The organism is Flavisphingomonas formosensis, from assembly GCF_009755815.1.
In the GTDB taxonomy this organism is placed as follows: domain Bacteria; phylum Pseudomonadota; class Alphaproteobacteria; order Sphingomonadales; family Sphingomonadaceae; genus Flavisphingomonas; species Flavisphingomonas formosensis.
In genome coordinates this window covers 564,483-786,355 of record NZ_WRPK01000001.1, presented here as the reverse complement: position 1 = coordinate 786,355, position 221,873 = coordinate 564,483, and the positions used below count along the sequence as shown (strand labels likewise).

At 66.3% G+C, this 221,873-nt stretch carries 216 protein-coding genes, 1 tRNA gene and 1 pseudogene (2 of these 218 cut by a window edge); 105 read left to right on the top strand and 113 right to left on the bottom strand.

The window, feature by feature from the left end:
* The 10 genes from rplD to GQY20_RS03775 all read right to left on the bottom strand — a co-directional run.
* Positions 1–407, bottom strand: partial view of a 50S ribosomal protein L4 gene (gene rplD / locus GQY20_RS03820; RefSeq protein WP_157215678.1) — the 5' portion only. 220 nt of this gene lie to the left of the window's left edge; only the first 407 of its 627 coding nucleotides appear in the window; it begins with the start codon at positions 405–407; the stop codon falls past the left edge of the window.
* Positions 408–410: 3 nt separating this feature from the next.
* Entirely contained in the window at positions 411–1,166 is a 756-nt protein-coding gene (gene rplC, locus GQY20_RS03815; protein WP_157215677.1) for a 50S ribosomal protein L3, read from the bottom strand.
* Between the two features lie 278 nt (positions 1,167–1,444).
* On the bottom strand, positions 1,445–1,756 hold the full coding sequence (rpsJ, locus tag GQY20_RS03810; RefSeq protein ID WP_011952197.1) for a 30S ribosomal protein S10: 312 nt from the start codon (positions 1,754–1,756) through the stop codon (positions 1,445–1,447).
* Positions 1,757–1,849: 93 nt separating this feature from the next.
* On the bottom strand, positions 1,850–3,040 hold the full coding sequence (gene tuf / locus GQY20_RS03805) for an elongation factor Tu (RefSeq protein WP_157215676.1): 1,191 nt from the start codon (positions 3,038–3,040) through the stop codon (positions 1,850–1,852).
* Positions 3,041–3,089: 49 nt separating this feature from the next.
* Positions 3,090–5,162 carry an elongation factor G gene (gene fusA / locus GQY20_RS03800; RefSeq protein ID WP_157215675.1) on the bottom strand — a complete coding sequence of 691 codons (2,073 nt, stop codon included), beginning with the start codon at positions 5,160–5,162 and terminating at the stop codon, positions 3,090–3,092.
* Positions 5,163–5,225: 63 nt separating this feature from the next.
* Positions 5,226–5,696 carry a 30S ribosomal protein S7 gene (gene rpsG, locus GQY20_RS03795; protein WP_157215674.1) on the bottom strand — a complete coding sequence of 157 codons (471 nt, stop codon included), beginning with the start codon at positions 5,694–5,696 and terminating at the stop codon, positions 5,226–5,228.
* Positions 5,697–5,708: 12 nt separating this feature from the next.
* A complete protein-coding gene (rpsL, locus tag GQY20_RS03790) occupies positions 5,709–6,080 on the bottom strand; it encodes a 30S ribosomal protein S12 (protein WP_069206815.1) in 372 nt (123 codons plus the stop codon).
* Between the two features lie 252 nt (positions 6,081–6,332).
* The gene (locus tag GQY20_RS03785) at positions 6,333–7,136 is read right to left on the bottom strand and encodes a DODA-type extradiol aromatic ring-opening family dioxygenase (RefSeq protein WP_157215673.1); all 804 of its coding nucleotides are present in this window, start codon (positions 7,134–7,136) and stop codon (positions 6,333–6,335) included.
* 125 nt (positions 7,137–7,261) lie between these two features.
* Positions 7,262–7,879 (bottom strand): phosphatase PAP2 family protein, encoded by a 618-nt coding sequence (locus GQY20_RS03780; protein ID WP_157215672.1) that lies wholly within the window; start codon positions 7,877–7,879, stop codon positions 7,262–7,264.
* Positions 7,880–7,882: 3 nt separating this feature from the next.
* Positions 7,883–8,359, bottom strand: a complete 477-nt coding sequence (locus GQY20_RS03775) for an MAPEG family protein (protein ID WP_232475873.1) — start codon at positions 8,357–8,359, stop codon at positions 7,883–7,885.
* Positions 8,360–8,391: 32 nt separating this feature from the next.
* On the opposite strand from GQY20_RS03775, the gene GQY20_RS03770 reads away from it, so the two are divergent.
* Positions 8,392–8,847 (top strand): GFA family protein, encoded by a 456-nt coding sequence (locus GQY20_RS03770; protein ID WP_157215670.1) that lies wholly within the window; start codon positions 8,392–8,394, stop codon positions 8,845–8,847.
* 225 nt (positions 8,848–9,072) lie between these two features.
* On the opposite strand, the gene lpdA is transcribed toward GQY20_RS03770, so the two are convergent.
* Genes lpdA through GQY20_RS03755 form a run of 3 tightly spaced genes read right to left on the bottom strand, consistent with a single transcriptional unit; the run spans position 9,073 to position 12,239 of the window.
* A complete protein-coding gene (gene lpdA, locus GQY20_RS03765; RefSeq protein WP_157215669.1) occupies positions 9,073–10,470 on the bottom strand; it encodes a dihydrolipoyl dehydrogenase in 1,398 nt (465 codons plus the stop codon).
* A gap of 52 nt (positions 10,471–10,522) precedes the next feature.
* Positions 10,523–10,918 carry an acyl-CoA thioesterase gene (locus GQY20_RS03760; protein WP_157215668.1) on the bottom strand — a complete coding sequence of 132 codons (396 nt, stop codon included), beginning with the start codon at positions 10,916–10,918 and terminating at the stop codon, positions 10,523–10,525.
* A gap of 19 nt (positions 10,919–10,937) precedes the next feature.
* A complete protein-coding gene (locus GQY20_RS03755; RefSeq protein WP_157215667.1) occupies positions 10,938–12,239 on the bottom strand; it encodes a pyruvate dehydrogenase complex dihydrolipoamide acetyltransferase in 1,302 nt (433 codons plus the stop codon).
* Positions 12,240–12,379: 140 nt separating this feature from the next.
* On the opposite strand from GQY20_RS03755, the gene GQY20_RS03750 reads away from it, so the two are divergent.
* Positions 12,380–12,832, top strand: a complete 453-nt coding sequence (locus tag GQY20_RS03750; protein WP_157215666.1) for a universal stress protein — start codon at positions 12,380–12,382, stop codon at positions 12,830–12,832.
* Between the two features lie 131 nt (positions 12,833–12,963).
* Here the strand turns inward: GQY20_RS03750 and GQY20_RS03745 are convergent, their stop codons facing one another.
* From GQY20_RS03745 to GQY20_RS03730, 4 genes are all read right to left on the bottom strand, one after another.
* Positions 12,964–13,854 carry an RcnB family protein gene (locus GQY20_RS03745; RefSeq protein WP_157215665.1) on the bottom strand — a complete coding sequence of 297 codons (891 nt, stop codon included), beginning with the start codon at positions 13,852–13,854 and terminating at the stop codon, positions 12,964–12,966.
* 156 nt (positions 13,855–14,010) lie between these two features.
* A complete protein-coding gene (locus GQY20_RS03740) occupies positions 14,011–14,502 on the bottom strand; it encodes a GAF domain-containing protein (protein WP_157215664.1) in 492 nt (163 codons plus the stop codon).
* Positions 14,503–14,613: 111 nt separating this feature from the next.
* Entirely contained in the window at positions 14,614–15,036 is a 423-nt protein-coding gene (arfB, locus tag GQY20_RS03735; RefSeq protein ID WP_157215663.1) for an alternative ribosome rescue aminoacyl-tRNA hydrolase ArfB, read from the bottom strand.
* Between the two features lie 69 nt (positions 15,037–15,105).
* Complete coding sequence (locus tag GQY20_RS03730) at positions 15,106–15,780, bottom strand: RluA family pseudouridine synthase (RefSeq protein ID WP_157216154.1); 675 nt, start codon at positions 15,778–15,780, stop codon at positions 15,106–15,108.
* A gap of 189 nt (positions 15,781–15,969) precedes the next feature.
* Here GQY20_RS03730 and ctrA point away from each other — a divergent pair, with 189 nt between their 5' ends.
* The 6 genes from ctrA (at position 15,970) to GQY20_RS03700 (ending at position 22,468) form a co-directional block, all read left to right on the top strand.
* A complete protein-coding gene (gene ctrA / locus GQY20_RS03725; RefSeq protein ID WP_157215662.1) occupies positions 15,970–16,671 on the top strand; it encodes a response regulator transcription factor CtrA in 702 nt (233 codons plus the stop codon).
* Positions 16,672–17,024: 353 nt separating this feature from the next.
* Positions 17,025–18,473 carry a circularly permuted type 2 ATP-grasp protein gene (locus GQY20_RS03720; RefSeq protein WP_157215661.1) on the top strand — a complete coding sequence of 483 codons (1,449 nt, stop codon included), beginning with the start codon at positions 17,025–17,027 and terminating at the stop codon, positions 18,471–18,473.
* 107 nt (positions 18,474–18,580) lie between these two features.
* Complete coding sequence (locus GQY20_RS03715) at positions 18,581–19,513, top strand: alpha-E domain-containing protein (RefSeq protein ID WP_157215660.1); 933 nt, start codon at positions 18,581–18,583, stop codon at positions 19,511–19,513.
* Between the two features lie 11 nt (positions 19,514–19,524).
* On the top strand, positions 19,525–20,349 hold the full coding sequence (locus GQY20_RS03710; protein ID WP_157215659.1) for a transglutaminase family protein: 825 nt from the start codon (positions 19,525–19,527) through the stop codon (positions 20,347–20,349).
* A gap of 68 nt (positions 20,350–20,417) precedes the next feature.
* A complete protein-coding gene (locus GQY20_RS03705) occupies positions 20,418–21,389 on the top strand; it encodes a 2-hydroxyacid dehydrogenase (protein ID WP_157215658.1) in 972 nt (323 codons plus the stop codon).
* Between the two features lie 41 nt (positions 21,390–21,430).
* The gene (locus GQY20_RS03700) at positions 21,431–22,468 is read left to right on the top strand and encodes a DUF2332 domain-containing protein (protein WP_157215657.1); all 1,038 of its coding nucleotides are present in this window, start codon (positions 21,431–21,433) and stop codon (positions 22,466–22,468) included.
* 7 nt (positions 22,469–22,475) lie between these two features.
* Here the strand turns inward: GQY20_RS03700 and GQY20_RS03695 are convergent, their stop codons facing one another.
* The 3 genes from GQY20_RS03695 to GQY20_RS03685 are packed head-to-tail and all read right to left on the bottom strand — an operon-like array spanning position 22,476 to position 24,662.
* Positions 22,476–22,799: a DUF3325 family protein gene (locus GQY20_RS03695; RefSeq protein ID WP_157215656.1), complete on the bottom strand. Its 324-nt coding sequence runs from the start codon at positions 22,797–22,799 to the stop codon at positions 22,476–22,478.
* Positions 22,789–24,375 carry a PepSY-associated TM helix domain-containing protein gene (locus tag GQY20_RS03690; protein WP_157215655.1) on the bottom strand — a complete coding sequence of 529 codons (1,587 nt, stop codon included), beginning with the start codon at positions 24,373–24,375 and terminating at the stop codon, positions 22,789–22,791. The genes GQY20_RS03695 and GQY20_RS03690 overlap by 11 nt, the downstream gene beginning before the upstream one ends.
* Positions 24,372–24,662 (bottom strand): iron transporter, encoded by a 291-nt coding sequence (locus GQY20_RS03685; RefSeq protein ID WP_157215654.1) that lies wholly within the window; start codon positions 24,660–24,662, stop codon positions 24,372–24,374. Before GQY20_RS03685 ends, GQY20_RS03690 begins: the two co-directional genes overlap by 4 nt.
* 99 nt (positions 24,663–24,761) lie before the next feature.
* Between GQY20_RS03685 and GQY20_RS03680 the strand changes: the two genes are divergently transcribed.
* Positions 24,762–27,077 carry a TonB-dependent siderophore receptor gene (locus GQY20_RS03680; RefSeq protein WP_157215653.1) on the top strand — a complete coding sequence of 772 codons (2,316 nt, stop codon included), beginning with the start codon at positions 24,762–24,764 and terminating at the stop codon, positions 27,075–27,077.
* A gap of 20 nt (positions 27,078–27,097) precedes the next feature.
* Here GQY20_RS03680 and GQY20_RS03675 read toward each other — a convergent pair whose 3' ends face one another.
* Together GQY20_RS03675 and GQY20_RS03670 are read right to left on the bottom strand one after the other, a co-directional pair.
* Positions 27,098–28,285 (bottom strand): carbohydrate porin, encoded by a 1,188-nt coding sequence (locus GQY20_RS03675; protein ID WP_232475872.1) that lies wholly within the window; start codon positions 28,283–28,285, stop codon positions 27,098–27,100.
* 160 nt (positions 28,286–28,445) lie between these two features.
* Positions 28,446–29,546: an NAD(P)/FAD-dependent oxidoreductase gene (locus GQY20_RS03670; RefSeq protein ID WP_157215652.1), complete on the bottom strand. Its 1,101-nt coding sequence runs from the start codon at positions 29,544–29,546 to the stop codon at positions 28,446–28,448.
* Positions 29,547–29,690: 144 nt separating this feature from the next.
* Between GQY20_RS03670 and GQY20_RS03665 the strand changes: the two genes are divergently transcribed.
* Both GQY20_RS03665 and GQY20_RS03660 read left to right on the top strand, forming a co-directional pair.
* The gene (locus GQY20_RS03665; protein ID WP_157215651.1) at positions 29,691–30,197 is read left to right on the top strand and encodes a sigma-70 family RNA polymerase sigma factor; all 507 of its coding nucleotides are present in this window, start codon (positions 29,691–29,693) and stop codon (positions 30,195–30,197) included.
* Between the two features lie 2 nt (positions 30,198–30,199).
* Complete coding sequence (locus tag GQY20_RS03660; RefSeq protein ID WP_157215650.1) at positions 30,200–30,952, top strand: anti-sigma factor family protein; 753 nt, start codon at positions 30,200–30,202, stop codon at positions 30,950–30,952.
* 81 nt (positions 30,953–31,033) lie between these two features.
* Here GQY20_RS03660 and GQY20_RS03655 read toward each other — a convergent pair whose 3' ends face one another.
* From GQY20_RS03655 to GQY20_RS03640, 4 genes are read right to left on the bottom strand one after another with little or no spacing between them, the layout of a single operon-like run.
* The gene (locus GQY20_RS03655; protein WP_157215649.1) at positions 31,034–33,916 is read right to left on the bottom strand and encodes an autotransporter outer membrane beta-barrel domain-containing protein; all 2,883 of its coding nucleotides are present in this window, start codon (positions 33,914–33,916) and stop codon (positions 31,034–31,036) included.
* 57 nt (positions 33,917–33,973) lie between these two features.
* Complete coding sequence (locus GQY20_RS03650; protein ID WP_198350823.1) at positions 33,974–35,764, bottom strand: adenylate/guanylate cyclase domain-containing protein; 1,791 nt, start codon at positions 35,762–35,764, stop codon at positions 33,974–33,976.
* A 26-nt stretch (positions 35,765–35,790) separates the two neighbouring features.
* Positions 35,791–39,438: a FecR domain-containing protein gene (locus tag GQY20_RS03645; RefSeq protein WP_157215647.1), complete on the bottom strand. Its 3,648-nt coding sequence runs from the start codon at positions 39,436–39,438 to the stop codon at positions 35,791–35,793.
* Between the two features lie 42 nt (positions 39,439–39,480).
* Entirely contained in the window at positions 39,481–39,651 is a 171-nt protein-coding gene (locus GQY20_RS03640) for a hypothetical protein (protein WP_157215646.1), read from the bottom strand.
* Between the two features lie 71 nt (positions 39,652–39,722).
* On the opposite strand from GQY20_RS03640, the gene GQY20_RS03635 reads away from it, so the two are divergent.
* The 4 genes from GQY20_RS03635 to GQY20_RS03620 all read left to right on the top strand — a co-directional run bounded on the left by GQY20_RS03635 (position 39,723) and on the right by GQY20_RS03620 (position 43,882).
* Entirely contained in the window at positions 39,723–40,196 is a 474-nt protein-coding gene (locus GQY20_RS03635; RefSeq protein ID WP_157215645.1) for a MaoC family dehydratase, read from the top strand.
* A gap of 43 nt (positions 40,197–40,239) precedes the next feature.
* Entirely contained in the window at positions 40,240–41,292 is a 1,053-nt protein-coding gene (locus tag GQY20_RS03630; RefSeq protein WP_157215644.1) for an alcohol dehydrogenase, read from the top strand.
* A gap of 10 nt (positions 41,293–41,302) precedes the next feature.
* Positions 41,303–42,067, top strand: a complete 765-nt coding sequence (locus GQY20_RS03625) for an IclR family transcriptional regulator (protein WP_157215643.1) — start codon at positions 41,303–41,305, stop codon at positions 42,065–42,067.
* Between the two features lie 69 nt (positions 42,068–42,136).
* On the top strand, positions 42,137–43,882 hold the full coding sequence (locus GQY20_RS03620; RefSeq protein WP_157215642.1) for an N-acyl-D-amino-acid deacylase family protein: 1,746 nt from the start codon (positions 42,137–42,139) through the stop codon (positions 43,880–43,882).
* Between the two features lie 173 nt (positions 43,883–44,055).
* Here GQY20_RS03620 and GQY20_RS03615 read toward each other — a convergent pair whose 3' ends face one another.
* From GQY20_RS03615 to coxB, 9 genes are all read right to left on the bottom strand, one after another.
* Positions 44,056–45,114: a TIGR03617 family F420-dependent LLM class oxidoreductase gene (locus GQY20_RS03615; protein WP_157215641.1), complete on the bottom strand. Its 1,059-nt coding sequence runs from the start codon at positions 45,112–45,114 to the stop codon at positions 44,056–44,058.
* Positions 45,115–45,267: 153 nt separating this feature from the next.
* Positions 45,268–45,858, bottom strand: a complete 591-nt coding sequence (locus GQY20_RS03610) for an SURF1 family protein (protein ID WP_232475871.1) — start codon at positions 45,856–45,858, stop codon at positions 45,268–45,270.
* On the bottom strand, positions 45,855–46,241 hold the full coding sequence (locus GQY20_RS03605) for a DUF983 domain-containing protein (protein WP_157215640.1): 387 nt from the start codon (positions 46,239–46,241) through the stop codon (positions 45,855–45,857). The genes GQY20_RS03610 and GQY20_RS03605 overlap by 4 nt, the downstream gene beginning before the upstream one ends.
* A 155-nt stretch (positions 46,242–46,396) precedes the next feature.
* A complete protein-coding gene (locus GQY20_RS03600; RefSeq protein WP_157215639.1) occupies positions 46,397–47,218 on the bottom strand; it encodes a cytochrome c oxidase subunit 3 in 822 nt (273 codons plus the stop codon).
* Between the two features lie 30 nt (positions 47,219–47,248).
* Positions 47,249–47,800, bottom strand: a complete 552-nt coding sequence (locus GQY20_RS03595; protein ID WP_157215638.1) for a cytochrome c oxidase assembly protein — start codon at positions 47,798–47,800, stop codon at positions 47,249–47,251.
* A 4-nt stretch (positions 47,801–47,804) separates the two neighbouring features.
* Positions 47,805–47,936 carry a hypothetical protein gene (locus GQY20_RS32775; RefSeq protein WP_269769717.1) on the bottom strand — a complete coding sequence of 44 codons (132 nt, stop codon included), beginning with the start codon at positions 47,934–47,936 and terminating at the stop codon, positions 47,805–47,807.
* Positions 47,933–48,841 carry a heme o synthase gene (locus tag GQY20_RS03590; RefSeq protein WP_157215637.1) on the bottom strand — a complete coding sequence of 303 codons (909 nt, stop codon included), beginning with the start codon at positions 48,839–48,841 and terminating at the stop codon, positions 47,933–47,935. Before GQY20_RS03590 ends, GQY20_RS32775 begins: the two co-directional genes overlap by 4 nt.
* An 84-nt stretch (positions 48,842–48,925) precedes the next feature.
* Positions 48,926–50,611, bottom strand: a complete 1,686-nt coding sequence (gene ctaD / locus GQY20_RS03585) for a cytochrome c oxidase subunit I (protein ID WP_157215636.1) — start codon at positions 50,609–50,611, stop codon at positions 48,926–48,928.
* A gap of 11 nt (positions 50,612–50,622) precedes the next feature.
* Entirely contained in the window at positions 50,623–51,636 is a 1,014-nt protein-coding gene (gene coxB / locus GQY20_RS03580; RefSeq protein ID WP_157215635.1) for a cytochrome c oxidase subunit II, read from the bottom strand.
* 179 nt (positions 51,637–51,815) lie between these two features.
* On the opposite strand from coxB, the gene pyrE reads away from it, so the two are divergent.
* The 6 genes from pyrE (at position 51,816) to GQY20_RS03550 (ending at position 56,993) form a co-directional block, all read left to right on the top strand.
* The gene (gene pyrE / locus GQY20_RS03575) at positions 51,816–52,403 is read left to right on the top strand and encodes an orotate phosphoribosyltransferase (RefSeq protein WP_157215634.1); all 588 of its coding nucleotides are present in this window, start codon (positions 51,816–51,818) and stop codon (positions 52,401–52,403) included.
* The gene (locus tag GQY20_RS03570; protein ID WP_157215633.1) at positions 52,400–53,515 is read left to right on the top strand and encodes a serine hydrolase domain-containing protein; all 1,116 of its coding nucleotides are present in this window, start codon (positions 52,400–52,402) and stop codon (positions 53,513–53,515) included. The genes pyrE and GQY20_RS03570 overlap by 4 nt, the downstream gene beginning before the upstream one ends.
* Entirely contained in the window at positions 53,512–54,240 is a 729-nt protein-coding gene (locus GQY20_RS03565; RefSeq protein WP_157215632.1) for a pyridoxine 5'-phosphate synthase, read from the top strand. Before GQY20_RS03570 ends, GQY20_RS03565 begins: the two co-directional genes overlap by 4 nt.
* 393 nt (positions 54,241–54,633) lie before the next feature.
* The gene (gene acpS, locus GQY20_RS03560) at positions 54,634–55,035 is read left to right on the top strand and encodes a holo-ACP synthase (RefSeq protein WP_157215631.1); all 402 of its coding nucleotides are present in this window, start codon (positions 54,634–54,636) and stop codon (positions 55,033–55,035) included.
* Between the two features lie 21 nt (positions 55,036–55,056).
* Positions 55,057–55,938, top strand: a complete 882-nt coding sequence (gene lepB, locus GQY20_RS03555) for a signal peptidase I (protein ID WP_408641046.1) — start codon at positions 55,057–55,059, stop codon at positions 55,936–55,938.
* Positions 55,935–56,993 (top strand): AI-2E family transporter, encoded by a 1,059-nt coding sequence (locus GQY20_RS03550; protein ID WP_157215630.1) that lies wholly within the window; start codon positions 55,935–55,937, stop codon positions 56,991–56,993. Before lepB ends, GQY20_RS03550 begins: the two co-directional genes overlap by 4 nt.
* Positions 56,994–57,248: 255 nt before the next feature.
* On the opposite strand, the gene GQY20_RS03545 is transcribed toward GQY20_RS03550, so the two are convergent.
* Together GQY20_RS03545 and rpsU are read right to left on the bottom strand one after the other, a co-directional pair.
* A complete protein-coding gene (locus GQY20_RS03545; protein ID WP_157215629.1) occupies positions 57,249–57,866 on the bottom strand; it encodes an FKBP-type peptidyl-prolyl cis-trans isomerase in 618 nt (205 codons plus the stop codon).
* A 66-nt stretch (positions 57,867–57,932) separates the two neighbouring features.
* Positions 57,933–58,139 carry a 30S ribosomal protein S21 gene (gene rpsU / locus GQY20_RS03540; protein ID WP_029548939.1) on the bottom strand — a complete coding sequence of 69 codons (207 nt, stop codon included), beginning with the start codon at positions 58,137–58,139 and terminating at the stop codon, positions 57,933–57,935.
* A 213-nt stretch (positions 58,140–58,352) separates the two neighbouring features.
* On the opposite strand from rpsU, the gene GQY20_RS03535 reads away from it, so the two are divergent.
* The 4 genes from GQY20_RS03535 (at position 58,353) to GQY20_RS03520 (ending at position 62,537) form a co-directional block, all read left to right on the top strand.
* Positions 58,353–58,904 (top strand): (2Fe-2S)-binding protein, encoded by a 552-nt coding sequence (locus GQY20_RS03535; RefSeq protein ID WP_157216150.1) that lies wholly within the window; start codon positions 58,353–58,355, stop codon positions 58,902–58,904.
* Positions 58,905–59,014: 110 nt separating this feature from the next.
* On the top strand, positions 59,015–59,908 hold the full coding sequence (locus GQY20_RS03530; RefSeq protein ID WP_157215628.1) for an RcnB family protein: 894 nt from the start codon (positions 59,015–59,017) through the stop codon (positions 59,906–59,908).
* A gap of 202 nt (positions 59,909–60,110) precedes the next feature.
* Positions 60,111–60,587, top strand: coding sequence for an RcnB family protein (locus tag GQY20_RS03525; protein ID WP_157215627.1), 477 nt, complete (start codon positions 60,111–60,113; stop codon positions 60,585–60,587).
* Between the two features lie 111 nt (positions 60,588–60,698).
* The gene (locus GQY20_RS03520; RefSeq protein WP_157215626.1) at positions 60,699–62,537 is read left to right on the top strand and encodes a DUF885 domain-containing protein; all 1,839 of its coding nucleotides are present in this window, start codon (positions 60,699–60,701) and stop codon (positions 62,535–62,537) included.
* A 58-nt stretch (positions 62,538–62,595) separates the two neighbouring features.
* Here the strand turns inward: GQY20_RS03520 and GQY20_RS03515 are convergent, their stop codons facing one another.
* Positions 62,596–64,167 carry a lysine--tRNA ligase gene (locus GQY20_RS03515; RefSeq protein WP_157215625.1) on the bottom strand — a complete coding sequence of 524 codons (1,572 nt, stop codon included), beginning with the start codon at positions 64,165–64,167 and terminating at the stop codon, positions 62,596–62,598.
* 117 nt (positions 64,168–64,284) lie between these two features.
* Here GQY20_RS03515 and GQY20_RS03510 point away from each other — a divergent pair, with 117 nt between their 5' ends.
* The 4 genes from GQY20_RS03510 to GQY20_RS03495 all read left to right on the top strand — a co-directional run bounded on the left by GQY20_RS03510 (position 64,285) and on the right by GQY20_RS03495 (position 68,753).
* Positions 64,285–64,848: a hypothetical protein gene (locus GQY20_RS03510; protein ID WP_157215624.1), complete on the top strand. Its 564-nt coding sequence runs from the start codon at positions 64,285–64,287 to the stop codon at positions 64,846–64,848.
* 28 nt (positions 64,849–64,876) lie between these two features.
* Complete coding sequence (locus GQY20_RS03505) at positions 64,877–67,606, top strand: ATP-dependent DNA helicase (RefSeq protein WP_157215623.1); 2,730 nt, start codon at positions 64,877–64,879, stop codon at positions 67,604–67,606.
* Between the two features lie 80 nt (positions 67,607–67,686).
* Positions 67,687–68,232, top strand: a complete 546-nt coding sequence (locus GQY20_RS03500; protein ID WP_157215622.1) for a SixA phosphatase family protein — start codon at positions 67,687–67,689, stop codon at positions 68,230–68,232.
* Positions 68,229–68,753 carry a GNAT family N-acetyltransferase gene (locus GQY20_RS03495; protein WP_157215621.1) on the top strand — a complete coding sequence of 175 codons (525 nt, stop codon included), beginning with the start codon at positions 68,229–68,231 and terminating at the stop codon, positions 68,751–68,753. The genes GQY20_RS03500 and GQY20_RS03495 overlap by 4 nt, the downstream gene beginning before the upstream one ends.
* A gap of 34 nt (positions 68,754–68,787) precedes the next feature.
* Here the strand turns inward: GQY20_RS03495 and hisN are convergent, their stop codons facing one another.
* The 4 genes from hisN to GQY20_RS03475 form a co-directional block, all read right to left on the bottom strand.
* A complete protein-coding gene (gene hisN / locus GQY20_RS03490; protein ID WP_157215620.1) occupies positions 68,788–69,555 on the bottom strand; it encodes a histidinol-phosphatase in 768 nt (255 codons plus the stop codon).
* 38 nt (positions 69,556–69,593) lie between these two features.
* Entirely contained in the window at positions 69,594–69,995 is a 402-nt protein-coding gene (locus GQY20_RS03485) for a DUF1489 family protein (protein WP_157215619.1), read from the bottom strand.
* A 37-nt stretch (positions 69,996–70,032) separates the two neighbouring features.
* The gene (gene mgtE / locus GQY20_RS03480) at positions 70,033–71,433 is read right to left on the bottom strand and encodes a magnesium transporter (RefSeq protein WP_157215618.1); all 1,401 of its coding nucleotides are present in this window, start codon (positions 71,431–71,433) and stop codon (positions 70,033–70,035) included.
* Between the two features lie 87 nt (positions 71,434–71,520).
* Positions 71,521–72,978, bottom strand: a complete 1,458-nt coding sequence (locus tag GQY20_RS03475) for a DHA2 family efflux MFS transporter permease subunit (protein ID WP_232475870.1) — start codon at positions 72,976–72,978, stop codon at positions 71,521–71,523.
* On the opposite strand from GQY20_RS03475, the gene GQY20_RS32770 reads away from it, so the two are divergent.
* The 3 genes from GQY20_RS32770 to GQY20_RS03465 all read left to right on the top strand — a co-directional run bounded on the left by GQY20_RS32770 (position 72,962) and on the right by GQY20_RS03465 (position 74,824).
* A complete protein-coding gene (locus tag GQY20_RS32770; protein WP_269769716.1) occupies positions 72,962–73,084 on the top strand; it encodes a hypothetical protein in 123 nt (40 codons plus the stop codon). The genes GQY20_RS03475 and GQY20_RS32770 overlap by 17 nt on opposite strands.
* A gap of 113 nt (positions 73,085–73,197) precedes the next feature.
* On the top strand, positions 73,198–74,262 hold the full coding sequence (locus GQY20_RS03470; protein WP_157215616.1) for an LLM class flavin-dependent oxidoreductase: 1,065 nt from the start codon (positions 73,198–73,200) through the stop codon (positions 74,260–74,262).
* A gap of 94 nt (positions 74,263–74,356) precedes the next feature.
* Positions 74,357–74,824, top strand: coding sequence for a peptidylprolyl isomerase (locus GQY20_RS03465; RefSeq protein WP_157215615.1), 468 nt, complete (start codon positions 74,357–74,359; stop codon positions 74,822–74,824).
* An 86-nt stretch (positions 74,825–74,910) separates the two neighbouring features.
* Here the strand turns inward: GQY20_RS03465 and GQY20_RS03460 are convergent, their stop codons facing one another.
* On the bottom strand, positions 74,911–75,807 hold the full coding sequence (locus tag GQY20_RS03460; protein WP_198350822.1) for a LysR substrate-binding domain-containing protein: 897 nt from the start codon (positions 75,805–75,807) through the stop codon (positions 74,911–74,913).
* A 316-nt stretch (positions 75,808–76,123) separates the two neighbouring features.
* On the opposite strand from GQY20_RS03460, the gene GQY20_RS03455 reads away from it, so the two are divergent.
* The gene (locus tag GQY20_RS03455; RefSeq protein ID WP_157215614.1) at positions 76,124–78,430 is read left to right on the top strand and encodes a CDC48 family AAA ATPase; all 2,307 of its coding nucleotides are present in this window, start codon (positions 76,124–76,126) and stop codon (positions 78,428–78,430) included.
* Positions 78,431–78,604: 174 nt separating this feature from the next.
* On the top strand, positions 78,605–79,225 hold the full coding sequence (locus GQY20_RS03450) for a class I SAM-dependent methyltransferase (protein ID WP_198350821.1): 621 nt from the start codon (positions 78,605–78,607) through the stop codon (positions 79,223–79,225).
* On the opposite strand, the gene GQY20_RS03445 is transcribed toward GQY20_RS03450, so the two are convergent.
* Complete coding sequence (locus GQY20_RS03445; protein ID WP_232475869.1) at positions 79,226–80,368, bottom strand: phospholipase D-like domain-containing protein; 1,143 nt, start codon at positions 80,366–80,368, stop codon at positions 79,226–79,228.
* Positions 80,369–80,503: 135 nt separating this feature from the next.
* Between GQY20_RS03445 and rpoZ the strand changes: the two genes are divergently transcribed.
* Positions 80,504–80,845, top strand: coding sequence for a DNA-directed RNA polymerase subunit omega (gene rpoZ / locus GQY20_RS03440; RefSeq protein ID WP_157215613.1), 342 nt, complete (start codon positions 80,504–80,506; stop codon positions 80,843–80,845).
* A gap of 130 nt (positions 80,846–80,975) precedes the next feature.
* Here the strand turns inward: rpoZ and GQY20_RS03435 are convergent, their stop codons facing one another.
* The gene (locus GQY20_RS03435) at positions 80,976–81,476 is read right to left on the bottom strand and encodes a winged helix-turn-helix transcriptional regulator (protein ID WP_157215612.1); all 501 of its coding nucleotides are present in this window, start codon (positions 81,474–81,476) and stop codon (positions 80,976–80,978) included.
* A gap of 161 nt (positions 81,477–81,637) precedes the next feature.
* Here GQY20_RS03435 and GQY20_RS03430 point away from each other — a divergent pair, with 161 nt between their 5' ends.
* A complete protein-coding gene (locus GQY20_RS03430; protein ID WP_157216146.1) occupies positions 81,638–83,728 on the top strand; it encodes a RelA/SpoT family protein in 2,091 nt (696 codons plus the stop codon).
* 118 nt (positions 83,729–83,846) lie between these two features.
* On the opposite strand, the gene GQY20_RS32765 is transcribed toward GQY20_RS03430, so the two are convergent.
* The 5 genes from GQY20_RS32765 to GQY20_RS03410 form a co-directional block, all read right to left on the bottom strand.
* Entirely contained in the window at positions 83,847–83,975 is a 129-nt protein-coding gene (locus GQY20_RS32765) for a hypothetical protein (protein WP_269769715.1), read from the bottom strand.
* 265 nt (positions 83,976–84,240) lie between these two features.
* Positions 84,241–85,533: a histidinol dehydrogenase gene (hisD, locus tag GQY20_RS03425; RefSeq protein WP_157215611.1), complete on the bottom strand. Its 1,293-nt coding sequence runs from the start codon at positions 85,531–85,533 to the stop codon at positions 84,241–84,243.
* 41 nt (positions 85,534–85,574) lie between these two features.
* On the bottom strand, positions 85,575–86,240 hold the full coding sequence (hisG, locus tag GQY20_RS03420; RefSeq protein ID WP_157215610.1) for an ATP phosphoribosyltransferase: 666 nt from the start codon (positions 86,238–86,240) through the stop codon (positions 85,575–85,577).
* A gap of 50 nt (positions 86,241–86,290) precedes the next feature.
* Positions 86,291–86,989 carry a glutathione S-transferase gene (locus GQY20_RS03415; RefSeq protein WP_232475868.1) on the bottom strand — a complete coding sequence of 233 codons (699 nt, stop codon included), beginning with the start codon at positions 86,987–86,989 and terminating at the stop codon, positions 86,291–86,293.
* Between the two features lie 23 nt (positions 86,990–87,012).
* Positions 87,013–87,300 (bottom strand): BolA family protein, encoded by a 288-nt coding sequence (locus tag GQY20_RS03410; RefSeq protein WP_157215609.1) that lies wholly within the window; start codon positions 87,298–87,300, stop codon positions 87,013–87,015.
* Between the two features lie 40 nt (positions 87,301–87,340).
* On the opposite strand from GQY20_RS03410, the gene GQY20_RS03405 reads away from it, so the two are divergent.
* Positions 87,341–87,937 carry a J domain-containing protein gene (locus GQY20_RS03405; RefSeq protein WP_157215608.1) on the top strand — a complete coding sequence of 199 codons (597 nt, stop codon included), beginning with the start codon at positions 87,341–87,343 and terminating at the stop codon, positions 87,935–87,937.
* Positions 87,938–88,094: 157 nt separating this feature from the next.
* Here the strand turns inward: GQY20_RS03405 and GQY20_RS03400 are convergent, their stop codons facing one another.
* Positions 88,095–88,565 carry an SRPBCC family protein gene (locus GQY20_RS03400; RefSeq protein WP_232475867.1) on the bottom strand — a complete coding sequence of 157 codons (471 nt, stop codon included), beginning with the start codon at positions 88,563–88,565 and terminating at the stop codon, positions 88,095–88,097.
* A gap of 47 nt (positions 88,566–88,612) precedes the next feature.
* Between GQY20_RS03400 and GQY20_RS03395 the strand changes: the two genes are divergently transcribed.
* Positions 88,613–89,635, top strand: coding sequence for an NADP-dependent oxidoreductase (locus GQY20_RS03395; protein WP_157215607.1), 1,023 nt, complete (start codon positions 88,613–88,615; stop codon positions 89,633–89,635).
* Between the two features lie 58 nt (positions 89,636–89,693).
* On the opposite strand, the gene GQY20_RS03390 is transcribed toward GQY20_RS03395, so the two are convergent.
* The 4 genes from GQY20_RS03390 to GQY20_RS03375 form a co-directional block, all read right to left on the bottom strand.
* Entirely contained in the window at positions 89,694–90,170 is a 477-nt protein-coding gene (locus tag GQY20_RS03390) for a VOC family protein (protein WP_157215606.1), read from the bottom strand.
* Positions 90,163–90,900 carry a DUF1428 domain-containing protein gene (locus GQY20_RS33140; protein ID WP_157215605.1) on the bottom strand — a complete coding sequence of 246 codons (738 nt, stop codon included), beginning with the start codon at positions 90,898–90,900 and terminating at the stop codon, positions 90,163–90,165. Before GQY20_RS33140 ends, GQY20_RS03390 begins: the two co-directional genes overlap by 8 nt.
* A 53-nt stretch (positions 90,901–90,953) precedes the next feature.
* Entirely contained in the window at positions 90,954–91,631 is a 678-nt protein-coding gene (locus tag GQY20_RS03380; RefSeq protein ID WP_198350820.1) for a glutathione S-transferase family protein, read from the bottom strand.
* A gap of 176 nt (positions 91,632–91,807) precedes the next feature.
* A complete protein-coding gene (locus tag GQY20_RS03375) occupies positions 91,808–92,242 on the bottom strand; it encodes a VOC family protein (RefSeq protein WP_157215604.1) in 435 nt (144 codons plus the stop codon).
* Between the two features lie 75 nt (positions 92,243–92,317).
* On the opposite strand from GQY20_RS03375, the gene GQY20_RS03370 reads away from it, so the two are divergent.
* The 5 genes from GQY20_RS03370 to cobT all read left to right on the top strand — a co-directional run bounded on the left by GQY20_RS03370 (position 92,318) and on the right by cobT (position 97,597).
* Positions 92,318–93,037 carry a winged helix-turn-helix transcriptional regulator gene (locus tag GQY20_RS03370; protein WP_157215603.1) on the top strand — a complete coding sequence of 240 codons (720 nt, stop codon included), beginning with the start codon at positions 92,318–92,320 and terminating at the stop codon, positions 93,035–93,037.
* A 70-nt stretch (positions 93,038–93,107) separates the two neighbouring features.
* Positions 93,108–94,112, top strand: a complete 1,005-nt coding sequence (gene cobS / locus GQY20_RS03365) for a cobaltochelatase subunit CobS (RefSeq protein ID WP_157215602.1) — start codon at positions 93,108–93,110, stop codon at positions 94,110–94,112.
* On the top strand, positions 94,112–94,894 hold the full coding sequence (locus GQY20_RS03360) for a tyrosine-protein phosphatase (RefSeq protein WP_232475866.1): 783 nt from the start codon (positions 94,112–94,114) through the stop codon (positions 94,892–94,894). The genes cobS and GQY20_RS03360 overlap by 1 nt, the downstream gene beginning before the upstream one ends.
* On the top strand, positions 94,891–95,751 hold the full coding sequence (locus GQY20_RS03355; RefSeq protein WP_157215600.1) for a tyrosine-protein phosphatase: 861 nt from the start codon (positions 94,891–94,893) through the stop codon (positions 95,749–95,751). Before GQY20_RS03360 ends, GQY20_RS03355 begins: the two co-directional genes overlap by 4 nt.
* Position 95,752: 1 nt before the next feature.
* Positions 95,753–97,597: a cobaltochelatase subunit CobT gene (gene cobT / locus GQY20_RS03350; RefSeq protein ID WP_157215599.1), complete on the top strand. Its 1,845-nt coding sequence runs from the start codon at positions 95,753–95,755 to the stop codon at positions 97,595–97,597.
* A 39-nt stretch (positions 97,598–97,636) separates the two neighbouring features.
* On the opposite strand, the gene GQY20_RS32430 is transcribed toward cobT, so the two are convergent.
* From GQY20_RS32430 to GQY20_RS03335, 3 genes are all read right to left on the bottom strand, one after another.
* Entirely contained in the window at positions 97,637–99,118 is a 1,482-nt protein-coding gene (locus GQY20_RS32430) for a DsbA family protein (RefSeq protein WP_232475865.1), read from the bottom strand.
* The gene (locus GQY20_RS03340) at positions 99,118–100,524 is read right to left on the bottom strand and encodes a M48 family metalloprotease (protein ID WP_456298459.1); all 1,407 of its coding nucleotides are present in this window, start codon (positions 100,522–100,524) and stop codon (positions 99,118–99,120) included. The genes GQY20_RS32430 and GQY20_RS03340 overlap by 1 nt, the downstream gene beginning before the upstream one ends.
* A 153-nt stretch (positions 100,525–100,677) precedes the next feature.
* Complete coding sequence (locus GQY20_RS03335) at positions 100,678–103,362, bottom strand: Rne/Rng family ribonuclease (protein WP_198350819.1); 2,685 nt, start codon at positions 103,360–103,362, stop codon at positions 100,678–100,680.
* A 494-nt stretch (positions 103,363–103,856) separates the two neighbouring features.
* Here GQY20_RS03335 and GQY20_RS03330 point away from each other — a divergent pair, with 494 nt between their 5' ends.
* The 4 genes from GQY20_RS03330 to GQY20_RS03315 all read left to right on the top strand — a co-directional run bounded on the left by GQY20_RS03330 (position 103,857) and on the right by GQY20_RS03315 (position 109,839).
* Positions 103,857–105,167, top strand: coding sequence for an N-acetylmuramoyl-L-alanine amidase (locus tag GQY20_RS03330; RefSeq protein ID WP_157215598.1), 1,311 nt, complete (start codon positions 103,857–103,859; stop codon positions 105,165–105,167).
* 115 nt (positions 105,168–105,282) lie between these two features.
* Entirely contained in the window at positions 105,283–107,790 is a 2,508-nt protein-coding gene (locus tag GQY20_RS03325; RefSeq protein WP_157215597.1) for a penicillin-binding protein 1A, read from the top strand.
* 154 nt (positions 107,791–107,944) lie between these two features.
* Entirely contained in the window at positions 107,945–109,072 is a 1,128-nt protein-coding gene (gene prfB / locus GQY20_RS03320; protein WP_157215596.1) for a peptide chain release factor 2, read from the top strand.
* 2 nt (positions 109,073–109,074) lie between these two features.
* Positions 109,075–109,839, top strand: a complete 765-nt coding sequence (locus GQY20_RS03315; RefSeq protein WP_157215595.1) for a class I SAM-dependent methyltransferase — start codon at positions 109,075–109,077, stop codon at positions 109,837–109,839.
* A gap of 99 nt (positions 109,840–109,938) precedes the next feature.
* Here GQY20_RS03315 and GQY20_RS03310 read toward each other — a convergent pair whose 3' ends face one another.
* Entirely contained in the window at positions 109,939–110,550 is a 612-nt protein-coding gene (locus tag GQY20_RS03310; protein WP_232475863.1) for a CHAP domain-containing protein, read from the bottom strand.
* Between the two features lie 163 nt (positions 110,551–110,713).
* On the opposite strand from GQY20_RS03310, the gene GQY20_RS03305 reads away from it, so the two are divergent.
* The 9 genes from GQY20_RS03305 to GQY20_RS03265 all read left to right on the top strand — a co-directional run bounded on the left by GQY20_RS03305 (position 110,714) and on the right by GQY20_RS03265 (position 120,682).
* A complete protein-coding gene (locus GQY20_RS03305; protein WP_157216138.1) occupies positions 110,714–111,508 on the top strand; it encodes a thymidylate synthase in 795 nt (264 codons plus the stop codon).
* 100 nt (positions 111,509–111,608) lie between these two features.
* Positions 111,609–112,085: a dihydrofolate reductase gene (locus GQY20_RS03300; RefSeq protein WP_157215594.1), complete on the top strand. Its 477-nt coding sequence runs from the start codon at positions 111,609–111,611 to the stop codon at positions 112,083–112,085.
* A gap of 35 nt (positions 112,086–112,120) precedes the next feature.
* On the top strand, positions 112,121–113,062 hold the full coding sequence (locus GQY20_RS03295; protein WP_157215593.1) for a bifunctional riboflavin kinase/FAD synthetase: 942 nt from the start codon (positions 112,121–112,123) through the stop codon (positions 113,060–113,062).
* A 7-nt stretch (positions 113,063–113,069) separates the two neighbouring features.
* Positions 113,070–116,132 carry an isoleucine--tRNA ligase gene (locus GQY20_RS03290; RefSeq protein ID WP_157215592.1) on the top strand — a complete coding sequence of 1,021 codons (3,063 nt, stop codon included), beginning with the start codon at positions 113,070–113,072 and terminating at the stop codon, positions 116,130–116,132.
* A gap of 114 nt (positions 116,133–116,246) precedes the next feature.
* Complete coding sequence (lspA, locus tag GQY20_RS03285; RefSeq protein ID WP_157215591.1) at positions 116,247–116,747, top strand: signal peptidase II; 501 nt, start codon at positions 116,247–116,249, stop codon at positions 116,745–116,747.
* Positions 116,740–117,165, top strand: coding sequence for a DUF3035 domain-containing protein (locus tag GQY20_RS03280; protein ID WP_157215590.1), 426 nt, complete (start codon positions 116,740–116,742; stop codon positions 117,163–117,165). The genes lspA and GQY20_RS03280 overlap by 8 nt, the downstream gene beginning before the upstream one ends.
* A gap of 264 nt (positions 117,166–117,429) precedes the next feature.
* The gene (locus GQY20_RS03275; protein WP_157215589.1) at positions 117,430–118,350 is read left to right on the top strand and encodes an ABC transporter permease; all 921 of its coding nucleotides are present in this window, start codon (positions 117,430–117,432) and stop codon (positions 118,348–118,350) included.
* Positions 118,347–119,135 carry an ABC transporter permease gene (locus tag GQY20_RS03270; protein ID WP_157215588.1) on the top strand — a complete coding sequence of 263 codons (789 nt, stop codon included), beginning with the start codon at positions 118,347–118,349 and terminating at the stop codon, positions 119,133–119,135. Before GQY20_RS03275 ends, GQY20_RS03270 begins: the two co-directional genes overlap by 4 nt.
* Positions 119,132–120,682: an ATP-binding cassette domain-containing protein gene (locus tag GQY20_RS03265; RefSeq protein ID WP_157215587.1), complete on the top strand. Its 1,551-nt coding sequence runs from the start codon at positions 119,132–119,134 to the stop codon at positions 120,680–120,682. Before GQY20_RS03270 ends, GQY20_RS03265 begins: the two co-directional genes overlap by 4 nt.
* 9 nt (positions 120,683–120,691) lie before the next feature.
* On the opposite strand, the gene GQY20_RS03260 is transcribed toward GQY20_RS03265, so the two are convergent.
* Complete coding sequence (locus GQY20_RS03260; RefSeq protein WP_157215586.1) at positions 120,692–121,420, bottom strand: TorF family putative porin; 729 nt, start codon at positions 121,418–121,420, stop codon at positions 120,692–120,694.
* Positions 121,421–121,561: 141 nt separating this feature from the next.
* The gene (locus tag GQY20_RS03255; RefSeq protein ID WP_157215585.1) at positions 121,562–122,314 is read right to left on the bottom strand and encodes a TorF family putative porin; all 753 of its coding nucleotides are present in this window, start codon (positions 122,312–122,314) and stop codon (positions 121,562–121,564) included.
* A gap of 323 nt (positions 122,315–122,637) precedes the next feature.
* On the opposite strand from GQY20_RS03255, the gene GQY20_RS03250 reads away from it, so the two are divergent.
* Positions 122,638–123,033 carry a hypothetical protein gene (locus tag GQY20_RS03250; protein ID WP_157215584.1) on the top strand — a complete coding sequence of 132 codons (396 nt, stop codon included), beginning with the start codon at positions 122,638–122,640 and terminating at the stop codon, positions 123,031–123,033.
* Positions 123,034–123,042: 9 nt separating this feature from the next.
* Here GQY20_RS03250 and metC read toward each other — a convergent pair whose 3' ends face one another.
* A complete protein-coding gene (gene metC / locus GQY20_RS03245) occupies positions 123,043–124,239 on the bottom strand; it encodes a cystathionine beta-lyase (protein ID WP_157215583.1) in 1,197 nt (398 codons plus the stop codon).
* 81 nt (positions 124,240–124,320) lie between these two features.
* Between metC and queF the strand changes: the two genes are divergently transcribed.
* Positions 124,321–124,767 (top strand): preQ(1) synthase, encoded by a 447-nt coding sequence (queF, locus tag GQY20_RS03240; RefSeq protein WP_157215582.1) that lies wholly within the window; start codon positions 124,321–124,323, stop codon positions 124,765–124,767.
* Positions 124,768–124,866: 99 nt separating this feature from the next.
* Entirely contained in the window at positions 124,867–125,724 is an 858-nt protein-coding gene (locus tag GQY20_RS03235; RefSeq protein ID WP_157215581.1) for a TIGR03619 family F420-dependent LLM class oxidoreductase, read from the top strand.
* A gap of 115 nt (positions 125,725–125,839) precedes the next feature.
* Here the strand turns inward: GQY20_RS03235 and GQY20_RS03230 are convergent, their stop codons facing one another.
* From GQY20_RS03230 to hflK, 5 genes are all read right to left on the bottom strand, one after another.
* Complete coding sequence (locus GQY20_RS03230) at positions 125,840–126,754, bottom strand: isopenicillin N synthase family dioxygenase (RefSeq protein WP_157215580.1); 915 nt, start codon at positions 126,752–126,754, stop codon at positions 125,840–125,842.
* A gap of 1 nt (position 126,755) precedes the next feature.
* A complete protein-coding gene (locus GQY20_RS03225; protein ID WP_157215579.1) occupies positions 126,756–128,396 on the bottom strand; it encodes a helicase HerA-like domain-containing protein in 1,641 nt (546 codons plus the stop codon).
* A gap of 91 nt (positions 128,397–128,487) precedes the next feature.
* Complete coding sequence (locus GQY20_RS03220) at positions 128,488–130,050, bottom strand: Do family serine endopeptidase (RefSeq protein ID WP_157215578.1); 1,563 nt, start codon at positions 130,048–130,050, stop codon at positions 128,488–128,490.
* 78 nt (positions 130,051–130,128) lie between these two features.
* Positions 130,129–130,995, bottom strand: coding sequence for a protease modulator HflC (gene hflC, locus GQY20_RS03215; RefSeq protein ID WP_157215577.1), 867 nt, complete (start codon positions 130,993–130,995; stop codon positions 130,129–130,131).
* A complete protein-coding gene (gene hflK / locus GQY20_RS03210) occupies positions 130,992–132,065 on the bottom strand; it encodes an FtsH protease activity modulator HflK (RefSeq protein ID WP_408641051.1) in 1,074 nt (357 codons plus the stop codon). Before hflK ends, hflC begins: the two co-directional genes overlap by 4 nt.
* Positions 132,066–132,367: 302 nt before the next feature.
* On the opposite strand from hflK, the gene GQY20_RS03205 reads away from it, so the two are divergent.
* Positions 132,368–133,138, top strand: a complete 771-nt coding sequence (locus GQY20_RS03205) for an Mrp/NBP35 family ATP-binding protein (RefSeq protein WP_232475907.1) — start codon at positions 132,368–132,370, stop codon at positions 133,136–133,138.
* 159 nt (positions 133,139–133,297) lie between these two features.
* The gene (locus GQY20_RS03200; RefSeq protein WP_157215575.1) at positions 133,298–133,726 is read left to right on the top strand and encodes a CoA-binding protein; all 429 of its coding nucleotides are present in this window, start codon (positions 133,298–133,300) and stop codon (positions 133,724–133,726) included.
* A gap of 52 nt (positions 133,727–133,778) precedes the next feature.
* Here the strand turns inward: GQY20_RS03200 and GQY20_RS03195 are convergent, their stop codons facing one another.
* Positions 133,779–134,360, bottom strand: a complete 582-nt coding sequence (locus tag GQY20_RS03195) for a TlpA family protein disulfide reductase (protein ID WP_332836074.1) — start codon at positions 134,358–134,360, stop codon at positions 133,779–133,781.
* 16 nt (positions 134,361–134,376) lie between these two features.
* On the opposite strand from GQY20_RS03195, the gene argH reads away from it, so the two are divergent.
* From argH to galU, 4 genes are read left to right on the top strand one after another with little or no spacing between them, the layout of a single operon-like run.
* The gene (gene argH / locus GQY20_RS03190; RefSeq protein ID WP_157215574.1) at positions 134,377–135,750 is read left to right on the top strand and encodes an argininosuccinate lyase; all 1,374 of its coding nucleotides are present in this window, start codon (positions 134,377–134,379) and stop codon (positions 135,748–135,750) included.
* On the top strand, positions 135,750–135,992 hold the full coding sequence (locus GQY20_RS03185; protein WP_157216135.1) for a lipoprotein: 243 nt from the start codon (positions 135,750–135,752) through the stop codon (positions 135,990–135,992). The genes argH and GQY20_RS03185 overlap by 1 nt, the downstream gene beginning before the upstream one ends.
* Positions 135,993–135,998: 6 nt before the next feature.
* Positions 135,999–137,267, top strand: a complete 1,269-nt coding sequence (gene lysA / locus GQY20_RS03180; RefSeq protein WP_157215573.1) for a diaminopimelate decarboxylase — start codon at positions 135,999–136,001, stop codon at positions 137,265–137,267.
* A gap of 3 nt (positions 137,268–137,270) precedes the next feature.
* Positions 137,271–138,137 carry a UTP--glucose-1-phosphate uridylyltransferase GalU gene (gene galU / locus GQY20_RS03175; protein WP_157215572.1) on the top strand — a complete coding sequence of 289 codons (867 nt, stop codon included), beginning with the start codon at positions 137,271–137,273 and terminating at the stop codon, positions 138,135–138,137.
* Positions 138,138–138,262: 125 nt separating this feature from the next.
* Here the strand turns inward: galU and rpoN are convergent, their stop codons facing one another.
* The 6 genes from rpoN to GQY20_RS03145 all read right to left on the bottom strand — a co-directional run bounded on the left by rpoN (position 138,263) and on the right by GQY20_RS03145 (position 143,434).
* Positions 138,263–139,777: an RNA polymerase factor sigma-54 gene (gene rpoN, locus GQY20_RS03170; protein WP_157215571.1), complete on the bottom strand. Its 1,515-nt coding sequence runs from the start codon at positions 139,775–139,777 to the stop codon at positions 138,263–138,265.
* Positions 139,778–139,808: 31 nt separating this feature from the next.
* Positions 139,809–140,588 carry an LPS export ABC transporter ATP-binding protein gene (lptB, locus tag GQY20_RS03165; RefSeq protein WP_157215570.1) on the bottom strand — a complete coding sequence of 260 codons (780 nt, stop codon included), beginning with the start codon at positions 140,586–140,588 and terminating at the stop codon, positions 139,809–139,811.
* 152 nt (positions 140,589–140,740) lie between these two features.
* Positions 140,741–141,346 carry an LptA/OstA family protein gene (locus GQY20_RS03160; RefSeq protein ID WP_157215569.1) on the bottom strand — a complete coding sequence of 202 codons (606 nt, stop codon included), beginning with the start codon at positions 141,344–141,346 and terminating at the stop codon, positions 140,741–140,743.
* Positions 141,343–141,990, bottom strand: coding sequence for an LPS export ABC transporter periplasmic protein LptC (lptC, locus tag GQY20_RS03155; RefSeq protein ID WP_157215568.1), 648 nt, complete (start codon positions 141,988–141,990; stop codon positions 141,343–141,345). The genes GQY20_RS03160 and lptC overlap by 4 nt, the downstream gene beginning before the upstream one ends.
* Positions 141,983–142,600 (bottom strand): ribonuclease D, encoded by a 618-nt coding sequence (locus GQY20_RS03150; protein WP_157215567.1) that lies wholly within the window; start codon positions 142,598–142,600, stop codon positions 141,983–141,985. Before GQY20_RS03150 ends, lptC begins: the two co-directional genes overlap by 8 nt.
* 69 nt (positions 142,601–142,669) lie before the next feature.
* Positions 142,670–143,434 (bottom strand): TerC family protein, encoded by a 765-nt coding sequence (locus GQY20_RS03145; protein ID WP_157215566.1) that lies wholly within the window; start codon positions 143,432–143,434, stop codon positions 142,670–142,672.
* 226 nt (positions 143,435–143,660) lie between these two features.
* On the opposite strand from GQY20_RS03145, the gene GQY20_RS32760 reads away from it, so the two are divergent.
* Positions 143,661–144,455 (top strand): cold-shock protein, encoded by a 795-nt coding sequence (locus GQY20_RS32760; RefSeq protein WP_157215565.1) that lies wholly within the window; start codon positions 143,661–143,663, stop codon positions 144,453–144,455.
* Positions 144,456–144,531: 76 nt separating this feature from the next.
* Positions 144,532–145,365, top strand: a complete 834-nt coding sequence (locus GQY20_RS03135) for a metallophosphoesterase (protein ID WP_408641044.1) — start codon at positions 144,532–144,534, stop codon at positions 145,363–145,365.
* A 6-nt stretch (positions 145,366–145,371) separates the two neighbouring features.
* Here the strand turns inward: GQY20_RS03135 and GQY20_RS03130 are convergent, their stop codons facing one another.
* The 3 genes from GQY20_RS03130 to GQY20_RS03120 all read right to left on the bottom strand — a co-directional run bounded on the left by GQY20_RS03130 (position 145,372) and on the right by GQY20_RS03120 (position 146,894).
* Positions 145,372–145,872, bottom strand: a complete 501-nt coding sequence (locus tag GQY20_RS03130) for a Dps family protein (RefSeq protein ID WP_157215564.1) — start codon at positions 145,870–145,872, stop codon at positions 145,372–145,374.
* Between the two features lie 119 nt (positions 145,873–145,991).
* Positions 145,992–146,561, bottom strand: coding sequence for a TMEM165/GDT1 family protein (locus GQY20_RS03125; RefSeq protein ID WP_157215563.1), 570 nt, complete (start codon positions 146,559–146,561; stop codon positions 145,992–145,994).
* Positions 146,562–146,576: 15 nt separating this feature from the next.
* A complete protein-coding gene (locus GQY20_RS03120; RefSeq protein WP_157215562.1) occupies positions 146,577–146,894 on the bottom strand; it encodes a hypothetical protein in 318 nt (105 codons plus the stop codon).
* A 191-nt stretch (positions 146,895–147,085) separates the two neighbouring features.
* Here GQY20_RS03120 and rpmG point away from each other — a divergent pair, with 191 nt between their 5' ends.
* Positions 147,086–147,253 (top strand): 50S ribosomal protein L33, encoded by a 168-nt coding sequence (gene rpmG / locus GQY20_RS03115; RefSeq protein WP_157215561.1) that lies wholly within the window; start codon positions 147,086–147,088, stop codon positions 147,251–147,253.
* Between the two features lie 121 nt (positions 147,254–147,374).
* Here the strand turns inward: rpmG and GQY20_RS03110 are convergent, their stop codons facing one another.
* A complete protein-coding gene (locus tag GQY20_RS03110) occupies positions 147,375–147,737 on the bottom strand; it encodes a response regulator (protein WP_157215560.1) in 363 nt (120 codons plus the stop codon).
* A gap of 36 nt (positions 147,738–147,773) precedes the next feature.
* Between GQY20_RS03110 and GQY20_RS03105 the strand changes: the two genes are divergently transcribed.
* From GQY20_RS03105 to GQY20_RS03085, 5 genes are read left to right on the top strand one after another with little or no spacing between them, the layout of a single operon-like run.
* Positions 147,774–148,034: a DUF3572 family protein gene (locus GQY20_RS03105; RefSeq protein ID WP_157215559.1), complete on the top strand. Its 261-nt coding sequence runs from the start codon at positions 147,774–147,776 to the stop codon at positions 148,032–148,034.
* Positions 148,031–148,639, top strand: a complete 609-nt coding sequence (locus GQY20_RS03100; protein WP_157215558.1) for an HAD family hydrolase — start codon at positions 148,031–148,033, stop codon at positions 148,637–148,639. Before GQY20_RS03105 ends, GQY20_RS03100 begins: the two co-directional genes overlap by 4 nt.
* Before the next feature lie 49 nt (positions 148,640–148,688).
* Positions 148,689–149,153: a RidA family protein gene (locus tag GQY20_RS03095; RefSeq protein ID WP_157215557.1), complete on the top strand. Its 465-nt coding sequence runs from the start codon at positions 148,689–148,691 to the stop codon at positions 149,151–149,153.
* Positions 149,125–149,895, top strand: coding sequence for a glycerophosphodiester phosphodiesterase family protein (locus GQY20_RS03090; protein ID WP_157215556.1), 771 nt, complete (start codon positions 149,125–149,127; stop codon positions 149,893–149,895). Before GQY20_RS03095 ends, GQY20_RS03090 begins: the two co-directional genes overlap by 29 nt.
* Positions 149,892–151,043, top strand: a complete 1,152-nt coding sequence (locus GQY20_RS03085; RefSeq protein WP_157215555.1) for a GNAT family N-acetyltransferase — start codon at positions 149,892–149,894, stop codon at positions 151,041–151,043. Before GQY20_RS03090 ends, GQY20_RS03085 begins: the two co-directional genes overlap by 4 nt.
* Positions 151,044–151,048: 5 nt before the next feature.
* Here the strand turns inward: GQY20_RS03085 and GQY20_RS03080 are convergent, their stop codons facing one another.
* Complete coding sequence (locus GQY20_RS03080; protein ID WP_157215554.1) at positions 151,049–151,345, bottom strand: SEL1-like repeat protein; 297 nt, start codon at positions 151,343–151,345, stop codon at positions 151,049–151,051.
* A 78-nt stretch (positions 151,346–151,423) separates the two neighbouring features.
* Positions 151,424–152,272 (bottom strand): pantoate--beta-alanine ligase, encoded by an 849-nt coding sequence (gene panC / locus GQY20_RS03075; protein WP_157215553.1) that lies wholly within the window; start codon positions 152,270–152,272, stop codon positions 151,424–151,426.
* Positions 152,273–152,359: 87 nt separating this feature from the next.
* Here panC and GQY20_RS03070 point away from each other — a divergent pair, with 87 nt between their 5' ends.
* The 3 genes from GQY20_RS03070 to pgmG are packed head-to-tail and all read left to right on the top strand — an operon-like array spanning position 152,360 to position 154,855.
* A complete protein-coding gene (locus tag GQY20_RS03070) occupies positions 152,360–153,154 on the top strand; it encodes a division plane positioning ATPase MipZ (RefSeq protein ID WP_157215552.1) in 795 nt (264 codons plus the stop codon).
* Positions 153,151–153,429, top strand: coding sequence for a J domain-containing protein (locus GQY20_RS03065; protein WP_157215551.1), 279 nt, complete (start codon positions 153,151–153,153; stop codon positions 153,427–153,429). Before GQY20_RS03070 ends, GQY20_RS03065 begins: the two co-directional genes overlap by 4 nt.
* Before the next feature lie 43 nt (positions 153,430–153,472).
* Positions 153,473–154,855, top strand: coding sequence for a phosphoglucomutase/phosphomannomutase PgmG (gene pgmG, locus GQY20_RS03060; RefSeq protein WP_157215550.1), 1,383 nt, complete (start codon positions 153,473–153,475; stop codon positions 154,853–154,855).
* Positions 154,856–155,043: 188 nt separating this feature from the next.
* Here the strand turns inward: pgmG and GQY20_RS03055 are convergent, their stop codons facing one another.
* Positions 155,044–155,766 carry a dienelactone hydrolase family protein gene (locus tag GQY20_RS03055; protein WP_157215549.1) on the bottom strand — a complete coding sequence of 241 codons (723 nt, stop codon included), beginning with the start codon at positions 155,764–155,766 and terminating at the stop codon, positions 155,044–155,046.
* 206 nt (positions 155,767–155,972) lie between these two features.
* Between GQY20_RS03055 and purC the strand changes: the two genes are divergently transcribed.
* The 3 genes from purC to purQ all read left to right on the top strand — a co-directional run bounded on the left by purC (position 155,973) and on the right by purQ (position 157,730).
* The gene (purC, locus tag GQY20_RS03050; RefSeq protein ID WP_157215548.1) at positions 155,973–156,752 is read left to right on the top strand and encodes a phosphoribosylaminoimidazolesuccinocarboxamide synthase; all 780 of its coding nucleotides are present in this window, start codon (positions 155,973–155,975) and stop codon (positions 156,750–156,752) included.
* A 74-nt stretch (positions 156,753–156,826) separates the two neighbouring features.
* Positions 156,827–157,060, top strand: coding sequence for a phosphoribosylformylglycinamidine synthase subunit PurS (purS, locus tag GQY20_RS03045; RefSeq protein ID WP_157215547.1), 234 nt, complete (start codon positions 156,827–156,829; stop codon positions 157,058–157,060).
* 4 nt (positions 157,061–157,064) lie between these two features.
* Positions 157,065–157,730 (top strand): phosphoribosylformylglycinamidine synthase subunit PurQ, encoded by a 666-nt coding sequence (purQ, locus tag GQY20_RS03040; protein ID WP_157215546.1) that lies wholly within the window; start codon positions 157,065–157,067, stop codon positions 157,728–157,730.
* A gap of 121 nt (positions 157,731–157,851) precedes the next feature.
* On the opposite strand, the gene GQY20_RS03035 is transcribed toward purQ, so the two are convergent.
* Positions 157,852–158,592, bottom strand: coding sequence for a queuosine precursor transporter (locus GQY20_RS03035; protein WP_232475861.1), 741 nt, complete (start codon positions 158,590–158,592; stop codon positions 157,852–157,854).
* A gap of 72 nt (positions 158,593–158,664) precedes the next feature.
* Between GQY20_RS03035 and GQY20_RS03030 the strand changes: the two genes are divergently transcribed.
* The 4 genes from GQY20_RS03030 (at position 158,665) to GQY20_RS03015 (ending at position 162,871) form a co-directional block, all read left to right on the top strand.
* Positions 158,665–158,741 (top strand) — tRNA-Arg (locus tag GQY20_RS03030).
* Positions 158,742–159,045: 304 nt separating this feature from the next.
* On the top strand, positions 159,046–159,792 hold the full coding sequence (locus GQY20_RS03025; RefSeq protein ID WP_157215545.1) for a glycine zipper domain-containing protein: 747 nt from the start codon (positions 159,046–159,048) through the stop codon (positions 159,790–159,792).
* A 297-nt stretch (positions 159,793–160,089) separates the two neighbouring features.
* Positions 160,090–162,468 (top strand): TonB-dependent receptor, encoded by a 2,379-nt coding sequence (locus GQY20_RS03020; RefSeq protein ID WP_157215544.1) that lies wholly within the window; start codon positions 160,090–160,092, stop codon positions 162,466–162,468.
* A gap of 112 nt (positions 162,469–162,580) precedes the next feature.
* Positions 162,581–162,871, top strand: coding sequence for a hypothetical protein (locus GQY20_RS03015; protein WP_157215543.1), 291 nt, complete (start codon positions 162,581–162,583; stop codon positions 162,869–162,871).
* A 76-nt stretch (positions 162,872–162,947) separates the two neighbouring features.
* On the opposite strand, the gene GQY20_RS03010 is transcribed toward GQY20_RS03015, so the two are convergent.
* From GQY20_RS03010 to GQY20_RS03000, 3 genes are all read right to left on the bottom strand, one after another.
* Positions 162,948–164,390: an AMP nucleosidase gene (locus GQY20_RS03010; RefSeq protein WP_157215542.1), complete on the bottom strand. Its 1,443-nt coding sequence runs from the start codon at positions 164,388–164,390 to the stop codon at positions 162,948–162,950.
* A 110-nt stretch (positions 164,391–164,500) separates the two neighbouring features.
* On the bottom strand, positions 164,501–164,803 hold the full coding sequence (locus GQY20_RS03005) for a hypothetical protein (protein WP_198350816.1): 303 nt from the start codon (positions 164,801–164,803) through the stop codon (positions 164,501–164,503).
* Positions 164,800–165,267: a DUF983 domain-containing protein gene (locus GQY20_RS03000; RefSeq protein ID WP_157215540.1), complete on the bottom strand. Its 468-nt coding sequence runs from the start codon at positions 165,265–165,267 to the stop codon at positions 164,800–164,802. The genes GQY20_RS03005 and GQY20_RS03000 overlap by 4 nt, the downstream gene beginning before the upstream one ends.
* A gap of 89 nt (positions 165,268–165,356) precedes the next feature.
* On the opposite strand from GQY20_RS03000, the gene GQY20_RS02995 reads away from it, so the two are divergent.
* Together GQY20_RS02995 and GQY20_RS02990 are read left to right on the top strand one after the other, a co-directional pair.
* Positions 165,357–166,730: an aminotransferase-like domain-containing protein gene (locus tag GQY20_RS02995; RefSeq protein WP_157215539.1), complete on the top strand. Its 1,374-nt coding sequence runs from the start codon at positions 165,357–165,359 to the stop codon at positions 166,728–166,730.
* 78 nt (positions 166,731–166,808) lie between these two features.
* Entirely contained in the window at positions 166,809–167,111 is a 303-nt protein-coding gene (locus GQY20_RS02990; RefSeq protein ID WP_157215538.1) for a putative quinol monooxygenase, read from the top strand.
* Positions 167,112–167,197: 86 nt separating this feature from the next.
* Here GQY20_RS02990 and GQY20_RS02985 read toward each other — a convergent pair whose 3' ends face one another.
* Entirely contained in the window at positions 167,198–167,740 is a 543-nt protein-coding gene (locus tag GQY20_RS02985) for a nuclear transport factor 2 family protein (protein WP_157215537.1), read from the bottom strand.
* Positions 167,715–169,535 carry a ribonucleoside-diphosphate reductase subunit alpha gene (locus GQY20_RS02980; RefSeq protein WP_408641050.1) on the bottom strand — a complete coding sequence of 607 codons (1,821 nt, stop codon included), beginning with the start codon at positions 169,533–169,535 and terminating at the stop codon, positions 167,715–167,717. Before GQY20_RS02980 ends, GQY20_RS02985 begins: the two co-directional genes overlap by 26 nt.
* Positions 169,536–170,073: 538 nt before the next feature.
* Between GQY20_RS02980 and GQY20_RS02975 the strand changes: the two genes are divergently transcribed.
* Positions 170,074–170,856, top strand: a complete 783-nt coding sequence (locus GQY20_RS02975; RefSeq protein WP_157215535.1) for a DUF2189 domain-containing protein — start codon at positions 170,074–170,076, stop codon at positions 170,854–170,856.
* A gap of 308 nt (positions 170,857–171,164) precedes the next feature.
* On the opposite strand, the gene spt is transcribed toward GQY20_RS02975, so the two are convergent.
* Both spt and GQY20_RS02965 read right to left on the bottom strand, forming a co-directional pair.
* A complete protein-coding gene (spt, locus tag GQY20_RS02970; RefSeq protein WP_157215534.1) occupies positions 171,165–172,367 on the bottom strand; it encodes a serine palmitoyltransferase in 1,203 nt (400 codons plus the stop codon).
* Between the two features lie 2 nt (positions 172,368–172,369).
* Positions 172,370–172,612, bottom strand: a complete 243-nt coding sequence (locus GQY20_RS02965; RefSeq protein ID WP_157215533.1) for an acyl carrier protein — start codon at positions 172,610–172,612, stop codon at positions 172,370–172,372.
* Between the two features lie 89 nt (positions 172,613–172,701).
* Here GQY20_RS02965 and GQY20_RS02960 point away from each other — a divergent pair, with 89 nt between their 5' ends.
* Positions 172,702–173,238: a Pycsar system effector family protein gene (locus GQY20_RS02960; RefSeq protein WP_232475860.1), complete on the top strand. Its 537-nt coding sequence runs from the start codon at positions 172,702–172,704 to the stop codon at positions 173,236–173,238.
* On the opposite strand, the gene GQY20_RS02955 is transcribed toward GQY20_RS02960, so the two are convergent.
* The 9 genes from GQY20_RS02955 to pdxH form a co-directional block, all read right to left on the bottom strand.
* Positions 173,239–173,982, bottom strand: coding sequence for a glutathione S-transferase family protein (locus tag GQY20_RS02955; protein WP_157215532.1), 744 nt, complete (start codon positions 173,980–173,982; stop codon positions 173,239–173,241).
* 56 nt (positions 173,983–174,038) lie between these two features.
* Entirely contained in the window at positions 174,039–175,367 is a 1,329-nt protein-coding gene (locus GQY20_RS02950; RefSeq protein ID WP_157215531.1) for a dihydrolipoamide acetyltransferase family protein, read from the bottom strand.
* A gap of 5 nt (positions 175,368–175,372) precedes the next feature.
* Positions 175,373–176,377, bottom strand: a complete 1,005-nt coding sequence (locus GQY20_RS02945) for an alpha-ketoacid dehydrogenase subunit beta (protein ID WP_157216131.1) — start codon at positions 176,375–176,377, stop codon at positions 175,373–175,375.
* Between the two features lie 171 nt (positions 176,378–176,548).
* Entirely contained in the window at positions 176,549–177,820 is a 1,272-nt protein-coding gene (locus GQY20_RS02940; protein ID WP_157215530.1) for a 3-methyl-2-oxobutanoate dehydrogenase (2-methylpropanoyl-transferring) subunit alpha, read from the bottom strand.
* A 161-nt stretch (positions 177,821–177,981) separates the two neighbouring features.
* The gene (locus GQY20_RS02935) at positions 177,982–179,346 is read right to left on the bottom strand and encodes an ATP-binding protein (RefSeq protein ID WP_157215529.1); all 1,365 of its coding nucleotides are present in this window, start codon (positions 179,344–179,346) and stop codon (positions 177,982–177,984) included.
* Positions 179,343–180,050 carry a response regulator gene (locus GQY20_RS02930; RefSeq protein ID WP_157215528.1) on the bottom strand — a complete coding sequence of 236 codons (708 nt, stop codon included), beginning with the start codon at positions 180,048–180,050 and terminating at the stop codon, positions 179,343–179,345. Before GQY20_RS02930 ends, GQY20_RS02935 begins: the two co-directional genes overlap by 4 nt.
* On the bottom strand, positions 180,047–180,730 hold the full coding sequence (locus tag GQY20_RS02925; protein WP_232475859.1) for an EF-hand domain-containing protein: 684 nt from the start codon (positions 180,728–180,730) through the stop codon (positions 180,047–180,049). Before GQY20_RS02925 ends, GQY20_RS02930 begins: the two co-directional genes overlap by 4 nt.
* Positions 180,731–180,924: 194 nt before the next feature.
* The gene (locus tag GQY20_RS02920; protein WP_157215527.1) at positions 180,925–181,806 is read right to left on the bottom strand and encodes a cation diffusion facilitator family transporter; all 882 of its coding nucleotides are present in this window, start codon (positions 181,804–181,806) and stop codon (positions 180,925–180,927) included.
* Between the two features lie 10 nt (positions 181,807–181,816).
* Positions 181,817–182,404 (bottom strand): pyridoxamine 5'-phosphate oxidase, encoded by a 588-nt coding sequence (pdxH, locus tag GQY20_RS02915; protein WP_232475858.1) that lies wholly within the window; start codon positions 182,402–182,404, stop codon positions 181,817–181,819.
* 121 nt (positions 182,405–182,525) lie between these two features.
* Between pdxH and GQY20_RS02910 the strand changes: the two genes are divergently transcribed.
* The 4 genes from GQY20_RS02910 (at position 182,526) to GQY20_RS02895 (ending at position 190,674) form a co-directional block, all read left to right on the top strand.
* The gene (locus tag GQY20_RS02910; protein WP_157216129.1) at positions 182,526–185,855 is read left to right on the top strand and encodes a transglutaminase family protein; all 3,330 of its coding nucleotides are present in this window, start codon (positions 182,526–182,528) and stop codon (positions 185,853–185,855) included.
* Positions 185,856–185,877: 22 nt separating this feature from the next.
* On the top strand, positions 185,878–188,379 hold the full coding sequence (locus GQY20_RS02905) for a circularly permuted type 2 ATP-grasp protein (protein WP_157215525.1): 2,502 nt from the start codon (positions 185,878–185,880) through the stop codon (positions 188,377–188,379).
* Positions 188,376–189,287, top strand: a complete 912-nt coding sequence (locus GQY20_RS02900) for a transglutaminase family protein (RefSeq protein ID WP_157215524.1) — start codon at positions 188,376–188,378, stop codon at positions 189,285–189,287. Before GQY20_RS02905 ends, GQY20_RS02900 begins: the two co-directional genes overlap by 4 nt.
* A 175-nt stretch (positions 189,288–189,462) precedes the next feature.
* The gene (locus tag GQY20_RS02895) at positions 189,463–190,674 is read left to right on the top strand and encodes an amidohydrolase family protein (protein WP_157215523.1); all 1,212 of its coding nucleotides are present in this window, start codon (positions 189,463–189,465) and stop codon (positions 190,672–190,674) included.
* Between the two features lie 61 nt (positions 190,675–190,735).
* On the opposite strand, the gene GQY20_RS02890 is transcribed toward GQY20_RS02895, so the two are convergent.
* Complete coding sequence (locus tag GQY20_RS02890) at positions 190,736–191,845, bottom strand: zinc-binding metallopeptidase family protein (RefSeq protein ID WP_157215522.1); 1,110 nt, start codon at positions 191,843–191,845, stop codon at positions 190,736–190,738.
* A 164-nt stretch (positions 191,846–192,009) separates the two neighbouring features.
* Between GQY20_RS02890 and GQY20_RS02885 the strand changes: the two genes are divergently transcribed.
* The 4 genes from GQY20_RS02885 to aroC all read left to right on the top strand — a co-directional run bounded on the left by GQY20_RS02885 (position 192,010) and on the right by aroC (position 195,923).
* Entirely contained in the window at positions 192,010–192,972 is a 963-nt protein-coding gene (locus GQY20_RS02885) for a DnaJ C-terminal domain-containing protein (RefSeq protein ID WP_157215521.1), read from the top strand.
* Between the two features lie 53 nt (positions 192,973–193,025).
* Complete coding sequence (locus GQY20_RS02880; protein WP_157215520.1) at positions 193,026–193,913, top strand: YihY/virulence factor BrkB family protein; 888 nt, start codon at positions 193,026–193,028, stop codon at positions 193,911–193,913.
* A 130-nt stretch (positions 193,914–194,043) separates the two neighbouring features.
* Positions 194,044–194,847 carry an enoyl-ACP reductase FabI gene (gene fabI, locus GQY20_RS02875; protein WP_157215519.1) on the top strand — a complete coding sequence of 268 codons (804 nt, stop codon included), beginning with the start codon at positions 194,044–194,046 and terminating at the stop codon, positions 194,845–194,847.
* Positions 194,848–194,852: 5 nt separating this feature from the next.
* The gene (aroC, locus tag GQY20_RS02870; protein WP_157215518.1) at positions 194,853–195,923 is read left to right on the top strand and encodes a chorismate synthase; all 1,071 of its coding nucleotides are present in this window, start codon (positions 194,853–194,855) and stop codon (positions 195,921–195,923) included.
* Between the two features lie 614 nt (positions 195,924–196,537).
* Here the strand turns inward: aroC and GQY20_RS02865 are convergent.
* The 7 genes from GQY20_RS02865 to GQY20_RS02835 form a co-directional block, all read right to left on the bottom strand.
* Complete coding sequence (locus GQY20_RS02865) at positions 196,538–197,827, bottom strand: adenylosuccinate synthase (RefSeq protein ID WP_157215517.1); 1,290 nt, start codon at positions 197,825–197,827, stop codon at positions 196,538–196,540.
* Between the two features lie 59 nt (positions 197,828–197,886).
* Positions 197,887–199,005: an ATP phosphoribosyltransferase regulatory subunit gene (locus tag GQY20_RS02860; protein WP_157215516.1), complete on the bottom strand. Its 1,119-nt coding sequence runs from the start codon at positions 199,003–199,005 to the stop codon at positions 197,887–197,889.
* Positions 199,002–199,397: an endonuclease domain-containing protein gene (locus GQY20_RS02855; protein ID WP_232475857.1), complete on the bottom strand. Its 396-nt coding sequence runs from the start codon at positions 199,395–199,397 to the stop codon at positions 199,002–199,004. The genes GQY20_RS02860 and GQY20_RS02855 overlap by 4 nt, the downstream gene beginning before the upstream one ends.
* 51 nt (positions 199,398–199,448) lie before the next feature.
* Positions 199,449–201,026: a phosphoglycerate dehydrogenase gene (serA, locus tag GQY20_RS02850; RefSeq protein ID WP_157215514.1), complete on the bottom strand. Its 1,578-nt coding sequence runs from the start codon at positions 201,024–201,026 to the stop codon at positions 199,449–199,451.
* Between the two features lie 142 nt (positions 201,027–201,168).
* Positions 201,169–202,299, bottom strand: a complete 1,131-nt coding sequence (locus tag GQY20_RS02845) for a phosphoserine transaminase (RefSeq protein ID WP_157215513.1) — start codon at positions 202,297–202,299, stop codon at positions 201,169–201,171.
* 153 nt (positions 202,300–202,452) lie between these two features.
* Positions 202,453–203,124, bottom strand: a complete 672-nt coding sequence (locus GQY20_RS02840; protein ID WP_157215512.1) for an HAD family hydrolase — start codon at positions 203,122–203,124, stop codon at positions 202,453–202,455.
* Positions 203,121–203,885, bottom strand: a complete 765-nt coding sequence (locus tag GQY20_RS02835) for a nucleotidyltransferase family protein (RefSeq protein WP_157215511.1) — start codon at positions 203,883–203,885, stop codon at positions 203,121–203,123. Before GQY20_RS02835 ends, GQY20_RS02840 begins: the two co-directional genes overlap by 4 nt.
* Positions 203,886–204,042: 157 nt before the next feature.
* On the opposite strand from GQY20_RS02835, the gene GQY20_RS02830 reads away from it, so the two are divergent.
* Genes GQY20_RS02830 through GQY20_RS02815 form a run of 4 tightly spaced genes read left to right on the top strand, consistent with a single transcriptional unit; the run spans position 204,043 to position 207,464 of the window.
* Positions 204,043–205,140: an ABC transporter permease gene (locus GQY20_RS02830; RefSeq protein WP_157215510.1), complete on the top strand. Its 1,098-nt coding sequence runs from the start codon at positions 204,043–204,045 to the stop codon at positions 205,138–205,140.
* Entirely contained in the window at positions 205,137–205,919 is a 783-nt protein-coding gene (locus GQY20_RS02825; RefSeq protein ID WP_157215509.1) for an ABC transporter ATP-binding protein, read from the top strand. Before GQY20_RS02830 ends, GQY20_RS02825 begins: the two co-directional genes overlap by 4 nt.
* Before the next feature lie 7 nt (positions 205,920–205,926).
* Positions 205,927–206,877: an MlaD family protein gene (locus GQY20_RS02820; protein ID WP_157215508.1), complete on the top strand. Its 951-nt coding sequence runs from the start codon at positions 205,927–205,929 to the stop codon at positions 206,875–206,877.
* A complete protein-coding gene (locus tag GQY20_RS02815) occupies positions 206,877–207,464 on the top strand; it encodes an ABC-type transport auxiliary lipoprotein family protein (RefSeq protein ID WP_157216128.1) in 588 nt (195 codons plus the stop codon). Before GQY20_RS02820 ends, GQY20_RS02815 begins: the two co-directional genes overlap by 1 nt.
* Positions 207,465–207,736: 272 nt before the next feature.
* Here the strand turns inward: GQY20_RS02815 and GQY20_RS02810 are convergent, their stop codons facing one another.
* On the bottom strand, positions 207,737–208,126 hold the full coding sequence (locus GQY20_RS02810) for a GFA family protein (RefSeq protein ID WP_408641043.1): 390 nt from the start codon (positions 208,124–208,126) through the stop codon (positions 207,737–207,739).
* On the bottom strand, positions 208,114–208,554 hold the full coding sequence (locus tag GQY20_RS02805; RefSeq protein ID WP_157215507.1) for a YidH family protein: 441 nt from the start codon (positions 208,552–208,554) through the stop codon (positions 208,114–208,116). Before GQY20_RS02805 ends, GQY20_RS02810 begins: the two co-directional genes overlap by 13 nt.
* Positions 208,555–208,656: 102 nt before the next feature.
* Here GQY20_RS02805 and GQY20_RS02800 point away from each other — a divergent pair, with 102 nt between their 5' ends.
* Complete coding sequence (locus GQY20_RS02800) at positions 208,657–210,426, top strand: SLC13 family permease (RefSeq protein WP_157215506.1); 1,770 nt, start codon at positions 208,657–208,659, stop codon at positions 210,424–210,426.
* A gap of 32 nt (positions 210,427–210,458) precedes the next feature.
* On the opposite strand, the gene GQY20_RS02795 is transcribed toward GQY20_RS02800, so the two are convergent.
* Positions 210,459–211,865 (bottom strand): UdgX family uracil-DNA binding protein, encoded by a 1,407-nt coding sequence (locus tag GQY20_RS02795; RefSeq protein WP_157216126.1) that lies wholly within the window; start codon positions 211,863–211,865, stop codon positions 210,459–210,461.
* Between the two features lie 119 nt (positions 211,866–211,984).
* Between GQY20_RS02795 and GQY20_RS02790 the strand changes: the two genes are divergently transcribed.
* Positions 211,985–212,410 carry a DUF4345 family protein gene (locus tag GQY20_RS02790; protein WP_157215505.1) on the top strand — a complete coding sequence of 142 codons (426 nt, stop codon included), beginning with the start codon at positions 211,985–211,987 and terminating at the stop codon, positions 212,408–212,410.
* A 13-nt stretch (positions 212,411–212,423) separates the two neighbouring features.
* Here GQY20_RS02790 and GQY20_RS02785 read toward each other — a convergent pair whose 3' ends face one another.
* Positions 212,424–213,671: a putative DNA modification/repair radical SAM protein gene (locus tag GQY20_RS02785; protein WP_157215504.1), complete on the bottom strand. Its 1,248-nt coding sequence runs from the start codon at positions 213,669–213,671 to the stop codon at positions 212,424–212,426.
* Positions 213,672–213,808: 137 nt separating this feature from the next.
* Here GQY20_RS02785 and GQY20_RS02780 point away from each other — a divergent pair, with 137 nt between their 5' ends.
* The 3 genes from GQY20_RS02780 (at position 213,809) to GQY20_RS02770 (ending at position 216,747) form a co-directional block, all read left to right on the top strand.
* Positions 213,809–214,444 carry a glutathione S-transferase family protein gene (locus tag GQY20_RS02780; protein ID WP_157215503.1) on the top strand — a complete coding sequence of 212 codons (636 nt, stop codon included), beginning with the start codon at positions 213,809–213,811 and terminating at the stop codon, positions 214,442–214,444.
* Positions 214,445–214,555: 111 nt separating this feature from the next.
* The gene (locus GQY20_RS02775; protein ID WP_157215502.1) at positions 214,556–215,686 is read left to right on the top strand and encodes a radical SAM protein; all 1,131 of its coding nucleotides are present in this window, start codon (positions 214,556–214,558) and stop codon (positions 215,684–215,686) included.
* Complete coding sequence (locus tag GQY20_RS02770) at positions 215,683–216,747, top strand: glycosyltransferase family 4 protein (RefSeq protein ID WP_157215501.1); 1,065 nt, start codon at positions 215,683–215,685, stop codon at positions 216,745–216,747. Before GQY20_RS02775 ends, GQY20_RS02770 begins: the two co-directional genes overlap by 4 nt.
* Positions 216,748–216,751: 4 nt before the next feature.
* Here the strand turns inward: GQY20_RS02770 and pepN are convergent, their stop codons facing one another.
* Positions 216,752–219,355 (bottom strand): aminopeptidase N, encoded by a 2,604-nt coding sequence (gene pepN / locus GQY20_RS02765; RefSeq protein ID WP_157215500.1) that lies wholly within the window; start codon positions 219,353–219,355, stop codon positions 216,752–216,754.
* Between the two features lie 74 nt (positions 219,356–219,429).
* On the opposite strand from pepN, the gene GQY20_RS02760 reads away from it, so the two are divergent.
* Positions 219,430–220,341: a Rossmann-fold NAD(P)-binding domain-containing protein gene (locus GQY20_RS02760; RefSeq protein WP_232475856.1), complete on the top strand. Its 912-nt coding sequence runs from the start codon at positions 219,430–219,432 to the stop codon at positions 220,339–220,341.
* On the opposite strand, the pseudogene GQY20_RS02755 reads toward GQY20_RS02760, so the two are convergent.
* Both GQY20_RS02755 and GQY20_RS02750 read right to left on the bottom strand, forming a co-directional pair.
* Positions 220,278–221,126 (bottom strand): annotated as a pseudogene (locus GQY20_RS02755) (DMT family transporter); the annotation flags it as partial. The gene GQY20_RS02760 and the pseudogene GQY20_RS02755 sit on opposite strands and share 64 nt — an antisense overlap.
* Positions 221,123–221,873 carry the 3' portion of a threonine aldolase family protein gene (locus GQY20_RS02750; protein WP_157215498.1) on the bottom strand. 251 nt of this gene lie beyond the right edge of the window, so the window shows 751 of its 1,002 coding nt (coding positions 252–1,002); the start codon falls outside the window, past its right edge — the gene reads right to left on this strand; the stop codon is at positions 221,123–221,125. The pseudogene GQY20_RS02755 and the gene GQY20_RS02750, both read right to left, overlap by 4 nt.

The window sequence follows — 221,873 nt, the reverse complement described above, 5'->3', positions numbered from 1 at the left end:
TTGGTCTTCAGATCCGCGCCGTCCAGCGCCTCGACGATGATGAGCTTGCCGTCCTTCGCCTTGGCGGACAGCGCCATCTTCAGGCCGAGCTTGCGTACCTTCTTGTTCAGCGACGGGTTGAAGTCGCGAACGCGGGCACCGTGAGCCTTACCGCCGCCGACGAACACCGGAGCGCGGCGGTCGCCGTGACGGGCAGCACCGCCGCCCTTCTGGCGGCCAAGCTTCTTGCCCGAACGGGCGACGTCCGCACGCTCGCGCGTTCCGCGAGCGGTGCCGCGGCGCTTCTCGAGCTGCCAGGTGACGACGCGATGGAGGATATCCGCACGCGGCTCCAGACCGAAAATGTCGTCGGCGAGCTCGACGTCTCCGGACGTCTGCGCGTCGAGGGTCTTGACCTCGATCTTCATGGCTTAGCCCTCCTGGCCTTCGGTGGCTTCCGGAGCTTCGGCCGCAGGGGCCGGCGTCTCGGCGGGAGCGCTGTTGCTGTTGGCGGCGGCCTTGATGCCCGCCGGATAGGGCGCATCGGCAGGACGAGCCACTTTCACGGCGTCCTTGACGAGCAGCCAGCCCCCCTTGGAGCCGGGCACCGAACCCTTGATGAAGAGCAGGCCGCGCTCCGCGTCGGTCTGGACGATTTCCAGATTCTGCTGCGTGCGCTGGCGATCGCCCATATGGCCGGCCATCTTCTTGTTCTTGAAGACCTTGCCCGGATCCTGGCGGTTGCCGGTCGAACCATGCGAACGGTGTGAGACCGAGACGCCGTGGGTCGCGCGCAGACCGCCGAAGCCCCAGCGCTTCATGGCGCCGGCGAAGCCCTTGCCCTGCGTCTGCCCGGACACGTCGACCAGCTGGCCCGCGACGAAATGGTCGGCGGAGATCTCCGCGCCCACGTCCAGCAGACCGTCCTCATCGACGCGGAATTCCGCGATGAAAGCCTTGGGCTCCACCTCGGCCTTGCCGAAATGGCCGCGCTGCGGCTTGGCGACATTCTTCGCCTTCGCGGTGCCGGCGCCGAGCTGCACAGCGACATAACCGTCGCGATCCGCTTCGCGGCGCGCCACCACCTGAACATTGTCGAGCTGCAGGACGGTTACGGGCACATGGCGCCCGTCTTCCTGAAACAGCCGGGTCATCCCCATTTTCTTCGCGATCACGCCAGTGCGCATGATCTGGTTCCTTTCTTTCAGAGGCTCGCCGCTTCCCGTTTCCGGTCACCCGCGAGCGTGACAATGAAAAAGCCCCCCAGCCGATTCGGTCGGGGAGCTGGCCCAAAAGTACAAGTGCCCCCGTCAGGGCCAGTTTTCCGCTTCGTCATAAAGCGAAAGACGGGGACTCAGGCGCCAGCATGCTGGCCGGTATCCCTGCTCTTCCATCGATCCGGAACCGAACGAATCGATCCGGAACGACAACGCCGGGACGAATCATCCCGGCAGGAGGCGGCCTGTTAGGCCAATTTGATCTCGACATCAACACCCGCTGCGAGATCGAGCTTCATAAGAGCGTCGACGGTCTGCGGGGTGGGCTGGACGATGTCCAGGAGGCGCTTGTAGGTGCGCACTTCGAACTGCTCGCGCGACTTCTTGTCGATATGCGGGCCACGGTTGACCGTGAATTTTTCGATGCGCGTCGGGAGGGGAATGGGACCGCGAATCAGCGCGCCGGTACGGCGGGCAGTGTCGGCGATATCGCCGGTGGCCTGATCGAGCACACGATGATCGAACGCCTTCAGGCGAATACGGATATTCTGCGTTTCCATTTTCTCTACCGATGCGAAAGAGCCGAGCCCCGAGGGCGGGGCGAAAAAATACCGGCGGGCCCTTACGAGAGCCCGCCGGCATTTGCAACCAAATTACTTCGTGATCGTGGCGACCACGCCCGCGCCGACCGTACGGCCGCCTTCGCGGATGGCGAAGCGGAGGCCCTGGTCCATCGCGATCGGGGCGATGAGCTTCACGCCGAGCTGCACATTGTCGCCAGGCATCACCATCTCGGTGCCCTCGGGCAGCGTCACTTCGCCGGTCACGTCCGTGGTGCGGAAGTAGAACTGCGGACGATAGTTGGCGAAGAACGGCGTGTGACGGCCACCCTCGTCCTTCGACAGGACGTAGACCTCGGCCTTGAACTCAGTGTGCGGGGTGATCGAGCCCGGCTTGGCCAGAACCTGGCCGCGCTCGACCTCTTCACGGCCCACGCCGCGGATAAGCGCGCCGATGTTGTCGCCGGCCTGACCCTGATCGAGCAGCTTGCGGAACATCTCGACGCCGGTGACGACGGTCTTGCGGGTATCCTTGATGCCGACGATCTCGACTTCCTCGCCGACCTTCACGACGCCCGACTCGACGCGGCCGGTGACGACCGTGCCGCGACCGGAGATCGAGAACACGTCTTCGATCGGCATCAGGAACGGACGATCGAGCGGACGCTCCGGCTGCGGAATCCAGCTGTCGACCGCCTGCATGAGCTTCAGGATCGCGTCATGGCCGATCTCCGGGGTCTTGCCCTCGAGTGCGGCGACGGCCGAACCGGCGACGATCGGAATATTGTCGCCGTCGAAGTCATACTTGGAGAGAAGCTCGCGGATCTCCAGCTCGACGAGCTCGAGAATCTCGGGATCGTCGACCAGGTCGACCTTGTTCATGAACACGACGAGCTGGGGCACGCCGACCTGGCGGGCGAGCAGGATGTGCTCGCGGGTCTGCGGCATCGGGCCGTCGGTGGCGGACACCACCAGGATGGCGCCGTCCATCTGCGCCGCGCCGGTGATCATGTTCTTCACATAGTCGGCGTGGCCCGGGCAGTCGACGTGCGCGTAGTGACGGTCGGCGGTCTCATACTCGACGTGAGCGGTCGAGATGGTGATACCGCGCTCGCGCTCTTCCGGAGCCTTGTCGATGTTCGCATAGTCGACGAACGTCGCGCCGCCGGTCTCGGCGAGAACCTTGGTGATGGCGGCCGTGAGCGACGTCTTGCCGTGATCGACGTGCCCGATGGTGCCGATGTTGCAGTGCGGCTTGGTCCGCTCGAATTTAGCCTTGGCCATGTGACTAACCCTCGTTCTTTCTGTGCGTGCTGTTACTGTCTGTTACGAATTAAGCAAGCTTCGCCTTGACTTCTTCCGCCACATTGGCCGGCACTTCGTCATAGTGCGAGAACTGCATCGTGTATTGTGCCCGGCCCTGGGTGAACGAGCGGAGCTGGTTCACATAGCCGAACATGTTCGCCAGCGGTACCATGGCCTCGACGACCTGGGCATTGCCCCGGCTGTCGGTTCCCTGGATCTGGCCGCGGCGGCTGTTGAGGTCGCCGATCACATCGCCCAGATAGTCCTCGGGCGTCACCACCTCGACCTTCATGATCGGTTCGAGGAGCTTGATACCGGCCTTCTGCGCCGCTTCGCGCATCGCGCCCCGGCCGGTGATTTCGAAAGCGAGCGCCGACGAGTCGACGTCGTGATACTTACCGTCGATCAGGTGCACGGCGAAATCGATGATCGGGAAGCCGATCAGCGAACCCGACTCCGCGGTTTCCCGCATACCCTTCTCGACCGACGGGATATATTCACGCGGAATGTTGCCGCCCTTGATCTCGTCGATGAACTGAAAGCCCGAGCCACGCTCGCCGGGAACGAGCTTGACCTTCACCTCGCCGAACTGGCCCGAGCCGCCCGACTGCTTCTTATGAGTGTAGGTCAGCTCGACCGGCTTCGCGAGATATTCGCGATACGCCACCTGCGGCGCGCCGACATTCGCCTCGACCTTGAACTCGCGCTTCATGCGATCGACCAGAATCTCGAGATGGAGCTCGCCCATGCCCTTGATGATCGTCTGGCCCGATTCATGGTCGGTCGAGACGCGGAAGGACGGATCCTCCGCGGCCAGCCGATTGAGGGCGACGCCCATCTTCTCCTGATCCGCCTTGGTCTTCGGCTCGACCGAAAGCTCGATGACGGGATCCGGGAACTCCATGCGCTCCAGAATGATCGGCGCGGACGGCGCGCAGAGCGTGTCGCCAGTGGTCGTCTCCTTGAGACCAGCCAGAGCCACGATGTCGCCGGCATAGGCTTCGTCGATGTCCTCGCGGCTGTTCGCATGCATCAGCAGCATGCGGCCGATCTTTTCCTTCTTGTCCTTCACCGAGTTCAGGTACGTGCCCTTCTCCAGCTTGCCGGAGTAGATGCGCGCGAAGGTGAGCGAGCCGACGAACGGATCGTTCATGATCTTGAACGCGAGCGCAGAGAGCGGCGCGGTGTCGTCGGCCGGGCGCGTGTCCGGCGTTTCGCCATCGAGCTTCACGCCCTGCACGGCCGGAATGTCGAGCGGGCTGGGCAGATAATCGACGACGGCGTCGAGCAGGGGCTGCACGCCCTTGTTCTTGAACGCCGAGCCGCAAAGCACCGGCACGAAGGAGAAGTTCAGCGTGCCCTTGCGGATCAGCTTCTTCAGCGTGTCCGCATCAGGCTCCGTACCCTCGAAGAAGGCTTCCATCGCGGCATCGTCCTGCTCGACGGCAGCCTCGATGAGCGCCAGCCGAGCGACTTCGGCCTCATCCTTCAGATCGTCGGGGATGTCCTGATATTCGAACTTCGCGCCGAGCGATTCCTCGAGCCAGATGATCGCGCGGTTGTTCACCAGATCGACCAGCCCCTTGAAGCCGCCTTCGATGCCGATCGGCAGATAGAGCACGAGCGGACGGGCGCCCAGGCGGTCGCGGATCATGTCGACGCACATATGGAAGTTGGCGCCTGTGCGGTCGAGCTTGTTGACGAAGCACATCCGCGGTACCTTGTACTTCTCCGCCTGGCGCCACACCGTTTCGGATTGCGGCTCCACGCCGGCGACGCCGTCGAAGCAGGCGACCGCGCCGTCCAGAACGCGCAGCGAACGCTCGACCTCGATGGTGAAATCCACGTGGCCGGGCGTGTCGATGATGTTGATGCGGTGGTCGTTCCAGAAGCAGGTCGTCGCGGCGGACGTGATCGTGATCCCGCGCTCCTGCTCCTGCTCCATCCAGTCCATCGTCGCGGTGCCCTCATGGACCTCGCCGATCTTGTAGGACTTGCCGGTGTAGTAGAGGATACGCTCGGTCGTGGTCGTCTTGCCGGCATCGATGTGCGCCATGATGCCGATGTTGCGATACTTCTCGAGCGGATGGCTGCGGGCCATGATCTGAACTCCGATGTCGGGAAGGGGCAGAAGCGCCCGTTCCCGACTATATGGTGATGAAAGTTACCAGCGGTAGTGCGAGAACGCCCGGTTGGCCTCGGCCATGCGGTGCGTATCCTCGCGCTTCTTCACCGCGTTGCCGCGGTTGTTCGAGGCATCCATCAGCTCGCCCGACAGGCGCGCCGACATTGTGTTCTCCGAACGGTTGCGGGCGGCGGTGATGAGCCAGCGGATAGCGAGCGCCTGACTGCGGTCCGGACGGACCTCGACCGGCACCTGATAGGTCGCACCGCCAACGCGGCGGCTGCGGACCTCGATGCCCGGCTTCACATTGTTGAGGGCGTCATGAAAGACCTGGATCGGATCCTTCTTGGATCGCGCCTCGACGGTGTCGAGCGCGCCATAGACGATGCTCTCCGCGACGGATTTCTTACCGTCGAGCATGACGCTGTTCATGAACTTGCTGAGCACGATATCCCCGAACTTCGGATCGGGGAGGATTTCGCGCTTCTCGGGACGACGACGACGAGCCATTGTCTCTGATCCTTACTTCGGCCGCTTGGCGCCGTATTTCGAACGGCTCTGCTTGCGGTCCTTAACACCCTGGGTATCGAGCACGCCGCGCAGGACGTGGTAGCGCACGCCGGGAAGGTCGCGCACACGGCCGCCGCGGATGAGCACCACCGAGTGCTCCTGCAGATTGTGGCCTTCGCCCGGAATGTAGCTGATCACTTCGCGCTGATTGGTCAGGCGGACCTTGGCCACCTTGCGCAGCGCCGAGTTCGGCTTCTTCGGAGTCGTCGTATAGACGCGGGTGCAAACACCGCGCTTCTGCGGGTTAGCCTCCATCGCAGGGACCTTGGATTTGGCCTTCTGCGGGTCGCGGCCCTTGCGGACCAGCTGGTTGATCGTCGGCATGAAGCCCTTCACCTTTTCAAGTTACTTTACCGCTATGCGCTCGCCCTTGCGGGAAATGCAGAAAACCCCGGCGGCCAGCATTGGCCCCCCAGGCCTTCACGCACATCGGCAATGTCCAAGCTCTGCCCGCAGTCGAATCGGCACAGGGCGAACGCCCATTACCGGCTCGCGAGCAGGGGCGGCCTATAGCGTTGGAACAGGAGGGGGTCAACGGTTAGAGTCGACCCCATTTCCTCCGTTTTCCGGGCTGGTTCAGCCGAAGCGGAAGGCCGACACGGTGGCGATCATCACCTGATCGGAGAAGATCTTCTCACCCTTTTCCCCTGCGGCAGCGCCGGCTGCGACCATCAGCGGCAGCAGATGCTCCTCGCGCGGGTGGCTCGGCCGACCCTCCGGCGTCTCTTCCCAATGGGCCAGCTTGCGCCAGCGGTCAGCGGGATCCGGCGACTCGACGGCATCGGTCAGCCACTGGTCGAAACGCGCGGAAACACCCGCGGCGCCCGGCGTGTTGTAGCCGCGCATATTGTGGTAGCTCATCCCCGAGCCGACGATCAGGATCCCCTCCTCGCGCAGCGCGGCCAGCGCGCGGCCGACCGCCAGATGCTCCTCCGGATCCATGTTGGTGCGCAGCGACAGCGGCACCACCGGGATGTCTGCGTCCGGAAAGGCGAGCAGGAAGGGAATGAAGACCCCGTGATCGAAGCCGCGATCCGTGGAGATCGCGGCAGGCAGGCCAGCCTCGGCAATCAGCTGACGCACCCGCTCGGCCAGTTCCGGGCTGCCCGGTGCCGGATAGCTCAGCTGATAGGTGTGCGGCGGGAAGCCGTAATAATCGAAGATCATCTCGGGCTTGGACACGGAGGCGACGGTATAGGCCTTCTCCTCCCAATGGCCGGAGATGACGACGATGCCCTTCGGCTTTTCGGGCAGGCCGTCGGCCAGGCTGCGCAGCCAGGCACCCATCTTGTCCCAGGTATCGGCCGGTCCCATCGTCCAATCCATGAAGAAGCACGGGCCGCCGCCGTGCGGGATGAACAGGGTCGGCTGGGTCGTCATCTGTCACTCCTCCACGCCGCGCCCCGCGCGGCTTGCAATCGATTCGGGGAGAAGATGGCGGCGGCGGGAACAGTTTCCAATGGGTCGCTGCGCACTGTTCCCTGCCCGCCAACATTTTGGGCGCGTCAGATCATCCGGCGCCGGGCCAGCGCGAAGCAGAGGATGAGCCAGCCAGAGCCGATGCACCAGCCGGCGAGCACGTCGGTCGGCCAGTGCACCGCAAGGACGAGGCGCGACACGCCGGTGAAAAAGGCGACGGTACCCGCCGTGACCAGCGCCGTCAGACGATGCCGCGGCGCGGCGAAGAGGATGGCGATCGCGCCGAAGACGATCGTCGCGTTCGAGGCATGCGCGCTGGGAAAGCTGAACGAGTGCACCGCGTCGAGATGCGGCAGCAGCAGGGGCCGCGGACGCTGGACGACATCCTTGATCGCCTCGACCAGCAGCGCCCCGGTGGCACAGGTGACGATCAGCATCGCCGCGGCACGCGCCCGCCCGCGGGCGACGAGGATACCGGCAGCGATCAGGATCATGATCACGCGCGGCAGCACGCTCGCCGCCTCGGTCAAACCGCGCATCGCCGCGAACCAGAGCGCCCAGCGCCCGTCGCGCGGCGAGAGGACGCGCAGCAGGCCGGCATCGAAGCCGGCCGCGATACCGGAGATGCCGAGCCAGCCGATGAAGCCGCCCAGCAGAATCAGCGACAGGGCGGCGACCAGCCGCCTGACGGGAAGATCCACCATCGCTCAGCCCGCCGCCGCCAGATCGACCGCGAACCCGATCCACATCGCAGAAAGCACCATGCAAGACAGGAGATAGGCGAGAAAGCGGCGCGGCACCTGCTTCACCACGACATGTTCTATGCTGTGCCAGATGCGCAACAGCACATAAGCCCAGGCGAGCATGAGCTGGATGCGATTGGCGTGGTGAGTAACGATCAGCAGCGGCACCAGCGCGAAATAGAGCACCGGCATCTCGAACAGGTTGCGCAGATTGTTCGCAGGCATCTCCACGGGCTGGAAATAGCGCAGCGCCGCCTCGCCGGTGGCGAAATCCTCCGGGGTGGGCGGCGAACGGCGCAGCAACGCGCCGCGCTGCGCGAACAGGACGATCCACACCGCGAAGACGAGCCCCACGAGCAGCAGGGTCGGCCAGAGAATATCCTTGATCATCATCGCCCGTTTCTCCTCGTCCCCGACGACGGGATTGGGCGATAAGGCCATCATCTGTCCAGTCCGGAGAGAGGAGCCCGAAGATGACCGCCGCCCCCACGCTGCCGGCCGAAGGCGGCTGCCGCTGCGGCGCGATCCGCGTCCGGATCAGCGCGCCGCCGCTGCTCACCGCTGCCTGCCACTGCACCGGCTGCCAGCGCATGACCGCCAGCGCCTTCTCGATCACCGTCACCGTGCCGACACAGGGCTTCGAGCTGCTCCAGGGCGAACCGGTGATCGGCGGCCTGCATGGCGAGCAGATCCACCATTTCCACTGCGATTATTGCAAGAGCTGGGTCTTCACCCGCGTCGAGCCCGACATGGGTTTCGTCAACGTCCGTGCGACGATGCTCGACGATGCGAGCTGGTTCGAGCCGTTCGCCGAATTCTGGACGAGCGAGAAGCTGGCCTGGGCGAACCTCCCCGTGGTGCACAGCTTCGAGACGCAACCGGCGATCGAGGAGTTCGGGCCGCTGGTGGCGGACTATATGGGGCGGTGATTTTTCTTATCCTCCCTCGCAGGAGGGCGACTGGATTCACACATCGGTTTGGCCGCGTTTTCCGACGTCATCCTGACGGAAGTCAGGATCCATTAGCCGCAGCGTCGCGCCTTATCGGCAACGCTGCGGTTAATGGATCCCGGATCAAGTCCGGGATGACGAAGAAGAAAAAGGTACAGCGGGACGATGTGTGAATGCCGTAGCGCAGGGGGAGGATGAGGAAGTCTAGAAATGCAGCGCGCGGCCATAGGCGCTGAGCACGCTCTCATGCATCATCTCGCTGAGCGTGGGATGCGCGAAGATGGTGTGGATCAGCTCCTCCTCGGTGGTCTCGAGCTCGCGCGCGATGACATAGCCCTGGATCAGCTCGGTCACCTCGGCGCCCACCATGTGCGCGCCGAGCAGCTCGCCAGTGGTCTCGTCGAACACCGTCTTGATGAAACCCTCCGCCTCGCCGAGCGCGATCGCCTTGCCGTTGCCGATGAAGGGGAATTTGCCGACCTTCACCTTGCGGCCCGCTTCCTTGGCCTTGGCCTCGGTGAGGCCGACGCTGGCGACCTGCGGGCGCGCATAGGTGCAGCCGGGGATATTGTCCGTCTTCATCGGATGGACGCCCTTATAGCCGGCGATCGCCTCGGCCGCGACGACGCCCTCATGGCTCGCCTTGTGCGCCAGCCAGGGCGGCCCGGTGACGTCGCCGATCGCCCAGATGCCGTCCACATTGGTGCGGCCATAGGCATCGGTGTCGATATGGCCCCTGGTGGTCTTCACGCCCAGCGCCTCGAGCCCGATCTCCTCGGTATTGGGCACGATGCCGATCGCGACGATGGCATGGCTGAACGTCTCGGTCGAAACCTTGCCATCCTTGTCCTTGATCGCGGCCGTGACGCCCTTGGCGCCGGCTTCGAGCTTCTCGACGCCGGCCTTGGTCACGATCTTCATGCCCTGCTTGGTGAGCGCCTTGGTCATGAACTCGCTGATCTCGGCATCCTCGACCGGCAGGATGCGGTCCAGCATCTCGACGACCGTCACCTCGGCGCCCATGTCCGAATAGAAGGACGCGAACTCGACGCCGATCGCGCCCGATCCGATGACGAGCAGTCTGGTCGGCATCTCCTGCGGCACCATCGCGTGGCGATAGGTCCAGATCTTGTCTCCGTCGGCCTTGGCGAAGGGAAGATCGCGGGCGCGGGCGCCGGTGGCGACGATGATGTTCTTCGCCTCCAGGTTCACCGTCTTGTCGCCCTGCTTGACGCTGAGCTTGCCCTTGGCGGTGATGGTGCCGGTGCCTTCGACCACCGTCACCCTGTTCTTCTTCATCAGCCCCTTGACACCGGCATTGAGCTGCCCGGCGACCTTGCGGCTGCGCTCAACGATCTTGGCGAGATCGAAGCCCGGCTTCTCGACCGTCAGGCCGTAATCGGCGGCGTGCGTCATATAATGATAGATTTCGGACGTGCGCAGCAGTGCCTTGGTGGGGATGCAGCCCCAGTTGAGGCAGATGCCGCCGAGCCGCTCGCGCTCGACGATGGCGGTCTTGAGCCCGAGCTGGGCGGCACGGATGGCGGCAACATAGCCGCCCGGTCCCGATCCGAGGACGATGAGATCGTAGGTATCGGCCATGCTTTTCGTCTTTCCCTCGAGGTGTTCTGTATATTCCGAGTCCCGCCGGCACTCAGGCCAAAGGCGGGACGCTGCGTGGCTGGCGATCCTCGCCGATCGCGACGAAGGTGAAATCCGCCTTCGTGACGCGGTAGGAGCGATCGTCGTGGCGCGTGCGCCGCCAGGCCTCGACCGCGATCTTCATCGACGTATTGCCCACCGAGATGAGCTCGGCGAAGACCGAGACCTCGTCGCCGACGACGACGGGGCGCAGGAACGCCATGCCGTCGACCGCGATGGTGACGGCACGGCCCTTGCTGTGGCGCGCGGCGACCGAGCCGGCCGCCGAGTCCATCAGGCTCATCAGCCAGCCGCCGAAGATGTCGCCATAAGGGTTGGTATCCGCCGGCATCGCGATGATCCGGACCGCAGGTTCCCGTGCCGGCGGCGCTTCATTGATGACGGGCATAGGGCGCGCCTTTCGCGGATCAGGCCAGCATTCCCAGCGGATTTTCGACCAGCCGCTTGAAGGCGGCCATCAGCCGGGCGCCGTCCGCGCCGTCGATCGCGCGATGATCGAAGCTGCCGGTGGCGCTCATCACCGTCGCCACGGTCAGCTCGTCCTTCACCACATAGGGCCGCTTCTCGCCCGCGCCGATCGCCAGGATCATCGCCTGCGGCGGATTGATCACCGCCTCGAACTGCTTGATGCCCATCATGCCCATGTTGGAGAGGCTGGCGGTGCCGCCCTGATATTCGGCCGGCTGGAGCTTGCCATCCTTCGCGCGCTCGGCGAGATCCTTCATCTCGGTGGCGATGGCCGACAGGCTCTTGGTGTCCGCACCTGCCACGATCGGCGTGATCAGGCCGCCCGGGATCGAAACCGCGACCGAGACGTCGGCCCGGCTGTATTTGATCAGCGTGTCGCCGCCGAAGGAGACGTTGCACTCCGGCACCTCGATCAGCGCGACGCCGAGCGCCTTGATCAGCATATCGTTGACCGACAGCTTGACGCCGCGCGCTTCGAGAGCGGCATTGAGCTCGCCGCGGAGCTTCAGCAGCGCATCGAGCCGCACGTCGACGGTGAGGTAGATGTGCGGGATCTGCTGCTTGGATTCGGTGAGACGGCGCGCGATCGTCTTGCGCATATTGCTGAGCTTGACGATCTCGTGGGGAATGTCGCCGGGCTCGACCGGCGCGGGAGCGGGCGCGGTCTTCGGGGCCGCAGCAGCCGGCACCTCGGCCGCCTTCGCTTCCACCGTCCCGGCGGCTTCGACAGGCGTCCCCTCGATATCCGCCTTCACTATGCGACCATGCGGGCCGGAGCCGCTGATCCCGGCAAGGTCGATGCCCTGCTGCGCCGCCAGCCGGCGAGCAAGCGGGCTCGCCTTGATCCGGTCGCCATCGGCATGCACGGGCGGAGGCGCCTTGGCGCTGACTTCGGGCTCGGGTTGCGGCGCCGGCTTGGCCGCGGTTTTCGGGGCGGCATCGGCTTTCGGCTCGGGCTTGGCTTCGGCCTTCGGGGCCGGCGCGGCGGAAGCGTCCTCATCCTCGCCGGCGATGATCGCGATCACGTCGCCGACCTTCACGCCGTCCGTTCCTTCGGCGACGACGATCTTGCTGATCGTGCCCTCGTCGACCGCTTCGAACTCCATCGTCGCCTTGTCGGTTTCGATCTCGGCAAGCAGGTCGCCGGACTTTACCGTGTCGCCCTCCTTCACCAGCCATTTTGCGAGAGTGCCCTCCTCCATGGTCGGCGAGAGGGCAGGCATCTTCAGTTCGATGGGCATGGGGTGTCCTTCGGAGCTTTTCCGCGGGGGGAGGATGGCCCTTCCAATCTTACATCGTGGGTCGCGCGGTCAAGGCCGCCGCTTGCGAAGCTGCGAGGGATGACGCACATCCTGTCGGCATAACAGGGAGGGACGGTGCGGTGCGCACCTATTTGGTGGTGATCGACGAGAGCGACGAAGCGCGGGTCGCCTTGCGGTTCGCGGCGCGGCGCGCGGCGAAGACCGGCGGCGCGGTCGAGATCGTGGCGCTGGTGGCGCCGCCCGAGTTCGTCCAGTGGGGCGGCGTGCAGGCGGCAATGGAGGAAGAGGCGCAGCTGCGCGCCGAAGCGCTGGTGGCGCAGGTGGCCGGCGAGCTGATCGACGAGACGGGCCTGCGTCCCTCGATTACCGTCCAGCAGGGCGAGCCGGTTGCGATCGTGCGAAAGATTTTGAAGGAACGGCCGGAAACTGCGGCGCTGGTGCTCGGCGCGGCGGCGGACGGGCCGGGTCCGCTCGTCGTCCACTTCGCCGGTGCCGCGGCGGGGACGATGCCCTGCCCCGTGATGATCATTCCCGGATCGCTGAGCGACGAGGCGCTCGACCGCCTGAGTTAACAGATTCCGATATCGCGATTTCCCAGCCAGCAGGCGAGTCTACCCGCTTTGAAATCGCTCAAAGGCCGGCGCCGGGACGCGGCGATCGACGATCCCGGCGCGAACCGGGATCGTCTCCCCCCACAATCAGCTCACCGATAGCAGGTGCAGGCGCGGGCCCGCGGACGCCACTTGCGCGCCGGCCGCTTCACATAGACGGTCTTTTCCTCGACGACCGTCCGGGTCGTGGTGGTAACCACCGGCTGACTCTGGACGATGATGGTCGTCGTCGTGCCGGGTGCGACATAGACGGTGCTGCCAGACGGATAGCGGCCGCCCCAGGTCACCTGATCGTCATAGCCAGGGCCGTCGTCATAGCCCGGCCCTGGACCGGCATAGTCGGAAACCGGGCCGCGATCGTAGCCATCCCAGTCGAGCCCCGGGACGCTATCGGCAACCAGACCGTCAGGGCCGACCAGCACTGCGTCGTCATAATAGCGCACCCAATTCTGGCCGTAGCCGGGCGCGGGCAGCCCATAATAACCGTAGTCTGGGATGTAATAAGTGGGCGAGAGCCAGAAACTCGGCATGCGCCAGCCGCGGAACGGGCGATGATAGCCGCCGCCCCAATTGCCATGGCCGCCCCAGTTGCCGTGACCGCCGCTCCAGCCGCCACCGCCCTGCCAGCCGCCGCCGTGCCAACCGCCATTGCCGGGGCGCGGCCCGCCATTGCCGCCCTGCCAGCCGCCATTGCCGGGATGCGGACCATTACCGCCTTGCCAGCCCGCCGGCGTGCCCGGCCGCGGGCCACCCGGAGCGCCGGGGTGCCAGCCACCCTGCGTCCAGCCGCCCGGCCGGCCTTGCGGCGCCTGCAAGCCATAATTGGGCACACCGCCCCAATGTGGCGCCGGCCGAGGTGCCGGCGGCGCGACCATGGGCGCAGGCGCTGAACGCATGCCACCGGAGGGACCATTGGCCGCCGGCGCCGCCACGGGAAGCGCCGCGAGCATCGCAGCCATTCCCAGAAGAGCACGGGTTCGCATGGATAACCTCCCTGTCCGACGCACAGCACCCCGCGGACGCGGGATACATCATGGTATACGTCAGATTAACATTTCTGGTTCCACGCCGCTACACACGCAAAAGCGCGGCCATGTCCCGTTCTGGTGCAGCGAATTGAAGCAGGTTCGGAGCCGGCGTCAGCCGGCGATGCGCGGCCCAAGCAAAGCCATCAGCGCCGCGCAACCCACGGCGTCTTCCGCATCGAAACGGCCGGGATGCGGGCTATCGAGATCGAGTACGCCGATCAGCCGCCCTTCGACGACGATCGGCACGACCAGTTCCGACGCCGATGCCGCATCGCAAGCGATGTGGCCGGGAAAGGCATGGACGTCCGCCACCACCTGCACCTCTCGCGTGGCCGCAGCGGCGCCGCAGACGCCCTGACCGAACGGGATGCGGATGCACGCGGCCTTGCCCTGGAACGGGCCGAGCACGAGTTCATCGTCCGCGACCGCGCGATAGAAGCCCGCCCAGTTGATGTCAGGCAGATATTCCCAGAGCAGCGCGGCGGCATTGGCCATGTTGGCGATCGCATCCGGCTCGCCCGCGGTCAGCCCACCCAGTGCGGCATGGAGATCGCGATAGAAAGCTGGTTTGTCCGCCGTCGCGGCGAGATCGAACTCGAACATGCTGCCTTTCCTTTGCTCGGGAGCGCGGGTCTCGGACGCGTCCGGCGGCGATATGGGCTCAGGCGGCCCGTTCCGCCAGCCGCCTCGCCGGCGCAAGCGGTTCTCCGCCGGTCATTCGCGAACCTTCGACCGACCGGCCTTGACCGCCGCACGCTTCGCCTTGCCCTCCACGCGCCGCTGCTGGGACGCCCTGGTCGGTTTCGTCGGGCGGCGCTTCTTCGGGATGAAGGTCGCCTCCCTGATCAGCGTGATCAGGCGTTCGCGCACCTCCTGGCGATTGATCAACTGCGATCGTGCACCCTCGCTGCGCAGGACGAGGACGCCTTCGCGGGTGAGCCGCGAGCCCGCCAGCACCGCGAGACGCTGCTTAACGGCATCAGGCAGGTTCGGCGAATTCGCCACGTCGAAGCGCAGCATGACGGCGCTGTCCGTCGTGTTGACATGCTGCCCGCCAGGCCCGGACGACCGGGCGAATGTCTCGACAAGCTCATCGCTGTCGATCGAGATCGAACGGGTGACGGGAATCGCAACCATGTCCGCGGCTTAGCGCAAGTAACCGGAGCGGACCAAGCGGATCGACGCAAGGACCCGCGGTACGGCGGATCAGGCGTCGGCTTCGAGTGTCCGCGGCAAAGCGAAGCCCAGCGCTGCGAAGCGTTCCGGCAGCGGTGCCTCGGCTGCGACCGACGCCTTGCCCTCGCGGGCGAGATGCAGCTTCCAGGCGTGCAGCAGGGTCGGCCCGCTTCCACCGCCATAGATCGGATCGCCGCAAACCGGCAGACCGAGGCCGGTCGCCGCATGCACGCGAATCTGATGGGTCCGCCCGGTGAGCAGCCCGAACTCGACGAGCGAACGGCCGCCTTGCTCTGCCAACACGCGCCACTGCGTACGCGCAGGCTTGCCCTTGGCATCGACGATCATCCGCCAGCCTGATTCGCGCGTCGAAACCTTGTGCAGGGGCAGCTCGATCAGCCCCTCGCGATCGGCCGGCACACCTTCCAACACGGCGAGATAGGTTTTTTCCACCTCGCCCGACTCGAACGCAGCCGCGAAGCGCTTGTGCGCCTTGGGCGTACGCGCCAGCAGCAGGCAGCCCGAGGTGTCGCGATCCAGCCGGTGGACCGCGCTCGGCCAGCGCTTGAATCCGAATCGCAGAGCGTCCAGATGATTCTCCAGGCTGAGCGATCCGTCACGCACGGGCGTGACGGGCAGGCCCGACGGCTTGTCGATCACCATCGCCTCGGCGTCGATGAACAGGATGCGGTCCGCAAGAAGCATCGTGCGCATATGGATCTGGTGCGGCTTTTGCGCAACGCGACCGTTGGTAACGAATCTTAAGAAAGCGTGCCCGCCAGTTAACCCCCGTTTAACCTTTTGCGTTCACATCTGAAATGGTTAATGACGTGTCTCGACAGTTTGTGCCTGTCTGGTTAGGCATGAGTTGTCCGTTGACAGGGGATATGCCAGATGCGTGTGCTGCTGATCGAAGACGAGCCGACCACCGCGAAGAGCATCGAGCTCATGCTCTCTGCCGAGGGCTTCAACGTCTACACGACGGACCTGGGGGAAGAGGGGCTCGACCTGGGTAAGCTCTATGATTACGACATCATCTGCCTGGATCTGAATCTCCCGGATATGCACGGCTACGACGTGCTGAAGAAGCTGCGCGTCGCCAAGGTGCAGACGCCGGTTCTGATCCTCTCGGGCATTTCCGAAATGGACTCCAAGGTCCGCGCGCTCGGTTTCGGCGCGGACGATTATGTCACCAAGCCGTTTCACCGCGAAGAGCTGGTGGCGCGCATCCATGCGGTGGTCCGTCGTTCCAAGGGCCACAGCCAATCGGTGATTCGCACAGGCAAGCTGGCCGTCAACCTCGATGCCAAGACGGTGGAGGTCGATGGAGCCCGCGTCCACCTGACCGGCAAGGAATATGCGATGCTGGAGCTGCTCTCGCTCCGCAAGGGCACGACGCTCACCAAGGAGATGTTCCTGAACCATCTCTATGGCGGGATGGACGAACCCGAACTCAAGATCATCGACGTGTTCATCTGCAAGCTGCGCAAGAAGCTGAGCCTGGCCTGCGGCGGCGAAAACTATATCGAGACGGTCTGGGGCCGCGGCTATGTGCTGCGTGATCCCGACGAAGACGCGATGGCCCAGGTCGCCTGAGCCGACGCCAATGGCTTGATGCGGGGGTAAGGGCCGCCGGCGCGATGCCGGCGGCCCTTTCGTTTACCCGAACGAAAAGGCGCGGACTCGATCCCGCACGCCAATCGGGCAGCCGCACCGGGCAAGAGACGATATAGCGTGATGGACTGAGAAAATGTCCACGTCGCCGGGCTGTCCCGAGCCTGCGTGACGGACGCAACCGACCGTGCAACAATCCTGCCGGAAGGGCGTTGTGGCATTCCTGGGAGGAATCTCTGCCACGCCGAGAAATTCATGTGCTGCCCCTCTTGTGCGGCGCAGCAAAGCGTTGCAGTCTTTCCGACGAAGAAAAACCGCTACACAAAAAGGATCCTATGGCGGGCAGGCGCGCTTTCGACGAAGTCTGGGGCTCGGACAACGACCGGGCCGGGAGGCCCGAATTCGCCGAGCTCGCCCAATGGATCACGGAGACGCCGGCTACCGAGCTCGACCGACGGCAGAAGGCGGCGGAGGCCGCCTTCCGGCAGCTCGGCATCACCTTCGCCGTCTATGGCGAGGAAGAAGCCGCGGAGCGGATCATCCCCTTCGATATCGTGCCGCGTATCTTCACCGGCCGCGAATGGGCCAAGCTGTCCGAAGGGCTGGTACAGCGCGTGGAGGCGATCAACGCCTTCCTCGCCGACGTCTATGGCGAGCGGCGCATCCTGGCCGACGGGGTGCTGCCAGCGGAGCTCATCCTCGGCAATCCGCAGTTCCGCGCGATGCTTTCGGGAACGCGGCCGCCGCACGGCATCTACGCGCATATCTGCGGCATCGATCTCGTCCGCACCGGGCCGGACGAATTCTGGGTTCTGGAAGATAATGCGCGCACGCCGTCCGGCGTGTCCTACATGCTCGAGAATCGCGAGGCGATGCTGCGTCTCTGCCCCGAGCTGTTCGAGAAGTTCCCGGTTCGGCCCGTGGACGGCTATCCCGACGCGCTGCACGAGACGCTCCGCTCGGTAACGCCGCGCACCTCCAGCGATCCGGTGTGCGTGATCCTGACCCCCGGCCATTACAACAGCGCCTTTTACGAGCACAGCTTCCTGGCCGACCAGATCGGCATCGAGCTGGTCGAGGCGGCGGATCTGGAGGTGGACGACGACATCGTCTGGATGAAGACGATCGACGGGCGCGTCCGGGTGGACGTCATCTATCGCCGCATCGACGACGACTATATCGACCCGCTGGTCTTCAAGCCGGACTCGCTGCTGGGCGTGCCGGGCCTGATCGCCGCCTATATGGCCGGCAACGTCACCCTGGTGAACGCGCCGGGCACGGGCATCGCCGACGACAAGGCGATCTACAGCTACATGCCCGAGATCGTGAAATATTATTCTGGCGGCGAAGCGAAGCTGCCCAATGTCGAAACCTATCGCTGCCGCGAACCGCAGGCGTTGAAATATGTGCTCGACAATCTGGAGCAGCTCGTCGTCAAGCTGGTCGACGGATCGGGCGGCTACGGCATGCTCGTCGGCCCGACCGCGACGAAGCAGCAGATCGAGGATTTCCGCGCCGCGCTGATCGCCGAGCCCTATCGCTACATCGCGCAGCCGACGCTCGCCCTCTCCACGGTGCCGACCCTCACCGAGGCAGGCGTCGCGCCGCGCCACGTCGATTTCCGCCCCTTCGTGCTTTCCGGCGCGAACGGCGTGACGATCATTCCCGGCGGCCTCACCCGCGTCGCGCTGAAGGAAGGATCGCTGGTGGTGAATTCCAGCCAGGGCGGCGGCACCAAGGACAGCCTGATACTGGCGGACGGACCTGGGGGAGGCAGGCTTTGAGCTTCGGGGGGATTGTGAGAGCGAAAGCAGAAACGGTTCGGATGAGGAACGACCTATCTTCCAGTTCCGCCTGCCACGGGGCCCTGTTGCCGGGGGAGCGGCGCTAGATGCTCTCGCGCACTGCCGCCTCGCTCTACTGGCTCGGCCGTTATGTCGAGCGCGCCGAATTCACGGCACGGCTGATCGAGGCGACGCTGCGCCTCGATTCGCTGTCTCCCCGCCCCGCCGGTGCCGGCGCCTGGGCGAGCGCGCTTTCGGTCGCGGGCGGCGAGGAAGGTTTCGCCGCAACGGGCGACGCACTGACCGCGCCCAATGTCGCGCGCTACCTCACTCTCTCGCGCGAGAATCCGAGCTCGATCCGATCCTGCCTGGATATGGCGAGGATGAACGCGAAATCGGTGCGTACCGCGCTCAGCCGCGAGGCCTGGGAGGCTATCAATCGCGCATGGCTGGGTCTGCGCGATCGCTCCACCACGGGCGGCAGCCAATCCACGCTCAGCCTCGCCGAAGCGATCAAGGCGGAAGCGCGTGGTTTCGAAGGTGCGCTGCACCGCATGCTGCGCAACGAGAGCAACTGGTTCATCCGGCTGGGCATGGCGATCGAGCGCGGCGACAACACCGCGCGTCTGACCGACGTCAAATATCATCTGCTGCTGCCTGAGGGCGAGAAGATCGGCGGGCCGATCGACCGCGATCAGTGGACCACCATCCTCCACACCGTTTCGGCCGTCACCGCCTATCGCTGGCTCTATCGCGAAGGACTGAAGCCCTGGTTGGTCGCCGAACTGCTGATCAAGCGGTCCGAGCTGCCGCGCTCGATGGCGGCATCGGCGGACGAGACGGTAAACCTGCTCAACCTGCTCGGCAAACGCACCGGCCTGCAAGGCGAGGCGGACCGGCTGGCACGGCGGCGGCAGAGCGCGATCAGCGCGGTGACGACCGACAGGATCTTCGCGCAGGGCCTGCATGAATATCTGACCGAGTTCGTCAGCGAGAATGTCCGCCTGGATCAGGCGATCGCCAAGCAGTTCCGCTTCTGAAGGGACGGGCGATGCGACTCTACGTCCACCACCTCACCGAATATCGCTTCAGCGAACCGCAGGCGCGCCTCGTGCAGCTGCTGCGGCTGACGCCCGAATCCTTCATCGGCCAGAATGTCGTCGACTGGCGGATCGACGTCGACTGCAACGCCCGGCTGCGCAGCGGGCGCGACGGCTATGGCAACGAGACGACGATGCTCTACGTCGATGGACCGATCGACCGGATCAGCATCACGGTGAACGGATCGGTGCTGACCGAGAACAAAGCCGGCATGGTGCAGGGCGCGACCGAGACGCTGCCGCCCTTGCTCTACATGCAATCGACCCGGCTGACTACGGCCGACGAGGCGATCATCGATTTCGCGCGCGGTATCGAAGCCGAGGGCAACGACGCGCTGGACCGAATGCATCTGCTGATGGGCGCGCTGCACGAGCGGCTGACCTTCGATCCGGGCCGGCGGGATGCCACCCGCACCGCGATTGAGACGTTCAGCGAAAGCCATGGCGTGTGCCAGGATTTCGCGCACGTCTTCGTAGCGGCGGCGCGCGCCATCGGCATCCCCGCCCGCTACGTGTCAGGCCATTTCTACCGCGACGACGGCGCGGCTCTGCAGGAAGCGGCGCATGCCTGGGCCGAGGCCCATATCCCCGATTATGGCTGGATCGCGTTTGACGCATCCCACGATCATTGCCCGGACGATCGTTATATCCGCGTCGCCATCGGCCTCGACTATCGCGATGCCGCGCCGCTTTCCGGCAGCCGCATCGGCGGCGGCGTGGAGGAGCTGGACGTGGGCGTGCGCGTCGGCCTCTCCCAGAGCCAGACGCAGGGCTGAGCGCGCCGCACCTGGCGCGGGCCGAAATCGCACTCGCTTCGGGACAGAACCGGCGATAGCCCGGCAGCATGACCCAGCCAGACATCCTGATGACCGCTCCGATGCAACCCGCCGTGATCGCCGCGCTGGAGGCACGGTTCACGATGCATCGGCTATGGGAGGCACCGGATCCGGCCGCCTTCCTGCGTGAAATCGGCCCCAGCATCCGCGGCATGGCGACGAGCACGCTCTATGGCCGTGTCGATGCGGAGCTGATCGGCGCGCTGCGGCAGCTCGAGATCATCGCCAGCTTCGGCGTCGGCTACGATCAGATCGACGTCGCCGTGGCAGCCGAGCGGGGCGTGGTGGTGACCAACACGCCGGGCGTGCTCGACGAGGAGGTGGCGGACCTCGCCGTCGGGCTGCTGCTTGCCACCGTGCGGCAGATCCCGGCCGCCGAACGCTATCTGCGCGCCGGACGCTGGCTGCAGGGCAATTTCCCACTTTCGCCGACCCTGCGCGGACGCAAGATCGGCATCGTCGGGCTGGGTGCGATCGGCAAGGCGATCGCCCGCAGGCTGGCCGCTTTCGATGTCGCCATCGCCTATCATGGCCGCACCAAGCAGCCGGACATGCCCTATCCCTGGCATCCGACGCTGATCGGCCTTGCCCAGGCTTGCGACGTTCTGATCGTGATGGTGCCCGGCGGGGCGGCGACGCGGCACCTGATCGACCGGCCGGTGCTGCAGGCGCTCGGCCGCGACGGAATCCTGATCAATGTCGCGCGCGGCAGCGTGGTGGACGAAGACGCGCTGATCGAGGCACTGCGGAACGGCACCATCCTTACCGCAGGGCTCGACGTCTATAACGACGAGCCGCGCGTGCCGCAGGCGCTGATCGACACGGACCATGTCGTGCTGCTGCCGCATCTCGGCTCCGCCTCGGCCCATACGCGTGCGGCGATGGGCCAGCTCGTCGTCGACAATCTGGAGAGCTGGTTCGCTACCGGCCAGCCGCTCACCCCGGTTGCGGAGACTGCGCATCTGGTACCGGAGGCGTGAAGCGATAGGAATGCGGCACCAGCCGTAACGGAGATCTGTGCATGGCGGATTCGATCGACGATGGCGGCGAGTTCGCCCGGCAGGCGGCAATGGCGCGGGACATGGGGTCGCCCTTCGTCGCGCAGGTGCTGGAGGCGGCGCGGCGCCACATCGCAATGGCGCCTCGCACCGCAGCACGGATCGCCGCATGGCCAGGCGACCGGATGGCAGATGCGGTCGCGCTACGCGTCAACGGCGCGCTCCATGCCCTTGCCCGGCGTGGCGTTACTCCCGCGCTGACCGCGCTCTACCGCGAGCTCGCCGGCGATTTCGACGCGGCGATCGGCGAGGCGCTGGCCCAGCAGGATGCCATGATCGCCGAATGGCTGAACGGGCCGCCGCAGACGAACGAGGTGGGACGGAGCGCCGCGATCTGGGCCGCCCTTATGACGGCGGCACGGGACATGGATCTGCCGTTCGAATTGCTGGAGCTGGGTTCCAGCGCCGGGCTCAACCTCAATCTGATGCGCTATGGCTATGATCTCGGTGGAGTCCGCGGCGGTGATCCGGCCTCACCCGTGCAGCTTCGCCCGCAATGGCGCGGGCCCTCGCCGCAGTCGGCGGAGGTGCGCATCCTCGCCGCGCGGGGCGCCGATCTCGATCCGCTCGATATTCGCGAGGCGCAGGCACGCGAGCGGCTGACCGCCTTCGTCTGGGCAGACGATCGGCAGCGCGCCGCCCGGCTGGCCGCAGCGATCGCCATCGCCGAGGCGCATCCGCCCCGAATCGACCGCGCGGATGCAGCGGACTGGATCGAGGCGCGCCTTGCCGAGCCGCAGGCCGAGGGCGTGGCGCGCGCCGTCTTCCATTCGATCGTGATGCAATATCTGCCGATGGAACGGCGCGAACGGGTGCGCGCCACGATCGAGGCGGCGGGCGCCCGCGCCACGGCGCAGCGCCCCCTCGCCTGGATCGCCTTCGAATGGGACAAGGCACGCGACTGCGCCGGGCTGACCTTGACCCGGTGGCCGGGCGGCATCGCGCGCCGGCTGGCGGACTGCCAGGCTCATGGCGCATGGATCGACTGGCAGGGCGGATGATCGAAGATCAAAATCCCACGAGATCGATCGGCACAGCAAGCGCCATGGCCGGGAGCCAGAGGCGCAGCGCGGCAACCGGCCAGCGCGAGAGCAGCAGCACCAGCGCCACGCCCGCGAGGCTGGTGAGGCCGAGCCATGCGACGAGACCCTGATAGGCCCCGAAGCGCCAGAAGCTAGCGACGAGCGAGAGCAAAGCGAGCGCGATGCCAGCGATCTTCGCATGCACTGGACGAAGCAGCGGAATCGCATCGGCCACGCGCTGCGGACGGCCGCTCGCCCGCGCCAGATTGGCGAGCGCGGCATAGCCGAGCAGAAGGGTTTCAAGCGGCATCGGCGAGTTCCTTGCCGGCAGAGGCGGGAGGTCCGGCGTGGCGGCGCTGGCGGGGCGCAACGGGCGCGATATGGGCGGCTCTCCACGCGGCGAAACCGAGACAGGCGGCGACGCTCAGCATCACCAGATCGAACGCTACGAACAAACCGTCTCCAGACGCGATCGACCGGATCAGGCCGCGATCCGTGGTGAGCGCATTGACAACCGGGACGCTCGCGAACGCTACGGCGGCGACCGCCAGCGTCTCGATCCACGCGCGCCGGACCGGACGCAGCAGCGACAACACGGCGAGGCCGAACCACATCCAGAACATAGCCGACACCTCGAGGCCGGAACGCCCGGGCTGCGCGGCGGGGATCAGCCGGTTGGCGAGGAAGAAAGCCGCCATGCCGGCAGGCAGGCAGGCGAGCGCGCCGATGTTCATCCGCTCGACGACGCGGAAGCCGAAAAATGGCGTGGCGCCGGGCTTGCGCCGCTTCGCCGTCCAGAGCAGCAGCCCGGTCGCCACCATGGCGCTGCCGGTAAGGCCGAGCAGGAAATAGGTCCAGCGCAGCACCGGCCCGGCATAATTGCCCATGTGCAAGCCCAGCATCACCCCCGCCGTCTCGATCGCGGGACCGGGCGGGGGCGATGCCGCGAGGCGCCTGCCGTCCGCGCCGGCATAGGTGATCGATCCGCCGCGCGCGTTGAGCGCGTCGGTTCCGTCGCGCAGGATGGTGACGCTCGATGCGGCATCGTCGGGATTGCGGACGATCAGCGTGCTGGGCCGCCCGCCTTTCCATTCCTCCGTCGCCGCGGCGATCAGCGGGGCAATCGGCACCAGCCGGGCTGGACGCCCCGATGCCGCCCCCTCCGGATCATTGCCATAGGCTTCGACGGCGAAGGTGGCGGGCTTGGCGTAATTGGCCGCGATCGGCCAGGGCATGTACATCAGCACCAGGGTGATCAGGCCAGTATAGGTGATCATCGCATGGAAAGGCAGCGCGAGCACCGCCGTTACATTATGCGCGTCCAGCCAGCTGCGCTGACCCTTGCCCCAGCGCAGCGTGAAGAAATCGACGAAGATCCGCTTATGGGTGACCACGCCCGAGACGATCGCGCCGAGCATGAACATCGCGCACAGCCCGGCCAGCCAGCGTCCCCAAGGATGGGGAAGCTGGAGCTGGAAATGGAATCGATAAAATTGCTCGCCGCCGCGCGTGTCGCGGGCCTCCAGCGCCTCGCCGGTCGCGGGATCGAGGCGGATCTCCTCCCGGCGGCGCTTGGCCGGGGTCATGGAATCGGGCCGCGGGCGCGTGAAGATACGCGTCGCGGTGGTGCGATCGTCCGGCAGATAGATATACCATTGCTCGTCATGCGGCGCATTCGCCTGTAGCCAGGCGATGGCGGAGCGCGCCGCCTCGGCCGGTGCCGCGGCCTCGGTGCGCAGCTCCGGCTGCATCCAGCGCGTGATCTCGGGCCGGAAATAGCTGGCGGTGCCGGTCAGGAACATCGCGAACAGGATCCAGCCGGCAACGAGGCCCAGCCAGCTATGGATCCAGGCCATGGGCTGGCGCAGGCCGGCGCGCGCCTTCATGCGCGCGGACCGATCAACAGCACCGCGCCGATCGTTGCCGCGGCGCTGCCCCATATCACCAGCGCGATACGCGTCAGCCGGTGCTCGTGAAAGGCCCACAGCCCGAGCGAAACGAAAATGAGGAAAGAGAGGATCATTCCCCAGGCCGTCGCCTCCGCTGTCGCGATCGGCAGCAGCCGCGCGCCGAGCGAAGCGATGCCCGCAGCTGCCGCATAGCCGCCGAGCAGCGCGGTGAGGCAGCGCGCCGCCATCTGCCAGCCCCCGCCCCTCGCCTTGCGTATGCTCATCACCCTGTTCGCCCTCCGCATTGGCCATTGCGCTGTCCCATATCGCCCCCTAACAGCGAGTGCGAATCGTTATCAATATCAAAAAGGGACTTCGTAACGATGCACGTGAATCAGCGCTCCTTTGCGCGGCCATCGCGGCTACCCCTCTTCGGATCCGCCCTGTTCCTCTCCGCCCTCTTCGCCCCCGGTACGGCCCTTGCCGCCGATGCCGACCGGGATGCCGACAGTCCGGGTGAGACCATCGTCGTCACCGGCCTCAAGGAACGGCAGACCGGCGCCGGCACGAAGACCGACACGCCGTTGATGAAGACACCGCAGATCATCTCGGTGATCGACAATGACGAGCTCACCCGCCGCAACGCGCTGTCGATCAACCAGGCGCTCAGCTATGTCGCGGGCGTCGCGGCCAACCAGCGGGGCGGCATGGTCACGCGCTACGACCAGCTCGTCCTGCGCGGCTTCACGCCTGGCGTGTTCCTGGACGGGATGCGCCTGCTCGCCGGACCTTATTCAATGCCTCAGATCGACTTCAACCGCATCGATCATATCGACGTGGTGAAAGGCCCCGCCTCGGTGCTCTACGGCAATTCAACGCCGGGCGGCCTCGTGGCCCTCGCCAGCAAGATGCCGGAGCCGACGCCGTCCGGCCGGTTCGAGCTGCAGGCCGGCAACTATGCGGCGCTGCGCGCGGTGGGCGACGTCAACATGCCGCTGGACAGCCAGGGCCGCATCCTCACCCGGATCGTCGGCGGCTGGCAGAAATCGGACGGATTCACGAAATATACCCACAGCAAGCGCTGGCACATCAGCCCGATGGTGACGTTCGCGCCGGGCGACGCCACCAGCCTGACCCTGATCGCCGCCTATCAGCGATCACCGAGCGGCGGAGGTTATTCGGGCGTGCCGGCCTATGGCTCGGTGCTGCCCAATCCGAACGGCGCCCTGCCAAGCAACATCAATACCGGCGATCCGGGCTATGAACGCTACGACCATCGCGCCAAATCGGTGGAGGCGCTGTTCCGTCATGATTTCAACCGGCACCTCTCCTTCCGCTCGAGCGCGCGGTTCCAGAACAACAAGCTGAGCTATCGGCAACTCTATGTCGCCGGCTTCGCCACCACCGGCACCGGGGCGAACCGCAACAGCGACTATTCGACGATCATCCGTGGCGGCGGCGGCGCCGACGAGGATTTCAACATGCTCACCCTGGACAACAGCCTGAGCGCCAAGTTCGCCACCGGACCGCTGCAGCACACCGTCCTCGTCGGCATCGATTATCAGCACATCAGCGGCGAGAATTTCCAGCAGTTCAATACCGGACAGACTGGCAATCCGCTGACCAGCATCCCCAATCTCAGCCTCTATGCACCTTCTTATGGCGGCACGCTGCCGAGCTTCGATCTGACGCTGCTGTCGGCAAATTATGTCAACACCTTCAGCAAGCGCAACCAGACCGGCATCTATTTCCAGGACCAGATCAGCATCGGCAAGCTGCAGCTCATCGCGAGCGGGCGCTACGACTGGTATGATCAGACCACCCTCAACAAGAAGCCCGGCGGCACCGTCACGAAACTCGAGCAGACCGCCTTCACGACGCGCTTCGGCGTGCTCTACGAGCTGCCGTTCGGCCTCGCGCCTTTCGCCAGCTATTCGAAATCGTTCGAGCCGCAGAGCGGCACGACCTATGACGGCATCCCCTTCGTACCGGTCACCGGCCGGCAATATGAGGCGGGCCTCAAATATCAGCCGCTCGGCACCCAGGCGATCTTCACTCTCTCCGCCTATGACCTGCGGCGCCAGAAAGTGCCGGTGGGCGATCCTCGCGCGGGCACGGCGGGCATTCCCTCGAACGCGCAGGTCCAGATCGGCGAGGTGCGGGTGCGCGGCGTGGAATTCGAAGGGCGCGGCGAGATCGTGCCGGGCTTCGACGTCGTCGTGGCCGGCACTTACACCGACGCGATCATCACCAAGGGCACGCCGGCCGTCCCGCCGACCGCGACCAACAGCGGCACGCCGACCACCAGCGGCACGCGCCAGCTCGGCACGCCGAAATGGCAGGGATCGGCCTTCCTCTCCTATGATTTCGGCAAGAGCGCCCAGGCTTCGGAGCCGCTCGCCGGGCTCAGCCTGGGCGCCGGCGCGCGCTATGTGGGCGGATCGGACGGCACGACCAGCTATGCGGTGATCAACAACGTCACCACCTTTCAGCGCTTCACCACCAGGGGCTTCACCCTGATCGACGCGCTGATCGGCTATGATCTCGGGCGACTTTCGCCGTCGCTCGACGGGATCAGCGCCGCGGTGAACGCCGCCAACCTGTTCGACAAGCGCCATGTGACTGCCTGCCCGTTCACCAACAGCTGCTATTTCGGCGCCGGACGGACGGTGATCGGATCGCTGCGCTACAGCTGGTGATCGGCGGGACGCCTCGCCGCTCAGCGGCCGATCGTGGCGATGAGCCGCAAGCCGAAGACGAGCGCGTTGCGCAGCGAGGCGTCCGCGCCCGGATGCACGATATATTGCATGTCGGGCTGGACGGTGAGCCAGCGGGTGAGCCTCCGCTGATAGGTCAGCTCGATCGCGGTCTCGCCCCGGCGAACCACGCCCGGATCGGCTCGGCGGGCGGCGGGCGAGGTAGCGGCGTGGGCCAGCGCTATTCCCGTCTCGCCGCCCAGCCAGCCCTTGGCCACGATTCCCATGCCCAGGAAACGGGAAAAGCCGTTATAGCGTCCGGCCGCGGTGCCGAGCCGGACGAATCCGGTCAGGCCCCGCGCCTCCGTGCCGAGCAGCCGCCATTCTCCGCGCACATAGGCACCACGATTGCCGCGCCCTTGTCGATCCGGCTGGTCCAGCGCAGCGAAGCGGGCGCTGTAGCCCCAGCCGCCAACCAATATCTTGCCGCGCGGCAGTTCCCGCTCGACCTCCGCGATCGCGAGCACGCCCTCGCCCCGGCGCAACGCGATCACCGTCGCCGCCGGATGATCGGGATCCCCAGGCACCCCGTCGAGCAGCGCGATCCGTACCGACCAGCGCGGCGAGAGCCGGGCCGAGACGCGCACCGCGAGCGACGTCACCGGGAAGATGGATGGGCCGTTTACGCCGGTCTGGCCGATATCCGTGCCGATGCCGTGCGCGCTGTTGGGGAAGAGATGCGCACTCTCGATCGCGTCGAATTCGCTGTTGAGATCGTAGAGCCCGGCTTTCACCGAAAAGCGATCGGGATCACCCGCCTCCAGCCAGGCTTCGTAGACGCGCAGCGCCCGAACGCCCGTGTCGATGTTGGACACGGTCTGCGCATCGCCGACCAGCGCATCGCTGAAATGCGTGCCGTTGTTATAAAGCAGCGAGGCGAAGGCACGCGTGCGGCCGAGGCCGACGAGGCGATCGAGATCCGCCTCCGCCGAGACCGAGAGATTGTCGAGGTAGCGCATGCCGCGACGAATGCCGCCGCGGGCATTGCTCCAGAGGTCCGCCGTGTAGGAGGCGCCGAAGGAGAATGGGGGACCGGATTCGTCGGTCCCGTCCGATGCCGCCTGCATGGGCTCGACCGGCGCATCCGCCGCATCCGGCGCTGCCGAGGCGAGCAGCGCGGCGCCCGCGGCGATGAGGGAAGAGGATGCCATCACCGCTCAGGACATCGGCACGTAGCGCGATCGACGGCAGGCACCGCCAATGCGAAGCCGTTGATGCTGCACTGTCCCCATTCTCTATCTCTCCAGCGGGCGAGCATCGATCACCCGTCGTCCTTTGTCTTCCTCCAAAAGCCTGAAACGGCAGGGGCCATCACGCCTCGATGCCCAGCTGCGCCATCACCTCCCCGGCGATGGCGAGCGAAGCGGTAAGCCCCGGCGATTCGATTCCGAACAGATTGACGAGGCCGGGAAGGCCATGTCTCGCCGGACCGTCGATCCGAAAATCCGCCGCGGGCTCGCCGGGGCCGGACAGCTTCGGGCGGATGCCGGCATAGCCGGGGTGGAGGCGATCGGGGTCGATATCGGGCCAGATCCGCCGGGCCGCCGCCAGGAAACGCGGGCGTTCGGCCGGATCGACCACATAGTCGATCGCCTGCACCCAGGACACGTCCGGCCCGAAACGGGCGGCACCGGCGAGATCGAGCGTGAGATGGGTACCGAGTCCGCCTGGCACCGGCAGCGGATAGATCAGCCGGGTGAAGGGGACGCGGCCGGAATAGGTGAAATAGCGGCCTTTTGCGAGGTGGAGCGGCGGGATCAGCGCGGGCGCGAGCGCATCGATGCGGGCTGCGACCGCCTGCGCATCCAGCCCGGCGGCGTTGACGACCATCGTCGCAAGCAGCCGCGTGCCGCCGGCCCGGACCAGCCAGCCGCCAGCCTGGCGATCGATCGCCTCCACCGGAGCGCGATAAGCGATCAGCGCGCCATGATCTTCGGCCTCGGCAAGCAAGGCGACCATCAGCGCATGGCTGTCGACGATACCGGTCAGCGGCGAATGGAGGGCAGCCTGGCAGCGCAGCGCGGGCTCCAGCACGCCGACCGCCGCGGCGTCGACCAGTGCAAGGCCGGCGACGCCCGCGGCGCGACCTTGCGCGGCGAGCGCTTCCAGCGCGTGCAGTTCGGCCGCATCCGTGGCGACGACGAGCTTACCGCAGCGGCGATGCGGCACGCCCCGCTCTGCGCAATAGGCATAGAGCAGCTCCCGCCCGGCGATGCACAGACGCTCCTTGAGCGAGCCCGGCGGATAATAGAGGCCGGCATGGATCACTTCGCTGTTGCGCGACGACGTGACGGCTCCGAACCGCCCTTCCCGCTCGAGGATCAGTACGGAGCGGCCGGCGCGGGCGAGGCTGCGCGCCACGGCCAGCCCGATCGCCCCCGCGCCGATCACCAGTGCATCGATGCGATCCATTCCCTCTTCGTGCGGCCGTTCGGTGCCGGGAGCAAGCGCGCCACCATCCCGATTGGACCAGCCGCCCGCATTGCGACAAAGTACAGCCTGCCGCGTCCGGAAAGCACCCCGGAATAATCTTTCGCCTGCATCGTAGGTGACGAGATGGGCCAGGATGAGATCATCGAGTGTCTGCCTGCTCTGTATCGTTATGCGCGGGTGCTGACACGCAATGAGGACGATGCGCAGGATTTGCTGCAAGATACGCTGTTGCGTGCGCACGAACGGCGGGCGACCTATGTCGCCGGACGGCCGTTGCGCAACTGGCTCTTCGCGATCCTGCGCAACAGCTACATCGACAATGGGCGGCGCCGGCGCAGCGAGGTGGCGCGGATCGACTCGCTGCGCGTGCTGCAGCCGGACCATGATCCGGGCGGGCAGCAATATGCCGCGATGCTCGCCGAAGTGGCCGAACGCTTCGACACGCTGCCCGCAGCACAGCGCGAGGTGCTGCACCTCGTGGCGGTGGAAGGACTGAGCTACGCCGACGCTGCGGAGGCGCTGGAGGTACCGGTGGGAACGGTGATGTCGCGGCTGAGCCGGGCGCGTGCGCTGCTGCGCGAGCCGAAAGGATTTGGCGGGGAACTCCGTCTGGTGAAGGAGAAGGACTGATCATGCAGCCGGTCTCGGAGATCGAGCTACAGGCCTATGTGGACGGCGAGCTGGAAGGCACGCGCGCGGTGCAGATCGAGGATCATCTCGCCCGCCATCCGGAGGCGGCTGCGCGGGTGATGGCGGATCTGCGCGATGCCCATGCGCTGCGCCTGATGGCTCCCCGCTTCGAACTGCGGCCCGGCCATCGCCAGGCGGCGGGCCGGCTCGCCCGCGGCCTCGGCCAGCGCAGCCTGCTGAAGCGCGTTCGCATGCCGGCGCTGGCCGCCGCTGCGGCGATCGCGCTGTCCTTCTTCACGCTCAATGGCAATCCGAGGCTCGGCCGCGGCGGCTGGGCAGCCGCCGCGCCTTCCTATGTGGAGGATGCCCTCCAGTCCCATCGCACGACGCAGTTGCGCGCCGAGATGGCGTCGCAGATCGAGTCTCCGGTGGTGAACGCCAATGAGATATTGCGCACGGCGCGGATCAAGGTGCCCCGCCTGCCCCCGAAGTGGCGGGTGATGGACGCGCAGATATTCCCGTCCGACGAAGGGCCCGCGCTGCAGATTTCGATCGAGACCGAAGACAGGCGCCTGCTCTCCATGTTCGCGGTGCGATCGCCGATCGAGGCGCCGCCGGAACCGGTGGTGGTGGAACGCGAAGGCGAGACCGTCGCCTATTGGCGCAAGGGCGATCAGGCATTCGCGATGATCGGCAAGGGCACACCCGCCGAGATCGACCGTCTTGCCGAGGACGTCGACGACGGCAAATCCTGACGCGTCGATCGGCGCGTTCCCGATCGACAGCGGCGGAGCGGCATGCCGGGCCGCGCGCCGGATGACGCGCGGATCCGGCGATCAGAAGGCGTAGCCGAACGTCACGCGACCGGCATGGCTGGTGCCGGCATTGCCGATCAGCCCGGAATAGCCTGCTGCGAGGCGCAGCTTGGCTGCCGGGCGGAATGTGAAGTCCACGGTCGGCGCGGCGGCGTCGCGCGAAAGTGCCGCTCCGAGCACCGTGAAGGGCGTGCTGCCGGCGACGAAGTTCAGCACGGCATCCGGCCGAACCGTATCGAAGGCATGCTGCCACGACATACTGCCGCGCAAGGTGACCTTACGGCCCAGATCGAAACCCAGCCGCAGGCCGAGATTGGCGAATTCGACCGAGTCCATGCGCGCACGCCCGGCCAAAGCCGTTACTCCGCCATTTTCCACGAAACTGTCGGTATGGACGCGCAGCGCGGTGAAACCGGCATAAGGCTCGGCCGTGCCGCCGGTGAAGCTCATGACATGGCCCGCTTCGGCGAAACCGTGCAGGACGTTGCCATCGTAGCGCGCCGCATCCTGATCCGAGAAGCCGGTGAAGGCCACGCTGCGCTGCGTGCTGATGCGGCCCCAGGAGTAGCCGCCGCCCGCCCGCAGCGCGAAGCCCCCGAAGCTACCACCGGCATAACCGAGCACATGGCCGTTGCGGACGCGCGCGCTGCTGGAGAGATCGTCGATGCGCAGGCGCGTGCGGGTGTAGCCGGCGGCGATGCCGATGCGGCCATGTTCGCCCAGCGCCATGTCGATCCCCCCGACGCCGCCGAGCGTATAGCGATCCGCCTTGGACGAGACGCCGCTGCGATCGTCCTTGCCATGGCCGCCGAGGAACTGGCCCCACAGCGAGATGCCTTCGTCGCTGGCGCTGTCGAGCCGGCTCTTCACCGCGCCCTCCGCGGCCAGCGCGTCATGCGCCAAGGCGGTGCGCACCGACGCGTGAAGCTCACCGCTAAGCTTGTCGAGCCCGGTGCGCGTCGCCGCGTCGGATGGCGTAAGGGTCAGCGCCGCATAAGCCGGATTGGCGATACCGAACGGCACGAAGGCGGCGGCCACCGCCTTCTGGTTGGGCGTGGTGCCGAGCCGGATCAGCGATCCGCCGGTGCGCGCCACATCCACGTAGAGATAGCTGCCGTCGCTGCCGAGACGCAGTTCGGTATCGGGATCGCTCGCCTGTTGCAGCTGATAGGTGCCGGCGATTCCGTTCGTGGCCGAAAGCAGCACGTAGCGAGTACCGGGCGTATAGCTGCCCGCCGCACGCGTGACCGACAGGATCGCCCCCGACTGCAAAGTGGCCGTGCCGGCCACGAACAGCCGATCCGCCGCGCCGCCCGCGGTGATATCCGCCGCGTAGATCGATCCGCCTTGCTGGACGTAATTGCCATTGACGCGCAGCGACCCGACCCCGTTCACGCCCGGCGCGATCGCACCGCCGGAGTGCACGGAGACGGCACTGACCGTGCCAGTACCGCCCAGCGTGCCGGCGCTGGAGACGGTCACGGCCGAGCGGAGCACGCCGGTAACGAAGAGTTGCGCGCCACCGCCAACGGTGGTGCCGCCAGAGAAGGTGGAATCGCCGGTGAAGGTCCAGCTTCCGTAGCCGGCGCTCAGCGTTTCGAAGTTGATCGCACCGGCGAAGCTGCCCGATCCGCTGCCGGCCAACACGACCGCGTCGTTGCCGTCCCCGCCATCGACGCTGCCCGTGATGGTGGAGCCGGGCAGCAAGGTGAGCGTGTCGTTGCCCGCACCCATCTCGATGGCGATGCCGTTGCCGCCGCCGATCGTGCCCGAATTGGTGATGCTGTCGTCATAATTGCCGACCAGTGAGATCGCCGGCCCGGTGAGGCCCTTGATCGTGCCGGCATTGATGATCGTGGTCGCGCCATAGGCGCTGCCCGCCGAGCCGTCGTCGATCAGGATGCCACGGCCCAGGCCGCTGATCGTCGCGCCCGAGGCGTTGACGATGGTGCCGCCGCCCATCGCGATGCCCTCGCTGGAATTGGGCTGGCCGCCCTTGTCGACACCGGCTGCGCCGGTGCCCTGGATGGTGCCGTAATTGGTGACGGTGCCGATGAAGTCGATATCGACGCCATCGCCATCGCCATTGGCGCTGACGCCATTATAGGCGCCGGTGATGGTACCGTGGTTGACGACGGTACCGTTGCCGTCCGATCCGACGCCCGAGCCGTTGCGGCCCGTGATCGATCCATAGTTGGTGACGGTGAGATCGACGTCGCTGGTGATGCCGTGGCGCAGGCCGGAGATGACGCCGGTCGCCTCGTTGATCACCGTCGCGCTGTGACCTTGCATATCGATGCCGTCATAGCTGCTGCCGAGCGCCCCGTCCGAATAGATCAGCCCGGCATTGTCGATCACACTTCCCTGGCCGGAGCGGATCGCGTCCTGGCCGTAGGACTGCATGACACCACCCGCCAGATTATTGATCTGGATGGTGGCCCCGCTGCTGGCGATCGCATCGAAATCGATCGCCTGGCCGCCATTGGTGGTGCGGATCGTGCCGGCATTGTTGACGATGATCGTGCCCGACGTGACGTCCAGATTGATGCGGAAGGCATCGTCTTCGGACTGGATGACCGCACCCGCCTGATTGTTCAGCGTGATCGAGCGCGGATTGGCCGAGCCCGAAGCATTTATCGCGCGGCCCGCGCTGGCAGTGGATTCGATCGTGCCCGCATTGTCGATGACGAGCCCGGTGGACGCGCTGCTCCACTTGATCGCGGGGTCGCTGGCGCTGGAGAAGGTGCCCCCCGCCTCCACCGTCACGGTGTCGGTACCGCCGACCGTCGCCTGGGCGCTGCGTGTGGTGCCGCCAGCGACGACGACGTCGGCGGCCATGGCAGGCGTGGTGGCGACAGCGATCGCCAACGCGCTGGCAAGCGCGCCATAGTGAAGTCTGCTCATGATCCGGTTCCCCCTGTTTACCGGAGGACCCGCTAGAACGCGGTGATGACGCCGTTATTACAGCACGGCCGCCGTGGGATCCGACCGGAAGCGGCTTGGCGTGAACACCCCGATGCTTTCCTGCTTGCCGCGCACCGCGACGCGATCGATCTCGATCAACTCGGCATCGGGCAGATGCCGCGCCGTGGCCTCGCCGATCACGATCGGCACGCCATAATCTTTGGAAAGGCTCTCGAGGCGCGAGGCGACATTCACCGCATCGCCCAGCACCGAATAATCGAAGCGCTGCGCCGATCCCATGTTGCCGACGACGCATTCGCCCGAGTTGAGGCCGATGCCGATGCGGATCGCCGGCACCGCCGCACTGGCCGGCATTTGGGCGGCGATGGCCGCATTGATCGCCGGCAGCGCGCGCTCCATCCCCTCGGCCGCGGCCAACGCGCGCGCCGCATGATCGGGCTGGTCCAGCGGCGCGTTCCAGAAGGCCATGATGCAGTCGCCCATATATTTGTCGATCGTCCCGCCTTCGGCCAGAACGATCTCAGACAGCGGCGTCAGGATGCCGTTGATCATCCGGGTGAGGCCTTGCGGATCGCCCTTCATCGCCTCGGAAATGGAGGTGAAGCCGCGAATGTCGGCAAACAACAGGGTCATCTCGCGCCGTTCCCCGCCCAGCTTGAGCAGGCCGGGATCGCGCAGGATGCGCTCGACCATTTCGGGCGCGAGATATTGCGCGAAGGCGGATTGCACGTCGCGGCGCAAGCGCAGTTCGCGCGCATAATCGCGGATGGCGAGCCCGGCCCATATCGCGGCGAGCCCGGCAGCCGCGTCGAGCGGCGAAAGCCAGACCCGGCCGAAGCGCAGACCCAGCCAGGCGAGGAGCATGCAGAGCAGGATGGTCCCTGCCACGCCCAGCAGGCGCAACGCCGGCCGCCGGCCGCCGGACAGCAGCACCGCACCCGCCGCCCCGATCAGCAGCGTGATCGCCGCCAGCCAGGAGGGCAACGCACGGATGGCGAGGCCGTGGATCAGATTGTCGAGGATCGTCGCCTGGATCTCGGCGCCGGGCGTGAGCAGGCCGGTGCGCAGCGTGAACGGCGTCTCGAACGCGTCCGCGCTGCCCGCCGCCAGATCGGGCGTCGCCTGCAGGCTGTAGCCGACGATGACGATACGCCCTTCCAGGAAATGCGGCGGCAGAAAATGGGCGGGATCCAGCGCCTGATAATAGGAGATGCGTGGATAGACGCCGGCCGGCCCGAAATATTGGATGAGGCCACCCGTCTCCCGCGGTTTTGCGCCCGCAGCGCGCGCAATGACGCGAGTGAAGCCGTCCGGATAACCCGGCATGCGGCGCAGCACGCCGTCCCCGTCGACGCGCACGCTGGCGATGCCCGCCCGTGCGCCGCGCCCGAGCAGAAGCGGCAGCGGCTCGGTACGGACCAGCGAGCTCGCCTGCGGCGTCTCGATCAGCGATTCGTCGGCGGCGAAGACGGTGTCCCGTCCCGCGGCGGCGGCGAGCATGGCATCGCCCGGCCCCGGTTCCGAAAAGACCACGTCGAACGCGACCACCCTGGCCCCCGCTGCGCGCAACGCCGCCAGCAGCCGGGCATGGACGTCGCGCGGCCAGGGCCATTGCTGCTGGAGCGCGGAGAAGCTCGGCTCATCGATCGCCACGATCACCGCGCCGGGTGCGCGCGGCGTCGCCGGGGCAAAGGTGGAGAGCAGATCGAAGGCGCGCGCGTCCAGCTGCTGCCAGCTCGCGGTGGTTCGCAACGCGAGCAGGGCGAGCGCGATGGCCGCGGCGAGCGCCCAGCGCATCGCCGGCCGGTCCCGCCGCCGGTCGAGCACCGGCGCCGTCGCCCGGGCGCGAAGCCTCAAAATCGGGTGGTCAGCGTGGCTGTCACGGCCCGCCCCCAGCCTGGTACGCCCGTGGCCACGCGCGGGTGCGCATCCAGCGCATTGGTGATGCCGAGATCGAGCTGGAAGCGGCGATCGGGCGATTCCCAGCTCGCGCCGGCATCCAGGCTGACATAGTCGCCGAGGCGGCTGGTCAACTGCTCGCTTCGCCGCGACCCGACATAGGCGAGGCTGGCGTTGAGCTTGATCCGGCGCGGATCCGTCCAGGTCACGCCCAGCCGGGCATAGTGGCGCGGCAGGAAGGGGATTGCGCCGCGATCGCCGGACGGCCCCTCCAGCGCCGACCGGCTATGCGCATAGCTGGCATTGAGACCCCAATTGCCGGTGAGCCAGATATTCGCCGAAACGGTGAGCCGATCGCTATGGCCGGCGCCGAAATCATAGTCCGCCGGGCCGATCACGCAGGCATCGTCGAGGCAGAGCGGCATGAGGATGTCGGGCCGATCGAAGCGGATCGCCTGATAATGCTGGTGCTGATATTCGACCGCTGTGAAGAGGTGCGGCGTCCACTCCGCATCCCAGCGCACGATGCCGCTTTTCACCTTCCCGCCCAGCGGAACCGGCGCCATGTTCGGCACCAGCCCGGCGACACGCGGCGGCGCCAGGGTGAAGGCAATCGGGAATTGGGTGGCGCTGACATAGGCGCCGCGCAGCCATTGACCCGCCGCCGGCTCGATCGCGAGGCCGGCCTGCCAGTCCAGCCGATGGCCCACTGTCGCCTCGCTGCGCGCGATGCGGCCCTGCAGGATGATCGAGCGGGTCGGCGTGGCACGCAGATCGAGCCACGCGCGATCGAAGCTGCGCGCGATCTTCTCCTCCGTCTGCGCGGTGGCGAGCGGCGTGCCGTTGAGGCGCAAGGTGACAGCGTTGGCGACCCGCTGCCTGACCCCAGCCAGATCGACACCCGCGCGCAGATCCACATCCCTGAAGCCATAGGCCCAACTGGCCGTCGCGGACCAGGCTCGGCTGCGCTGGCGATCGCTGCCGTCGATCACTGCCTCCACCGGCGGGGCATAGAGCAGGCCGTCGCGCCGGGCCGTGCGGACGAGGGAGGTGCCGTAGGAGCCGCCGAGGAGCAGCATGTGGCGATAGCCAAACTCATGCGAATAGACGCCGTACAGCGTGTCGCTGCGCTGGCGCACCAGACCGAAGCCACCCAGCCGCGTATCGCCGAAATCGCCCGGCGCCTCTGTGCGACGCTCGTCATGCTGGCCGAACAGGGTGAGCCGGTCGTAGGGTGTGAGCTCGGCGCCGACGAGCGCGGTGAGCGACGTGTCACGCGCATCGTTGCGGTCGCCGGCCGGGCCGTGCGTGGCCGAACGGCTGGCGGTGATCGAATAGGCGATCGGCAGCGGCGAGAAAGCGAGCCCTAGTGCATTGACCGAGAGCGATCCGCGCGCATCGCCATTGGCGCCCGTCACCGATCCGATCGTATCGACCTCGAAGAAGCGTTCCTGGAACAGTTGGAGGTAGCGGTTCGACGAAGCGACGCTGAGCGGCTGCAGCGCCAGGCCCTGCATCAGGCTGGACAGCACCGTGTCCGTGCCGGTGCGCGGATCGAACCCGGTGGGCGACTGGGCGGAGAGAAAGGGATCGTCCGGCGCGTCGTTGGACTGGTCGAAATAGGCGGAGGCGGTGAAGCTGTCGAACACCCGATCGCCATAATAGCGGGCCCAGTCACCCAGATCGAGGAAGCGGAAGGCGCCGGCGACATAGCTGCCGGTACCGCGATTCTCGGAGAGGTTGGCGTAGATGCCGCCCTTCGCGCGATAGCGGCGCAACGCTTCGCGCGCGCTCCGGATCGCCGTGTCGAGATCGTAACGATCGAGCGCGATCGCTGCGCGGATCAGGGCGGGCGTGGCACTGGCCGGATCCAGCCGATCGGCCGCATCGATCTGCTGCAGCGCGACGGCATATTCGCCGCGGCGATAATAGGCCGCGCCGAGCAGCATGAGCCCCTCCGAATAAGCGGGATCGGCCGCGGATCCAGCCAGAAGCTCGTCGAGCGCGCGCTTCGCATCACCATTCTGGAGATGGTAGCGCCCGATCATGCTGTGCGCGGCCGAAAGCCCTGGATCCAGCGCCAGTGCGCGATCCAGTTCCGCCTTCGCCTCTTCCAGCCGATTCTGGTCGAGCAGGACGATCGCATGATTCACCCGGGCGAGCGGATCCTTCGGCTCGGCGGCGATCGCCTGCCGCATCGCCGCCGATGCCTCACGCATCGCGTTGCGTTCCGACAGCGCATTGCCGAGATCCGACCAGCCGGTGCCGTTCGCCGGCGCCAGCGCGGCGGCACGGCGCAGGTCGACGAGCGCGGCGTCGGGATCGCCTGCGAACGCCGCCTTGAGATTTCCACGCAGCCGCAGCGCCTCCGGATGATCGGGATCGAGCGTGAGCGTGCGCGCGACCGAACGTTCGATCATCGCACGATCGTCCAGCATCACGCCCAGAGACCCCTCGATGCTCGCAATCTCCGCATCCTCGGGAAAGCGCGCGGCAGCCTCGGCGGCCAGCCGCTTCGCGCGATCGAGATCGCCGGCATAGGCGGCAAGATAGGCCTGGCCGAGCCACGCCGCCGGTTCATCCCGGTCGAAAGGCGGCAGTGGCGCCTCGGAGTCCGGATCGGCGCGGCGCGCGGCGATAAAGCGCAGATAGTCGGCTACCGCGGCTCGATGGCCGGCAAGACCCGGACGGGCACGGTCGAGCGCGGCGACTGCCTGCGGCCATTGGCGGTCCTCGGCGAGCCGCCATCCTTCGAGGAAATCGGCGCGTGACGCCTGCGCGGCATCGAGCCCCGCCGCCCGCGCCCGCGCGAGATCCTCCCGCACCTGCGCGCGCGGGACGACGTTCTGGCCTGTTTCGACCAGCATCAGCCAATCCTCCGCGCTGCGCCGTTCGGCCGGAAGGGCCATCAGACGCGCATGTTCCGCTCGCGCCGCGCGCGCCGAGAGCGGGCTGGGCGAGAAGATCGAGAAAGCGGCGTCGAGCGGAAAATAATAGAGCATCTGCTCCCGCTCCCTCGAATTCACCACCACGAGACGCGACGGCGCCTTGCCAATTTCGGCTACCGCGGCCTGCCCTCCGGCAACGGAGAGCGTGCCCTGCTGATTGAAGAATTCGATGCGCCCGTCGAACACTTCCAGCCTGGTCTCGCGATCGGTGGCGCTGATCGCCCAGTCCGTACCGCGGATCGCGGCTGTGGCCGACGGCGTCTCGATCGAAAGCTGGGTGCGCCCGCGCGGCGCGCGCGCCCAGAGCGAACCGCTGGACAAGCTGAGCGCCGAAGGCGCGCCGCCGGACACCTGCTTCACCAGCAGGGTGGAATTACGGCCGAGGCGGATCTGCGTCTGATCGGCGAAGACGATGGCCAGCGTGCCCGCGGCATTGGTGCGCAGCACGTCACCCGGCTTCAGGTCCTGTCGCACCTCCGCTGGGCGCAGGCGCGGATCGGGCACCAGCGCCGCCTGCTCGCCGCCCTTGGCCGCGATGATCGTGCCCGCTACCGGCTGTGCGCGCTGCACCGGCGCGGCATCCGCCACATCCGGCGCGACCAGCCCGACAAGCAATGTCGCCGATCCCAATGACCATCGATAGCACCCCGCCATCACCGTCCTCTCGCCTTCGCGCACAATATCGAGCGAGCGCCCCTAGACGCAGGACGGCCGCGCGGCTGTGACGCCAGCCACAGCCCCATCCTCCCGATCTTGCGCGACCCCCTTGTCTTTTTCGAGCCCGGTCCCGGTAAAACCGGCCAGCAGGCCACCGTCGCCAATATCGGCGGCGCTGTCCATCATCCGAAAGAGACCGGATTGATTCATTCACGATCCTGTCTCATCCAGTCACGATCGTGAATTAGGGGATGACCCCATCCCGGAGGCGAGAGGATCCCATGCCCGGACTTTATTTCGAGGAATTCGAGATCGGCCAGTCGTTCGACCATGCATTCACGCGCACGGTGACGGAGATGGACAATACGATGTTCAGCCTGCTGACGATGAACCCGCAGCCGCTGCATATCGATGCCCACTTCTCCGAGGGCACCGAGTTCGGCCAGCGGCTGTTCAACAGCCTCTATACGCTCGGCATGATGATCGGCATGTCGGTCTACGACACGACCTTCGGTACGACCGTCGCCAATCTGGGCATGACCGACGTCAACTTCCCGAAGCCGGTCTTCCACGGCGACACGTTGCAATCCCACACGCGCGTGCTGGGCAAGCGCGAGAGCAAGTCGCGCCCCGGACAAGGTATCGTCGAATTCGAACACAGCATGACCAACCAGCGCGGCGAGATCGTGGCGGTCTGCAAGCGGTCGGCGCTGATGAAGGGCAGGCCGGCGGAAGCCGAGCAGCCCGCATCCTGACGCCGGTCAAAAAAGGGATCGAAAAATAACGGAGAGGAACGCCATGAAATCCTATGGTATTTTCGAGTTCGGCGAACCGCTGGCGCTGCGCGAGATGCCGACGCCGGAACCACAGGGCGCCGAGGTGATCCTGAAGGTGAAAGCAGCCGGCGTCTGCCATAGCGACATCCATATCTGGGAGGGCGGCTATGATCTCGGCCATGATCGCAAACTCTCGCTGCGCGATCGCGGTGTCACCCTGCCGCTGACGCCGGGCCACGAGACGGTGGGCGAAGTGGTGGCGCTCGGTCCTGACGCGGACGGCATCGAGATCGGCGAGACCTGCCTGGTCTTTCCCTGGATCGGCTGCGGCGATTGCGACGTCTGCCGCGAGGGCCTTGAGAATTACTGCCTGAAGGCATCCAACATCGGCGTGCACCGCGACGGCGGTTTCGCCGACTATGTGCGCACGCCGCATGCGCGCTACCTGTTGCCGATCGGCGATCTCGATCCGGCCGAGATCGCGCCCTATGCCTGCTCGGGCGTCACCACCTACAGCGCGATCCGCAAGCTCGGCGACCGGATCGCGCGCCAGCCGGTCGTGCTGATCGGCGCGGGCGGGCTGGGGCTGATGGCAATCAAGATCCTGCGCGCGCTGAGCGCCGCGGGTGCGGTGGTGGTCGATATCGATCCGGTGAAGCGGGACAAGGCGGTCGAGGCCGGCGCGCTGGCCGCGGTGGACGGTGCCGCGCCCGACGCAGTGGCACAAGTCCAACAGGCGGTGGGATCGGCACCGCTGTCGGTGATCGATCTGGTCGGCAGCCCGCAGACCGCGCAGCTCGGCTTCGACGTGCTCACCAAGGGCGGCACCCTGGTGCTGGTCGGCCTGTTCGGCAACATCGCCACCTGGCCGCTGGCGATGATCCCGCTCAAGGGGATCAGCATCGTCGGCAATCTGGTGGGCACGCTGCAGGAATGCCGCGAGCTGATCGATCTGGTTCGCGCAGGCAGGATCGAGCCGATCCCCGTCAGCCGCTTCCCGCTCGATCGCGCCAATGAGACGCTGATGGACCTGCGCGACGGCAAGTTCGTCGGCCGCGCCGTGCTCTGCCCCTGAGCAATCGCCGATGCTGAACCGCCAGGCCGCCAACGTCCTCGATCTCGTCGAATATTTCGCGCGGCGGCGGCGGCCGGCGACGATCGCCGAGATTGCCGACGACAATGGCTGGCCGCGATCGAGCGCATTCAACATCGTGAGCACCCTGGCCGATCGCGGCTATCTCTATGAGCCCGCCCCGCGCGGCGGCTATTATCCGAGCCCACGCTGGCTCGCCATGGCGCGGGCCACGGCGGAGGCGGAGCCGCTGCCCGATGCGCTGCACGCGCTAGTCGACCGGATCGCGGTCGAGAGCGGCGAGACGACCGCGATCGGGGCACCCGCGGGCACGTCCGCGATTTTCATCCATGTCGTCGAATCGCCGCAGCCGATCCGCTATTTCGCGCAGCCCGGTCACCGTCTGCCCATCCAGGCGACGGCCACCGGCCGGGCGCTGCTGACGCAGATGAGCCGGCGGGAACGGGACTCGCTCTACCGCAAGATCCGCTTCGAACGGCACACCGACGCACCGCCCGGCGCCGAGGCGGTGGAGGCGGAGATCGCCGCGGCGGCGGCGCGCGGCTATCATCGCAGCATCGCGGAATATTCGCCCGATCTGCTCGGCGTCGCCCTGCCGGTGCCGCTCGGCGGGCGGCTCCTGTCACTCACCATCGCCGGCCCGGTCTCGCGCTGCTTCGGACGGATGGAGGCCCTGGCCCGCCTCCTCGCCGATGGCCTCGCGGACCTCCGCCACCATCTGCCACAAAGTAGGGCAGGCGAAGCCGACGCTACGTGATATACAAGGTGTGTCTCACATAATAGATTCCCCCGGACGACTCGCGAGACGAGCGCGGAGGAGAGAGCGATGCAGAGAAGCTATCTGATCAAGGGCGGCACCGTCGTCGACGGCACGGGCGCAGCGCCGTTCCAGGCGGACGTGCGCGTGGCGAACGGGGTGATCGCGCAGATCGGCGCCGATCTGGAAGCCGGACGGCGCGAACGGGTGATCGATGCCAGCGGCTGCTACGTCACGCCCGGCTTCATCGAGACGCATAATCATTTCGACGGGCCGATGTGGTGGATGCCCACGATGGAGCCGATGCCCGGCTATGGCGTCACCACCTCGATCAACGGCAATTGCGGCTTCGCGGCTGCCCCCGTCCACGACGATCCGGTCGTACGTAAGGAGATGGTCGATATCTTCTCCTTCTTCGAGGATATTCCGCAAAAGCCCTTCCTCGATCTGCTGCCGTGGGACTGGCGCAGGTGGAGCGAATACAAGGCCTCGCTCCAGCGCAACGTGAAGCTGCCGGTGAACTACGCAGCCTTCGTCGGCCATATCGCCATCCGCCTTGCGGTGATGGGCATGGACGCCTGGGATCGTGCCGCGACGCCAGCGGAGATCGAGGCGATGTGCGCGCATCTGGAGGATGCGCTGGCGGCGGGCGCGCTCGGCCTCTCCTCCAACCTGCTCGATCATGATAAGAAGGACCGGCCGGTCCCATCGATGAAAGCGGACGACGCCGAATGGGCGGCGCTGCTGGCGGTGGTCGCGCGCCATCCCGGCCGCACGGTGCAGGTGATCGTCGACTATTTCATGCGCATGACCGGCGCCGCCTCGATCGAGCGTATCGCCGCGCTCGCCAAGGAAGCCGGCGTACGCGTGCAGGTGACCGGCGGCGTGCCGACCCTGCAGTTCCAGGCGCCGATGATTCCCGGCGCGCTCGCCGCGCACGAGAAGCGCAAGGCGGACAATCGCGACGACATGTGGGTGAGCTTCGGCGTCAATTCGATCACCACCGTGATCAGCTTCGTTTCCTCCCTCACCTTCGCCCAGTCCAACAACTATGTCTGGAACGAGATCATCGAGGCGAAGGAGGAGGAGGCGAAGTTCGCGCTGCTCGAAAGCCCCGAATGGCGCGCGCGGGCGCGGGAGAGCTGGGGCAAGACCTTCTCCCATTCGCCGCTCGGCAATCCGGAGACGATCGAGCTGTTCGAGAGCGAGACCGGCGCCGGGCCGAAAGGTGTCCACCTCGCCGCCTATATGCGCGAGCGCGGCATCGACCATCCGTCCGATGCGCTTGCCGAATGGCTGCTCGACAACGGCATCCATTCGACGCTGCGCCTTTCCGACTGGGATCGTCACGAGGAGACGATGCGCACCCTGCTGCGCGATCCGCGCGCGATCGGCGTCAACACGGACAGCGGCGCGCATGGCAAGATGTTCTGCGGCATCGGCGACAACGTACTGCTGCTCACCAAATATGTCCGCGATCTCGGCGAGTTGAAGATCGAGGAGGCGATCCACATCCTCACCGGCAAGAATGCGGAGCATTTCGGCCTCGCCGACCGCGGCGAGATCAGGGTCGGCAAGCAGGCGGACATCGTGGTGTTCGACCTGGCCGAGATCGAGCGGCGCAAGGATGTGAAAGTCTATGACGTGCCCGATGGCGAGGGCGGCCGCACCTATCGCTACAGCCGCGCGCCCGCGCCGATGCGCCTCACCATGGTCAACGGCGTTCCCACCTTCGACGACGGCATGTTCAGCGGTTTCTTCCCCGGCCGATATATCGGCCCGGCGGATCCGGTGCTGGCAGAGGCGGCGGAGTAAAGCTGCGTCCCCTTCCTCATCCTCCCCGGAACGGGGAGGGGGACCGGCGAAGCCGGTGGAGGGGTTCACACCTGCAACACGCGATGCGCGGGTGGTGAGCGAGGCCCCTCCACCACGCTACGCGCGGTCCCCCTCCCCCTGCGGGGGAGGATGAAAGAGGGGAAGGCAGAGGCTTACGCCCGTTTCCCCTCTTTCGCCTGGATGCCCGTCACGATCGTCGGCAGCACCGCATCCGACAGCGCATAAGGCGTGTAGAGCGTCACCCGGTCGACCAGCCCTTCGCAGCGTTCCTCGATCCGGTCGGCAATCTCGTCCGGCCGCCCCTTCACCGCGAAGGCTTCGACGATCTCGTCGGTAATCAGCCCGGTCATCGCGTCCCATTCGCCCTGCTTGGACATCTGATTCAGCCGCGGCCCGAGATCCCGCCAGCCATGATGCTCGAGCACGGAGAAATAAGCGGGTGTCGATCCATAAAAGGCGATGAGCTTGCGGATCGCGCGATCCGCCGCGGCGATGGCGCGATCGTCCTCGCCAGTGATCGTCATGATCATCGCCGGCATGTCGAACGCGGCGAGCGTACGGCCGGATTTCGCCAAGCCCTCACGCAGGGCCGGCAGCTGCACATCGCGCATGAACGGGATGGTGATGAACGGATGGGAATAAAGGCCGTCGGCTACTTCGCCCGCAACCTCGACCATCTTTGGTCCCAGTGCGCCGAGATAGATTTTCGGATCGGGCTGATCGTTCGGACCCGGGTTGAAGGTCGGCGTCATCAGGCTGTGCTGATAATAATGGCCGCGGAAATCGAGCTTGGCGCCGCGCCCCCAGCACTCCCAGATCGCGCGGATCGCCAGCACCAGCTCGCGCATCTTCGCGGCGGGCGGCCCCCACGGCATGGAGAAGCGCTTCTCGATATGCGCCTTCACCTGCGAGCCGAGGCCGAGGATCATACGGCCCCTGGAATAGCGCTGCAGATTCCACGCCTGGAGCGCCAGCGTCATCGGCGAACGGGCAAAGGCGATGGCGACACCGGTCATCAACTCGACGCGGCTGCTATGCTCTGCGGCGAGGAGCAACGTCAGGAAGGGATCGACCGTGGTGTCGAGCGTGAACAGTCCGTCGAAACCAAGCGCTTCCATGGCGCGGGCCCGCTCCGGCACGTCGCTGAGATCCCCTTCGTAGAGATTGGCGCCACCCCGGAAAATCGCACCATCGACCTTGAGCCGCGCCATAATCTCTCCCCTTCCTGCCGGCCTCGGGCCGGCGGCGCGCGGCTTATGGCACGCGGCTGAATGGGCGACAATGTGTAGCGTCCGCCTCAGAGTTGGGCGGAAAAGGGAGCAGGGCGATACCGACTGGTGGTCGACAGGCGGTCGCCAGGACCATCAGCTAGACCGTTGTCGAATCCGGCGGCGCAGCGCGATCGCATAGATTGTCAGCGCGGTTGCGGCGAAGAGGAACCACTGCCAGGCATAGGCGCGGTGGTTGTTGGGGATCTGCGCCGGAGTGGGCGGCGCGCTCGGCTGGAGACCCGGTGCGGCGATGTCCGAGACAAGCATGATCCGGCGCCGGCTGTCCGGAGCGATCACGCCATTCACCTGGCCGCCCTTCCAAGCGGGCGCATCGGCGGTCGTGGACCAGCCCATGTCGACCAGCATCCCCGGTCCCTCGGCACCGCCGCGGCGGCAGTCGGCAAGGTGGCGCCAGCCGGGCTCGCCAGCCCGGTTCTCGCCGGCCCGCGCATTCCACTTCGTGACCGAGAGGCAGAAGGCGCCGGCCCGGCGGAACAGCAGTTCCTCGCTGCGCGAATCCGGCACGCTCGGAAATGCCATCGTAGGCAGGGCCTTTGCGGTGGCATAACGGGCCAGCAACCCTTCCTTCCATATCGCGCGTTGAAGCTGCCAGATGCCGAGGCCGATCATGATCCCGACGGCGACGAGAACGACAATCGACGGCAGGATCGGGATGCGCTTCACCGGTCGGGCTCTACCAAGCGGCCCTCGCGAGCGCGATTTTTATATTCGAGCGCGAGGAGCACGCCCTTGCCGATCCGTAACAAGCCCATGGTGAGCACCAACGTCAGCGGCAGCCAGAGCAGAACATGCACCCACCAAGGCGGGCTGAAACTGAGCTCGACGGTGATCGCCAGCACCGTGACGATCGCGCCGACGATCAGGATCAGGAAGGCCGCCGGCCCGTCGCCGACGTTGAACTGGCCGTAATCGAGCCCGCAGGCCCGACAACGCGGCGCGAAAGCGAGAATGCCGGAAAAGAGCGATTGCGCGCCGCAGCGCGGGCAAAGCCCTCGCACCCCGGACAGGATCGCCGGTGGCGATGGTTGCGGAGGAGCCTCGGTCACCGGATCGTCTCGCTGATCATGTTCGATCCCTACTCCGGCATGCGACGATGTCCAGCCCGTGTCCCTTTCAAAGCGAACGGGCCGCGCGATCACTGGATCGCCCGGCCCGCCCGTATCGCTCCGCGCAGAGGCCCACGCGGCTCTATCGTCTTCGATCAGCCGGCGTGGATCGGTGCGCCCCAGCCGCCCCACACATAGATGGAGATGAAGAGGAACAGCCACACGACATCGACGAAGTGCCAGTACCAGGCCGCCGCCTCGAAGCCGAAATGCTGCTTCGGCGTGAAATCGCCCCGATAGGCGCGGATCAGGCACACCGCCAGGAAGATGGTGCCGACGATGACGTGGAAACCATGGAAGCCGGTCGCCATGAAGAACGCCGCGCCATAGTTCAGCCCTTTGAAGGCGAAGGGCGCATGGGCGTATTCATAGGCCTGGATCGACGAGAAGAGCAGGCCGAGCAGGATGGTGCACCACAGGCCCTTCTTCAGCCCCTCGCGATCGCCGTGCAGCAGCGCATGGTGCGCCCAGGTGACGGTGGTGCCCGAGCAGAGCAGGATCAGCGTGTTGAGCAGCGGGAAGGCGAAGGGATCGAGCACCTCGACGCCCTTGGGCGGCCAGACGCCGCCGACTGCTTCGGCGGTGGATGGGAAGAGCGAGAAGTCGAACCACGCCCAGAACCAGCCGACGAAGAACATCACCTCCGAGGCGATGAACAGGATCATACCGTAGCGCAGGTGAAGCTGGACGACCGGGGTATGATCGCCGGCATGCGCCTCGCGGATCACGTCCGACCACCAGCTGTACATGGTGAAGAGAACGCCGAGCAGGCCAAGGATGAACACCCAGCCGCCATAGGCAGCGCTGTGCATCCACATGATGCCGCCGGTCGCCATGACGCCGGCCGACAGCGATCCGATCAGCGGCCAGGGACTGGGCGATAGGATGTGATAATCGTGATTCTTGGCGCCGGCCATTCTCTGCCCCTCAACTGTATCGCGGCATCTCTAGCCGCGCGTTTTCGACTGGTCCACAGGATAGAATGTGTAGGAAAGCGTGATCTCCGGGATATTCTTCGTGTCCTTGTCGGTCGCGAAGGCCGGGTCGACATAATAGACGACCGGCATGCGCACCGACTCCCCCGGCTGCAGCGTCTGCTCGGTGAAGCAGAAGCACTGGATCTTGGTAAAATACTGCCCCGCCTGGGTGGGCGTCACGTTGAAGGTGGCGCTGCCCGTGATCGGGTGATTCGTGTTGTTGATAGCGTTGAAGAACGCCATCTCGCGCGCGCCCACGGCCACGCGCTCGGTTTCCTGCTCCGGCCCGAAGGTCCAACCCATGCCGGGCGCGACGTTGGCATCGAAACGCACCGAGATGATCAGGCCCGTAGCGCCCGGCGCATCGTCGCTCTTGGCGCGCTGCGTCGTTCCGTCGAATCCGGTCGCCTCGCAGAAGATTCGGTAGAGTGGCACGCTGGCGAAGCCGAGTCCGATCATCGCCAGCACGATCAGCAAGCCGATCAGGCCGACGCGGCGATTGCGATGGGCGAGCGCGGTCATCGAATCAACTCATCTTCACGATCGAGATGGCGAAGAAGAGGATCACCAGCGCCCCGAGTACCAGCGCCATCGCAGTGGCGCGGGAGTGCTGCCGGCGGCGAATCTCGCTATCGGAAAGCTTGTCGTCCGGGTTCATCCGATCATCCGATCGGCAACGAGCACGCCGAACAGCGCGAACAGATAGAGTATCGAATAGGCGAACAACCGCCGTTCCACCTTCATCGCGGCAGGATCGATCTCGCGGCTGACCGCGACTTGCGCGGCGAACAGCAGGAAGATCGCATTGAGGCCGAGCGCCGAGACGCCGTAGATCGCGCCGGTCAGGCCAAGCGCCCAAGGCGCCATCGCGACCGCGACCATCGGCAGGGTGTAGAGGAAGACCTGGGTGCGCGTCGCCTTGGGCCCCGCGACCACGGACATCATCGGCACGCCTGCCGCTGCATAATCCGAGCGGACGAACAGCGAGAGCGACCAGAAGTGCGGCGGCGTCCATAGGAAGACGAGGGCGAAGAGCAGGACCGGCAGCACCTCGATCCGGCCGGTCGCTGCGGCCCAGCCGATCAGCGGAGGGAAAGCACCGGCGGCACCGCCTATGACGATATTCTGCGGCGTCCGGCGCTTGAGCCAGACCGTGTAGATCAGCACGTAGAACAGGATCGATGCGGCCAGGATCGCGGCGGAGAGCAGATTCACCGCCAAGCCGAGCAGGATCACCGAGAAGGCGCCGAGGCCGACGCCGAAATGGAGCGCGGACTGACGGTCCATCCGTCCTGCGGGGAGCGGGCGACCGGCGGTGCGCCGCATCACCGCGTCGATATCCGCCTCATACCATTGATTGAGCGCACCGGCCGCGCCCGCGCCGAGCGCGATGCACAGCACTGTCGTGAAACCGAGCACGGGATGGATGGACTGCGGCGCGGCCAGCAGCCCGCACAGGCCCGTGAAGACGACCAGCGTCATCACGCGCGGTTTGGTCAGCGCGAGGAAATCACGCCATTCGGCCGTGATCGTGCCAGCCGGAAGATACGCCTTGCTTGCCATCGTCTCGTTCACCTGGCCTCCAACAGGACCGCCGCCCCGACCTCATCGTCGCAGCGGCGTCCCTTTTGGAAGTCTTTCTAGTCCTCAGTGGCCGTGATCGTCGCTGATCCGCGGCAGCGTCTCGAACTGGTGGTAGGGCGGCGGGCTGGACAGCGTCCATTCCAGCGTCGTCGCGCCTTCACCCCAGGGGTTGTCGGGCGCCTTCGGGCCGGCAACCAGCGAGTAGATCAGGTTGATGAAGAAGATCGCCATGCCTGCGGCCATCACTTCATAACCGTGGGTCGCGAAGCTGTTCCAATGCTCATAGGCATCCGGATAGTCCGGGTAGCGGCGGGGCATGCCGTCGAGGCCCAGGAAGTGCATCGGGAAGAACAGCATGTTCACGCCGATGAAGAACACCCAGAAGTGCAGCTGGCCGAGCAGCTCGTTATACATCCGGCCCGACATCTTCGGGAACCAGTAGTAGAAGCCCGCGAACAGCGAGAACACGGCGCCGAGGCTGAGCACATAGTGGAAGTGCGCCACGACGTAGTAGGTGTCCTGCATATAGTTGTCGATGCCGCCGTTGGAGAGCACGACGCCTGTCACGCCGCCAACGGTGAACATGAAGATGAAGCCGAGCGCCCAGACCATCGGGGTCTTGAAGGTCAGGCTGCCGCCCCACATCGTCGCGATCCACGAGAAGATCTTGATGCCGGTGGGGACCGCGATGACCATCGTCGCGGCGGTGAAGTACATCTTCGTGTCGACCGACAAGCCGGTGGTGTACATGTGGTGCGCCCACACGACGAAGCCGACGACGCCGATCGCAACCATCGCATAGGCCATGCCGAGATAGCCGAACACGGGCTTGCGGCTGAAGGTCGAGACGATGTGGCTGACCATGCCGAAGCCCGGCAGGATCATGATGTACACCTCGGGATGCCCGAAGAACCAGAAGAGGTGCTGGTAGAGGATCGGGTTACCGCCGCCGGTCGGATCGTAGAAGGTCGTGCCGAAATTGCGGTCGGTGAGCAGCATGGTGATCGCCGCGGCAAGAACCGGAAGGGCGAGCAGCAGCAGGAAGGCGGTGACCAGCACCGACCAGACGAACAGCGGCATCTTGTGCAGCGTCATGCCCGGCGCGCGCATGTTGAAGATGGTGGTGATGAAGTTGATCGCGCCGAGGATCGAGCTGGCGCCCGCAAGATGGAGCGACAGGATCGCCATGTCGACCGCGGGGCCCGCCGATCCGCTCGTCGAGAGCGGTGCGTACACCGTCCAGCCCGTGCCCGCTCCGTTGGCGGTGCCGCCCGACACGAAAGTCGAACCGAGCAGCAGCGAAAAGGCCGGGATCAGCAGCCAGAAGCTGATATTGTTCATGCGCGGGAACGCCATGTCCGGCGCGCCGATCATGATGGGGACGAACCAGTTGCCGAAACCGCCGATCATCGCCGGCATCACCATGAAGAAAACCATGATGAGGCCGTGCGCGGTGATCAGCACGTTCCACAGATGGAGGGCCGCCGGATCGGTCGGGCTGGCGACGCCCGCCCAGTGATTGAGATACTGGATGCCGGGATGCGCGAGCTCGAAGCGCATCATGCCGGATATCGCACCACCGATGATTCCCGCGCAGATCGCGAAGATCAGATAGAGCGTGCCGATGTCCTTGTGATTGGTGGACATGAACCAGCGCGCGAAGAAGCCGGGCTTGTGATCCGCGTCATGGTGGTGACCATGATCCTCGTGCGCCTGAAAATGGGCTGCGTTTGCTGTCGTATCGGTCATCGGAGCGAGCCTTAGTTCTGCGCCGGGGGCGTGGTGTTCTGCGTCGCGGCCTGCGCGGTCGTGGCAGGCTTTTCGGCCGTGCCCGCAACCGCCGGGGCCGGAACCGCAGGAGCGGGCGACGAGGAGGCCGGGGCCGGAGCCAGAGCGTTGGGCGCGGCGGCGGGCTTGGCGCCGGGCATCGTGCCACCTTTGCTCGCCACCCACTGCGCGAACTGCGCCGGGGTCACGACCTCGACCGCGATCGGCATGAAGCCGTGCTTGGCGCCGCACAGCTCCGAGCATTGGCCGTAATAGACGCCGACGCGATCCACCTTGAACCAGGTCTCGTTGATACGGCCGGGAACGGCGTCCATCTTCGTCCAGAAGGCGGGAACCGCGAAGCTGTGGATCACGTCATCCGACGTGGTCAGCACCTTGATCACCTTGCCGGCCGGCACCACCATCCGCTCGTCGACGCCGAGCAGGCGGGGCTCACCACGCTTCTTGTCTTCCTCGTCCGACAGGATGTTCGAGACGATCTCGAAGTCGCCATTGTCAGGATATTGGTAGGACCAATACCATTGATGGCCGATCACCTTCACGGTCAGGTCAGCCTTCGGCGTATCATATTGCGCGGCGATCAACTTGATCGAGGGAACAGCGATCACCAGCAGGATCAGGACCGGGACGAGCGTCCAGACGATCTCGATCACGGTATTGTGCGAGGTCTTCGACGGAACGGGGTTCGCGCCCCTGCGATAGCGGACCACCACCCAGAGCAGCAGGAAGAGCACGAAGATGCTGATCGCCGTGATGATCGGCATCAGCAGCGCGTTGTGCATCCAGAGCGCCTGCTGACCTATTTCCGTCACCTGCGGCTGGATGCCGATCGATCCCGGAATCGGCTGACCGATGCCCGGCGTCGGCGCGTAGAGCTGCGGCGCGGGAGCTGCGGGCGCGGCCGCACCGCCGGTGGCCGCGCCTTGGGCCAACGCGGCCGCCGGCATCGCGGCCAGCGTCAAGAGCAAGGTTTTCAACGTCTTCATCTCACCCCCGTTTACGCCGTGCGCGCGCACGGCTGCCTCATTCAGGGCTATCCATAATTTTGGCGCCTTATAGGCGGCGCTTTTGCATGCCTCAAGCGTACGGGCAAGGGAATTTGGCCCGTTGAAGCCAGTGACTTGTCGGCCTATCTGGCTCACGGCCTGACTAGGGGGACATGCGGATGACGAATGAGGACGTTCTCGCCGAATTCCGGGCGGCGGAGGCGCTTCTCGAAGGACATTTCCTGCTGTCCTCGGGGCTGCGCAGCTCGCGGTATCTGCAGTGCGCGCGCGTGCTGATGAACCCGGATCGCGCCGCACGCCTGATCGGCGCCCTGGCGGAACTCATCCCTGCCGACATCCGCGAGCGCCTCGACGCAGTGGTCTCGCCCGCCATGGGCGGAATCATCGCCGGCCATGAGATGGGCCGCGCGCTCGGAATCGACGCGATGTTCGTCGAACGGCCGGAAGGCACGTTCGAGCTGCGCCGTGGCTTCCGGCTGGAGCCCGGCCAGGCCGTGCTGATGATGGAGGACGTCGTCACCACCGGCCTTTCATCGCGCGAGGCGATCGTCGCGATCGAGAAGACGGGCGCGAAGGTGATCGCCGCCGCCTCGCTGGTCGACCGCTCCAACGGCAAGGTCGATCTGGGCGTACCCTTCTTCCCGCTGATCCGGCTGGACGTGCCGAGTTACAGCCCCGACGCGCTGCCGCCGGAACTGGCGGCGATCCCGCCGGTCAAGCCAGGCAGCCGGGCCAAGCCCGCGTGAGGCCCCTGGCCGCGCTGCTGCTGGCTTTGCTGGCTGTCGGCGCGGCTCCCGCGGCAACGCTCGCTCCACGACTCGACGCGCTCGTCGAGTTGGCTCATCGCGACAGGCATTTCGACGGCGTCGTGCTGATCGGTCGAGACGACGACATCGCCTATTCCCGCGCGATCGGCGAAGAAGCGCCCGGCGTGCCGATGCGGACCGATTCGGTCTGGCGCCTCGCCTCGCTCACCAAGCAGGTGACTGCGCTGCTTGTCATGCAGCAGGTGGCGGCCGGGACGATCGACCTCGACTCGCCGGTGAGCCGCTACTGGCCGACCTGGCCGTCGCCTCATGCCGGCCAGATCACGATTCGGATGCTGCTCAAGCATATGAGCGGCCTGGCCGATCCCGAGGACAGCCCTAAGGACGCGCAGGGCGTTCCCGGCTTCTATCGCGCCCGCGGGGCGCTCGCCTCGCCGATGCGCAACGCGGCGGGCTACTGCGCGCTGAAGCCCCGCACGCCGCCGGGCATCGAATATCACTATAACAATTGCGACTATCTCGTCCTCGGCGCGCTGCTGCAGATCATCACCGGCCAATCCTATGCCGATCTCGTCCAGCAACGGATCGCAGGCCCGCTGGGCCTCGATCATTTCGGTCTCTTTTCGCCCGCCCGACCCGATTCTCCGGCCACCATGCCGGGCTATGATACCGAAGGTCGGCCGGGCCCGCGCCTCAACCTCGGCGTGTATGGCGCGGCGGGCTCGCTCTTCGGCACGCCGCAGGACATCTGGCGATTCGATCGCGCGCTGATGGCCGGCACGCTGCTGGATGCGGCAGCGACGGCGGAGATGTGGAAAGGCGACCCGGCGATCGGCATGACCGCACTCGGCGCGTGGAGCTATACGGTGGCGCTCGCGGGCTGCCCCGATCCGGTGGCCCTCGTCGAACGGCGCGGCGCGATCGGCGGCATCCAGATCCGCAACTTCTTCGAGCCTTCCGCGCGAATCGCGGTTATCCTGCTCACCAACCGCGCCGCTGTCGATTTTGGAGAGATCTGGCAGGGCAAGGGCCTCTCTTACGATTTCCTCTCCACCGCTCTCTGTCCCGCACCTACGGCACCCAATCCATGACCCAGAAGCTGCGCCTCGGCGTCAACATCGATCACGTCGCCACCATTCGCAACGCTCGTGGCGGCCCCCATCCCGATCCGCTGCGCGCCGCGATCATGGCGGCCGAAGCCGGCGCGGACGGCATCACTGCCCATCTGCGCGAGGATCGCCGCCATATCACCGATGCCGACATCGATCGGCTGACGGCGGCGCTCGCGATTCCGCTGAACCTCGAAATGGCGGCTACGGAAGAGATGCTGGCGATAGCACTCGCCCATCGACCGCACGCCGCCTGCATCGTGCCGGAACGCCGGGAAGAACGGACCACGGAGGGCGGCCTGGATGCCGCCGGCCAGTTCGACCACCTGGCGCCGTTTGTCGCGCGGCTCGGCGCGGCCGGCGTCCGGGTGAGCCTGTTCATCGAGCCCGATCCGCGCCAGATCGAGGCGGCGATCCGCCTGAAGGTTCCCGTGGTCGAATTCCACACCGGCGCCTACGCATATCTCGAGGGCGAAGCGCGCACGGGGGAGCTGCGCCGAATCACGGACGGCGCTGCGCTGGCCGCCAAGAACGGAATCGAGCCGCATGCCGGCCACGGCCTCACCTACGACAATGTCGGCCCGATCGCGGCGATCCCGCAACTCGCCGAACTCAACATCGGCCATTTCCTGATCGGTGAGGCGATCTTCATCGGCCTGGATGCCAGCGTGCGCCGGATGCGCGAAGCGATGGACGCAGCGCGGTGAGAGCGCTCTCTCATCCTCCCCCGCAGGGGCAGGGCTATCGCATATGAACGGCAGAGTTCTTCATCCTCCCCATCGCAGATGGGGAGGGGGACCGCGCGCAGCGCGGTGGAGGGGAAATGCGCGGCTGGCCAACGGCTCGCACTTTGCAAATGCACGGTATTTCCCCTCCACCAGCCTTCGGCTGGTCCCCCTCCCCAGCAGAGCTGGGGAGGATGAGGAGGCCCGCATGCAGCGATTTCGCCATATGCGATTGCCCTGCCCGCAGGGGGAGGGGGACCGCGTGAAACCCGGTGGAGGGGCTGCCGCATTCATCATGCGTCTCGCTTGCCGCAAGCTGGCGGCCCCTCCACCGTCCTTCGGACGGTCCCCCTCCCCCTGCGGGGGAGGATGCTCATGATCGTCGGCATCGGCTCGGATCTCTGCAACATCGAGCGGATCCAGAATTCGCTCGACCGGTTCGGGGAGCGCTTCATCCAGCGCGTCTTCACCGATGTGGAGCAGGCCAAGGCGGAGCGCCGCGCGCTTACCCGAGCCGCAACCTACGCCAAGCGCTTCGCCGCCAAGGAAGCCTTCTCGAAAGCCGTTGGAACCGGTTTCCGTCAGGGTGTGTTCATGAAGGATATCGGTGTTGTGAACATGGCGTCCGGTGCACCGACTCTCGCCCTGACCGGCGGGGCGCGGCTGAGGCTTGACGCGATCACCCCGCCGGGCCACGCGGTGGAGATACATGTGACGCTGACCGACGATCATCCCTGGGCGCAGGCGTTCGTCATCCTCTATGCGCGCCCGCTTTGAACGCAGTAAGGAGATGATCGCGTGAGCGATCGGACTGTCGAGATCACCCAACCCCCTGCCCCGCCCCCCGCACCCCAGGCGAAGCCCAAGCAGACCGGCACCGATTGGTGGGCGGAGGCCAAGGGTATCTTCTGGCTCGTCCTCGCCGTGCTCGGCTTCCACAGCTTCGTCGCCAAGCCCTTCTATATCCCGTCCGAATCGATGATGCCGACCCTGCTGACGGGCGATCGGCTGGTGGTGACCAAATATCCTTATGGCTGGTCCTATGTGTCGCCCAGCTTCCACATCCTGCCGTTCATCCACGGGCGGCTGTTTGGGCGCATGCCGGAGCGCGGCGACATCGTGATCGTCAAGCCGATGGATCAGAACAGCGACTATATCAAACGCGTGATCGGACTGCCGGGCGACCGGCTGGAGATGCGTGCGGGCACGGTGATCCTGAACGGCGTGCCGGTGAAGCGCGTCGCCATGCCGCCCAGGATGATCCCGATCGACGTCAATTCGCCCTGCGCCGGCCAGCTCGAGCCGCATCGCGTGATCGGGGCAGACGGCAAGCCCTATTGCCAGCTGCCTATCGTGCGCGAGACGCTGCCCAATGGCCGTTCCTACGACACGATCGATCTCGGCGATTTCGCGGTGGATTATTATCCCGCGATCACCATCCCGCAGGGCGAGGTGTTCCTGATGGGTGACAATCGCGACCAGTCGGCCGACAGCCGCGTACCGATGGAAGAAAAGGGCCTGGGCGGCCCTGTGCCCTATGAGAATCTCGGCGGCCGCGCCGAATTCATCACCTTCTCGCTGGACGGCACGTCCGCGTGGTGGAATCCGATAAGCTGGTTCACCGCCATGCGCAGCGGCCGCGCCGGCACCAGCCTGCATCCGGCGCGGACCGGCGAATGAGCGAGGACGGCCGCCACGTAGAGGAACCGGGGCCGGCCGATTTCCAGGATCCGATCGTCGCGCGCGAACTGAAGCGCGCGATGGTCTGGATCGGCCTGGCGCTGGCCATCGCGCTGCTTTGGCTGCTCGCCCAACCGATCCTTCTGATCCTCGGCGGGCTCGTCGTAGCCACGATGCTGGACGGCGGCACGCGTCTGCTCGGCCGGGTGCTGCCGATCGGACGAAGTTTGCGGCTGCTGATCGTCTGCCTGGCGGTCACCGCCTTTCTGATCTGGACCTTCTATTTCGCCGGCTCCTCCATCGGCGCGCAATTCGATACGCTGCGCACCGTCGTGCAGACCCAGGTGGCGCGGATCTTCGCCTGGGCGCAGGCGATGAAGCTGCTCGGGCCAGGCGCGGCAAGCGATATCGGCCATCAGCTGATGGGCTCGATCGGCCAGGTCACCTCGGCGGTCGGCACCGCGCTCGGCGCGATTTCGAGCCTGGCGATGATCCTCGTCATCGGCGTGTTCATCGCGATCGAACCACGTCTTTACGAACGCGGCATCGCCTGGATGCTGCCGATGAAGAGCCGCGCCAATTTCTACGATGTATCGGAGAAGATGGGCTACACGCTGCGCCGTCTGATGGCCGGCCGGCTGACCGGCATGGCGGTGGAAGGCGTCGGTACCTGGATCCTGCTCAGCATCGGCGGCGTGCCGATGGCCGCACTGCTCGGCATCCTCACCGGCCTACTCGCCTTTCTGCCCAATATCGGCGCGATCATCTCGGGCGTGCTGCTCGTCCTGGTCGGTTTTTCGGCCGGCACCGAGACGGGGCTATGGGCCGTCGGCGTCTATTTCGTCGTGCAGACGGTGGACGGCTATCTGATCGTGCCGATGGTCAATCGCCGCTCGGTCGACCTCGCCCCCGCGCTGGTGCTGGGTGCCCAGCTGCTGATGGGCGCGCTGTTCGGCATCATGGGTCTCGCGCTCGCCGATTCGATCGTCGCGATGATCAAGGTCGCGCTCGAGGAAAGCTCGGAAAATGCAGCAGAGGCCGCAGCGCGAGCCTGACCGGTCTGTTGTCGGAAACAGCGGATGCTCCTTCCCCGCTGATATATGAATCACCCAGCTTGCCCCAGGTCTTTGCGGTCGCATCGTTTGCGCAGAAAGCCGGTTCCCCCTTTTCCGCGCGATGCTCCAACGCGAGGGCAATGCCAGCGTCACATCGCGGACGACCGTTAGTGGTGGGGGCAAAGAAAACCCCCGCCGGAGCGCCGCTCGATGCGGCCCCGGGCAGGGGCGAAAAGCTTCGAAACAGCTCGAAAGTTACTGAACCGGAGCGCCGCCTCCGGGCATCGCCTCGGCACCGCCGGGCATGGCTTCCGCACCGCCCGGCATTCCCATGCCGCCCATGCCACGCGGCGCAGGCGCGGTCGCCAGCAGCTCGACGTCGAACACCAGCAGGGCATTAGGCGGAATCACGCCCTGGCCGGCGCCCATTGGGCCATAACCAAGCTCCGGCGGGATCCAGAAGCGGTATTTGGCGCCCGGCTGCATCAGCTGGATGCCCTCGACCCAGCCCGGAATGAGGCCGCCGACCGGCAGAGTGGCCGGGCCGCCGCTGCGCGCGCTCGAATCGAACGCCTCGCCATCGGCCAGCCGGCCCTCATAATTGACGATCACGACGTCGCTGGGCTTGGGGTGCGGACCCTTGCCGGGCTTCAGCACCTCATATTGCAGGCCAGACGCGGTGGTGACGACACCGCTCTTCTTGCCGTTGGACGCGAGGAACTCCGCAGCCGGCTGCGCCATCGCGACCTGCTTCGACGTACCCATATAGGCAGCGCCGACACCGATCACGATCAGCAGGCCGACACCGAGCCACAATTTGGTGAGCGAGCCCTTGGCGATCGGACGTAGCGGTACGGCGGTCACTTCGGACATGAATCGAGGCTCGCTTAATCGTTGAGGTCAGGCTGCTCCTGCCCGTTCATGGGCAGGCAATCAAGCTCAACGAACGCCGTCGCGCTCCATCCGCTTGCGCTCCAGCTTGCGGGCGCGGCGGATTGCGGCCGCACGCTCGCGGGCACGCTTCTCGGACGGCTTCTCGTAGTGACGGCGAAGCTTCATCTCGCGATAGACGCCCTCACGCTGCAGCTTCTTCTTCAGGGCGCGCAGCGCCTGGTCGACATTGTTGTCGCGAACGATGATCTGCATAAAGTCCGTCACACTCCGATCAAAAGGCGATGCGTCCCTGCCCGTCCCAAAAAACGGACCAATCGAGTCGCAGCGCGAACAAAATGAGTCACCGCGAAACCCGTTCCGCGGCGGAAGGCGGCCCGATAGCAGCGGATCACCGCTTTTTCAAGCGCAAGCGCTATGTGGTGCCGGCTGGCGTCCGCCAGCCGGCTTCGCTACACCCGCGGCGTCATGACGCGCTTCACGGTGAACGGCCAGCCCGTCCATTATCAGCTGGATCCGGAGACGCCCCTGCTCTGGGCGCTGCGCGACGCCTCCAACCTCACCGGCACCAAATATGGCTGCGGCGCTGGGCTTTGCGGCGCCTGCACGGTCCATATCGACGGCGTCGCGGTGCGCAGCTGCCAGGTAACGATCGCTTCGATCGAGGGAAGCTTCGTGACGACGATCGAGGCGCTGTCGCGCGATCGCAGCCACCCGGTGCAGCAGGCCTGGGTGGCGCAGAGCGTACCGCAATGCGGCTATTGCCAGTCCGGCATGATCATGGCTGCGGCCGCACTGCTTGCCCAGAAGCCCAATCCCACCGACGACGAGATCGATTCGGCGATCACCAACATCTGTCGCTGCGGCACCTATCCGCGCGTCCGCAAGGCGATCCGGCAGGCCGCGCGGGTCGCCAGCGGCGCCGAGGATCTTGCCGCCGCCCCGCCGCCGGGCATCGATCCGGCCGACGCCGCCCACGCCGTGCCGGCGCTCACCCCCGTCGCGCCGGGCAAGAAATGACGAGCGAATCTGTCTGATTGCTGACGAAGCAATTCAGGATCATGTCATTGCGTCGCGCGTAATCACCAAATCAACGTGGCGAATGCCGCGAGACGACAGGAGATCCCTCGATGATTCGCAAGAGTCTGATTGCAATGCTGCTCGTGACCGGCGCCGTTCCGGCTCTTGCCGCGCCGGGCGACAATGATCGGCCGCAGTGGAATCACGGCGCCGGGCAAGACCGTGGCGGCCAGGATCGTGGCGGACGCGGTGCGCCCGATCGTGCCGACGCACCGCGCCCGATGCCCGAACGGCCCCAGCCGGACCGCGCGGCACCGGCGTTCCAGGGTCGGCCGGATCGCGGCGCCGATCCGCGCGCCGGCGGTGGTTGGCAGGACCGGCGCGACACGCCGAACCCCGGCAATCGTGCCGTTCCCGGCGGCCCGGACGCGCGCGGCGGCTGGCAGGGCAATCGCCCGGACCGCCGCAACGACGGCCCGCAAGGCCGTCCCGATCAGCGCGGCGACAATCGCGACTGGCGCGACAATCGACCGGGCAACGATCGCAACTGGCACGATAACCGGCCCGGAAACGATCGTGACTGGCGCGACAATCGTCCCGGCAACGACCGTGACTGGCGCGACAACCGCCCAGGCAACGACCGCGATTGGCGCGACAACCGGCCTGGCAACGATCGTAACTGGCGTGACGATCGCGGCCGCTGGAACAATAACTGGCGCAGCGATCGCCGATACGATTGGCAGAACTACAGGCAGTACAACCGCAACATCTTCCGTCTGCCGCGCTACTATGCGCCGCGTGGCTATGCCTATCGACGCTGGTCGCCGGGCTATCGCCTGGATCCATGGTTCTATGGCCAGAGCTACTGGATCAGCGACCCCTGGTCCTATCGGCTGCCCCCGGCTTACGGTCCCTATCGCTGGGTGCGCTACTATGACGACGTGGCGCTGGTCGACATCCGCACCGGTATGATCGTCGACATCATCTATTCCTTCTTCTGGTAGGCTCTTCCTTCCCTGCCAGGGGCATGGCGGCCCGGAGCGCGAAAACGCTCCGGGCCGTTGTCGTTGCGGGAACGCTCTCGCCGCTCGGCCTTTCTGTTTGCTGACAATCGGATTCGCGCGCGGTTCAGCCGAATCATGCGAAGCCGGTGGTCGGAGGGGACACGGCGCCTAGGGACGCGCCGTCGGACAGAGGAGTAAGAATATGCGTAAGTTTATCATCTTGGGGCTCATCGCTGCCACCGCGGTGCCCTCGCTCGCCTCGGCGCAGTCGGCGGGCGAGTTGCGCCATGATCGGCACATGATCCACGAGGAGCAACGGCAGCTCAACAATGCCCGTCGCGGTGGCGATCCGCGCGAAATTCGCGAGCAGCAGCGCGACGTGCGAGAAGCCCGTCGCGAGTATCGCGAGGACTGGCGGGATTATCGTCAGGCGCATCGCGACGTCTATCGGCGCGGCGCCTATGTCGGCCCGCGCGGCTATGCCTATCGGCCGGTTCCGGTCGGCTATCGCTTCGCGCCCCGCTATTACCACAGCCGCTATTGGATCAGCGATCCGTGGACCTACCGTCTGCCGCGCGTTGCCGGCCCGCAGCGCTGGATCCGCTACGGCAATGACGTCGTGCTGGTGAACATCCGCACCGGTCGGGTGATCACCGTCCATCGCGACTTCTTCTGGTAAGTCGCGCCGCGGCTTCCCGGAAGAGGCGCCCGGATCCCCGCGATCCGGGCGCCTTGTCGTAACTGTGTTACAGGGTTAGGACAGGCGGCATGTCTCTCTTCGGAGTTTTCCATGCGTTTCCGTCCTCTCCTGCTCGCGGGCACCGCGGGCCTTTTCCTGCTTTCCGCCGGTGCCACTGCCGCGCCGCGCCGCGCATCTGAAGCGCCCGTCCCGGCGCCGGCGGCGGCAGTCGTGACGACCGCAGACGCCGCCCTGAAGCAGCTCTTCGCCGACAGTGACGAAGCATCGCTCAAGCGCAATCCGCTGAACGCGCTGTTCCGCGGCGATCTGCGCTATGCCGACCATCTCGGCGACCTGATCAGCGATGCCTATTTCGATGCCGAGCGCGCGGCGGCCGAGAGCGACCTCAAGCGGCTGCAAGCGATCGACCGCGCTGCGCTGAGCCCCACCGATCAGATCGCCTACGACGTCTTCAAGTGGCAGACCGAGGTGAATCTCAAGGGGCTAGCCCCCGACATGCTGGCGCTGACCGTGGTCCGTCCGCTCGATCATTTCTATGGCATCCAGACCTTCTATCCCGATCTCTCCTCAGGCACCGGCGCCGCTCCGTTCAAGACGGTCGAGGATTATGAGAATGGCCTCAAGCGCCATCACGAATATGTCGTCTATCTGGATCGCGCGATCGGCCGGTTTCGCGAAGGCATGAAGAGCGGCGTCGTCCAGCCCAAGCTGGTCGTGCGCAACATGATCGAGCAGTTCGACGTGCAGCTCAAACAGGGCGTAGAGGGCTCGACCTTCTACCAGCCCGTGACGAAGTTCCCCGACGGCATCTCCGCGGCCGATCAGGCGCGGCTGAAGGCCGCCTATGCCGCGACGATCCGCGACGACATCTTCCCGGCCTATGTACGGATGCGCGATTTCCTGAAGAACGACTATCTGCCCGTCGCGCGGGACAGTGTCGGGCTCGGCGGCATGCCCGGCGGCGACAGGCTCTACGCCTATATGATCGAGCAGAACACGACCCTGCCGATGAGCGCGGCCGAGGTGCATCGGCTCGGCCTTGCCGAAGTGGCCCGGATCACGCGCGAGATGGAAGCGGCCAAGGCGCAGGTCGGCTTCAAAGGCGACCTCAAGGCATTCTTCGCTTTCCTGCGCAGCGATCCGCGCTTCAAGCCGAAGAGCAAGGACGAGCTGCGCGACGGCTATACCGCGATCGGCAAGCGGGTGGACCTCGCCATTCCCTCCCAGTTCGCGGTGATCCCGAAGACGCCGCTCGTGATCCGACCGGTGCCGGAATATAAGGAGAAGACCGAGGCCGGCGGCTATTATGAGCAGGGCACGCCGGACGGATCGCGGCCCGGCGTCTTCTACTATAATGGCTACGATCTTCCCTCCCGCTACAAGTGGGACATGGAAACGCTGTACCTCCACGAGGCCGTTCCAGGGCACCATTTCCAGATCAGCCTCGCGCAGGAAAATGCCGATCTGCCGGCCTTCATGCGCTTCGGCGGCAACACCGCCTTCGTCGAGGGCTGGGCGCTCTATGCCGAATCGCTCTGGAAGGAACTCGGCATGGAGACCGATCCCTATCAGCGCATGGGCGGCCTTTCGGACGAAATGCTGCGGGCGATGCGGCTCGTTGTCGACAGCGGCATCCACTCCATGGGCTGGACGCGCGATCAGTCGATCAAATATATGCTCGACAACTCGCCGATGTCGCCCACCGACGCGACCGCCGAAGTGGAACGCTATATCGCCATCCCCGGCCAGGCGCTCGCCTACAAGGTCGGCCAGCTCACCATCCGCAAGGAGCGGACGGCAGCCGAGAAGGCCCTCGGTTCAGGCTTCGATCCGCGCAAGTTCCACGATCAGGTGCTGAACACCGGCGCGCTGCCGATGACCGTGCTGGAGAGCAAGATCGACGCCTGGATCAAGGCGGGCGGGAAGTAGCGGCCATGCCGTCGTCCCCGCGAAAGCGGGGCCGACGGCGGGACGCGCGGCGTTCGCTTCAGCTCAGCGCTTCGGCAATCAGCCGCCTCGTATTTTCGACGCCGTAGAGCGCGATGAAGCTGCCCATCCGCGGGCCTTGGGTGGAGCCGAGCAGCGTCTCGTACAGGGCCTTGAACCAGTCCCGCAGATTTTCGAAGCCGGCTGCCTTGCCGACCTCATAGACTTCGTTCTGGATCGTCTCGGCATCCGCATCCGCCGGCAGCGCCGCCAGCCGTGCGTCGAGATCGGCGAGCGCGCCGTTTTCGAGGCCTTCCGGCTTCCGGCGTTGGAGCGTCGGGGCGATGAAATCGCGGTGATAGGCGACGGCATGATCGATCAGCCGGTCGAGCGCGGGATAAAGTTCCGGCGTTGCGTCCGGCACATAGTTGCGCAGATATCCCCAGATGATGTCGCGATCCGCCTCGCCGAGCACGCCGACGAGGTTGAGCAGCAGGCCGAAGCTGATCGGCAGGCCCTCCGCCGGCACGTCGCCATTGTGGATGTGGTGCACGGGGTTGCCGAGCTTCTGCTCGATCGGCTGGCTCGGATAATTGCCGCGATACTGCCAATATTCATCAATCGCGCGCGGGATCACGCCCATGTGGAGCTGCTTGGCCTTCTTGGGCTCGCGATAGGCGTAGAAGGCGAGGCTCTCCTCCGGCCCGTAGGTCAGCCACTGCTCGAGGCTGAGGCCGTTGCCCTTGGACTTGGAGATCTTCTCGCCCTTCTCGTCGAGGAACATCTCGTAGTTGAAGCCCTCGGGCGGGCGGGCGCCGAGCACGCGGGCGATCTTGCCGGACTGGATGGTCGAATCGATGAGGTCCTTGCCGGACATCTCGTAATCGACGTCGAGCGCCACCCAGCGCATCGCCCAGTCGACCTTCCATTGCAGCTTGGCCTTCCCGCCGAGGATCGACTGGACGATCGTCTCGCCCTCATCCTCGAAGCGCACCAGCCCGGCCTCGGCATCCACCACCTCGACCGGTACCTGCAGCACGATGCCGGACTTGCTGCTGATCGGCAGCACCGGCGAATAGGTCGCCTGCCGCTCCTTGCGCAGGGTCGGCAGCATCACGCCCATGATCGCGTCATAGTGGCGCAGCACGCCCTTCAGCGCCTCGTCGAACCGGCCGCTGACATAATATTCGGTCGAAGAGGCGAACTCATACTCGAAGCCGAAACGATCGAGGAATTCGCGCAGCATCGCGTTGTTGTGATGCGCGAAGCTCTCATATTTGCCGAACGGGTCGGGGATGCGGGTGAGCGGACGGCCGAGATGCTCGGCCAGCATCGCCTTGTTGGGGACGTTGTCCGGCACCTTGCGCAAGCCGTCCATGTCGTCGGAGAAGGCGATCAGCCGGGTCGGCACGTCCGACAGCGCCTCATAGGCGCGGCGCACCAGCGTCGTGCGCAGCACCTCGTTGAAGGTGCCGATATGCGGCAGGCCCGAGGGGCCGTAGCCGGTCTCGAACAGGACATGGCCCTTCGCGGGCGGCCCATCGGGATAGCGCTTGAGCAGCTTGCGCGCCTCCTCATAGGGCCAGGCCTTGCTGGCGAGCGCAGCCGCGCGAAGGGAATCGTCGTTTGCCATTTGTTCTTGTCTCGAATAATCTTTCGCCGCGGCCTTAGAGCAAGGGTGACGGCGCTGGAAAGCGCTTTTGCCCCGAAACGGCCGCAGCGCCGCAGGGATAAGTGATCGGAGGCGCCGATGCGCGAAGGCCAGGCCCAGCTCCCCATTCCGGTCGTCCGGCGCCTGGAGGCCGTGCCGGAACGGACGCTCTACGTCGCCCGCCCCGGCCTGCTGGCGCTGCCGACCGGCACCTTCACCTTCCTCGCCTTCATCTCGCCGCAGATCGTCTCCTCCTTCGTGCTGCTCTGGGCGATCTGGTGGCCGGCCCCGACGACCACGGGCATGCTGGTCTTCGCCCTCAGCGGAACGGCGGTGATGATCGCGCTCGTCGCGGGCATCCTCACCGTCGTCATCCGGCGCAATCCGGGCTTCGCACTCGGCCTGGTGCGCGCGCCGTTCATCCGGCTGACGGTGACGGACCGGCGCGTGATCTGGTCGCTGCCGTGGATGGACCAGCCGCTGATGGAGATCGACCGGCGGCGCGTGCTCGGCGGGGAGCTCGGCATGGTCAACGCCCGCGGCCGCGGCCATGCGATGATGATACTTGTGCCGAACGATCCAGCCGCCGATATCGACGGCAACATCCATTTCGATCGGCTGCCCGACGCCGCGTCCTTCGTGGCGGCATTGCGGCGCGCCTGATCCCGCCCATAACCGAACCGCACGAGACGTGACCGAACCGCTCCTCCCCTTTCCAGCGCTGCATGCGACGCACGGCGGCATCTGGATCGCCGCGCCCGACGGCCAGGTGCGCGAGGTGCAGCGCGGCGAGGCGATCGCGCGCGCCGCCGAGACGCCGATGGTGCTGCTCAACGCCCCGGTGATCGGGGCGCGGCTCGGCTATGGCGAGATATCGGGGCTGGACCTTCTGGAGCTGTTCGCCTTCGTCCATCCGGCCCATTTCGCCGTACCGACCCCACGCGGCATTGCCCGGGCGCTGGATCTGGAGCCGCCGGCCAGCGACGCCGAGTCCGCACCGTTCCTGATCCGGGCCGCGGCTGCCCTGCTCGATCGTCTCGGCGATCCGGCATGGCCCGAGCGCGAAGGCGGCTGGACGGCGGCGCAGAGCCTGTTCCGCCTGCGCTGGCCCTGGGCGGCTACCGTCGCCGGGCGCATCCCGCGCCCGCGCGAGGCGGAACGCTGGCTGTTTTCCAAGCTGCCCGAATGGGATGAGGCTGCCGGCCGGCCACAGCCGCGCCCGATCCTGCTGGCTGCCGAGGAAAGCGTGGAGCGGCTGGCAGCGCTGGTCGGCAGCGACGCCGAGCCGCGCGAGGGCCAGCGCGCCTATGCCAGCGCCGCCGCACCGGTCTTCGCGCCGCGGATCGCGGAAGGACGGCCCAACATGCTGCTCGCCCAGGCCGGCACCGGCATCGGCAAGACGCTGGGCTATCTTGCGCCGGCCTCGCTCTGGGCGGAACGCGCTGGCGGCACGGTCTGGATCTCCACCTACACCAAGGCCCTGCAGCGTCAGCTCGACCGCGAGGCCGAGCGCGTCTTCCCCCATCCCGCCATCCGGCGCGAGAAGGTGGTGGTGCGCAAGGGCCGGGAAAATTATCTCTGCCTGCTCAATCTCGAGGACGCCCTGCAAGGCGGCTTCCAGAATCGCGCAGCGATCCTGGCGCAGCTCGTCGCGCGCTGGGCCGCCTTCACCCGCGACGGTGACATGGTGGGCGGCGATCTGCCCGGCTGGCTGCCGACGCTGTTCCGCCGCGCCGGCGCCACCGCGCTGACCGACCGGCGCGGCGAGTGCGTCTATGCCGGCTGCCCGCATTATCGCCGCTGCTTCATCGAGCGTTCGGTGCGCGCGGCCGAGGGCGCCGACCTGGTGATCGCCAACCATGCGCTGATCATGCTGCTCGCCGAACGGCGCCGCTCGGAAGGCCGGCCGCTCGACCGGATCGTGTTCGACGAAGGCCATCATCTGTTCGACGCCGCCGATTCGACCTTCGCCGCGATCCTCTCCGGCCAGGAGGCGATCGAACTCAGGCGCTGGATCATCGGCCCGGAAAGCCGATCGCGCGGGCGCCGGCGCGGGCTTTCGGCGCGGCTCTCCGACGTCGCCTCCTATGACGACGAGGGTGCGCTGGCGATCGAAGCGGCCATCGAGGCCGCACGGGCGCTGCCCGCCGATGGCTGGATCGGCCGTGTCACCGAGGATGCTCCCTCGGGTCCGATCGAGGAATTGCTCGCCGCGGTGCGCGCCAGCGTGTTCGCTCGGGCGAGCGCGCAGGATGCCGGCTATGGGCTCGAAACCGAGGCGGCGGAACTGGACGGCGCGCTGATCGAGGCCGCCGCGCCGGCTGCGGCCGCGCTGGAAGGCCTCGTCCGTCCACTCGCGCGGCTGCGCCAGCGGCTCGAGGCCTTGACCGAGGACGGGCCGGACTGGCTGGACGGTCAGGCGCGAGCGCGCGTCGAGGGCGCGCTGTCCGGGATCGTCAGCCGGTCGCGCACCCTGGCTGCCTGGATCGCGCTGCTCGCGCGACTCGGCGGTCCCGCCGATCCCGATTTCGTCGACTGGCTGGCGGTCGACCGGATCGAAGGGCGTGAACTCGACATCGGCCTGCATCGCCACTGGCTGGATCCCACCCGTCCGCTTGCCGAGATCGTGCTGCAGCCGGCGCACGGCCTGCTGGTGACTTCGGCGACGTTGAAAGGCGCGGGCGCGACCGGCTGGACGCATGCCGAGGCGCGCAGCGGCGCCGCGCATCTCGACGCGCCGGCCCACTATTTCGAGGTGCCGAGCCCATTCGACTATGCCGCCCGCTCCGAAGTGCTGATCGTCACCGATCTCAAGCGCGGCGACCTGCCCGCGCTGGCCGGTGCCTATGGCCGGCTGATCGAGGCAGCGCGGGGCGGCGCGCTCGGCCTGTTCACCGCCATCCAGCGGCTGAAGGCGGTGCATGCGCGCATCGCCGACCGGCTGGCGCGCGGCGGGCTGCCGCTGCACGCCCAGCATGTCGATCCGATCGACACGGGCACGCTGGTCGATATCTTCCGGGACGATCCCCGCGCCAGCCTGCTGGGCACGGACGCACTGCGCGACGGCGTCGACGTGCCGGGCGAATCGCTGCGCCTCGTGATCATGGAGGGCGTGCCCTGGCCGCGCCCGACCGTGCTCCACGCCGCCCGCCGCGCAGCGGGCGGCGGCTCCGCCTTCGACGACGCCATCGTGCGTGCTCGCCTCGCCCAGGCGTTCGGACGGCTCATCCGCCGGGCGGAGGACAGCGGCGTCTTCGTGCTGCTCTCCGCCGCCATGCCATCGCGCCTGCTCGATGCCTTCCCGGCGGGTGTCCCGATCCGGCGCGTAACCCTGGACGAGGCGGTAAAAATGGTGGCGGGCCGCCTTTCTTCCGACACGCAATTCCGGCATCAGGAGCTGGGCCGGGGCCTGATCGTCTGAAGGGGAAGCGCCACCCGCTTCCGCCGAAGGCGCGGATCAGGCGCCATTACGATGGTTGAGACCTTGATTCCGGGGATAGGATGAAGCGGCTGACGTTGCTCCGCCACGCCAAGTCGGGCTGGGACGACCCGGTCTCGCGCGATTTCGATCGCCCGCTGAACGGCAAGGGCCATCGTGCCGCACGCGCGATGGGCCAGCATATGCGCGATCTCGGCATGCGTTTCGATCATGTCGTCGCCTCTCCGGCCTTACGCGTCGTCGAAACATTGGGCGAGGTGTGGACCGGCTACGGCCGCACGCTCGATCCGCACTATGACCGGCGCATCTATCTCGCCTCCGCCGCAACCCTGCTCGACGTGGTGCAGGAAACCCCCGACGAAGCATCGAGCCTGCTGCTGAGCGGTCATAATCCGGGGATGGAAGAACTCATCCTGCTGCTCGTGCCCGATCGCGACGACGATGCCACGCGCGACCGTGTCGAAGAGAAGTTCCCGACGGCCAGTGTGGCCGAGCTGCAATTCGACGTCGATCACTGGGCGGACATCAAGCCGGGCGGCGGACGGATCGCCCGCTTCGTACGTCCGCGCGACATCGATTCGGCACTGGGGCCGGATGCGATCGCATGACCCGGCCGACGCTGCCGGTGCGCCGCGCGCATGCAGGCGATGCCGCGAAGCTGTCGATGCTCGGTACGGCAACCTTCCTCGACAGCTTCGCCGAGGATCATCCGTTCGACGCGATCCGCGCGCATATGGAAGCCAACCATAGCGAAGCCGCCTATCACGCGATCTTCGCCGATCCCGCCAATGCAGTGTGGATCCTCGAATCGCCGGTGGGTACGCCAGTAGGCTTCGCGATGCTGACGCCGCCCTCGGCGGACGTGCCGCTGCGGCCCGGCGATATCGAACTCAAGCGCATCTACATCCTTCCGGGCTGGAAGGGGGGCGGCCATGGGCGAGCGTTGATGGACGCGGCCATGGCCGAAGCGCGCGCCCGCGGCGCCGTGCGAATGCTGCTCAGCGTCTATGAAAAGAACCCGGCAGCCCAAGCCTTTTACGGCCGACTCGGCTTCCGGCGGATCGGCGAGCAATGCTTCATGGTCGGCCCGGTGCCCTTCGTCGACCATGTGATGGCGCTGGATTTGTGACCTTCCTCCTCCCGGAACGGGGAGGATGAAGCAGCTATGCCGCCAACACCCGCAGCGCCGCCTCGACCAAGCCCGGATCGCCCGCCGCGAGCACACGGCCGTCGCTTTCGGAGGTGAGCGGCGCCCCCTGCCAGTCGCACATGCGGCCGCCCGCACCCTCCACCACCGGCACCAGCGCCGCCAGATCATAGAGCTTGAGCCCCGCCTCGACGACGAGATCGAGATGGCCGCTCGCCAGCAGCGCATAATTATAGCAGTCGCCACCCCATAATATGTCGCGCGCCGCCGTGCCCAGCGCATCGAAGCGGGGCTTTTCCTCCTCGGTGAAATGCAGCGGCCCGGTGGTGGCGAGATGCGCCCCGGCAAGCGTTGCGCAGGGCCGGGTACGGGTCGCAACGCCGTTCAGCATGGTCGGCCGGTCTTTGGCACCGATCCAGCGCTCGTTCGCGATCGGCTGGTTGATAACGCCGAGCACCGGCCGGCCCGCCTCCATCAGCGCGATCAAGGTTCCGAAGGTCGGCCGCCCGGCGACGAAGCTGCGCGTGCCATCAATCGGATCGAGCACCCAGACGCGCTCGGCATCAGGCCGCTCGACACCATATTCCTCGCCGATGATGCCGTCATGCGGCCGCTGCTGCGAGAGAATGGCGCGCATCGCCGCCTCCGAGGCACGGTCCGCCTGGGTGACCGGCGAGGCATCGGCCTTCGCCTCCATGGTGAAGCGGGCACGGAAGAAGGGCCGGATCGCAGCGGCGGAAGCATCGGCCAGGCGATGGGCGAGCGCGATATCATTCTCGGTCATGGCGCCGTCATCGCCGCAGCGCGGGCGGCGCGCAAGCGTCAGATCAGGCCAAGGCTCGCCAGTTCGCCCGCCATTGCGGGCGGCAGGGCGGAAATGTCGCCACTCTCGCCGAAATCGGCCGGCGCATCGACCGCCTCGAGATAGCGCCAGCCCTGGTGGATGCGGCGCGGCTGAGGCGTCACCGGGATCAGCTCGGGATCGAGCTGGATCACGCATTTGCGGCCATCCGCGGTCTCGCCGAATCCGATGATGCGCTGGCGGGCGACGAGCTTGCTGGCGATAATCCAGTAAAGCGATCCGCCGATCAGCGCGTCCGCCCGCTTCGGCTTGAAGCGGGTGTGGACGCGCGCGACCGCATTTTCGGCATGCGCCGCGATACGCTCACGCAGCACCTCCAGGCTGGAACAGCCGACCGCGACCTTGGTGATGTGAAGCGCCATGGGCGTGATGTGGTCCGCCGCGGCGCACGGCGCAACCTCAATGCAGATGGAAGAGCGTGGCAAGGCCCAGGAAGGAGAAGAAGCCCATGCAATCGGTGCACATCGTCACGAACACCGCGGACGAGACCGCTGGATCGACATTCGCCCGATCGAGACAGATCGGGATCAGCACGCCAGCAAGGCCCGCGACCAGATTGTTGATCAGGATCGCCGTGCCGAACACGAAGGCGAGATCGGCACGCCCGTAGAGCAGCCAGGATCCCAAGCCGATCAGCAAGCCGAGCAACAGCCCGTTCGACAGGGCGATCCGGAATTCGCGGCCGATCATCCGCATCGTGTTCGAGGTGGTGAGCTGGTTGGTCGCCAATGCGCGCACCACCACCGCCAGCGTCTGCGTGCCCGCATTGCCGCCCATGCCCGAGACGATGCCCATCAGCGCGGCGAGTATCGCGAAATGGGCGATCTCGTCGTCGAACAGGCCGACGACAGAGGCTGCTACCATCGCCGTGCCGAGATTGACCACCAGCCAGACCAGGCGTGTACGGACGGTGAAGCGGATCGGCTCGTTGATGTCGCCGTCGCCCGCGCCCGAAAGCTTCAGCGCGTCCTCGCCCGCTTCCTCCTGGATGATGTGGACGATGTCGTCGACGGTGATCATGCCGACCAGCCGGTCCGACTGATCGACCACCGCGGCCGAGATCAGCGCATATTTCTGGAAGCGGAGGGCCACTTCCTCCTGGTCCATGTCGACCGGGATCAGCGTCTGCTCGCGCTGCATCACGTCGGCGATCGCGATGCTGCTCGGCGTGCGCAGGATCCAGCTCAGCTTGCAGGTGCCAACCGGATGATGGCCGGCATCGACGACGAACACCTCCCAGAAATCGGTGGTGAGATCCTCGTTCTTGCGCAGATAGTCGAGCACGTCGCCGACCGTCCAATGCTCCGGCACCGCGATCAGATCGCGCTGCATCAGGCGGCCGGCGGATTCCTCCGGATAGGATAGCGCCTCTTCGATCGCGGCGCGGTCGTCGGGCTCCATCGCGCGCAGGACGGCGCGCTGGTCCTCCTCCTCCAGCTCCTCGATGATCGCGACGGCATCGTCGGTATCGAGCTGGGTCGCGATTTCGGCAACCTCATGGGGCTCCAGCGCGTCGATCAGCTCGTCGCGCACCCACTCGTTCATTTCGGCGAGCACGTCGGCGTCGAGCAGGTCGGCGAGCGCCGCCGCCAGCGAGCGCCGCATCTCGGACGGCACCAGCTCGAACAGGTCGGCTATGTCGGCAGGATGGAGCGGGGCGACCAGCGCGCGTGCGCCTTCCGCATCGCCCTCCCCGACGCGGTCGAGCACGTCGCGGACGAATTCCGGCTTCAGCCGGTCATCCTCGTCGAGACTGGTTTCGGCGGTGTCTGGTGGCGTGTCCAGATCGATGTCGCTCATGCCGTCGCCCTTTCGCCGTGCCGCGGCGGCCCTCTCCTCACCGACGGTTCAATGCAAGCGAAAAATCCCGGAATCGGCGCAACCGCGCTATTCCATCACCATCGGCGTATCCTCGCTGTTCTTCTTGCCCGCGCCGCGCATGAAGATGATCAGCGGCACTGCGATCATCGTCGCCCACATCATCAGGTAGAAATCGTCGAGATAGGCGATCATCAGCGCCTGGCGGTTGACCTCCAGGTCCGCCATCGCGCTCAGCATGCCGGTGGGCGCCATGCCCTGCACCACGGAAGGGCTGAGCAGCGGCAGCACCTGATCGGTCATGTGCACGCTGAGATCCGAATGGCTCACCTGCGTATTGCGCGCGAGCATGGCGCTCGCCACCGAAATGCCGATCGACCCGCCGATATTGCGCGAGAGGCTGTAGAAGGAGGTGCCGTCGGTGCGCAACGCCGGGCTCAGCGTCGCGAAGGCGAGCAGGTTGAGCGGCAGCACGACCAGGCCCATGCCGAAGCCCTGGACGATGCCGGACCAGGCCAGCTCATGCCAGCCGATATCGAGGCTGAACCGGCTCTGCATGTGCAGCGAGAAAGCGACCAGCACCAACCCCGACATGATGAGAATCCGGCTGTCCACCTTGCCCGAGAGCCGTCCGCCGGCCATCATCGCAACCATCATGCCGGCCCCGCGCGGCGCCATGGCGATGCCGGCCTGCATCGTATCGTAGCCGAGCAGGTTCTGGATCATCGGCGCGAGCAGCGCGGAACCCGCCATCGACGTGCCCATCACCAGAAACAGATAGACATTGGCGATCACGAAGTTGCGATCGCGGAACAGCCCGGGCGCGATCAGTGGATTCCTGGAGGTGGCCGCATGGACGAGGAACATCCAGAAAGCGGCGATGGCGATGCCGGTCTCCGCGATGATCTCGACCGAATCGAACCAGTCCTGCTGGGTGCCGCGATCCAGCATGATCTGGAAGGCGGCAAGCGCGACGGCGAGCAGCAGGAAACCGGTCATGTCGAAGCGGCGCTTGGGCAGGCCCTGCTCGTCCATCAGCAGCCAAAGACCGGCCGTGCAGACGATTCCGAACGGAACGTTGATGAAGAACACCCAGCGCCAATTGAACGAATCGGTGAGCCAGCCGCCGAGCACCGGCCCCATGATGGGACCGATCATGATGCCCATGCCCCAGATCATCATCGCCTCCGCGCGCTTCTCGGGCGGATAGCTATCCAGCATGACGGCTTGGGAAAGCGGGCTGATGAACGCGCCGAACACCCCCTGTAGCGCACGCGACAGCACCATCATGCCCAGCGAGACGGACAGGCCGCACATCGCGGAGCTGATCGTGAAGCCGGCGATGGCGACGGCGAACAGCCTGCGTCGTCCGAAGCGGGATTCCAGCCAGCCTGTCACCGGCGTCGCGATTGCGGACGCGACGATATAGGAGGTCAGCACCCAGGCGATCGTATCCTGCGACGCACCGAGCGCGGCCTGCATGTGCGGCAGGGCGACGTTCGCGATCGTCGTGTCCAACACCTGCATCAGCGTCGCCACCATCACCGTGATCGACAACAGCGTTCGTCTGCCGCTCGACATCGCCGACGGGGCTGGAATGGAGGAGGCCGAGGTGCTCACAGCCCAGCGCTAGAGCATTTTCAATCCGGCTGGAAGCAGCCGGGGCTTCGCAAAACCGGTGGTCGAAGCAAGGAGCACGTTCCTGCTGGGGGTTTCAACCGCGCATTCATTTCCTAGATACCCCATATGAGCCGATCCTTTCGCCTGTCCGTTCTCGATCAGTCGCCCATTGCCGAAGGATCGACGACGGCGGACGCATTGGCCAACAGCATCGATCTCGCCCGGCTCTGCGATGAGCTGGGTTATGACCGATATTGGCTCGCCGAGCATCACGCCTCGCCCGGCGTGGGCGGCGCCGCACCGGAAGTTCTGATCGGGCCGATCGCGCTGGCGACGCAACGGATCCGCGTAGGATCGGGCGGAATCATGCTGCCTCATTATTCGCCGTTCAAGGTCGCCGAAACCTTCCGCCTGCTCGCAGCACTTGCTCCGGGGCGCATCGATCTCGGCCTCGGCCGTGCGCCGGGCACCGACGGCAGGACCGCCTTCGCCCTGCAGCGCGACCGCAGCCGTCGCATCCCGTCCGACGATTTCCCGAATGCGCTGGCCGAGCTGCTCGCCTATCTCGGCGAGGAGGGGCTGCCGAGCGACCATCCCTTCGCCCCGCTGCATGCCACCATGCCGAGCGGCGGAGGCGGATCGCCGGACGTTTGGCTGCTCGGTTCGTCGATGGACAGCGCATTGTGGGCGGCGGAAGCCGGCCTGCCTTATTGCTTCGCCGATTTCATCAATTCGGACGGTGCGGAGATGGCCGCCCAGTACCGGCGGCGCTTCCGTCCCTCGCCGCGGCTTGCCGAACCCTATGTGATGGCCGCGGTCTGGACGATCGCGGCCCAGGACCGCGCGGAGGCCGAGCAGCTGGCGGCGCCGGCGACGATGATGTTCGCCCATCTCATGTCCGGCAACCAGATCCCGGTGCCGCCGGTCGAGAAGGCGTTGGCCTGGATCGCGGACAATCCCTCCGCGGCGCTGCGCCGCCGGCGCACCGTGCTGGGATCGGCCGAGGAGTGCCGTCGCGAGCTCGAAGTCGTCGCCGACGAATATGGCGCGGACGAGATGATGCTGGTCAACATCATGCCCGATCACGTCGCACGACGGCGCTCCTACCAGCTGATCGCGGACGAATTCGCACTCGGGCTTCGTTCAGAAAAGCGGCAACCCGTTTTTGGCGAAAGCGATGCGGCATCATGAAGGCATCATGAAGAAAGAGCCGACGGCTCTAGCGCCGGCCGCCGAGGCAGCCTAATCGGCGCGATCACCCAATCCCCTCGAAAGGAGAGAAGACATGGCCGACGATCCCGAAAACACGCTGGTGTTCAGCCTCGATACCGGCGATGTCGTCATCCGCCTGCGCCCCGATCTGGCCCCTGGCCATGTCGAGCGGATCAAGGAACTGACCCGTGAAGGCTTCTACAACGGCGTCGTCTTCCATCGCGTCATCGACGGCTTCATGGCCCAGGGCGGCGATCCGACCGGCACCGGCATGGGCGGCTCCAAGAAGCCGGACCTGAAGGCCGAATTCAACGCCGAGCCGCACGTGCGCGGCATCTGCTCGATGGCGCGCTCTTCCAACCCGAACAGCGCCAACAGCCAGTTCTTCATCTGCTTCGAGGATGCCCGCTTCCTCGACAAGCAATATACCGTCTGGGGCGAGGTGGTCTCGGGCATGGAGAATGTCGACGCGCTGCCCAAGGGTGAGCCGCCGCGCACGCCGGGCAAGATCGTGTCGGCCAAGATTCTCGCCGACGCCTGATCGCCTCCCGGACATTGCGATATGTTCGTCATCCCGGCCTTCGTCGGGATGACGAACGACAAAGAAGCCCAAAGCTCCGGCGATACTCAGGCCGGCTGCGCCTCCGGCATATTGTCGAGCAGCCAGTCGTGGAACAGCCGAACCGGACGCCGCCCGAGCGCCAGGCGCTTGCAGGCGAACCAGTAATTATACGGACTGTCGACGTCCTCGGCGCTGAACAGCTGGACGATGCGCTTGTCGTGCGCGCCGCTGTAGTGGCTTTCCAGCATGAAGGCGATGCCGAGCCCCTGCGCCGCGGCCTCCAGCATGAGCTGCCCCGAATCGTACAGATTGATCCCGGCGGGCTCCAGGTCAGGCACGCCCAGCGCCTCCCGCCAGGTCTCGAACGTTTCCGGCATGTCGCGGTGGATCAGCACCGTATGCTCCCGCAATTGCTCCGGCTTGCGGAGCGCCCTGCGTCCCTCGCTCAGCGAGCGTGCGCCGATCGCGAACACGCGGTTGCGATCCAGCCGGCGGGCATAGAGGGTCGGATCGATCTCGCGGGACAGCACGATCGCGACGTCGATGCCCTCGCCCAGGCGGGACAGGCCGTGGCCGCTGGTGTCGATGTCGATGTGCAGTTCGGGGTGCTTGTCCTTGAGCTCCGGCAGCAGAGGCATCAGCCGCTGCTGGGCAAACAACGGCAAGGCACTGAGCTTCAGGCGAAGATGCTCATTGTCGCCCGTGGTGGCATCGATCGCTTCGGCCAGGGCATCGAGCGCCGGTGCGATCCGGCTGAGCAGGATCTCACCTTCCATGTTGAGTTTCATCGACTGGTGCCGCCGCTCGAAGAGCTGCCGGCCGATGAACCGCTCGAGCGCTTGTACCCGCCTGCTGAGCGCAGGCGAGGACAATGCCAATTCGTCGGCTGCGGCCTTGACCGATCCGAGCCGCGCAACCTGCACAAATGCTTCCACCGTCGTAAGCGGGGGCAACCGCCGCATGCCAACCCTCCAGGAATGCCTTGATTCCTACACCTGCATTGTGCGCCGCATCCCCCAGTTTAGCGGCACCCCGATGATCTTATTCACCAAATCAGGCACTTTTATGATTGCGTAATCTGCAATCGTATTACGTCTCTTCGCACTTGCACAAAAATACGCTGCAGCGCACATAGAGCGGGCCTTTCAGGCATCCTCTCCTAAAACTTTCGGGTCGGCCCCAAGGGACCGGCCCGTTTTTTTGTTGCGCCGACGTATCGCTATGGATCGCAATCGCCTCGAGAGAGCTTATCTACGCTGCTGAGCGGAGAAATTAGCTATGGCAGACAGCGAAGATAATGCCCGGCGGCTGCAGGTCGCCAACGCAAGACCAGATGATTCGGGACGCGGGCTCGCCAGGTTGCCGCGTTCCATGATGAATGCGCTGGGCCTTGCCGAAGGCGACGTGGTCGAAATCATCGGCAAGCGTTCCACACCGGCGCGCGCGGTGCTTCCCTATGCCGAGGACGAGGGCCTCGACATTCTGCGCCTGGACGGTCTCCAACGTGCCAATGCCGGCATCGGCTCAGGGGATTTCGTCGAGATCCGCAAGGCCGAGTCCAAGCCGGCCCAGCGCGTGGTGTTCGCGCCCGCCCAGCAGAATCTGCGGCTGCAGGGATCGGGAGAAGCGCTGAAGCGCAGCTTCGGCATGAAGCCGCTGACCGCCGGCGACATCGTCGCCACGGCGGGCCAGCAACGCGTCGACAATCGCGAGATGCCGCCGCAGCTGCGACAGATGCTGAACGCGCCGGCCTATTCTCTGCAGGAGATCCGGCTGACGGTCGTATCGACGACGCCCAAGGGCATCGTGCACATCGACGCGGATACCGAAGTCGAGCTCAGGCCCGAATATGAGGAAGCGCGCGAGTCGCGCCGCGCCGACGTCACCTATGACGATCTCGGCGGCATGACCGGCGCGATCGACCAGCTGCGCGAGATGGTCGAGCTGCCGCTGCGTTATCCCGAACTGTTCCAGCGCCTGGGCGTCGATCCGCCCAAGGGCGTGCTGCTGCACGGCCCGCCCGGCACCGGCAAGACGCGCCTCGCCCGCGCGGTGGCCAATGAAAGCGACGCGGAGTTCTTCCACATCGCCGGCCCGGAGATCATGGGTTCGGCATATGGCGAGAGCGAGAAGCATCTGCGCGAGGTGTTCGAGCAGGCGACGAAGGCCGCCCCCTCGATCATCTTCATCGACGAGATCGATTCGATTGCGCCGAAGCGCGGCCAGGTGACCGGCGAGGCGGAGAAGCGGCTCGTCGCCCAGCTGCTGACCCTGCTCGACGGGCTGGAGCCGCGTGCGAACCTCGTCGTCATTGCCGCGACCAACCGGCCCGAGGCGATCGACGAGGCGTTGCGCCGGCCAGGCCGATTTGATCGCGAGATCATCGTCGGCGTGCCGGACGAGCGGGGTCGGCGCGAGATCCTCGGCATCCATACCCGCGGCATGCCACTGGGGGACCGGGTGAATCTCGACGAGCTCGCGCGCATGACCTACGGCTTTGTCGGAGCCGATCTCGCCGCGCTGACCCGCGAGGCGGCGATCGAGGCGGTGCGCCGGATCATGCCAAAGCTGAACCTCGAGGAAAGGACCATCCCACACGAGGTGCTGGACACGCTGTCCGTCACCCGCGAGGATTTCCAGGAGGCGATCAAGCGCGTCCAGCCTTCCGCGATGCGCGAGGTGATGGTGCAGGCGCCGACGGTGCGCTGGGATGACGTCGGCGGTCTCGACGACGCGCGCGAGAAACTGCGCGAGGGCGTGGAGCTGCCGCTCAAGGATCCCGACGCGTTCCGGCGGCTCGGCATCCGTCCCGCCAAGGGCTTCCTGCTCTATGGCCCGCCCGGAACCGGCAAGACGCTGCTTGCCAAGGCGGTCGCGCGCGAGGCGGAGGCGAACTTCATCGCCACCAAATCGTCCGACCTGCTCAGCAAATGGTATGGCGAGAGCGAGCAGCAGATCGCACGGCTCTTCTCGCGCGCACGGCAGGTGGCACCGACGGTGATCTTCATCGACGAGCTCGACAGCCTGGTGCCCGCCCGCGGCGGCGGCCTGGGCGAGCCGCAGGTGACGGAGCGGGTGGTGAACACCATCCTCGCCGAAATGGACGGGCTTGAAGAGCTTCAGTCGGTGGTCGTCATCGGCGCCACCAACCGGCCCAACCTGATCGATCCGGCGCTGTTGCGGCCGGGCCGGTTCGACGAGCTGGTCTATGTCGGCGTTCCCGATCAGGGCGGCCGGCGGCGTATCCTTTCGATCCACACCGGCAAGATGCCGCTGGCCGACGATGTCGACCTGGACGATCTTGCGAAGCGTACCGAGCGCTTCACCGGAGCGGATCTCGAGGATCTCGTCCGGCGTGCAGGCCTCAACGCGCTACGCGCCTCCCTGGACGCGCAGAAGGTGACGGCCGCCCATTTCGAAAAGGCGCTGAAGGAGACCCGGGCCAGCGTGACGCCCGAAATGGAACGCGATTATGAACAGATCGCGGCGACCTTGAAGCAGGAGGCCGCTGCCCTGTCGCCGATCGGCTTCGTATCGCCCGGCATGCTGAAGCCGCGCAACGGGGCCGTGGCGCCGGACGAATAGGCGCTGGCGCCCGGCCGATCCGAAAAGGGGACGAGTTTGAACCCCTTGGCGGATCGGCCCGGCGTCGGAACCATGGTGTTGCGGCCTCGTTTCACCGTGTCCGCATGGCAACGCCGCTTGCCTTTGGTTCAATGATTTGCAACGGACGGCAATTCAGTCCGCCACGGAGTTGTCATGACCGCATCCCCGGCCGAAGCCGCACGCAAGCGCAATCGCAAGGCGCTGGAAGGCGGCGAACACCCGCTGGTGATGTTCTTCCGCGGCTTTCTGAAGCATCCGGTGATGGTGGGTTCGATCATCCCCTCCTCCGGCAAGCTGATCGACAAGATGCTGAGCCGCGTCGATTGGGCCAACACGAAGCTCTTCGTGGAATATGGCCCCGGCGTCGGCACTTTCTGTGGCCATATTTTGGAGCGCATGGCGCCCGATGCGACGTTGATCGCCATCGACACCAATCCCGACTTCATAAGCTATCTGCGCCGCCGCATCACCGATTCCCGCTTCGTGGCGGTGGAAGGCTCTGCGGCCGATGTACGCGAGATCATCGCGCATCACGGTTTCGAGCATGCCGACTATGTTCTGTCGGGCCTGCCGTTCTCGACCCTTCCCGCCGGCATCGGCCCCAAGATCGCGGCTGAAACGGCGAACGCGCTGCGCGTCGGCGGCGCCTTTCTCGTCTACCAATTCTCGCCCAAGGTCCGCGACTTCCTCGATCCGGAATTCGAGCGGATCGACCATGACGTCGAGCTGTGGAACATCCCTCCTGCCCAGCTCTATTGGGCGTGGAAGGACTGATCAGCCCTCGATCCCGAAATTCAGCCGCCGCGCGACGCCATAGTCCAGCACGGCGACCATGAAATAGGCAATCCCCCAGCGCAGGCGGTTGAACCAGCCATTCGCGCGGGCATGCGCCTCCCGCGTGATTTCCTGCGAGAAGCCGAGCTCGCCCTCCACATAGGCGCGGACATGATCCGCAAAGGCCTTGTCCTTGATCCGCAGCATGATCTCGAGGTTGAGATAGAGGCTGCGCATGTCGAAATTGGCCGAGCCGAGATGGACTATGTCGTCCACCACGAAGAGCTTGGTGTGCAGCTTCACAGGCTGATATTCCCAGACCGACACGCCATGGCGCAACAACCGCGCATAGCAATGCCGCGCGGCGCCGACCGTCGCGCCGTTATCCGATTTCGCGGCCGTCACGATGCGTGCCTGGCCCCCGCGGTCGCAGATTTTTTCGATCCGCCGAAGCATCGCCGGATTGGGGGCAAAATAGGCGGTGATCATGTCCAGCTGGCGACAGCGGCTGAGATCATGTTTCATCGCCCGCACCCACGGGCTGAGGCGGCGCGCCGGGCCGCCGAGCAGCCAGCGCGTCCGGCCGCGGGTCTCGCTCCAGCGATCGAGTGCGCGGCGCAGGCCACGCATCGTCGCGCCGGGGCGCCGCGCCCAATCCGCCAGTGCGTCGAAATAACCACAGAGCGTCGGGATTTCCGGCCCATCGATGGCAAGGCCGAGGTCACGCCACTCGTGCCCCGGCCGGGCGGCGAAATAATCGTCCGCGATGTTGAAGCCGCCGACAATCGCTCGCGCGCCATCCGCAATAGCCATTTTCTGGTGATTGCGCAGGAGATATCTGCGGCCCCAGCGCGGCACGAAACGGCAGACGCGGGCGCCCGCGTCCTTGAGCGGCAGGAAAAAGCCATCCGATGCGCTGCTGCCGAAGCCGTCGACCACCAGCGAGACGGATACACCCCGTCCCAGTGCAGCGATCAGCGCGTCCCGCACCCGGGCACCCACGCGATCGGGCTCGAACATGTAATAGAGCAGACGAAGGCTTTCGCGCGCCTCGGCGATGAGCGCCATCAACGCTTCGAGCCGCTCCGGCCCCTCCACGAGCAGCGCGAGCCGGTTTCCCTCTACCTCGAATACCTCGCCCACACGCACCTCTCCGACACCCGCACCGCCATGCGCCGCGCGATCGCAACGGGCAAGCCGCGCCTTTCATTGACATTCCGTCCCCCGGCTGATAGCGGCCCAGCCTTTCCACTATCCCTGTTTAAGCGGAGCGTTCGAATGGCGCGCGTCACTGTCGAGGATTGCGTCGACAAGATTCCCAACCGGTTCGATCTGGTGCTGCTCGCAGCCCAGCGCGCCCGGCAGATTTCCGGCGGCGCAGAGCTGACACTCGATCGCGATCGCGACAAAAACCCGGTCGTCGCCCTGCGCGAGATCGCGGAAGAGACGATCACGCCGGATCGCCTGCAGGATTCTGTGATTTCCAGCCTGCAGCGCGTGAAGATCGACGACGACGACGCTCCGGACGAGATCGGCAGCCTCGCGGCTTCGGCCGAAGCGCTTCGGCTTACCGCCGCCGCGCCGCCGCGCAATCAGAATATCGGCCCGGATTACGACTGATCCGCAAATCCGGCGGCGCCACTCTCCGGGGAGCGGCGCCCACTCCGGGGCGCTATGACGCCATTGGCCGCATCGAAGCGGTATGGCCGGATATCATCATGACTTTCGGTTAATTCCGCCCTGCGGCTCCTCAGCCGACGGCGGCGTGCACGTCCTCGAGCGCGCGCTGGCCGCAGGGCAGCACGCGATCGCGATCCACCCAAAGCAGCTCCTCGGGCAAAAGCTGGCGCCCATCGGCCGCCAGCACCGCCATCTCGGCCACCGGCAGGCCGTCGCGCGAATCGACGAGCACCATGTTGCCCGGCGCGCAATTGCCCCAGCGCTCGCCCCATTGCCGCAGCGCGACCAGCGTGGGCAGCAGCGCCTTGCCCTTCTCGGTCAGCCGATATTCCACCTTGCGGCGATCGATGCAGCCATGCCGTTCCAATATGCCGCTTTCGACGAGCTTCGCGAGCCGGTTCGAAAGAATGTTCCGTGCGATGCCGAGCGCAGCCTGAAATTCCTCGAAATGGCATAGGCCGTTGAAGGCGCCCCGCAGGATCAGGAAGGACCAGCGCTCACCCATCGCCTCCAGGGCAACGGGCAAGCTGCAGCGCAGCGCCGCAAATCGGCTTTCATCCGGCATCGTCATGGTGATTGAGATAGGCCTTTTTTGCCTGGGTTGCAAAATCGTCACAAATGGGGAACGCGCTCCGGTGAGAAATGTCGCCTTTGCGTGGAATTTTTGCAACAGGACGGGGAAAAGAGTGACGAGAGTTGCATACCGGCCGCGCGCCGCCACATCATAATAACGTGTTGAGACAATATGAACTCGTCGATCGTGTGCTGAGCTACGATCCGGAGGCCGACGAGGCCTTGCTCAATCGCGCCTATGTGTTCTCCATGCAGGCCCACGGCAGCCAGAAACGCGCGAGCGGCGATCCTTATTTCAGCCATCCGATCGAGGTGGCGGGCATCCTGACCGACCTGCATCTCGACGACGAGACGATCGCCACCGCGATCCTGCACGATACGATCGAGGATACGGTCGCCACGCAGGAGCAGATCGAGAAGAGCTTCGGCCCGAACGTCGCCCGGCTGGTCGACGGCGTCACCAAGCTCTCGAAGATCGAGGCGCAGACCGAAAATGAGCGCGCGGCGGAGAATCTGCGCAAGTTCCTGCTCGCCATGTCGGACGACATCCGCGTGCTGCTGGTCAAGCTGGCCGACCGGCTGCACAACATGCGTACGCTCCACTTCATCCCCGACGCGAACAAGCGCCGCCGGATCGCGCGCGAGACGATGGACATCTATGCCCCGCTCGCCGAGCGGATCGGCATGTACGAGTTCATGAAGGAGATGCAGACGCTCGCCTTCCGCGAGCTGGAACCGGAAGCCTATGCCTCCATCTCCAAGCGCTTGGAGCAGCTGCACGAGGGCGGCGGCGATCAGATCGCACGGATCAGCTCGGGACTTCGGCTGCTGCTCGGCCGTGCGCAGATCAAGGCCGAGGTGACGGGGCGCGAAAAGCACCCCTATTCGATCTGGCGCAAGATGGCGGAGCGCCACATCAGCTTCGAGCAGCTTTCCGACGTGATGGCGTTCCGCGTGATCGTGAAGGATGAGGCCGAATGCTACCGCACGCTCGGCGTGATCCATCAGCGCTGGCCGATGGTGCCCGGCCGCTTCAAGGATTATATCTCGACGCCCAAGCGCAATGGCTATCGCTCGCTGCACACCTCGGTCATCCATAACGAGAAGGCGCGGATCGAAATCCAGATCCGCAGCGAGGAGATGCATGCCCAGGCCGAATATGGCCTCGCGGCGCATTGGGCCTACAAGATCAAGGCGGCAAAGCCCGATGGCCAGACGAGCTGGATCCGCGATCTCATAGAGATACTCGACCATGCCGAGAGCCCGGAAGAGCTGCTCGAGCATACCCGCATGGCGATGTATCAGGATCGCATCTTCGCCTTCACGCCCACCGGCGAGCTGATCCAGCTTCCCAAGGGGGCGACGCCGGTCGATTTCGCCTATGCGCTGCACACCGACCTTGGCGACCAGACGGTGGGCGCGAAGATCAACGGCCGCGTGGTGCCGCTACGCACGCCAATCGAGAATGGAGATCAGGTGCAGATCCTCCGCTCCAAGGCGCAGGAACCCGAAGCAGCCTGGATGAATTTCGTGGTCACCGGCAAGGCACGCGCCGCCATCCGCCGCTTCGTGCGCCACAAGGAGCGGGACGACACGGTCGCGCTCGGCCGCAAATTCTATGACGAGATCGTCCGCCGCCTGCCCGCGCAGCTCGCGCCCGAGGCACTGGGCCATGCACTCAAGCGGCTCAACCTGCCCGATGCCGACGCGCTGATGATCGCCATAGCGCGCCAGACGCTCACTGATGCCGCGGTGATGGAAGCGCTGATGCCGGGCTCCGCCGGTGCGGACGCGCCTGCCAGCCTGCGCTCGCAGCGCGCACCGATCTCGATCAAGGGCCTGACGCCAGGCGTAGCCTTCACCCTCGCGCCCTGCTGCCATCCGGTGCCGGGCGACCGTATCGTCGGCCTGCGCCGTCCAGGCGAGGGCGTGGAGGTGCATACCATCTATTGCCCGCAGCTGGCCGAGGGCGTCGACGCCGACTGGGTCGACCTCGCCTGGGGCGACAAGGCGGACGGCGGCACGGCGCAGCTGTCGGTGATCGTCAAGAACGAGGCGGGATCGCTGGGCGTTATGGCCAGCATTCTGGGCGCGCACGGCGCCAATATCGTGAACCTGGCGCTCACCCACCGCGACCCAAGCTTCCACACCTATCAGGTGAGCATCGAAGTGCATGACCGCCAGCATGTCATGCGCATCCTGGCGGCGTTGCGGGCGGCGGATGCGGTCTCGCAGGCGGAGCGGATCTAGACGTTTCGGTGATCGGAGCAGCAGCGAATTGAGATCACGCTGCATTGCAAAATAAGCGGGAGGGGAAAGGGAATATCCCGCCGCCGCGCTACGCGGCAAGCGGGACCCCAAGCGTCGCTCAGTTGGTCAGGATGACTCCGATGGCCAACATCTGCGCCGCTACCGCGATCGCAAAGGTCGCGGCCTGCTCGAACATCTTCACTGTCTTTACTCCCAAATGGGGCATCCCCGCCCCGTTCAGCGCCATTGTGCACTGCACAACTCAGATGGGGATTCCAACGCTTCGTCGCAAGCGCAGAACGCGTCACCGTCAATTGCGTTAAATGCAATCGTGATTTCCCGTTGCGACAACGGCATTCCTGGGAAGAAAAGGCATGGTAGCCACCGCCGCCCCGTCAGCGCGACGAAAGTCGGGGTCCATCCACGCCGGACGATGGCAGGCGCACCGCCGCGCCCATCCTGCAGCATAGCGCCGAACGGATCCCGATTTTCGTCGGATGAAGAGTGTGAAGCTACCGCTTAAGCCTTACCGCCACAGAGGCGGCATGCGCAGGCAGACCCTCGGCTTCGGCCAGTGCGACGGCGGCCGGCCCGATCGCGGCGATGCTCGCAGCGTCGCAAGCGAGGAAGCTGGTCCGCTTCATGAAATCCAGCACCGACAGCCCCGAGGAGAAGCGCGCTCGCCGGCCGGTGGGCAGCACATGGTTCGGCCCGCCGACATAATCACCCACGGCCTCGGGCGTGTGACGGCCGAGGAACACCGAGCCGGCATGGCGCACGCGCGTAAACAGCGGCTCGGGATCGGCGACGGCGAGCTCGAGATGCTCGGGCGCGAGCCGATCGACCAGCGGCATGGCCTCATCGAGCGTCGAGACGAGAATGATCGCGCCATTGTCGCCCCAACTCGCCTTCGCGGTCGCGCCGGTCGAGAGAGTATCGAGCTGGCGCGCAACCGCGGCTGCGGCCGCATCGGCGAACACGGCATCGTCGGTGAACAGGATCGACTGACTGGTCGGATCATGCTCGGCCTGGCTGAGCAGGTCCGCCGCGATCCACTCGGGATCGTTGGCGCCATCAGCGACCACGACGATCTCGGAAGGGCCCGCCACCATGTCGATGCCGACGACGCCGTAGAGCTGGCGCTTGGCCTCGGCCACCCAGGCATTGCCCGGGCCGACAATGACGTCGACCGGCGCGATCCGATCGGTGCCGTAAGCGAGCGCGGCGATCGCCTGCGCACCGCCGACCCGCCAGACCTCGTCGATGCCGGCGATTTCGGCCGCGGCAAGCACCAGCGGGTTGATCGTCCCGTCCGGCGTCGGCGTCACCATCGCAAGCCGGCCGACGCCGGCAACCTTCGCCGGAATGGCGTTCATCAGGACAGAGGAGGGATAGGCCGCGCGGCCGCCCGGCACATAGAGGCCTGCAGCCTCGACCGCCCTCCAGCGCGCGCCCATGCGCACGCCGGCGGCATCCACCGTTTCGCTGTCCGCGGGGCGCTGCACGGCGTGATAGGCACGGATGCGCGCCGCCGCGAGGTCCAACGCGGCGCGCAGGTCCGGCGTTAGAGAGGCGAGCGCCGCCTGCCGCTCCTCGCGCGTCACCTGCCAGCCCGAGACGTCCAGATCATGCCGGTCGAAACGGCGCGTATAATCGGCAACCGCCGCGTCACCCGTCGCTCGCACGGCAGCGACGATCGCGGTCACGTCCCGCGACACATCCTCATCCGCCTCGCGCCGCGCATTGACGAGCGCAGCGAACGCAGCCGCGAAATCGGGATCGGCGGTGGAGAGGCGGAGGGTCATTCTAGCCCTCTCCCGCCAGCGTGAGAGGGAGGTATCGTATTTCACGCGGCATGGGCTTGCCCCACGGCGGCGCGGAAAGCCTCGACCAGCGGGACGACCGTCTCGGCGCGGGTCTTGAATGCCGCGCGGTTGACGATCAGGCGAGCGGAGACCTGGGTGATTACCTCGACCTCGACGAGGCCGTTCTCCTTCAGCGTCTTGCCGGAGGAGACGAGATCGACGATGCGGCCGGCAAGGCCCAGCTCCGGCGCGATCTCCATCGCGCCATTGAGCTTCACGCATTCGGCCTGCACGCCTCGTGCCTCGAAATGCTTGCGCGTCAGATAGGGATATTTGGTCGCTACGCGGACGTGGCTCCATTCGCGCGGATCGTCCGAAGCCGCCATCGCCGCCGGCTCGGCGATCGACAGGCGGCAATGACCGATATCGAGATCCACCGGAGCGTAGAGCTCCGAATAATCGAACTCCATCAGCACGTCGGAGCCGACGATGCCGATCTGCGCAGCGCCATGGGCGACGAAGGTAGCGACGTCGAAGGCGCGCACACGGATGATCGCGATATCGGGCCGATTCGTAGCGAACCGCAGCGCGCGGCTATTCTCGTCGGAGAAAGCCGCTTCCGGCACGATGCCGACGCGTGCGAGCAGCGGCAGCGCCTCAGAGAGAATGCGTCCCTTGGGAATGGCGAGGATGATCGGTTCGGCCATGGCGGGGCGGCTTTACCGACGCACCGACTGCCGCGCAATGGCCGGAAGGATCAGCCGTCCAGTTCCGGATAATGGCGGAAGAGCCCCTCGGAGAAGGGCTGGCGCCGATCGCTGGCGAGATAGGATGCAAGCTCCGGCAGCGCGGCGACCGCATCGCGCAGCGCCAGGAGCTTCGGGCAATCCCGCTCCACCATCGCCATGCGCCGGGGAAAGGCGAAACGCAGGCCTTCGACGAGCTGGAACAGCGAAAGATCGGCGTAGCTCCAGGTCTCGCCGGTCAGCCATGCGCCATTATGTGCCAGCGCCCGCTCGAAATAGAGCAGGAACTTCGGGATGCGTTCTTCGCGAAATTCCTTGGCGCGGCGCGCGGCCTCGGGCTTCTGATCCTCATAGTAGAGGCCGGCGCCGACCGGATGATGGGTTTCGTGCGCTTCGAGCGTGGCATCCATGATGGTGAGCTGGAGCTGATGGACCCAGTAACGGCGATCAGCAGGCGCCAGCCGCGGGTGGCGATCGGCGAGGAAGAGCAGGATGTTCGCAGTCTGCGCGATCGTCTCGTTCCCGGCCACCAGATAGGGCGGCGCGAAGGGCGGCTGAACGCGGGCGCTCCGCATATCCTCCATCAGCGCCTCGGCACCCTCGTCGCAACCGCGATCGCGATAGGCTATGCCGCCGGCTTCCAGCGCCAGCCGCACGAATTCGCCGCGACCGGGTATTCCCGGCCAGTACCAGAGATCATACATCGCCATTCGCTCCCGCGTGGGAACGCCGTTCAGTCTTCCGAAGGCGCCTTCGCCTTAATCGCCAGCGCGTGGATCCGTTCCGCCAGCAGATCGGCGAGGGCGGCATTGACCGCGCGCTGCCGCGCGACCCGGTTCTTGCCTTCGAAGGCAGCGCTCACGATTTCGACGGTGAAGTGCGATTCGCCGCGGGCATCATGACCGGCATGACCCCGGTGCATGGCGCTGTCGTCGATCACCGCGAGATGCGACGGAGCGAGAGCGGAGGTGAGGCGGCGGGTGATTTCGGCGGCTACGGGGCCGGTGGGATAATCGGTCATGGGGCCTATATAGGGCGGGAAAGAGTCGGAAGGCAGAGTTTTGGCGAGCGAAGCGGAACGGGCACGGCGGGACAGGTTTCACGGGCGGGTTGCAGGCCAGCAGGCGCGCTGCGAGCATCCCGGCTGCCCGGAGCCGGGCGAATTCCGGGCGCCGGCCGAGCGCGGCGCGCGCTCGGGGTTCGACGGACCGGGCGCCTGGCGCTGGCTGTGCCTCGATCATGTCCGCGCCTTCAACGGCGGCTATAATTATTTCGAGGGCATGAGCCCGGACGAGATCGCCGATCAGCAGCGACCCTATGCCGGGTGGGAACGCGAGACGCGCGCCTTCTCCGCCAATGCCGGCAGCACCCCGCGCTGGGCGGACTTCACCGATCCGCTGGATGCGATCAGCGCACGCTTCAAGGACATCAAGCGCCCGCGCACAGACGGCCGGCCGCTGAGCGATGCCGACCGACGTTTCCTGAAGGTGCTCGGTCTCGGCCAGGACGCCGATCGCCGCACGCTGCGCGCCCGCTATGCCGAGCTGGTGCGCCGCTACCATCCGGACCGCAATGGCGGCGACCGCAGCTTCGAAAAAGCGTTGCAGGACGTAATCGCCGCCTACACCCACCTTAAAAGTGCGCCAGCGTTTGTCTGACAGCCGGATCAGGGGCGGCCTCTAGCCGTTCATCCCGAGCGAAGTCGAGGGACCCATTCGAGCGAAGTCGAGAATTGCACCGTCGGCGGCCTCGGCTCCGCTCGGCCTCGTCCCTCGACTTCGCTCGGGATGAACGGAATAGTTGTCAATCCAGCGCTCACACCCGCCCTGCAAGCCGCTCCGCGACCTCGGCGAGCTGCTCGGCGCAGATACCCCAGCCCTGGATGAAGCCCATCGCCTCGTGCTGCTTGCAGGCCTCTTCGGTCCAATGGCGCGCACGGGCGGTATAACGGGTCTGGCCGCCTTCCTCCGTGAAGGTGACGATCACCACCATGAACGGGCCGGCCGGAACCCAGCCGGGCCGGAACGCATCGGTGAAGACCAGCTTCTCGTTCGGCACCACCTCCAGGAACACGCCCTCGTTCGGCATGTCCTGCCCTTCCGGAGAGCGCATGGTGATGCGATTGAAGCCTCCGGGCCGAAGGTCGAGCTCGGCGGACGGTGTCGTCCAGGGCCGCGGCGCGAACCATTCGGTCATATGCTCGGTATAGGCCCGATAGACCGTGGCGCGGGGGGCATCGATCAGCTTGGTGACCGACAATTCGTTGAGTACGGCATCGTTCGTCACAATAAATCTCCCTTCGTGGCCGAAATGAACGTCGATATCGTTACGGCATGACACGCAATCGCCAGTTCACCCTCGCCCGCCGGCCGCACGGCATGCCCGTGCCTGAGGATTTCGCACTGATCGAAACTCCTGTGCCCGAGCCCGGGCCGGGCGGAACGGTGGTACGCAACGTCTATGTTTCGCTGGATCCGGCGATCCGCGGCTGGCTGGACGACAAGCCTTCCTATATGCCGCCGGTCGAGATCGGCGCGCCGGTGCGGGCGAGCACCATCGGGCGCATCTCCGCCTCCAACGATCCCGCTTATGCGGTGGGCGACTGGGTGATGGGGCTCAACGGCATCGAGGATTATTCGCTCGGCGGAGCGGGCGGCTTCCAGATGAAGATCGATCCGACGCTGGTCCCCTCGGTCACCAATTACATGTCGATCATGGGCGGCGCCGGTCTCACCGCCTATTTCGGCCTGTTGCGCGTCGGCAAGCCCGAAGCCGGGCAGACGGTGCTGGTGTCCGGCGCGGCGGGCTCGGTCGGCTCGCTCGCCGGCCAGATCGCGAAGATCCACGGCTGCCGCGCGATCGGCATCGCGGGCGGCGCCGAGAAGGGCCGGCGGCTGATCGAGGCCTATGGCTATGATGCGGCGATCGACTATCGCGGCAAATCGGTGGAGCAGCTCGCCGCGGAGATCGCTTCCGCGGCGCCGGACGGCGTGGACGTGGTGTTCGAAAATGTCGGCGGCGACGTCCTCGACGCCGCGCTGCTCAACCTCAACCATGGCGCGCGCGTCGCCCTGTGCGGAATGATCAGCGAATATAACAGCGCCGCGGGCCCGGTCGGTGCGCGCAACCTGTTCCAGCTCATCGTCAAGTCGGCGAGCATGTCCGGCTTCATCGCGACCGATTTCATGGCCGAGATCGGGCAGGCCTATGCCGATCTCGGCCGCTGGCTGGCGGAAGGCCGCCTCGTCTCGCACGAACATATCGACGAGGGGATAGAGAATGCCTTCCCGGCCTTCCTGCGCCTGTTCGAAGGCACCAACCAGGGCAAGATGATCCTCAAGATCGGTGAGGATTGAACGGGACATGGGCTAGCCTTTGCCTTTCATCCTCCCGTTCCGGGGAGGGCCAAGAAGATCAGCCCGCGAACGCCTTCTCGGCCGCGGCAAGGTCGATCTTCTGCATCGAGAACATCGCCTGGTTGACGCGGCGCGCGGCGTTGCTATCGGACGATCTCAGCATCGTCTCGAACGGGATCGGCACGATCTGCCAGGACAATCCCCAGCGATCCTTGAGCCAGCCGCACGGTCCGGGCGAGCCGCCATTGGCGATCAACGCGTCCCAGAGCCGGTCGGTCTCCGGCTGGTCTTCGGTTCGGATCACGAAGGACACGGCTTCGCTGAAGGTGAAATGCGGGCCGCCGTTGAGCCCCTGATAGCGCCGTCCCATCAGCGTGAACTCGACGACGAGCGGATCGCCTTCCTTGCCGCCCGGATAGTCCGAAGCGGCGTGGTCGATCCGCTCGATCCGCGAATCGGGCAGCAGCGAGACGTAGAAGCGTGCGGCTTGCTCGGCATCGCGATCGAACCAGAGGCAGGGGACGATCTCACGCATGCGCCGTCTCCGCTACATCGAGGATTGGCGCGAAGCCGCCATAGATCATCCTCTTGCCGTCGAACGGCATGGGGTTCGTGCCGGGCTGCATGCGCGGATCGGCCATGACCCTGGCGTTGCCGGCATCGCGCGCCGCGCGCGAGGGCCATTCCACCCAGGAAAACATCACCGCCTCGTCCGGCTCCGCCTTAACCGCGCGGCGAAAGTCGGTCACCTTGCCGGCGGGCACGTCATCGCCCCAGGCTTCGACGATGCGGGTCGCGCCATGCTCCTGGAACACGGCGGCCGCCTTGGTCGCCATTACGCGATAGGCCTCGCGATTGCCCTTCGGCACGGCGATCAGGAAGCCGTCGACATAGCCCATCGCTGCCGGATTCGCTTCGTCGACGATCGGCTCGAAGCCGGCATGGATCATCCGCTGCCCCTCGAAAGGCATGGGATCGGGAAACCGGTGCATCCGCGGATCCGCCAGAAACGCCTCCATCCCGGCGTCGCGCGCCGCCCTGGACGCCCATTCTACCCAGGAGAAGACCACGATCTCGCCCGTCTTGGCCTGCACCGCGCCCTTGAAATCCGTGACCGTGCCGTCGGGCACGTCGTCGGCCCAGCATTCCGCCACGCGGCACGCGCCATGATCCATGAACAGATCGGTGGTGAGCCTGGCCAGATCATGATAGGCCTGTTTCGCGTCGGCCGGCACCGGCACGACGAACCCTTCGACATATGCCATATCGTCTCTCCTCTTCCTGTCAGTCCCCGTTCACTGCCCCGATTATGCGGGTTTCAGGCGACGGCCGGCGCCTCTCCGGCATCGTCGAACGTCGCCAGATGATCGGCCAGCGCCTTGCGGAAGGCCGGCCGCGCCTCGCACCGCGCCCTATAAGCGGCGAGATTGGGATAATCGGCCAGGATGGCGCTGTGCGGCACGCCGCGCAGCACCGAGGCCATCATCAGGTCGCCGGCCGAGAAGGCGTCGTCCAGATAGGGACGCTCGCCCAGTGCGGCGGACAGATCTGCCAGACGCGAGCGCAGCTTCTGCTCGACCGTCGGCCGCCGCGCCGGTGACCACGCCGCGTCCGCTTCGAACACGTCGACGACGGCGAGGTCCATCACGAACGGCTCGATCGAATTGAGCGCCGCGATTACCCACTGGATTGCGCGCGCCTGCCCGGCGGCATCGTCTGGCAACAGGCCCGGCGCCTGGCGCGCGATGTGCAGCACGATCGCGCCCGATTCGAATATCTCGACCGCGCCGTCCGAATAGGTCGGAATCTGGCCGAAAGGCTGGAAGCGGCGATGCGCCTCGGATTTGGCATAAGGAAGATCGATGAGATCGACCCGATAGGCCATTCCCACTTCCTCGAAGGCCCAGCGGGCACGCACTTCGCGCACGAGGCCGCGAGCGAATGGCGGAACCCAGCGGTAGGTGGTGATGATGGGGATTGCGACTTCAGCGTTCATGGCAGTTCCTCTCCCGATTGCCGGATGCAGGTTCAACGGATGCGGGGACGTGGGGTGGCGACCGTTTCGCCGAAATCGGCGGCCGACATCATGCCCGATCAGAGAAGCCAATCCGTGATCGGCCCCCGGCCTGGCAGCCTTTCATCCTTCTCCCCGAAGGAGGCCAAATGCGCCTCTCACGCCGCAGCCGGTTCCGCCTGGGCAGCCATGGCTGCGGCTACATCCATCCACATCGGGCCGAAACAATGGCCGTCGAGATCCTCGAAGCTACGCCCGTACATGAAGCCATGATCGTCGACAGGGCTCGGATCGCCCTTGCCGCCGGCGGCGATCGCCGCCTCGGTGATCGCGTCCACCGCCTCCCGGCTGTCCAGCGACAGGCAGATCAGCATTTCATTCGTCCGATGCGCGTCGGCGATCGGCTTGGGCGCAAAATCGGCGAAGCGCGCGTGATCGAGCAGCATGAAGCTGATCGTGTCGGACCAGACCAGCATCGCCGCCTCCGGCCCCTTGCAGAAGCTGGTGTCGTGCACGGCGCCGATCGCTTCGTAGAAGGCGGCGGACTTCGCCACGTCGGCAACGGGCAGGTTGAGGAAGATCATCTTGGGCATCGCCTCTCTCCTTGGCTGCTGTCGGCGAATCGTCGACATTGACGAACCTGAACTTTCTAGTTAGAAAAAACAACTATGAAATCAGAAAAAGTAATTTCCGATACCCGAGCCGCCCGTAAACCGCCGAAAACCGCAGAGAAGCGTCATTATGACGACGCCTGCGCCACGGCGCATGCACTGGATCTGGTGGGCGATCGCTGGGCCCTGCCGGTGATGCGGGAGTTGATGTTCGGGCCCAAGCGCTTCTCCGACTTGCGGCGGGACCTGCCTGCGATCAGCGCCAATGTGCTCACGCAGCGGCTGGAGGGACTGGAGGAGGCGGGCGTGCTCCTCCGCCACAAGCTGCCGCCGCCCGCCTCCGCCTGGGTCTATGAACTCACCGCCTGGGGCTATGCCAGCGAACCCATCTTTCAGGTGCTAGGCCGCTGGGGCGCGATGTCGCCGATGCACGATCCCACCGGACCGTTCAGCGCCGCATCCTGCCTCTTGTCCTTTCGCACGATGATCGATGCCAGACGGGCGGCAGGAATCGATGCCCGCATCGGCTTCCGCTTCGGCGAGGAGAGCTTCCTGGCGACGATCGCCGACGGTGGGATCGTCGTGGTGCGCGGCCCGGTGAAAGGCGCCGACCTGATCTTCACGGGAGAGCCGCGGGTCATGGCCGCGGCCGTCTATGGCGGCGTACCCCTGACAGCGCTGGAGGCCGCCGGCGCGCTCGCGATCGAGGGAGACAGGGCGCTTGCCGAGCGCTTCACCACGCTCTTTCCCCTGCCCGAAAAGGCAATGCGCCAATAGCCTATGGCGTTGCCCTGCGGCGCCTGACGAGTTACCGCATTTTGCAACCGCGAAGCATCAGGATTCCGTCATGACCGACCTGCCCAACATCCAGCCCGACAGCCGCAGCGAAACGCTGCTCTCAGCGCCGGATCGCATGGTGAAGGTGCGGGATGCATTCGGCATCGATTCGGACATGCAAGTGCCGGCGTTCAGCGAAGCGGACGAGCGCGTGCCCGATCTCGATCCGGCCTATGTGTTCGATCCGGACACGACCCTGGCCATCGCCGCCGGCTTCGCGCACAACCGCCGCGTGATGGTGCAGGGCTATCACGGCACCGGCAAATCCTCGCACATCGAGCAGGTGGCCGCGCGGCTCAACTGGCCGTGCATCCGCATCAACCTCGACGCGCATATCAGCCGCATCGACCTGATCGGCCGCGACGCGATCGTGCTGCGCGACGGCCAGCAGGTCACCGAATTTCGCGAGGGCCTGCTGCCCTGGGCGCTGCAGACGCCGACCGCGCTCGTCTTCGACGAATATGATGCTGGCCGCCCGGACGTTATGTTCGTGATCCAGCGCGTGCTGGAGACCGAGGGTAAGCTGACCCTGCTCGACCAGAACCGGGTGATCCGGCCCAATCCCTGGTTCCGCTTGTTCGCCACTGCCAACACCGTGGGTCTGGGCGATACGAGCGGCCTCTATCACGGCACGCAGCAGATCAACCAGGGCCAGATGGACCGTTGGAACATCGTCGTGACGCTGAACTATCTGCCCGCCGCGGTGGAGGCGCAGATCGTTCTCGCCAAGTCGGGCGAATATGACAAGCCGGACGGCAAGAAGATCGTCGACAACATGGTGAAGGTGGCGGATCTCACCCGCCAGGGCTTCATCGCCGGCGACATCTCGACGGTGATGAGCCCGCGCACGGTGATCACTTGGGCACAGAACGCGCTGATCTTCAACGATGTCGGCTTCGCCTTCCGTCTCTCCTTCCTCAACAAGTGCGATGAGGCCGAGCGCTCGCTGGTAGCCGAATATTATCAGCGCGTGTTCGGCAAGGATCTGCCCGAAAGCGTCGTCGGCAAGGCGTGATGCGGATGCAGAAGGCGCTGACCGACGAAGAGCGCATCCTGCCGCAGGAATGCGGGTTCAATTTCCGCGATTTCGGCGGCTATGCGACCGAAGATGGCGGACATGTCCGTCGCGGCATGCTCTACCGGTCGGGCGTGATGGCCTATGTCGAGGGCGAAGGCCGTGCGCGGCTCGCCTCGCTGGGCATTGCAGCCATCTGCGACCTGCGCTCCTCGCGCGAACGCAGCCGCAGACCGACACGCTGGCACGAGGAGCTCCCGGTCGAGCTGTGGTCGCGCGACTATGGCGACACCGCGGCGGATCTCGTGAAAGCAGCGGAGACCGGCATCTCGGCCGGTCCGGACATGCGGGCGCGGATGCTGCGCCTCTATGACGGCATCGCCTATGAGCATGCCGATTCCTATCGCGCGCTGTTCGCGCTGCTCGGCGCAGGCAAGGTGCCGCTGGTGGTCAACTGTTCGGCCGGCAAGGATCGTACCGGCACCGCCGTCGCACTGGTGCTCAGCGCGCTGGATGTGCCGCGCGAGACCATAATGGCGGATTATCTGCTGACCGCCCGTGCCGATTTCGCCTTCCTGATGGAGCAGACGCGCGGCCGCAACTTCGTCGATCTACCGCCGGAAGCGGCCAAGCCGCTGTTCGCCGCGGATCCGGAATATCTGGCGACGATGTTCGATTCGGTAGAGCGCCGCAGCGGATCGCTGTCCGCCTATCTGGAGACCGAACTGGGCGTCGGCCCGGCGGAACGCACGATGCTGCGCGAACGACTGGTGGACGCATGAAGCCGATTATCGCCCTGCTCGCCGCTCCGCTTCTCGCACTTGCCGCGATTCCGGCGATGCTGCCGGCGCAGCCCGCCCCCGCGCTCCAGCCGGCGGCGCATCAGCGGGTGCTGCCGCTGCAGGGCGGCCGCAACTTCCGCGACATGGGCGGCTATGCCACCTCGGACGGCCATCATGTGCGCTGGGGCCTTCTCTTCCGCTCGGGCGCGATGAGCGGTCTTACCCCGGCCGACTATGCCTATCTGGACAGGCTCGACATCAAGTTCGTCTGCGACCTGCGCACCGGGCGCGAGCGGACCGCCGAACCGACCGTCTGGGGCGGCGCGCACAAGCCCGATTACTGGACGAGCGACACACTGTCCTCCGGCGGCGATCTCGGCCGCCTGCTTGCACCCGGCGCGAATGTAACCGGCGCACAGATCCGCGCGACGATGATGGACCTCTACCGCACGCTGCCGGAAACCCATCGCGAGGCCTATCGCGCGATCTTCCGCCATCTGGTCGACGGACAGGTGCCGGTGGCGTTCAACTGCTCGGCCGGCAAGGACCGCACTGGCGTGGGCGCCGCGCTGATCCTCTCCGCGCTCGGCGTGCCGCGCGCCACGGTGGTCGAGGATTATGCCCTGTCCGACAAGGTGGTCGATTTCCGTAAGGCATTCGCGTCCCAATCCAATTCGCCCTTCGCGAAACTGCCGGACGCGGTGATCACCCCGCTGCTCAAATCCGATCCCGCCTATATCGAGGCGATGCTGGACGGGGTGAACGCACGCTACGGGTCGGTCGAGGGCTATCTCAAGACCGAATTGGGCCTGACGGACGCCGATATCGCGCGCATGCGCGCCAACCTGCTGGAATAACATGGCTGAGCAGTCCCCGATCGAAGCCTTCCGCGCCGTGCTGGGCGGCACCGCGCGCGCAATGGCGCACGACGCCGAGGTGGAGCTGGGCTTCACCGCCGATGCGCCGGCCGCGGCCGGCAAATCCTTCAAGGTGCCGATGCCGGGACGTGCGCTGCCCGCCGACCAGGTGGCCGAGGCGCGCGGTTTCGCGGACAGCTTCGCCTTGCGCCTGCGCCATCACGACGCCGGGCTGCACGCCCGCGGCGCGCCTGGCGATGCGGTGGCGCGCGCGGTGTTCGACGCGGTCGAGCAGGCGCGTATCGAGGCAATCGGCTCTCGCGCCATGGCGGGCGTGCGCGCCAACCTCGGCCACGCGCTGGCGCTCAGGCTCAAATCCGATCCGCTGACCCGCGCGCGCAGCCGCGACGAAGTGCCCCTGTCCTCCGCCATCGCCTTGATGGTGCGCGAGCGGCTGACCGGCGACGCGCCGCCCGCCATCGCCCAGAACGGCCTTTCCTTCGTGCGCGACTGGATTGAGGAGAAAGCCGGCGCCGATCTCGACGCCCTCGCCTATTCGATCGACGATCAGCGGGCCTTTGCCAAGCTCGCCACGCAATTGCTCGAGGATCTCGAGCTGATCGACGGCCAGATGCTGCCCGAACAGGATCCGGAAGGCGGCGATGAGGCGGACGGCCCGGAGCAGGACGAAAGCGACGAGGGCGAGGATCAGGAGGACGGCAGCGATGCCGGCGCCTCCGACAGCCAGGTAGAAACCCGCGCCGAAGCCGACGAGGAGGGCGAGGATCAGGGTGAATCCCGCCAGGCCGATCAGGATGCGATGTCCGACACGGACAGCGATCTCGGCGACGAAGGCGAGGAGGGGATGATCCCCGTTCGCCCCAACCGGCCCTTTTCCGATCTCACCCCGAATTTCGACTACAAGGCCTATACCAGCGCCTTCGACGAGGTGATCGCCGCCGACGAACTATGCGACGAGGAAGAGCTGACGCGCCTGCGCGCCTATCTCGATCAGCAGCTCGTCCACCTCCAAGGCGCCGTCACCAAGCTCGCCAACCGGCTGCAGCGCCGCCTGATGGCGCAGCAGAACCGGAGCTGGGATTTCGACCAGGAGGAAGGCCTGCTCGATGCCGCGCGGCTCGCGCGCGTCGTCGTCAGCCCGGGCCATTCGCTGTCCTACAAGGTGGAGCGGGATACCGATTTCCGCGACACGGTGGTGACGCTGCTGCTCGACAATTCGGGCTCCATGCGCGGCCGGCCAATTTCGATCGCGGCGATCAGCGCGGACATCCTCGCCCGCACGCTGGAGCGGTGCGGCGTCAAGACCGAGATATTGGGCTTCACAACACGCGCCTGGAAGGGAGGCCAATCCCGAGAGAAATGGCTGGCGGAGGGCCGCCCACCCTCCCCCGGCCGGCTCAACGACCTCCGGCACATCGTCTACAAGAAGGCCGATGAGCCGTGGCGGCGCGCACGCAAGTCGCTCGGCCTGATGATGCGCGAGGGGCTGCTCAAGGAGAATATCGACGGCGAGGCGCTGCTCTGGGCGCACAATCGGATGATCGGCCGGCCGGAGGACCGCAAGATCCTGATGGTGATCTCGGACGGGGCACCGGTCGACGATTCGACGCTGTCGGTCAATTCGGGCAGCTATCTGGAGAAGCATCTCCGCCAGGTGATCCACTGGATCGAGAACCGCTCGCCGGTCGAGCTGATCGCGATCGGCATCGGCCACGACGTCACCCGCTATTATCAGCGCGCGGTGACGATCATGGACGCCGAGCAGCTCGGCGGCACGATGGTCGAGCAGCTCGCCGGCCTGTTCGACATCGACGGCGGACGGTAGCTTGGCTGATCCTCCCCGCGCCCGGGGAGGACCGCAGTCTCAACCCTTCTTCGCGCGCGCGTCCTCGATCGCCTGCTTGAGCGCAGCATAGCCGACCGCGCCGGAAAGCAGTCGATCGCCGATGATGAAGGTCGGCGTGCCCGAGATGCCCAGCGTGCGGGCGAGGTCGACATTATGGTCCAGTTCGCTTTGGACGGCGGGATCGACGATGTCCTTGGCCGTCTTTGCCGGATCCATGCCGACCGTATTCTGCACCTTTTCCATGCTGAGCTTGTCCGGCACGCCTGTAGCGTACATCAGCCGGTGAAAATCCAGGAAGCGGCCCTGGCGGGCGGCGGAAAGGCCCAGCCGCGCGGCCTGCTCGCTCTTGTCGCCGAGAATCGGGATCTCGCGCCAGACCACCTTAAGCCGCTTGTCCTCGGCCAGCAGCTTGTCGACGTCCGCGACGCTCGCGCGGCAATAGCCACAGGAATAGTCCGAGAACTCGATCAGCGTGACGTCCCCGTCCTTGGCGCCCGCCCAGGCACCGGCGAAAGGCGTCTCGATCGCGGCGCGGTTCTCGCCGATGGTCTTGGCCATCTCCTTGGCCCGCAGCCGCTCCATCGCCTCGGGAATGATCTCGGGATGGTTGAGGATATAATCGTGGATCGCCTGTTCCAGCGCGGCCTGCTTGGGATCGCCGGCAGGCGCCAGCGCCACGGTGGTCCCGCTACTGCCCGGCACGGTCGCCAGCGCTATGGCGGACGCGCCGACGAGCAGGCCTGCGCCGGCTGCAACGATGCGCGAACGACGGTCTTCCAGCCAGCGTAATCCGCGCAAGCGCGCCTCCATCCAGTCGCTCGCCGCCCAGAGCGGCGCTGTAACCCGGCCAAGCAGCGGCTCGCCCGATTTGGGATCGGACCAGATGATCCGAAAACGTGAACTCTTTTTCGTCAGCAGCAGCTCAGGCCGCGGATGGACGGGATAGCCCGGCGGTACCCCATAATAAGGCCGGTTCTCAAACTCGGCTTCATGCGCGCTTTTGCCCGCAGGGGCCACATCGGGCTCGAACGCCAGTTCGCGCTGGATCACAGACGGCGGGAACGGCGGAGCGACCACGGACGGCGCGGGCGGCATCGGCGCCGGCATGGGCATCGCCTCGCGGGCGATCGGCGACGTCTCGCGCAGCGGCAGAGGAACCGGCTCTGCCCTGGCCGGCTCCGACGCCTTTGCTCGCGGCGATGCGGCTTGCCAGGTCGGAGCGACCGGCGGCTGCTTCTTCACGATCAGTGTAGACGTGAAATCGTTGAAACGATCCGCCACCTCGCTCGCGAACGCGCGCAAACGATTCCAGATAGCCACGAAGAACGCCACGCCGGCCGCGATCAACGTCGCCAGCCGCTCGCGCCATGCCATGCCCTGCGCCGGTCTCTCTTCCACGCCCTGCTCCGCCGCAAGCCCAGAGGCGGGCGCGATCCGGGACTCCTCATCGTCATGCGCCGCATGCCCCGGAAGCGGACGCCACTCGCTCGGCTCAGTCATCAGCGTTTCTTCTTCCCCTGCATCTCGTTGCGCGAGGCAAGCGCGATATCTTGCGCCCGGATCCAGTCGGGCGATCCCTGCGGCAGGTTGCGGAGCGCCAGCTCGGCATTGGGCAGCGCCAGATTGCTCCGCCCTTCCAGGCTGTAGCGCTCCGCAGTGGCGAGCGCGGCGCGGGACATGTCGCCCTGCTGGGCATAGATGACGCCAAGCTGATACCAGGCGAAGGGATTGTCGTGATCGCGCGCGACAGCCACCTTCAAGATCTGCTTGGCCTCGGCATAGTTGGCCGGATCCTCGGTCGCGATAAGGGCATGGCCGAACAGGCTGGAGATCAGCGGCTGATTGCCCGATCGCTGCACCGCCTCGCGCAGCACCGGAACGGCATCCTTGGGCTTGCCCGATTCGAGCAGGATCTGGCCCTTGAGCTCGAGGAAATAGGGATCATGCGGCGCGACGGCGATCAACTTGTCCGCCTCGGCCACCGCTTTGTCGGGATAGGCCGACTTATGCCAGGCATAGGCGCGCGCATAGATGGCCGGAATGCTCTGGTCGCTCTCGGGATATTTGCGCAAAGTGACGTCCGGATCATTCACATATCCGGAAAGCTTGGCCTTCACCCGCTGAAAGCGCGCCTCCAGCACGGGATCGGTCTTCGCGTTCCACCAGGGCGAGGATTTCAGCGTGCCGCTCAGCGCCTCGATACGATCCGCCGAAAGCGGGTGGGTCTGCGCATAGGGATCGATGTCGGTATAGCTTGAAGAAAGGCGATACTCGTCCTTGCGCAGCTTGCCGAAGAAATCGAGCATGCCCTTGCCCGAGATATGCGCCTTTTCGAGGAAGCTCGCGCCGGCAGCATCCGCGCTCGATTCCTGCGTGCGGCTGAAGGCGAGGAACTTGCCCATCGCCGCCTGCTGGCCGGCCATCATCATGCCCATGCCCGCCTCGCCGCCGCCGGCCGCCATCACCGCCGCGCCCAGCAGCAACGACAGGATGGTGATGCCGGTGGCCACCTTCGCGCCCTCATTGAAGCGGATCACGTGGCCGCCGGTGATATGGCCGATCTCGTGCGCGACGACGCCCTGCACCTGATCGATATTGTCGGCTGCGTCGATCAGGCCGGACTGGAGATAGACGGTCTGGCCACCCGCGACGAAGGCGTTGATCTCCGGATCCTGAAGCAGAACGACCTTGACGTTGCCCGGCTGAAGGCCAGCCGCGATCACCAGCGGACGCGCCATGTCGGCGAACAGTGCCTCGGTCTCCGCATCGCGCAAAACGGACTGCGCCGCTGCCGGCTGGATCACCAGCGCGAAGGACAAAAGCAGCAGCGCCAGCATCCGCGGAAAGGCGCGGAGCCGGCGCTGCCAGACTTGCAATGCCCGCGATCGGGCAAACAGCGCGCGCATCATGGCATCACCATCGCCGCGATGCGGTGAACGGGCGATGAAAGCATCCCGCCTGCCGTCGCGGCCGAAACGCCTTCCGCACCGAGGCGCGGGCAAAGGCATTTCGGCCGACTCAACATGATGGCACGTCGCGCGGCTGAAGCATCGACGGGCTTAGTTCCCGAAGGTGCGCTGCCACCAGCCGCGTCGCGGCGCACCCTCTTCGGCTTCCGCTGCCGGTGCGGCAGCCTCGGCGGGCTCGGGCTCGGCAGGCGCGGCGGCCTCTTCGGTCGCGACCGGTTCGGCTGCGGCAGGCGCCGCAGCCTTTCGTGCACGCGTCCGCTTCGGCTTCGGCGCTGGTTCGGCCGCCGCTTCCGTCACAGCGGCTTCTGCCGCCTCTGCAGGCGCCTCTACCGGTGCGGCAGCCTTGCGGGCGCGGGTCCGTTTCGGCTTCGGCGCCGGCTCGGCCGCCGGCTCCTCCACGGGCGCGGCCACGGCCTCAACAACGGGCTCGGATTCGGACGCTGGCTCGGCCGCTTCGGCCTTGCGAGCGCGCGGACGGCGGCGCGCCTTCGGCTTGGCTTCGACCTCCGGCGAAGCCTCGGCCGCTTCGGCGACCGGCTCTGCCGCAGGCTCCGGAACCGCTTTCGTCACCGTCTCCGCAGACACTTCGGCTACCGCTTCCTCGCCGTCGCCACCTTCAGTCGACTCGCCGGTCTCCACGCCTTCGCCGTTGCGGCGGCGTCCGCCACGACGGCCACGGCGGCTGCGCCGCCGCGCACCTCCTTCGTCCTTGTCGGCAGCGACAGTCTCGCCTTCGGCAACGACTTCGGTTTCGGCCTCGACAGCCTCCGCCTCGTCCTCGCCGGCTTCCTCTTCGCCGACATCATCCGTCTCGGCGCCCTCCGCGGGAGCCTCGTTTTCCTCGCGGCGCCCGCCCCGACGACGACGGCGACGGCGACGGCGGCCACCGCCGCGTTCTTCGCCGGCCTCGCGGACCTCCGCCGTTTCGGTCTCGGGAGTCTCCTCGATCTCCTCCTCATCCTCCTCGTCCGGGATGTCGGCGTCGTCCTCGGCTTCGATCAGCGCGATAGGTGCGATCTTGGGCGGATGCGCGGGCGGCGGGCCGCCGGCCTCCACGGCCATCCGCGCGCCCTCCAGTCCGGCATCCGGCAGCACCTCGATCATCACGCCGTAGCGATCCTCGATCTCGGCGAGTTCGTCACGCTTACGGTTGAGCACATAGATCGCGGCTTCCTGGCCCGCGCGCAGCGTGAGACGGCTGGCGCGCCCACGGGCGGCCTCCTCCTCCAGCATGCGCAACGCGGAAAGGCCAGCCGACGAAGCGGTGCGGATCAGGCCGGTACCTTCGCAATGCGGGCATTGCCGGGTAGACGCTTCGAGAACGCCGGTGCGCAGCCGCTGGCGGCTCATCTCGAACAGGCCGAAGCTGGAGATGCGGCCGACCTGGATGCGGGCGCGATCGTTCTTCAGCGCCTCCTTCATCGCCTTCTCGACCTTGCGGATGTTGGAGTTGTTCTCCATGTCGATGAAGTCGATGACGATAAGGCCGGCCATGTCGCGCAGCCGCAGCTGGCGCGCGATTTCCTGCGCAGCTTCGAGATTGGTCGCGGTCGCGGTCTGCTCGATATTATGCTCGCGCGTGGAGCGGCCCGAGTTGATGTCGATCGAAACCAGCGCCTCGGTCGGGTTTATGACCAGGTAGCCGCCCGACTTGAGCTGCACGAGCGGCTGGTACATCGCGGCGAGCTGATCCTCGACGCCGAAACGCTGGAACAGCGGCACGGCGTCGGCATAGGCGCGGACCTTCTTGGCATGGCTCGGCATCAGCAGCTTCATGAAGCTGCGCGCGAGGCGATAGCCTTCCTCGCCCTCGACGATCACATCGTCGATATCGCGATTGTAGATGTCGCGGATCGCCCGCTTGATCAGGTCGCTGTCGCCGTAGATCAGCGCGGGAGCGGAGGATTGCAGCGTCGTCTCGCGTATTTCGTCCCATAACCGGGCGAGATAGTCGAAGTCCCGCTTGATCTCGGTCTTCGTCCGCTGGAGGCCGGCGGTCCGCACGATGCAGCCCATGGTGCGGGGCAGGTTCAGCTCGGCCATGATCGACTTAAGCCGCTTGCGGTCGGCCGCGTTCGAAATCTTCCGGCTGATGCCGCCGCCGTGCGACGTGTTGGGCATCAGCACGCAATAGCGGCCAGCCAGGCTCAGATAGGTGGTCAGCGCCGCGCCCTTGTTGCCACGCTCCTCCTTGACGACCTGGACGAGCAGCACCTGGCGGCGACGGATCACGTCCTGGATCTTGTAGCGGCGGCGCAGGTTCATGCGGCGCTGGCGCAGATTCTCGACGGCGTTGTCGTCGCCGCCGGCGCCATTCACGGATTCGCGCGGTGCGGGGATGCCTTGATCCTCCAGCTCTTCGCGCGTCTCGTGGCCGCCGTCATCTTCATAACGTTCGATGGAGGCCTCGTCTTCGTCGGGCTCGCCCTCATCCAGAGCGTCCTCGGCTTCCTCCTCGCGCGCGCGAAGCGCCTCTTCCTCTGCGGCGTGCTCGGCCTCTTCGCGCAGCAGCGCGTCGCGATCTTCCTTGGGGATCTGATAATAGTCGGGATGGATTTCGCTGAACGCCAGGAAGCCGTGGCGGTTGCCGCCATAATCGACGAACGCCGCTTGCAGCGACGGTTCGACGCGGGTCACCTTTGCAAGGTAGATATTGCCCTTGAGTTGTTTGCGTTCGGCGGATTCGAAATCAAATTCTTCGATGCGATTCCCTTTGACGACGGCCACCCGGGTTTCTTCCCGGTGGCGCGCGTCGATCAGCATGCGCGTGTTCATTCTTATATCTCCGGACGCGCGCCCTCTCGCTCACGGAAGAGTGGCGCGCGCAATTGATGAAGGGCGGCGCGTTCCCGTCTGGGAAAGCGGCGGTCGCCCCGGTTCGTGTAATGTGTGCGAAATGTGCCTCTGCCGCATGCCCATCCCCGCAGCGGTGCGGCGGGGTAAAGCTCCGTGCCCATGCGCCGCGAGATACTCGCGTGCGATCGGGGCTCGGACGGAAATGGATCATGCAGCGTCAACCTAGAAGTCCGGCACATGAACGTACCGGCGCCTTTGCCGGGCGGTGTGTCGCGACATCTATCTATGAACGCCCCGTCCGGTAACAAGGTGCTAGCACCTGCCCGTCTCACTGGCAATGCACCGCGCATAACCTCGACGGCCTCGGCCCTCCAAATGGTTAATGTGTCATTAGCCTTAATGATTTACCTTAATTTGAACCGCACGTCCTACCTCTTGCCTCGGTAGGGCAGTCTGTGCGGGGTAGGTCTTACATGTATTTTAACTGGACCGGCGGGCGCCGGGCGCGGCAATGTGGCGTCATGTCGCTTACGCTTGCGCTTTTCGCCACACTTTTCGCTGCGCCGCCGGTGGACGCAACCGCGATCAGCAACGTGCGGGTATCCGCCAGCCATATCGTGCTCAACTTCGACGGGCCGGTCGATGGCGCTTCGGCCTTCCTGCTCGACGGACCGCGCCGGATCGCCGTCGATGTTGCCGGCGCCTCGCCAGGGCGCGCCGCCGCGGCAGCATTGAACGGCCCCGTCACGCGTGCGCGACAAGGCCAGTTCAGCAATGGCACCGCCCGCGTCGTGTTCGATCTGTCGGCGCCGGCGATCGTCACCGGCGGGGCGCTGTCGTCCGATCGACGCTCGCTGACGCTCGGCCTGCGCCCGGTCACCCAGGTCGCCTTCACCAGCGCCGCCCGGGTCGGCGCGCGCCAGGTCTATGACCGCGCCGCCGACAATCCATCCGATCGGGGCGACCAATATGCATTCCGCGCCCGCCCGCCCAAGGGCGGAGACAAGAACAGCGTCAGCATCCCACTGGATCCGCCGGTGCCGATCGATCAGACTCCACTGCCGCCCGTGACGGGGACGCGCGCCTCCAACCGGCCGCTGGTGGTGATCGATGCCGGCCATGGCGGCCACGATCCGGGCAGCATCTCGGTCTTCGGTCAGCGCCAGGAGAAGGCGGCGACACTCGCCATCGCCAAGGCGATCCGCGACGAACTGGTCAAATCCGGCCGCGTGCGCGTGGCGCTGACCCGCGACGACGACACCTTCCTGCCGCTGCCGGAACGCGTGGCGGTCGCGCGGCGGCTGAAAGCGGATCTGTTCATTTCCATCCACGCCGACAGCGCACCCAATCCGGACGCGCATGGCGCAACCGTCTACACCCTTTCCGACGTCGCGTCGGACAAGGAGGCCGCCCGGCTGGCGGCGGCGGAAAACAAGTCCGACATCATCAACGGCGTCGATCTGGGTGCGGAAAGCAGCGACGTCCAATCCATCCTTCTCGATCTCAGCCAGCGCGAGACGATGAACGTCTCGGCCCAGTTCGCAAGCCTGCTGCAACGAGAGACTTCCAGCGCCGTCTCCTTCCGCTCGGACGCGCACCGCTTCGCCGGCTTTCGCGTCCTGAAGGCCGCGGACACGCCCTCCGTGCTGTTCGAGACCGGCTACATGACCAATATCGGCGACGCGCAATTCCTCTTCTCGCGTCCGGGGCAGCGGGCGATCGCCGAGGGCGTTCGCCGCGCGATCGAGACGCATTTCGCCAAACGGCTGGCTTCGGGTCGCTGACCCGACCGGCCGTGCGCGGCGTGCGGCCGCCCGTGCTACGTCACCTCCGGATCGCCGCGGCCGGTGAGAGCTTTCGCTGGAATGCCCGGCAGGACGTGCTAGAGACCCCCCGGTCATGAACAGCCCGGCGGACAGCAGCTTCACCCTCCGACTTCGCCGGGACGCGGGCGGCGCGCTCGCCTGGCTTCGGCGCTTCGGCGCTTCGCGCTGGGGCAAGGTCATGCTCGGCATCGCCGGCATCGCCTTTTTCGGCTGGCTCGCTCTCTGGTTCTTCGTCGCGCGCGGCCTGCCATCGGCGGATACGCTGCTCACTTACCAGCCGCCGCTGCCGACCAATGTGCGCGGCTATGACGGTACGCCGGTCGGCACCTTCGCGCGCGAACGCCGTGTCGAGCTGGCCTATGACGAATTTCCGCCGCAGCTCGTCCACGCATTCATCTCGGCCGAAGACAAGACCTTCTTCAGCCACGGCGGCATCGACTATCCGGGCCTCGCCGGCGCCGTGTTCGACTATGTATCGAAGCTTGGATCGGGCCAGCGCGCGCGGGGCGGCTCCACCATCACCCAGCAGGTTGCAAAAAATCTGCTGGTCGGGAACGAATATTCGGTGAGCCGGAAGATCCGCGAGGCGATCCTCGCCCGCCGCATCGAGGCGACGCTGAGCAAGCAGCAGATACTGGAACTCTATCTCAACCAGATATTCCTGGGCCGCAATGCCTATGGCGTGCAGTCCGCGGCGCGCGCCTATTTCAACAAGGATGTCGATCAGCTCACCCTGCCCGAATGCGCCTATCTGGCGATCCTGCCCAAGGCGCCGTCCAACTACACGCCCGAGCGCAATGCCGATCGGGCGCTGGCGCGGCGCAATTGGGTGCTGGGTGAAATGGCGCAGAACGGGTTCATCACCCAGGCGCAACGCACCGATGCGGCGGCCGCGCCGCTGGGCATCGTGCCGCGTGCCCAGGTCGCACGCGACGTCAACGATACCGGCGGCTATTTCCTCGAAGAGGTGCGCCGCGAGCTGATCGCCCAATATGGCGAGGATGCGAAGGACGGGCCGCACAGCGTCTATTCCGGTGGCCTGTGGGTGCGCACGTCGCTGGATCCGCGCATCCAGTCGGCGCTCGAAAATGCGCTGCGGGACGGGCTGGTGCGCTATGATCACGGCAAGGGCTGGCACGGCCCGATCGGCGAGATCGATCCCGGCGAAGGCTGGCGGACGCGCCTGATCGCGCTCAATGCCGGCACCGGCTATGAAGACTGGCTGGCCGCGGCGGTGCTGCAGAAAAGCGGCGGCAGCGCAACGCTCGGCTTCGAGGACGGTAGCACCGGCCAGCTTCTGGCAGGCAACGCGTCCATGCCGCGCGCCGGCGTCGGCGGCACCGCATTCGACGCGATCAAGCCGGGCGACGTGCTCGTCGTGAAGAAGGATGGCGGCGCTTGGTCGCTGCGCACCATTCCGGCGATCTCGGGCGGCATGATCGCGGAAAATCCGCACACCGGTCAGATCCTCGCGATGCAGGGCGGCTTCGATTCGCGCGGCGCCTCGTTCAACCGCGCCACTCAGGCGCTCCGCCAGCCGGGGTCGACGTTCAAGCCCTTCGTTTATGCCGCCGCGCTGGACAATGGCATGACGCCGGCCTCGATCATCGTCGACGGGCCGTTCTGCGTCTATCAATCGGCGCGGCTGGGCAACAAATGCTTCCGCAATTTCTCGGGCGGCTATGCCGGCCCGCAGACGATGCGCTGGGGCGTGGAGCAATCCCGCAACCTGATGACGGTACGCGCCGCCAGCCAGACCGGCATGGACAAGGTCGTGAAGACCGCAAAGGCGATGGGAGTCGGTGATTATCCCGCGGTGCTCGCCATCGCGCTCGGTGCCGGCGAGACCACGGTGGAACGCATCACCAACGGCTATTCGATGCTGGTCAACGGCGGCAAGGAGCTGAAGCCGACCCTGATCGACCTCATCCAGGACCGTGACGGCAAGACCATCTTCCGCGCCGATACCCGCCCCTGCGATCGCTGTAACCTGCCCGACTGGGACGGCAAGCCGATGCCGCGGCCGCCGCTGCGCACACGACAGGCGATGGATCCGATGACCGCCTACCAGGTCGTCCATATCCTCGAAGGCGTCGTCCAGCGCGGCACGGCGACGGTGCTGCGCGATCTCGGCCGCCCCTTGTTCGGCAAGACCGGCACCACATCCGGGCCCACCAACGTCTGGTTCGTCGGCGGATCCGCAGATCTCGTCGCGGGCGTCTACATGGGCTATGATCATCCCCGCCCACTCGGCGGCTACGCGCAAGGCGGCACGCTCGCCGCGCCGATCTTCAAGCAGTTCGCCAAGATCGCGATGAAGGACATGCCGGTCGTGCCCTTCAAGGCCGCGTCTGGCATCCGCATGGTCCGCATCGACCGCCATAGCGGCCGTCGTGTTTTCGGGAGCTGGCCGACGAGCGACCCCAAGTCCCCAGTGATCTGGGAGGCGTTCAAGCCCGAGAGCGAGCCACGCCGCACGATCCGCAAGGACGAGATCGACGCACGTCCCGCCGCCAAGGCGGCGACCTCGAACCGCCAGAGCGATAGTGATTTCTTGCAAAGGCAGGGCGGGATTTACTAATCCGCCGCCAAGCGTCATTCCCGCGCAAGCGGCATTGTCGATCCCGCGGAGGCGGGACGCCATATTCTCCAGCCCCCTGATCCAGGGGCCCGCGGCAGAGCATATGGAACCCGCCTCCGCCGGAATGACCAAACAGAGAAACTGGAGAATTCCCATGCGCGCCGAAGCGCAAGCCCATGTCGACCAGATCAAGGCCGCGCTCGCTCTGCTCCGTCGTTTCCTCGACTGGGACCGCGCACTGCGGAGGCTGGACGAGTTGAACGCCCGGGTCGAGGATCCGAAGCTTTGGGACAATCCCAAGGAAGCGCAGAACGTGATGCGCGAACGCCGCCGTCTCGACGAGGCGATCGCGGCCACGCGTGCGATCGAGACCGAGCTCAACGACACGGTCGAGCTGATGGAGATGGCCGAGGCCGAAGGCGACAACGCGATGGTCGACGATGCCGTCGGCTCGCTCGCCACGCTCGCCGAAAAGGCCGAGAAGGACAAGGTTTCCGCGCTGCTCGCCGGCGAGGCTGACGGCAACAACACCTATATCGAGGTGAACGCCGGCGCGGGCGGCACCGAGAGCCAGGATTGGGCGGAGATGCTTCAGCGCATGTACACGCGCTGGGCCGAACGGCACGGCATGAAGGTGGAGCTGATCGACTATCATGCCGGCGAGCAAGCCGGCATCAAGTCGGCCACCATGATGGTACGCGGCGAGAACGCCTATGGCTATGCCAAGACCGAGAGCGGCGTTCATCGTCTGGTGCGCATCTCGCCCTATGACAGCTCGGCGCGCCGCCACACCAGCTTCGCCAGCGTCTGGGTCTATCCCGAGATCGACGACGAGATCGAGATCGAGATCAACGAGAGCGACCTGCGCATCGACACCTATCGTTCGTCCGGCGCGGGCGGCCAGCATATCAACACGACCGATTCGGCCGTGCGCATCACCCACCTGCCGACCAACATCGTCGTCGCCTGCCAGAATCAGCGTTCGCAACACAAGAATCGCGCCGAAGCCTATAAGCAGCTGCGCGCCCGCCTCTACGAGCATGAGCTGCAGAAGCGCGAGGCCGAGGCGAATGCGGTCAACGCCACCAAGACCGATATCGGCTGGGGCCACCAGATCCGCAGCTATGTGCTGCAGCCCTACCAGCTGGTGAAGGATCTGCGCACCGGCGTCACCTCCACTTCGCCGTCGGACGTGCTCGACGGTGCGCTCGATCCCTTCATGGCGGCCGCGCTGTCGCAGCGGGTGACCGGAGAGAAGGTGGACGTGGAGGACGTCGAATAACCATGCGCCAGGGGGGCCTTGCCGCGCTGACGATGCTGCTCGCGCTTGGCGCGTGCGCCCCGCACGCACAGGACGACGGCCCCAAGTCCAGCGACTTTCCGCAGGCTGCACGCCCCGTCGCGCCGATCGTCGCCAGCGCCTGGTCCACCGAGGAAGCGCGCGACCGGTTGCGCGAAGCATCGATGGTGATGGATCGGGCGGGCATTCGGCACGGCATGACGGTCGCCGATATCGGCGCCGGCGAGGGCTATTATACCGTGCGCCTCGCCGCCCGCGTCGGTGCGCAGGGGCGCGTGCTGGCGGAGGACGTCGTGCCCGCGGTGCGCGACAAGCTGGCCGATCGCGTGACGCGCGAGGCGCTCGACAATGTCAGCGTCAAGCTCGGCGAACCCTCCGATCCGATGCTGCCCGAGGCGAGCTTCGACCGGATCTTCATGGTCCACATGTATCATGAGATCAGTTCGCCCTACGAATTCCTGTGGCGGATGCGCCCGGCGCTGCGCCCCGACGGACGCGTCGTCGTGGTCGATGCCGATCGGCCGACCACCAAGCACGGTACGCCGCCCGTCCTGCTCGACTGCGAAATGGCGGCGGTCGGCTATCGCCGCGTCGCCAGGGAAAAAATGCCTCAGGACAGCTATATCGCCCTTTACGAGGCAAGCGGTGCCCGTCCGGAGCCGAAGGCGATCGTCCCCTGCCGGGCACCGGCACCGCCCCCTCCGACCGCGCCGTCCGAAGAAAGCAACGCGGCTACCGAAGCGAACTGAGACCCGACGCCGTTCCCAGCCATTGTCGGGGCATCATATGCGATCTCGGTGATGCTGACGCATCCGCCACGGATTTCGCGTGAGCGCCGCGGGCCGATATCAGCCGACCGAATCGATCATCGCGCCGACATAGTCGGGCGACGATCCGGTGAGCTGCGGCGCCGGCCGGGCAAGCGGAGCCTTGGATCCGTCGACCGGGCGGCCATAGATGAAGCCATAGGTCGGATAGGTGGTGCCACCAAGGCCGGTATTGTCGCGATACCAGACACGCACCAGGCTCCAGTCGTTGTTTGCCGATGCATCGATCACCGTCACGTCCTGTTCGGCCCTGCCCCGCACGCCGCCGATCCGGGACCAGTTGGCGTGAGTGACCATCACCACGCGCTTGGTGACGATGCGGCTGACCACGGCGAGGTGGCCCTTGCTCATCACGCCATGCGGCTTGAACACCAGCACCGCGCCCTGCTCGGGCCGCCGGCCTTCGGCATAGAGGCCACGCGCCTTCTCCCACCATGTCCAGGCGTCGCCATAGAGTTGAATGCCGGAAATGGCGCGCGCGAAGGGCACGCATTCCCAGCCTTCCTGGACAAGCGGATTGGCTAATGCTGGCCATGCGGCAAGACCGATGGCGCCCGCGATGAACATGCGCGCAAGGCCACGGCGCAAGCCCTGCCCGTCGCTCCGCTCCTCCCGTCGCGGCAAAACGCTCAACGAAAGCCCCTCATACACCCTTTACGTCGGAAACGTTCGTGCCCTCCAACAGGTTCAATCCGCCCAAAAATTATTGGTAAAGCCTTTGGCAACCGATGCCGCCGTGCAACGGCGCTCAGCGCAGCCCTTGGCGATCGCCGGACCAATCGCCATAAGTGCGATCATGCAGCCCTATCTCGATCTCATGCGCCGCATCCTCGACGAGGGCGTGGCGCAGACCGACCGCACCGGCACCGGCACGCTGAGCGTCTTCGGCCATCAGATGCGCTTCGATCTGGCCAAGGGCTTTCCGCTGGTCACCACCAAGAAGCTGCATCTGCGCTCGATCATCATCGAGTTGCTCTGGTTCCTGCGCGGCGACACCAACATCGGCTGGCTGAAGGACCGCAAGGTCAGCATCTGGGACGAATGGGCCGACGAGAATGGCGATCTCGGCCCCGTTTACGGCAAGCAGTGGCGCGACTGGGTATCGCCGGACGGACGCCATATCGACCAGATCGCCGATCTGATCGCGATGATTCGCAACCGCCCCGATTCGCGTCGCCAGATCGTCTCGGCCTGGAATCCGGCGGACGTGCCGACCATGGCGCTGCCGCCCTGCCATCTCCTGTTCCAGACCTATGTCGCCAATGGCCGCCTCAGCCTGCAGCTCTATCAGCGCAGCTGCGACGTATTCCTGGGCGTGCCGTTCAACATCGCGAGCTATGCGCTGCTTACGTACATCCTCGCCCAGCAATGCGATCTGGAGCCGGGCGAGTTCGTCTGGACCGGCGGCGACTGCCACCTTTATTCCAACCATCTCGACCAGGCCCGGCTGCAGCTCGCCCGCGAACCGAGACCCCTGCCCCGCCTCCATATCCTGCGCCGGCCCGACACGATCGACGGCTATGAATATGAGGATTTCGAGATACTCGGCTACGAACCGCACCCGCATATCGCCGCGCCGGTGGCGGTGTGAGCCTCAAGCCGTCATCCGAGCGAAAGCTGGGATCACTCCCCACCACGAGCCGGATGCCGGTCGCAGGCGGCCCCCGCTTTCGCTGGGGAGACGAGAAACCATGAACAGCCCGGAAATCGTCTTCTACGTCGCCCGCTCCGACAATGGCATCATCGGCCGGGATGGCGCCCTGCCGTGGCACCTTCCCGAGGATCTCAAGCATTTCAAGAAGCGGACCATGGGCAAGCCGATGCTGATGGGCCGCCGCACCTTCGAGAGCTTTCCCAAACCCCTGCCCGGGCGGCGGCACATCGTGCTGACGCGGGACCGCAGCTGGTCCGCGCCGGGTGCCGAGGTGGCGCATGACGTGGAGGCTGCGATCGCGCTGGCCGGCGCCGTGGACGAGATCGCCGTCATAGGCGGCGCGGAAATCTACGCCCTGTTCATGGACCGCGCCGACCGGATCGAGCTCACCGAGGTGCACCGCATCGTCGAGGGCGATACCAAAATGCCCCCGCTCGGCGCCGGCTGGCGTGTTTCGCATCGCGAGATGGGCGGATCCGATTTCGATTTCGTGACACTTGCGCGCACGCGCTGATTGCCCGCGGCGCCGGCCTTTCCTATAGGCGCGCCATGGAAAGACTGACGGGCGGTGCGCGCGTACCCGATCACCTGCGCGGAAGCGTGCTGGCGCTGGGCAATTTCGACGGCTTCCACCAGGGCCATCAGGCCGTGGTGGCGCGAGCCGTGGAGCAGGCCCGCAAGGACGGCAGGCCGGTGATGGTGGCCACCTTCGATCCGCATCCTGTACGCTTCTTCAAACCCGATTCGCCGCCCTTTGCGCTCACCAACGTCGAGCAGCGATCACGCCTGTTCGCGTCGGCCGGCGCGGATGCGATGCTGATCTTCCGCTTCGACGCCGATCTCGCAGCGCTTTCCGCCGAGGAATTCGTGCGCGACCTGCTGGTCGATCTGACCGGCGCCTCCTTCGTCGTGACCGGCGAGGACTATACGTTCAGCAAGGGCCGCGAGGGCAATGTCTCGGTCCTCGAATCGCTCGGCGTCAAATATGGCATCGGCACCGAGGCCGTACCCCCGGTCTGCGACGATCAGGGCCCGATTTCCTCCAGCCGCATCCGCAACGCGCTGAAGATCGGTGATTGTGACGAGGCGGCCCGCCTGCTCACCCGCCCCTTCGCGGTTCAGGCGGTGGTGCAGCAGGGCGACAAGATCGGCCGCACCTGGGGCTTCCCCACCGCCAATTTGGCGCTCGGCAACTATCTGCGGGCCGCCTATGGCGTCTATGCGGTGCGCGGCCATCTGCCGGACGGGCGCACGCTGGACGGCGCGGCCAATCTCGGCGTCCGCCCGCAGTTCGACGTGCCCAAGGAGCTGCTCGAGCCGCATTTCTTCGATTTCACCGGCGATCTCTACGATCAGGTGATCGAGGTCGAGCTGTCCAGCTATATCCGCCCCGAGGCGCGTTTCGACGGGTTCGACGCGCTCATCGCCCAGATCGGCCATGATTGCGACGAGGCGCGCCGCCGCCTCGCCGCCATGTCCCAGAACGCCTGAGAACATCATGGCCGACCAGCCCAACACACAAGACTGGCGCAGCACCGTCTTCCTGCCCAGGACCGACTTTCCGATGAAGGCCGGCCTGGCGCAGAAGGAGCCGGCGATCCTCGCCAAATGGGCCGCAGACGATCTCTACGGCACACTGCGTACCGCCCGCGCAGGACGCGAGCGCTTCATCCTCCACGATGGCCCGCCCTACGCCAATGGCGACATCCACATGGGCCATGCGATGAACAAGGTGCTGAAGGACATCATCGTCCGCAGCCAGTCGCTGCTCGGCAAGGATGCGCCCTATGTGCCCGGCTGGGACTGCCACGGCCTGCCGATCGAATGGAAGGTGGAGGAGCAATACCGCGCCAAGAAGCTGAACAAGGACGAGGTCGACCCCGTCCTGTTCCGCGCCGAATGCCGCGCCTATGCCGAGAAATGGGTCGACGTGCAGCGCGAGCAGTTCAAGCGGCTCGGCGTGATGGGTGACTGGGACGATCCCTATCTCACCATGAAATATGACGCCGAGGCGGCGATCGTCGGCGAGCTCCTGAAATTCGCCGAGAGCGGCCAGCTCTACCGCGGCGCCAAACCAGTGATGTGGAGCCCGGTCGAGAAGACCGCCCTGGCCGAGGCCGAGGTGGAATATGAGGACATCACGTCCACCCAGATCGACGTGGCGTTCGAGATCGTCGAGAGCCCGATCCCCGAGCTGGTCGGCGCCCATGCGGTGATCTGGACGACGACGCCCTGGACGATCCCGGTCAACCAAGCGATCGCCTATGGGCCGGATGTTATCTACGTCGTTTTGGTTCTCAATTTGGATGTCGTCGACGTTCTTGACGGCAGGAATCCAGAAGATGTTCGTGTCGCCGTCGATCGTCATCTAGTAAGCTCCGGATTGCTCGCCGAGCGGATGTTGATAGCTCACGATCTGGTGAAGCCCTTCAAGGAGCGGCTTGAACAGCAGCTTGCAAAACTCGACCTGTCCGCTCTCGGTGCTCGCGGTGTCACGATCGATATCGATGAAAGCACTTTCGAGTCTCGAGATCGCGATTCGGATCGGGTTCCTCTCGCTGTTAGGGGCGTAGACCTTGCCGGCACGGTCGCGCGTCACCCGATGCACGCCAAAGGCGGCTTCTTCGCCAAGCCCCGCCCCTTCCTGCCCGGCGATTTCGTCACCACCGACACCGGCACCGGCCTCGTCCATATGGCGCCCGATCATGGCGAGGACGATTTCCTGCTGTGCAAGGCGCATGGCATCGATCCCGTTTTCGCGGTGACCGACAGCGGCTTCTACCGCGACGACTGGGCATGGATGGGCGGCCAAGGCTCGGTGATCGCGCCCAAGCTCAACGCGCCCGAAGGCCCGATCTGCACGGACCTGCGCGAGGCGGGCGCGCTGCTCGCCGCCAGCGCCGACTATAAGCATAGCTATCCGCACAGCTGGCGCTCCAAGGCGAAGGTGATCTTCCGCTGCACGCCGCAATGGTTCATCCCGATGGACAAGCCGGTGGCGGACAGCGCCGCGCCGCGCTGTGCGGAGGAGGAAGCGATCCTCGCCAGCCAGCAGTCCAACGCGCCGACCTTGCGCGAGATCGCGCTGGATGCGATCGAGCGGACGCGCTGGGTGCCCGAAAAGGGCCGCAACCGCATCCACGCGATGGTGGAGGGGCGCCCCGACTGGGTGATCAGCCGCCAGCGCGCCTGGGGCGTGCCGATCGCGCTCTACGTCAACCGCAAGACCGGCGAGTATCTGCGCGATCCGACGGTCAATGCCCGCATCGTCGAGGCGTTCAAGGCCGGCGGCGCCGACGCCTGGTTCACCGCCGACCATCAGGCGCTGCTCGGCCCCAGTTATGCCGCGGCGGACTATGAGGCCGTCACCGACATTCTCGACGTCTGGTTCGACAGCGGCTCGACCCACGCCTTCGTGATCGAGGCACGCTACGGCGCCGGCACCCGTGCCAACCTCTATCTCGAAGGCTCCGACCAGCATCGCGGCTGGTTCCAGTCCTCGCTGCTCGAAAGCGCCGGAACGCGCGGCCGCGCGCCCTATGACGCGGTGCTGACCCACGGCTTCGCACTCGACGGCCAGGGCCGCAAAATGTCCAAGTCGCTCGGCAATGTCGTCGATCCGCTCAAGATCATCAATGAAAGCGGCGCCGACATCCTGCGCCTGTGGGTCGCCTCGACCGACTATTTCGAGGATGTCCGCATCGGCAAGGAGATCCTCGCCGGCACCTCGGACGCCTATCGCAAGCTGCGCAACACCTTCCGCTACCTGCTCGGCGCGCTCGACGGCTTCGGCGAGGAGGAACGGGTGGCGCCGGCGGCGATGCCGGAGCTGGAGCGGTACATCCTCAACCTGCTGGCGAAGCTGGACGAGGAACTGCGCGAAGCGACCGCGGCATTCGAGTTCAACCGCTATGCGCGGGCGCTGACCGATTTCTGCAACAACGATCTCTCCGCCTTCTTCTTCGATATCCGCAAGGACAGCCTCTACTGCGACGCGCCCGACGCGCCGACGCGGCGCGCCTATCGCACCGTGCTCGACATGCTGTTCCACGCGCTGGTCCGCTACGCCGCGCCGATCCTCTGCTTCACCGCGGAAGAGGTGTGGGGCACGCGCTTCCCCGAGGGCGGCAGCGTCCACCTGCTCGAATGGCCCGCGATCGACACTGCCTGGGACGACGCCGCGCTCGATCAGCGCTGGCGGCGGTTGCGCTCGGTGCGCGGCCAGGCGACGCGCGAGATCGAGCCGATGCGGCGCGAGAAGATCGTCGGATCCAGCCTGGAGGCGGATCTGACGGTGCTGAGCTACCACCCCGCCTATACCGAGCTGCTGAACGGCGTCGATTTCGCCGAACTCGCCATCACCGCCAAGGTCGAAGTCTGCGACGGCGATCCCGCCGTGACCCAGCAGCTCGGCGATCTGCCGCTGGATGCCGAGGACTGGGTCCGCATCGAGGCGCGCAAGACCGAATATGAGAAGTGCGGCCGCTGCTGGCGCCATCTGCGCGAGGTGAAGCAGGACGGCGCACTGTGCAACCGCTGCGAAGGCGCCGTGCATGGGTAATCCCGAGGTCAACCTTCGCCGTCACCCCAGCGGAAGCTGGGGTCGCCTACTCCCTCATGCCGTTCGCTTGTCGAGAGCGATCCCAGCTTTCACTGGGATGACGGGAGCACAATCATGAACGGCCGCACCCTTGGCCTCGCCACCGCTGGCTTCGTCTTCTTCGTCGACCAGCTCGTGAAGTGGCTGGTCGTCGAGCATCTTCAACTGCCATTCCGCGGCACGATCGAGCTGCTGCCGATCTTCCAGCTCAGCTGGGTCGGAAATCATGGCGTCTCAATGGGTTTCCTGACCGCGACTACGCCGCTCGGCCGCTGGCTGCTGGTCGGCCTCACAGCGGCGATCGCGACGGGCGTGCTCGTCTGGTTGTGGCGGGAGAAGGTGCGTGGAGATGCGTTCGCGCTCGGTCTCGTGCTCGGCGGGGCGCTGGGCAATATCCTCGACCGGCTGCGCTTCGGCTTCGTGGTCGATTTCCTCGATCTGCATTTCGGGGACATCCATCCCTTTTTGGTCTTCAATGTCGCCGATGCTGCCATTACCATCGGCGTCCTGCTTCTGCTTCTGCGTGCGCTGCTGACTCGCCAGAAGCCCGGCCCGGCGGAGGATTTGCATGCGTAAGGCGGTTTTGGGTTTGGCCCTTGTAGCGGGGGCCCTTGCGCTGACCGGCTGCGGCGGCGGCAAGAAGGGCGTGTTCGGCCGCTCGGGGCTGGACGAATTCGCCGTCGGGCGTCGCGCGCCGCTGGTGATCCCGCCCGATTATGCGCTCAATCCACCCAAGCCGGGGGCGCCGCGTCCGCAAGAGGCGGATAGCTCCACCCAGGCACTGCAGGCGATGTTCGGCGGCCAGGCGCCCCGCGGTGCCGGCGAGAATGCGATCCTGAACCAGGCGGGCGCCCAAAACGCCGCCACCGGCATCCGCTCGAATGTCGGCGATCCCGACACGGCGGTCGTCGACAAGGGCGCCGTGACAAAGGACATCCTCTCCGCCCCTGCCGGCAACAACGCTCCGGAAGCGACGGTTTCCACGCCGCAGTGATCGGCGATCGGCGGAAGCCCTCATCCTCCCTCGAAGGGAGAGGGCGTTCGAGCTTTGGCATGCTCCCAGCGCGAAGATTGTGTCCGGGGGGACACAATCTCGCTCGACCGCATGCGTAGCATGGTGGGGGGCCCCGCTAACGGCATGCACAACGCTGTTTGAGGGCGACTCGCCCCTCCATCGCGCTATGCGTGGTTCCCCTCCCCCTTTGGGCGAGGATGAAGCGATTGCTAATGCAAACTTGATCCCAGACCGGCTGGCAGCATGCTCCGCCTGATCATACGCCGCCTGTTCACCGCGCTGCCGACGTTGGCGGCGGTGATCCTCCTGTCCTTCCTGCTGATGCGTATCGCGCCGGGGGGGCCGTTCGACGGCGAGAGGCCGCTCGATCCCGCCACCCGCGCCGCGCTGGAGCGCAGCTACGGACTGGACAAGCCACTTCCCGAACAGGCCGTGCTTTATGTCGGCCGCCTCGCCCGGGGCGATTTCGGCCCCTCGCTGGTCTACCGCGATTTCACGGTCACCGATCTCGTCCGGCAGGGCCTGCCGGTCTCGCTGACGCTCGGCGCGCTCGCCCTGCTCGTCGCGCTTGGTCTCGGCCTCGCGGCCGGGCTCGCCGCCGCGGCATGGCCCGGGCGCTGGCCCGATGCGCTGCTGATGCTTGCAGCCACCCTGCTCACCGCGCTGCCCAGCTTCGTCACCGGCCCCCTGCTCGTTCTCGTCTTCGGCCTCGGCATGGGTTGGCTTCCCGTCTCCGGCTGGGCGGACGGCGATCCGGCGCATCTCGTCCTGCCGGTGATCGCCCTCGCCTTGCCGGTCGCGGGTGCCGTAGCCAAGCTCTCCCGCGCCGGCCTCGCCGGCGTGCTCGGCCAGGATCATATCCGTAGCGCCCGCGCGCGCGGCCTCTCCCCGGCCCGTATCCTCATCCGCCATGCGCTCCGCCCGGCGCTGCTGCCCGTCGCCTCCTATCTCGGTCCGGCCGCCGCCGGCCTGCTGACCGGCGCGGTCGTGATCGAGACGGTGTTCGCCCTGCCCGGGCTCGGCCGCTATTTCGTGCAGGGCGCGCTCAACCGGGACTATCCGCTCGTGCTCGGGGTGGTGACGCTCTACGCCGGGCTGATCATCCTCTTCAACCTGTTCGCCGACCTGCTTTACGGCTGGCTCGATCCGAGGATCCGGGCATGAGGGCGCGCGTGCCGCTGGTCCTGCTCGCGCTGGTCCTGCTCGCCGCGCTGGCCGGCCCCGCCGCCCTGCCCTGGCGCTACGATGCGATCGACTGGAGCGCGGTGCGGGCGCCGCCGCTCAGCCCCGGCCACCTGCTCGGCACCGACAGCGTCGGGCGCGACCTGCTCGCCCGCACGCTTGTCGGCACCCGCGTCACTCTGGCGGTCGCCGCCGCAGCGGCACTGGTCGCGCTCGTCATCGGCGTCGCGTGGGGCGCGGCGGCGGGCTGGATCGGCGGACGGACGGACGAGGCGATGATGCGCATCGTCGATGCGCTCTATGCCCTGCCCTTCATGTTCGTCGTGATCCTGCTGATGGTGCTGTTCGGCCGATCCATCCTGCTCGTCTTCCTCGGAATCGGTGCGGTAGAGTGGCTGACCATGGCGCGCGTCGTGCGCGGCCAGGTACTGGCCCTGCGCGAACGTCCCTTCGTCATCGCCGCGGAGGCCGCGGGCGCGCGGCCGGTGCGGATCGTCATAGGCCATGTGCTGCCCAATCTCGCCGGCATCGCACTCGCCTATCTCCTGCTCACCGTGCCGCAGGTGGTGATGGTGGAAAGTTTCCTCTCATTCCTCGGCCTCGGTGTGCAAGAGCCGCTGACCTCGCTCGGCATCCTCGTCAAGGATGGCGCGGACGACATGGACATCGCGCCGCACGCCCTGCTCGTCCCCGGACTGCTGCTGGTCGCGATCCTCGTCTGCCTCACCCTCGCCGGCGAACGGCTGCGCGATCAGGTGGGCGCATGACCGTCTATGCGGTCGAGAGGCTGCGCATCTTCCATGGCGAGACGCCGCTGGTGCAGGATGTCGGCTTCGCGATCGCGCGCGGCGAATGCGTCGCGCTGATCGGCGGATCGGGCTCCGGCAAGAGCCTCACCTGCCTCACCCCCTTCGGCCTCACGCCGATGCGCGCCACCGGCTCTGCGAGGTTGATCGGCGAAGAACTTATCGGCCGGCCGGAACGCGCGCTGGCCGGAATCCGCGCCCGCGCAGCGGGCTTCATCTTCCAGCAGCCGTTGACCGCGCTGACACCGCATCTGACGATCGGTGCGCAGCTTGCGGAGGCTTGGATGCAAGCGGGCGCCCCCCGCCCCGGTCGAGGGGAACTCACGGCGGCGTTGGCGCGCGTCGGGCTCGATCGGCCGGAGGAACGACTGCACCACCATCCCCACCGCCTCTCCGGCGGACAGCGCCAGCGCGTGCTGATTGCCATGGCGATCGCACACCGCCCGCGGCTGCTGGTGGCCGACGAGCCGACCAGCGCGCTGGACGCCATATTGCGCGGCGAGATGATGGCGCTGCTGACGCGGCTGCGGCGCGAGGAAGGACTTGCGCTGCTGCTGGTCAGCCACGATCTCGCATCCGTGGCCGATCACGCCGATCGAATCGTCGTGCTCAATCAGGGCCGGGTGGAGGAGAGCGGCGCGGCGGCCCAGTTGCTGGCAGCGCCAGCCAGCGCCTATACCCGCGCGCTGCTCGCCGCTACGCCTCGTCTCGACGATCCTGCACCGGCGCTGCCGGCGCCCGGCGAAACGCTGCTGGCTGCGCGGGACGTCCGCGTCTCCTTCCCGCGCCCCGGCTGGCGGCGCGGCCGTGCCGTCGCGGTCGAAAATGCCGCGCTTAGCATCGCTGAGGGCGAAGCCGTCGCGCTGGTCGGCGGATCGGGTTCGGGCAAATCCACGCTGGCCCGTGCCGTTGCGCGCATTGGGCCCGCCGATCATGGGACGGTGGACTGGCGCGGCACACCGTTGCCGTCGCGAACGCGCATGACGCCGCTCCTGCGCCGACTGATCCAGCCGGTCTTCCAGGATCCTGTAGCGAGCCTCGATCCGCGCTGGCAGGTCGCGGACATAGTCGCGGAACCTCTCCACCATCTGCGCCCGGAACTCGACGCCGCCGCGCGCCGCGACCGGGTCATGCGAGCGCTCGGCGAGGTCGAGCTGGATACGGGCTATGCCGATCGCCGGCCCAATGTCCTCTCGGGCGGTCAGGCGCAGCGCGTGGCGATAGCACGCGCCATCGTGGCCGATCCGGAGCTGCTGCTGCTCGACGAGGCCACTTCGGCGCTGGACGTGCTGGTCGCCGGCCGGGTGCTTGCGCTGCTCGAGCGATTACAGCGCACGCGCGGTCTCGCCCTGCTGATGATCAGCCACGACCTCGCCGCGGCACGGCGGCTGTGCCATCGCATTCTGGTGATGGATGACGGCCGGATCGTCGAGGAAGGGCCAACGGAGCGCATCATCGCCGCGCCCGCTCACCCCGTCACGCAGCGACTGGTAGCCGCCAGCACGTGACCGCCTCCCTCAGAAGGCGAAACCGACGGACGCGATCACGCCCGCGCCCGCGTGGGGCACGTCACGCAGATCGGTGTCGATGTAGGACAGCCCGGCAGTGACGCGGCCGAAGCGCGCCTCGCCCCCCAGCGACCAATCCCAATAATCCTGCGTATCCTGGTATCGCGGCCCGTAAAGGGTGCGGCCAGCGTGCGCGCGCAACGCGAAGCGCGCGTGGATGATCGGCAGCACCCCTTCGCCGTACAGGTAGGTGACGCGATCGGCCATGGCGCCCTGCCGCCAGTCATAAGCCCCGCCGATCCTCACCTCCGCCTTGCCGATCGCCTGGACGATCACGAGCGTAGCCTCGCCCAGGTCGTTGTCGCCGGTAACGCCCGGAAAGCTGTAATAGGTGAAGCCGACATCGATCGCGGTGTTCCGTGCGACCTTACCCGTCCAGCCGCCGTAGAAGTCGAGTTCGGTGTGCGCGCCGTTGGAATAGCCATCCCAGCTGCGGGGATAGAAGCGGACGTAGGACGCCCAGGCGCCCGCGTAGAAGCCGTCCTTCTGCCGTACCGTCAGCCCGAACTGGGGGGCAGGTTCGCCCATCGTCTGGGATACGCCGCGATAGCGATAGTCGGAAACGAATGTGGCCGTTCCGGACAGGTTGAGACCGGTATCGCCGATCGCACCGGCTACGGCGGGGCCCCCACCGGTCAGCAAGGCTGCGGCGAACAGGGCGAGCAAACGCCTGCGCAAAGTCATCCCCCCACGGCCCGCCGGGTGCTGCGTCGTCGCAGGCCCGTCGGATTTCCTCACAAGGTCGGGAGGCGCGTCTCAAACGAAAAGAGCCGCAGCCTCGCGGCCACGGCTCCCTTCTAGATCGAAAAGGTTATCAGATCAGAAAGATACGCCGATCGATCCGAGGAAACCCGCCTTCGCGACGTCGCGGCCCGTGAAGGACACGAAACGATCCTTAGGCGCGTCGGTGTCGACATAGGTCACGCCGAACGTCAGGTTCTTCCACGTGTAGCTCACGTTGACGTTCCAATCGACATAATCCTTGAGGCCTGCGGTCAGGAAGCTGCGGCCCTTGTTCACGCCGAGATGCGTGCCGATGGTGAGCGGCGTTCCCGGGATCGCGCCGGACAGCTCGGCATAGGCATAGAGATTGTCGTCGCGCTCATGATCCCACGCGATCGCATGCTGCTTCGGCGCATAGGCGACGCCGACCTTGCCGGTGACCGGGCCGATGGCGCCGCTGACCGAGAAATAAGGCTCGACGAAGTCGCTGTTGATGCCGCCCGAACCCGGATAGTAATAATAGAGCACACCGCCATCGACGGTCACACCGCTGAAAGTCTTCTTATAGCCGGCGATCAGATCGATCTCCTGATCGCTGCCATTGGCGACATAATCGTCGATCGAAGAACCCCAGGTGCTCACATAGAAACCCGACGTATGCGAGATGGTGAGCGTGCCCTGAATGGCGAAATGCTTGTTGGTCTGGGAAATACCGCGGAACCGATAATCGCTGACGACGGTCGCTCCACCGTTGATCGTCAGTCCGAGATTATCGTCGTCGGCAAAGGCGGGCGTCGCAAGAGCAGCAGCGAGCGCGACGGCCGACAGGCCGAGGATGGATTTGAGCATGGTCTCTTCCCCTTGAAAGTCTTCAGGTTCCGTTCCCCTGCGCACCACCACCCAGGCCTCTGTTTCTTGGCGCTTTCTTGGCGCCCGACGTGCCGGATTGGACAGTAAGCGCGATTGTCTTGCTACAGCGATGGGCACCGCACAATGCAAAATGTCGGGGGTGAGCTGTATCCAAGACAAAGTGTTGCCGCGCCGCAACAGAATGTTTCCAGGAGTTGCGTAGTCAATTTTCAACGCGGAAAAATAACGATTCTACCAGTTGGTGCCGTAAAATCGGGCGGCCATTAGCCTTTCGTTAGGCTGCGCGATGGCATGCCCGTGGCATGTCGCGCTATCAGCCCACCGCCACCGAACTCACCGAAATCGCGGATGCCGGGGAGCGAATCGCCCGCCTGCACGGAATGCTGGCGGCGGTCGAGCGGCTCGGTGAATGCGCCTCCGGTTCGGAGACGCCGGACAAGGCGCTGGACGAGGCCGCCCGGCTCAGCATGGCCTATGCCGATGCACCCACGGTCGCGCGCCGCCGCTTCGATGCGCTCGCCGACGATACGGCCTTCTATGCCGATGCCGGCGTCTCGGCGCTGATGCGGATCCGTGGCTCAGAGGGCACTCCGGCTGCAGCACGCCTGCTCGCCAACGAGCTACGCCGCTCCATCCAGGCGCTCGTCGCCATTCTCGAACCGCGGCGCCAGACCTTTTCCCTGTGCCGCGAGGGCTAAAGACTCCCGTCAGACCAGCGCCGCGAAACGCTCCAGCCCGGCCGCCAGATCGGCGATCAGATCCTCCGGATCCTCCAGCCCAACATGCAGGCGCACAGCCGGGCCTTCCGCTTGCCAATGCGTCGCGGTGCGTAATCCTTCGGGATCGATCGGCAATGCGAGACTTTCGAAGCCGCCCCAGGAGAAGCCGATGCCGAAATGCTCAAGCCCGTCGATCAGCGCGGCGCGGGCCGCATCGTCCCCGCCCTTCAGCACGAAACTGAACAGGCCCGACGCGCCTGCGAAATCACGCTGCCAGACGTCGTGACCCGGACAGCCGGGCAAGGCAGGATGCAGCACCCGCGCCACCTCGGGCCGATCGGCGAGCCAGCGCGCCACCGCGAGAGCGCCCTCGCCATGCTGGCGCAGCCGCGCCTTCAACGTGCGCAGGCCCCGGCTGCCAAGCCAGGCGTCGTCCGGGCTGACGCACTGGCCGTGCAGGAAGCTCGTCCGGCGCAGCGCTTCCAGCCATTGCGGCGCGACCGTCACTGATCCCAGCATCGCGTCGGAATGGCCGACGATATATTTGGTGCAGGCGAGGATCGAGAAATCGACGCCCTTGGCGATCGCAGGGAAGAGCAAGGGCGTGGCCCAAGTATTGTCGAGCAGGGTGACGATCCCCCGCTCGCGCGCGACCGCGCAGATCGCCGGTATGTCCTGCACCTCGAAAGTGAGGCTGCCGGGGCTTTCGAGGAAGATCGCCCGCGTCGTCTCCCCGATCAGATCGGCAATGCCGGCGCCGGCCATCGGATCGTAGAAGCGCGTGGCGATACCCATCGGGGCAAGCACGCTGCGGCAGAAGGCGCGCGTCGGCTCATAGGTGGAATCGACCATCAGCAACTCGTCGCCCGGCTTCAGCACGGCGAGCAGCGCCATGGCGATGGCCGCGACACCGGAAGGATAGAGCATGGTCCCGCCCGCGCCGGGCTCCAGCTCGGTCAACGCCTCGGCCAGCGCCCACTGCGTCGGCGTGCCGCGGCGGCCGTAATAGAGGCCGTCATTGGGCCTCTTCACCGCAGCACGCAGGTCCGCGACCGTATCGAACAAAATCGTGGAGGCCCGCCAGATCGCGGGATTGACGATGCCTTGCGTCCATTCGCGCCGCCGCCCCGCCTCGACCAGCCTCGTGCCCGTCCCGCGCTGCGCTGTCTTGCCCTTGTCGCTCATGCGCCTTTGCCTAGCGCCGGGGCCGGGCCGCGTCGAGGCGCCGCGATTGCACGCGTCTGCCCCGCTGCCTAAAGGGGCGGCATGAGCATCACCCAACTCGGCCAGCAGACGCCGCTACCCGCATCGCCGGAGCAGGCGGTGCTGGACTATGTGCCCAATCCGCGCACCGGTCGGCCCTATCTCGTCCGCTTCACCGCCCCCGAATTCACCTCGCTCTGCCCGGTCACCGGCCAGCCCGATTTCGCGCATCTGGTGATCGACTATGCACCCGCGACGACGATCGTCGAATCCAAGTCGCTCAAGCTCTTCCTCGGCTCCTTCCGCAACCATGCCGGCTTCCACGAAGACGTCACCGTGGGCATCGGCGAACGGCTGACGGCGGAGATGCAGCCGCTATGGCTGCGCATCGGCGGCTACTGGTATCCGCGAGGCGGCATCCCGATCGACGTCTTCTGGCAATCGGGCACGCCGCCCGAGGGCATGTGGCTGCCCGCTCAGGACGTGCCCGGCTATCGCGGCCGGGGCTGAACCGCTTCAGAAAACGCCACTTTCGCACAAAGCGGCACCGTTCCCCCGCCCCGACCGGCTCGTCATCCTGCCCATCGATCAGGTGGGGAGAGGCACGGCATGAAATTCTGGCAGGTCCTGGCGCTGGTGGAGATGGATCATCTCGGCCCACTCTCGCAGCATGCCGAGGCCCTGGGTTTCGAGGGGATCGCGCTCGGCGATCATTTCATCACCTATCAGAGCCAGTATCAGGCCTATGACTACAGCAAGGATGCGGTGGTGCTGTGGTATCCGGAAACCCACTGGCCGGATTGCTGGGTCCAGATCGGCGCGCTTTCGCAGCTGACCACCACGCTGAAATTCACCACCACCGTCTATGTGCTGCCGATGCGCGATCCCTTCGCCGCGGCCAAGGCGATCCAGACCGCCGCCTATCTGTCGAAGAATCGTGTCGTGCTCGGCATCGGCGTCGGCTGGCAGAAGGACGAGTTCGATCTGGTCGGGCAGGATTTCCACAATCGCGGCAAGCGGACCGACGAGATGCTGGCGCTGCTGCCGCAGCTCATGTCCGGCGAGATGCTGGAATATCATGGCGAATATTATGATTTCCCGCCGCTGCAGATGTCTCCGGGCGTGCCGATGATGCCGGTGATGATCGGCGGCACCAGTTCAGCGGCAATGAAGCGTGCGGCGCGGCACGATGGATGGATCGGCGGCCAGCTGGAGCTCGGCCAGATCCCCTCCTTCGTGGAGGCACTGCGCCGCGAACGTGCGGCGATCGGGCGGGAAAAGGAGCCGTTCGAGATCGGCTGCAGCCTCTACGACTATAGCCCGGACACGGTGAAGCGCGCCGAGGATCTCGGCATCACCCAGATCCACAAGAGCGCTTTCCTCGGCCCGGACGGCCGGGCGGCGCGCATGCCTCTGGACGAGAAGCTGCGCGACATGGACCGGTTCGCAGAAACGCTCCTGCGCTGAGCGGAGGACGCGGACATTTCGATCCTCCTCGTTCCGGGATCGTTGCGCAAATTTACGTCATGCCAGCGGAAGCCGGGAGGGACGAGAAGAAACCACGCGAGAGCTCGTCACCTCCCTAAAGCAGCCGGATCTCGCGCAGCCGCTCGAGCAGATAGTCGTTGGCGGTTATCGGTGCAGGATGATCGCCGTCCGGGCCGATGCAGGAGGGCAGCGTCTCGATCAGGAAATCGGGCCGAAAATGTAGAAAGAAGGGCATGGACCAGCGTGAGACGCCGCGCCGTTCGGGCGCCGGGTTGCGCACGCGGTGGGTGGTCGAACGCAGCCGGCCGTTGGTCAGACGCTGGAGCATGTCACCCACATTCACGACCAGTTCGCCCGGCCGGGGCGCGACGGGCAGCCAATTGCCTTCGCGATCGAGAATCTCGAGCCCAGCCTCCTCCGCGCCGAGCAGCAAGGTGATCGCGTTGATATCCTCATGCGCCCCAGCGCGGATGCCAAACGCACCTGCTGGCACCGGAGGATAGTGCAGCAGGCGCAACACCGAATTCCCGTCGCGCGTGGCGTCGGAGAGGAAATGCGGCGAAAGCCCAAGGTGCCGGCCGATCGCATCCAGCAGGCGGGCGCCCGCCATGTCGAACGCCGCGAAGAGGCGCAGCATGACGTCGCGGAAACCGGGCAGTTCCCCAGGCCAGACGTTGGGCTGCATCACGCCTTCATAGGGATGGCGGGGCGGCAATTCCCGGCCGACATGCCAGAATTCCTTGAGATCGAAGTCGTCGGCGTCCTTGGCGGTCTCGATGCCGAAAGGCGTGTACCCCCGCGCGCCACCCGTGCCCTCGAGATGATGACGCCGCTTCACCGCAACGGGCAATGCGAAAAAGGCGCGCATCTCCGCTTCTGCCCGGGCGATAATGCCCGGATCGATGCCGTGGTCTGCGACGATCGCAAAGCCGTGCCGCGCGAACGCCTCACCCAGCGCCGCGGCGAAGGATGCCGGATCGTCGCGGAGCGAGAGCGAGGCGAGCGGCATCTCAGCGCCCGCGGAACAAGCTGCCGAGAATGCCGCGCACGATCGCGCCACCGATCCCGCCGGACGAAGAGGAGGATCGCCGGCTGCCGCTGCCGAACACCTCGCGTCCGATCTCGTTGGCAACCTGCCGTCCGATCGAGGAGGATGCCGATCGCGCCGCGGATGCGATCACCTTGTCGAGCACGCTCGGCTGCGCCGCCTGCCGCGCAGCCTCCGCCTGCGCGCGCGCGTCGACCTTGGCCTGCTCCGCCTGCTGCTTGGCAGCAACCTTGTCGGCCTCGGCCTGTGCCTTTGCGGCGTCCGCGTCGGCCTTGGCTTTCGCGGCAGCGGCAACGGCGGCATTCGCCTTGGCCGCCAGTACCTCCTGCGCGGATTCGCGGTTGATCGCCGCGTCGTATTTGCCGGCATAGGGAGAGGTGGAGACGATCACACCGCGTTCCTGCGCGGTGAGCGGCCCGACGCGCGAGGAAGGCGGCTTGATCAGGGTGCGCTCTACCGGTGAGGGTGCACCATCCGGCTGCAGCAGCGAGACCAGCGCCTCGCCCACTTTCAGCTCGATGATCGCCTTGGCGACGTCGACGTCCGGATTGGCGCGGAAGGTGTCCGCGGCGGATTGCACCGCCTTCTGGTCGCGCGGCGTGAACGCGCGTAGGGCATGCTGGACGCGATTGCCGAGCTGCGCTGCCACATCGTCCGGCACGTCGATCGGATTCTGCGTGATGAAATAGACGCCGACACCCTTGGACCGGATGAGCCGTACCACCTGCTCGATCTTGTCCAGCAGCCCTTTGGGCGCGTCGTCGAACAGCAGATGGGCCTCGTCGAAGAAGAAGACGAGCTTCGGCTTTTCCGGATCGCCCACCTCGGGCAGCACCTCGAACAATTCGGACAGCAGCCAGAGCAGGAAGGTGGCGTAGAGCTTGGGGCTCGCCATCAGCTTGTCGGCGGCGAGGATATTGACGCGGCCACGGCCCTTTTCATCCAGCGCTATGAAATCGTGGATATCGAGCGAGGGCTCGCCGAAGAAATTGGCGCCGCCCTGGCTGTCCAGCGAGAGCAGCTGGCGCTGGATGGATCCGACGCTGGCCTTGGTGACGTTGCCGTAGCGCGCGCTCAGCGTATCGGCATTCTCCGCGCAATAGGCCAGCATCGATTGCAGGTCCGCCAGATCGAGCAGCAGCAGCCCTTGCTCGTCGGCATAGCGGAAGGCGATCTGCAGCACGCCTTCCTGCACGTCGTTGAGGTCCATCAGCCGCGCGAGCAGCAGCGGACCCATCTCCGAGACGGTCGTGCGGATCGGATGGCCCTGCTGGCCGAAAAGATCCCAGAATATTGCCGGCGTGTCCGCATAGACCCAATCGGTATAGCCAATCTCCTGTGCCCGCTTGGACCAGACGTCATGCAGCGGCGACGTCGGAGATCCCGCCATGGCGAGGCCGGATAGATCGCCCTTCACATCGGCGACGAACACGGGCACGCCGATCTTCGAGAAGCTTTCGGCGATGCCCTGCAACGTCACGGTCTTGCCGGTGCCGGTCGCCCCCGCGATCAGTCCATGGCGATTGGCGCGCTTGAGGTTGAGCAGTTGCGGATGGGCGCCGCCGGGACCCGCACCGATGAAAATGCCGTCGTCGCCGGCCATGATTCACTCTCCCCTGACGCACAATAAAAACCCGCCGGAGCCATTCGCTCCGACGGGTCTCTGGTAGCTTTTCGGCCGGAGCCGGAAAAGGCTACTTCTTGGTCTGGATCTTCACGCCCACATAAGTCGCCTGGCGGGTGCCGCGCTGCACGAGCAGCAACACGCTCTGTCGCCCGGCCTTGCGCGCCGCGTCGACCGCGGACGCCGCCTGAGCCGCCGATCCCACCGGCACCTGATTGATCGACAGGATCACGTCGCCGCGCTGCAGACCCTGCTGGGCAGCGTCGCTCGACGGATCGATCTGGGACACGACCACGCCCCGCGTAGCCGGCTGCAGACCCAGCTGCCGCGCGATTTCCGGGGTCAGGGTCTGTAGAGACAGACCGATCGAATCCTTGGTCGCCGGAACGGCAGGCTGGTTACCCTGGCCTGCGCCCTGGTCGTCATCGCCCTGATCGTCGGCCTCGCCGAGCTGGTCCGCCGAGGCGGGGCGTTCCCCCACCACAGCGACCACAGACATGCGCTGACCGTTGCGTATCAGGTCGATCGGTACCTTCGATCCGATCGGCAGATTGGCGACGATATAGCTCAGTGTCTGATCCGGCGTGACGTCCTGGTTGTTCACCTTCACGATCACGTCGCCCTGCTTGATGCCGGCACGCGCCGCCGGATAGCCGGGCTCGACACGCGCGACGATCTCGCCGCGATCCTTCGGCAGACCGAGGGAGCCGGCGATATCCTCGCTCATCGGCTGGATGCCGACGCCGAGATAGCCGCGCTTCACCTTGCCGCCCGCCTTCAGCGCCATGATCACCGGCTTGGCCTGTTCCGCCGGGATCGCGAAACCGATGCCGACATTGCCGCCGGTCGGCGAATAGATGGCGGTGTTGATGCCGATCACATTGCCCTGAAGATCGAACATCGGGCCGCCGCTGTTGCCCTGGTTGATCGCCGCGTCCGTCTGGATGTAACGATCATAGGCGCCGCCATTGGGGCTGATCGAGCGATGGATCGCCGAAACGATGCCAGCCGTGACGGTGCCGCCAAGGCCATAGGGCTGACCGATGGCGAGTACCCAATCGCCGACGCGCGCTCGGCTGGAATCGCCGAATTCAACGAAGGGCAGGTTGGTCGCGTCGATCTTCAGCACAGCGAGGTCCGACACCGGATCGCGGCCGATCAGCTTCGCCTTATATTCCCGCCGGTCGGTGAGCGTGACTGTGATCGAATCAACTACGGCGCCCTGCTGCCCACCGGAAATCACATGATTGTTGGTGACGACGAAACCGTCGGGCGAGATGATGAAACCCGAACCGAGCGACGTCGCCTCGCGCGTGACAGGCTGGCCACCACTGTCGCCGCCGCCCTGACCGCCGAAGCCGAACTGACCGAAGAGATCGCCGAACGGCGTTCCGGCGAACGGATTATTCTGCTGCACCTTCACATGCTGGGTGGTCGAGATGTTCACCACCGCCGGCTGCAGACGCGCCGCAAGATCCGCGAAGCTCATCGGCGCGCCGGGCTTCGGAGCCGCCGACTGGATCGTGCCGGGCGCATTCTGGGCCACCTGCGCGCCCACCGGCTGTTGCAGCATCAGTGTCGCGGTCGTGCCGCCGGCCAGCAGGGCGGCGGTGATGGCGTAGGCATAGCGCACGATAACCGGTCTCCTAATATTCTCTCGTACGAGCGGCAAAGCTCGTGGGACGAAACGGCTGAACCGGGATTGAACGGCTCACTTCCGGCCCTTGAACTCCCGCAGATAGTCATTGTCGGGTGACAGGATGATGGACGAAGCACCCGGCGCATCGTTCCCGTCCGTTCCGAACGTCACTCGGTAGGACTGCATGGCGCGGTAGAAATCGTAGAAGTCCGGATCCTTGTTGAAGCTCTCGGCATAGATGCGCGCGGCATCCGCGTCGGCCTGGGCACGGATGATCTGCGCCTGCTTGGCACCCTGCGCCCGAATAGTCAGCGCCTCCTGCTCGCGCGCGGTGCGCATCCGTTCGAACGCGCTTTCCAGCGGGGTGCCGTCCGGCAGATCGGCGCGCTTGATCCGAACATCGACGATCTCGGCACCATATTGGCGCGCGATGCGATTGAGCCCTGCCTGGATATTGTCCATCACCTGGCCGCGCTCGGGGCTGAGCAGGGCGGCGAAGGGCCGCTTGCCCAGTTCGTTGCGCAGTGCCGATCCCAGGATGGGACGCAATGCCTCGCCCACTTTCCGCTCGCTGCCCGCGCTCATGTACATGCGCAGCGGATTGACGATACGATAGCGCGCGAAGGCATCCACCTCGAGGCGGAGCTGATCGGTCGACAGCACGGACTGGCGCTGCATGTCGAAATCGAGCACGCGTTTGTCGACCCACACGATCTGCTCGAAGAACGGGATATGCGCGATCAGGCCCGCGCCTGTATTCCCGAAATCCTCGTTGCTCTTATAGCTGTTGTAGACGCGCACGGGCTTGCCGACGCGCACGACCAGCGCCTGCTTGGTCTCGGGCACCACCGAGAAGACGCTGCTGCCGATCAGCAGCAGCAGGATCGCCGCGATCGCCCAGGCGATCGGGTTGCGGAACATGCGATCGGTGAGGTTCATTGCCCCGCTCCCTTCTTGGCCAGCGGAAGCGGCAGATAGGTGTTGGCACCGGGCGCCTCGACGATCGTCTTGTCGCTCTTGGCCAGCACCTTCTCCATCGTCTCGTAATACATGCGCCGGCGGGTGACTCCCGGGGCGAGCTTATATTCCGCATAGACCTTGTCGAAGGCCGCCGCCTCGCCCTGCGCCTTGGCGGTCAGCTGCTGGGCATAGGCGCGCGCCGCATTGAGATAGCTCTGGGCCTCCTGCTGCGCGGCCGACACCTCCTTGAACGCGTCGTTGACCGCGGAGGGCGGATCGGCCTGCTTGATCGCGACGCCCTGGATGGCCACGCCGGCGCGATAGCTATCGAGGATTTCCTGCATGCGCTGCGCGACGCGGCCCTCGATCTGGCTACGCTGCGATCCGATCGCGTCGTCAAGGCTCACGCGGGCAATCTCCGCCCGCATCGCGCTCTCGGCGACTTCGCGGATCGTATCGTCCGGATCCGCCAGTTCGAACACATATAGTTCGGGATCGCGCACGTTCCAGCGCACCGAATAGGCAAGGTCGATGATGTTCTGGTCGCCGGTGATCATCAGCGTGGGATCGTTCGCTGCGGTCGATCCGATGTCGATGATGCGGATATTCTCGACCTCCACCTTGCGGACATGATCGATCGGCGCGGGGAAGGTGAAGTTGACGCCTGGCCCGAGCGTGCCGGCATAGCGGCCGAACCGCGTCACCACGCCGCGCTCCTGCGAATTGATCTGATGGACGCTGGTCAACGCGACCCACAGCAAGATGAAAAGGCCGATCGCCGCCAGCCAGATCGGTTTGCCGTCGGGCCGCGGCACGCGTCCTCCGAACCGCTGCCGGCCTTCGGTCAGCAGCTTCTCCAGAGCGCTCGGCCCGGGGCCGCCGCGCTGCGGCCGCTTGCGCGGCGGCTGATTCCACGGATTGCGCGGCCCGAGGCCGTCTCCATTGCCGCCGCCCGATCCACCGCCGCTACCGCGTCCGCCCCAGGGGCCGCCGCCGTCTTCGTTCAGCATCGTGTGGATCTCGGCTCCCCGCCCAACTGTCTCGTCCATCCGGCCATTATAGGAAGCCGAGTCGCGGAAAAACAGTGCCATTGCCCACGCGCTGTCCTATGCGGCGCCCTATCATGAGCCAGAATGACATATTTTCCGCCGCGCTGGACGCTATAGCGGATCCGGTGAGCGGGCGCGGCCTCGTCGAATCCGGCCGTGCCGCGGCGCCGCGCGTGAATGGCGAAACCGCGAGCGTCATCCTCGACGTCTCGGGCCTTTCAGGCGATGCCCGCGCGCAGATCGAGCGGGCGATCCGCGGCAAGCTGACCGGGCTCGGCGGCGTACGCGAAGTGCGCGTCGCGATGACCGCGGAAAAGCCGAGCCGCCGCATCCTCGCGATCGGCAGCGGCAAGGGCGGCGTCGGCAAATCCACGCTTTCGGCCAACCTCGCGGTGTCGCTGGCACGCGCCGGCATCCGCACCGGCCTGATCGATGCGGATATTTACGGTCCCTCCCAGCCCCGGCTGATGGGCAGTGAGGGCATCAAGCCCACCGCGGAGGACAAGAAGCTCATCCCCGTACAGACGGCATTCGGCGTTCCGATGCTCTCCATGGGACAAATGGTGAAACCGGGCCAGGCGATCGCCTGGCGCGGGCCCATGGCAGGCGGAGCGCTCGGCCAGCTTGTCGATGCCGAATGGGGCGATGCGGAGCTGCTGGTGGTGGATATGCCGCCCGGTACGGGCGACGTGCAGCTCAACATGATCCAGAAGCATCGTCCCGCCGGCGCGCTGATCGTCTCGACTCCCCAGGATCTCGCGCTCATCGACGCTGCCCGCGCGATCGACCTGTTCCGCCAAGCCGATGTGCCGATCGTCGGTCTGGTCGAGAATATGGCCGGCTATGCCTGCCCCCATTGCGGCGAGATCTCCGATCCGTTCGGTGCCGGCGGCGCGGAGGCGGCGGCGCGGGAGATGGAGATTCCCTTCCTCGGCCGCATCCCGCTCGACATCGCGATCCGCCGCGCCTCGGATGCCGGCTTCCCTCCCGCGGCTGAGGACGGGCCGCAGGGCGCCGCCTTCGCCGAAATCGCCGCGCAGCTCATTCGGAGTCTTTCGCTCCGGGCCGGTTGAGCCTGGACGCCCGGCTTCCCATCTAGCGCCCTGGAACGTGCCGGCGCCGCGCCGGTTCGTGCTGGGCTTGCCGAAGTGTTCTGGCCCGATCCGAGCCGGGTCCGACGCTTCGGCGGGTTCCGCCGGCTGGCAGTGCCGGCCCCACGGAAAGGAAATGCCATGCCGCTGACCACCGATGCCGAGATCGCCGACCTCCTGTCCACAACGCGCACCATCGCGCTGATCGGCGCTTCGGACCGGCCGGACCGGCCGAGCTATGGCGTCATGCGGTTTCTGCAGGATCACGGCTATCGCGTGCTGCCGGTCAATCCGCAGATCACCGGCGAGCACGTCCATGGCGAATATATCTGGCGCGATCTTTCGCAGCTCGGCGAGCCGATCGATCTCGTCGACATCTTCCGCAACAGTGCAGCCGCCGGCGATGCCGTCGATGAGGCAATCGCCGCCGGCGCAAAGGCGGTGTGGATGCAGCTCGGCGTGATCAACGAAGCCGCCGCCGCGCGCGCCGAGGCCGCCGGCCTCAAGGTGGTGATGAACCGCTGTCCCGCCATCGACATCCCCAGGCTGGGACTGCCGAAAGTGGCGTGACGACCCAACCCCTCTCCCTACCCTCTCCCGCAAGCAGGAGAGGGTAAGAAGGTCAAAGCGTTGTTGGCGCCTTCCCGTTCAGCGATCCCTCGATCAGCGCCTTGGCCTTGTCTCCTGTCCAGTCCATCGCACCGGTGATCCGCCACTGCTCCTTGCCGTGCGCGTCGAAGAAGATGGTGGTGGGCAGCGTGTCGCCGACCTTCAGCGCCGTCATCAGCACATTCTGCTTGTCGAGATAGGGCTCGAGCGCCGCGAACTTCTCCTTCGCGAAGAACGGCCCCACCGCGCGGCGGCCCTCCATGTCCTGGCTCACCACCATCACCTTCATCCGGTCCTTCTCACGCCCGGCCAGCGCGTCCAGGGTCGGCATCTCGGCGACGCAGGGCGCGCACCAGGTGGCCCAGAGGTTGAGCAGCACCGGCTTGCCGCGATATTGGGTGAGCGTCGCCGGCCCGTCGGTCGGGCCGAGGAACGGGATGGCCGGCATGTCGCCGCCGCGGTGGCTGATGTCGAGCTTGCCGATGCCCGATGCGGGCGCGCCCTGCTGCTGCGGCTGCGCTTGCGGCGCCTCTCCCTTTTGCTTATCGCACGCCGCCAGCGCCAGCGCGAGGAGCAGTACAATCGAAAGCCGCACGACAAGCTCCAATTCCATGTGGGGCGGGCGTTTTGCCGAAGGCCCGGCCGCGGTGATGCGCGAGATCAATGCCTCGATCCCGTTCGACAAGCGTCTATGGCGACAGGATATCGCCGGGTCAAAGGCGCATGTGGCCATGCTCGCGGCACAGGGGATCGTGACGACTGAGGACGCCGCGTCGATCACCGAAGGGCTTGATCGCGTCGCCGCCGAATATGCCGAGACGGGCGTGCCGGAGGATCTCGCGCTCGAGGACATCCACATGGCGACCGAGAGCCGCCTCGCCGAGCTGATCGGCCCGGCAGCCGGGCGCCTGCACACCGCGCGCAGCCGCAACGACCAGGTGGCGACCGACTTCCGCCTCTGGGTGCGCGATTCGATCGACGCGGTGGAAGCCGGCCTCGCCGCACTGCAGACCGCGCTCGTCACCCGCGCGGGCGAGCATGCCGACAGCGTGATGCCGGGCTTCACCCATCTCCAGGTCGCCCAGCCGGTCACGCTCGGCCATCATCTGATGGCCTATTATGAGATGATCGCGCGCGACCGCAGCCGCTTCGCCGATGCCCGCGCCCGCCTCAACCGCTGCCCGCTCGGCGCCGCCGCGCTCGCCGGCACGGGTTTTCCGACCGACCGCTTCGCAACTGCCGCCGCGCTCGGCTTCGACGGGCCGACCGCCAACTCGCTCGATTCGGTCAGCGACCGCGACTTCGCGCTCGACTATCTGATGGCCGCCACCCAGTGCAGCCTGCACCTGTCGCGCCTCGCCGAGGAATTCATCATCTGGGCGAGCCAGCCCTATGGCTTCGTCGCCCTGCCGGATGCCTATTCCACCGGCTCCTCGATCATGCCGCAGAAGCGCAATCCGGACGCGGCCGAGCTGGTGCGCGGCCATGCCGGCCGGATCGCGGGGGCGATGACCGCGCTGATCATCACGATGAAGGGCCTGCCGCTCGCCTATTCGAAGGACATGCAGGACGACAAGCCGCCGGTGTTCGAGGCGCACGACCTGCTCGCCCTCTCGATCGCCGCGATGACCGGCATGGTCGAGACGGTCCGCTTCCGTACCGATCGCATGCGCGCCGCCGCCGAAGCGGGCTATTCCACCGCGACCGACCTCGCCGACTGGCTCGTCCGCGTTGCCGACATCCCATTCCGCGAGGCGCATCACATCACCGGCGCAGTGGTGAAGCGGGCCGAGGCGGACGGCTGCACCCTCTCCGAGCTCTCGATCGAGACGCTGCGCGCGATCGATCCGCGCATCGACGAGCGGGTCTTTTCCGCGCTATCGGTGGACGCGTCGGTCGCCAGCCGCCGCAGCCATGGCGGCACCGCGCCCGATCAGGTCCGCGCGCGCATCGCCGAGGCGCGCGCCGCATTGGGGATCGCATGATGAAGCGCGCGCTGTTCGCCCTCTCTTTGGCTGCCGCGCTTGCCGGATGCGGCAAGCGCGAGGCTTTGCAGCCGGCCTCCGGCCAGAGCTTGCCGCCGAAGCCGGCCATGGCAGCCGGCCAGCCTTCGGTCGACCAGCTGCTCGCCATACCCACCAATGCGCGTCCCGACCGCAGCGACGAGCCGCTGACCAAATCGGCACCGCGCAAGGACGACCATTTCGATCTTCCCCCGCCGGGCTGAGGCTTCATGGACCATTTCGAGATCAAGAACGGCGCGATGCACGCCGAGGACGTGTCTTTGCCGGCAATCGCCGATGCTGTGGGCACACCGGTCTACGTCTATTCGACCGCGACCATCGAGCGCCATGTGCGCGTATTTCGCGACGCACTGGAGGGGCTGGGCGATCCGCTGATCGCCTTTGCGGTGAAGGCCAATCCCAATGCCGCGGTGCTGGCCACCATGGCACGGCTCGGTCTCGGCGCCGACGTCGTCTCCGCCGGGGAGCTGAAGCGCGCCCGCGCCGCCGGCATCGCGGCGGACAAGATCGTCTTTTCCGGCGTCGGCAAAACCGCGGAGGAAATGGCGCTGGCGCTGAAGGAAGGCATCGGCCAGTTCAACGTCGAATCCGAGCCCGAAGCCGAGATGCTCTCGCAGGTGGCCTCGTCGCTGGGGCTGACCGCGCCGATCGCCTTCCGCGTAAATCCGGACGTCGACGCCGGAACCCACGCCAAGATCTCCACGGGCAAGTCCGAGAACAAGTTCGGCGTGGCCTACGACAAGGCACCGGATGCCTATGCGCTGGCCGCCAGCCTGCCCGGCCTCGCGATCCGCGGCGTCGCCGTCCATATCGGCAGCCAGCTCACCGATCTCGCACCGCTCGAGGCAGCCTTCACGCGCATCGGCGCACTGATCGAACGCCTACAGGCGGACGGTTATCCGGTAAGCGTCGCCGATCTCGGCGGCGGTCTCGGCGTGCCCTATGATCCGGCCAAGCCGCTGCCGCCGAGTCCGGCCGATTACGGTGCGATGGTGCGCCGCGTCAGCGCCGGCTGGAAGGTCCGCCTGGCATTCGAGCCCGGCAGGGTGATCGTCGGCAATGCCGGCGTGCTGCTCTCTCGCGTGATTCGCGTGAAGCAGGGCAGCGCCGCTCCCTTCGTGATCGTCGATGCCGCGATGAACGACCTGCTCCGTCCCAGCCTCTACGACGCCTGGCACGATATCCGGGCCATCGCGCCACGCGGAGATCGCTTCACCGCCAACGTCGTCGGTCCGGTGTGCGAGAGCGGCGACACATTTGCCATGGGACGGGACCTCGAATGCGTCGAACCGGGCGATCTCGTCGGTTTCATGACGGCGGGGGCCTATGGCGCGACGATGGCCAACACCTATAATTCCCGGGCACTTACGCCCGAAGTGATGGTGAATGGTAACGATTGGGCGATAGTGCGGGAGAGGCAGCCGATCGAGGCGCTGATCGCGGCAGACCGCCTGCCGCCCTGGCTCGTGGGGGAGTAAGTGATGAAGCCTGTTCGCAAGGCCGTTTTTCCAGTCGCCGGTCTCGGCACCCGTTTCCTGCCCGCCACCAAGGCGGTGCCGAAGGAGTTGCTGCCGGTGGTGGACAAGCCGCTGGTGCAATATGCGATCGACGAGGCGCATGCCGCCGGCATCGAGCAGATGATCTTCGTCACCGGCCGCGGCAAGAACGCGATCGAGGATTATTTCGACATCGCCTATGAGCTGGAAGCGACGCTCACCGCGCGTTCGAAGACCGACATATTGGCGACGCTGGAAGGCAGCCGCCTGGATCCCGGCGATGCCGTATTCGTGCGCCAGCAGGAACCGCTGGGCCTCGGCCATGCCGTCTGGTGCGCGCGCGACATCGTCGGCGACGAGCCCTTCGCCGTGCTGCTGCCCGACGAACTGCTGTGGAATCCTGGCAATCCCTGCCTCAAGCAGATGGTCGCCACCTACGAGGCGAAGGGTGGCAACGTGCTCGGCGTGCTCGAAGTGCCGCACGAGCATACCGGCCGCTACGGCATCGTCTCGCCCGGCACGGTCGAAGGGCGCGTCACCGAGGTTAAGGGCCTCGTCGAAAAACCCAAGCCCGCCGAAGCGCCCTCGCGCCTCGCGATCATCGGCCGCTACATCCTCCAGCCGGACGTGATGGGCATCCTCGCCGCCGGCGAGCGTGGCGCGGGCAACGAGATTCAGCTCACCGACGGCATGGCCAAGCTGATCGGCAAACAGCCTTTCCACGCGCTGACCGTCGACGGCGACCGCCACGATTGCGGCGACAAGGCCGGCTTCATCCAGGCCAATATCGCCTTGGCCCTGGAGCGCGCCGACATCGGCCCGGACGTCAAGGCCTTCATCGAGAAACTGTAAATACCCTTTTCCCCTCTCCCCGTGCGGGGAGAGGGAGGGGGCCGCCACGCTGCGGCGGGAAGGGTGACGGCATGCAAGCATGCAGCCGTACGAACCGGGAAGGGAAAGAAGCGGGGGAGCGAGCCTTACGCCGCCCGGCCCAGCGCCTTCTGCCGCCGCCGCTGCACCGACGACCCCAGCCCGATCGCCTCGCGATATTTGGCGACCGTGCGCCGCGCGATATCGAAGCCCTTCGCATTGAGCAGTTCGACGAGTTTGTCGTCGGAAAGGATCGCCTTCGGATCCTCCGCCGCGATCAGCGTGCGGATGTGGCTCTTCACCGCCTCGGCCGAGGCAGCCTCGCCGCCGTCCGCAGACTGGATGGCGCTGGTGAAGAAATATTTGAGCTCGAACAGGCCTCGCTCGCACGACAGATATTTGTTCGATGTCACGCGGCTGATCGTCGATTCGTGCATACCGATCGCGTCCGCCACTGCGCGAAGCGTCAGCGGCCGCAGATGCTCGACGCCGTTTAGGAAGAAGGCCTCCTGCTGGCTCACCAGCTCGGTCGCCACTTTCACGATGGTGCGCGCCCGCTGGTCCAGCGCCTTGACCAGCCAGTTGGCGCTGGTCAGGCAATCGGACAGCCAGGTGCGGCTCGCCTTGTCGCGATTGCCGCGTGCCAGCTCCACATAATAGCTGCGGTTGACCAGCAGGCGCGGCATGGTCGCGCCGTTGAGCTCGATCGCCCAGCCGCCGCTGCGCGTGCGGGCGACGAAGATGTCCGGCACCGCAGCCTGCACCGGCTCGCCGCCGAAGCGCAGCCCCGGCTTGGGATCATAGCCGCGCAGCTCGCGGATCATGTCCGCCATGTCTTCCTCATCGACGCCGCAGATGCGGCGCAGCTGCGGGAGCGCGCCACGCGCCAGCAGGTCGAGATTGTCGATCAGCCGCGCCATCGCCGGATCGTAGCGATCGGCCTCGCGCGCCTGGATCGCGATGCATTCCGCAAGGCTGCGCGCACCGACCCCGCTCGGCTCGAACCCCTGGATCACCGCAAGCACGCGCTCGATCCGGAACAGCGGCACGCCGAGCCGGTGCGAGAGCTCCAGCGGCGTGACGGTCAGATAACCGGCTTCGTCGATCTGGTCGACGATATGTTCGGCGATCAGCAGGTCCGTGCCGGAAAGGGCGGCGCCGGCCTGCGCCATCAGATGCTCGTGCAGCGACAGGCCGGCCGAGAGCATGGCCTCGAAATCCGGTGCCTCGCCGGTCGCCAGCCCGCCACCCATGCCGTCGAGCGCGAGGCCGCCGTCCATGCCCGGCGCGCCGTCTATGGCGCTGTCGTGATGGAAGGTCTCCTCGCCATAATCGACGTCGAGCGGCGCGTCCGCCACGCCGTCGCCAGCCTCGATCAGTCGGTCTGCCGTTGCCGGCTCCTCCTCGCCGAAGCCGTCGCTTTCGCTATCTCCATCGGGCACGGGCGTATCCTCGACCTCCGTCGCTCCCGATTCGAGCAGCGGATTCTTGTCGAGTTCCTCGGTGATGAAGCTTTCGATCTCGAGATTGCTGAGCGCGAGCAGGCGGATCGCCTGCTGGAGCTGCGGCGTCATCACCAGCGATTGCGACTGCCGCAGATCGAGACGCGGACCCATCGCCATGGCCCCTATCCGCGCATGTCCGAGGCAGGGGTCATAATTCGAAACCCTCGCCCAGATAGAGCCGGCGCACGTTGGGATCGGCGACCAGCGCCTCCGGACTGCCCGAGAACAGCACCTGACCATCATAGATGATGCAGGCACGGTCGACGATGTCGAGCGTCTCGCGCACATTGTGATCGGTGATCAGCACGCCGATGTCGCGCCGCTTCAGATCCTTTACCAGGTCGCGAATGTCCGAGATGGAGATCGGATCGATGCCGGCGAACGGCTCGTCGAGCAGCATGATCGAGGGACTCGCGGCCAGCGCACGGGCAATCTCGCAGCGCCGCCGTTCGCCGCCCGACAGCGCCATCGCCGACGAATCGCGCAGATGATCGATGTGGAATTCCTTGAGCAACTGCACCAGCCGCTCCTGCCGGACATCCGCCTCCGGCTCCGACATTTCGAGCACGGCCATGATGTTCTGCGCGACGGTAAGCCCGCGGAAGATCGAAGTTTCCTGCGGCAGATAGCCGAGGCCCAGGATCGCGCGCCGATACATCGGCAGCGCGGTGATATCGTCGCCGTCCAGCAGGATACGCCCCGCATCGGGGCGGACGAGGCCCATCACCGAATAGAAGCAGGTCGTCTTGCCCGCGCCGTTGGGGCCGAGCAGGCCGACTACCTCGCCGCGCGCCACCTCCAGCGACACGTTGGACAGCACCTGCCGGCGATCATAGGCCTTGGCGATCGAAACGATGGACAGCCCGCGTTCCAGCCCGTCGCGGCCCGCATCGGGCTGGGGGCGATCGAGGGTCATCGTATCATTCATGATTCGGGTCTGCCTTGACGCTGACATGGGCCGGTGCGGCCCCGGTGCTTCTGACGAAATCTGGCAGGCTTATTGCATGCGCGCGGAAAGCTGGTCGAGTGACTTGTTGGCAATCGCCCCGAAAATGGAGCGGATTGCCGCCAGACCGCTGCCTATTTGCCGGTGGCGGGCTTCGTCGTCTTGCCCGTGTCGGCGTTGGTCTTGGTGGCACCGCCGCCATTATTGCGCTGGGGCGCGATGAAGTGTCCGGTTACGCGGCCGCCCCGCCCGGTGCTGGTCGATCCGGCACCGACGGCGCTACCGTCGATCGTCGAGCGGCCGGTATTGAGATCCATCACCAGCCGGCCGCCGCGAACCTGCGATCCACCCTGGTTGAGGACGACATTGCCCAGCATGGTGATCAGCTTGCGGTTGAGATCGTAGATCGCCATCGATCCTTGCGCAGTCTGCGTCGCATTGTGCACCACCACGCCACCGGCGGCATCGATCCGCTGGATCTGCGGGCTCGCGCCCGGCGTCGCCGCCTTGGCGTAGGCCACCGTCATCCGCGCGGAATCGATCGTCATGTCCGCCTGCACGGCATGCACGTTGCCGGTGAAGATAGCGCGATTCGCCTTGTCCTGGACTTCGATGCGATCCGCCGTGACATCGACCGGCGCATTGCTGTTGTGACTTTTCATCACCTGCGCATGCGCAATGCCACCCGCGACCAGGCCGGCAAGGACGAGAGCGAAACCGGTCGGGACGGCGCGATTCATGGCCTTCCTCTGGACTGCCCCTGAACGATATGCAAGCGGGCGCGCTGATCGAGCACCACGATCCGGTTGGTCAGATCGGCCTGCATCCGCCCCGCCTGGAAGGTGCCGAGCGGCATCAGCCCATCGACTGGAGCGCCGCTGGTCACGTGCCGCGTCTTCATGTCGACGGTCACGTCGTGAGTATTGAGCAGATAGCCGCCCTGCGTCTGCAGTTTCACGGGGCCGTCGATCAGCACCTGCTCGGTCGTCATGTTGTAGCGGCCCTTGCCTGCGACGATATTCGCCGGCCCATCGTTCAGCATGATGCGTGCGGACAGATTGGAGAGCTTCACGACCGGATCACGCGACGTTTGCTGGACGGCGGATTCGGCGCGCAGCGCGAAAGGCTGCCCCTTGGTATCCTCGCCCCGGTAGAGCGCGTCGGACACGCGCAGCCGCTCCCTGGCGACCGCGACATGATCCTTGGAAAGCATGAACGAGATGTCGCGACCCGAGGTGATCGGCGCGATCGCCAGCATCACGATCAGGATCACGATCGCCGTCGGCAGCACGATCTGCGCGATCCGTATCACGCGATCGTGCTGGCTGCCCGGCGCCGCCCATTGCTGGCGGCCGATACGATTTCGCTCGGCAGCGTCAGACATGCGCGAAGATGTCGACCTCCGGCCAGCCCGCCAGATCGAGCTCGGCGCGCGAGGGCAGGAAATCGAAGCACGCCTGCGCCAGCGCGGTGCGTCCTTCCCGCGCCAACCGCTCGTCCAGTTTCTCGCGGCAGGCATGCAGGTAGCGCACGTCCGACGCGGCATATTCCTTCTGCGCGTCGCTGAGCTCGGGTGCCCCCCAGTCCGACGATTGCTGCTGCTTGGAGATTTCGGCGCCGAGCAGCTCGCGGATCAGATCCTTGAGACCGTGTCGGTCTGTATAGGTGCGCACCAGGCGCGAGGCGGTCTTGGTGCAATAGACCGGCGCCGCAACGACGCCGAGATAATGGCGGATCGCCGCCAGATCGAAACGCGCGAAATGATAGAGCTTCAACCGCTGCGGATCGGCGAGCACCGCCCGAAGGTTGGGCGCGGCATAATCGCTGCCGGGGCCGAATCGGACGAGATGCTCGTCGCCCTTTCCGTCCGAGATCTGGACGACGCACAACCGATCGCGCGGCGTGATCAGTCCCATCGTCTCGGTGTCCACGGCAACCGGCCCGGGCGCGAGCACGCCCGCCGGAAGATCTTCTTCATGCAGATAGACGGTCATCCGAACGCCATAGGCGCGCGCCGCGCGCGGCTCAATGGGCTCGACGCACGGGCCGCCGCGGCGGCGCGCTCAACGCGGCGCCGCGTCCTCTCGGCGGCGACGCTCGCGCCGGCGGCGTGCGAAGATGTTGAGGCCCTCGACCGAGGCCGAGAAGGCCATCGCCGCGTAGATATAGCCTTTGGGCACATGGACGCCGCAGCCGTCCGCGATCAGTGTCATGCCGATCATGAAAAGGAAGGCGAGCGCCAGCATGACTACCGTCGGATTGCGCTCGATGAAGCGGGCGAGCGGGCCGGACGCCGTCATCATCACGCCCACCGCCACCAGCACCGCGATCACCATCACCGGGATATGATCCGTCATGCCCACTGCGGTGATGATCGAATCGATCGAGAAAACGAGGTCGAGCGCGATGATCTGCGCGATCGCGGCGCCGAAGGTGATGCTCACCGTCGCGGCGCCCGGGCCGCTCTCTTCGCGATGCGCGTCGTCGTCCACATTGTGGTGGATCTCGGTCGTCGCCTTCCACACAAGGAAGAGCCCTCCCGCGATCAGGATCAGGTCGCGCGCGGAGAAACCGTGCCCGAACGCCTCGAACAGCGGACGCGTCATCCGCGCGATCACCGCCACCAGCGACAGCAGCGCGAGTCGAAGGCCCAGAGCCAGTCCGATGCCCACCATCCGGGCTTTCGGCCGCATCGCGTCGGGCAGCTTGTTGGTAAGGATCGAGATGAAAATTAGGTTATCAATGCCGAGGACGACTTCCATGGCGATCAGCGTCGCCAGCGCGGCCCAGACGCCCGGATCGGCGAAGATCTCTAAATTTTCGTTCATAATACACCTCTGCCGGACGCGTCATCTTGTCGCAAGCTCAGCTTTCGTTCAGCTCCCAGCAGGCAATAAGTCGAAAAAGTGGCAAAACCTCTCGCAGACCCTGGTATTTTCCGTTATGTGGATAAGTTGGCGCGGTACGGCCTCGCGTCAGAAGACATGTGCACGCCCCCGCTGCGCGAGTCTTGAGTGATGAAATTAGGGGCGATCCGGGAAAGTTAGACAGGGCATGAGTTTCGATCGTGGACGGCGCGGACAGCGCGGCGGCAGGGACAAGCGCGACGGTTTCGGCGAGGATAGCTACGGCGGCGGCTATGGCGGCGGCGATCGTTTCGGCGGTGGCGGCGGTTATGGCGGCGGCGGCGATCGCTTCGGCGGTGGCGGCGGTTATGGCGGCGGCGGCGATCGCTTCGGCGGCGGCGGCGGCGGTTACGGCGGCGGTGGTGGTGGCCGCGGCGGTTTCGGCGGTGGCGGCGGCTTTGGCGGCGGCGGCGGTCGCGGCATGCCAGCCCAGGTCATCGGCGAAGGCAAGGGCGTCGTAAAATTCTTCAACGCGCAAAAGGGCTTCGGCTTCATCGTCCGCGATGATGGCGGCGATGACGTGTTCGTCCACATTTCGGCGGTCGAACAGGCAGGCCTCACCGGCCTCGCCGAGGGTCAGCCGCTGGACTTCACCCTCGTCGATCGTGGCGGCCGCGTGTCGGCGACCGATCTCAAGATCGAGGGCGAGCCGCTTCCTGTCAGCACGCGTGGTCCCGCCCCCGGCGGCGCGGGCGAGCGCGCCGGTGGCCCGCAGCGCCAGCTGACGGGCGAGAAGGCGTCGGGAACTGTCAAGTTCTTCAACGCCATGAAGGGCTTCGGCTTCATCCAGCGCGACGACGGGCAGCCTGATGCCTTTGTCCATATTTCCGCTGTCGAGCGGGCCGGCATGACCAGCCTGAACGAAGGCGATCGGCTGGAGTTCGAGCTGGAAGTCGATCGTCGCGGCAAATATGCCGCGGTGAATCTGCAGCCGCTGCAATAAGCCTCGACCCTTCGGGGTAGCGAGTGACGCAAGGCCCGGTCCGCTTCGGCGGGCCGGGCCTTCGCGCAATGCGAGAATGCGGGTGATAAAGCGATTCGGGCTGGCGGTGCTTGCCCTGGCACTTGCCCTGTTGGGCTACGGCGTAGTCGGCGCCATGGCCGATCCCATCGTCCGCCACGCGACCATCGGCTTTCCAGATTGGCCGTCGGGCGCGGCGCCTTTGCGCGTCGCCCTGCTATCCGACATCCACGCCTCGCGGCCGGACCTGAGTCCGGCCCGACTGGCGCGAATCGTCGCACAAGTGAATGCGCTCCGCCCGGACCTGATAGTGATCACGGGCGATTTCATGAGCACCAAATCGATCGCCCTGCCAAATAACCCGCCGGCCAAGGCGCTCGCGCCGCTGGCGGGCCTGCGCGCGCCGCTGGGTGCGGTAACCGTGTTCGGCAATCATGACCATTGGAGCAAGACCGCCGACATCCGCGCCGCATTGGATGCGGACCACGTTCGTATACTCACCAACGAAGCGATTCGGCTGGGGCCACTGACCATCGGCGGGCTCGACGATCTGGTGACCGGCCACGCCCGCCAGGCCTCACTGTTCGCGCAGATGACCGCTATGCCCGGACCCCGCCTGCTGCTCAGCCACAGCCCCGACGCGTTTCCAAGGACACCGGAGGCGATCGCGCTGACGCTGGCAGGCCATACCCATTGCGGCCAGATCCGGCTGCCGCTGATCGGCCCGCTCGCCACGGGTTCGCTCTATGGCGAACGCTATCTCTGTGGTCTCGTGCAGGAAAAAGGCCGCACGCTGATCGTCAGCGCCGGCCTTGGAACGAGCATCGTGCCGCTGCGCTATGGCGCCCGGCCGGACCTCTGGCTCATCACCCTCGGTCCGGCGGAGCGTTGACCGCGATCAGGCCGCGCGGCTGGCTTCGAACAGGAACCAGGCGCGCTCCTCGGCCTGATCGGTCCAGTCATCGAGGATGCCGCTGGTCGCGTTGTCCTTTGCCGCATCGACGATGTCCTTCGCCTCGCGCAGCGATTCGACGAGCTTCAGATTGTCCTCGCGCAGTTCCGACAGCATGTCGGCAGCGCTCACGAATTCCGAATCATTGTCCCTGATCCGCTGGCGGCGCGCGATGTCGCCGATCGAGCGGAGCGTGGTGTTGCCGGTCTTGCGGACACGCTCGGCGATCTGATCGGTGGTGCCGAGAATCTGCGTCGCCTGATCGTCGAGCATCAGATGATAGTCGCGAAAATGCGGGCCCGAGACGTGCCAGTGGAAGTTCTTGGTCTTCAGATAGAGCGCGTAGCTATCCGCGAGGATGCTGTTCAGCGCGTCCGCAACGGTCATCGCCGCGTTGGAAGCAATGTCGGTAGGGGTCTTGAGTTTTTCCTTGGCGGCTTTGGCCATGTCTTTGGCTCCCGTTGTCGAGTCGATGGATGTGCGTGCGTAACGAACGAATACGGCGGCTTGCCGCATCGGCGCTACGCTCTTTTTGCGAAATTGTTCCGATCGCACAAATCGAGCGATCAGATCAGACGAAGCGCCCCGATCGCGGTGACGAATCCGATCAGGAGGAACAGACCCGCAATGCCGTGGCGCAACGGCCGGAGCGGCAGCGATTTTTCGAATCGGTCTGCCAAAGCCACCGCGACAGCGGCACCCGCTACCGTTCCGGCCGTGGCCCCGGCAGCGGCGAGCAGCAGCGAATCGGCGCGCGCCGCCAGCGTCATGGTGAGGAATTGGGTGGTATCTCCAAAGGCGAGGATGCCGAAGGAGACGGCGCTGGTGCCGAACGCGCCGAGCTTCCACGAATCGGCCGTGTCGGGCCGCCGTTGTCGCATCAGCGAGCCGACGCCGGCGGAGAGCAGCGCAACGGCGATCATAAGCGTGATCGCCCGGAAATTGATCATCTGGTGGATGAGTTGCCCCGCCCCCGCCGCGATCAGGCTGTTGGCGAGCGCCGCGACTGCGATTCCCGCCAGCACCGCCCCCTCGCGCCGCGGGAAGCGCAGGGCGAGGACGATTGCCAGCAGTTGCGTCTTGTCTCCGAATTCCGCGAGCAGGGCGGCGAGAAAGGTGGGAAGCAGGGCATCCATCGCCGCGTCGGCGGATCAGCCCATGCGGACCGAGACATTGGCGAGGAAGGCCTCGCCCGCATCCTCGCCGCAGCATTCGCAGCCGGCGGCCTCGCGCATCAGATCGAGATAGGGCAGCGCCATCACATGCTCGTCATGCCCGATAGCGCTCTCCAGCGCACGGGCGATATCGGCCACCGGCATAAATCCGAATTCGCGGGCGAAGCGACGTACCCCATCCACCTCCGCGCCCAGGCTCGCCATGGTCATTCGCGGCAGTGCGATCGCGATTCGATCGATCCGGTCGCACAGCTTGTCCCGCATCGCGCGGCGCATATCGGCACTGAGTTCCATGACACCCCCACCTTGAGAACGGTATCGGAAGACCATGCGCGCGCGCGGTAAAGATGCGATTAAGCGCAGCTCCGAACGGCGTGAAGCTTGACATCGCGCCCTCGGTCGCGCATTGGCCCGCGCTTGTAGGGAGCGGCGGCGACGCCGCTTTATTTTTTGGACAGCATAGAGATCAGAAGGGCTCCCGGGCCATGGCAAAGCCGACCACCGTCAAGATCAAGCTCGTGAGCACCGCTGACACCGGTTTCTTCTACGTGACGAAGAAGAATCCGCGCACGCAGACCGAGAAGCTGAACTTCCGCAAATATGATCCCGTCGTGCGCAAGCACGTCGATTTCAAGGAAGCCAAGATCAAGTAAGTCGCCCCCCCCCCGGCCTCGCGCCGGGAGGATTGTCGATGCGGCCAGAAGCGGCCGGGCCGAGGCCCGCGCCGTTTTTCGCCGTGACCATGACGTCCGACCGAAGCCGCTGCGCCAGCGTTCAGACCAGCGCCTCGACCGCCTCGACGAAGCGCATCACCGAGATCGGCTTGGAAACATAGCCCTGCGCGCCCGCCGCGCGAATCCGCTCCTCGTCGCCATGCGCGGCATAGGCGGTGACCGCCATGATCGGGATGGCGCGAAGCGATTCGTCCGCCTTCAGCTGCTCGATCAGTTCCAGCCCGCTGACATGCGGCATCTGGATGTCCATGACGATCAGGTCCGGCTGGAAGGATCGCGCGCGCGCCAGCGCCTCGCGCCCGTCGCGCACCGGCTCCGCTTCATAATCATGCGCGGCGAGCAGATCGCAGAACAGCTTCAGATTGAGTTCGTTGTCCTCGACAACGAGGATTTTTTTCGCCACGCACCACCCCGCATGTTCGGCAGGCAGACTTAGGCGATGGGATTGGCGGATACAAATGCAGCGCTGGCCCTTTCCGCGCTGGCCTGGTCGCTCGGCGAGTCCGATCGAGCAGAGCGGCTGCTCGCGCTCACCGGGCTCACTCCCGCCGATTTACGCTCCCGTGCCGACGAACCGGCGCTGCTCGCCGCGGTCCTGGGCTTTCTGGAAGCGCATGAGCCGGATCTGATCGCCTGCGCCGCTGCGATCGAATCGACACCCGACGCGCTGGTGCGCGCCCGCATGGAGCTTGAAGCATGAGCCGTCCGTTGCTCATCACCGATTGCGACGAAGTCCTCCTCCATATGGTCGGCCATTTTCGGGACTATCTGGACGAAACCCACGATCTTGATTTCGCCCTGGAGCATCAGGAGTTCGTGCACGCAATCCGCCGGCGGGACGGCACGGCGCTGTCCATCGAGGAGATCTGGCCGCTCTTCAAGGGTTTCTTCCCCGGCGAGATGCACCGCCAGACGCTGGTGCCGCATGCCCGCGAGGCGCTGGCCGCGATCGCCGAGGTTGCGGACATCGTCGTGCTGACCAATCTGCTCGAAGAGTGCAGGATGGACCGCATCGCCCAGCTCGAAGCGGTCGGCATCCGCCACCGCGTGATGTGCAACCAGGGCGGCAAAGGCACGCCGGTCGCCGCGCTGATCGAGGAATATGCGCCGTCCAGCACGGTGTTCATCGACGATCTGCCGCAGCATCACGAATCGGTGGCCCGCCGCGCACCGGACGTCTGGCGGCTGCACATGATCGCTGAGCCGCGCCTCGCCCATCACATCCCGGCCGCCGCCGATGCGCATGCCCGCATCGACGATTGGCGGGATGCCCTGCCCTGGATTCTCGAAAAGCTCGGCGCCTGAACGACCAGCGCCCTTGACGCTTCCCATCGCCGTACCAAGAAAGGCACATATGAGCATCGAAGATCGCCTGAACGAACTCGGCATCGCGCTTCCCGAGGCTGCGGCGCCGGTCGCTGCCTATGTTCCGGCGGTCGAGGCGGGCGGGCTCCTCCATATTTCCGGCCAGCTTCCCTTCCGCGACGGCGTGCTGATGGTCGGCCGCCTGGGCGAGGATCGCGACATCGGTTTCGGCCAGGATGCCGCACGGGCCTGCGGCCTGATGCTCATCGCCCAGATGAAGAAAGCGCTCGGCGGCGACCTCGATCGCGTCGAGCGGATCGTGAAGCTCGGCGTATTCGTGAATTCGACCGACCATTTCACCGACCAGCCGAAGATCGCCAACGGCGCGTCGGAACTCATGGAGTCGGTGTTCGGCGAAGCGGGGCGTCACGCGCGCAGCGCCGTCGGCGTCACCATCCTCCCGCTCGGCGCGGCCGTGGAAGTCGATGCGATCGTCGCCGTTCGCCCGGCTTGACGCCTTTTTCGCGCCCGCGCCCCAGCGCAGGCGCGTCGCCTTTCTGACCGCACAGCCTTTCGCCCATCGCGGGCTGCACGGCGCCGGACGGATCGAAAACAGCCGCGCCGCCTTCTCGGCGGCGGTCGCCGCCGGCCACGGCATCGAACTGGACGTGCAAGCCAGCCGGGACGGTGAGCCGTTCGTCTTCCATGACGAGGAGCTCGACCGGCTGACCGATGAGAGCGGCCCGCTGGCCCGCCGCCCCGGCTCGATCCTCGCGGCGATCCCGCTGGCTGGCAGCGCCGAGACGCTGCCTCGGCTTGATGAGATATTGGCACTCGTCGCCGGCCGCGTGCCGATCCTGATCGAGATCAAGACCCGGGAGACCAATGCCGGCGCGCTCTGCCTTGCGGTACGTCGCGCGCTGGAGGGATATCGCGGTGACGTGGCGGTTATGTCGTTCAATCCGGACGTCAGCCGCTGGTTCGCCGATCACGCCGCGCGGATCGCACGCGGCTTGGTGGTGACCGAGCAAGAGGCACATGGCCTTGCCGGACGGCTGCGCCGGCGTGCCGCGCTGTGGCGGGCCAAGCCCGATTTCCTCGCCTATGACGTGCGCGACCTGCCGTCCCGCTTCGCGGCCACCGCACGCGATCGCGGCCTGCCGCTGTTGACGTGGACGGTGCGCGATGCTGCCACCGAGGCAACCGGCCTGGCCCATGCGGACGAGATCATCTACGAACGGCCGGAGGCAGGATGAGCGACAGCGATCGCGATGACCCTGATGCCGTGGCGCGCATGGCGGGCGGCCTATCCGCCTTCCGGGCGGCAGAGTGGGACGCATGCGCCGGCACCGCCAATCCTTTCGTCAGCCACGCCTTCCTCTCGGCGCTGGAAGATTCTGGCAGTGCCACCGCGCAGCGCGGCTGGCAGCCGGTGCCGATCGCGATCGACGGGCCGGGCGGCCATCCGATCGCAGTGATGCCCGCTTATGCCAAGAGCCACAGCCAGGGCGAATATGTGTTCGACCACAGCTGGGCCGACGCCTGGCAGCGCGCCGGCGGCAACTATTATCCCAAGCTGCAGATCGCGGTGCCGTTCACACCGGTGCCGGGGCCGCGCCTGCTGGCGCGCGATCCGGCCTATGCGCCGGCGCTGATCGGCGCGGCCGAGGCGGTGGTGGCGGAGCATCGCCTGTCCTCGGCTCATGCCACCTTCATCGCGCCTGAGGAGGTGCCGCTGTTCGAGGCGGCGGGCTGGCTGATCCGGGTGGACCGGCAATTCCACTGGACGAATCAGGGCTATGCGCGTTTCGAGGATTTCCTGGACGCGCTGGCCTCACGCAAGCGCAAGGCGATCCGCAAGGAGCGCGCCGCGGCCGTCGACGGCCTGACGATCGAGCATGTCACCGGCGCCGCGCTGACCGAGGCCCATTGGGACGCCTTCTGGGGATTCTACCAGGATACCGGCGCGCGCAAATGGGGCCGGCCCTATCTCACCCGCTCCTTCTTCTCGCTGCTGGGCGAGCGGATGGCGGACAAGGTGTTGCTGATCTTCGCCCTCAGGCACGGCAAGCCGATTGCCGGCGCGCTCAATCTCATCGGCGCCGACACGCTCTACGGGCGCTATTGGGGATGCACCGAGGACGTGCCGTTCCTGCATTTCGAGCTGTGCTATTATCAGGCGATCGACGCGGCGATCGCCCGCGGCCTCGCCCGCGTCGAAGCCGGCGCGCAGGGCGAGCACAAACTGGCCCGCGGCTATACTCCAACGCCCACCTGGTCGGCCCATTATATTGCCGACGAGCGCTTCAGGCGCGCAGTGGCGGATTATCTGGAGCGGGAACGCGAGGCAGTGGCCGGCGACATCGCCGCGCTCGACGACTTCACCCCATTCAAGCGGGGATAGACGGCTCAGGCGGCCTGTCGCGTCGTGCAGGCGAGCCAGGCACGCGCCTGGCGCAGTGCCTCGGCAACTTCACGCGCCGTCAGTTCCTCGGCGATTTCGGCACGCCACGCCTGGGCGCGCTCGCTGCCGCCCATCGAGGCAAGATTGAACCATTTATGCGCCTGAATCAGGTCGACGTCGACGCCATCGCCTCCCGAGGCATAGGCGATGCCGAGATCGAAGCAGGCGTTGAGATCACCGGCGGCCGCCCTGGCCAGCCGGCTGTCCATCAGACTTTGTGCACTTGAGAGGCTCTGTCCCATGTTCGCTGCACCCCTTGCGACATTCGTCGACAGGGACATTGCGCCCGAGGTGCGAAGAAATGGTTAACGACGAAGTGACTATTCGGCCGGTCGCACCGCGAGGTTGTCGATCAGCCGGGTGCGTCCGAGCTTCGCTGCGGCCAGCAGCCTCGCCTCGCGATCGAGCGTGTCGACCAGCTCCAGCGTCTCGGCATCGCGCAGTTCGACATAGTCGACCGGATCGAAGCCGGCATCGTTCAGCCGCTTGATCGCCGCGGCAATCGCGGCCGCGGGCGGCGTGCCCTTCTGGATAGCCGCGGCCGCCTCGCCCAGCGCCCGCGGCAGCGCCCGCGCGGCGCTGCGTTCCTCGGGGGAGAGATAGGCGTTGCGCGACGAGAGGGCGAGGCCATCATCGTCGCGCTGCGTCGGCACGCCGATGATGGTGATGCCGAAATCGAGATCGGTCACCATGCGGCGGATCAGCAGCAACTGCTGATAATCCTTCTCGCCGAACAGCGCGACGTCGGGCCGCACCTGGTTGAACAGCTTGCTCACCACCGTCGCGACGCCATCGAAATGGCCGGGCCGGGCAGCGCCGTCCAGCCCCTCGGTCACGCCGCTCACCGCGATGCGGGTGGCAAATCCCTCCGGGTACATGACGTCCAACGTCGGCGCCCACAACAGGTCGCAGCCGGCTTCCTCCAGCATGCGGACGTCCGCCGCCTCGCGCCGGGGATAGCTGTCGAGATCCTCGCTCGGCGAGAATTGCATCGGATTGACGAAGATCGAGGCGATCACCCGGTCGGCGCGGATTCGCGCCTCCTCGATCAGCGCCATATGGCCGGCGTGCAGCGCGCCCATCGTCGGCACCAGCGCCACCGTCCGCCCCTCGGCGCGATATTCCGCCAGCACATTTCTGAGCGCATCAATGCTACGAACCGTTTGCACGAAGCCGGGGCCTCTTATAATCGCGAATGCGCGCGTCTTTGGGCGGCGCTTCGGCGGGAATCAAGAGGGCAGGATTCTTACAGCACTATGGCCGCTTCCGCGCATCTAATTGTTTTCGCTAATGAAAAGGGCGGAACAGGAAAATCGACAACGGCCGTCCACACGGCCGTCGCGCTCGCCGTAGCCGGCCGCAGCGTCTCCGTCCTCGATCTCGACACGCGGCAGAAGACGGTCGCCCGCTATCTCGAGAACCGCACCGAAACGGTGAAACGCACCGGTGCGCAACTGGTTACGCCGCATTTCCAGGTGCTGCGGGGCGATTCGGCGCAGGCGTTCGAGGATCAGTTCGGCCCCCTCTCCGAAACTTCGGAATTCGTGCTGATCGACACGCCCGGCCGCGACGATGCGATGGCGCGCCTGGCGGCGAGCAAGGCGGACACGCTGGTCACACCCATGAACGACAGCTTCATCGATCTCGATCTGATCGGGCAGGTGGACCCCGAAACCTACCGCATCCGCCGGCCGAGCTTCTATGCCGAGATGATCTGGGATGCGCGCAAGGCGCGAGCGAAGGCCGACGGCGTGACCGTGGACTGGGTGGTGCTGCGCAACCGCCTGCAACAGCTCGAGGCGCGCAACATGCGCCGTGTCGGGGCGGCGCTGGACGAGTTGTCCCGCCGGATCGGCTTCCGCGTCATCCCCGGCCTGTCCGAACGCGTGATCTATCGCGAATTCTTCCCCAAGGGCATCACCCTGCTCGATATCGGCCAGATCGGCGAGGTCGGGCTCAGTCATGTCGCCGCTCGGCAGGAGCTGCGCGAAATGGTGTCCGGCCTCGGCCTTCCCGACTGGTCGCCGCAGAAGCAGATGGTGCAGCTTTGAACCTGATCCTGCTCGGGATCGGAATCGGATTTTGGCTGATCTGGCGGGGCCGTCGCTATGGAGCGCGCAAGGCTGCGATGCCCCTCGCGGAGGCACGCCGTCTGCTGGACGTACCGCGCGGCGCTTCCGCCGAGACGATCCGCAGCGCGCATCGCCGCCTGATCGCGCGCGTCCATCCCGATGCCGGCGGATCGGCGGAACTGGCGCGGCGCGTCAACATCGCGCGCGACACGCTGATCGCGGAATTGAACCAGACCACGCCTCGCGCGTCCTGACGCACGGCGCCGCCAACGCCTTCACTCACAGGGAGACCAGCCGATGAGCCATCGTTTCGATCCGACCTCGCTTCGCGAATATGATATCCGGGGCATTGTCGGAAAGACGCTGGGTCCGGCCGATGCCTATGCGATCGGCCGCGGCTTCGGCACGCTGGTCCGCCGCGCCGGCGGCACACGCGTCGCCGTGGGTTATGACGGGCGGGTCTCCTCGCCGGTGCTCGAAGCCGCGTTGATCGAAGGTCTGGTGAAAAGTGGCATCGACGTGGTGCGCACCGGCCTCGGCCCCACGCCGATGCTCTATTATGCGGAGGCCACGCTGGAGGTGGATGCCGGCATCCAGATCACCGGCAGCCACAACCCGGCCGACTATAACGGCTTCAAGATGGTGCTGCAGCACCGCCCATTCTTCGGGCCTGACATCCAGAAGCTCGGGCAGATGGCGATCGACGCCGATTGGGAGGAAGGCGAGGGATCGACCTCCAATGCCGACGTCATGAATCTCTATGTCGACCGGCTGATGCAGGGCTATGCCGGCGGTGCCTTCCGCATCGGCTGGGATGCCGGCAACGGCGCGGCCGGCCCGATCGTCGAGCGGCTGGTGAAGCTGCTGCCCGGCGAACATCACACGCTCTACACCGAAGTGGACGGGCGCTTTCCCAACCATCATCCGGACCCGACGGAGGAAAAGAATCTCGAGGATCTGAAGGCTCTCGTGCTCGAAAAGGGCCTGGATTTCGGCGTAGCCTTCGATGGCGACGGAGATCGCATCGGCGCGGTCGACGGCAAGGGCCGCGTCGTCTGGGGCGACCAGCTCCTCTCCATCCTGGCCGAACCGGTTCTGCGGGAGCAGCCAGGAGCTACGATCATCGCCGACGTGAAGGCCAGCCAGGCGCTGTTCGACCGCGTCGCCGCCCTGGGCGGCGAGCCGCTGATGTGGAAAACCGGCCACAGCCTCATCAAGACCAAGATGAAGGAAACCGGCAGCCCGCTCGCCGGCGAGATGAGCGGCCACATCTTCTTCGCGCACGATTATTACGGCTTCGACGATGCCCAATATGCCGCCATCCGGTTGATCCGCGCGGTGCGCGTACTGGGTGGATCGCTGACGGGCCTCAAGGACCAGATGCCGGCGATGGTCAACACGCCGGAGCTGCGCTTCCAGTCGTCCGAAGACCGCAAGTTCAAGGTGGTCGAGGAAGTGCTCGCCCGGCTCGAGGCGGAGGGCGCCGACGTCAACCGCACGGACGGCGCGCGCGTGAACACCCCGGACGGCTGGTGGCTGCTGCGCGCGTCCAACACACAGGACGTGCTCGTCGCCCGTGCCGAAGCGACCGACCAGGCCGGTCTCGACCGGCTGATGGAACAGATCAACGCGCAGCTGGCGGCCAGCGGCGTCGAACCGGTCCTGTCCGCAGGGCATTGAGCTTTCGGCAACCTCCCCGCTTGCTCGGCGCATTCATCGCCGAACAGGGCGGGGCACTTCCGGCGACGGGGTGACGGAAGGAGATCCGGGAGCAAGCTGCGCGACAGGCAAATCGCGCGGCTTGCTCCAAGTCTTTACGGTCGCATCGCTTTTACGGAAAACCGGTTCCCACTTTTCCGCACGATGCTCTAAGCGAACGCCTCGTCGAACAGCGCCAGCATTTCGCCCCAGCTACGGCGATCGGCGCTGCCGTCATAGCGTGCGAAATCCGGCATGCCGACCTTGTCGGCATCGGGATTGGTGAAGCTGTGCACCACGCGGCCATAGACGTGGAGCCGCCAGTCGACACCGCCGCCCTTCATCTCCTGCTCGAACGCCGCACGCTGCTCGAGCGGGATGCCGGGGTCATCGGCGCCGATGCAGACCAGTATCTTGGCTTTGATCGCCTTGGCGTCCTCGGCCGGCGCTTTGGTCTCCAGCCCGCTGTGGAAGCCGGTGACGGCGACGATGTCGGCGCCGCTGCGCGCCAGCTCCAGCGACATGGTGCCGCCGAAGCAGAAGCCGATCGAGGCGATGCGCGCGGCATCCACCTCGGGCCGCGCGGCGAGCACGTCGAGCGCGCCCTTCGCCCGTGCGCGGATCCGCGCCGGTTCGTCGCGCAGCGCCATGATCGTCGGCATGATGTCGGGCAGGCTGGTGAAGACCTTGCCATCGCCATGCAGGTCGCCGGCCAGCGCGACATAGCCGTGCTCGGCAAGGCGGCGCGCCCGCGATTTGGCATGCTCGCCGAGGCCGAACGCCTCAGGGAAGACGAGCACGCCCGGGCGCGGGCCGGCCTTCGTCTCGTCCCAGTAAAGTTCGCCCTTCATGGTCAGCCCGTCGGCTGCGTAGGTGACGGTCTCGGTCTTCATGCGCACCTCTCCTCTTGCCCAACGCCTCCTTCTCATGCCGATCGAGGCGGGCGCAAGCACGCGGCAAGGCCGGTCGAGCCCATATGATTGCCCTTCGCGCCGCCATGCTGTATGGAGCCGCCTCGCCCGCCCCGGCCAGCTGCGTTCATTCTCGACGCGGCGCCGGGGCGCCTCTATTTTCAAGACTCCGGATTGGAGCCAAGCCGATGACCCGCCGCCGCCAAATCTACGAGGGCAAGGCAAAGATTCTGTACGAGGGCCCCGAGCCCGGCACGCTCATCCAATATTTCAAGGATGACGCCACTGCCTTCAACGCCCAGAAAAAGGGCACGATCAACGGCAAGGGCGTGCTCAACAACCGCATTTCCGAGCATGTCTTCACCCTGCTCGGCAATATCGGTGTGCCGACCCATTTCATCCGCCGCCTGAACATGCGCGAGCAGCTGATCCGCCAGGTCGAGATCGTGCCGATCGAGGTGGTGGTGCGCAACGTCGCCGCCGGCAGCCTGACCAAGCGACTCGGGATCGAGGAGGGCACGCAGCTGCCCCGTACGATCATCGAATATTATTACAAGGACGATGCGCTCGGAGATCCGATGGTGACGGACGAGCATATCGCCTGCTTCGGCTGGGCCAGCCAGGACGAGATGCACGACATCGCCGACATGGCGATCCGCGTGAACGACTTCATGTCCGGTCTGTTCGCGGGCATCGGCATCCGCCTCGTGGACTTCAAACTCGAGTTCGGCCGGATCTGGGACAATGACTATAGCCGGATCATCCTGGCCGACGAGATCAGCCCGGACGGCTGCCGCCTGTGGGATATGAATTCCGGCGAGAAGCTGGACAAGGATCGCTTCCGCCAGGATCTCGGCGGCGAGGTGGAGGCCTATCAGGAGGTGGCGCGGCGCCTCGGCCTCCTGCCCGACGGCGTCGACACGACCGTGCTCGACCTCGAATCGCATCGCAAGAATCGCGGCAAATGACCCTTCCCCCTTGCCCCTCCCGTCCGGGGGGGCCATAGGGGCGCCAGTTTCTCGACCATGCGCAGGAAGTAGCGATGAAGACGCGCGTCTATGTCACGCTCAAGGGCGGCGTGCTCGATCCGCAGGGCAAGGCGATCCATCATGCGCTGGAAGGCCTCGGCTTCTCCGGCGTCAACGATGTGCGCGCCGGCAAGCTGATCGAGCTCGATCTGGAGGACGGCGTCGCCGAGGCCGACATCGATGCGATGTGCCGCAAGCTGCTCGCCAACACCGTAATCGAGAATTACCGCATCGAGCGGGGGAGCTGAGCCCATGCGCAGCGCCGTGATCGTCTTCCCCGGATCGAACTGCGACCGCGATCTGGCGGTGGCGATCCGCGACGTGACGGGCCGCGAGCCGGCCATGGTCTGGCATCGCGAGACCGAGCTGCCGGCCGATATCGGCCTCATCGCCCTGCCCGGCGGCTTTTCCTATGGCGACTATCTGCGCTCCGGCGCGATGGCCGCGCGTTCGCCGATCATGCGCGCCATCGCCGACGCCGCCGGCCGCGGCGTGCCGGTGCTTGGGATCTGCAACGGCTTCCAGGTGCTCACCGAGGCGGGGCTGCTGCCCGGCGCGCTGATGCGCAATGCCGGCCTGTCCTTCGTCTGCCGCGACGTGTCGCTGACCGTCGAGACCAGCCAGTCTATCTTCACCAACCGCTATTCGGCTGGGGAGGGAATCCGCATTCCCGTCGCCCATCACGACGGCAACTACCAGGCCGACGCCGCGACGCTGGACCGGCTCGAGGGCGAAGGCCGCGTCGCCTTCCGCTACGCCGAGGAGGTCAACGGCTCGGCGCGCTCGATCGCCGGGGTGATCAACGAGACCGGCAACGTGCTGGGCATGATGCCGCACCCGGAGCGTCTGATGGAAACCGCGCAGGGCGGCACCGACGGCCGCCGGCTGTTTGAGGGGCTGCTCGAAGCCGTCGCTTGATCGGCCGCCACGCGCGCGCCTTATGGTGCAACAGTGGCGGCATGAGGCATGGGGCGATACGCGTGATATCGGGCGCGTGATATTGGCCGAGCTTCTGCGCTGACGGCCTTTCGAGCGGCGGTCAGAGCTTCGCGCGGAACGGCGTGAAATCGGTGCCCTCGTCATAAACGTCGAGCCCTTCGCGGCGCTTGAGCCCGTTGACGACGAGATAGGTGACCGGCGTCAAGATCACTTCCCAGCTCACCTTCAGCACCCATTGGGTGACGAGCACCTTGAACACCAGGCCGGTCGTCCAGCCGGCGGCGCCGAGGAAGGCGAGCGGATAGAAGATCAGGCTGTCCACGCCTTCGCCCGCGATCGTCGATCCAATGGTGCGGGTCCACAGATGCTTGCCCTGGGTCATCAGCTTCATCTTCGCCATGACGAAACTGTTGACGAATTCGCCGGCCCAGAAGGCCGTCATCGAGGCGAAGACGATGCGCGGCACCTGCCCGAACACCTGCTCATAGGCGGCCTGTCCGCCCCAGTCGGGTGCCGGCGTCAATGCCACCACCACATAGCTCATGAACGCCATGAACAGGAGCGCGGCAAAACCTGCCCAAATGCATCGGCGGGCACGCGCATAGCCATAGACCTCGGTCATGATGTCGCCGAGCACATAGCCGACCGGGAAGAACAGGATGCCGGCGCCGAATGGCCAGGGCCCGATCCCCGGCAGCGTCACCTGCGCGACCTTGCCAGCGCCGAGCACGTTGGAGAGCAGCAGGATGGTGACGAACGCCGCCATGACGAAATCGAAATAGCGCAGCGGCCTGCCCGCCAGCTCCGCGGCCGTGACCGTCTGCAATCCCTGTTGGCTCAATTTTTCCTCCCCTTGGCGCACTGCAGCATCCTAGACCGCAGGATAGGATCCGCGCTAGAGCGCCCAAGGCGGGCGCCCGTAGCTCAGTTGGATAGAGCACGAGCCTTCTAAGCTTGGGGTCGCAGGTTCGAATCCTGCCGGGCGCGCCAATGTCCGTTGAGCCTCCGCGTCCGTGCGGACCAGCGCCCGCCTTGCTTTGCTCGCATCAGCTCGCACCGCCGCCGGCCATGCGCGCCGAACCGGTTCGAGCGGGCCGTCGACGTGGCGGTGGATTTCGATTAAATCATGTTCATTCAACGACTTTGGAACCAGCCGCCACGCCTTTCGTCGCCCGTTTCCGGTGACATTGGACAGCAGGCATTCATTCGTTCTGCCGAACATCGCCCGAGACCTGTCGTTTAGGGTTGGATGATGATGATCGGACAATTTCGGCGCCTGCTCCTTGCTGCCGGCATGAGCACGCTTCTTCCCTCAGCGCTCAGCGCGGCGCAGGCACAGCAGGCCGCCCCCTATGCAGAGCCGCCACCCGGCTACGACGATCAGGCGCCTCCGCCGGGATATTATCCGGACGACGGCAATCCGCCGCCGGATCAGCCGCCGCCCGGCTATGCTGGGCAGATGCCGATGGCTGCGCCGCCACCGCCGCCGCCCGGCTATGACGGCTCGCAGATCCCGCCGCCGCCGCCCGGCTATGCGCCCGGCCCCGATGACGACCGACAGGAAGCGCAGGACCGCGCCTATGCCGACTATACCCAGCAATGGGCGCAGGCGAATTGCGTCAAGGCGCACGCCAATAGCGAGGCCGCGGCGGTGCTGGGCGGCGCCGTCGGCGCCCTGCTCGGCTCCAGCGTGGCGGGGCGCCACGATCGCGGGGCGGGGGCGATCCTCGGTGCGGGCGTCGGCGCCGTGGGCGGTGCCGCCATTGCCGACAGCAGCGCCAGCCACGCCACGAGCCCCGGCTGCCCGCCGGGATATGTCGTTCGGTCGGGGGCGCCACCTTTCGCTTATGACGGCCCGGCCTATGTCTACGCCGCGCCCGACTGGTACGATCCCTGGCTCTTCTACGGCGGGGTCTGGACCTATCGGCCCTATCCCTATCATGTCTGGTATTATCACCATTATCGCTGGGGACGCCCGGGTTACCGGCCCGGCTATTATGGACGATATGGCCGACCCCACGGCTATTATCGCCATCGCTGATCCCGTCGTGGCGGGTGCCGGCCGGTAGCCGGACATCCGTCGCACCGATCGTTCTCTCTCCCGCCGCCCGAACGGCTTTCCCTCGGATCACGCCGTGGCTGCGGCCGCGCGCGATCCGGACGCTGCCGGATGCCAACATGAACAAAACTTAGTCTTGCGCACAGCTTTTCTCCATCAGCCGGCTTCCATGCGCACGGCCTCGGGTTCCGTGGCTGTCAATGCGTCACGCGATGCACCAGGGCAGCAACGAGGCGGACTATCTTGCGCGTGAGGGACGGATATCGGGATGTCGCGGCAATGCGCACATCCCATTGGGGATATGGCACCGCGCTGACGCTGATCTGCAGCCTCTCCGCCGGGATCGCCCAAGCCCAGACGGCAACTGCGCCTCCCAGGAGTCCTGCGAAGCTTTCGGCAGATGCCGCGGAAGCGGCCGAGAAAGCCGAGGAGGCCCGCGACGAGATACTCGTCACCGCGCAGAAGCAGCATGGCGCCGTCGCCACGCAGATTCCGCCCGAGGTCAATCTCAACTCCACCGCGATCCGCGCCCTCGGCGCCGCCGATCTGCAGGAGGTGTTCGAGGATCTCGCCCCGGAGATCAGGACCGGTGCCGAAGCCGGGAAGGCGGCGCCGACGCCGATCGTGCTGGTCAATGGGCAGCGCATCGCCGGCTTCTCCTCGATCAAGGATCTGCCACCGGAGGCGATCCGCCGCATCGAGATCTTTCCGGAGAAAGTCGCGCTGCAATATGGCTATGGTGCCGACCAGCGGGTGGTGAACGTGGTGCTGCGCAGCAACTATCATGCGCTCACCCTGCTCGGCCGCTACACGATCGCGCCGGACAATTGGCGCGGCATCTATCGCGCCAAGGCGGACCTGGTCCGCATCGGCGAGAACGCCCATTGGAGCCTTGATCTCGATTATCGCCACGAGGATCCGCTGTTCGCGGACACGACGCTCGCCGGGCCGCCGGGCTCGGCGGAAGCGGCCGCCGCCGTTCCCGCGCATACACTCGCCATGCAGGGCGATCATCTGACGATGAGCGGCGATGCGGAGCGCAGCTTCGGTGCGATCACCGCCGAACTGACCGGCCGCGTGCAACTCGATGCGCTGCAAAGCCGGCCGGGCCTCGCCGACGAGGACGGCGCGCTGCTGGAACAGGAAGGGCTTTCCGATCTGATCGCCGGCCCGCTGAAGCGTGTCGACCGCACCGTGGATGCAGGCACCAATCTGACGCTGAACGGCACGCTCGAGAGCTGGCGCTGGTCGTTCATCGGCGCGCTCGAAGAATCCACGCGCATCACTCGCACCGGTGATACCGCAAGCGCGGGCGGGTTCGACACCATATTGCTGCCTTCGCCGACGCTGCTCGGCAAAAGCTGTTCCGATTCGGATCCCGAATGCGTGTCGACCACCACGCGCACGGCCAGCGGTGATTTCTATCTCAACGGCAAGCTGTTCCCGCTGCCCGCCGGCGACGTTACCGCCGCGCTGCGGGCGGGCTTCGCCTTTTCGGGCCTGCACAGTGAATCGCCGCCCGCCGGCCAGGCGACGCGGCTCACGCGCAACGAGGGCAATGCGCGGGCGAACCTCGATATCCCGCTGACCATGCGCAGCGCGCCGATCGGCAAGCTCACCGTCGGCATCAATGGCGAGATTCATCAGCTTTCCGATTTCGGCACGCTCTCCACGATCGGATCCACCGTCGAATGGTCGCCCGTCCGGCCGATGAATATCCTGGCTTCGGTCAGCCGCGCGGAGCAGGCGCCGAGCCTGATGCAGCTCGGCGAAGCTACACTCGAAACGCCGGACCTGCGCGTTTTCGACTTCGTCAACGACACCACCGCCCTCGTCCGCCATATCGAGGGCGGCAACCCCGGTCTCGAGCGCCAGACCTCCAGGATCGGCAAGCTGCGGGTGCAGATCAGCCCGATCCGCTCCACCGACCTCACTCTGTCCGGCGAATATACGATCGAGCATATCCGCAATCCGATCGTCGCGCTCACCGCGGCGACCGAGGCTGCGATGGATGCCTTTCCCGATCGCTTCGCCCGTACCGATCGAGGCTATCTGACCGCCATGAGCGTGACCCCGGTCAACCTCGACCGGCGCGATCGCCAGCAGATCCGCTGGGGCCTCACCTATTCCACGCCGTTCGGCGCGACGCGGAAGGCCAAGGACGGCTCGCCAACCCGCAACCAGTTCCAGATCGCGCTCTATGACACATGGCGCATTCAGGACCAGGTCGTGCTGCGAAATGGCGAGTCGCGGCTCGACCTGCTGAACGGCGACGTGATCAGCGACATGGGCGGCACGCCCACCCAGCAGATCGATCTTCAAACGACGGTCTCCACCGCTGCGTGGAGCGCGGACATCAACGCCGAGTGGCAGACCCACACCCATGCCGATACCGGCGTGCTGGAGCAGGGCCGGATCACCTATTCGCAGGGGATCACGCTCAACCTGCGCCTGCAGATCAACCTGGCCAGGCAGCGCTGGCTCACCGGGCTGCTCCCCTGGCTGCGCGGCAATCTCAACCTCTCGGCCGACAATCTGCTGGGAGCGCATACCAGGGCGCATGATTCGAGCGGCACGGTGCCGCTCGCCTACACCGAATCCTATCTCAACCCGACCGGGCGGACCTTCCGCATCACCTTGCGCAAGCGCTTCCGCTGAGCGCGCGGAACTGGTCCGTTGCGCCTTCGCAACGGCAGAGGTGTGGAACGCACTGGGCGAACGGCGGGTTGGACGATAGACTTTCGCTTCCTGTCCTCAACGGAGATTGCCCATGTCGCATGAACAGCCGCTCCCGGAACAGGCGGTCTCGCCCTATCCCCGGGATGCCGACGCGCAGGCGAGTGCCAAGGAAGAGGCGCTGACGGCGGCCGGCCTGGACAAGAGCGATGGTGCCGGGCGCGGCAAGATCATCGGACTCGCGGCCGCCGGCGCGGCGATCGGATCGGCTGCCATCGCCGCCGCGTTGCTCTACTATAACCGTTCGAACAAGGGCGAGAAGGACAAGACCAAGCCGAAAGCGAAGCGCGCGTCCCGCCGCAGCGAGCCCGCGAACGAGGATTGAGCGCCTGCTTCGCTCCCTTCCTTCGAGGGAGGTGAGAATAGCGTTCGCTCCGCTGCCACCAATCACCCGGCATGGCCTACCGGAAGGGTGGCTCGTCGAAAGCGCGCAGCTTGCGGCTGTGCAGGCGGTGGCCGGTGCGGCGCAGCTCGTCGATCGCCGCGATGCCGATGCGCAGATGCTCGCTGATCGCCCGTTCGTAGAAGCGATTGGCCTGGCCGGGCAGCTTGATCTCGCCATGGATCGGCCGGTCCGAGACGCAGAGCAGCGTCCCGTAGGGCACGCGGAAGCGATAGCCCTGGGCGGCCAAGGTCGCCGATTCCATGTCGATCGCCACCGCCCGGCTCTGGCTGAAGCGTAGCGCCGAGCGGGTGTAGCGCAGCTCCCAGTTGCGGTCGTCGGTGGTCACCACCGTGCCGGTGCGCAACCGGCGCTTGAGCCGCTCCTGCGTCTCGCCCGACACGGCCTCCGCGCCCGCGACGAGCGCGAGCTGCACCTCCGCGATCGCCGGGATCGGAATCTCGGGCGGGAGCACATCGTCCAGCACATGGTCGTCGCGCAGATAGGCGTGGGCGAGCACATAGTCGCCGATCCGCTGGCTCGGACGCAGGCCGCCGCAATGGCCGATCATCAGCCACACTTCCGGCCGCATCACCGCGAGATGATCGGTGATCGTCTTGGCGTTGGACGGGCCGACGCCGATATTGACCAGGGTGATGCCGGAGCGGTCGGGCGCGACCAGATGATAGGCCGGCATCTGGTGCCGCCGCCAGGCGCTGTCGGTGATCGCCTCGTCGGGATCGGCGCCGGGGCCGAGCTCCAGCCCGCCGGAGCAGCTGAGCAGCCGATACGGCCCGTCCGCCGAGAGCTGCGAGCAGGCCCAGCGGACGAACTCGTCGACATAGCGGTGATAGTTGGTGAACAGGATGTACTTCTGGATGTGGCCGGACGGTGTGCCGGTGTAATGGCGCAGCCGCGCGAGGCTGAAATCGGCGCGCTGCGCGTCGAACAATGCAAGCGGGCGGGGCTCGTCCGGGGCGTCCCACAGGCCGTCGACCACCTCGTCGCCGATCTGGCTCAGCATCGTCGAGGGGAAGACCCGGCCGATGTCGACCGAGGCGGCGCCGCTCAGATCGATGCCATGTTCGGCGTCCAGCACATAGGGATAGGGGATTTCCTGGCGGCTGTGGCCGACTTCCAGCCGCACGTCGAAATCGGCGAGGAGGAAATCGAGCTGCTCGGTCAGATATTCGCGGAAGAGCGACGGTTGCGTGATGCTGATCGCATAGAGGCCCTCGCGGGTGAGCCGCGCATAGGAGCGATCGGGGTGATCGGCGGGGCCGTTGCCCGAATAATGGAGCCGGAGCTCGGGATAGGCGAAGGCCCCGGCCGCGCGGGCGGCGCTGTCGGGCCGTTCGCCGGTTTCGACATAGCGGCGCAGCGCGGCGCGGAGCCGATCCACCGATGCCGTATAGAGCCTGTCGAGCTGATCGACGATCGCCGCGCTATTCTGGTCCGTCATCGCCGGGATCGCCGCTCGCCCTGTTCCGATTATCGGCCGCGACCGGAATCGCAGCACCGGGCGTCACCGTCCCATCCGCGAGGCGCTTCGTCAAATCGGATGTGCCGCGCTCAGCGCGTTGCCGCGGCCTTCAGCGCGGCGCGCGCCATCGCGCCGCGATCGTCGGCCGCCGGGGCCGTGCCGTCTTCCAGATTGTCCCAGAAATCCGGATCGGCATAGGCGGCAAGCGTATCGAGCAGGCTCCGCTGCCGGCGCGCCTGTGCTTCGAGCAGCGCCAGCGCGATACGCACCTCGGCGAAATCGTCGCCATGTCCGGACAAGACGATCTCGGCCTCGTGGCGATAGCCCCGATCGATGAACATGCGGCCCGCCGCGCGGCGCGCATCGTCGACGAAGGCAGCCGAGTTGCTCACCATTGGCGCTCCGGCACGGCGACGGCCGGGCCGGCCGGGCCATAAGGATACCAGGGCTCGGCGATCCGGCCCTCGCCCGCCTTGAAGAAATATTGGCTGCAGACCAGCCACCCCTTGAGCGGACGGAGCGGCAGCAGGCAGGTCAGCAGCAGGAAGGGCAGCGTGGTGAACAGATGCACCCATGTCGGCGGATCGAACTTGATCTGCAGCGTGAGCGCGAACACCACCGCCGGCACGCAGCCGAAGCAGATCACGAAGAAGGCCGGCCCGTCTGCAGGGTCGGCAAAGGCGTAGCTCAGCCCGCATACCTCGCATTCCTCGCGCAACGTCAGGAAGCCCTTGAAAAGATGCCCCTCGCCGCAGCGGGGGCAGCGGCCGCGTATGCCGGTCTGGATCGGCTCGCGTTTCGGCCATTCGCGCTCGCTCGCCTCGGCCGCCTGATCGGTGACTGTTTGTTGTGGCATCGGACATGTCCTTCCCGCGAAATTCATTGGCCACAATGTATGTATAATGTATGGATACAATCAACCATACATAGACAGGGTATCGATCCATGCAAAACTGGCTGCCGCGGCTCGACGGCCACCCCGGCCCCAAATATCTCGCCATAGCGGAGGCGATCGAGCAGGCGGTGCGGACGGGCGCGCTGCGGCCGGGCGAGCGACTGCCGCCGCAGCGCGATCTGGCGGCGCAGCTCGATGTCGACCTGACGACTGTGACGCGCGCCTATGGGATGGCGCGCGATGCCGGGCTGATCGAAGGCGCGGGCCGGCTCGGCAGCTATGTGCGAAACGGCGCGGATGCGCCGCCGCCGGCAGACGAGGCGGATACCGGAATGAACATGCCGCCGCAGCCTGGCTTCGCGCTTTTGCCCGAGGCGATCCGCGTCGGCACGGCGACGCTGCTGCGTGCCGGCGGCCAATCGCCACTGCTGCAATATCAGCCGGCCGGCGGCAGCGCGCACGACCGGCGGCAGGCGGCAGCGGCGCTCCACGCGCGCGGCATCCCGGCCAGCGAGGACGAACTGCTGATCACCGCAGGCGGGCAGAACGCCCTGCATGCCATTTTCGGAGCGACGCTGGCACCGGGCGACACCGTGCTGGCCGGCCGCTATGCCTATCCCGGCATGCTGGCGCTCGCCGCGCGCTTCGGCCTGCGCGTCGTGCCGCTGGAGAGCGATGGCGAGGGCCTACTGCCCGAGGCGGTCGACCGGGGCGCCGCGGATGGCGCCAAGGCGCTCTACCTGGTGCCGACCAACGACAACCCGACCACCGCCACCCTGCCGCTCGACCGCCGCGAGGCGATCGCCGCGATCGCCCGCCGCCACGGGCTCACGATCATCGAGGACGATGCCTATGGCCAGCTGCCCGCGGCGCCGCTGCCGAGTTTTGCAGCGCTCGCGCCGGAGCGCAGCTGGCACGTCGCCAGTGTCTCCAAGATCATCTCGCCGGTGCTGCGCGTCGCCCATGTTCGCGCGCCTTCCGCCCGCGATGCCTGGCGCCTGGCCGCGGACGTGCATGAAACGGCGGTGATGGCGCCACCGCTCAATGCCGCGCTGGTTACGCTATGGATGCGCGACGGCACCTTCGCCGAGTTGGTGCAGGCGGTGCGCGCGGAAGGCATCGCCCGCCAGCGCATCGCCGCACATCATCTCGCCGAGACGGACTATTCGGCGCATCCGGAGGGTTATCACATCTGGCTGAGGCTCGGCGGCGCGATCAGCGCGGCGGAGCTGGCCTCGACAGTGCGGCCGGCCGGTCTCTCGATCGTGCCGGGCGAAGCCTTTGCGGTGCGCAAGGGCGAGGCGGCGCCTGCCGTGCGCATCTCGATCGGCGGGGCGATCGATCATGAGCGACTGCGCCGCGCGCTCGCGCGGCTGGAGGCGCTGCTGCAGCGTGAAGCAGCGCGCGGGCAGGCGGTGGTTTAGGGAAGGGGGAGACCATGCTCTGGCCTCGACCGATACCGACATGATAGGCGGCGGCATCACCATTGCTGGAGCTGCCGCATGAGCGTGAACGAGATCGCCCATATCCGCATCGCACCCGAAAATCGGGAGAGCTTCGAGGCAGCCGTGGCAGAGGCCGTGCCGCTGTTCCGCGCGGCGCAGGGGTGCCGCGGGATGCGGCTCGACCGGTCGATCGAGGAGCTGGGCGCCTATATGCTGGTCGTCGCCTGGGATACGGTCGAGGACCATATGGTCCATTTTCGTGAATCTCCCGCCTTCGATCAGTGGCGCGGGCTCGTGGGCGGCTATTTCGCCGCGGCTCCGCAGGTCGGCCACGTCGAGACGGCGGTGGCAGGTTTCTAGCGCGACTTCGAGGCAGGTGGACTCGCCTGCCGGCTTGCAATCGCGGTATCACAAGCCGCTGCGGTGCGCGCCCGGATACGCTTCGGTCAGGCGGGATCGCCGGGTGCGGATTCGACTTCCATGACCCGTTCCGCAAAACGCCAGATGCCGTCGGCGCCGCGGACAATGCGATCGCGATAGCGGCCGAAGGAGAGGATTTCGCGCCGCCCTTCGATCAGATCGATACGCAGGAAATAGCTTTCCGCCGTCGCGTCATCGCCATCGATCGTGATTTGCGGATCGACCACGACATGCTTGTGCCAGGCATTCGGGGCATAGGTGTGGGTGGCGATGAAGCCCGCCAGCGCCTCGGCGCCTTCCACCCGGAAACGGTCCGCCGCGAGGATGGCGTGCGGGAAAGCCTCGGCCATCGCCGGCGGCACGCCGCAGCGGAAGATCAGCTCATAGGCGCCGTCGGAGGTGAAGGCCGCGACCCACTCGGCGTCGCGGCCATAATCGATCAGGTGACCATAGCGCTCGATGAGAGCGCGAACCGCCCGCTCATCCTCCAGAGCGGCCAGCCGCGCCGCGAGCGCGTCGATCGTGGTCATCGCCCGGCCCGCCTCACTGGCAGGCGAGGCATTCGTCATAATCCTTCGCCTCGACTTCGATCTGGCGAAGGTCCGGCGTGTTGTCCGCTTCCACTCCACCGGCGAAGGCGGCACGCTGTACCGACTTGGACCGCAGATAATAGAGCGACTTGATGCCCAATTCCCACGCCCGATAGTGGAGCATCAGCAGATCCCACTTGTCGACGTCGGCCGGGATGAACAGGTTCAGGCTGGTCGACTGATCGATATAGGGGGTGCGGTCCGCCTGCAGCTCGATCAGCCAGCGCTGGTCGATCTCGAAGCTGGTCTTGTAGCAGTCCTTCTCTTCCTGGGTCAGGAAGTCGAGATGCTGCACGGAGCCGCCCTTCTCCAGGATCGAGTTCCAGACGGCATCCGAATCCTTGGACTTCGCCTGCAGCAGCTTCTGCAGATAGACGTTCTTGATCGAGAAGCTGCCGGACAGCGTCTTGTGGGTGTAGATGTTCGCCGGGATCGGCTCGATGCAGGCCGATGTGCCGCCGCAGATGATCGAGATCGACGCGGTGGGCGCGATCGCCATCTTGCAGGAGAAGCGCTCCATCACGCCGCGCTCGGCAGCGTCGGGGCACGGCCCGCGCTCCGAGGCGAGCAGCATCGAGGCTTCCTCGGCCTTCTGCGCGATGTGGCGGAAGATCTTGAGGTTCCAGCTCTTGGCCATCGCGCCCTCGAAGGCGAGGCCGCGGGCCTGCAGGAAGCTGTGGAAGCCCATCACGCCGAGGCCGACCGACCGTTCGCGCTCCGCCGAATATTTGGCCCGCGCCATCTCGTCCGGCGCACGGGCGATATAGTCGGTGAGGACGTTGTCGAGGAAACGCATCACGTCCTCGATGAACTGCTTGTCGCCGTTCCACTCGTCCCAAGTCTCGAGGTTGAGACTCGAGAGGCAGCAGACCGCGGTGCGATCCTTGCCATGCTGGTCGCGCCCGGTCGGCAGCGTGATTTCCGAGCAGAGATTCGAAGTCGAGACCTTGAGGCCGAGCTCGCGATGATGCTTCGGCATCATCCGGTTCACCGTGTCGGCGAAGACGATATAGGGCTCGCCGGTCGCTAGGCGGGTTTCGACCAATTTCTGGAACAGCGCGCGCGCATCGACCGATCCGCGCTCGGAACCGTCCTTGGGGCTACGCAGCGTCCATTCGGCGCCATCGCGCACCGCCTCCATGAAGGCGTCGGTGATCAGCACGCCATGATGAAGGTTCAGCGCCTTGCGGTTGAAGTCGCCGCTCGGCTTACGGATTTCGAGGAATTCCTCGATCTCGGGATGCGAGATGTCGAGATAGCAGGCGGCCGAGCCGCGGCGCAACGAGCCCTGGCTGATCGCGAGCGTCAGGCTGTCCATCACGCGTACGAACGGAATGATGCCGCTGGTCTTGCCATTGAGGCCGACCGCTTCGCCGATGCCGCGCACCGCGCCCCAATAGGTGCCGATGCCGCCGCCGCGCGAGGCGAGCCAGACATTCTCGTTCCAGGTGTTGACGATGCCTTCCAGGCTGTCGTCCACCGAGTTGAGATAGCAGGAGATGGGCAGGCCCCGCCCGGTGCCGCCGTTCGACAGAACGGGGGTGGCGGGCATGAACCACAGCCGAGAGATATAATCGTAGATGCGCTGGGCGTGCGCGGCATCGTCGGCATAGGCCGAGGCCACGCGCACGAACAGGTCCTGATAGGATTCGCCGGGCAGCAGATAGCGGTCCCGCAGCGTCTCCTTGCCGAAATCGGTGAGCAGCGCGTCGCGGCCATGATCGACCTCGACCGGATATGGTTTCGCCAGCACGCCCCTGGAGGACACGCTCATCGCGGTATCCGCCTGGGCGGGCGGTGTCTCGATCATGGTGGCCACGTCGTTCGCGCTCACTTCACTGCTGGTGGAAAGGTCCATAACGCTACCCCTGTTCCTGTTCCGTTCAAACTGGGGCAGAGCCCCCCAACATAGTGCGCCGACAGCCACATTGCAGCCCGTGACATGCGTTTTTCCCCGCTTTCCACAGGGCAAAACGATACCCATCCACGAAACCGTGGGCCGGGAGGTGCTACAATGTCTAGGGTCGCCCCCTTGCTGCGAACACTAGACATTGTGCCTCAACCACAGCGGGGCGCAAGACGATAAATATGCTTGACGATACTCCATTCGTCGTAATTTCGATTCGCCTCATGGCCGCCCAGGCGGTGAAAACCCCCAAATTCCGGGCTAATTTCGCGCTTTGTATCCCGTATCGAAAGGCGTAATATTATCGCCTGTTCGCCGCCGGTCGTTCCGGAGGCCGAGCCCCGGCCCCGGCGGCATCGATCGCTGAGGACGGACCTGTGCCCGTCCGCGTCGAGGAGGGCTTGCCATGGCTCATACCGTACCGACCACCACCGATACCGTTCCGCACGTGCGCTCCATAGGGCTCGCCGATCTGCGATGGGCGCTGGCCGAAGGATGGTCCGATTTCAAGGAACATCGCGGCGATCTGCTGATGATCGGTTTCCTCTATCCGCTGGTAGGGCTGATGGCTGCCGCCTTCGCGCTCAACGGCACGCTGATGCCGTTGCTCTTTCCGCTCATCGCGGGACTCTCATTGATGGGGCCGACCGTTGCGGTCGGCTTCTACGAACTGGCGCGCCGGCGCGAGCAAGGGCTCGAATCGGGCTGGACCCATTTCCTCGATCCGTGGCGGGGCCCGGCGGCCAAGGAATTGCTCGTCTCGACGATCGCGCTGGCGCTGCTCTTCCTCACATGGCTCGACGTCGCGGCCCAGCTCTATCAGCACAGCTTCGGCTTCAACAACGCGCTGACCATCCAGGCCTTCCTGGCCGACATGTTCACCACTGCCGCGGGCTTGCAGCTCATCCTGTTCGGCAATCTCGTAGGCCTCGGCTTCGCGATCATCGCGCTCGCGGTGAGCGTGGTGACCTTCCCGATGCTGGTCGACCGGCCGGTGCCGGCTGCCACCGCCGCCGCCACCTCGCTGCGCGCGACGGTGCACAATCCGGCTACGATCGCGCTCTGGGGCCTGATCGTCGCGGCGCTGCTGGTGATCGGCAGCATTCCCCTGTTCATCGGTCTTGCCGTCGTGATGCCGGTGCTCGGCTACGCGACCTGGCACCTCTACACGCGGCTGATCGAGCGATAGGGACAGTGTAGTTGCGCCCCTCCCGCAAGGGCATGGGGATCGCTCATTATCTGGTCGCGCTTTTCGGCGTCATGCCAGCGGAAGCTGGCATCGCTCTCAACCGGCAGCCGGGGTGACCGTGGAGAGCGACCCCAGATTGCGCCGGGGTGACGAGGAAGAAAGCGCCAAATCAACGATGGACGAACGCCGTGGCGATAAGGAGGGGGTGCGAGGTCGGACTCCTCCGGTACCGGCATGTCCGCCATGTCGCCGCAAATTTCCTCCTGATCCCATTCCACAAGGAAGAGGTGGTGGTGGAAAAAAGCTCGCTACCCGATGCACCCCACGGCGCGGCCCGCGGCTTCGAACATGCCCAATATGTCGCCGACCTGCTCGTCCGTATGCTCGGCGCAGAGCGAGCAGCGCAGCAGGAACATGCCGGCCGGCGTGGCCGGCGGGCGGGCCATGTTGACGTAGAGGCCGAGCTCGAGCAGCGCCTGCCACATGCGCACCGTGATCTCCTGGTCGGGCAGGAGGACCGAGATGATCGCCGATTGTGCGGTCTCGGTGCCGAGCGTGAAGCCGAGCTCGCGCAGCCCGGCGTGGAGGCGGCGGCTGTTCTTCCAGAGATGGGCGCGCTTCTCGCCGGCATGCATGAGCTTGCGGATCGAGGTCGCCGCGGTCGCGACCACCGAGGGCGGCAGCGAGGCGGTGAACACATAGGGCCGGCAGACGAGGCGCAGCACCTCGAACTTGGGATGGTTGGAGACGCAGAAGCCGCCGACCGTGCCGACCGACTTGGAGAAGGTGCCGACGACGAAGTCGACGTCCTTTTCGACGCCCTGCTCCTCATAGACGCCGCGGCCGTTGGGGCCGAAGAAGCCCATGCCGTGCGCCTCGTCGACGAGCACCATCGCGCCGTGCTTCTTGGCGACGGCGACCATCTCGGGCAGCGGCGCGATGTCGCCGAGCATCGAATAGACGCCCTCGAGCACGACGAGCTTATGCGGCTCGGCAGGCAGCCGGCCGAGCCGCTTGTCGAGATCCTCGACGCTGTTGTGGCGGAAGCGGACGATCTCGGCATCGCCGAGGAAGCAGCCGTCATAGATGGACGCATGGCTGTCCGCGTCGAGGATGACATAGTCGCCCTTGCCCGCGATGGTGGAGATCATGCCGAGATTGGCCTGATATCCGGTCGAGAAGACGATGGCATGATCCATGTCGTAATAGTCGCGCAGCGCATCCTCGCAGGCTTTGTGGCCCTGATAGGTGCCGTTGAGCACGCGGCTGCCGGTGGTGCCCGATCCGAACTCGTCCAGCGCGCGCTTGCCGGCGGCGACGACGTCGGGATCGAAGGTCATCCCCATATAATTATAGGTGCCGAGCAGGATGGTCTCCTTGCCCTTGATCACCGCGAGGGTCGGCGATTTCACCTCGTCCATCACGATCGCGAAAGGATCGCGCACGCCCGTGTCCAGCAGCGCCTGCCGCTCCGCGATAAGCGGATCGAATTTGGAGAAGAGATCGCCCATGCTCAGCCTCGGAGCTTCTCGACCGCGTCGACGAGCTGGCCGACCGTCTCGATCTCGGCCTGCATGTTCATCGTGATGATGATGTCGAACTCATCCTCGATGGCGGCCACGAAATCCATCACCGTCAGACTGTCCCACTCCAGATCGCCCGCAAAGGTCGTCCCTTCGGCGAGCGCGATGCCCTTCTTGTTGAACGGCGCAATCTGCTCGGCGACTTTGGCGAAGATTTCTTGTCTGTCTGTCATGCGAGGGTCCTTAAGCGGTCGCGCCCGCCCTTGCCAAGCGATTGCGGCGGGAAAGCGGCCTCCGCTTGGCAAGACCGTAAAGCTCGGGCATGGCTGACGCCATGGCCGAGAGCGAGATTGAAGGGCCTAAGCCCATCGTATCGAACGCGATTCATCTGGTGCGCACGACGCAGCAGATTCACGTTCAGCTTTCCCAGATGGCGGACCAGAAGGCGAGCATCCTGATGGGCGCCACCTTCGTGGTGTTCACCATCACGATCGGCCAGGCGCGTGGCGCATCGACTCCGCTGCCCCTGCTGGTGCTCGGCGGCTTTTCCTTCTTCGCCGCGGTACTCGCCGTCCTGGCGATCATCCCGGCCGTCGGACCATCTTCACGCCGACCGATCAACCTCTTGTTTTTCGGTTCGTTTTCGCAACTCGACGAAGAAGACTATATCGATCGGATCGTCAACACGCTGGCGAGCGACGAAAGCGTGTGCCGCACCATGGCACGCGACATCTACCAGAATGGCCGGGTGCTGGCGGCCAAGAAATATCGCCTGCTCGGCTGGGCCTATCGCGTCTTCCTGGCCGGGCTGACCGCGAGTTTCGCCACCTTCATCGCGCATTATGCCGGCTGGATCTGATCAGCCGCCGCGTATCGCGCTCGCATAGTCCACAACCGGCGCATCGGCCGGGCGGACGAAGAATCGGTCGAGCTCCCGCGGCGTGGCGATGCGGATATCGTCGCGCGTCGGCACGTCGAAGGCCTCGGCGAAGCGCGCGGCGGACCGGGCGATCGCCGGGCGGGCGCCGATCCGCTCCGCCCAGCGCCCGAGGGCGGGATGATCCGCCGGCGAGAAGCCGTGCCGTTCCAGATAGAGCGCCCAGGGATAAGTGGCGATGTCGGCGATCGAATAGGCATCCCCGGCGATCCAGTCTCGCACCGCCAGGCGATCGTCGAGCAGCCGGTAGAGACGCTCGGCCTGGGCCTTGTAGCGCGCGGCCGAATAGGGCTCGCTGCCCGCCGGCAGCAGCGAGAAATGGGTGTGCTGGCCGAACATCGGGCCGATCGAGGCCATCTGCACCATCAGCCACTGCATCGTCTCGTAGCGGGCCAGGCCGGCGGCGGGAAGCAGGGCGCCGTGACGCTCGGCCAGGTAGAAGAGGATCGCGCCGGATTCGAAGATCGTCGCGCCCGCAGCGGAATCGACCAGCACGGGCACCTTGCCGAGCGGATTGAGCGCCTGGAAGGCAGGATCGAACTGCTCGCCCGAAAATACGCAGACATGGCGCAGCTCATAAGCGAGCCCGAGTTCCTCCAGCATGATGCCGACCTTGCGGACGTTCGGGCTGCCCATGCCATAGAGCGTGAGACTGTCTTGGGTCATGCCCGACTGGATAGAACAGGCCCGGGGAGCCGCAAACACCGTTATGGTGTGCGCGCTCAGTCCACGAAGAGCAGCGCTGGTGTTTCCAAAAGGCGTTTGAGGGCCTGGACGAAGCTGGCCGCATCCCATCCGTCGACGACACGGTGGTCGCAGGACATGGAGAGGTTCATCAGCTTCGCCGCGACGATCTCGCCGTCGCGGAGAATCGGCCGCTCGACGATCTTGTTGGGGCCGATGATGGCGACCTCGGGCCGGTTGATCACCGGGGTGGTGACGATGCCGCCGAGCGGGCCGAGCGAAGTGAGGGTGAGGGTGGAGCCGGACAGTTCCTCGCTCTTCGCCTTGCCGCCGCGCGCGGCTTCGGCGAGGCGGCGGATCTCGGAGGCGAGCTGCCAGATGTTGCGATCCTGCGCGTCGCGGATCACCGGGACCATCAGGCCGGCATCGGTCTGTGTCGCCATGCCGAGATGGACCGCACCATGGCGGGTGACCACGCCGGCCTCGTCATCGTAACGCGCATTGATCATCGGGAAGTCGGGCAGAGTCTTGCACAGCGCGACGATCAGCAGCGGCAGGAGGGTGAGCTTGGGCTTGTCGCCGCGGGTATCGTTCAGATCCTCGCGCAGCGCCTCCAGCTTGGTGACGTCGATTTCCTCGACATAGGTGAAGTGCGGGATGGCGCGCTTGGAGGCGGCCATATTCTCCGCGATCCGGCGCCTGAGGCCGATCACCTTCACGGTCTCGTCGGGGCGCGCCGCGGCAGCGGGGCGATAGCCCTGGTTGTAGGTGAGGAAGGCATCGAGATCGGCATGGCGCACATGGTCGCCATTCGCAGGCTTCACCTGCGCAAGGTCGATGCCGAGCGCCTTGGCGCGCGCGCGGACCGCGGGGGAAGCGAGGACCTTCTTCTGCTCCTTCTGCTCCCTCTCCCCTCCGGGGAGAGGTTCAAACAGCCCGGGATGGCTGTTTGAAGGGAGAAGGCCGGTTGTCACGGATTCAGGCGGCGCGGCTGACGTCGCCGTCTCTCCCCTCTCCCTGCCCTCTCCCCGCTGGGGAGAGGGTTTTGGGTCGGGATCCGGCTTCACCACCTGGGCGGCTTCGTTGGGCGCTACCTCGACGAGCGGTTCCTGAATCTCCGCGTCGCCCTCGATCTCGAACGCGGCAAGGACCGATCCGATCGCGATCTGGTCGCCGACCGCGCCGGCGATCGAGAGCACCTTGCCGGCGACCGGCGCGGTCATCTCGACCGTCGCCTTGTCGGTCATCAGGTCGGCGAGCGGCGCGTCTTCCTCCACCACGTCGCCCGGCGCGACGTGCCAGGCGACGATCTCGGCTTCCGCTATGCCCTCGCCGATGTCGGGCAGCTTGAATTCGAAACGGGCCATGGTCGTCAGTCCTGCATGATCTTGTCGAGCGCGAGGCTCAGGCGGACCGGGCCGGGATAATAGGCCCATTCCAGCGAGTGGGGATAAGGCGTGTCCCAGCCGGTGACGCGCCGCACCGGCGCTTCGAGATGGTGGAAGCAATGTTCCTGGACGAGCGCAGAGAGCTCGGCGCCGAAACCCGAGGTCTTGGTCGCCTCGTGCACCACCATGCATCGCCCGGTCTTCTTCACCGAGGCTTCGATCGTCGCCATGTCGAGCGGCACCAGGGTGCGCAGGTCGATGATCTCGGCGTCCAGCCCTTTCTCGGCGACGGCGGCGGCGACGACATGGACCATCGTGCCGTAGGTCAGGATCGTCACATCCTCGCCGGGTCGCACGATCGCAGCCTGTCCGAGCGGGATGCGATAATGGCCGGTCGGCACCGCGCTGGCCGGGTGGCGCGCCCAGGGCGTTACCGGCCGGTCGTGATGGCCGTCGAAGGGGCCGTTGTAGATCCGCTTCGGCTCGAAGAAGATCACCGGATCATTGTCCTCGATCGCGGAAATCAGCAGTCCCTTGGCGTCATAGGGGGTCGACGGGATCACCGTCTTGATGCCCGAGACATGGGTGAAGATGCCTTCCGGGCTCTGGCTGTGCGTCTGGCCGCCGAAGATGCCGCCGCCGAAGGGCGAGCGCACCGTGATCGGCGCGGTGAACTCGCCGGCCGAGCGGTAGCGCAGCCGTGCCGCCTCCGACACGATCTGGTCGAGCGCCGGATAGATATAGTCGGCGAACTGGATCTCGGGCACCGGGCGCAGGCCATAGGCGGCCATGCCGACGGCGACGCCGATGATGCCGCATTCGGTGATCGGCGTGTCGAACACGCGGGTCTTGCCATATTTCTTCTGCAAGCCCTCGGTCGCCTTGAAGACGCCGCCGAAGAAGCCGACGTCCTCGCCCATCACGACGATGTCGGGATCGACGCCCATCTTGATGTCCAGCGCGGAGTTGATCGCCTGGATCATGTTCATGGTGCGGGTTTCGGGGGCGTCAGTCATGATGCGCTCCGTTCGATCCGCATCCCTTCTTCGTCATCCCGGACTTGTTGCGGGATCCATCAGCCGCAGAGTTGCCGATTGGACGATACGCTGCGGCGGATGGATCCTGGCTGTCGTCAGTATGACTGTCTGAGCAAAGCGCCCTCATCGTCCCGACGCCTTCCATTCCTCGGTCATCTCGCCGAGCTGCTCCTCGAGGTGCCAGGGCATTTCCTCGAACACATCCTCGAACATGGTGGAGAAGGGGAAATGCAGCCCTTCGCCGAGTATGCCGTTCTGCTCGGCCTCCTTGGCGGCGGCGCGGACCTCTTCGGCGACCTCGCGGTCCATCGCCGCCTGCCGCTCCTCGTCCCAGGCGCCGATCGTTATGAGATGCTGCTTGAGCCGCGCGATCGGATCGCCCAGCGGCCATTTCGAGCGCTCTTCGGCCGAGCGGTATTTGCTCGGATCATCCGAGGTGGAGTGGCCCTCGGCGCGATAGGTGAAATGCTCGATCAGCGTCGGGCCATGGCCGTCGCGGGCGCGGTCGGCCGCCCATTCGGTCGCTGCGTGGACGGCGAGCGCATCATTGCCGTCGACCCGCAGGCCGGCAATGCCATAGCCGATCGCCCGCGCGGCAAAGGTTGTCGCTTCCGCGCCGGCGAAGCCCGAGAAGGAGGAGATCGCCCACTGATTGTTGATCACGTTGAGGACGACCGGCGCGCGATAGACGCTGGCGAAGGTCAGCGCCGAATGGAAATCGCCCTCGGCGGTCGATCCCTCGCCGCACCAGGCAGCCGCGATTCGCGTATCGCCCTTGGAGGCGGAGGCCATCGCCCAGCCTACCGCCTGCGGATATTGGGTGGCGAGATTGCCCGAGATAGAGAAGAAGCCGGCCGCCCGCGCCGAATACATGATCGGCATCTGCCGGCCCTTCAGCCGGTCGCCGCGGTTCGAATAGACCTGGTTCATCATATCCACGAGCGGCCAGTCGCGCGCGATCAGCAGGCCCTGCTGGCGATAGGAAGGGAAACACATGTCGTCACGGTCCAGCGCATAGGCCGCCGCCACCGACGTCGCCTCCTCGCCCGTCGACTTCATGTAGAAGCTGGTCTTGCCCTGCCGTTGGGCGCGGTACATCCGGTCGTCATATGCCCGGGTCAACGCCATGTGGCGCAGCATGCCGATCAGCCGTTCCGGCGCGAGGCGCGGATTCCAGGGACCGACGGCCTGCCCTTCATCGTCGAGCACCCGGACCAGCGAATAAGCGACCTCCCGGATCGCCTCAGGGCTCACATCCGGGTCGGGACGTGGCACCGCCCCCGCCCGGCCGCGATCGAAGTCCGCAAAATCGACCGGATCGCCCGGTCGGAAACGGGGCTCCGGGACATGGAGGGAGAGAGGCCGCAAATTGCGGCGTGGCTCTTCGCTTGTCATCCTCACCTATCCGTCGCGCAACGCCGGTTTCCGATTCTGGGCCCCGCGTAGCGCCTGCGTCAACGTGCGGACGCCGGATTCGGCGTCATGAAATATAATTACCCCACAGTGGCATAATATTTCAAGCTCTATCTGAAACCGGTGCGGCCCGGCAGGCCGGTTCATTCCAGCCCGGGCAGCTCGCAACGGGCCACGAGGCCACCGCCGGGCCGGTTCGCGAGGGTCAGCGTGCCGCCATGATCGGCGGCGATGGACCGGGCGATGGTGAGACCGAGGCCGATGCCCCCAGTGGTGCGATTGCGCGACGGATCGCCCCGCTCGAAGGGCTGGAACATGCGCTCCAGCTCCTCTTCGGCGAGGCCCGGGCCGCGATCGGCCACGGTGACGGCAATGCGTCCGCCAGTCTCCTGGAGTGCGATCTCCGCCTCCTGCCCATAGGAGAGCGCATTGTCGAAGAGGTTCTGGAAAAGCCGGGCGAGCGCGACCGGATCGCCGAGCATATGGCCACGCCCCTGCGCCGCAAAATGGACTGGACGACCCATTTCCCGATCCACCGCGATCTGCCTGCCGATCAGATCCGCCAGATCGATCGGCACGCGCTCGGCAACATAGGTGGTGCCTTTGACGAAGCCGATCGTGGCGGCAACCATCGCGCGCATCTGCTCGATATCGGCCTGTACCTTCTCGCGCACGCCCTCGGGCGCTGCTTCGATGCGGAAGGCGATGCGGGCGAGCGGCGTACGCAGATCGTGGGCGATGGCACCGATCATAGCGGTGCGCTCCCGCACATAGTCGGCCAGGCGCTGCTGCATCTGGTTGAGCGCATGGGCGGTGACGCGCAGCTCCGCCGGCCCCTCCACCGGCACCGGCGGGCCGAAGGGATCGTTGCCCAGCCGGTCGGCGGCATCGGCGAAGCGGCGGATCGGACGGGTCAGCCGCCGCGCGAAGAACCAGCCGGCCGGCAGCAGCAGCATCGACGAGAGCGCGAACCAGGTGATGGTGCGCTTCTGCCAGTTGCTGAGCGCCGGCTTGGGCGGCGTCTGCGCGACACGCCAGCCCTTTCCGGTATCGTAGGCCGCGACGATGGTGTTGAAGAAGATCGGCTCGCCGCGGCGCATCGGCACCGGATCGCTGCCCAGCCGGCTGAACGGGAAGCTGCTGCGCTGATCCGGCTCGTAGAAGAAGCGCACCCGATCGGTGCCGACGCCCATGCGATCGGCCAGACGCGCGGTGAAATCGGGACGGCTGGTCATGCCGTCCGCCAGGACCGGCGCGAGGCGCTGCGTGGTGATGATGAGCCCGCGCTCGCGTTCCCCACGTCCTCCCCTTTCCCCGCCCCCGCGATCGCCCCGATCCTGTCCGATCAACGCTTCGGCAACATCGCCCAGGCGATTGAAATCCGGGCGTGGCGGAGGAAGGAAGAGGATTTGCGAGGTCGCCACGATCAGCGAGACCGCAAGGCTGGCGAACAGGAGCAGGAGCGTCTGCCAGAAGATCGGAAATCCGCCGGGACGCCGGCGGCTCATTCGCCCTCCACCTTCAGCGTCATCATATACCCTTCGTTGCGCAGCGTGCGGATCGGATCGTCCGGGCCGAGTTTCTTGCGCAGCCGGCTGATCGTGACGTCGATCGCCCGATCGAACACCTCGCTGTCGGCGCCCTTGGCGGCCTCGATGATCTGGTCGCGGGTCAGCACGCGCAGCGGCCTGTCCAGAAAGACGCTGAGGATGCGGAACTCGGCGTCGGTGAGCGAAGCCGTGGCACGGCCCGGATAGCGCAGCTCGCGCCGCACCAGATCCAAGGTCCAGTCCCCGAAGCGCCGCATCGGCCCGCCGCCGCCGGCCTGCGCCTCCTCGCGCCGGCGCAGCACCGCGCGGATTCGCGCCAGCAATTCGCGTGGGTTGCACGGCTTGGCGAGATAATCGTCGGCGCCGACCTCCAGCCCGATGATCCGGTCGGTATCCTCCCCCATCGCCGACAGCATCACGACCAGCGGGCCGCCCGGGCGGCGCAGCCGTCGCAGGATGGACAGGCCGTCCTCCCCGGGCATCATCAGATCCAGCACGACGCAGTCGAACCGGCCCAGGGCGAGACGGCTGTCCATCTCCGCGCCGTTGCCGGCCGCTTCCACCATCATGCCGTTATTGCCGAGAAATTCACTGACCAGCCCGCGCAGATCGGCATCGTCGTCGACGACGAGCACGCGCGGGGCGGCAGCGCCGTCGCTCATTTGCCGCCCTGCTGCTGCAGCTTGGCCGCGCAGGCGATCCCCTCTTCCTGCGCCGGCGTGTGCGGCAGGGTGGCGAGGGTCAGCACGCCGACATGGGCCGTGTCGATCAGGCCGAAGCGCCTGATCGCGGCAGCATGGAATTCCCGCGCGGAAACGCCGCGGTTGAAATCGGAATCGGCCGAAGCGACCGGCTGCGGAATGTTGAGGAAAGACCAGCTGCCCGCGCCCATCGGGCCTTCGAACACCGGATAGGCCGGCTCCGGCGGCGCCTCGCTGTCGGAATCGCTGGCCTTGCTCTGCTCTTCCTTCCAACGCCCGCCGCCAGGTCCGCCGCCCATGCGGAACTGGGCCACCTCGGGCACCTTCGTTTCATAGGCGCTGATCTCGGCGGGATCGATCTCCCCGTCGTGATTGAGGTCCAGCGTGTTGAAATAGGCGTCCGATTCGGCGACGAACTCGCCGACCGTCAGCTTGCCGTCATGATCCGTGTCCGCCTTGGCGAACCAGGCCGCCACCGGATAGGGCACGCCGGGCCCCGCGCGGAACGGCTCGCCCATCGGCGAAAGAAAGAGCTGCTGGGCATTGGGCGAGCAGCGCGGGCCGCTCTTTTTCTTGGCCTGTCCCGGCCCCGCCTGAGCAAGCGCCAGCACCATGAGCGAAACGACCGCGATCCTGTTCATCTATTGCCTCCTCCGCGCGACGACCGATAGCTCAACATCACGCGTTTCGCCGCCTGAAATAGCGGACATGCGGATGCTTCGCGCGCAAAGGCCGGCATGAGGCCCGCCCCGTTTCCCCTCATCATGCCGCCATATCTAATCGCGCGGCCTTGCCGGTCGATTTCAATGCTGAAACATGAGATGCCGGTGGCCGATCAAGACCCCGCGAGGCGGCCGTCATAGCCTTCGGGATCGGGATGGATCAGCACTTCCACGCCCGGAAATTCCTGCTGCAGCTTAGCCTCGATCTCGTCCATCACGCGATGCGCGTCGACCACCGTCATTTCGGGGGCGACCCAGACGTGAAACTGCACGAAATCGCGCGTGCCGCTGGTGCGTGTGCGCAGATCGTGGATGCCGCGCAATTCGGGGTGGCGCGCAGCGGCGGCGAGGAAGCGCTGCCGCTTCTCCTCGGGCCATTCGCGATCCATCAGCTGATCGATGGCGGTCGCCGAGGCGCGCCATGCCCCCCACATCAGCCACAATGCGATGCCGACGCCGAACAGTGCATCCGCCGCCCGAATGTGGAGATATTGATCGAGGACCAGCGCGACGATCACCGATCCATTGAGCAGCACGTCGCTCTTATAGTGTATATTGTCGGCACGGATCGCGATCGAGCCGGTCGCCGCGATCGCCCGCCGCTGATAGGACAGGAGGGCGAAGGTGGCGGCCAGCGCGACGACGGAGGCGACGATGCCATATTCGGCATGGCCGGTCTGTGCCCCCGCCGCCAGCTGCTCGATCGCGCGAAAGCCGATGCCGAGCGCCGAGAGCGAGATCAGCACCACCTGAAACAGAGCAGCCAGCGCTTCTGCCTTGCCATGGCCGAAGCGATGATCGTCATCGGCCGGCGTCGCCGCCACGCGCACGCCGAACAGGGTGACGAGCGAGGCGACCAGATCCAGCCCCGAATCGGCAAGCGAGCCGAGCATCGCCACCGAGCCGGTCGTGAGCGCGGCATGCGCCTTGAGCAGGATCAGCAACACGGCGACGGCGACGCTGGCGAGCGCCGCCCGGGCGGCGATGCTGCTCATGCGCGCGGCGTCATGGATAGAGCAGCCCTTCGCCCCAGCCCGCGCCCGTGCGGGTGAACAGCCGGCGCTCGTGCAGACGGTGGGCACGGTCCGTCCAGAACTCGATCCGCTCCGGCACGACGCGAAAGCCGGACCAGTGCGGCGGCCGCGGCACCGGCTTGCCGGCGAACCGCGCCTCCTTCTCGGCAAAGCGGCCTTCGAACAGGTCGCGCGAGGCGAGTGGCCGGGATTGATCGGACGCCCATGCGCCGAGCTGAGAATCACGATGCCGCGACGCGAAATAGGCGTCCCCCTCCGCATCGCTCACGCGCTCGATCGGGCCCTCGATGCGGACCTGTCGGCGCAACGACTTCCAATGGAACAGCAGCGCCGCCCGTGGCGTGGCGAACAGCTCGCCCGCCTTCCGGCTTTCGAGATTGGTATAAAAGACGAAGCCGCGCGCATCATGGCCCTTCAGCAGCACCATGCGCACCGAAGGCTGGCCGTCGGCGCCCACCGTCGCCACGGCCATCGCATTGGGATCGTTGGGCTCCTTGGCGACGGCCTCCGCCAGCCAGATTTCGAAAAGATCGTCGGGGTCGGTGCGCTCCATGCTCATTGCTTCCCTCTACAGGGATTTCGGGGCGGGAGGAAACTGTGTCACGATTTCTTTGCATGCAGCCGTGTCTTTCGCGACAGGAATGTTGCGCTGCAACAGGAGCCATGTTCTATATCTCGTCATGATCCAGGCGGCGCTCCACCACGTCACATCCTACACCTACGATCGGCCCATCATGCTGGGCCCGCAGATCATCCGATTGCGGCCCGCGCCGCACAGCCGCACGCACATTCCCAGCTATTCGCTGAAGATCGCGCCCGAGAATCATTTCATCAACTGGCAGCAGGATCCGCACGGCAACTGGCAGGCGCGGCTCAACTTCCCGGAGCCGACGACGGAGTTCAGCGTCACCGTCGACCTGATCGCCGACCTGGTCGTGATCAACGCCTTCGACTTCTTCGTCGAGGACTATGCCGAGAACCGCCCCTTCACCTACACCCCGGCGCTGTCCGCCGATCTCGCCGCCTATTTCGAGTGCGAGCCGCAGGGGCCGCAGTTCGAGGAACTGGTGGCCGAATTCCTCGACGTGGAGAGCCGCACGGTCGACTTTCTCGTCGCCGTGAACCAGGCGGTGAACCGCAAGGTCGGCTATATCATCCGTCTCGAACCGGGCACCCAGTCGCCCGAGGAGACCTTGTCGATCGGCACCGGATCCTGCCGCGATTCGGCCTGGCTGATGGTCCAGCTGCTGCGCCGGCTGGGCTTTGCGGCACGTTTCGTCTCGGGTTACTCCATCCAGCTCAAGCCCGACGTGGTGGCGCTCGACGGCCCGAAGGGCGTGGCGGAGGACGTGGTCGACCTGCACGCCTGGGCGGAAGCCTATGTCCCCGGCGCCGGCTGGATCGGCATGGATGCGACGTCCGGCCTGCTGGCGGGCGAAGGCCATATCCCGCTGGCGGCGACGCCGCACTATCGATCGGCGACCCCGATCGACGGCAGCTTCAGCTTCATCGGCGAACCGGCGAAGAGCGAATTCCATTTCGAGATGGAGGTGCAGCGCATTGCCGAGGCGGTGCGCATCACCGCACCGTTCACAGATGCGCGCTGGCAGGCCGTGATGGCGCTGGGCGACCAGGTGGATGCCGATCTGGTGGCGCAGGACGTACGGCTGACCACGGGCGGCGAGCCGACCTTCGTCTCTGCCGACGATCCGGAGGCGCCGGAATGGAATGGCGATGCGGTGGGGCCCACCAAGGCGCTCTACGCCGACCGGCTGATCCGCAAGATGCGCGATCGATTCGCGCCGGGTGGGCTGATCCACCACGGCCAGGGCAAATGGTATCCCGGCGAGAGCCTGCCGCGCTGGGGCTATTCGGTCTATTGGCGGACCGACGGCGTCCCGGTGTGGCGCGATCTGGACCTGATCGCGCGGGACAGCGAGACACGGCCCGATTTCGAAGCCGCGGGCCGCTTCCTCGAGGCGCTGGCCGACGGGCTGGGCGTCGGCGGCGGCTTCGTCGAGCCGGCTTATGAGGACGGCATCGAGTGGGCGGTGAAGGAAGCCTCGCTGCCGGAGAATGTCGATCCCACCGATCCCAAGATCGAGGATCCCGAAGCGCGCGAGCGGATGGTCAAGGCGTTCGAGCGCGGTCTTTCCAAACCGGTCGGCTACGTGCTGCCCATCCAGCGCTGGCAGGCGCAGGTGCGGCCGGGGCCGATGCGCGGGCCGCGACGCGGCTGGCGATCGGAAAAATGGAAGGTGCGGCGCGGCAAGCTGTTCGTCGTGCCCGGCGACTCGGCGCTGGGCTATCGCCTGCCGCTGGGCTCGCTGCCCTATGTGCCGCCATCCCAATATCCCTATCTGCACGTCCGCGACACCACCGAGCCGCGCGAGCCGCTGCCCGATTTTCGCGAGCAGCGCGTCGAGCGTATGGCGGAAGCGGAAAGCTTCGCCGGACAGGACCGGGTCGAGCAGCGCATCATCCAGGGCGCGGTGCGCACGGCGATCACGGTGGAGCCACGCGGCGGGCATCTCGCCGTGTTCATCCCGCCGACCGAGACGCTCGAAGATTATCTGGAGCTGATCGCCGAGGTGGAGGCGACGGCCGAGGCGACCGGCATGCCGGTGCGCATCGAAGGCTATGCGCCGCCGCCCGACCCCCGGCTGCAGGTGCTGAAGGTGACGCCCGACCCGGGCGTGATCGAGGTGAACATCCAGCCGGCGGGAAGCTGGCGCGAAACGGTGGACATCACCGAATCGCTCTATGCCATGGCGCGCGAATGCGGGCTGACGGCGGACAAGTTCATGGTCGACGGCCGCTCGATCGGCACCGGCGGCGGCAACCATATCGTGCTCGGTGGGCGCAGCGTGAACGATTCGCCGTTCATCCGCCGGCCCGACATGCTGAAGAGCTTCCTGCTCTACTGGCAGCGCCACCCCGCGCTCAGCTATCTCTTCTCCGGCCTGTTCATCGGCCCGACCAGCCAGGCGCCGCGCATCGACGAGGCCCGCCACGACGGGCTCTACGAGCTGGAGATCGCGTTGGCGCAGGTGCCGGCGCCTTATGAAGGCGAGGCACCGCCGCCCTGGCTGGTCGACCGGCTGTTCCGCAACCTGCTCGTCGACGTCACCGGCAACACGCACCGCACCGAGATCTGCATCGACAAGCTCTATTCGCCGGACGGGCCGACCGGGCGGCTCGGCCTCGTCGAATTCCGCGGCTTCGAGATGCCGCCCGAGGCGCGGATGAGCCTGGCGCAGCAGTTGCTGCTCCGCGCGCTGGTCGCCTGGTTCTGGCGCGAGCCGCAGCAGGGCGGGTTGGTGCGCTGGGGCACGACCTTGCACGATCGCTTCCTGCTGCCCCATTTCGTCTGGGAGGACTTCCTAGACGTGCTGACCGACCTCCGGCAGGCCGGCTATGATTTCGATCCCGCCTGGTTCGAGGCGCAGCGCCAGTTCCGCTTCCCGATGCATGGTAGCATCGTCGCCGGCGGCGTGACCCTGGAGATCGCCCATGCGCTGGAGCCCTGGCACGTGCTCGGCGAGACGGGCGCGATCGGCGGCACGGTGCGTTATGTCGACAGCTCGACCGAGCGGCTGCAGGTCCGTGCGATGGGGCTGGTGCGTGGGCGCCACGTCATCGCCTGCAACGGCCGCGCCGTGCCGTTGATCGAGACCGGCGTGCCCGGCGAAGCCGTGGGCGGCGTGCGCTATAAGGCGTGGTGGCCGGCCAACTGCCTGCATCCGCAGCTGCCCGCGCAGGCGCCGCTCACCTTCGACGTGCTCGATCGCTGGAACGGTCGATCGCTCGGCGGGTGCGTCTATCATGTGGCCCATCCAGGCGGACGCAACTATGACACCGTGCCGGTCAACGACTATGAGGCGGAGTCGCGTCGCAAGGCGCGCTTCCAGTCCCATGGCCACACACCCGGCAGGGTTGCGATGCCGGCAGAGGAAAAGGCGAGCGAATTTCCGATGACCCTCGATCTCAGAACGCCGCCGCCGCGCTGACGCCATGCTCGGGGGTGAGACTATGGCGGAGCTGCCCGGCCTGCCGACGCGGGTCGAAGGCTGGATCGCATCCTACCTGGCGCAGGCCGGGGAAGGCGACGTCATGCGCGGCGACATGGGCCGGGGCGCGCGCTGGTGGAACAGCCTGCTGGAGGGCGTTGCTGGCCTGACCGGCGGTCGCCTCGCGCTGCTGCAGGAACGGGTCGAGCGGCAGATCAACGAGATCGGCACCGCTTTCCGCCTGCCCGACGAGAGCGAGGAGCGCCCCTGGCCGGTTTCCGCTCTGCCCCTGCTGATCGGCGAGGACGAATGGCGCGGTATCGCCGAGGGCGTGACACAGCGCGCGGCGCTGCTCGAAAGCTTGCTGGGCGATATCTATGGTGAGCAGAAACTGGTAGCGGATGGTGCGCTGCCGGCCTCGCTGGTCGCCGGCAGTCCCCATTTCTGGCGCTCGATGATCGGCATCGATCCGCCGGGCGGCCACCGACTGCACATTTATGCGGCCGATCTCGGCCGCGGGCCGGACGGCGAATGGCGCGTGCTGGCCGATCACGTCCGCGCACCGACCGGCGCGGGATATGCGCTGGAAAACCGGCTCGCCGCCTCGCGCGTGATGGGCACGCTCCAGCAGAGATTGCATGTGCAGCGGCTCGCGGGCTTCTTCTCTGCCTTTCGCGACGGGCTCGCCGCCGCCTGCAATCGCGCTGATCCGCGCATCGGGCTGCTCACCCCGGGCCGCTACAATCAGAGCTATGCCGAGCAGGCGCATCTTGCGCGTTATCTCGGCCTGCTGCTCGTCGAGGGCGAGGATCTCGCCGTCCGCGAGGGGCGGCTCTACGTGCGAACCATCGAGGGGCTGAAGCGGATCGACGCGCTCTGGCGCAGGATGGATTCGCGCTTCATCGATCCGCTTGCCTTCGATGCCACCTCCGCGATTGGCGTGCCGGGCCTGATGGACGCTGTCGCCAACGGCACGGTGATCGCCAATGCACCGGGGGTAGGTGTGGTGGAATCGACCGCGCTGGGAGCATTCCTGCCGGTGCTCGCACGACGGCTGACGGGGCAGAATCTGCTGCTGCCCAATATCGCGACTTGGTGGTGCGGGCAGGAAAATGAGCATGCGCTCGTCCGCTCCGACATCGACCATCTGCTGATCGCGCCGGCCTTCGGCGGACGGCCGGGCGGGTTGCGCGACGGGCGCGCGCGGCTCGGTGCGGAGATGGAGGGCGAGGCGAGGCGCCTGCTGATCGAGGATATGGAACGGCGTCCGCAGGATTATGTCGGACAGGAAGTGGTGCGGCTCTCCACCATGCCCGCGATGCTGGCCGAGGGCACGCCCCTGCCCCGCCCGTTCACTCTGCGCGTCTTCGCCGCACGTGACGGGGTCGGCAACTGGGCGGTGATGCCCGGCGGCTTCGCGCGGCTGAGCGATACCGCCGACATCCGCGCCGCGGTAATCGGAGAGGGTGCCTTCTCTGCGGACGTATGTGTCGTCGCACACAAGCCGGTGGAGCAGGTCTCTCGCCTGCCGGCGGGCGGCAAGGTCGCTATCCGGCGCAATCCCGGAACCCTGCCGAGCCGCGCCGCGGACAATCTCTTCTGGCTCGGCCGCTATCTCGAGCGAGGCGAAGCCTCGCTGCGTCTCGTCCGCGCTGCGCTGGGCGGCACGATCGATGCGGACAGCGGCGCGGCGCTGGCGCCGGAAACCGCGAAGCGCGTTGCAACGCTGCTCGTCTCATCGGGCGCCGTGCCCGAAAAGGAAGAAGGCGAAGGCATTACGGACCACGGCGACGTGCGTGCGCTCGCCGAGGCGGCGCTGGACGGCCGCGGTATCGCCAGCGTGAAGACGCTGCTGGCCACGGTGCGCGCGATCGGCGAAGGCACGCGCGACCGCCTGTCGGCGGAGGTGTGGCGACTCCTGGACACCGGCCCGCCGCCCGAGGGCGCCAAGGATAGCGGTGCGCTGCTGGACCGCACGACCAGACTGCAGGAGCGCTTCTCCGCGCTCGCCGGACTCGCCGCGGAAAATATGGGCCGCACAGCCGGCTGGCGGTTCCACGATCTCGGCCGTCGGATCGAGCGCGGCGTGCTGATCTGTCGCCTCCTGCGCACCTTCGCCCCGGACGAGGCGCTGGCCGACGATCTCACCACCCTGCTTGATCTATGCGACAGCCAGATCAGCTACCGCTCGCGCTATCTCTCCGGCCTCGCGCTCGAGCCGGTGCGCGACCTGATCGCGCTGGATCCGTTCAACCCGCGCTCGCTCGCCTATCAGGTGGAACGTATCGGCTGGCATCTCGGCGTGCTGCCCAAGCTCAGCGACGACGGCATGCCGGAGGAGCACGACATGATCGCCGCCGATCTCGCCGGATCGATGGCGACGGCCACGGCCGCGCGGCTGAGTCATACCCGCATCGTCACGATCGAGAACAAGTTCTATGCGCTGTCCGAGGCGATCAGCCGCCGCTTCTTCCTGCAGGGCAGCGAATCGCTGCGCGCGGCTGGCATGACGCGGCTCGCATGATCTACGCGATCCGCCACACCACGCGCTTTCTGTACGAAGCGCCGGTCCGTTTCGCCCGCTGCAACCTGCGCCTGCGGCCGATCGACTGGGACGGCCAGAAGCGCGAGCGGTACCATCTGGATATTACGCCGCACGCGACGATCAGCACGCCCCTGCCCTCCGGCTATCCGGCGAACACGGTGCGCGTGGTGGTCGACGCGCCGGCGAGTGAACTGGTGATCGAGAGCCGGTCGCGTATCGTCGTAAACCGGCCGATGCCGCAGATCCTTCCGGACGATCCCAGTGTGGGTGAGATCGCCCGGCTGGCGCGGCAGGTGCGCGATCTGTCGATGACTGCGCCCGCCAATTACATGTTCGCCTCGCCGATGATCCCCATCGAGCCGAGCATCGTCACCTGGTGCGCCGAGACGGTGAATCGGGACGACGGCATCGTTGCCGCCTGCTTCGCACTCGCGAAGCGAATCAAGGCGGAATTCCGCTACAAGAGCGGGGTAACCGATACGGACACTGCACCGATCGATGCGTTCGACCGGCGCACCGGCGTGTGCCAGGATTTTGCGCAGATCATGATCTCCGGCCTGCGCGGCCTCGGCCTGCCCGCCGCCTATGTATCGGGCTATCTGCGCACGCTGCCCCCGCCCGGCAAGCAGCGGCTGGTCGGCGCGGATGCCACCCATGCCTGGGTACTCGTCTGGTGCGGCCCGGCGCGCGGCTGGATCGGCTTCGATCCCACCAACGGCATCATGATGGCCGGCGACCACATCGTCGCCGCCGTGGGCCGAGACTATGCCGACGTCTCGCCGATCGACGGCATCTTCCTGGGTCGCAATGGGCAGCGCGTCGACGTCTCCGTCGATGTCGAGCCGATCGAGGAAGAGACACCCCGTCCGACACGCAAGCGCCGCTGACGCTCCTTCGCTCGCTCCCCATGGGGAAGGCGATCAATGTGTTTATGGCCCGATTTGCTGTCGGCGGCGCAGCCACGCGCTTGCCGCCGCCCCACCCTGCGACTAGCCTGACAGACCAGTCAGGGCCAAGGTCCTGCAATCGGCGTCCGCCCGAGCGGCGCCTATGGAGGATAGGATGAGCGACACTTTTGCCGAAATCGCGCAGCGCCCCGTGGATCCCCTGTTCGAAGGGATCAGCGTGATCGACGTCGACACCCATTATAGCGAGCCGCACGACCTTTGGACGTCGCGCGCTCCGGCCGCGCTCAAGGATCGCGTGCCGCAGGTGAAGGTCGTCGATGCTGAGACCGGTCAGAAGAGCTGGTTCATCGACGGCGACAAGTCGATCGGCTTCGGCGCGACCGCCGTCAGCACCATCCGCCCCGACGGCACCCGTTCACGCGGCATCGACTTCATCAACTGGACGATCGACGACGTCCACCCCGCCTCCTGGCATGTGAAAGAGCGGGTGAAGGCGATGGACGCAGTGAATGTCCATGCCCAGATCCTCTATCCCAACGTGCTCGGCTTTGGCGGACAGGAAGGCGCGAAGGTGGATCCCGACCTGAGGCTCGCCAGCGTCGAGATCTACAATGACGCCATGGCCGATATGCAGGACGAGTCCGGCCAGCGTATCTTTCCGATGATGATGCTGCCCTGGTGGGATCCGCATCTCGCCGTCGCCGAGATCGAACGCATGGCGAAGCGTGGCCTGCGCGGCGTCAATATCAACACCGATCCGCACACCCATCCCGGCCTGCCGGACCTCGCCGATCCCCATTGGGATCCGATGTGGGCCGCCTGCCAGGATCATGAGCTGCCGATCAACTTTCATATCGGCGCCAGCTCGGCCTCGATCGACTGGGTGGGCGAGATGCCCTGGCCGTCGCAGGACATGCCGATGCGCCATGCATTGGGCGGCGTGATGCTGTTCTTCGGCAATGGCCGGGTGATGGCGAATCTGATCGTCAGCGGCGTGCTGGATCGCTTTCCCAAGCTACAGTTCGTCTCGGTCGAAAGCGGCATCGGCTGGATTCCGTTCCTGCTCGAGGCGCTCGATTACCAAGTGATGGACGGCCAACCCGACAATAAGCTGAAGATGCTGCCGAGCGAATATTTCTCGCGCAATTTCCACGGCTGCTTCTGGTTCGAGAAGCGCAACCTCGCTACCTCGGTCCGTGCCGTGGGCGTCGATCGCGTGATGTTCGAAACCGATTTCCCGCACCCGACCTGCGTCTTCCCGGAATCGGCGGATTTCGTGAAGAGCGGTCTCGCCGAACTGAGCTGGAATGAACGCAACCAGATTCTCAGCCTGAACGCGCGGCAGCTCTACAAGATCACGGTATAGACCCCGGCTCCCCCGTCATCTCGGCCATTCGGGATGACGGGGAATCCAGGCAATGATTGCCTCATGCCGCTTTCGCTTCCTCCTTCTCCTCCACGCTCCCGCCCTTCGCCGCGCGCTTCAGCAGGCGATGGATGTAGTCGAGCTTGGCGATGATCGTTTCCGAGAGATTGAAAGGATAGAGATCCGGCTGGCCCATTGCCCGATTGATCGCATTTTCGGCGAACGCAAAAGGGCCCCATTCGGCGACCAACTGGCTTGTCTCGGCACGGTAGGGATCGAAATCGACCGACGGCTGCCCCTGCATGCCCGGCCATTTCGTCATCCGCATGCCGAAGCCGTTGAGCGTCGCCAGCGTGTCGACGATGTGCATCAGATGCGCGAAGGTTTCGGCGAAATCCTCCCATGGATGCATCGTCGCATAGGCCGAGACGAAATCGGTCGACCAGCCGCAGCTGCCGTCGCCATAATGGCGCTGCATTGCCTCGTCATAGCTGATCCGCTCGTCGCCGAAGAGCTGGCGGAAGGCCTCTACCTCGGGCGTATGCTGGATCAGCCGCTCCCAATAATAATGGCCGACCTCATGCCTGAAATGGCCGAGCAGCGTGCGGTAGGGCTCGCCCAGCTCGGTGCGCATCCTCTCGCGCATCACATCGTCCGCTTCGATCAGGTTGAGCGTAACGAGGCCCGCCTCATGGCCGGTGGTGATCTGCACCGTCCCGGTCTCTTCCGCGACCGGATCATAGAGGAAATCGAAGGCGAGGCCGACGCCGGTGCCCTTTTCGGCCGCTTCCGCCGGCGTCTCGATCGGCAGTTCCATGTGCAGCAGCGTGTGGAACAGGCGGCGCTTGGCGGCTTCTATCCGCCCCCAGCGTTCCGGTACCACCGGCGCACTAAGATCGGGGATGGTGCGATTGTGCCGGCAGGCCAGGCAGAGCGTCCGCTCACCCTCGACCGGCACCAGCCAGTTGCACACTCCATATTCGTTGTTGTTGCCGCAAACGACGACTGGGTGCGCCTCGCCCTGCGCGTCACGCCAGGTGGTGGCATTGTCGCCGAGGAAGAGGAACTGGTCGCTCGCGGGGTCGTAGCCGAGCGTGAAGGCGCAGCTTGGGCAGACGCGTGCCTCGAAATGGAGCAGGCGCGCGCAATTTGGGCAGGCATGGGGAGCCACGATGAAGATTTCCTGTTGGTTGCCGCGGCCCAACGCGCAACGGGACGATATGTGCCCTTGCGCTTGGCAGCACCCGTCCACATCTAAACTGTTGCCAAAATGCAACAGCTCATTATGTGGCTTCGGCATTGTTGCGTGACTGATTTTGGGCGAAATGGTGGTTCATGGCCGATCTGTACGAACGATTGGGGGTTGCGCGCGGGGCCGACGAGGCCGCGATCAAGAAGGCGTATCGCAAGCTCGCCAAGGAACTGCATCCCGACCGCAACCAGGACAATCCCAAGGCTGCCGAGCGTTTTTCGGAAGTGACCGCGGCCTATGACCTGCTGTCCGACAAGGACAAGCGGGCGCAATATGATCGTGGCGAGATCGACGAGCAGGGAAATCCGAAATTCGCCGATTTCAGCGGGTTCGGCAGAGGTGGTGGCCAGCGCGGAGGCGGCTTCCGGTCTGGTCCCGGCGGCTTCGAATTTTCGGCCGAAGGCGCCGACATGGGCGACATTTTCGAAGGCCTGTTCGGGGGCGGTAAAGCGCGCGGCGCGCCGGGAGGCGGCTTTGGCGGAGGTTTTTCCGGATTCGGCGGCGGCCCGCGCCGGCCCGCCAAGGGCGCGGACGTAGCCTATCGCCTGCCCGTTTCCTTCGAGGACGCAGCCGCGCTGAAGCCGCAGCGCGTCACCCTGTCGAGCGGCAAGACGATCGACCTGAAGCTTTCTGCCGGCGTCGAGAGCGGCACGCAGATGCGGCTGGCCGGCCAGGGCGAACCCGGTCCCGGCGGCAATGGCGATGCGATCGTGACGATCGAGATACAGCCGCACCGTTTCTATCGCCGCGACGGCGACGACATCCGCCTGGACCTGCCGATCACGCTGCGCGAGGCGCTGATGGGCGGCGCGGTGAAGGTGCCGACGGTGGACGGCGCAGTGATGCTGACCGTCCCCAAGGGCTCCAATTCCGGCAAGACGCTGCGGCTCAAGGGAAGGGGCTTCCATAAGAAGGAGGGCGGCCGCGGCGATCAGTTCGTCACGCTGCGCATTGACATCCCCGTCGATGACGAGGCGCTCAAGACGTTCGTCGAGGGTTGGGATGCGGAGGCGGAACGCAATCCGAGGTCGGGGCTGGGCGTCTGACGCCCGACGTCTCCCCCGAATCGCCCGAGGAGCGTAGCCGGCGCGAGCGGAGCATGCGCACCTCGGCCCGGCACCAGCTGCAACGGCTGAGGCCCGGCACGCGAACGCTGGCGGTAATCAAGCGCGTCGCCGTCGGCGTCTATTCCGACGGTTTCATCCACGCCGGCAACCTTGCCTATCTGACGCTGCTGACGCTGTTCCCCTTCTTCATCGTCACCGCGGCGCTGGCCCGCATCCTCGGCCGCAGCGAAGATAGCCGGCTGGCGGTATCCTCCTTCCTCGACACCGTACCGCCGAGCGTCGCCGAGCTGCTCGCAAAGCCGATCGGCGACGTGCTGGCGGCGCGCACCGGCTCGCTGCTGTGGCTCGGCGCACTCGTCGGCCTGTGGTCGGTAGGCAGCTTCGTCGAGACGATCCGGGACATATTACGCCGTGCCTATGGCACCAAGGCGTCCCGCGCCTTCTACCATTATCGGCTCGGGGCGGCGTTCATCACCATCTGTTCGGTGATACTGGTGCTGATGGCGTTCAGCGCGCAGGTAGCGCTCACTGCCGCCGAACAATTTATTTACCGGCTGCTGCCCTTTGCCAGCGAGGTGGCGGCATGGGTGGGCATTTCGCGCCTCGCACCGGCGGTCGTGATGTTCGGCGCACTGTTCGCGCTGTTCTACACGCTGACGCCGATGAAATACCGCACGACGCCGCGCGCGCCGAAATGGCCGGGGCCAGCCTTCGTCACCGCCTGGTGGTCGCTCACTACCGTCGCCTTGCCAGGGGTACTCTCGCAACTCGGCGGCTATGACCGCACCTATGGCAGCCTGGCGGGCGTCATCGTGACACTGATCTTCTTCTATCTGATCGGGCTCGGCGTGGTGATCGCGGCGCATCTCAACGCCGCGCTGGCGGAATCGCCCGAAGCACAGCCTCCTCCGCCGGCATGACGGGAAGGCCACGCTGCCGCGACCTCCTTCCCGATGTCGCGTCGTCAAAGCGGAAAACCGGTTCCCTCTTTTCCGTGCGATGCTCTAAAGGGAGCGCCAACGCGCTGCTGAGTGAATAGAAGGAGGTCCGATGGGCGAGCTCATGAAAGGAAAACGCGGGCTCATCATGGGCCTTGCCAATGATCGCTCGCTGGCCTGGGGCATCGCCAAGCATCTCCATGCCGAAGGGGCGGAGCTGGCCTTCAGCTATCAGGGCGAAGCGCTGGAGAAGCGGGTGCGCCCGCTGGCGACCGAACTGGGTTCCAACTTCCTGATCGATTGCGACGTGTCGGACATGGCGGCGCTGGATGCCGCATTCGACACTCTGGCCGTGCGCTGGCCGACGATCGATTTCGTCGTCCACGCGATCGGCTTTTCCGACAAGAACGAGCTGCGCGGCAAATATGTCGATACCAGCCTGGACAATTTCCTGCTGACCATGAACGTCTCCGCTTATTCCTTCGTCGCGGTGACCAAGCGTGCCCGCGCGATGATGCCGAATGGCGGGTCGATTCTGACGCTTACATATTATGGCGCCGAGAAGGTGGTGCCGCATTACAATGTGATGGGTGTCGCCAAGGCGGCGCTGGAAACCAGCGTCAAATATCTCGCCATGGATCTCGGCCCCGAGAATATCCGCGTCAACGCCATCTCGGCCGGCCCGATCAAGACGCTGGCCGCGAGCGGCATCGGCGATTTCCGCTACATCCTGAAGTGGAATGAGCTGAACAGCCCGCTGCGCCGCAACGTCACGATCGAGGATGTCGGCGGCGCCGGCGTCTATTTCCTCTCCGACCTGTCGTCCGGCGTGACCGGCGAGATCCATCATGTCGATGCCGGCTACAATGTGATCGGCATGAAGGCCGAGGACGCGCCGGACATCGCGCTGGCCTGAGCGCGATGTCGTACAACAGTTTTGGGCGCGTCTTTCGCTTCACGACATGGGGAGAGTCGCACGGGCCGGCACTGGGCGCGGTCGTTGACGGGTGTCCGCCGGGGCTCGCCTTGTCCGAAGCCGATATCCAGCCCTGGCTGGACAAACGACGACCAGGTACGTCGCGTTTCACTACGCAACGACAGGAGCCGGATCAGGTGCGCATCCTCTCCGGCCTGTTCGAGGGGAAGACGACCGGCACGCCGATCAGCCTGATGATCGAGAATGTCGATCAGCGCTCCAAGGATTATTCGGAGGTGGCGCTGGCCTATCGGCCCGGCCATGCCGACTACGCCTATGACGCCAAATATGGCTTTCGCGATTATCGCGGCGGCGGACGCTCTTCCGCGCGCGAGACCGCGGCGCGGGTGGCGGCAGGCGCGGTCGCGCGGCTGGTGATCCCCGAGGTGCGCATCCGTGCCTATCTCGTCGAGCTCGGCGGCGATCCAATCGACCGCGACGCATTCGACGATGGCGAGATCGACCGCAACCCCTTCTTCTGCCCGGACGCCGCAGCGGCGGGGCGTTGGGAGGCGATCGTCGACGGCGCGCGCAAGGCCGGTTCGTCGGTGGGCGCGATCGTCGAATGCGTCGCGGAGGGCGTGCCCGCGGGCTGGGGGGCACCGCTCTATGCCAAGCTCGACAGCGAGCTGGCCGCCGCGCTGATGTCGATCAACGCGGTGAAGGGCGTCGAGATCGGTGACGGCTTCGCCGCCGCCCGGCTGACCGGCGAGACCAATGCCGATCCGATGCGGCCGGGCAATGACGGCAAGCCCATCTTCCTTGCCAACCATGCCGGCGGCATTGCCGGCGGAATCGCGACCGGGCAGCCGGTGGTGATCCGCGCGGCGCTGAAGCCCACTTCCTCCATCCTCACACCTGTCGAGACGATCGGACGCGATGGCCAGGCCGCCGATATCCGCACCAAAGGGCGCCATGACCCCTGCGTCGGCATCCGGGCGGCGCCCGTAGTGGAGGCGATGATGGCTTTGGTGCTGGCCGATCAAAAGCTCCTTCACCGCGCACAGATCGGCTGAGCGCGAACCAAGAAGTCATTAACTCAGGGAAAGTGACGGAACACCGGTCTGAGCCCCCCTGTTGATGCCGCAAGAACAGCATCATGAGGAGAGCTGAGATGAAGTCGATGATGATTACTGCGCTACTCGTCGCCCTTCCCTGCGCGGTTCACGCCCAAGTGAGCGGCGGCACCAGCACCAGCGGGAGTGCGACGGGCCAGACGAGTACATCCGGCACAAGCTATGGATCGTCGGGTGGCTCCGCCCAGCCCGGCACGGGCACGGGCACGGGCATGGCCACGTCAACACAGACACCCGACTCGAACAATCCGAACGGCAACCACCCGAGCAGCTCAAGGCGCGATCGCACGCATCGCTCGACGACCGGAACCGGAATGGGAACCGGCACCATGAATGACGGCCGCACTACCGGTGCCGGGACGACCAATGAAGGTGGCGTCGGCACGGGAACCACCACCAGCAAGCCGACGGACACCGGTGGGACTGGGACTGGGACTGGGACTGGGACTGGGACCAGTGGCGGAAGCAGTACTACGCCGCAATAAACCCTTCGAAAACGCCGCCGAGGCCACCGCGGCCGGTCTCCCATTGGAAGACCGGCCAAATGCGGTCGATCAGTCGGCGAACGGATCGCGCACCAGGATGGTGTCCTCGCGCTCCGGGCTGGTTGAGACCAGCGCCACCGGGCACTGGATCAGTTCCTCGATTCGACGGATATATTTGATCGCCTGGGCGGGTAGCTGTGCCCAGCTGCGCGCGCCCTGGGTGGATTCGTGCCAGCCGTCCATCGTCTCGTAGATCGGCTCGACGCGGGCCTGGTCGGCAGCATGCGGCGGCAAATAGTCATAGGTGCGGTCGCCGATGCGATAGCCGGTGCAGATCCGCACCTCATCGAAGCCGTCGAGCACGTCCAGCTTGGTGAGCGCGATGCCGGTGATGCCCGACACGGCGGCCGACTGGCGCACCAGCACCGAATCGAACCAGCCGCAGCGGCGCTTGCGCCCGGTGACCGTGCCGAATTCGTGGCCGCGCGTGCCCAGCCGCTCGCCCGTCTCATCCTCCAGCTCGGTCGGAAACGGCCCCGCGCCGACCCGCGTGGTATAGGCCTTGACGATGCCGAGCACGAAGCCGGCCGCCGATGGGCCGAGCCCCGAACCGCCCGCAGCCGTGCCGGCGATGGTGTTGGACGAGGTGACGAACGGATAGGTGCCGTGATCGATGTCGAGCAGCACGCCCTGCGCGCCCTCGAACAGGATGCGGTCGCCCCGGCGGCGCGCTTCGTTGAGGGTCACCCAGACCGGCTTGGCATAGGGCAGGATGAACGGTGCGATACCGGCGAGATCGTCCATCAGCCGGGCGCGGTCGATCGGCGGCTCGCCGAAGCCGGCGCGCAGCGCGTCATGATGCGCGCAGAGACGATCGATCTGCGGTTCCAATTCGCCGAGATGGGCGAGATCGCACAGGCGAATCGCGCGGCGGCCGACCTTGTCCTCATAGGCCGGGCCGATGCCGCGGCGCGTGGTGCCGATCTTGCCGGAGCCGCTGGCGTCCTCGCGCAGCCCGTCGAGATCGCGATGGAAGGGCAGGATCAGCGGGCAGGTCTCGGCGATGTGGAGATTGTCCGGCGTGATCGTCACGCCCTGGCCGGCGAGCTTGGCGACCTCTTCCTTGAAGTGCCAGGGATCGAGCACGACGCCGTTGCCGATCACCGAGAGCGTGCCGCGCACGATGCCCGACGGCAACAGGCTGAGCTTGTAGGTGTTGTTGCCGACGACGAGCGTATGGCCGGCGTTGTGACCGCCCTGGAATCGCACGACGACATCTGCGCGTTCCGCAAGCCAGTCGACGATCTTGCCCTTGCCTTCATCGCCCCATTGGGCGCCGATGACGGTAACATTGGCCATACGCTATTCTTCCTTCTTGATCTGTGCCCGACGCGTGACCGAGGCGCTCCGCCCCCGGCTCAGCGCGCCTGCAGCGGGACCGGCGCGGTGCCGTCCCAGCCATGCGTGCATCCGAGCGCGCCCGGCTCGTCCCGATCCGAGAGCGCGGCGATAGTCGTCCACCCTTCTGCGCGCAGCGCCCGGCCCACCGCAGGATCGATGCCCAGCGGGAGGAAGACGGTGCGTCGCGGCTCGATGCCGAAACCGGCATCGACCAGCGGATCGAGATAGAGCGAAAAGCCGACCGCGGCCTCCTCGCTGCCGTCGGGCCGCAGGATGGTGTAGGTGCCGCCGCGTCCGATCTCGCCGGAGAGCCCGCGGCCGAACAGCGAGAAACCGATCCAGCGCTGATATTCGAAACCGTGCCGCTCGGTGGGGTCGAGGGTCAGCGCGGCGCGACTGCCCACCGCTGCCACCACCGCATCGATCGCCTCGAGCCGCGAATCGAGCGCCTGGCCGAGATCGAGCGCGCGCAGCCGCTCTAGCGCGGGGCCGACCGGTCCGGCCGCCGAGATGAACGGCAGATAGGCCTCGGCGCCCAGTGCGGCGAGACCGCCGGCATCCTTGGCATCCAGCATGTCGCGCACCGCATCGATCCGCGTGACCGGCATCGGCCCGGCGCTCAGCGTCTCGACGAGATCCGGCAAGGTGAGATCGACCGAGATGCCCTCGACCCCCGCGACCTCCAGCGCCTCGATGGCGAGCAGCACGATCTCGATTACTGCCGCGATATTGTCGTTGCCGATCAGTTCGGCCCCCGCCTGCACCAACTCGCGCTCCGGCCGAAGCTGCGTCGCACGCAGCTTCAGCACCGGGCCGCCATAGGCCAGGCGCAGCGGACGGGCATGATGGCCCATGCGCGTGGTGGCGATGCGGCCCACCTGCCCGGTAATGTCCGGCCGGAAAGCCAGCGAGCGTTGCGACACCGGATCGACGACACGCAACAGGTCCTGCGCCCGCGCGGATTTGAGGCGGCCGATCAGCCCCTCCTCGAACTCCGCCAGCGGCGGCGCGACGCGCGCATAGCCATGCCGGCCGATCGCCACGATCACGCGATGCAGCAGCCGCGACGCAGCCTCTGCCTGGGGCGGGAGGCGATCACGGAGTCCTTCGGGAAGCAGGCCGGGTGCGATGGTCACTGCCCCCTCTCCCCTGCGGGGAGAGGGGTGGGGAGAGGGGACGCCGCAGCCAAAGCCACGCCGATCGCCTCGATCACCCCCTCGGGATTGTCCATCACGTCGCCATTGGTGAATCGAATCACCCGATATCCTTGTCGTTCGAGATACTGTGTCCGCGCGGCGTCATACTCGACTTGGCGGCCATGTGTATCCCCGTCGATTTCGATGATCAGCCGCCGCGAGCGAGCCGCGAAATTTACGATATAGTGGGTTATCGCAACCTGGCGGGTGAATTTGACGCCGTCGAAGCGGTGAGCGCGAAGCAAGGCCCATAGCGTTGCTTCGGGCGGCGTCATGTTTGTCCGGAGGGCGCGGGCGTGCGCTTTAAGCGTAGGGTCGATTGGTTCGCGCACGCCCCTCTCCCAACCCTCTCCCCGCAGGGGAGAGGGCTTTTCCGTCTCACCTCAGAACGTCAGCGCCTTCACCGTCTTCACGCCCGGCAGCTGGCAGACCTGCCACAGCAGCGGCTCGACCACCGGCGTGTCGACTGAGAGCAGCAGCACCGCCTCACCGCCGGCGCTGCGGCGGCCGAGGTGGAAGGTGCCGATGTTCACGCCCGCCTCGCCCAGGGTCGTGCCGAGGCGGCCGATGAAGCCGGGCGCGTCCTCGTTGACGATGTAGAGCATCGCGCCGTGGAGATCGGCCTCCACCTTGATGCCGAACATCTCGATGAGGCGCGGCGTCGCGTTGGAGAAGATCGTGCCGGCCACCGAACGGTCGCCCGCATCGGTCTTCACCGTCACGCGCACCAGCGTGTGATAGTCACCCTCGCGGTCATGGCGCACCTCGCGCACGTCCAGCCCGCGCTCGCGAGCGAGGAAGGGCGCGTTCACCATGTTCACCGTGTCCGAATAGACGCGCATCAGGCCGGCCAGCACCGCGCCGGTGATCGGCTTCTGGTTGAGCTCGGCAGCCGCGCCTTCCACCTCGATGGCGACACCCTTGATGCGATCGCCTTCCAGCTGACCGATCAGGCTGCCGAGCTGGCGCGCCAGCTCCATGTACGGCTTCAGCTTCGGCGCTTCCTCGGCCGACAGGCTCGGCATGTTGAGCGCGTTGGTGACGCCGCCGGAAACGAGGAAATCGGCCATCTGCTCGGCGACCTGGATGGCGACATTGACCTGTGCCTCGGTGGTCGACGCGCCGAGATGCGGTGTGGAGATGAAACCGGGCGTGCCGAACAGCGGCGATTCGGTCGCCGGCTCCTTCACGAACACGTCGAGCGCGGCACCCGCGACATGACCCGAATCGAGCGCCGCCTTGAGCGCCGCCTCGTCGACGAGACCGCCGCGCGCGCAGTTGATGATGCGCACGCCCTTCTTGGTCTTGGCGATATTCTCGGCCGAGAGGATGTTGCGGGTCGAATCGGTGAGCGGCGTGTGCAGCGTGATGAAGTCGGCGCGGGCCAGCAGGTCGTCCAGCGCGACCTTCTCGACGCCCAGTTCCACCGCGCGCTCCGGCGTCAGGAAGGGATCATAGGCGACCACCTTCATCTTCAGCCCCAGCGCTCGATCGGCGACGATCGAGCCGATATTGCCGGCGCCGATCAGGCCGAGCGTCTTGTTGGTGAGCTCCACGCCCATGAAGCGGTTCTTCTCCCACTTGCCGGCCTGGGTGGAGCGATCCGCCTCCGGCAGGTCGCGCGCGAGGGCGAACATCAGCGCGATGGCGTGCTCGGCAGTGGTGATCGAGTTGCCGAACGGCGTGTTCATGACGACCACGCCCTTGGCCGAGGCCGCCGGGATGTCGACATTGTCGACGCCGATGCCGGCACGGCCGACGACCTTCAGGTTGGTCGCAGCGTCGAGCACTTCCTTGGTGACCTTGGTGGCCGAGCGGATGGCAAGGCCGTCATACTGGCCGATGATCGCGATCAGCTCGTCCTTGGTCTTGCCGGTGATCTCGTCCACCTCGACGCCGCGCTCGCGGAAGATCTGCGCCGCGCGGGGATCCATCTTATCGGAAATCAGGACTTTGGGCATTTTCGAGTGCTTTCGAAAACGTCATCCCAGCGAAAGCTGGGATCGCCTTCAACCGCGGGCCAACCGCCTTTGGTGAGCGATGCCAGCTTTCGCTGGCATGACGTGGATTATGGAAGGTCCCTTGCAGGGTAACGATGCAAGCTCAGCCGGCCTTGGCCGTCTCGTAGGCCCAGTCTAGCCAGGGCCCGAGCGCCTCTATGTCGGCGGTGTCGACCGTGGCGCCGCACCAGATGCGCAGGCCCGCCGGGGCGTCGCGATAGCCGGCGACGTCGTAGGCCGCCTCTTCCTTCTCGAGCAGCGAGGCCATCTTCTTGATCAGCGCCTCGTCCGCGCCCTCGACCGTCAGACAGACGCTGGTCTTGGAGCGCGAGGCCGGATCGGCAGCGAGATGGCCGAGCCAGGAGCGCGCCTCGACGATGCCGTCCAGGGCTGCCGCATTGGCGTCGCTCCGGGCGATCAGGCCCTCGGCGCCACCGATCGACTTGGCCCATTCGAGCGCGAAGATCGCGTCCTCGACGGCCAGCATCGACGGGGTGTTGATCGTCTCTCCCTTGAACACGCCCTCGGCGAGCGCGCCCTTGGAGACCAGGCGGAACACCTTGGGCAGCGGCCAGGACGGCGTGTAGCTCTGCAGCCGCTCGACGGCGCGCGGACCGAGGATCAGCACGCCATGCGCGCCCTCGCCGCCCAGCACCTTCTGCCAGGAGAAGGTGGCGACGTCGATCTTGTCCCACGGAATGTCGTAGGCGAACACCGCGCTGGTCGCGTCGGCGAAGCTCAGCCCCTCGCGGTCGGCAGGGATCCAATCGCCGTTCGGCACGCGCACGCCGCTGGTCGTGCCGTTCCAGGTGAACAGCACGTCGTGCGACCAGTCGACCTGATCGAGCGCGGGCAGCTGGCCATAATCGGCGCGAACCACGGTCGGATCGATCTTGAGCTGCTTGACGGCATCGGTGACCCAACCTTCACCGAAGCTCTCCCATGCGAGCGCGGTCACCGGACGGGCGCCGAGCATCGTCCACATCGCCATTTCGAAAGCGCCGGTGTCGGAACCCGGGACGATGCCGATGCGATGCGTGTCGGGCAAGCGGAGCAGCTCACGCATCAGATCAATCGCATATTGCAGCCGCGTCTTGCCCAGCTTGGAGCGGTGCGAGCGGCCGAGCGATTCGGTGGCGAGCTTTTGGGGGGCCCAGCCCGGCGGCTTGGCGCAAGGACCGGAAGAAAAATAGGGGCGCGCCGGCTTCGTGCCGGGGCGGGCAATGTTCGTCATGTCTGACTCTCCTCACAGAGAGCACGCGCCGCGTTGGGACGGCGTGGCCCGCGGCGGCTCATAGAGGCGTACGGCGAGGTGTCAATCGAAAGCTGTCCGCATGGGCCCGGCAAGTGACGGACCGATGCTGCGATGCAACAAACGCAGCCGACCTCAGCGCCAGTCGAGGATCGGCCAGCCCTGCGTTCGCGCGAGGCTGCGCAACTCGGCATGCGCATTCACCGCGAAGGCATCGTCCGACCATTCGAAGGCCGGCGCATCGGAGGCATGGTCCGAATAGAAGCGGACATGCACCTGATCCCGCTTCAACCCTTCCGCGGCCATCCAGGCGAGGATCATCCGCAGCTTCGCCGGGCCATAGCAGTTCTCACCGTCGATTTTGGCGCTGACGCGCGCGTCCAGGCCGATCAGCGAATTGGTCGCGATGATATCGTCGAAGCCGAGCCGCCGGCCGATCTCTGCGGCATAGAGCTTGTAGGACGCGGTGGCGAGCACCAGCCGCCGGCCGGCGGCCTTGTCCTGCGCGATCATGCTGAGCGCGCCGGGATGGATGTTTGTCCGCTCGGTGTGCTCGGCGAAACCCGCGACCAGCGGGGCCAGATGCGCGGGCGAGATGTGACGGCCGAGCAGCAGCGTCTGGTTGATCTCCTTGAGCCGGGCGCGGTCGATCAGCTTGAGCGCATAAGCAAGCGAGACGCATAGCACCGCGGGCAGGAAGAGGATCCGCCAGGGCGCTCGTCTGCGTAGCGCATAAGCGAGGAACGGTCCGTAAGTGGCCCGGCGGGTAATTGTCCGGTCCATGTCGTAAATGGCCAGCTCGATCATGCGCGCCCCGACAACACCTCTTCCGCCAGCTCGAGATCCGCCAGCTTGTCGACGTCGACCGCGGCCAGCGGATCGGAGAGCGCGACCGGCTTCACGCGTACGCCGAGCTTGCGGCCGGCTTTGTCGAGCGCGCCTTCCAGCGTAATGGTGCGGGTGAGCGCGCGCAGGAGCAGCATCGGGCCGAAGCGCAGGATCAGTTTCCAGCCCTTCTTGCGATCCGCCTCTATCTCGCTCCAGATCGCCAGCGCCTCGCGTGCCGCGACGCCGTTGAAGGCGAACAGATTGGCGCCCGTCCATTGCCCGCCGCGGAAACGCAGCCACGTCCGCTTGCTGTCCGGAAAGCGGCTCTGCACCACCTTCCTTTCGACCACGCCAACGGCGACGTCGACACCGGCCGTGGCCGACAGGAAGGTCGAAATCGTTTCGGGACGCAGCAGGACATGATCCGCCGTCGTCACGAAGATCGGCCAGGGCGCGTCGGGCCCACCCGCGATCGCCGCGATCGAATTGGAGATGCCGCCTCCGCTTATCGCGAAACTGATGCGCTCGTCCGCCGGCAGCACGGCGGCGATGGCATCGACATCCTGCGTCAGCACACGCACTCGCCCGATCTCCGGGCAGGAAAGCAGCGTTTCGGCGACGCGCGCCACCATCGGCCTGCCGGCCACCGGAACGAGCGCCTTCAGGCGGCCGCCGCGCATGGCGGCGAGACGATCTATGCCGGGGCGGCTCCCGGCCAGGAGCAATGCCGTCCGCCTCATTCGTCACGAGCTCCCGAACAGCGATATTGCGATGTTGCGACACCCATGGCGAGCGACGTAGCAGGAACCGGCGCCGGTTTCATCCCGGTGCAACCGTCTGGCCTTCAAGGCGTTCCGTCTTGCCGATGCCCTCGGTTTGGACCACTGTGCGCCCCGCATGAACAGCCCGGCCGATTTCACCGAAGAGGACGATGCCCTGCGCTTCTCCGGCGCATTGGTGCTCGCGCGGCTCGGCAATCTGCCGCAACGGCTGGAAACTCTGGCGAAGCAGCCCCGTGCGATCGACCTGTCGGGCATCGAGCGGATCGACACCGTGGGGGCGTGGCTCATCCACCGGCTTGCGCGCGACAGCGATGCCGACGTGACCGGCGCCAACGAGGATGCGAAACGGCTGATCGATCAGGTGAGCCAGCTCGACAAGCCGTTGCAGATGCGGCCCGATCCGACGCCCCCTTTCATCCGCGTGCTGGCCCAGATGGGGGCCGCTACGGTCTCCGCCTTCCGCATGCTCTATGGGCTGCTCGGCTTCTTCGGCGCGATCCTCATTTCCTGTTGGGACATAATCCGCGATCCGAAGCGCTTTCGCGGCAATGCCATCGCCCGTCAGTTCGAGGTGGTGGGCGTCGATGCGCTGGGCATCATCGGTCTGATGAGCTTCCTGATCGGTATCGTTATCGCGCAGCAGGGCGCCGTACAGCTGCGCCAGTTCGGCGCCGAGGTGTTCACGATCAACCTGATCGGCCGGATAACGCTGCGCGAGCTCGGCGTGTTGATGACGGCGATCATGGTGGCCGGTCGATCGGGTAGCGCCTTCGCGGCACAGCTCGGATCGATGAAGCTGGCAGAGGAAGTCGATGCGATGCGCACCATCGGCGTCTCGCCGATCGAGGCGCTGGTCATCCCCCGCGTGATGGCGACGGTGATCATGATGCCGCTGCTCGGCTTCTACGCCGCGCTGGTTGCGATCATCGGCGGCGGCCTGTTTTGCTGGATCTCGCTCGACATCCCGCTGATCACTTTCTTCCAGCGCATCCGCGAGGTGGTTCCGATCACCGACCTCTGGGTGGGCTTGCTCAAGGCGCCGGTGTTCGGCCTGATCATCGCCATGGCCGGCTGCTTCCAGGGCATGCAGGTAGAAGGCAATGCCGAGGAAGTGGGCCTGCGGACCACTGCCGCGGTGGTGCAGGGCATCTTCCTCGTGATCGTGCTCGACGCTTTCTTCGCCGTCTTCTTCTCGAGCATCGGCTGGGTATGAGCGACACGGACGGCGAAATCGTCATCTCCGTGCGTGGCCTGCGCAACGCGTTCGGAGAGCAGGTGATTCACGACGAGCTGGACCTCGATGTGCATCGCGGCGAGATTCTCGGCGTCGTCGGCGGGTCCGGCACGGGCAAATCCGTGTTGATGCGATCGATCATCGGACTGCAGCACCCCGTGGCAGGCGAGGTGCATGTGTTCGGCGAATCGATGATCGGCCGGGATGACACCGAGGCGACCAACGTGCGCAAGCGCTGGGGCGTGCTCTTCCAGGGCGGCGCCCTCTTCTCGACCTTGACCGTCGCCGAAAATGTCGAGGTGCCGCTACGCGAATATTATCCGGAGCTGCACCAGCAGCTGCTCGACGAGATCGCCTCTTATAAGATCATGATGTCGGGCCTTCCCGCCGAGGCCGCGCCCAAATTCCCGTCCGAGCTGTCCGGCGGCATGAAGAAGCGCGCAGGTCTCGCGCGCAGCCTGGCGCTGGATCCAGAGTTGCTGTTCCTCGACGAGCCTACGGCGGGCCTCGATCCGATCGGGGCTGCCGCCTTCGACGAACTGACCAAGAACCTCAAGGAAACGCTCGGCCTCACCGTATTCCTGATCACCCACGATCTCGACACGCTCCACGCCATTTGCGACCGCGTCGCCGTGCTCGCCGATCGCAAAGTGATCGCGGTTGGAACGATCCCGGAACTTTTGGCATTGGACCATCCGTGGATTCAGGAATATTTCAACGGACCCCGCGGGCGCGCCGCGCTCGGCGCAAAACGATGAGACGCTGATGGAAACCCGCTCCAACCATGTTCTCGTCGGCGGCGTCGTGCTGGGCCTCCTGGTGCTGACGCTCGCCACGATCATCTGGATCATGCACATCGGGAATCCCGACCGGAAGCAGTTCGACATCTTCTTCAAGCAATCGGTGGACGGGCTCGCCAAGGGATCGCAGGTCACCTTCTCCGGCGTGCCGACCGGCAAGGTGGAAGAGATCAAGCTGATGCCGGATAGCCCGGAATTTGTGCGCGTGCGCATCTCCGTGGACGAAGGCGTGCCGGTGCTGCAAGGCACCACGGCATCGATCGCAGGCGTCGGCTTCACCGGCGTTTCCCAGATCAACCTCGATGGCGCCATCAAGGGAGCCCCGCCGATCTCCGAACCGGGCCCCTATGGCAAACCGGTGATCCCCACACGACAGGGCGGGCTCGGCGCACTTCTCAGCACGGCACCCCAACTGCTGGAGCGGCTGACGACGCTCACCGAGCGGATGACCTCGCTGCTGTCCGACCAGAATCAGAAATCGATCACCGGCATTCTTGCCAATGTCGACAAGCTTTCGGGAGATCTGGCCGCGCGCGGTCCCGAGATTGCCGCAACGCTGGCGCAAACCAGGATCGCCGTGCAGCAGGCGGGAGATGCCGCGCAGAAGATTGGCGCGCTGGCGGACACCACCAACGCGGCGATGCAGAGCGACGTGAAGCCGATGCTGGCCAATCTCAACCAGACTGTGGCCGCTGCCAAGCACACGCTCGAGAGCATCGATTCGACGGTCAGCGAGGCCAAGCCGGGACTCAGGGCCTTCTCCGCGCAGACGATACCGGAAATCAGCCAGCTGGTGCGAGACCTCACCGAAATGTCCGAAGCGCTGACCGGCGTGGCCAACCGCCTCGACCGAGGCGGCGCAGGCGCCGTGCTCGGCGGCAGCAAGCTGCCCGATTATAAGCCGAAAGGAAGATGATGAAGGCGCGCTCCCTCCTGGCTCTCGCGGCCGCCGTGCCTCTGGCCGCCTGCCTGAGCTTCGGCGCGAAGCCACCGGCATCGCTGCTGACGCTTACGCCGACCGCCACCCTGCCCGCGGATACGGCGCGCAACGCGACGGATGGCCAGGCCGTTGTGGTGATCACGCCGAGCGCACCCGCGCCGCTCTCCACTCTGCGCGTCCCAGTGCAGGCAAGCGCGACCGAGATCGCCTATCTCAAAGATGCACAGTGGACCGATACGCCGGCCAAGATGTTTCGCGGTCTGCTGGCCGAGACTATCGCAGCGCGGACCAGCCATGTCGTCCTGGACGTGCGGCAATTCTCGGTTTCGCCAGGCATCAGACTCAGCGGCGGGATCAAGGCGTTCGGTCTCGACCATCCGTCGGGCAGCGCGGTAGTGATCTTCGACGCGACGCTCTCCCGATCCGGCAAGGATCAGCTGGAAACACGCCGCTTCGAAGCGCATGTGCCGGTTTCCGACGAACGAGCGGCTCCGGTCGGCGCGGCGCTCAATCAGGCTGCTAATCAGGTAGCCGTGCAGGTGGCCGACTGGATCGGACAATAGCCTCCTCTCCGTCTCTGCACCTTTCCACAAGCTGCGATGCAGGCTTTACCCCCTGCTGACGAATGGCAGAGCCCCCTCGCCATGCGCCCCTGACCAGCCGCCTGGACGGGCAATGGCCGGTCTTATGGCGCCTTTCCGCGGCGTTCCGTCGTTCGATCACGTCGGAGACCTCTCCCTGACCCATTCTCTGCCGCGACGCACCCAAACGCAATCAGGGCCGGATGCGCCTGCGTCTGCGAGGCTGCACCGTAGTCCGACCGGTTTCAGATCCTCTACAGTTTTGCGCCATCGAAGTGGCTGATTTCCAGGGCGTCGGCATCGATCTCGTCCGCACAGCGCAAGTTGATCTCCACCATCGCCTCACCCTGCGGAGTCTTGCCTTCGGCGAAGGGCGAGCAGCCGCAGGTGCGGCAGTGATGGTGAGCGATCGCATGATGATTGAAACGATAGGTTTCGAACGCATCGCGCGGCGTTTCCAGCGTGAAACGGTCCGGCGTGGTGAAATGATGGAGCTGCGCCTTGCGCCGGCAGATCGAGCAGTTGCACATGACGGCCTTGCTCGGCGGATCTTCATCGACGGTATAACGAATAGCTCCGCAGTGACAGCTTCCGGTAAACGGCATAGCGAGTTCTCCTGTCGATATGGCGGTCAGCGCGACCATATGCCGATCAGCGCAGCAAGCGAGACGAGCAACAAGAAACCGTTGACGGCGACGAGCAACCATTCCGGCACGCGGCGCGTATCCGGGCGAGGCGGCGGAGCGCCTGGCATCAGAGCGCGCCAAACCGCGGCGACGAAACAGAAGCCGCTGAACAGCACGAGGAGGCTGCCAGCGGCGCCGATCAGCCAATGGGACATCAGCCCGTCGAGCAGCGTGCGCGCGCCGATGCCGGAGGCGAGCGCGGCAAGCCCGGTCCGCACCCAGGCGGCATAGGTCCGCTCGCCAGCCAGCACCGTACGATCCGCCGCGAGCACGGTCCGCCGATCCGCACTGTCCGCCTGTTGTTGGGCGCTGTCCTTCAACTCGCCGGCACTATCCGCCAGTTCGCGATGGGCCTCCGCGACGATGTGGCGATCAGTCTCGATCATGGCTGCAAAACGCGCGAAGCCGAAATCCTCTCCCGACTGCGAGCGCGTGCGGCGAAATCGCGTGCGGCGCGTTGGCTCGCCGACACATAATGCGGAGCGGTAATGACCGGACCTCAGATTGCCGCCTTCGCCATCCTCGCAGGGATGATGGTGCTCTTCATCTGGGGAAGGCTGCGCTATGATCTGGTGGCGGTGCTCGCCCTGCTCGTCTCGGTCGCCGTCGGTACGGTGCCGGCGAAGAAGGCATTCGACGGCTTCAGCGACGATATCGTGATCATCGTCGCCAGCGCGCTGGTAGTCAGCGCGGCGGTCGAAAGATCAGGTATCATCGAGTCTCTGCTGGGGCGCATCTCCGCACATGTCAGCCGCGTGCGCTGGCAGCTCACCGTACTCGTAACATCCGTCACCTTCCTGTCGGCCCTCGTCAAGAATATCGGCGCGCTGGCCATGCTGATGCCGGCGGCCCTGAAGATGGCGAAGAAGTCCAACGCGTCCCCTTCCGTCTTTCTGATGCCGATGTCGTTCGGCTCACTGCTCGGCGGACTGATCACGATGGTCGGCACCTCACCCAACATCATCGTGTCGCGCGTGCGCGAGCAGATGACCGGCGAGCCCTTTCGGATGTTCGACTACACGCCGGTGGGTCTCGGCCTCGCACTGATCGGAATCATCTTCCTGCGCTTTGGTTATCGGCTGCTGCCACGCGGAAGGCGCGCGGCGCCGACGATGGGCGATGCGCTCGATATCAAGGATTATATGACCGAGGCGCGCGTTGCCGAAGGAAGCGCGCTGATCGAGAAGGATCTCGCAGCCTTCGCGCAGGAGCAGCAGGTGGAGGTGGGCGCGATCCTCCGCGGCTCCCGGCGGCAGCGCGTCGCGATGCGCGGTGCGGCGCTTGAGGAAGGCGACGTGCTATTGCTGCGCGGCGAACCCGATGCGCTGGAGCGCGCCATCGCGACAGGCGGCCTTGCGCTGGAAGGACAAGATCGTGCCGCCGTCACGGACACGCCCGCCGACAACATCGGCGTGATCGAGGCGGTCGTGACCACCCAGTCACTGCTCGTCGGCCGTGCGGCGGGGCGGATCGGTCTGCACGAGCGGTTCGGCGTCAACCTGCTGGCCCTCTCCCGATCGGGCCAGCGCCAGATACGCGGCCTTGGCGATACACCGCTGCGCGCGGGCGACGTCGTCGTTCTGCAGGGGCCGCTCGACATGCTGCCGGAACAGCTGCGCGAGCTCGGCTGCCTGCCGCTCGCCGAACGTCCGCTGCGGCTCGGCAACGTGCGCAGCGGCCTGCTGCCGGTGGGCATATTGGCGGTGGCGATGGGGCTGACGGCCTTCGGGCTGGTGCCGGTGGCGGTCGCTTTCTTCGGCGCCGCGGCGCTCGTCATGCTTAGTGGCGCGCTGCCCCCGCGCGAGGCCTATCAGCATGTCGAATGGCCGATTCTGGTGATGCTGGGCGCGCTGATTCCGGTCAGCGAGGCGCTGCAGGCGACGGGCGGCACCAACCTGATCGCCGGCTGGCTTTCCACTCTGGCCGCGACCTTACCCGCATGGGGGGCGGTGGCGCTCATCCTGGTCGCCGCGATGGCGGTGACGCCCTTCCTCAACAATGCCGCGACGGTGCTGGTGATGGCACCGATCGCGGCGACCTTCGCCCACGACATCCATCTGCGGCCGGATGCCTTTCTGATGGCGGTGGCGGTCGGCGCCGGCTGCGACTTCCTCACACCGATCGGCCACCAGTGCAACACGCTCGTCATGGGTCCCGGCGGTTACAAGTTCGGCGACTATGCCCGGCTCGGCGCGCCGCTTTCTCTGCTCGTCGTGTTGGCGGGTGTGCCGCTGATCATGTCGGTGTGGCCGGTGTGACGTCAGCGGATCGATGTGGCGCTGGCCCGTCCTCAATCCAAGGCCGTCAACCGTTCCTTCACCTGCACGAGATCCTCGACGAAGCGAGCATATTCCTCGCGCCGGTCGGCCTCATCCTGGACACGCAGCAGGAAGCTCGGGTGCACCGTCACCCAGCCCTCGCCGCCATCCTCTAGCCGATGCGCGCGGCCGCGCGCCGCGGATATGGTGACGATCTTGCCGAACATCTGGCGCGCCGCGGTCGCACCCATCGCCAAGGTCAGCCGCGGCCGCAACACCAGCCTTTCCTGCTCGTACCACCAGCGGCAGGCCTTTATCTCGCCGCCATTGGGGCTCTGGTGGAGCCGGCGCTTGCCGCGCGGCACGAACTTGAAGTGCTTGACCGCGTTGGTGACGTAGACGCTCCCGCGATCGAGCCCCGCGTCGGCCATGGCCCGATCGAAAAGCTGGCCCGCCGGGCCGACGAAGGGCCTGCCGGCGAGATCCTCCTGATCGCCGGGCTGTTCGCCGACGATCATCAGCCGTGCGTTGGCCGGACCTTCGCCGAACACCGTCTGCGTCGCATGGCGATGCAGATCGCAGCGCGTGCAGCCCCGCGCCTCTTCGGCCAGGGCGGCGAGCGCGGCTTTGCGATCATGGCCTTGCTGCGGCTTTGCTGCGGTCCTGATCATGCCGGCCTCCCGTGCCTGCGCACCTGCGATCAACTCCGGCACCAACGCGGTTTCGGGCATGTTTTTCCAATATTTCTTCGGCATCTCCTTCAGCATCGCGCCGATTTTCAGGCGGGCCGGGTTGAAGATGGACGCATAATAGGTCCGCCAGACCTGTTCCACGGGATCGCCGGCCGGCGCGTCGGCGCGCTGCGCTGCGGGCCCTTCGCACAAGGACGCGCCGTCCCAGTGCAGCGTCACCTCCGGGGTCAGGATCGACCAGCGCATCGTGGCGAAGCGCCGAACGAAGAACCCGGCATTCATCCGGGCGATATGATGATCTGGTTCGAACCAGGCGACGAAGCGGACGGCTCCATCGGGTTCGGCTATTTCGCGAAAACGCAGAAAGGCATGCATCTTGTGCATGTCGCGGCGCACCTGCCGCGCCATCGTCTCGACGCGCCGCACCAGGGGGTCGGCCCGATCCGCAAGCGCGCCCGGCCAATCCCGGATCCGGCCGAGCAATGCATGAAGCAGGGCGAAGCGTTCAGGATCGCGATGCGCGATGGCTGTCCGGGCGATATCGATGAAGCCGCGCGGCACGTTGAACCCGCCGTCCCCGCCAACGGGCGGCAACGGCATCGCGGCGACGGCTGAAAACAGATCGCCACCCTCGCCCGCCACCTGCCAGACCACGCTTTCGGGCGGGACGCCGTGCATCACCAGCGCTCGCGCCGCCTCGCGCCAGCCCTCGAAATCGTCCTGCGCCGCCAGCGTCACCCGATGCAGTATTTCAGCCATGGCACGGCTTCCCGGTGATGGTGGGAGCCCGCCGGCGATGATAGGATGACCGGGCGATCGCAGCACGAAAGCGCAGCAAAGCTGCCGGGCGATCGCGGGAGACGGACATGGTACGCATCTGGCTTGCGCTCATGGCGCTGTTCTTCATCGTTCCCAGCCTGCTCTATCTCATCGATCCGGCGACCAATTTCGCGGCCAACGGACAGGCACTGGTCGCCACCGCGGCCCATACCGACGTACGCGTCATGTACGGCACCTTCCCGATCGCGATCGGCCTGTTCCTGATCCCGGCCGCGCTCGGCCGCAGCGACCCGCGCTGGGCCTTGTGGCTATGCTTCGTGATCTTCGCGCTCATTGTGCTCGGCCGGCTGATCGGGCTGGCGCTCGACCATGGCGACCAGAGCTTCACCCGCATGTGCCTGATGTTCGAAGTGCCGGTGATGCTGATCTCGGGCGCACTGCTGTTCGTCCGCCGGACCGCGGCGACGGCCGCGCCGGCGACGGCCGCGCCGGCGACGGCCGCCGCAGAATAGCTTCGCCGCCACATCACGCGCTGAACAGCTCGAGCTGTCGCTCCGGCGATGCGAGCGCACGGCGCAGATCGGCGCGGTCGGTCAATGTTGTCGGCCGCCAATCCGGCGTTGTGACGAAAGGCCGGATGCGGGCGATGGACACGGTGAGGCGGGCGAGATCGTCGAGCCGCAACATGCGCACGCGCCGCGCCGCCACGATGGCGTCCACCGCCTTGATGCCAAGGCCCGGAATACGCAGCAGTGCCTCGCGCGGCGCGCGGTTGACGTCGACCGGGAAATGCTCGCGAAACTTGAGCGCCCAGGCCAGCTTGGGATCGATGTCGAGCGGCAGCATCCCATCCGCGCCCGCCGCCTGCGCCACTTCCTCCGCGCCGAATCCGTAGAAGCGCATCAGCCAGTCGGACTGGTAGAGCCGGTGCTCGCGCATCAGCGGCGGGCGGCGCAGCGGCAGGATCGCGCTCGCATCCGGGATCGGGCTGAAAGCGGAATAATAGACGCGGCGCAGGGCGTAACGATCGTAGAGACGGCGCGCCGTGCGCACGATCTCGCCGTCGTTCGCACTGTCCGCGCCGACGATCATCTGGGTCGACTGGCCGGCTGGCGCATAGTCGGGCGCGGACCTGTAACGTCGGCGGGCATCGTGGCCATCCTCGATCGCGGCCCGCATTCCCGCCATCGCGCCGGCAATGCGGGTACCGGATTTTTCGGGCGCGAGCCGCTTCAGGCCGCTCGCGGTGGGCAGTTCGATGTTGATCGACACACGGTCGGCATGGATGCCGGCAAGGCGGATCAGATCCGGATCCGCATCCGGGATCGTCTTGAGGTGGATATAGCCGCGAAAGCCGTGCTCCTCGCGCAGGCTGCGCGCGACGGCGACGATCCGCTCCATCGTATAGTCGGACGAGCGGATGATGCCCGAGGAGAGGAACAACCCCTCGATATAGTTGCGGCGATAGAAAGAGAGGGTGAGGTTGACCACCTCCTCCACCGTGAAACGCGCGCGGCGTACGTTCGAGCTCTTCCGATTGATGCAATAATGGCAATCGAACACGCAGCTGTTGGTCAGCAGGATCTTCAGCAGCGAGATGCAGCGCCCATCCGGCGCATAGGCGTGGCAGATGCCCATGCCTTCGGTGGATCCGATACCCCTCTTCGCGCCCGCGCTGTCGCGCTGCTTCGTGCCGGACGAGGCGCAGGACGCGTCATATTTTGCGGCATCGGCCAGAATGGCGAGCTTTTCTTTGATATCGAGCTGGGCCATTTGTTCCTTATATGTTCCATGTGCGGCGCTGTCCATTGATCGAGGTTGCGACCACGCGGAGGAACGCCACAATCTTTTGCGGGCGCGGCAGGAGCTTGCACGGTGTAGGGTCGGGCGACACAGGGAGGATCGCCATCATGCTCACCGTCCATCATCTGGGTGTTTCCCAGTCGGACCGGATCGTCTGGCTCTGCGAGGAGCTGGACATAGCCTATGAGCTGAAACTGTATCAGCGCGCGCCCGGCTTCGCGCCGGAAGACTATAAGGCGCTGACCCCCTATGGCACGGCACCGGCGATCACCGACGGCGATCTCGCGCTCGGCGAATCGGGGGCGATCATCGAATATATCGTCGCCAAATATGGCGAAGGCCGGCTGACCGTGCGGCCCGACGCGGCCAACTACCCCGACTATCTGTTCTGGTTCCATTTCGCGAACGGATCGATGCAGCCGGCGATGATGATGGACCTCGCCGTCCGCATGGCCACCGGCGGCCCGCCGCCCGAAGCCGCAGCCTGGATCGGGGATCGCATCGACCGCGGCTACCGCATCGTCGAGGAGAGACTGGCTCAGGCACCCTTCTTCGCGGGCGAGGCCTTCACCGCGGCCGACATCATGATGCTCTTCCCGCTCACCGCGATGCGTGGCTTCACCGGGCGGGAGCTGACACCCTATCCGAATCTGGTCGCCTATCTCGGTCGCATCGCCGAACGGCCCGCTTTCCGCCGTGCGATGGAGAAAGCGGAACCCGGCCGAACGATCGAGCTGATCTAGGCTCCCGCGCCGAACTATTTGCAGCCATGCTCCAATTAACCCTCTATTTCGGTGAGTTAACGTTGCATTTTCCATAGGATCGCCGCTTCCACGGGAATCAGGGGGCCTGCGATGGACATTCAGTCGTTCGGACGGAAGCTGGCGCATGCCGTGCCGGCCTCCGCACCGATGCTCAAGGCCGCTCATCGATCGGGCGCCCGGCTGCGCGGCGGCCTGAATCAGATATGGCCCGATCTGGTACGCGCCCGCACCGAGAAGATCACGATCGCGATCACCGCTCATTGCAACCTGCGCTGCACCGGCTGCCGCTATGGGCGGGACTTCATGCCCGGATCACAACTGCCCTATGCGCTGGTCGCAGGCGTCCTGGAGGATGCAGCGAAGGCCAATATCCCGGCGGTGCGTCTCTATGGCGGCGAGCCGCTGCTTCATCCGGAGCTGCCGCGCATGATCGAGACGGCAAGCCGGCTCGGCATCGGCGCCTATGTGACGAGCAACGGGCTGGTGCTCGACCGCAAGATCGACGCACTCCACGCCGCGGGCCTGCGCAAGGTGACGATCGGCTATTATGGACAAGGCGACGCCTATGACCGCTATGTCCAACGGCCGGGGCGCCATGCCCGGCTCGTGGAAAGCCTCGATGCCGTGCGGGCGGCCTACGGACCCGATCGGCTCGATCTCCAATTCAATTTCCTGCTGAGCCGACAGACCGCCACGATCGAGGATTTCGAGCATGTCCGCCGTTTCGCGGAACGCTACGACGCACGCGTCCAGATCGATATCGTCCATTACTCCTTGCCCTATTTCCAGGACGGTCCCGAACTGGACCTGCAGTTCCGTCCCGAGGACGAGGAGCGCGTGACTCGCCTCGTCGAACATCTGGTGAAGGTGAAGGCGCGCCAGCCGCACATCCTGACCGAATCACCGGCGAGCCTGGCCTCGATCGGCGACTGGGCGCTCCGGCAGGAGAAGATGCGGATCGCCTGCGATGCCGGCAAGCTGCTGTGGATCGGCGCGGACGGCTCCGTGAAGCTCTGCTACGTCGCCTTCGATCTCGGCAATCTGCACGATACGCGCTTGTCGCAGATGCTCTACACACCCGCGCACCACGAGGCGGCGCGCAATGCCTTCCAGCTCAACTGCCCCAATTGCCATTGCGAACGGGGTGCACGGGTGGAAAAGCACGGCCCCAGTTTCCGTCGCTACGCCGAAGCCGCCAGGACGCTTGCCACTCAGCCATGATCCGGGTCGCCCATCTCCTGCCGACGCTGGAGATCGGCGGACGAGAGCGGACTGCGATCGAGCTTGCCCGCGCCGGCGCCGCGCTCGGCATCGCGCCGCTGCTGATCACGCATGAGCGCGCGCCGGAAGGCCGGGCGATGCTTTCCCCCGGCGCGGTGCCTCACGTCGCGCTGGACAGCCGGGCTGGTGATTTCGACGCTCGGCTGCGCGCGGTGCTCGAGAGCCGCGGGACCCAGCTGGTGCACGCCCACGGCCATGTAACGGCGATCCACGCGGCGCATCTGCCAGTGCCTCGGCTGGCGACGCTGCATGTCGCGCCGGGCATGGCCTGGCGCTGGGCCTTGCCGATCGCGCGGGCGCTGCGGCGAATGAACGCGCTCGCCGCCGTTTCGGACGATCTCGCCCGCCGCTTCGCGCCGCTGGCCGGGCGGCGGCCGCTGACGATCGCCACGGGCATCGATCTTGCCCGCTATCCGCCGGCGCCGGCGCGGCGAGGCGAAGGACTCGTCATCGGCATGCTCAGCCGGCTGCATCCCGTGAAGCGCCATCAGGATGCCCTCGCCGCGGTGGCGCTGCTGCGCGCCCGGGGTATCGATGCCAGGCTGGCGATCGCGGGCGACGGACCGATGGAAGCGAGGCTGCGCACAGCTACGAGGGGATTGCCGCATGTGGAGCTGGCCGGGCCGGCCACCGACAGCGCGGCGTTCTTCGCGCGGATCGACGCCTTTCTGCTGTGCTCCGGTCATGAAGGGATGCCGCTAGCGCTGATCGAGGCGATGGCGAGCGGACTGCCCTGTGTCGCAACCGCGGTCGGTGGCGTGCCGGACCTGGTCGGTCCCGACGGCGCGCTGCTCGTCCCGGCCAGGCGTCCGGCCGCGCTGGCCGACGCATTGGCAGGGCTGCACGATGAGGAGCGGCGACGCACCCTAGGCGAGGCCGCCCGGCGACGGGCGCAGCATTTCTCGATCGATCGCCAGGCCATGGCCTATGCGGCACTATATCGATCGCTCGTCACGGCCGGAGGCAGCTCCGTTCCTTCATCCCAGCGGAAACTGGGATAGCCGGTCAGACGATGCTTTTCGAAGCCTGTTCGAACACGTCCTTCGAGAGCCCCGGTGTCGCCAGCACCCACTCCAGCTCCGCCTTCATCAACGTGGCGCGATGGGTATCGAAGCGGCGCCAGCGGCCGAGCGGCGGAATCAGCTTGGCCGCGGTCTGCGGGTTCAGCCGGTCGACCGCGATCACCATGTCCGCCAGGAAGCGATAGCCGCGGCCGGACGCGTCGTGAAAGGCGCGCTGGTTGGCGGTGAAGGCACCGACCAGCGAACGCAGGCGGTTCGGATTGGCGAGGGTGAAATCCGGATGCTGCGCCAGCGCCTCGACCACCTCGACCGTGTCGTCCCGTGTGGAGAGGGCCTGGGTGGTGAACCATTTGTCGAGCACCAGGGCATCGCCCTTGTAGCGGCCATAGAAATCGGCGAGCGCCTCCTCGCGTTCCGCCGCGGTACCGTTGGCGAGCACGCCGAGCGCGCCCTGCCGGTCGGTCATGTTATCGGCCCCACGATATTGGGCAAGGGCGAGCCTGGGCGCATCCGGCACACCGGCCGCCGCGATGTAGCCGAGCGCCACGGTGCGCAGCCGCCGCGCGCCCTTGGCCGAGGGCGAATATTCGAACGGCCCGGATTTGCTGGCAGCGTAGGCAGCGCGCCATTCGTCGATCAGCTCGCTGCCCAGCGCGATGCGCAGCGCATCCCGCTCCCGCCGAATCGCATCGGGATCGACCACGAGCATCTGATCGCCAATGAACGCCTCCGTCGGCAGCAGGACCGCCTCGGCGATGAAGGCGCGGTCCAGCGCATTGTTGGTAAGGGTGCGGCGTACCGCGTCGATCACCGGGGCATGGTCCGCCTCGCCGGTGGAAACGGCGCTGAGCAGCGTGTCGATCATGAGCTGCTGCATCGCCTCGTAGCGGGCGAAGGGATCGTCATCATGGCCGGACAGGAAGGCGAGATCGGCCGCCGACCGGTCGGTCTCGACGATCACGGGCGCGGAGAAGCCGCGGTTGATCGAAAGAATCGGGCGCTCGCTCACGCCCTCGAACAACACCTCCTGATGCGCCTCGTCGAGCATCACCAGCCGCTCGCCGCCGAAGCTCTCCCCCGATAGCTCTCCGAACAGCGAGACTTTGAGCGGAAGCGGCATCGGCTCCTTCACCGGCTGGCCCGGCGTCGCCGGCACGTCCTGCGCGAGCTTCAGCCGCGCGCGGCCGCCCGGCGCTTCCCAGTCGATCGAAGCGCGCACGCGCGGTGTGCCGGCCTGGCTGTACCACAGGCGGAACCGGGCGAGATCCTTGCCCGACGCTTCCTCCATCGCGGCAACGAAATCCTCGCAGGTGGCGGCGGTGCCGTCATGCTGGGTGAAATAGAGATCGCAGCCGGCTCGGAAATCCGTGGGACCCAGGATGGTCGAAAGCATGCGGATCACCTCGGCGCCCTTGTTGTAGATGGTCGCCGTGTAGAAGTTGCTGATCTCCATATAGGCTTCGGGCCGGATCGGATGGGCGAGCGGCCCCCCATCCTCCGGGAACTGCGCAGCGCGCAGCGCGCGGACGTCCTCGATCCGCTTGACCGCCGCCGAGCCCTGGTCGGCCGAGAAGCTCTGATCGCGAAAGACGGTGAAGCCTTCCTTCAGCGACAGCTGGAACCAATCCCGGCAGGTGACGCGGTTGCCCGACCAGTTATGGAAATATTCGTGCGCCACGACACCTGCCACCGCATCGTAATCCGCATCGGTCGCCGTATCGGGATCGGCGAGGATGTAGCGCGAGTTGAAGACGTTGAGGCCCTTATTCTCCATCGCGCCGAAATTGAAATCGGAGACGGCGACGATGTTGAACACGTCGAGATCATATTCGCGGCCATAGACGCGCTCGTCCCATGCCATCGAGGCCTTGAGCGCGGCCATGGCATGATGCGTCTTGCCTATGTCCGCCTCGCGCACCCAGATACCGAGCGTCACTGCGCGGCCCGACATGGTGGTGAAACTGTCCCGGTTGACCGCGAGATCGCCGGCGACCAGCGCGAACAGATAGCAGGGCTTGGGGAAGGGATCATGCCATTCGGCCCAGTGCCGGCCGCCCTCCAGATCGCCCTGGGCGATCGGATCGCCATTGGCGAGCAGCACCGGGAAGCGCGCCTTATCCGCTTCCATACGCACCTTGTAGCGGCTGAGCACGTCCGGCCGATCGGGGAAATAGGTGATGCGGCGGAACCCTTCGGCCTCGCATTGGGTGCAGAGCAGGCCACCCGACGCATAGAGACCCATAAGCTGGGTATTGGTCTCCGGAACGATCTCCACTTCGGTTTCAAGCCTGTGGGCATCGCCGGGCAGGTCGATCAGCAGAGCCATGCCGTCGCGCCGCCAGGCATCCGCATCCAGCGGTGTGCCATCGAGGCGCAGTGCAAGCGGCTCCTGTCCCGCCCCTTCCAGGCGCAGCGGCCGCGCATGCGCGCCGTTGCGTACGAGGCTGAGCACCGCTTTTACCCGCGTGGCCGAGGGGTCCAGAACGAAATCCAGGGCGATATCCGGCACCAGCCAGTCGGGCGGCCGATAGTCTTCGCGGCGGATGAGGTGGGGAGTCTCGGCGGCGGCGGACTGGATATCAAGCATGGAGCCGATGTACGCGGCGAGCAGGGCCGATTCAATGGCGGCAGGACGTGCCGGTGCAGCGGGAGGACAGAGCCATGCATATGCACATTTTCGGACCGGGTTACACCGCCGGCCGCATCGCCGCCGCTCTGCGCCGGCGCGGCTGGCGCGTCAGCGCGACGCGGCGCCGCACGGAGGATGGCGACAGCGCCTTCGACGATACGGCCGCGGTGGAAGCGGCGATCGGCAGCGCGACCCATCTCCTCTCCTCCGTACCGCCCGAGGGCTACGGCGATCCGGTGCTGGCCCGTTACGGCGCGATCATTGCCGGGGCGCCGCTGGCGTGGTGCGGATATATATCCTCCACCGGCGTCTATGGCGATACGGGCGGAGCCTGGGTCGATGAAAGCGCACCCATCGGCGGCGGCCGCCGGTCGGCGCGGGTCGAGGCGGACAGCGCCTGGGCCGCGCTGCGCCCCGACGTGCGCGTCTTCCGCCTGCCCGGCATCTATGGGCCCGGTCGATCGGCGCTGGACAGGGTTCGCGAAGGCAAGGCGCATCGCATCGACCTGGCCGGCCAGGTGTTCAGCCGCGTCCATGTCGACGACATCGTCTCGGGCGTGCTCGCCGCGATCGATCGAGGGCCGGCGGGCATCTACAATCTCGCCGACGACCGTCCGGCCAGCCAGAATGCGGTGATCGAGGCGGCCTGCGACCTAGTCGGCATGGCGCCGCCGCCGCTGCTGGCGCTGGACGATGCCGGCCTGTCGCCAGCGGCCCGCGGCTTCTATTCGGAGAATCGCCGGGTCGCGAACGGCAAGGCCCGGCGCCTGCTGGGCTGGGCACCGCGCTATCCCGACTATCGCGCCGGGCTGCGTGCTCTCAATGCGATCACCAGCCCGAACAGCGTCAGCGCGCCACCGGCCGCCGCCTCCCATGTCCAGCGATATCCTTCGAACAGGGTGGACAGCGCCATCGCGAAGAGCGGGATCAGCACGCTCGAATAGGCCGCGCGGGCCGGGCCGATTACCCGGATCACGCCGAAATAGAGCGGGAAGGTGAGCACCGATCCGATGAGGCCGAGATAGGCGATGCCGAGCAGATAGCTTGGCCGCGTCTCGATCTGCGGCGGCCCGACCGTGGCCCAGGCCCAGATGAAATCGGCAAGCGCGCCCCACAGCATGGCCCAGGCGAGCATCGTCGTCATCGGCAGCGCGCGCGCCCGATCGGTGGCCTGGAGGATGTTGGCGCTGGATGCGAACAGCACGCCCGCGAGGGTGAAGCCGATACCGCTAAGCACGGATGTCGCGCCGTGAGCCGATGCCCGGATCTCGTGCAGGAAGAGCATTGCGAGCCCACCGATCGCCACCGCCGATCCGGCGAGGAAGCGGCGAGAAATGCCTTGGCCCAGGAAGATCCAGGCGAGCAGCGCATTGGGCACGAGGAGCAGCGCAAACACCACCGCGACGAGGCCGGACGTCACATAATGTTCGGCGCGGTAGACGAAATTGAAGTTGATCGTGAACTGCGCGATCCCCACCGCCGCGGCCAGCGCCTGATCACGCCCGCGCAGCCGGATCGGATCGCGCCGCAGCGTCGCCACCGCGAACATCGCGACCGCGGCGAGTGCGAAGCGATAGGTTACCGACCAGGACGGCGGCACCGTGCCGAGCTGATCGCGAATCACCAGCCAGGTCGAACTCCAGACCAGCGTGACGATCGCGAAGGGTATCAGGACGCGCGCCTGCGTCCGCGCGCCGATCGGCGCTTCGCCGGTGAGCGTCTCGCTCACAACGCCGAGATCGCGGCCGCCAGCGCCGCGATCTCGGTTTCGGGCTGGCTCCACGAGGTGACGAGACGCGCTTCGCCCGGCCCCCAATCGTAGAAGTCAAAGCCCTGCGCACGTAGCGCCGCCGCTTCCCCGACCGTGAGACGCAGGAAGACTTCGTTCGCCTGGACGGGATGGAGCAGCCTGTCGCCGGCCGCAGCGGCAATGCGTGCGGCGCCGCCATTGGCCTTGCGGCCATTCTCGATCCACAGCCCGTCTGCGAGCAGCGCATGGATCTGGGCGGCGAGATAGCGCCCCTTGGAGAGCAGGTGGCCCGCCCGCTTGCGCCGATAGTGCGTCGCCGCCGCCAGCTCGGGCCGGAAGAAGACCAGCGCCTCTGCCGACATGCCGCCATTCTTGACGAAGCCGAAGCTCAGCGCATCGACGCCCGCGCGCCACGTCACGTCGGCGGGATGACAGCCGAGATGGGCGATCGCATTGGCGAACCGCGCGCCATCCATGTGGAAACCGAGCCCACGCGCGCGGCACAACGCACCCAGCGCGGCGACCTCGTCCGGCGTGTAGACCAGCCCATATTCGGTGGCGTTGGTGATCGAGAGCGCCGCCGGCTGCGCACGATGGACGTCCGCGCGTACCGAATCGAGCACCGCCGTCACCGCCGCCGGTGTCAGCTTGGCGCCCTCGCCGTCGGCGAGCAGCAGCTTGGCGCCATGGGTGAAGAATTCCGGCGCATTGCATTCGTCGGCCTGG

What these genes read in the sequence shown, in the direction of transcription:
- purC (WP_157215548.1), top strand. Translation starts at nt 155,973, where the DNA reads ATGACCCGCCGCCGCCAAATCTACGAGGGCAAGGCAAAGATTCTGTAC.
- GQY20_RS03325 (WP_157215597.1), top strand. Translation starts at nt 105,283, where the DNA reads ATGAACAGCCCGGCGGACAGCAGCTTCACCCTCCGACTTCGCCGGGAC.
- GQY20_RS03710 (WP_157215659.1), top strand. Translation starts at nt 19,525, where the DNA reads ATGCGACTCTACGTCCACCACCTCACCGAATATCGCTTCAGCGAACCG.
- metC (WP_157215583.1), bottom strand. Translation starts at nt 124,239, where the DNA reads ATGAGCGACAAGGGCAAGACAGCGCAGCGCGGGACGGGCACGAGGCTG.
- GQY20_RS02955 (WP_157215532.1), bottom strand. Translation starts at nt 173,982, where the DNA reads ATGACCCAAGACAGTCTCACGCTCTATGGCATGGGCAGCCCGAACGTC.
- GQY20_RS02940 (WP_157215530.1), bottom strand. Translation starts at nt 177,820, where the DNA reads ATGACAAGCGAAGAGCCACGCCGCAATTTGCGGCCTCTCTCCCTCCAT.
- GQY20_RS03485 (WP_157215619.1), bottom strand. Translation starts at nt 69,995, where the DNA reads ATGGCGCTTCACATCACCAAGGTCGCGGTCGGCTGTTCCAGCCTGGAG.
- GQY20_RS02895 (WP_157215523.1), top strand. Translation starts at nt 189,463, where the DNA reads ATGAGCGACACTTTTGCCGAAATCGCGCAGCGCCCCGTGGATCCCCTG.
- GQY20_RS03470 (WP_157215616.1), top strand. Translation starts at nt 73,198, where the DNA reads ATGAGCCGATCCTTTCGCCTGTCCGTTCTCGATCAGTCGCCCATTGCC.
- pgmG (WP_157215550.1), top strand. Translation starts at nt 153,473, where the DNA reads ATGAGCCATCGTTTCGATCCGACCTCGCTTCGCGAATATGATATCCGG.
- GQY20_RS03680 (WP_157215653.1), top strand. Translation starts at nt 24,762, where the DNA reads ATGCACGTGAATCAGCGCTCCTTTGCGCGGCCATCGCGGCTACCCCTC.
- GQY20_RS02905 (WP_157215525.1), top strand. Translation starts at nt 185,878, where the DNA reads ATGGCGGAGCTGCCCGGCCTGCCGACGCGGGTCGAAGGCTGGATCGCA.
- lpdA (WP_157215669.1), bottom strand. Translation starts at nt 10,470, where the DNA reads ATGGCCGATACCTACGATCTCATCGTCCTCGGATCGGGACCGGGCGGC.
- GQY20_RS03315 (WP_157215595.1), top strand. Translation starts at nt 109,075, where the DNA reads ATGCGCCAGGGGGGCCTTGCCGCGCTGACGATGCTGCTCGCGCTTGGC.
- GQY20_RS03545 (WP_157215629.1), bottom strand. Translation starts at nt 57,866, where the DNA reads ATGTCCGAAGTGACCGCCGTACCGCTACGTCCGATCGCCAAGGGCTCG.
- rpsL (WP_069206815.1), bottom strand. Translation starts at nt 6,080, where the DNA reads ATGCCGACGATCAACCAGCTGGTCCGCAAGGGCCGCGACCCGCAGAAG.
- argH (WP_157215574.1), top strand. Translation starts at nt 134,377, where the DNA reads ATGTGGGGCGGGCGTTTTGCCGAAGGCCCGGCCGCGGTGATGCGCGAG.
- GQY20_RS03780 (WP_157215672.1), bottom strand. Translation starts at nt 7,879, where the DNA reads ATGGTGGATCTTCCCGTCAGGCGGCTGGTCGCCGCCCTGTCGCTGATT.
- lysA (WP_157215573.1), top strand. Translation starts at nt 135,999, where the DNA reads ATGGACCATTTCGAGATCAAGAACGGCGCGATGCACGCCGAGGACGTG.
- GQY20_RS03010 (WP_157215542.1), bottom strand. Translation starts at nt 164,390, where the DNA reads ATGACGGACCAGAATAGCGCGGCGATCGTCGATCAGCTCGACAGGCTC.
- GQY20_RS02830 (WP_157215510.1), top strand. Translation starts at nt 204,043, where the DNA reads ATGAACAGCCCGGCCGATTTCACCGAAGAGGACGATGCCCTGCGCTTC.
- GQY20_RS03265 (WP_157215587.1), top strand. Translation starts at nt 119,132, where the DNA reads ATGACCGTCTATGCGGTCGAGAGGCTGCGCATCTTCCATGGCGAGACG.
- GQY20_RS03495 (WP_157215621.1), top strand. Translation starts at nt 68,229, where the DNA reads ATGACCCGGCCGACGCTGCCGGTGCGCCGCGCGCATGCAGGCGATGCC.
- GQY20_RS03660 (WP_157215650.1), top strand. Translation starts at nt 30,200, where the DNA reads ATGCAGCCGGTCTCGGAGATCGAGCTACAGGCCTATGTGGACGGCGAG.
- GQY20_RS03740 (WP_157215664.1), bottom strand. Translation starts at nt 14,502, where the DNA reads ATGTTCGAGTTCGATCTCGCCGCGACGGCGGACAAACCAGCTTTCTAT.
- GQY20_RS03590 (WP_157215637.1), bottom strand. Translation starts at nt 48,841, where the DNA reads ATGGCAAGCAAGGCGTATCTTCCGGCTGGCACGATCACGGCCGAATGG.
- GQY20_RS02815 (WP_157216128.1), top strand. Translation starts at nt 206,877, where the DNA reads ATGAAGGCGCGCTCCCTCCTGGCTCTCGCGGCCGCCGTGCCTCTGGCC.
- GQY20_RS02980 (WP_408641050.1), bottom strand. Translation starts at nt 169,535, where the DNA reads ATGAGCGTGTCCTCCAGGGGCGTGCTGGCGAAACCATATCCGGTCGAG.
- GQY20_RS03595 (WP_157215638.1), bottom strand. Translation starts at nt 47,800, where the DNA reads ATGACCGCGCTCGCCCATCGCAATCGCCGCGTCGGCCTGATCGGCTTG.
- GQY20_RS03620 (WP_157215642.1), top strand. Translation starts at nt 42,137, where the DNA reads ATGCAGAGAAGCTATCTGATCAAGGGCGGCACCGTCGTCGACGGCACG.
- GQY20_RS02945 (WP_157216131.1), bottom strand. Translation starts at nt 176,377, where the DNA reads ATGAACATGATCCAGGCGATCAACTCCGCGCTGGACATCAAGATGGGC.
- GQY20_RS03655 (WP_157215649.1), bottom strand. Translation starts at nt 33,916, where the DNA reads ATGAGCAGACTTCACTATGGCGCGCTTGCCAGCGCGTTGGCGATCGCT.
- GQY20_RS03360 (WP_232475866.1), top strand. Translation starts at nt 94,112, where the DNA reads ATGCGGATGCAGAAGGCGCTGACCGACGAAGAGCGCATCCTGCCGCAG.
- galU (WP_157215572.1), top strand. Translation starts at nt 137,271, where the DNA reads ATGAAGCCTGTTCGCAAGGCCGTTTTTCCAGTCGCCGGTCTCGGCACC.
- GQY20_RS03760 (WP_157215668.1), bottom strand. Translation starts at nt 10,918, where the DNA reads ATGCCCGTCATCAATGAAGCGCCGCCGGCACGGGAACCTGCGGTCCGG.
- GQY20_RS03105 (WP_157215559.1), top strand. Translation starts at nt 147,774, where the DNA reads ATGGGATTGGCGGATACAAATGCAGCGCTGGCCCTTTCCGCGCTGGCC.
- cobS (WP_157215602.1), top strand. Translation starts at nt 93,108, where the DNA reads ATGACCGACCTGCCCAACATCCAGCCCGACAGCCGCAGCGAAACGCTG.
- rplC (WP_157215677.1), bottom strand. Translation starts at nt 1,166, where the DNA reads ATGCGCACTGGCGTGATCGCGAAGAAAATGGGGATGACCCGGCTGTTT.
- GQY20_RS02805 (WP_157215507.1), bottom strand. Translation starts at nt 208,554, where the DNA reads ATGATCGAGACTGATCGCCACATCGTCGCGGAGGCCCATCGCGAACTG.
- rpsU (WP_029548939.1), bottom strand. Translation starts at nt 58,139, where the DNA reads ATGCAGATCATCGTTCGCGACAACAATGTCGACCAGGCGCTGCGCGCC.
- ctrA (WP_157215662.1), top strand. Translation starts at nt 15,970, where the DNA reads ATGCGTGTGCTGCTGATCGAAGACGAGCCGACCACCGCGAAGAGCATC.
- GQY20_RS03785 (WP_157215673.1), bottom strand. Translation starts at nt 7,136, where the DNA reads ATGACGACCCAGCCGACCCTGTTCATCCCGCACGGCGGCGGCCCGTGC.
- GQY20_RS03745 (WP_157215665.1), bottom strand. Translation starts at nt 13,854, where the DNA reads ATGCGAACCCGTGCTCTTCTGGGAATGGCTGCGATGCTCGCGGCGCTT.
- GQY20_RS03460 (WP_198350822.1), bottom strand. Translation starts at nt 75,807, where the DNA reads ATGCGGCGGTTGCCCCCGCTTACGACGGTGGAAGCATTTGTGCAGGTT.
- GQY20_RS03300 (WP_157215594.1), top strand. Translation starts at nt 111,609, where the DNA reads ATGAACAGCCCGGAAATCGTCTTCTACGTCGCCCGCTCCGACAATGGC.
- GQY20_RS03615 (WP_157215641.1), bottom strand. Translation starts at nt 45,114, where the DNA reads ATGGCGCGGCTCAAGGTCGATGGTGCGATTTTCCGGGGTGGCGCCAAT.
- GQY20_RS03525 (WP_157215627.1), top strand. Translation starts at nt 60,111, where the DNA reads ATGCGTAAGTTTATCATCTTGGGGCTCATCGCTGCCACCGCGGTGCCC.
- GQY20_RS03475 (WP_232475870.1), bottom strand. Translation starts at nt 72,978, where the DNA reads ATGCAGGTGTTGGACACGACGATCGCGAACGTCGCCCTGCCGCACATG.
- GQY20_RS02990 (WP_157215538.1), top strand. Translation starts at nt 166,809, where the DNA reads ATGAGCGTGAACGAGATCGCCCATATCCGCATCGCACCCGAAAATCGG.
- GQY20_RS03120 (WP_157215562.1), bottom strand. Translation starts at nt 146,894, where the DNA reads ATGGAACTCAGTGCCGATATGCGCCGCGCGATGCGGGACAAGCTGTGC.
- GQY20_RS03775 (WP_232475873.1), bottom strand. Translation starts at nt 8,359, where the DNA reads ATGGCCTTATCGCCCAATCCCGTCGTCGGGGACGAGGAGAAACGGGCG.
- GQY20_RS02950 (WP_157215531.1), bottom strand. Translation starts at nt 175,367, where the DNA reads ATGGCCCGTTTCGAATTCAAGCTGCCCGACATCGGCGAGGGCATAGCG.
- GQY20_RS03225 (WP_157215579.1), bottom strand. Translation starts at nt 128,396, where the DNA reads ATGGCCGGCGACGACGGCATTTTCATCGGTGCGGGTCCCGGCGGCGCC.
- GQY20_RS02840 (WP_157215512.1), bottom strand. Translation starts at nt 203,124, where the DNA reads ATGATCGAGCTGGCCATTTACGACATGGACCGGACAATTACCCGCCGG.
- GQY20_RS02900 (WP_157215524.1), top strand. Translation starts at nt 188,376, where the DNA reads ATGATCTACGCGATCCGCCACACCACGCGCTTTCTGTACGAAGCGCCG.
- GQY20_RS03335 (WP_198350819.1), bottom strand. Translation starts at nt 103,362, where the DNA reads ATGAACACGCGCATGCTGATCGACGCGCGCCACCGGGAAGAAACCCGG.
- GQY20_RS03700 (WP_157215657.1), top strand. Translation starts at nt 21,431, where the DNA reads ATGGCGGATTCGATCGACGATGGCGGCGAGTTCGCCCGGCAGGCGGCA.
- GQY20_RS03395 (WP_157215607.1), top strand. Translation starts at nt 88,613, where the DNA reads ATGACACGCAATCGCCAGTTCACCCTCGCCCGCCGGCCGCACGGCATG.
- GQY20_RS03085 (WP_157215555.1), top strand. Translation starts at nt 149,892, where the DNA reads ATGAGCGACAGCGATCGCGATGACCCTGATGCCGTGGCGCGCATGGCG.
- GQY20_RS32430 (WP_232475865.1), bottom strand. Translation starts at nt 99,118, where the DNA reads ATGACTGAGCCGAGCGAGTGGCGTCCGCTTCCGGGGCATGCGGCGCAT.
- GQY20_RS02820 (WP_157215508.1), top strand. Translation starts at nt 205,927, where the DNA reads ATGGAAACCCGCTCCAACCATGTTCTCGTCGGCGGCGTCGTGCTGGGC.
- GQY20_RS03145 (WP_157215566.1), bottom strand. Translation starts at nt 143,434, where the DNA reads ATGAACGAAAATTTAGAGATCTTCGCCGATCCGGGCGTCTGGGCCGCG.
- pyrE (WP_157215634.1), top strand. Translation starts at nt 51,816, where the DNA reads ATGACGAATGAGGACGTTCTCGCCGAATTCCGGGCGGCGGAGGCGCTT.
- GQY20_RS02885 (WP_157215521.1), top strand. Translation starts at nt 192,010, where the DNA reads ATGGCCGATCTGTACGAACGATTGGGGGTTGCGCGCGGGGCCGACGAG.
- GQY20_RS03375 (WP_157215604.1), bottom strand. Translation starts at nt 92,242, where the DNA reads ATGCCCAAGATGATCTTCCTCAACCTGCCCGTTGCCGACGTGGCGAAG.
- GQY20_RS02785 (WP_157215504.1), bottom strand. Translation starts at nt 213,671, where the DNA reads ATGGCCCAGCTCGATATCAAAGAAAAGCTCGCCATTCTGGCCGATGCC.
- GQY20_RS03330 (WP_157215598.1), top strand. Translation starts at nt 103,857, where the DNA reads ATGTATTTTAACTGGACCGGCGGGCGCCGGGCGCGGCAATGTGGCGTC.
- acpS (WP_157215631.1), top strand. Translation starts at nt 54,634, where the DNA reads ATGATCGTCGGCATCGGCTCGGATCTCTGCAACATCGAGCGGATCCAG.
- GQY20_RS03380 (WP_198350820.1), bottom strand. Translation starts at nt 91,631, where the DNA reads ATGAACGCTGAAGTCGCAATCCCCATCATCACCACCTACCGCTGGGTT.
- GQY20_RS03080 (WP_157215554.1), bottom strand. Translation starts at nt 151,345, where the DNA reads ATGGGACAGAGCCTCTCAAGTGCACAAAGTCTGATGGACAGCCGGCTG.
- GQY20_RS02845 (WP_157215513.1), bottom strand. Translation starts at nt 202,299, where the DNA reads ATGACGAACATTGCCCGCCCCGGCACGAAGCCGGCGCGCCCCTATTTT.
- GQY20_RS03465 (WP_157215615.1), top strand. Translation starts at nt 74,357, where the DNA reads ATGGCCGACGATCCCGAAAACACGCTGGTGTTCAGCCTCGATACCGGC.
- GQY20_RS02910 (WP_157216129.1), top strand. Translation starts at nt 182,526, where the DNA reads ATGATCCAGGCGGCGCTCCACCACGTCACATCCTACACCTACGATCGG.
- GQY20_RS02935 (WP_157215529.1), bottom strand. Translation starts at nt 179,346, where the DNA reads ATGAGCCGCCGGCGTCCCGGCGGATTTCCGATCTTCTGGCAGACGCTC.
- GQY20_RS03355 (WP_157215600.1), top strand. Translation starts at nt 94,891, where the DNA reads ATGAAGCCGATTATCGCCCTGCTCGCCGCTCCGCTTCTCGCACTTGCC.
- GQY20_RS03150 (WP_157215567.1), bottom strand. Translation starts at nt 142,600, where the DNA reads ATGACCGTCTATCTGCATGAAGAAGATCTTCCGGCGGGCGTGCTCGCG.
- pdxH (WP_232475858.1), bottom strand. Translation starts at nt 182,404, where the DNA reads ATGAGCATGGAGCGCACCGACCCCGACGATCTTTTCGAAATCTGGCTG.
- GQY20_RS03685 (WP_157215654.1), bottom strand. Translation starts at nt 24,662, where the DNA reads ATGAGCATACGCAAGGCGAGGGGCGGGGGCTGGCAGATGGCGGCGCGC.
- GQY20_RS03090 (WP_157215556.1), top strand. Translation starts at nt 149,125, where the DNA reads ATGCGATCGTCGCCGTTCGCCCGGCTTGACGCCTTTTTCGCGCCCGCG.
- GQY20_RS03305 (WP_157216138.1), top strand. Translation starts at nt 110,714, where the DNA reads ATGCAGCCCTATCTCGATCTCATGCGCCGCATCCTCGACGAGGGCGTG.
- GQY20_RS03235 (WP_157215581.1), top strand. Translation starts at nt 124,867, where the DNA reads ATGAAATTCTGGCAGGTCCTGGCGCTGGTGGAGATGGATCATCTCGGC.
- GQY20_RS03275 (WP_157215589.1), top strand. Translation starts at nt 117,430, where the DNA reads ATGCTCCGCCTGATCATACGCCGCCTGTTCACCGCGCTGCCGACGTTG.
- tuf (WP_157215676.1), bottom strand. Translation starts at nt 3,040, where the DNA reads ATGGCCAAGGCTAAATTCGAGCGGACCAAGCCGCACTGCAACATCGGC.
- GQY20_RS03670 (WP_157215652.1), bottom strand. Translation starts at nt 29,546, where the DNA reads ATGGATCGCATCGATGCACTGGTGATCGGCGCGGGGGCGATCGGGCTG.
- GQY20_RS03200 (WP_157215575.1), top strand. Translation starts at nt 133,298, where the DNA reads ATGCCGCTGACCACCGATGCCGAGATCGCCGACCTCCTGTCCACAACG.
- GQY20_RS03455 (WP_157215614.1), top strand. Translation starts at nt 76,124, where the DNA reads ATGGCAGACAGCGAAGATAATGCCCGGCGGCTGCAGGTCGCCAACGCA.
- serA (WP_157215514.1), bottom strand. Translation starts at nt 201,026, where the DNA reads ATGCCCAAAGTCCTGATTTCCGATAAGATGGATCCCCGCGCGGCGCAG.
- spt (WP_157215534.1), bottom strand. Translation starts at nt 172,367, where the DNA reads ATGGGCGATCTCTTCTCCAAATTCGATCCGCTTATCGCGGAGCGGCAG.
- GQY20_RS03070 (WP_157215552.1), top strand. Translation starts at nt 152,360, where the DNA reads ATGGCCGCTTCCGCGCATCTAATTGTTTTCGCTAATGAAAAGGGCGGA.
- lptB (WP_157215570.1), bottom strand. Translation starts at nt 140,588, where the DNA reads ATGAATGATACGATGACCCTCGATCGCCCCCAGCCCGATGCGGGCCGC.
- GQY20_RS03720 (WP_157215661.1), top strand. Translation starts at nt 17,025, where the DNA reads ATGGCGGGCAGGCGCGCTTTCGACGAAGTCTGGGGCTCGGACAACGAC.
- GQY20_RS03550 (WP_157215630.1), top strand. Translation starts at nt 55,935, where the DNA reads ATGAGCGAGGACGGCCGCCACGTAGAGGAACCGGGGCCGGCCGATTTC.
- fusA (WP_157215675.1), bottom strand. Translation starts at nt 5,162, where the DNA reads ATGGCCCGCAGCCATCCGCTCGAGAAGTATCGCAACATCGGCATCATG.
- GQY20_RS03410 (WP_157215609.1), bottom strand. Translation starts at nt 87,300, where the DNA reads ATGACCGATTATCCCACCGGCCCCGTAGCCGCCGAAATCACCCGCCGC.
- GQY20_RS03665 (WP_157215651.1), top strand. Translation starts at nt 29,691, where the DNA reads ATGGGCCAGGATGAGATCATCGAGTGTCTGCCTGCTCTGTATCGTTAT.
- GQY20_RS03565 (WP_157215632.1), top strand. Translation starts at nt 53,512, where the DNA reads ATGACCCAGAAGCTGCGCCTCGGCGTCAACATCGATCACGTCGCCACC.
- GQY20_RS03100 (WP_157215558.1), top strand. Translation starts at nt 148,031, where the DNA reads ATGAGCCGTCCGTTGCTCATCACCGATTGCGACGAAGTCCTCCTCCAT.
- GQY20_RS03690 (WP_157215655.1), bottom strand. Translation starts at nt 24,375, where the DNA reads ATGAAGGCGCGCGCCGGCCTGCGCCAGCCCATGGCCTGGATCCATAGC.
- rpoN (WP_157215571.1), bottom strand. Translation starts at nt 139,777, where the DNA reads ATGGCGATGGGTCCGCGTCTCGATCTGCGGCAGTCGCAATCGCTGGTG.
- GQY20_RS02985 (WP_157215537.1), bottom strand. Translation starts at nt 167,740, where the DNA reads ATGACGAATGCCTCGCCTGCCAGTGAGGCGGGCCGGGCGATGACCACG.
- cobT (WP_157215599.1), top strand. Translation starts at nt 95,753, where the DNA reads ATGGCTGAGCAGTCCCCGATCGAAGCCTTCCGCGCCGTGCTGGGCGGC.
- GQY20_RS32775 (WP_269769717.1), bottom strand. Translation starts at nt 47,936, where the DNA reads ATGAACCCGGACGACAAGCTTTCCGATAGCGAGATTCGCCGCCGGCAG.
- GQY20_RS03390 (WP_157215606.1), bottom strand. Translation starts at nt 90,170, where the DNA reads ATGCGTGAGATCGTCCCCTGCCTCTGGTTCGATCGCGATGCCGAGCAA.
- purS (WP_157215547.1), top strand. Translation starts at nt 156,827, where the DNA reads ATGAAGACGCGCGTCTATGTCACGCTCAAGGGCGGCGTGCTCGATCCG.
- GQY20_RS02965 (WP_157215533.1), bottom strand. Translation starts at nt 172,612, where the DNA reads ATGACAGACAGACAAGAAATCTTCGCCAAAGTCGCCGAGCAGATTGCG.
- GQY20_RS02800 (WP_157215506.1), top strand. Translation starts at nt 208,657, where the DNA reads ATGACCGGACCTCAGATTGCCGCCTTCGCCATCCTCGCAGGGATGATG.
- ctaD (WP_157215636.1), bottom strand. Translation starts at nt 50,611, where the DNA reads ATGACCGATACGACAGCAAACGCAGCCCATTTTCAGGCGCACGAGGAT.
- GQY20_RS02770 (WP_157215501.1), top strand. Translation starts at nt 215,683, where the DNA reads ATGATCCGGGTCGCCCATCTCCTGCCGACGCTGGAGATCGGCGGACGA.
- GQY20_RS03340 (WP_456298459.1), bottom strand. Translation starts at nt 100,524, where the DNA reads ATGCGCGCGCTGTTTGCCCGATCGCGGGCATTGCAAGTCTGGCAGCGC.
- GQY20_RS03370 (WP_157215603.1), top strand. Translation starts at nt 92,318, where the DNA reads ATGAAATCAGAAAAAGTAATTTCCGATACCCGAGCCGCCCGTAAACCG.
- GQY20_RS03535 (WP_157216150.1), top strand. Translation starts at nt 58,353, where the DNA reads ATGACGCGCTTCACGGTGAACGGCCAGCCCGTCCATTATCAGCTGGAT.
- prfB (WP_157215596.1), top strand. Translation starts at nt 107,945, where the DNA reads ATGCGCGCCGAAGCGCAAGCCCATGTCGACCAGATCAAGGCCGCGCTC.
- hisN (WP_157215620.1), bottom strand. Translation starts at nt 69,555, where the DNA reads ATGACCGAGAATGATATCGCGCTCGCCCATCGCCTGGCCGATGCTTCC.
- GQY20_RS03255 (WP_157215585.1), bottom strand. Translation starts at nt 122,314, where the DNA reads ATGCTCAAATCCATCCTCGGCCTGTCGGCCGTCGCGCTCGCTGCTGCT.
- rpsJ (WP_011952197.1), bottom strand. Translation starts at nt 1,756, where the DNA reads ATGGAAACGCAGAATATCCGTATTCGCCTGAAGGCGTTCGATCATCGT.
- GQY20_RS03230 (WP_157215580.1), bottom strand. Translation starts at nt 126,754, where the DNA reads ATGCCGCTCGCCTCGCTCTCGCTCCGCGACGATCCGGCATCCTTCGCC.
- GQY20_RS03160 (WP_157215569.1), bottom strand. Translation starts at nt 141,346, where the DNA reads ATGAATCGCGCCGTCCCGACCGGTTTCGCTCTCGTCCTTGCCGGCCTG.
- GQY20_RS03510 (WP_157215624.1), top strand. Translation starts at nt 64,285, where the DNA reads ATGCGCGAAGGCCAGGCCCAGCTCCCCATTCCGGTCGTCCGGCGCCTG.
- purQ (WP_157215546.1), top strand. Translation starts at nt 157,065, where the DNA reads ATGCGCAGCGCCGTGATCGTCTTCCCCGGATCGAACTGCGACCGCGAT.
- GQY20_RS02835 (WP_157215511.1), bottom strand. Translation starts at nt 203,885, where the DNA reads ATGAGGCGGACGGCATTGCTCCTGGCCGGGAGCCGCCCCGGCATAGAT.
- GQY20_RS03530 (WP_157215628.1), top strand. Translation starts at nt 59,015, where the DNA reads ATGATTCGCAAGAGTCTGATTGCAATGCTGCTCGTGACCGGCGCCGTT.
- GQY20_RS02865 (WP_157215517.1), bottom strand. Translation starts at nt 197,827, where the DNA reads ATGGCCAATGTTACCGTCATCGGCGCCCAATGGGGCGATGAAGGCAAG.
- GQY20_RS32765 (WP_269769715.1), bottom strand. Translation starts at nt 83,975, where the DNA reads ATGGCGCTGAACGGGGCGGGGATGCCCCATTTGGGAGTAAAGACAGTG.
- queF (WP_157215582.1), top strand. Translation starts at nt 124,321, where the DNA reads ATGAGCATCACCCAACTCGGCCAGCAGACGCCGCTACCCGCATCGCCG.
- GQY20_RS03600 (WP_157215639.1), bottom strand. Translation starts at nt 47,218, where the DNA reads ATGGCCGGCGCCAAGAATCACGATTATCACATCCTATCGCCCAGTCCC.
- GQY20_RS02995 (WP_157215539.1), top strand. Translation starts at nt 165,357, where the DNA reads ATGCAAAACTGGCTGCCGCGGCTCGACGGCCACCCCGGCCCCAAATAT.
- GQY20_RS03095 (WP_157215557.1), top strand. Translation starts at nt 148,689, where the DNA reads ATGAGCATCGAAGATCGCCTGAACGAACTCGGCATCGCGCTTCCCGAG.
- hisD (WP_157215611.1), bottom strand. Translation starts at nt 85,533, where the DNA reads ATGACCCTCCGCCTCTCCACCGCCGATCCCGATTTCGCGGCTGCGTTC.
- GQY20_RS02960 (WP_232475860.1), top strand. Translation starts at nt 172,702, where the DNA reads ATGGCTGACGCCATGGCCGAGAGCGAGATTGAAGGGCCTAAGCCCATC.
- GQY20_RS03020 (WP_157215544.1), top strand. Translation starts at nt 160,090, where the DNA reads ATGCGCACATCCCATTGGGGATATGGCACCGCGCTGACGCTGATCTGC.
- GQY20_RS02925 (WP_232475859.1), bottom strand. Translation starts at nt 180,730, where the DNA reads ATGAACAGGATCGCGGTCGTTTCGCTCATGGTGCTGGCGCTTGCTCAG.
- GQY20_RS03435 (WP_157215612.1), bottom strand. Translation starts at nt 81,476, where the DNA reads ATGACGATGCCGGATGAAAGCCGATTTGCGGCGCTGCGCTGCAGCTTG.
- hflK (WP_408641051.1), bottom strand. Translation starts at nt 132,065, where the DNA reads ATGGACGAGACAGTTGGGCGGGGAGCCGAGATCCACACGATGCTGAAC.
- GQY20_RS03645 (WP_157215647.1), bottom strand. Translation starts at nt 39,438, where the DNA reads ATGGCGGGGTGCTATCGATGGTCATTGGGATCGGCGACATTGCTTGTC.
- GQY20_RS02825 (WP_157215509.1), top strand. Translation starts at nt 205,137, where the DNA reads ATGAGCGACACGGACGGCGAAATCGTCATCTCCGTGCGTGGCCTGCGC.
- GQY20_RS03015 (WP_157215543.1), top strand. Translation starts at nt 162,581, where the DNA reads ATGTCGCATGAACAGCCGCTCCCGGAACAGGCGGTCTCGCCCTATCCC.
- GQY20_RS03415 (WP_232475868.1), bottom strand. Translation starts at nt 86,989, where the DNA reads ATGGCGATGTATGATCTCTGGTACTGGCCGGGAATACCCGGTCGCGGC.
- pepN (WP_157215500.1), bottom strand. Translation starts at nt 219,355, where the DNA reads ATGCTTGATATCCAGTCCGCCGCCGCCGAGACTCCCCACCTCATCCGC.
- fabI (WP_157215519.1), top strand. Translation starts at nt 194,044, where the DNA reads ATGGGCGAGCTCATGAAAGGAAAACGCGGGCTCATCATGGGCCTTGCC.
- GQY20_RS03280 (WP_157215590.1), top strand. Translation starts at nt 116,740, where the DNA reads ATGCGTAAGGCGGTTTTGGGTTTGGCCCTTGTAGCGGGGGCCCTTGCG.
- coxB (WP_157215635.1), bottom strand. Translation starts at nt 51,636, where the DNA reads ATGAAGACGTTGAAAACCTTGCTCTTGACGCTGGCCGCGATGCCGGCG.
- GQY20_RS03135 (WP_408641044.1), top strand. Translation starts at nt 144,532, where the DNA reads ATGCGGGTGATAAAGCGATTCGGGCTGGCGGTGCTTGCCCTGGCACTT.
- GQY20_RS03250 (WP_157215584.1), top strand. Translation starts at nt 122,638, where the DNA reads ATGTCGCGCTATCAGCCCACCGCCACCGAACTCACCGAAATCGCGGAT.
- GQY20_RS03500 (WP_157215622.1), top strand. Translation starts at nt 67,687, where the DNA reads ATGAAGCGGCTGACGTTGCTCCGCCACGCCAAGTCGGGCTGGGACGAC.
- lptC (WP_157215568.1), bottom strand. Translation starts at nt 141,990, where the DNA reads ATGTCTGACGCTGCCGAGCGAAATCGTATCGGCCGCCAGCAATGGGCG.
- GQY20_RS03520 (WP_157215626.1), top strand. Translation starts at nt 60,699, where the DNA reads ATGCGTTTCCGTCCTCTCCTGCTCGCGGGCACCGCGGGCCTTTTCCTG.
- GQY20_RS03130 (WP_157215564.1), bottom strand. Translation starts at nt 145,872, where the DNA reads ATGGCCAAAGCCGCCAAGGAAAAACTCAAGACCCCTACCGACATTGCT.
- GQY20_RS03695 (WP_157215656.1), bottom strand. Translation starts at nt 22,799, where the DNA reads ATGCCGCTTGAAACCCTTCTGCTCGGCTATGCCGCGCTCGCCAATCTG.
- rpmG (WP_157215561.1), top strand. Translation starts at nt 147,086, where the DNA reads ATGGCAAAGCCGACCACCGTCAAGATCAAGCTCGTGAGCACCGCTGAC.
- GQY20_RS03295 (WP_157215593.1), top strand. Translation starts at nt 112,121, where the DNA reads ATGGAAAGACTGACGGGCGGTGCGCGCGTACCCGATCACCTGCGCGGA.
- GQY20_RS03640 (WP_157215646.1), bottom strand. Translation starts at nt 39,651, where the DNA reads ATGAATCAATCCGGTCTCTTTCGGATGATGGACAGCGCCGCCGATATT.
- GQY20_RS03205 (WP_232475907.1), top strand. Translation starts at nt 132,368, where the DNA reads ATGACCGCGGAAAAGCCGAGCCGCCGCATCCTCGCGATCGGCAGCGGC.
- GQY20_RS03630 (WP_157215644.1), top strand. Translation starts at nt 40,240, where the DNA reads ATGAAATCCTATGGTATTTTCGAGTTCGGCGAACCGCTGGCGCTGCGC.
- GQY20_RS03675 (WP_232475872.1), bottom strand. Translation starts at nt 28,285, where the DNA reads ATGGCATCCTCTTCCCTCATCGCCGCGGGCGCCGCGCTGCTCGCCTCG.
- GQY20_RS02780 (WP_157215503.1), top strand. Translation starts at nt 213,809, where the DNA reads ATGCTCACCGTCCATCATCTGGGTGTTTCCCAGTCGGACCGGATCGTC.
- GQY20_RS03055 (WP_157215549.1), bottom strand. Translation starts at nt 155,766, where the DNA reads ATGAAGACCGAGACCGTCACCTACGCAGCCGACGGGCTGACCATGAAG.
- GQY20_RS03025 (WP_157215545.1), top strand. Translation starts at nt 159,046, where the DNA reads ATGAGCACGCTTCTTCCCTCAGCGCTCAGCGCGGCGCAGGCACAGCAG.
- GQY20_RS03770 (WP_157215670.1), top strand. Translation starts at nt 8,392, where the DNA reads ATGACCGCCGCCCCCACGCTGCCGGCCGAAGGCGGCTGCCGCTGCGGC.
- hflC (WP_157215577.1), bottom strand. Translation starts at nt 130,995, where the DNA reads ATGAACCTCACCGATCGCATGTTCCGCAACCCGATCGCCTGGGCGATC.
- GQY20_RS02775 (WP_157215502.1), top strand. Translation starts at nt 214,556, where the DNA reads ATGGACATTCAGTCGTTCGGACGGAAGCTGGCGCATGCCGTGCCGGCC.
- GQY20_RS03270 (WP_157215588.1), top strand. Translation starts at nt 118,347, where the DNA reads ATGAGGGCGCGCGTGCCGCTGGTCCTGCTCGCGCTGGTCCTGCTCGCC.
- GQY20_RS03185 (WP_157216135.1), top strand. Translation starts at nt 135,750, where the DNA reads ATGAAGCGCGCGCTGTTCGCCCTCTCTTTGGCTGCCGCGCTTGCCGGA.
- GQY20_RS02790 (WP_157215505.1), top strand. Translation starts at nt 211,985, where the DNA reads ATGGTACGCATCTGGCTTGCGCTCATGGCGCTGTTCTTCATCGTTCCC.
- mgtE (WP_157215618.1), bottom strand. Translation starts at nt 71,433, where the DNA reads ATGAGCGACATCGATCTGGACACGCCACCAGACACCGCCGAAACCAGT.
- hisG (WP_157215610.1), bottom strand. Translation starts at nt 86,240, where the DNA reads ATGGCCGAACCGATCATCCTCGCCATTCCCAAGGGACGCATTCTCTCT.
- GQY20_RS02810 (WP_408641043.1), bottom strand. Translation starts at nt 208,126, where the DNA reads ATGGTCGCGCTGACCGCCATATCGACAGGAGAACTCGCTATGCCGTTT.
- GQY20_RS03450 (WP_198350821.1), top strand. Translation starts at nt 78,605, where the DNA reads ATGACCGCATCCCCGGCCGAAGCCGCACGCAAGCGCAATCGCAAGGCG.
- GQY20_RS03125 (WP_157215563.1), bottom strand. Translation starts at nt 146,561, where the DNA reads ATGGATGCCCTGCTTCCCACCTTTCTCGCCGCCCTGCTCGCGGAATTC.
- GQY20_RS02975 (WP_157215535.1), top strand. Translation starts at nt 170,074, where the DNA reads ATGGCTCATACCGTACCGACCACCACCGATACCGTTCCGCACGTGCGC.
- GQY20_RS02930 (WP_157215528.1), bottom strand. Translation starts at nt 180,050, where the DNA reads ATGAGCGACGGCGCTGCCGCCCCGCGCGTGCTCGTCGTCGACGACGAT.
- GQY20_RS03290 (WP_157215592.1), top strand. Translation starts at nt 113,070, where the DNA reads ATGGCCGACCAGCCCAACACACAAGACTGGCGCAGCACCGTCTTCCTG.
- GQY20_RS32760 (WP_157215565.1), top strand. Translation starts at nt 143,661, where the DNA reads ATGAGTTTCGATCGTGGACGGCGCGGACAGCGCGGCGGCAGGGACAAG.
- GQY20_RS33140 (WP_157215605.1), bottom strand. Translation starts at nt 90,900, where the DNA reads ATGGCATATGTCGAAGGGTTCGTCGTGCCGGTGCCGGCCGACGCGAAA.
- GQY20_RS03625 (WP_157215643.1), top strand. Translation starts at nt 41,303, where the DNA reads ATGCTGAACCGCCAGGCCGCCAACGTCCTCGATCTCGTCGAATATTTC.
- GQY20_RS03705 (WP_157215658.1), top strand. Translation starts at nt 20,418, where the DNA reads ATGACCCAGCCAGACATCCTGATGACCGCTCCGATGCAACCCGCCGTG.
- GQY20_RS03730 (WP_157216154.1), bottom strand. Translation starts at nt 15,780, where the DNA reads ATGCTTCTTGCGGACCGCATCCTGTTCATCGACGCCGAGGCGATGGTG.
- GQY20_RS03755 (WP_157215667.1), bottom strand. Translation starts at nt 12,239, where the DNA reads ATGCCCATCGAACTGAAGATGCCTGCCCTCTCGCCGACCATGGAGGAG.
- GQY20_RS03000 (WP_157215540.1), bottom strand. Translation starts at nt 165,267, where the DNA reads ATGCCACAACAAACAGTCACCGATCAGGCGGCCGAGGCGAGCGAGCGC.
- GQY20_RS03515 (WP_157215625.1), bottom strand. Translation starts at nt 64,167, where the DNA reads ATGGCAAACGACGATTCCCTTCGCGCGGCTGCGCTCGCCAGCAAGGCC.
- lspA (WP_157215591.1), top strand. Translation starts at nt 116,247, where the DNA reads ATGAACGGCCGCACCCTTGGCCTCGCCACCGCTGGCTTCGTCTTCTTC.
- GQY20_RS03715 (WP_157215660.1), top strand. Translation starts at nt 18,581, where the DNA reads ATGCTCTCGCGCACTGCCGCCTCGCTCTACTGGCTCGGCCGTTATGTC.
- GQY20_RS03635 (WP_157215645.1), top strand. Translation starts at nt 39,723, where the DNA reads ATGCCCGGACTTTATTTCGAGGAATTCGAGATCGGCCAGTCGTTCGAC.
- rpsG (WP_157215674.1), bottom strand. Translation starts at nt 5,696, where the DNA reads ATGGCTCGTCGTCGTCGTCCCGAGAAGCGCGAAATCCTCCCCGATCCG.
- GQY20_RS02760 (WP_232475856.1), top strand. Translation starts at nt 219,430, where the DNA reads ATGCATATGCACATTTTCGGACCGGGTTACACCGCCGGCCGCATCGCC.
- GQY20_RS02920 (WP_157215527.1), bottom strand. Translation starts at nt 181,806, where the DNA reads ATGAGCAGCATCGCCGCCCGGGCGGCGCTCGCCAGCGTCGCCGTCGCC.
- aroC (WP_157215518.1), top strand. Translation starts at nt 194,853, where the DNA reads ATGTCGTACAACAGTTTTGGGCGCGTCTTTCGCTTCACGACATGGGGA.
- rpoZ (WP_157215613.1), top strand. Translation starts at nt 80,504, where the DNA reads ATGGCGCGCGTCACTGTCGAGGATTGCGTCGACAAGATTCCCAACCGG.
- arfB (WP_157215663.1), bottom strand. Translation starts at nt 15,036, where the DNA reads ATGGTTGCGATTCCCGTCACCCGTTCGATCTCGATCGACAGCGATGAG.
- GQY20_RS02880 (WP_157215520.1), top strand. Translation starts at nt 193,026, where the DNA reads ATGCGCACCTCGGCCCGGCACCAGCTGCAACGGCTGAGGCCCGGCACG.